At 53.4% G+C, this 230,686-nt stretch carries 194 protein-coding genes, 3 tRNA genes and 34 pseudogenes (2 of these 231 running past the window's edge); 124 read left to right on the top strand and 107 right to left on the bottom strand.

The window, feature by feature from the left end; genetic code table 11:
* The 8 genes from fliM to fliF all read right to left on the bottom strand — a co-directional run.
* On the bottom strand, positions 1 to 39 hold the beginning of the coding sequence (gene fliM / locus HA45_RS24965) for a flagellar motor switch protein FliM (RefSeq protein ID WP_100700837.1). 969 nt of this gene lie to the left of the window's left edge; 39 of the gene's 1,008 nt are visible here — the first part of the coding sequence; its start codon is at positions 37 to 39; its stop codon lies beyond the left edge, outside the window.
* A 4-nt stretch (positions 40 to 43) separates the two neighbouring features.
* Positions 44 to 529: a flagellar basal body-associated protein FliL gene (gene fliL / locus HA45_RS24970; protein WP_100700836.1), complete on the bottom strand. Its 486-nt coding sequence runs from the start codon at positions 527 to 529 to the stop codon at positions 44 to 46.
* A 130-nt stretch (positions 530 to 659) separates the two neighbouring features.
* Positions 660 to 1,937, bottom strand: coding sequence for a flagellar hook-length control protein FliK (locus HA45_RS24975; RefSeq protein WP_100700835.1), 1,278 nt, complete (start codon positions 1,935 to 1,937; stop codon positions 660 to 662).
* Positions 1,934 to 2,377: a flagellar export protein FliJ gene (fliJ, locus tag HA45_RS24980; protein ID WP_100700834.1), complete on the bottom strand. Its 444-nt coding sequence runs from the start codon at positions 2,375 to 2,377 to the stop codon at positions 1,934 to 1,936. The genes HA45_RS24975 and fliJ overlap by 4 nt, the downstream gene beginning before the upstream one ends.
* A gap of 23 nt (positions 2,378 to 2,400) precedes the next feature.
* Entirely contained in the window at positions 2,401 to 3,765 is a 1,365-nt protein-coding gene (fliI, locus tag HA45_RS24985) for a flagellar protein export ATPase FliI (RefSeq protein WP_100700833.1), read from the bottom strand.
* Positions 3,765 to 4,469 (bottom strand): flagellar assembly protein FliH, encoded by a 705-nt coding sequence (fliH, locus tag HA45_RS24990; RefSeq protein ID WP_100700832.1) that lies wholly within the window; start codon positions 4,467 to 4,469, stop codon positions 3,765 to 3,767. The genes fliI and fliH overlap by 1 nt, the downstream gene beginning before the upstream one ends.
* Positions 4,462 to 5,454 (bottom strand): flagellar motor switch protein FliG, encoded by a 993-nt coding sequence (fliG, locus tag HA45_RS24995; RefSeq protein ID WP_100700831.1) that lies wholly within the window; start codon positions 5,452 to 5,454, stop codon positions 4,462 to 4,464. The genes fliH and fliG overlap by 8 nt, the downstream gene beginning before the upstream one ends.
* Positions 5,451 to 7,175, bottom strand: coding sequence for a flagellar basal-body MS-ring/collar protein FliF (fliF, locus tag HA45_RS25000; protein ID WP_100700830.1), 1,725 nt, complete (start codon positions 7,173 to 7,175; stop codon positions 5,451 to 5,453). Before fliF ends, fliG begins: the two co-directional genes overlap by 4 nt.
* Before the next feature lie 358 nt (positions 7,176 to 7,533).
* Between fliF and fliE the strand changes: the two genes are divergently transcribed.
* From fliE to HA45_RS25015, 4 genes are all read left to right on the top strand, one after another.
* Complete coding sequence (gene fliE, locus HA45_RS25005) at positions 7,534 to 7,845, top strand: flagellar hook-basal body complex protein FliE (protein ID WP_100700829.1); 312 nt, start codon at positions 7,534 to 7,536, stop codon at positions 7,843 to 7,845.
* Between the two features lie 109 nt (positions 7,846 to 7,954).
* Positions 7,955 to 8,317, top strand: coding sequence for a YnfC family lipoprotein (locus HA45_RS28510; RefSeq protein WP_244563537.1), 363 nt, complete (start codon positions 7,955 to 7,957; stop codon positions 8,315 to 8,317).
* Positions 8,314 to 8,661: a hypothetical protein gene (locus tag HA45_RS28515; RefSeq protein ID WP_244563538.1), complete on the top strand. Its 348-nt coding sequence runs from the start codon at positions 8,314 to 8,316 to the stop codon at positions 8,659 to 8,661. The genes HA45_RS28510 and HA45_RS28515 overlap by 4 nt, the downstream gene beginning before the upstream one ends.
* A gap of 228 nt (positions 8,662 to 8,889) precedes the next feature.
* Entirely contained in the window at positions 8,890 to 9,072 is a 183-nt protein-coding gene (locus HA45_RS25015) for a hypothetical protein (RefSeq protein WP_100700827.1), read from the top strand.
* Positions 9,073 to 9,130: 58 nt separating this feature from the next.
* On the opposite strand, the pseudogene HA45_RS25020 reads toward HA45_RS25015, so the two are convergent.
* Positions 9,131 to 10,340: pseudogene (locus HA45_RS25020) on the bottom strand (diguanylate phosphodiesterase).
* A gap of 245 nt (positions 10,341 to 10,585) precedes the next feature.
* On the opposite strand from HA45_RS25020, the gene HA45_RS25025 reads away from it, so the two are divergent.
* On the top strand, positions 10,586 to 10,834 hold the full coding sequence (locus HA45_RS25025; RefSeq protein WP_100700825.1) for a hypothetical protein: 249 nt from the start codon (positions 10,586 to 10,588) through the stop codon (positions 10,832 to 10,834).
* A gap of 35 nt (positions 10,835 to 10,869) precedes the next feature.
* On the opposite strand, the gene HA45_RS25030 is transcribed toward HA45_RS25025, so the two are convergent.
* Complete coding sequence (locus HA45_RS25030) at positions 10,870 to 11,538, bottom strand: helix-turn-helix domain-containing protein (protein WP_100700824.1); 669 nt, start codon at positions 11,536 to 11,538, stop codon at positions 10,870 to 10,872.
* A gap of 143 nt (positions 11,539 to 11,681) precedes the next feature.
* Here HA45_RS25030 and HA45_RS25035 point away from each other — a divergent pair, with 143 nt between their 5' ends.
* From HA45_RS25035 to HA45_RS25050, 4 genes are all read left to right on the top strand, one after another.
* Positions 11,682 to 12,071, top strand: a complete 390-nt coding sequence (locus HA45_RS25035; protein ID WP_100700823.1) for a hypothetical protein — start codon at positions 11,682 to 11,684, stop codon at positions 12,069 to 12,071.
* On the top strand, positions 12,052 to 12,381 hold the full coding sequence (locus tag HA45_RS25040) for a hypothetical protein (protein ID WP_100700822.1): 330 nt from the start codon (positions 12,052 to 12,054) through the stop codon (positions 12,379 to 12,381). The genes HA45_RS25035 and HA45_RS25040 overlap by 20 nt, the downstream gene beginning before the upstream one ends.
* 82 nt (positions 12,382 to 12,463) lie before the next feature.
* Positions 12,464 to 13,114 carry a hypothetical protein gene (locus HA45_RS25045; RefSeq protein ID WP_100700821.1) on the top strand — a complete coding sequence of 217 codons (651 nt, stop codon included), beginning with the start codon at positions 12,464 to 12,466 and terminating at the stop codon, positions 13,112 to 13,114.
* A 130-nt stretch (positions 13,115 to 13,244) separates the two neighbouring features.
* Positions 13,245 to 13,511, top strand: a complete 267-nt coding sequence (locus tag HA45_RS25050) for a hypothetical protein (RefSeq protein ID WP_100700820.1) — start codon at positions 13,245 to 13,247, stop codon at positions 13,509 to 13,511.
* Between the two features lie 20 nt (positions 13,512 to 13,531).
* Here HA45_RS25050 and HA45_RS25055 read toward each other — a convergent pair whose 3' ends face one another.
* Entirely contained in the window at positions 13,532 to 13,771 is a 240-nt protein-coding gene (locus HA45_RS25055) for a DinI-like family protein (protein ID WP_100700819.1), read from the bottom strand.
* Positions 13,772 to 13,941: 170 nt separating this feature from the next.
* Between HA45_RS25055 and iraP the strand changes: the two genes are divergently transcribed.
* Complete coding sequence (iraP, locus tag HA45_RS25060) at positions 13,942 to 14,235, top strand: anti-adapter protein IraP (protein WP_100700818.1); 294 nt, start codon at positions 13,942 to 13,944, stop codon at positions 14,233 to 14,235.
* A 198-nt stretch (positions 14,236 to 14,433) separates the two neighbouring features.
* On the opposite strand, the gene HA45_RS25065 is transcribed toward iraP, so the two are convergent.
* Complete coding sequence (locus HA45_RS25065) at positions 14,434 to 14,757, bottom strand: DUF6388 family protein (protein ID WP_100700817.1); 324 nt, start codon at positions 14,755 to 14,757, stop codon at positions 14,434 to 14,436.
* Between the two features lie 148 nt (positions 14,758 to 14,905).
* Between HA45_RS25065 and yedD the strand changes: the two genes are divergently transcribed.
* Entirely contained in the window at positions 14,906 to 15,373 is a 468-nt protein-coding gene (yedD, locus tag HA45_RS25070) for a lipoprotein YedD (protein ID WP_100700816.1), read from the top strand.
* A gap of 69 nt (positions 15,374 to 15,442) precedes the next feature.
* Here the strand turns inward: yedD and fliT are convergent, their stop codons facing one another.
* Genes fliT through fliD form a run of 3 tightly spaced genes read right to left on the bottom strand, consistent with a single transcriptional unit; the run spans position 15,443 to position 17,643 of the window.
* Complete coding sequence (gene fliT, locus HA45_RS25075; RefSeq protein ID WP_100700815.1) at positions 15,443 to 15,796, bottom strand: flagella biosynthesis regulatory protein FliT; 354 nt, start codon at positions 15,794 to 15,796, stop codon at positions 15,443 to 15,445.
* Positions 15,796 to 16,203 carry a flagellar export chaperone FliS gene (fliS, locus tag HA45_RS25080; protein WP_034824372.1) on the bottom strand — a complete coding sequence of 136 codons (408 nt, stop codon included), beginning with the start codon at positions 16,201 to 16,203 and terminating at the stop codon, positions 15,796 to 15,798. Before fliS ends, fliT begins: the two co-directional genes overlap by 1 nt.
* Positions 16,204 to 16,215: 12 nt before the next feature.
* Positions 16,216 to 17,643, bottom strand: coding sequence for a flagellar filament capping protein FliD (gene fliD / locus HA45_RS25085; protein WP_100700814.1), 1,428 nt, complete (start codon positions 17,641 to 17,643; stop codon positions 16,216 to 16,218).
* A gap of 335 nt (positions 17,644 to 17,978) precedes the next feature.
* On the opposite strand from fliD, the gene HA45_RS25090 reads away from it, so the two are divergent.
* From HA45_RS25090 to HA45_RS25140, 11 genes and pseudogenes are all read left to right on the top strand, one after another.
* Complete coding sequence (locus tag HA45_RS25090) at positions 17,979 to 19,268, top strand: FliC/FljB family flagellin (RefSeq protein WP_100700813.1); 1,290 nt, start codon at positions 17,979 to 17,981, stop codon at positions 19,266 to 19,268.
* Positions 19,269 to 19,856: 588 nt separating this feature from the next.
* Positions 19,857 to 23,012 (top strand): glycosyltransferase, encoded by a 3,156-nt coding sequence (locus HA45_RS25095; RefSeq protein ID WP_244563539.1) that lies wholly within the window; start codon positions 19,857 to 19,859, stop codon positions 23,010 to 23,012.
* A 218-nt stretch (positions 23,013 to 23,230) separates the two neighbouring features.
* The gene (locus HA45_RS25100; RefSeq protein WP_100700811.1) at positions 23,231 to 24,199 is read left to right on the top strand and encodes an HNH endonuclease signature motif containing protein; all 969 of its coding nucleotides are present in this window, start codon (positions 23,231 to 23,233) and stop codon (positions 24,197 to 24,199) included.
* 143 nt (positions 24,200 to 24,342) lie between these two features.
* Positions 24,343 to 25,064: pseudogene (locus tag HA45_RS25105) on the top strand (RNA polymerase sigma factor FliA).
* Between the two features lie 49 nt (positions 25,065 to 25,113).
* Complete coding sequence (gene fliZ / locus HA45_RS25110) at positions 25,114 to 25,617, top strand: flagella biosynthesis regulatory protein FliZ (protein WP_034824353.1); 504 nt, start codon at positions 25,114 to 25,116, stop codon at positions 25,615 to 25,617.
* A 131-nt stretch (positions 25,618 to 25,748) separates the two neighbouring features.
* Complete coding sequence (locus tag HA45_RS25115) at positions 25,749 to 26,735, top strand: D-cysteine desulfhydrase (protein ID WP_100701355.1); 987 nt, start codon at positions 25,749 to 25,751, stop codon at positions 26,733 to 26,735.
* Positions 26,736 to 26,878: 143 nt separating this feature from the next.
* Entirely contained in the window at positions 26,879 to 27,679 is an 801-nt protein-coding gene (gene tcyJ / locus HA45_RS25120) for a cystine ABC transporter substrate-binding protein (protein WP_100700809.1), read from the top strand.
* Positions 27,679 to 28,346 (top strand): annotated as a pseudogene (tcyL, locus tag HA45_RS25125) (cystine ABC transporter permease). The gene tcyJ and the pseudogene tcyL overlap by 1 nt, the downstream one beginning before the upstream one ends.
* Positions 28,343 to 29,095 carry an L-cystine ABC transporter ATP-binding protein TcyN gene (tcyN, locus tag HA45_RS25130; RefSeq protein WP_100700807.1) on the top strand — a complete coding sequence of 251 codons (753 nt, stop codon included), beginning with the start codon at positions 28,343 to 28,345 and terminating at the stop codon, positions 29,093 to 29,095. Before tcyL ends, tcyN begins: the two are co-directional and overlap by 4 nt.
* 236 nt (positions 29,096 to 29,331) lie before the next feature.
* A pseudogene (locus tag HA45_RS25135) lies at positions 29,332 to 30,419 on the top strand (acyltransferase family protein).
* 410 nt (positions 30,420 to 30,829) lie between these two features.
* On the top strand, positions 30,830 to 31,912 hold the full coding sequence (locus HA45_RS25140) for an acyltransferase family protein (RefSeq protein WP_100700805.1): 1,083 nt from the start codon (positions 30,830 to 30,832) through the stop codon (positions 31,910 to 31,912).
* A 61-nt stretch (positions 31,913 to 31,973) separates the two neighbouring features.
* Here the strand turns inward: HA45_RS25140 and putA are convergent, their stop codons facing one another.
* A complete protein-coding gene (gene putA, locus HA45_RS25145; RefSeq protein ID WP_100700804.1) occupies positions 31,974 to 35,918 on the bottom strand; it encodes a trifunctional transcriptional regulator/proline dehydrogenase/L-glutamate gamma-semialdehyde dehydrogenase in 3,945 nt (1,314 codons plus the stop codon).
* A 441-nt stretch (positions 35,919 to 36,359) separates the two neighbouring features.
* Here putA and putP point away from each other — a divergent pair, with 441 nt between their 5' ends.
* The 5 genes and pseudogenes from putP (at position 36,360) to phoH (ending at position 43,089) form a co-directional block, all read left to right on the top strand.
* Complete coding sequence (gene putP / locus HA45_RS25150) at positions 36,360 to 37,844, top strand: sodium/proline symporter PutP (protein WP_100700803.1); 1,485 nt, start codon at positions 36,360 to 36,362, stop codon at positions 37,842 to 37,844.
* Positions 37,845 to 38,440: 596 nt separating this feature from the next.
* The gene (gene efeU, locus HA45_RS25155; protein ID WP_100700802.1) at positions 38,441 to 39,274 is read left to right on the top strand and encodes an iron uptake transporter permease EfeU; all 834 of its coding nucleotides are present in this window, start codon (positions 38,441 to 38,443) and stop codon (positions 39,272 to 39,274) included.
* 54 nt (positions 39,275 to 39,328) lie between these two features.
* A pseudogene (efeO, locus tag HA45_RS25160) lies at positions 39,329 to 40,443 on the top strand (iron uptake system protein EfeO).
* A 2-nt stretch (positions 40,444 to 40,445) separates the two neighbouring features.
* On the top strand, positions 40,446 to 41,726 hold the full coding sequence (gene efeB / locus HA45_RS25165; protein ID WP_100700800.1) for an iron uptake transporter deferrochelatase/peroxidase subunit: 1,281 nt from the start codon (positions 40,446 to 40,448) through the stop codon (positions 41,724 to 41,726).
* 574 nt (positions 41,727 to 42,300) lie between these two features.
* Entirely contained in the window at positions 42,301 to 43,089 is a 789-nt protein-coding gene (gene phoH, locus HA45_RS25175) for a phosphate starvation-inducible protein PhoH (protein ID WP_100700799.1), read from the top strand.
* 69 nt (positions 43,090 to 43,158) lie between these two features.
* Here phoH and HA45_RS25180 read toward each other — a convergent pair whose 3' ends face one another.
* Both HA45_RS25180 and HA45_RS25185 read right to left on the bottom strand, forming a co-directional pair.
* Positions 43,159 to 44,037: a pepsin/retropepsin-like aspartic protease family protein gene (locus HA45_RS25180; RefSeq protein ID WP_100700798.1), complete on the bottom strand. Its 879-nt coding sequence runs from the start codon at positions 44,035 to 44,037 to the stop codon at positions 43,159 to 43,161.
* Between the two features lie 96 nt (positions 44,038 to 44,133).
* A complete protein-coding gene (locus HA45_RS25185) occupies positions 44,134 to 45,135 on the bottom strand; it encodes a nitrilase family protein (protein WP_100700797.1) in 1,002 nt (333 codons plus the stop codon).
* Positions 45,136 to 45,231: 96 nt separating this feature from the next.
* Here HA45_RS25185 and HA45_RS25190 point away from each other — a divergent pair, with 96 nt between their 5' ends.
* Positions 45,232 to 46,092: a LysR family transcriptional regulator gene (locus HA45_RS25190; protein WP_100700796.1), complete on the top strand. Its 861-nt coding sequence runs from the start codon at positions 45,232 to 45,234 to the stop codon at positions 46,090 to 46,092.
* 47 nt (positions 46,093 to 46,139) lie between these two features.
* Here HA45_RS25190 and HA45_RS25195 read toward each other — a convergent pair.
* Positions 46,140 to 46,227: transfer RNA gene (locus HA45_RS25195), tRNA-Ser, on the bottom strand.
* Between the two features lie 243 nt (positions 46,228 to 46,470).
* On the opposite strand from HA45_RS25195, the gene phoA reads away from it, so the two are divergent.
* Positions 46,471 to 47,877, top strand: a complete 1,407-nt coding sequence (phoA, locus tag HA45_RS25200; protein ID WP_100700795.1) for an alkaline phosphatase — start codon at positions 46,471 to 46,473, stop codon at positions 47,875 to 47,877.
* A 65-nt stretch (positions 47,878 to 47,942) separates the two neighbouring features.
* Here phoA and gap read toward each other — a convergent pair whose 3' ends face one another.
* From gap to HA45_RS25215, 3 genes are all read right to left on the bottom strand, one after another.
* Positions 47,943 to 48,953 (bottom strand): type I glyceraldehyde-3-phosphate dehydrogenase, encoded by a 1,011-nt coding sequence (gene gap, locus HA45_RS25205; protein ID WP_100700794.1) that lies wholly within the window; start codon positions 48,951 to 48,953, stop codon positions 47,943 to 47,945.
* A gap of 78 nt (positions 48,954 to 49,031) precedes the next feature.
* On the bottom strand, positions 49,032 to 50,009 hold the full coding sequence (locus HA45_RS25210) for a GlxA family transcriptional regulator (protein WP_100700793.1): 978 nt from the start codon (positions 50,007 to 50,009) through the stop codon (positions 49,032 to 49,034).
* Positions 50,010 to 50,060: 51 nt separating this feature from the next.
* The gene (locus HA45_RS25215; protein WP_100700792.1) at positions 50,061 to 51,083 is read right to left on the bottom strand and encodes a LacI family DNA-binding transcriptional regulator; all 1,023 of its coding nucleotides are present in this window, start codon (positions 51,081 to 51,083) and stop codon (positions 50,061 to 50,063) included.
* A gap of 299 nt (positions 51,084 to 51,382) precedes the next feature.
* On the opposite strand from HA45_RS25215, the gene HA45_RS25220 reads away from it, so the two are divergent.
* From HA45_RS25220 to HA45_RS25240, 5 genes are all read left to right on the top strand, one after another.
* The gene (locus tag HA45_RS25220) at positions 51,383 to 51,703 is read left to right on the top strand and encodes a PTS sugar transporter subunit IIB (RefSeq protein WP_100700791.1); all 321 of its coding nucleotides are present in this window, start codon (positions 51,383 to 51,385) and stop codon (positions 51,701 to 51,703) included.
* On the top strand, positions 51,703 to 53,019 hold the full coding sequence (locus HA45_RS25225; protein ID WP_100700790.1) for a PTS sugar transporter subunit IIC: 1,317 nt from the start codon (positions 51,703 to 51,705) through the stop codon (positions 53,017 to 53,019). The genes HA45_RS25220 and HA45_RS25225 overlap by 1 nt, the downstream gene beginning before the upstream one ends.
* Positions 53,019 to 53,360, top strand: a complete 342-nt coding sequence (locus HA45_RS25230; RefSeq protein ID WP_100700789.1) for a PTS lactose/cellobiose transporter subunit IIA — start codon at positions 53,019 to 53,021, stop codon at positions 53,358 to 53,360. The genes HA45_RS25225 and HA45_RS25230 overlap by 1 nt, the downstream gene beginning before the upstream one ends.
* 30 nt (positions 53,361 to 53,390) lie before the next feature.
* Positions 53,391 to 54,824, top strand: a complete 1,434-nt coding sequence (locus tag HA45_RS25235; protein WP_100700788.1) for a 6-phospho-beta-glucosidase — start codon at positions 53,391 to 53,393, stop codon at positions 54,822 to 54,824.
* 209 nt (positions 54,825 to 55,033) lie between these two features.
* Positions 55,034 to 56,443 (top strand): 6-phospho-beta-glucosidase, encoded by a 1,410-nt coding sequence (locus tag HA45_RS25240; RefSeq protein WP_100700787.1) that lies wholly within the window; start codon positions 55,034 to 55,036, stop codon positions 56,441 to 56,443.
* 60 nt (positions 56,444 to 56,503) lie between these two features.
* Here HA45_RS25240 and HA45_RS25245 read toward each other — a convergent pair whose 3' ends face one another.
* Entirely contained in the window at positions 56,504 to 57,754 is a 1,251-nt protein-coding gene (locus tag HA45_RS25245) for an acyl-CoA dehydrogenase family protein (protein WP_100700786.1), read from the bottom strand.
* A gap of 279 nt (positions 57,755 to 58,033) precedes the next feature.
* On the opposite strand from HA45_RS25245, the gene HA45_RS28780 reads away from it, so the two are divergent.
* From HA45_RS28780 to HA45_RS25275, 8 genes and pseudogenes are all read left to right on the top strand, one after another.
* Positions 58,034 to 59,083 (top strand): ABC transporter substrate-binding protein, encoded by a 1,050-nt coding sequence (locus tag HA45_RS28780; protein WP_280174533.1) that lies wholly within the window; start codon positions 58,034 to 58,036, stop codon positions 59,081 to 59,083.
* On the top strand, positions 59,080 to 59,676 hold the full coding sequence (locus HA45_RS28785) for an ABC transporter substrate-binding protein (protein WP_280174539.1): 597 nt from the start codon (positions 59,080 to 59,082) through the stop codon (positions 59,674 to 59,676). Before HA45_RS28780 ends, HA45_RS28785 begins: the two co-directional genes overlap by 4 nt.
* Positions 59,673 to 60,656, top strand: coding sequence for an ABC transporter permease (locus HA45_RS25255; RefSeq protein WP_240629184.1), 984 nt, complete (start codon positions 59,673 to 59,675; stop codon positions 60,654 to 60,656). The genes HA45_RS28785 and HA45_RS25255 overlap by 4 nt, the downstream gene beginning before the upstream one ends.
* A gap of 302 nt (positions 60,657 to 60,958) precedes the next feature.
* Positions 60,959 to 62,644, top strand: a pseudogene (locus HA45_RS25265) (ATP-binding cassette domain-containing protein); the annotation flags it as partial.
* A 149-nt stretch (positions 62,645 to 62,793) separates the two neighbouring features.
* Positions 62,794 to 62,838 (top strand): annotated as a pseudogene (locus HA45_RS28790) (hypothetical protein); the annotation flags it as partial.
* Between the two features lie 66 nt (positions 62,839 to 62,904).
* A complete protein-coding gene (locus HA45_RS28520; RefSeq protein WP_244563552.1) occupies positions 62,905 to 63,156 on the top strand; it encodes an ABC transporter ATP-binding protein in 252 nt (83 codons plus the stop codon).
* Positions 63,157 to 63,300: 144 nt separating this feature from the next.
* Positions 63,301 to 64,551: an NtaA/DmoA family FMN-dependent monooxygenase gene (locus HA45_RS25270; RefSeq protein WP_244563540.1), complete on the top strand. Its 1,251-nt coding sequence runs from the start codon at positions 63,301 to 63,303 to the stop codon at positions 64,549 to 64,551.
* A gap of 110 nt (positions 64,552 to 64,661) precedes the next feature.
* Positions 64,662 to 65,474 carry a DUF817 domain-containing protein gene (locus tag HA45_RS25275; protein ID WP_100701354.1) on the top strand — a complete coding sequence of 271 codons (813 nt, stop codon included), beginning with the start codon at positions 64,662 to 64,664 and terminating at the stop codon, positions 65,472 to 65,474.
* Positions 65,475 to 65,523: 49 nt separating this feature from the next.
* Here the strand turns inward: HA45_RS25275 and ychF are convergent, their stop codons facing one another.
* Together ychF and pth are read right to left on the bottom strand one after the other, a co-directional pair.
* Entirely contained in the window at positions 65,524 to 66,615 is a 1,092-nt protein-coding gene (gene ychF, locus HA45_RS25280; protein ID WP_100700781.1) for a redox-regulated ATPase YchF, read from the bottom strand.
* A 111-nt stretch (positions 66,616 to 66,726) separates the two neighbouring features.
* Positions 66,727 to 67,314, bottom strand: a complete 588-nt coding sequence (gene pth / locus HA45_RS25285) for an aminoacyl-tRNA hydrolase (protein ID WP_100700780.1) — start codon at positions 67,312 to 67,314, stop codon at positions 66,727 to 66,729.
* 259 nt (positions 67,315 to 67,573) lie between these two features.
* Here pth and ychH point away from each other — a divergent pair, with 259 nt between their 5' ends.
* The gene (ychH, locus tag HA45_RS25290) at positions 67,574 to 67,849 is read left to right on the top strand and encodes a stress-induced protein YchH (protein WP_100700779.1); all 276 of its coding nucleotides are present in this window, start codon (positions 67,574 to 67,576) and stop codon (positions 67,847 to 67,849) included.
* On the opposite strand, the gene HA45_RS25295 is transcribed toward ychH, so the two are convergent.
* The 4 genes from HA45_RS25295 to lolB all read right to left on the bottom strand — a co-directional run bounded on the left by HA45_RS25295 (position 67,846) and on the right by lolB (position 71,809).
* Positions 67,846 to 69,021: a GGDEF domain-containing protein gene (locus HA45_RS25295; RefSeq protein ID WP_100700778.1), complete on the bottom strand. Its 1,176-nt coding sequence runs from the start codon at positions 69,019 to 69,021 to the stop codon at positions 67,846 to 67,848. The genes ychH and HA45_RS25295 overlap by 4 nt on opposite strands.
* Before the next feature lie 225 nt (positions 69,022 to 69,246).
* Positions 69,247 to 70,194 (bottom strand): ribose-phosphate diphosphokinase, encoded by a 948-nt coding sequence (gene prs / locus HA45_RS25300; RefSeq protein ID WP_034824282.1) that lies wholly within the window; start codon positions 70,192 to 70,194, stop codon positions 69,247 to 69,249.
* 137 nt (positions 70,195 to 70,331) lie between these two features.
* A complete protein-coding gene (ispE, locus tag HA45_RS25305; protein WP_100700777.1) occupies positions 70,332 to 71,189 on the bottom strand; it encodes a 4-(cytidine 5'-diphospho)-2-C-methyl-D-erythritol kinase in 858 nt (285 codons plus the stop codon).
* Positions 71,186 to 71,809: a lipoprotein insertase outer membrane protein LolB gene (gene lolB, locus HA45_RS25310; RefSeq protein ID WP_100700776.1), complete on the bottom strand. Its 624-nt coding sequence runs from the start codon at positions 71,807 to 71,809 to the stop codon at positions 71,186 to 71,188. Before lolB ends, ispE begins: the two co-directional genes overlap by 4 nt.
* Before the next feature lie 215 nt (positions 71,810 to 72,024).
* Between lolB and hemA the strand changes: the two genes are divergently transcribed.
* The 6 genes and pseudogenes from hemA to kdsA all read left to right on the top strand — a co-directional run bounded on the left by hemA (position 72,025) and on the right by kdsA (position 77,333).
* Positions 72,025 to 73,281, top strand: coding sequence for a glutamyl-tRNA reductase (hemA, locus tag HA45_RS25315; protein WP_100700775.1), 1,257 nt, complete (start codon positions 72,025 to 72,027; stop codon positions 73,279 to 73,281).
* A gap of 41 nt (positions 73,282 to 73,322) precedes the next feature.
* Positions 73,323 to 74,403: pseudogene (gene prfA / locus HA45_RS28795) on the top strand (peptide chain release factor 1).
* Positions 74,403 to 75,233: a peptide chain release factor N(5)-glutamine methyltransferase gene (gene prmC, locus HA45_RS25325; RefSeq protein WP_100700773.1), complete on the top strand. Its 831-nt coding sequence runs from the start codon at positions 74,403 to 74,405 to the stop codon at positions 75,231 to 75,233. The pseudogene prfA and the gene prmC overlap by 1 nt, the downstream one beginning before the upstream one ends.
* Before the next feature lie 14 nt (positions 75,234 to 75,247).
* Positions 75,248 to 75,646: a SirB2 family protein gene (locus HA45_RS25330; protein WP_100700772.1), complete on the top strand. Its 399-nt coding sequence runs from the start codon at positions 75,248 to 75,250 to the stop codon at positions 75,644 to 75,646.
* Positions 75,643 to 76,452, top strand: coding sequence for an invasion regulator SirB1 (gene sirB1, locus HA45_RS25335; protein WP_100700771.1), 810 nt, complete (start codon positions 75,643 to 75,645; stop codon positions 76,450 to 76,452). The genes HA45_RS25330 and sirB1 overlap by 4 nt, the downstream gene beginning before the upstream one ends.
* Positions 76,453 to 76,478: 26 nt before the next feature.
* Positions 76,479 to 77,333 (top strand): 3-deoxy-8-phosphooctulonate synthase, encoded by an 855-nt coding sequence (gene kdsA / locus HA45_RS25340; RefSeq protein ID WP_100700770.1) that lies wholly within the window; start codon positions 76,479 to 76,481, stop codon positions 77,331 to 77,333.
* 71 nt (positions 77,334 to 77,404) lie between these two features.
* Here the strand turns inward: kdsA and chaA are convergent, their stop codons facing one another.
* A complete protein-coding gene (gene chaA / locus HA45_RS25345; RefSeq protein ID WP_100700769.1) occupies positions 77,405 to 78,496 on the bottom strand; it encodes a sodium-potassium/proton antiporter ChaA in 1,092 nt (363 codons plus the stop codon).
* Between the two features lie 590 nt (positions 78,497 to 79,086).
* Here chaA and HA45_RS25350 point away from each other — a divergent pair.
* The gene (locus HA45_RS25350) at positions 79,087 to 79,755 is read left to right on the top strand and encodes a gamma-glutamylcyclotransferase (RefSeq protein ID WP_167390559.1); all 669 of its coding nucleotides are present in this window, start codon (positions 79,087 to 79,089) and stop codon (positions 79,753 to 79,755) included.
* Here the strand turns inward: HA45_RS25350 and HA45_RS25355 are convergent, their stop codons facing one another.
* From HA45_RS25355 to HA45_RS25390, 8 genes are all read right to left on the bottom strand, one after another.
* The gene (locus HA45_RS25355; RefSeq protein ID WP_100700767.1) at positions 79,756 to 81,171 is read right to left on the bottom strand and encodes a serine/threonine protein kinase; all 1,416 of its coding nucleotides are present in this window, start codon (positions 81,169 to 81,171) and stop codon (positions 79,756 to 79,758) included.
* Between the two features lie 66 nt (positions 81,172 to 81,237).
* Positions 81,238 to 82,188 (bottom strand): hypothetical protein, encoded by a 951-nt coding sequence (locus HA45_RS25360; protein ID WP_100700766.1) that lies wholly within the window; start codon positions 82,186 to 82,188, stop codon positions 81,238 to 81,240.
* 14 nt (positions 82,189 to 82,202) lie between these two features.
* Positions 82,203 to 82,979, bottom strand: coding sequence for a PP2C family protein-serine/threonine phosphatase (locus HA45_RS25365; protein WP_100700765.1), 777 nt, complete (start codon positions 82,977 to 82,979; stop codon positions 82,203 to 82,205).
* Positions 82,976 to 84,091, bottom strand: a complete 1,116-nt coding sequence (tagH, locus tag HA45_RS25370; protein ID WP_100700764.1) for a type VI secretion system-associated FHA domain protein TagH — start codon at positions 84,089 to 84,091, stop codon at positions 82,976 to 82,978. The genes HA45_RS25365 and tagH overlap by 4 nt, the downstream gene beginning before the upstream one ends.
* Positions 84,092 to 84,124: 33 nt before the next feature.
* On the bottom strand, positions 84,125 to 84,823 hold the full coding sequence (tagF, locus tag HA45_RS25375) for a type VI secretion system-associated protein TagF (protein ID WP_100700763.1): 699 nt from the start codon (positions 84,821 to 84,823) through the stop codon (positions 84,125 to 84,127).
* 13 nt (positions 84,824 to 84,836) lie between these two features.
* Positions 84,837 to 86,951, bottom strand: coding sequence for a type VI secretion system membrane subunit TssM (tssM, locus tag HA45_RS25380; protein WP_100700762.1), 2,115 nt, complete (start codon positions 86,949 to 86,951; stop codon positions 84,837 to 84,839).
* A complete protein-coding gene (icmH, locus tag HA45_RS25385; protein WP_100700761.1) occupies positions 86,951 to 88,165 on the bottom strand; it encodes a type IVB secretion system protein IcmH/DotU in 1,215 nt (404 codons plus the stop codon). The genes tssM and icmH overlap by 1 nt, the downstream gene beginning before the upstream one ends.
* An 85-nt stretch (positions 88,166 to 88,250) precedes the next feature.
* Positions 88,251 to 88,742 (bottom strand): SH3 domain-containing protein, encoded by a 492-nt coding sequence (locus HA45_RS25390; protein WP_205960929.1) that lies wholly within the window; start codon positions 88,740 to 88,742, stop codon positions 88,251 to 88,253.
* Positions 88,743 to 89,761: 1,019 nt separating this feature from the next.
* Between HA45_RS25390 and flhB the strand changes: the two genes are divergently transcribed.
* The 3 genes and pseudogenes from flhB to flhE all read left to right on the top strand — a co-directional run bounded on the left by flhB (position 89,762) and on the right by flhE (position 93,405).
* On the top strand, positions 89,762 to 90,913 hold the full coding sequence (gene flhB / locus HA45_RS25395) for a flagellar biosynthesis protein FlhB (RefSeq protein WP_100700760.1): 1,152 nt from the start codon (positions 89,762 to 89,764) through the stop codon (positions 90,911 to 90,913).
* Positions 90,906 to 92,991, top strand: a pseudogene (flhA, locus tag HA45_RS25400) (flagellar biosynthesis protein FlhA). The gene flhB and the pseudogene flhA overlap by 8 nt, the downstream one beginning before the upstream one ends.
* Positions 92,992 to 92,994: 3 nt before the next feature.
* Entirely contained in the window at positions 92,995 to 93,405 is a 411-nt protein-coding gene (flhE, locus tag HA45_RS25405; protein ID WP_100700758.1) for a flagellar protein FlhE, read from the top strand.
* A 40-nt stretch (positions 93,406 to 93,445) separates the two neighbouring features.
* Here flhE and argS read toward each other — a convergent pair whose 3' ends face one another.
* A complete protein-coding gene (argS, locus tag HA45_RS25410) occupies positions 93,446 to 95,176 on the bottom strand; it encodes an arginine--tRNA ligase (RefSeq protein WP_100700757.1) in 1,731 nt (576 codons plus the stop codon).
* Positions 95,177 to 95,343: 167 nt separating this feature from the next.
* Positions 95,344 to 95,466, bottom strand: coding sequence for a hypothetical protein (locus HA45_RS28800; RefSeq protein WP_007889544.1), 123 nt, complete (start codon positions 95,464 to 95,466; stop codon positions 95,344 to 95,346).
* A gap of 319 nt (positions 95,467 to 95,785) precedes the next feature.
* Between HA45_RS28800 and HA45_RS25415 the strand changes: the two genes are divergently transcribed.
* Entirely contained in the window at positions 95,786 to 96,340 is a 555-nt protein-coding gene (locus tag HA45_RS25415; RefSeq protein ID WP_100700756.1) for a VOC family protein, read from the top strand.
* Here HA45_RS25415 and HA45_RS25420 read toward each other — a convergent pair.
* Positions 96,337 to 97,476, bottom strand: a complete 1,140-nt coding sequence (locus HA45_RS25420; protein ID WP_100700755.1) for a MalY/PatB family protein — start codon at positions 97,474 to 97,476, stop codon at positions 96,337 to 96,339. The genes HA45_RS25415 and HA45_RS25420 overlap by 4 nt on opposite strands.
* Positions 97,477 to 97,561: 85 nt before the next feature.
* On the opposite strand from HA45_RS25420, the gene cutC reads away from it, so the two are divergent.
* Together cutC and HA45_RS25430 are read left to right on the top strand one after the other, a co-directional pair.
* A complete protein-coding gene (cutC, locus tag HA45_RS25425) occupies positions 97,562 to 98,314 on the top strand; it encodes a copper homeostasis protein CutC (RefSeq protein WP_100700754.1) in 753 nt (250 codons plus the stop codon).
* 168 nt (positions 98,315 to 98,482) lie between these two features.
* Positions 98,483 to 99,342, top strand: a pseudogene (locus HA45_RS25430) (hypothetical protein).
* 42 nt (positions 99,343 to 99,384) lie between these two features.
* Here the strand turns inward: HA45_RS25430 and HA45_RS25435 are convergent.
* On the bottom strand, positions 99,385 to 100,482 hold the full coding sequence (locus HA45_RS25435) for a glycerol dehydrogenase (protein WP_100700752.1): 1,098 nt from the start codon (positions 100,480 to 100,482) through the stop codon (positions 99,385 to 99,387).
* A gap of 175 nt (positions 100,483 to 100,657) precedes the next feature.
* On the opposite strand from HA45_RS25435, the gene HA45_RS25440 reads away from it, so the two are divergent.
* The gene (locus tag HA45_RS25440) at positions 100,658 to 101,278 is read left to right on the top strand and encodes a LysE family translocator (RefSeq protein ID WP_100700751.1); all 621 of its coding nucleotides are present in this window, start codon (positions 100,658 to 100,660) and stop codon (positions 101,276 to 101,278) included.
* 3 nt (positions 101,279 to 101,281) lie between these two features.
* Here the strand turns inward: HA45_RS25440 and cmoB are convergent, their stop codons facing one another.
* From cmoB to HA45_RS25455, 3 genes and pseudogenes are all read right to left on the bottom strand, one after another.
* The gene (gene cmoB, locus HA45_RS25445) at positions 101,282 to 102,250 is read right to left on the bottom strand and encodes a tRNA 5-methoxyuridine(34)/uridine 5-oxyacetic acid(34) synthase CmoB (RefSeq protein ID WP_100700750.1); all 969 of its coding nucleotides are present in this window, start codon (positions 102,248 to 102,250) and stop codon (positions 101,282 to 101,284) included.
* The gene (cmoA, locus tag HA45_RS25450) at positions 102,247 to 102,975 is read right to left on the bottom strand and encodes a carboxy-S-adenosyl-L-methionine synthase CmoA (RefSeq protein ID WP_100700749.1); all 729 of its coding nucleotides are present in this window, start codon (positions 102,973 to 102,975) and stop codon (positions 102,247 to 102,249) included. The genes cmoB and cmoA overlap by 4 nt, the downstream gene beginning before the upstream one ends.
* 77 nt (positions 102,976 to 103,052) lie before the next feature.
* Positions 103,053 to 103,873: pseudogene (locus HA45_RS25455) on the bottom strand (DUF72 domain-containing protein).
* 233 nt (positions 103,874 to 104,106) lie between these two features.
* Between HA45_RS25455 and aspS the strand changes: the two are divergent.
* The 6 genes and pseudogenes from aspS (at position 104,107) to ruvB (ending at position 109,585) form a co-directional block, all read left to right on the top strand.
* Entirely contained in the window at positions 104,107 to 105,888 is a 1,782-nt protein-coding gene (gene aspS, locus HA45_RS25460) for an aspartate--tRNA ligase (RefSeq protein ID WP_100700747.1), read from the top strand.
* Positions 105,888 to 106,319 (top strand): dihydroneopterin triphosphate diphosphatase, encoded by a 432-nt coding sequence (gene nudB, locus HA45_RS25465; RefSeq protein WP_100700746.1) that lies wholly within the window; start codon positions 105,888 to 105,890, stop codon positions 106,317 to 106,319. The genes aspS and nudB overlap by 1 nt, the downstream gene beginning before the upstream one ends.
* Positions 106,320 to 106,560: 241 nt before the next feature.
* Complete coding sequence (locus HA45_RS25470; protein WP_100700745.1) at positions 106,561 to 107,304, top strand: YebC/PmpR family DNA-binding transcriptional regulator; 744 nt, start codon at positions 106,561 to 106,563, stop codon at positions 107,302 to 107,304.
* 37 nt (positions 107,305 to 107,341) lie between these two features.
* Entirely contained in the window at positions 107,342 to 107,869 is a 528-nt protein-coding gene (ruvC, locus tag HA45_RS25475; protein ID WP_100700744.1) for a crossover junction endodeoxyribonuclease RuvC, read from the top strand.
* An 89-nt stretch (positions 107,870 to 107,958) separates the two neighbouring features.
* Positions 107,959 to 108,572: pseudogene (gene ruvA / locus HA45_RS25480) on the top strand (Holliday junction branch migration protein RuvA).
* 8 nt (positions 108,573 to 108,580) lie between these two features.
* Positions 108,581 to 109,585 carry a Holliday junction branch migration DNA helicase RuvB gene (gene ruvB / locus HA45_RS25485; protein WP_100700742.1) on the top strand — a complete coding sequence of 335 codons (1,005 nt, stop codon included), beginning with the start codon at positions 108,581 to 108,583 and terminating at the stop codon, positions 109,583 to 109,585.
* Between the two features lie 8 nt (positions 109,586 to 109,593).
* Here the strand turns inward: ruvB and znuB are convergent, their stop codons facing one another.
* Together znuB and znuC are read right to left on the bottom strand one after the other, a co-directional pair.
* The gene (gene znuB, locus HA45_RS25490) at positions 109,594 to 110,379 is read right to left on the bottom strand and encodes a zinc ABC transporter permease subunit ZnuB (protein WP_100700741.1); all 786 of its coding nucleotides are present in this window, start codon (positions 110,377 to 110,379) and stop codon (positions 109,594 to 109,596) included.
* Entirely contained in the window at positions 110,376 to 111,131 is a 756-nt protein-coding gene (gene znuC / locus HA45_RS25495; RefSeq protein WP_100701352.1) for a zinc ABC transporter ATP-binding protein ZnuC, read from the bottom strand. The genes znuB and znuC overlap by 4 nt, the downstream gene beginning before the upstream one ends.
* A gap of 77 nt (positions 111,132 to 111,208) precedes the next feature.
* On the opposite strand from znuC, the gene znuA reads away from it, so the two are divergent.
* The 3 genes from znuA to lpxM all read left to right on the top strand — a co-directional run bounded on the left by znuA (position 111,209) and on the right by lpxM (position 114,625).
* A complete protein-coding gene (znuA, locus tag HA45_RS25500) occupies positions 111,209 to 112,180 on the top strand; it encodes a zinc ABC transporter substrate-binding protein ZnuA (RefSeq protein ID WP_100700740.1) in 972 nt (323 codons plus the stop codon).
* Between the two features lie 14 nt (positions 112,181 to 112,194).
* The gene (mepM, locus tag HA45_RS25505; RefSeq protein WP_100700739.1) at positions 112,195 to 113,523 is read left to right on the top strand and encodes a murein DD-endopeptidase MepM; all 1,329 of its coding nucleotides are present in this window, start codon (positions 112,195 to 112,197) and stop codon (positions 113,521 to 113,523) included.
* Positions 113,524 to 113,650: 127 nt separating this feature from the next.
* The gene (lpxM, locus tag HA45_RS25510) at positions 113,651 to 114,625 is read left to right on the top strand and encodes a lauroyl-Kdo(2)-lipid IV(A) myristoyltransferase (protein ID WP_100700738.1); all 975 of its coding nucleotides are present in this window, start codon (positions 113,651 to 113,653) and stop codon (positions 114,623 to 114,625) included.
* Positions 114,626 to 114,690: 65 nt separating this feature from the next.
* Here the strand turns inward: lpxM and HA45_RS25515 are convergent, their stop codons facing one another.
* The 3 genes and pseudogenes from HA45_RS25515 to HA45_RS25525 all read right to left on the bottom strand — a co-directional run bounded on the left by HA45_RS25515 (position 114,691) and on the right by HA45_RS25525 (position 118,438).
* A complete protein-coding gene (locus tag HA45_RS25515; protein ID WP_100700737.1) occupies positions 114,691 to 115,926 on the bottom strand; it encodes an MFS transporter in 1,236 nt (411 codons plus the stop codon).
* A gap of 92 nt (positions 115,927 to 116,018) precedes the next feature.
* Positions 116,019 to 117,461, bottom strand: a complete 1,443-nt coding sequence (gene pyk / locus HA45_RS25520; RefSeq protein ID WP_100700736.1) for a pyruvate kinase — start codon at positions 117,459 to 117,461, stop codon at positions 116,019 to 116,021.
* Between the two features lie 132 nt (positions 117,462 to 117,593).
* Positions 117,594 to 118,438 (bottom strand): annotated as a pseudogene (locus tag HA45_RS25525) (MurR/RpiR family transcriptional regulator).
* A 374-nt stretch (positions 118,439 to 118,812) separates the two neighbouring features.
* On the opposite strand from HA45_RS25525, the gene zwf reads away from it, so the two are divergent.
* Both zwf and HA45_RS25535 read left to right on the top strand, forming a co-directional pair.
* Positions 118,813 to 120,288: a glucose-6-phosphate dehydrogenase gene (gene zwf / locus HA45_RS25530; protein WP_100700734.1), complete on the top strand. Its 1,476-nt coding sequence runs from the start codon at positions 118,813 to 118,815 to the stop codon at positions 120,286 to 120,288.
* 188 nt (positions 120,289 to 120,476) lie between these two features.
* Positions 120,477 to 121,115: a bifunctional 4-hydroxy-2-oxoglutarate aldolase/2-dehydro-3-deoxy-phosphogluconate aldolase gene (locus tag HA45_RS25535; protein WP_034828669.1), complete on the top strand. Its 639-nt coding sequence runs from the start codon at positions 120,477 to 120,479 to the stop codon at positions 121,113 to 121,115.
* A 102-nt stretch (positions 121,116 to 121,217) separates the two neighbouring features.
* Here HA45_RS25535 and purT read toward each other — a convergent pair whose 3' ends face one another.
* Complete coding sequence (purT, locus tag HA45_RS25540) at positions 121,218 to 122,396, bottom strand: formate-dependent phosphoribosylglycinamide formyltransferase (RefSeq protein ID WP_100700733.1); 1,179 nt, start codon at positions 122,394 to 122,396, stop codon at positions 121,218 to 121,220.
* Positions 122,397 to 122,557: 161 nt separating this feature from the next.
* Between purT and HA45_RS25545 the strand changes: the two genes are divergently transcribed.
* Positions 122,558 to 123,199, top strand: a complete 642-nt coding sequence (locus HA45_RS25545) for a tellurite resistance TerB family protein (RefSeq protein ID WP_100700732.1) — start codon at positions 122,558 to 122,560, stop codon at positions 123,197 to 123,199.
* A 116-nt stretch (positions 123,200 to 123,315) separates the two neighbouring features.
* The gene (locus HA45_RS25550) at positions 123,316 to 125,379 is read left to right on the top strand and encodes a S9 family peptidase (protein ID WP_100700731.1); all 2,064 of its coding nucleotides are present in this window, start codon (positions 123,316 to 123,318) and stop codon (positions 125,377 to 125,379) included.
* On the opposite strand, the gene exoX is transcribed toward HA45_RS25550, so the two are convergent.
* Both exoX and HA45_RS25560 read right to left on the bottom strand, forming a co-directional pair.
* Positions 125,373 to 126,041 (bottom strand): exodeoxyribonuclease X, encoded by a 669-nt coding sequence (exoX, locus tag HA45_RS25555; RefSeq protein ID WP_100700730.1) that lies wholly within the window; start codon positions 126,039 to 126,041, stop codon positions 125,373 to 125,375. The genes HA45_RS25550 and exoX overlap by 7 nt on opposite strands.
* A gap of 3 nt (positions 126,042 to 126,044) precedes the next feature.
* Entirely contained in the window at positions 126,045 to 126,275 is a 231-nt protein-coding gene (locus HA45_RS25560) for a DNA polymerase III subunit theta (protein WP_084934460.1), read from the bottom strand.
* A gap of 153 nt (positions 126,276 to 126,428) precedes the next feature.
* On the opposite strand from HA45_RS25560, the gene copC reads away from it, so the two are divergent.
* The 5 genes from copC (at position 126,429) to HA45_RS27560 (ending at position 129,125) form a co-directional block, all read left to right on the top strand.
* Positions 126,429 to 126,806: a copper homeostasis periplasmic binding protein CopC gene (copC, locus tag HA45_RS25565; RefSeq protein ID WP_100700729.1), complete on the top strand. Its 378-nt coding sequence runs from the start codon at positions 126,429 to 126,431 to the stop codon at positions 126,804 to 126,806.
* Positions 126,807 to 126,809: 3 nt separating this feature from the next.
* A complete protein-coding gene (copD, locus tag HA45_RS25570; protein ID WP_100700728.1) occupies positions 126,810 to 127,691 on the top strand; it encodes a copper homeostasis membrane protein CopD in 882 nt (293 codons plus the stop codon).
* Positions 127,692 to 127,720: 29 nt separating this feature from the next.
* Positions 127,721 to 128,068 carry a YebY family protein gene (locus tag HA45_RS25575; protein WP_162288460.1) on the top strand — a complete coding sequence of 116 codons (348 nt, stop codon included), beginning with the start codon at positions 127,721 to 127,723 and terminating at the stop codon, positions 128,066 to 128,068.
* A 454-nt stretch (positions 128,069 to 128,522) separates the two neighbouring features.
* Positions 128,523 to 128,849 (top strand): hypothetical protein, encoded by a 327-nt coding sequence (locus tag HA45_RS25585; protein WP_100700725.1) that lies wholly within the window; start codon positions 128,523 to 128,525, stop codon positions 128,847 to 128,849.
* Positions 128,850 to 128,957: 108 nt separating this feature from the next.
* A complete protein-coding gene (locus HA45_RS27560; RefSeq protein WP_167390558.1) occupies positions 128,958 to 129,125 on the top strand; it encodes a hypothetical protein in 168 nt (55 codons plus the stop codon).
* Between the two features lie 42 nt (positions 129,126 to 129,167).
* Here HA45_RS27560 and HA45_RS25590 read toward each other — a convergent pair whose 3' ends face one another.
* A complete protein-coding gene (locus tag HA45_RS25590) occupies positions 129,168 to 129,446 on the bottom strand; it encodes a hypothetical protein (RefSeq protein ID WP_100700724.1) in 279 nt (92 codons plus the stop codon).
* 288 nt (positions 129,447 to 129,734) lie between these two features.
* Positions 129,735 to 130,466, bottom strand: a complete 732-nt coding sequence (locus HA45_RS25595; protein WP_100700723.1) for a class I SAM-dependent methyltransferase — start codon at positions 130,464 to 130,466, stop codon at positions 129,735 to 129,737.
* A gap of 251 nt (positions 130,467 to 130,717) precedes the next feature.
* Here HA45_RS25595 and HA45_RS25600 point away from each other — a divergent pair, with 251 nt between their 5' ends.
* Positions 130,718 to 131,365 carry a metallophosphoesterase gene (locus tag HA45_RS25600; protein ID WP_100700722.1) on the top strand — a complete coding sequence of 216 codons (648 nt, stop codon included), beginning with the start codon at positions 130,718 to 130,720 and terminating at the stop codon, positions 131,363 to 131,365.
* 3 nt (positions 131,366 to 131,368) lie between these two features.
* Here the strand turns inward: HA45_RS25600 and rsmF are convergent.
* The 3 genes and pseudogenes from rsmF to yebS all read right to left on the bottom strand — a co-directional run bounded on the left by rsmF (position 131,369) and on the right by yebS (position 136,713).
* A pseudogene (rsmF, locus tag HA45_RS25605) lies at positions 131,369 to 132,792 on the bottom strand (16S rRNA (cytosine(1407)-C(5))-methyltransferase RsmF).
* Positions 132,793 to 132,867: 75 nt separating this feature from the next.
* A pseudogene (locus tag HA45_RS25610) lies at positions 132,868 to 135,500 on the bottom strand (PqiB family protein).
* On the bottom strand, positions 135,469 to 136,713 hold the full coding sequence (gene yebS / locus HA45_RS25615) for a membrane integrity lipid transport subunit YebS (RefSeq protein WP_100700719.1): 1,245 nt from the start codon (positions 136,711 to 136,713) through the stop codon (positions 135,469 to 135,471). Before yebS ends, HA45_RS25610 begins: the two are co-directional and overlap by 32 nt.
* Positions 136,714 to 136,977: 264 nt before the next feature.
* Between yebS and HA45_RS25620 the strand changes: the two genes are divergently transcribed.
* From HA45_RS25620 to htpX, 4 genes are all read left to right on the top strand, one after another.
* Complete coding sequence (locus tag HA45_RS25620) at positions 136,978 to 137,430, top strand: GAF domain-containing protein (protein WP_128599112.1); 453 nt, start codon at positions 136,978 to 136,980, stop codon at positions 137,428 to 137,430.
* 96 nt (positions 137,431 to 137,526) lie between these two features.
* The gene (gene proQ / locus HA45_RS25625) at positions 137,527 to 138,207 is read left to right on the top strand and encodes an RNA chaperone ProQ (RefSeq protein WP_100700717.1); all 681 of its coding nucleotides are present in this window, start codon (positions 137,527 to 137,529) and stop codon (positions 138,205 to 138,207) included.
* A gap of 19 nt (positions 138,208 to 138,226) precedes the next feature.
* On the top strand, positions 138,227 to 140,266 hold the full coding sequence (prc, locus tag HA45_RS25630) for a carboxy terminal-processing peptidase (protein WP_100700716.1): 2,040 nt from the start codon (positions 138,227 to 138,229) through the stop codon (positions 140,264 to 140,266).
* Between the two features lie 219 nt (positions 140,267 to 140,485).
* The gene (gene htpX / locus HA45_RS25635; RefSeq protein ID WP_100700715.1) at positions 140,486 to 141,367 is read left to right on the top strand and encodes a protease HtpX; all 882 of its coding nucleotides are present in this window, start codon (positions 140,486 to 140,488) and stop codon (positions 141,365 to 141,367) included.
* Between the two features lie 49 nt (positions 141,368 to 141,416).
* Here htpX and HA45_RS25640 read toward each other — a convergent pair whose 3' ends face one another.
* Positions 141,417 to 142,799, bottom strand: coding sequence for an MFS transporter (locus tag HA45_RS25640; protein WP_100700714.1), 1,383 nt, complete (start codon positions 142,797 to 142,799; stop codon positions 141,417 to 141,419).
* Positions 142,800 to 142,810: 11 nt separating this feature from the next.
* Between HA45_RS25640 and HA45_RS25645 the strand changes: the two genes are divergently transcribed.
* Both HA45_RS25645 and kdgR read left to right on the top strand, forming a co-directional pair.
* Positions 142,811 to 143,005, top strand: a complete 195-nt coding sequence (locus tag HA45_RS25645) for a hypothetical protein (protein WP_128599113.1) — start codon at positions 142,811 to 142,813, stop codon at positions 143,003 to 143,005.
* Positions 142,992 to 143,783: a DNA-binding transcriptional regulator KdgR gene (gene kdgR, locus HA45_RS25650; protein ID WP_100700713.1), complete on the top strand. Its 792-nt coding sequence runs from the start codon at positions 142,992 to 142,994 to the stop codon at positions 143,781 to 143,783. The genes HA45_RS25645 and kdgR overlap by 14 nt, the downstream gene beginning before the upstream one ends.
* Positions 143,784 to 143,819: 36 nt before the next feature.
* Here the strand turns inward: kdgR and HA45_RS25655 are convergent, their stop codons facing one another.
* Entirely contained in the window at positions 143,820 to 144,056 is a 237-nt protein-coding gene (locus HA45_RS25655) for a YobH family protein (protein ID WP_100700712.1), read from the bottom strand.
* A gap of 217 nt (positions 144,057 to 144,273) precedes the next feature.
* Between HA45_RS25655 and HA45_RS25660 the strand changes: the two genes are divergently transcribed.
* The 4 genes from HA45_RS25660 (at position 144,274) to rlmA (ending at position 146,740) form a co-directional block, all read left to right on the top strand.
* Positions 144,274 to 144,549, top strand: a complete 276-nt coding sequence (locus HA45_RS25660; RefSeq protein WP_100700711.1) for a YebO family protein — start codon at positions 144,274 to 144,276, stop codon at positions 144,547 to 144,549.
* Between the two features lie 877 nt (positions 144,550 to 145,426).
* Positions 145,427 to 145,501 (top strand): DUF2627 domain-containing protein, encoded by a 75-nt coding sequence (locus tag HA45_RS25665; protein WP_128599124.1) that lies wholly within the window; start codon positions 145,427 to 145,429, stop codon positions 145,499 to 145,501.
* Positions 145,502 to 145,584: 83 nt separating this feature from the next.
* Complete coding sequence (gene cspE, locus HA45_RS25670) at positions 145,585 to 145,794, top strand: transcription antiterminator/RNA stability regulator CspE (RefSeq protein ID WP_034828712.1); 210 nt, start codon at positions 145,585 to 145,587, stop codon at positions 145,792 to 145,794.
* Positions 145,795 to 145,933: 139 nt separating this feature from the next.
* Positions 145,934 to 146,740, top strand: coding sequence for a 23S rRNA (guanine(745)-N(1))-methyltransferase (rlmA, locus tag HA45_RS25675; protein WP_100700709.1), 807 nt, complete (start codon positions 145,934 to 145,936; stop codon positions 146,738 to 146,740).
* Here rlmA and HA45_RS25680 read toward each other — a convergent pair.
* The 4 genes from HA45_RS25680 to manX form a co-directional block, all read right to left on the bottom strand.
* Positions 146,737 to 147,195 carry a DUF986 family protein gene (locus HA45_RS25680; protein ID WP_100700708.1) on the bottom strand — a complete coding sequence of 153 codons (459 nt, stop codon included), beginning with the start codon at positions 147,193 to 147,195 and terminating at the stop codon, positions 146,737 to 146,739. The genes rlmA and HA45_RS25680 overlap by 4 nt on opposite strands.
* Positions 147,196 to 147,287: 92 nt before the next feature.
* Complete coding sequence (locus tag HA45_RS25685) at positions 147,288 to 148,133, bottom strand: PTS mannose transporter subunit IID (RefSeq protein WP_100700707.1); 846 nt, start codon at positions 148,131 to 148,133, stop codon at positions 147,288 to 147,290.
* A gap of 14 nt (positions 148,134 to 148,147) precedes the next feature.
* Positions 148,148 to 148,948: a PTS mannose/fructose/sorbose transporter subunit IIC gene (locus tag HA45_RS25690; protein ID WP_100700706.1), complete on the bottom strand. Its 801-nt coding sequence runs from the start codon at positions 148,946 to 148,948 to the stop codon at positions 148,148 to 148,150.
* Positions 148,949 to 149,005: 57 nt separating this feature from the next.
* Positions 149,006 to 149,971, bottom strand: a complete 966-nt coding sequence (gene manX, locus HA45_RS25695; RefSeq protein ID WP_100700705.1) for a PTS mannose transporter subunit IIAB — start codon at positions 149,969 to 149,971, stop codon at positions 149,006 to 149,008.
* Between the two features lie 510 nt (positions 149,972 to 150,481).
* Here manX and HA45_RS25700 point away from each other — a divergent pair.
* On the top strand, positions 150,482 to 152,047 hold the full coding sequence (locus HA45_RS25700) for a TerC family protein (RefSeq protein ID WP_100700704.1): 1,566 nt from the start codon (positions 150,482 to 150,484) through the stop codon (positions 152,045 to 152,047).
* Between the two features lie 354 nt (positions 152,048 to 152,401).
* On the opposite strand, the gene HA45_RS25705 is transcribed toward HA45_RS25700, so the two are convergent.
* From HA45_RS25705 to pabB, 4 genes are all read right to left on the bottom strand, one after another.
* A complete protein-coding gene (locus HA45_RS25705) occupies positions 152,402 to 153,964 on the bottom strand; it encodes an EAL domain-containing protein (RefSeq protein WP_100700703.1) in 1,563 nt (520 codons plus the stop codon).
* Positions 153,965 to 154,182: 218 nt separating this feature from the next.
* Positions 154,183 to 155,547, bottom strand: coding sequence for an L-serine ammonia-lyase (locus HA45_RS25710; protein ID WP_100700702.1), 1,365 nt, complete (start codon positions 155,545 to 155,547; stop codon positions 154,183 to 154,185).
* Positions 155,548 to 155,738: 191 nt separating this feature from the next.
* Positions 155,739 to 156,308 (bottom strand): CoA pyrophosphatase, encoded by a 570-nt coding sequence (locus HA45_RS25715; RefSeq protein WP_100700701.1) that lies wholly within the window; start codon positions 156,306 to 156,308, stop codon positions 155,739 to 155,741.
* Entirely contained in the window at positions 156,309 to 157,667 is a 1,359-nt protein-coding gene (gene pabB / locus HA45_RS25720) for an aminodeoxychorismate synthase component 1 (protein ID WP_100700700.1), read from the bottom strand.
* 110 nt (positions 157,668 to 157,777) lie between these two features.
* Here pabB and HA45_RS25725 point away from each other — a divergent pair, with 110 nt between their 5' ends.
* Positions 157,778 to 157,972, top strand: a complete 195-nt coding sequence (locus HA45_RS25725) for a YoaH family protein (protein WP_100700699.1) — start codon at positions 157,778 to 157,780, stop codon at positions 157,970 to 157,972.
* Between the two features lie 12 nt (positions 157,973 to 157,984).
* Here HA45_RS25725 and HA45_RS25730 read toward each other — a convergent pair whose 3' ends face one another.
* Positions 157,985 to 158,329: a RidA family protein gene (locus HA45_RS25730; RefSeq protein WP_100700698.1), complete on the bottom strand. Its 345-nt coding sequence runs from the start codon at positions 158,327 to 158,329 to the stop codon at positions 157,985 to 157,987.
* Between the two features lie 123 nt (positions 158,330 to 158,452).
* On the opposite strand from HA45_RS25730, the gene yoaA reads away from it, so the two are divergent.
* The 5 genes and pseudogenes from yoaA to rnd all read left to right on the top strand — a co-directional run bounded on the left by yoaA (position 158,453) and on the right by rnd (position 164,873).
* The gene (gene yoaA / locus HA45_RS25735; RefSeq protein ID WP_100700697.1) at positions 158,453 to 160,363 is read left to right on the top strand and encodes a DNA repair helicase YoaA; all 1,911 of its coding nucleotides are present in this window, start codon (positions 158,453 to 158,455) and stop codon (positions 160,361 to 160,363) included.
* Between the two features lie 52 nt (positions 160,364 to 160,415).
* On the top strand, positions 160,416 to 161,114 hold the full coding sequence (gene tsaB, locus HA45_RS25740) for a tRNA (adenosine(37)-N6)-threonylcarbamoyltransferase complex dimerization subunit type 1 TsaB (protein ID WP_100700696.1): 699 nt from the start codon (positions 160,416 to 160,418) through the stop codon (positions 161,112 to 161,114).
* 59 nt (positions 161,115 to 161,173) lie between these two features.
* On the top strand, positions 161,174 to 161,770 hold the full coding sequence (locus HA45_RS25745) for a Slp family lipoprotein (RefSeq protein WP_100700695.1): 597 nt from the start codon (positions 161,174 to 161,176) through the stop codon (positions 161,768 to 161,770).
* 207 nt (positions 161,771 to 161,977) lie between these two features.
* Complete coding sequence (gene fadD / locus HA45_RS25750; protein ID WP_128599114.1) at positions 161,978 to 163,654, top strand: long-chain-fatty-acid--CoA ligase FadD; 1,677 nt, start codon at positions 161,978 to 161,980, stop codon at positions 163,652 to 163,654.
* A 98-nt stretch (positions 163,655 to 163,752) separates the two neighbouring features.
* A pseudogene (rnd, locus tag HA45_RS25755) lies at positions 163,753 to 164,873 on the top strand (ribonuclease D).
* 54 nt (positions 164,874 to 164,927) lie between these two features.
* Here rnd and minE read toward each other — a convergent pair.
* The 3 genes and pseudogenes from minE to minC all read right to left on the bottom strand — a co-directional run bounded on the left by minE (position 164,928) and on the right by minC (position 166,753).
* Positions 164,928 to 165,197 (bottom strand): cell division topological specificity factor MinE, encoded by a 270-nt coding sequence (gene minE / locus HA45_RS25760; RefSeq protein ID WP_100700693.1) that lies wholly within the window; start codon positions 165,195 to 165,197, stop codon positions 164,928 to 164,930.
* A gap of 3 nt (positions 165,198 to 165,200) precedes the next feature.
* Positions 165,201 to 166,012: pseudogene (gene minD / locus HA45_RS25765) on the bottom strand (septum site-determining protein MinD).
* Between the two features lie 33 nt (positions 166,013 to 166,045).
* Entirely contained in the window at positions 166,046 to 166,753 is a 708-nt protein-coding gene (minC, locus tag HA45_RS25770) for a septum site-determining protein MinC (RefSeq protein WP_100700691.1), read from the bottom strand.
* A gap of 153 nt (positions 166,754 to 166,906) precedes the next feature.
* Between minC and HA45_RS25775 the strand changes: the two are divergent.
* From HA45_RS25775 to ycgN, 3 genes and pseudogenes are all read left to right on the top strand, one after another.
* Positions 166,907 to 167,235, top strand: a pseudogene (locus HA45_RS25775) (YcgL domain-containing protein).
* 212 nt (positions 167,236 to 167,447) lie between these two features.
* Complete coding sequence (locus HA45_RS25780) at positions 167,448 to 168,107, top strand: fumarylacetoacetate hydrolase family protein (protein WP_100700689.1); 660 nt, start codon at positions 167,448 to 167,450, stop codon at positions 168,105 to 168,107.
* A 65-nt stretch (positions 168,108 to 168,172) separates the two neighbouring features.
* Positions 168,173 to 168,619: a cysteine cluster protein YcgN gene (ycgN, locus tag HA45_RS25785; protein ID WP_100700688.1), complete on the top strand. Its 447-nt coding sequence runs from the start codon at positions 168,173 to 168,175 to the stop codon at positions 168,617 to 168,619.
* A gap of 38 nt (positions 168,620 to 168,657) precedes the next feature.
* On the opposite strand, the gene dsbB is transcribed toward ycgN, so the two are convergent.
* Positions 168,658 to 169,191 (bottom strand): disulfide bond formation protein DsbB, encoded by a 534-nt coding sequence (gene dsbB / locus HA45_RS25790; protein WP_100700687.1) that lies wholly within the window; start codon positions 169,189 to 169,191, stop codon positions 168,658 to 168,660.
* A 316-nt stretch (positions 169,192 to 169,507) separates the two neighbouring features.
* Between dsbB and fadR the strand changes: the two genes are divergently transcribed.
* A complete protein-coding gene (fadR, locus tag HA45_RS25795; RefSeq protein WP_100700686.1) occupies positions 169,508 to 170,227 on the top strand; it encodes a fatty acid metabolism transcriptional regulator FadR in 720 nt (239 codons plus the stop codon).
* Between the two features lie 36 nt (positions 170,228 to 170,263).
* On the opposite strand, the gene HA45_RS25800 is transcribed toward fadR, so the two are convergent.
* The gene (locus tag HA45_RS25800) at positions 170,264 to 171,799 is read right to left on the bottom strand and encodes a SpoVR family protein (protein WP_100700685.1); all 1,536 of its coding nucleotides are present in this window, start codon (positions 171,797 to 171,799) and stop codon (positions 170,264 to 170,266) included.
* Positions 171,800 to 172,300: 501 nt separating this feature from the next.
* On the opposite strand from HA45_RS25800, the gene HA45_RS25805 reads away from it, so the two are divergent.
* Positions 172,301 to 173,602, top strand: a complete 1,302-nt coding sequence (locus HA45_RS25805) for a D-amino acid dehydrogenase (protein WP_100700684.1) — start codon at positions 172,301 to 172,303, stop codon at positions 173,600 to 173,602.
* Between the two features lie 21 nt (positions 173,603 to 173,623).
* Positions 173,624 to 174,694, top strand: coding sequence for a catabolic alanine racemase DadX (dadX, locus tag HA45_RS25810; protein WP_100700683.1), 1,071 nt, complete (start codon positions 173,624 to 173,626; stop codon positions 174,692 to 174,694).
* Here dadX and HA45_RS25815 read toward each other — a convergent pair.
* The 6 genes and pseudogenes from HA45_RS25815 to yeaG all read right to left on the bottom strand — a co-directional run bounded on the left by HA45_RS25815 (position 174,687) and on the right by yeaG (position 183,410).
* Positions 174,687 to 175,879: pseudogene (locus tag HA45_RS25815) on the bottom strand (multidrug effflux MFS transporter). The gene dadX and the pseudogene HA45_RS25815 sit on opposite strands and share 8 nt — an antisense overlap.
* A 115-nt stretch (positions 175,880 to 175,994) precedes the next feature.
* A pseudogene (wbaP, locus tag HA45_RS25820) lies at positions 175,995 to 177,460 on the bottom strand (undecaprenyl-phosphate galactose phosphotransferase WbaP).
* A gap of 377 nt (positions 177,461 to 177,837) precedes the next feature.
* Positions 177,838 to 178,071: a DUF1480 family protein gene (locus tag HA45_RS25825; protein WP_100700681.1), complete on the bottom strand. Its 234-nt coding sequence runs from the start codon at positions 178,069 to 178,071 to the stop codon at positions 177,838 to 177,840.
* A 77-nt stretch (positions 178,072 to 178,148) separates the two neighbouring features.
* Complete coding sequence (locus HA45_RS25830) at positions 178,149 to 179,876, bottom strand: potassium/proton antiporter (protein WP_100700680.1); 1,728 nt, start codon at positions 179,874 to 179,876, stop codon at positions 178,149 to 178,151.
* A 231-nt stretch (positions 179,877 to 180,107) separates the two neighbouring features.
* The gene (locus HA45_RS25835) at positions 180,108 to 181,385 is read right to left on the bottom strand and encodes a YeaH/YhbH family protein (RefSeq protein WP_100700679.1); all 1,278 of its coding nucleotides are present in this window, start codon (positions 181,383 to 181,385) and stop codon (positions 180,108 to 180,110) included.
* Positions 181,386 to 181,476: 91 nt separating this feature from the next.
* Positions 181,477 to 183,410, bottom strand: a pseudogene (yeaG, locus tag HA45_RS25840) (protein kinase YeaG).
* A 407-nt stretch (positions 183,411 to 183,817) separates the two neighbouring features.
* Between yeaG and HA45_RS25845 the strand changes: the two are divergent.
* Entirely contained in the window at positions 183,818 to 184,567 is a 750-nt protein-coding gene (locus HA45_RS25845; RefSeq protein WP_100700677.1) for a MipA/OmpV family protein, read from the top strand.
* Positions 184,568 to 184,681: 114 nt separating this feature from the next.
* On the opposite strand, the gene HA45_RS25850 is transcribed toward HA45_RS25845, so the two are convergent.
* Entirely contained in the window at positions 184,682 to 185,557 is an 876-nt protein-coding gene (locus HA45_RS25850; protein WP_100700676.1) for a D-hexose-6-phosphate mutarotase, read from the bottom strand.
* Positions 185,558 to 185,631: 74 nt separating this feature from the next.
* A pseudogene (gene gapA, locus HA45_RS25855) lies at positions 185,632 to 186,629 on the bottom strand (glyceraldehyde-3-phosphate dehydrogenase).
* 338 nt (positions 186,630 to 186,967) lie between these two features.
* On the opposite strand from gapA, the gene msrB reads away from it, so the two are divergent.
* The gene (gene msrB / locus HA45_RS25860) at positions 186,968 to 187,378 is read left to right on the top strand and encodes a peptide-methionine (R)-S-oxide reductase MsrB (protein WP_100700674.1); all 411 of its coding nucleotides are present in this window, start codon (positions 186,968 to 186,970) and stop codon (positions 187,376 to 187,378) included.
* A gap of 2 nt (positions 187,379 to 187,380) precedes the next feature.
* Positions 187,381 to 187,662: a YeaC family protein gene (locus tag HA45_RS25865; protein WP_100700673.1), complete on the top strand. Its 282-nt coding sequence runs from the start codon at positions 187,381 to 187,383 to the stop codon at positions 187,660 to 187,662.
* Positions 187,663 to 187,697: 35 nt separating this feature from the next.
* On the opposite strand, the gene pncA is transcribed toward HA45_RS25865, so the two are convergent.
* The 3 genes and pseudogenes from pncA to sppA form a co-directional block, all read right to left on the bottom strand.
* Positions 187,698 to 188,306: a bifunctional nicotinamidase/pyrazinamidase gene (gene pncA, locus HA45_RS25870; protein WP_100700672.1), complete on the bottom strand. Its 609-nt coding sequence runs from the start codon at positions 188,304 to 188,306 to the stop codon at positions 187,698 to 187,700.
* A gap of 16 nt (positions 188,307 to 188,322) precedes the next feature.
* Positions 188,323 to 189,336, bottom strand: a complete 1,014-nt coding sequence (gene ansA, locus HA45_RS25875) for an asparaginase (protein ID WP_100700671.1) — start codon at positions 189,334 to 189,336, stop codon at positions 188,323 to 188,325.
* An 85-nt stretch (positions 189,337 to 189,421) separates the two neighbouring features.
* Positions 189,422 to 191,280 (bottom strand): annotated as a pseudogene (gene sppA, locus HA45_RS25880) (signal peptide peptidase SppA).
* A 169-nt stretch (positions 191,281 to 191,449) separates the two neighbouring features.
* On the opposite strand from sppA, the gene HA45_RS25885 reads away from it, so the two are divergent.
* On the top strand, positions 191,450 to 192,001 hold the full coding sequence (locus HA45_RS25885) for an NAD(P)H nitroreductase (RefSeq protein ID WP_100700669.1): 552 nt from the start codon (positions 191,450 to 191,452) through the stop codon (positions 191,999 to 192,001).
* A 9-nt stretch (positions 192,002 to 192,010) separates the two neighbouring features.
* Here HA45_RS25885 and HA45_RS29230 read toward each other — a convergent pair.
* Positions 192,011 to 192,067, bottom strand: a pseudogene (locus HA45_RS29230) (hypothetical protein); the annotation flags it as partial.
* An 87-nt stretch (positions 192,068 to 192,154) separates the two neighbouring features.
* On the opposite strand from HA45_RS29230, the pseudogene selD reads away from it, so the two are divergent.
* The 3 pseudogenes from selD to HA45_RS25905 all read left to right on the top strand — a co-directional run bounded on the left by selD (position 192,155) and on the right by HA45_RS25905 (position 195,437).
* Positions 192,155 to 193,197: pseudogene (selD, locus tag HA45_RS25895) on the top strand (selenide, water dikinase SelD).
* 22 nt (positions 193,198 to 193,219) lie between these two features.
* Positions 193,220 to 195,140, top strand: a pseudogene (locus HA45_RS25900) (DNA topoisomerase III).
* Positions 195,140 to 195,437: pseudogene (locus HA45_RS25905) on the top strand (YnjH family protein). Before HA45_RS25900 ends, HA45_RS25905 begins: the two co-directional pseudogenes overlap by 1 nt.
* Before the next feature lie 33 nt (positions 195,438 to 195,470).
* On the opposite strand, the gene xthA reads toward HA45_RS25905, so the two are convergent.
* From xthA to HA45_RS25930, 5 genes are all read right to left on the bottom strand, one after another.
* Entirely contained in the window at positions 195,471 to 196,283 is an 813-nt protein-coding gene (gene xthA / locus HA45_RS25910; protein WP_100700665.1) for an exodeoxyribonuclease III, read from the bottom strand.
* A gap of 110 nt (positions 196,284 to 196,393) precedes the next feature.
* A tRNA-Tyr gene (locus HA45_RS25915) sits at positions 196,394 to 196,478 on the bottom strand.
* 44 nt (positions 196,479 to 196,522) lie between these two features.
* A tRNA-Tyr gene (locus tag HA45_RS25920) sits at positions 196,523 to 196,607 on the bottom strand.
* A gap of 146 nt (positions 196,608 to 196,753) precedes the next feature.
* Positions 196,754 to 197,602 carry a formyltetrahydrofolate deformylase gene (gene purU / locus HA45_RS25925; protein WP_100701350.1) on the bottom strand — a complete coding sequence of 283 codons (849 nt, stop codon included), beginning with the start codon at positions 197,600 to 197,602 and terminating at the stop codon, positions 196,754 to 196,756.
* A gap of 57 nt (positions 197,603 to 197,659) precedes the next feature.
* Positions 197,660 to 198,115 carry a YchJ family protein gene (locus tag HA45_RS25930; protein WP_100700664.1) on the bottom strand — a complete coding sequence of 152 codons (456 nt, stop codon included), beginning with the start codon at positions 198,113 to 198,115 and terminating at the stop codon, positions 197,660 to 197,662.
* A 96-nt stretch (positions 198,116 to 198,211) separates the two neighbouring features.
* Between HA45_RS25930 and rssA the strand changes: the two genes are divergently transcribed.
* The 5 genes and pseudogenes from rssA (at position 198,212) to HA45_RS25955 (ending at position 203,723) form a co-directional block, all read left to right on the top strand.
* Positions 198,212 to 199,117 (top strand): patatin-like phospholipase RssA, encoded by a 906-nt coding sequence (rssA, locus tag HA45_RS25935; RefSeq protein ID WP_100700663.1) that lies wholly within the window; start codon positions 198,212 to 198,214, stop codon positions 199,115 to 199,117.
* 102 nt (positions 199,118 to 199,219) lie between these two features.
* Positions 199,220 to 200,235, top strand: a pseudogene (gene rssB / locus HA45_RS25940) (two-component system response regulator RssB).
* A gap of 193 nt (positions 200,236 to 200,428) precedes the next feature.
* On the top strand, positions 200,429 to 201,337 hold the full coding sequence (gene galU / locus HA45_RS25945) for a UTP--glucose-1-phosphate uridylyltransferase GalU (RefSeq protein WP_100700661.1): 909 nt from the start codon (positions 200,429 to 200,431) through the stop codon (positions 201,335 to 201,337).
* 23 nt (positions 201,338 to 201,360) lie between these two features.
* Positions 201,361 to 202,701 (top strand): UDP-glucose dehydrogenase family protein, encoded by a 1,341-nt coding sequence (locus tag HA45_RS25950; protein ID WP_100700660.1) that lies wholly within the window; start codon positions 201,361 to 201,363, stop codon positions 202,699 to 202,701.
* A 14-nt stretch (positions 202,702 to 202,715) separates the two neighbouring features.
* Positions 202,716 to 203,723, top strand: coding sequence for an NAD-dependent epimerase (locus tag HA45_RS25955; RefSeq protein ID WP_100700659.1), 1,008 nt, complete (start codon positions 202,716 to 202,718; stop codon positions 203,721 to 203,723).
* Positions 203,724 to 203,818: 95 nt separating this feature from the next.
* Here the strand turns inward: HA45_RS25955 and hns are convergent, their stop codons facing one another.
* The gene (hns, locus tag HA45_RS25960; protein ID WP_100700658.1) at positions 203,819 to 204,226 is read right to left on the bottom strand and encodes a histone-like nucleoid-structuring protein H-NS; all 408 of its coding nucleotides are present in this window, start codon (positions 204,224 to 204,226) and stop codon (positions 203,819 to 203,821) included.
* 416 nt (positions 204,227 to 204,642) lie between these two features.
* On the opposite strand from hns, the gene tdk reads away from it, so the two are divergent.
* Positions 204,643 to 205,263: a thymidine kinase gene (gene tdk / locus HA45_RS25965; RefSeq protein ID WP_100701349.1), complete on the top strand. Its 621-nt coding sequence runs from the start codon at positions 204,643 to 204,645 to the stop codon at positions 205,261 to 205,263.
* A gap of 51 nt (positions 205,264 to 205,314) precedes the next feature.
* Here the strand turns inward: tdk and adhE are convergent, their stop codons facing one another.
* Positions 205,315 to 207,993 carry a bifunctional acetaldehyde-CoA/alcohol dehydrogenase gene (gene adhE, locus HA45_RS25970; protein WP_100700657.1) on the bottom strand — a complete coding sequence of 893 codons (2,679 nt, stop codon included), beginning with the start codon at positions 207,991 to 207,993 and terminating at the stop codon, positions 205,315 to 205,317.
* A gap of 445 nt (positions 207,994 to 208,438) precedes the next feature.
* Between adhE and HA45_RS25975 the strand changes: the two genes are divergently transcribed.
* The 7 genes and pseudogenes from HA45_RS25975 to oppF all read left to right on the top strand — a co-directional run bounded on the left by HA45_RS25975 (position 208,439) and on the right by oppF (position 217,046).
* Entirely contained in the window at positions 208,439 to 209,086 is a 648-nt protein-coding gene (locus HA45_RS25975; protein ID WP_100700656.1) for a YchE family NAAT transporter, read from the top strand.
* Between the two features lie 594 nt (positions 209,087 to 209,680).
* A pseudogene (locus tag HA45_RS25980) lies at positions 209,681 to 211,293 on the top strand (ABC transporter substrate-binding protein).
* Positions 211,294 to 211,452: 159 nt separating this feature from the next.
* Positions 211,453 to 213,089: pseudogene (gene oppA, locus HA45_RS25985) on the top strand (oligopeptide ABC transporter substrate-binding protein OppA).
* An 81-nt stretch (positions 213,090 to 213,170) separates the two neighbouring features.
* Complete coding sequence (gene oppB / locus HA45_RS25990; RefSeq protein WP_100700653.1) at positions 213,171 to 214,091, top strand: oligopeptide ABC transporter permease OppB; 921 nt, start codon at positions 213,171 to 213,173, stop codon at positions 214,089 to 214,091.
* A gap of 15 nt (positions 214,092 to 214,106) precedes the next feature.
* Positions 214,107 to 215,015: an oligopeptide ABC transporter permease OppC gene (oppC, locus tag HA45_RS25995; RefSeq protein WP_100700652.1), complete on the top strand. Its 909-nt coding sequence runs from the start codon at positions 214,107 to 214,109 to the stop codon at positions 215,013 to 215,015.
* An 11-nt stretch (positions 215,016 to 215,026) separates the two neighbouring features.
* Entirely contained in the window at positions 215,027 to 216,046 is a 1,020-nt protein-coding gene (locus tag HA45_RS26000; RefSeq protein WP_100700651.1) for an ABC transporter ATP-binding protein, read from the top strand.
* A pseudogene (gene oppF, locus HA45_RS26005) lies at positions 216,043 to 217,046 on the top strand (murein tripeptide/oligopeptide ABC transporter ATP binding protein OppF). The gene HA45_RS26000 and the pseudogene oppF overlap by 4 nt, the downstream one beginning before the upstream one ends.
* A gap of 53 nt (positions 217,047 to 217,099) precedes the next feature.
* On the opposite strand, the gene HA45_RS26010 reads toward oppF, so the two are convergent.
* The gene (locus HA45_RS26010) at positions 217,100 to 217,429 is read right to left on the bottom strand and encodes an HI1450 family dsDNA-mimic protein (RefSeq protein ID WP_205960928.1); all 330 of its coding nucleotides are present in this window, start codon (positions 217,427 to 217,429) and stop codon (positions 217,100 to 217,102) included.
* Positions 217,430 to 217,466: 37 nt separating this feature from the next.
* Positions 217,467 to 218,927: a cardiolipin synthase gene (cls, locus tag HA45_RS26015; RefSeq protein ID WP_100700648.1), complete on the bottom strand. Its 1,461-nt coding sequence runs from the start codon at positions 218,925 to 218,927 to the stop codon at positions 217,467 to 217,469.
* A gap of 162 nt (positions 218,928 to 219,089) precedes the next feature.
* Between cls and HA45_RS26020 the strand changes: the two genes are divergently transcribed.
* Complete coding sequence (locus tag HA45_RS26020) at positions 219,090 to 219,263, top strand: YciY family protein (RefSeq protein WP_128599117.1); 174 nt, start codon at positions 219,090 to 219,092, stop codon at positions 219,261 to 219,263.
* 16 nt (positions 219,264 to 219,279) lie between these two features.
* Here the strand turns inward: HA45_RS26020 and HA45_RS27565 are convergent, their stop codons facing one another.
* Complete coding sequence (locus HA45_RS27565; RefSeq protein WP_167390557.1) at positions 219,280 to 219,450, bottom strand: hypothetical protein; 171 nt, start codon at positions 219,448 to 219,450, stop codon at positions 219,280 to 219,282.
* Positions 219,451 to 219,453: 3 nt separating this feature from the next.
* Entirely contained in the window at positions 219,454 to 219,750 is a 297-nt protein-coding gene (locus HA45_RS26025) for a YciI family protein (protein WP_100700647.1), read from the bottom strand.
* 205 nt (positions 219,751 to 219,955) lie between these two features.
* Here HA45_RS26025 and tonB point away from each other — a divergent pair, with 205 nt between their 5' ends.
* Positions 219,956 to 220,678, top strand: coding sequence for a TonB system transport protein TonB (gene tonB / locus HA45_RS26030; RefSeq protein WP_205960927.1), 723 nt, complete (start codon positions 219,956 to 219,958; stop codon positions 220,676 to 220,678).
* Between the two features lie 43 nt (positions 220,679 to 220,721).
* Here the strand turns inward: tonB and yciA are convergent, their stop codons facing one another.
* The 4 genes and pseudogenes from yciA to HA45_RS29385 all read right to left on the bottom strand — a co-directional run.
* Complete coding sequence (gene yciA / locus HA45_RS26035; RefSeq protein ID WP_100700645.1) at positions 220,722 to 221,147, bottom strand: acyl-CoA thioester hydrolase YciA; 426 nt, start codon at positions 221,145 to 221,147, stop codon at positions 220,722 to 220,724.
* A gap of 53 nt (positions 221,148 to 221,200) precedes the next feature.
* Positions 221,201 to 221,740 (bottom strand): septation protein A, encoded by a 540-nt coding sequence (locus tag HA45_RS26040; RefSeq protein WP_100700644.1) that lies wholly within the window; start codon positions 221,738 to 221,740, stop codon positions 221,201 to 221,203.
* Between the two features lie 59 nt (positions 221,741 to 221,799).
* Positions 221,800 to 222,534 carry a YciC family protein gene (locus tag HA45_RS26045; RefSeq protein ID WP_100700643.1) on the bottom strand — a complete coding sequence of 245 codons (735 nt, stop codon included), beginning with the start codon at positions 222,532 to 222,534 and terminating at the stop codon, positions 221,800 to 221,802.
* 27 nt (positions 222,535 to 222,561) lie between these two features.
* A pseudogene (locus HA45_RS29385) lies at positions 222,562 to 222,663 on the bottom strand (YkgJ family cysteine cluster protein); the annotation flags it as partial.
* Between HA45_RS29385 and HA45_RS28805 the strand changes: the two are divergent.
* Both HA45_RS28805 and ompW read left to right on the top strand, forming a co-directional pair.
* Positions 222,639 to 222,770, top strand: coding sequence for a hypothetical protein (locus HA45_RS28805; RefSeq protein WP_276308751.1), 132 nt, complete (start codon positions 222,639 to 222,641; stop codon positions 222,768 to 222,770). The pseudogene HA45_RS29385 and the gene HA45_RS28805 overlap by 25 nt on opposite strands.
* A gap of 101 nt (positions 222,771 to 222,871) precedes the next feature.
* Positions 222,872 to 223,504, top strand: coding sequence for an outer membrane protein OmpW (gene ompW, locus HA45_RS26055; RefSeq protein WP_097116991.1), 633 nt, complete (start codon positions 222,872 to 222,874; stop codon positions 223,502 to 223,504).
* Between the two features lie 60 nt (positions 223,505 to 223,564).
* Here the strand turns inward: ompW and HA45_RS26060 are convergent, their stop codons facing one another.
* Positions 223,565 to 223,879: a BON domain-containing protein gene (locus HA45_RS26060; RefSeq protein WP_100700642.1), complete on the bottom strand. Its 315-nt coding sequence runs from the start codon at positions 223,877 to 223,879 to the stop codon at positions 223,565 to 223,567.
* A 250-nt stretch (positions 223,880 to 224,129) separates the two neighbouring features.
* Here HA45_RS26060 and HA45_RS26065 point away from each other — a divergent pair, with 250 nt between their 5' ends.
* Positions 224,130 to 224,567, top strand: a complete 438-nt coding sequence (locus tag HA45_RS26065; protein WP_100700641.1) for a hypothetical protein — start codon at positions 224,130 to 224,132, stop codon at positions 224,565 to 224,567.
* 45 nt (positions 224,568 to 224,612) lie between these two features.
* Here the strand turns inward: HA45_RS26065 and trpA are convergent, their stop codons facing one another.
* The 5 genes and pseudogenes from trpA to HA45_RS26095 form a co-directional block, all read right to left on the bottom strand.
* On the bottom strand, positions 224,613 to 225,416 hold the full coding sequence (gene trpA / locus HA45_RS26070) for a tryptophan synthase subunit alpha (protein WP_100700640.1): 804 nt from the start codon (positions 225,414 to 225,416) through the stop codon (positions 224,613 to 224,615).
* On the bottom strand, positions 225,416 to 226,609 hold the full coding sequence (gene trpB / locus HA45_RS26075) for a tryptophan synthase subunit beta (RefSeq protein ID WP_100700639.1): 1,194 nt from the start codon (positions 226,607 to 226,609) through the stop codon (positions 225,416 to 225,418). Before trpB ends, trpA begins: the two co-directional genes overlap by 1 nt.
* 45 nt (positions 226,610 to 226,654) lie before the next feature.
* Positions 226,655 to 228,020, bottom strand: a pseudogene (gene trpCF / locus HA45_RS26080) (bifunctional indole-3-glycerol-phosphate synthase TrpC/phosphoribosylanthranilate isomerase TrpF).
* 1 nt (position 228,021) lies between these two features.
* Positions 228,022 to 229,615: pseudogene (gene trpD, locus HA45_RS28535) on the bottom strand (bifunctional anthranilate synthase glutamate amidotransferase component TrpG/anthranilate phosphoribosyltransferase TrpD).
* Positions 229,615 to 230,686: the 3' portion of an anthranilate synthase component 1 gene (locus HA45_RS26095; protein WP_100700635.1), read on the bottom strand. Its footprint extends 491 nt past the window's final position; the window shows 1,072 of its 1,563 coding nt (coding positions 492–1,563); the start codon falls outside the window, past its right edge — the gene reads right to left on this strand; it ends in the stop codon at positions 229,615 to 229,617. The pseudogene trpD and the gene HA45_RS26095 overlap by 1 nt, the downstream one beginning before the upstream one ends.

Below are 230,686 nucleotides of genomic sequence, written 5' to 3' on the forward strand. Positions count from 1 at the left end.
CGCGTCAATCTCAGCCTGGGAGAGAATGCTATCGCCCATTAAATCACCTCAAAATGAAGGCGGTAAACAGCACGTCACTGACCACCTGTGGCGGTTGAGCTTTTACCAGCGGAGGTGCCAGCGCCTGTTTGATCTGCTCAACCAGGGCTTGCTTGCCTTGTTCGGTGGCAAGCTGTGCGGCACTTTGACGTGAGAGCAGCAGCAGTAAACGGCTGCGTACCTCAGGCAGGTAATCGTTCAACCGACGACGGGTATCCTCATCGGGCAGACGCAGGGTAAATCCTACGTACAACACACGGTCAGGATCGTTGTCAGGATTGACCAGGTTAACCGTAAACGTATCCATTGCAAAAAAGACAGGGGCGGCCGGTGGCTCTACTTTCGCCGCTTCCGGTTTGTCACCCTCGTGTTTATTCATCATTCGCCAGACTGCATAGCCTGCCACGCTGCAAGCGGCCAGCGTTACAATCAGTAACACCGGTATTAGTAGTGAACGTTTGCGGCCTTTAGCTTTCGCGTTATCAGACATGTTTGCAGTTACTTCCTGTGAATTATGGGCAAGCCTCTCGGCTTGCCTGGACAGATTATCCCGCGTCTTAAGTCAAACAATGGGAAGAAAAGACGCGGGTTTTACGCTTACCTTCAGCGTTTAGCCGCTGTCAGGCAAAGATATCGACAGCGCCGTTGCCGGTCGCGCGCGCCTGAAGGGCTGCCGGGACGGCAATAGGCGTTATCTCGTTTTCACTGTCCTGGGAGAGAGCAAAGCTGCCGTGCTGGCCATCACGACGTCCTTCCTGCTGGCCCTGATAATTCTGGCTTTGTGCGAAGGCGTCGCTGCTGACATTACTCTGTCCCAGGTTTATTCCGCTCTCCGCCAGCGCTGTACGCAGCTGAGGGAGAGCCGCTTCCAGCGCGGCCCTCACTTGGCTGTGGCTGGAAACCATACTTAACTGTGCCTGATCTTTGTCGAGCGTCAGGCTGATCTGGATAGCACCCAGATCTTCCGGATGTAAGCGCAATTCGGCATTTTGCTGACCGTTGCGGCTAAACATCACGATTTGCTGGCTTAACGCCTGCTGCCACTCATTGCTGCCGAGTTGGGCATTCAGCATCGGCGTCGACGGAGTGGTACTGGTCGTCGCCGTGCTGTTGGTCAGTGTGCTACTGCTGCTGACCGGGGCGCTGGTTAAAGCCGTTAGCGTGTCGCTTGAGGTATCACGACGTTCTTCCGGTTTGCTGAGCGTACTCAGCACCTGTTTAAAACTTTCATCCAGTGACAGCGTCGCGGTGCTGTTACTCGCCGTGCTGCTGGCGGTTGCGGCGCTGGTAGTGGTTTGCACCGTACTCGCCTCGCGACTCAAGCCGCTCAGCACATCACTGGATTTCTTCAGCGGCGCGCTATCTGATGGCGTGTCCTGCTCATCTTTTAATGCGCTCTGCAACGTACGGCTTAACAATGCACTGTTCAGCGTTGTCTCAGCATCCGTTGCACTCTTATCAGTACTGCTACTGACGGCGCTTTGGCTGTTCCGCGCTTCTACGGCAGCCGGTAACATCGCGAACAGCGCCTGCACATTCTGTAAGTCGCTGGCACTTAACGAACTTGCCTCAGGCTTGTCTTTATCATCGGCTGATTTCAGCGTGGCTTTAGTGTTTTCCGGTTGTAAAAGTGCGTTTAACGCCTCTGGTTTGTCCAGTGCCTGCAATAACGCGCTTAATGACGCTTTTTTGACGTCTTTTGCATCGACTTCTGCTGTCAGATCAGTCGATTGCGTGTTAACACCTTGTTGCTGAGCCAGCGTCAGCAAGCGGTTGCCCAGCTCGGTGATAAAACCCTGTGGCAACGTGTCTGTGCTCTGCAGATTGTCCGATGTCACTGAACTGTCTGCGTCTCCTAATTTAGAGGTTTGCGTAACCAAAGTTGGCAGCGTAATCATTCGCCTCTCCTCATTGCGGCCCGTTGGGCAAATTCATCCATCCGTTTCTGGTCGAGACGGTTTTCTTGTCGTAATGCATTTTCCTCAGCGCGGGTGATCAGCGTTTGATAGGCATTGAGGCGCTTGTGCTTTTCTCGCCAGTTGCTCAACGCCTGATCCAGACGTTGATTCCACTGATTAAGCTGCTGCCGATGCTGCTCGATGGCTTTTTCCAGCGTCTGAATAAACTGGTGATAATTGGTCCAACGCATACTAGTGATGCCGCCTGACATATCCGTGTTGAGCTTGTTGCGGTACTCGTCCTGATAATCGAGCAGCATGGTGAGCTGTTCATCTGCCTGGTGCACGCCACGGCGCATATCACCCAAATGAATCACGGCCTGTTCAAGATCCTGCTCCGCCAGATCGCGCAGCGTATCGATAGCATTGGCAGTTTTCATCGCTTACCTCACTTGAGCACGCGCTAGCCGAACATCGCCTGTAAATGCAGACAGGCATCGTCATAGTCGCTGCGTTCGAAAATACCCTGTTGCAGGAAGGCTTCCATTTCGGGATAGAGCTTGATGGCTTTATCCAGCATCGGATCGCTTCCGGCGGCATAAGCGCCTACGCTCACCAGGTCGCGGTTGCGCTGGAAACTGGAGAGCAATTGTTTGAACTGACGCACGCGTGCGTAATGGGTGTCATCAATCAGCGACGTCATGGCACGGCTGATTGAGGCTTCAATATCGATTGCCGGATAGTGCCCGGCTTCGGCCAGACGGCGCGACAGCACAATGTGGCCGTCGAGAATGGCGCGCGCTGAGTCGGCAATCGGGTCTTGCTGATCGTCGCCTTCGGTTAACACGGTATAGAAAGCGGTAATCGAACCGCCGCCGTGCGTGCCGTTGCCAGCGCGTTCTACCAACGCGGGCAGCTTGGCAAAGACTGAAGGCGGATAGCCTTTGGTGGCCGGTGGCTCACCAATGGCGAGGGCAATCTCACGCTGTGCCATGGCGTAGCGGGTGAGGGAATCCATGATCAGCAGCACGTGCTGGCCACGATCGCGAAAATCTTCCGCGATGCGCGTGGCATACGCCGCACCCTGCATACGCAGCAGCGGCGAAACGTCGGCTGGCGCGGCGATCACCACCGAACGGGCACGACCTTCCGCACCGAGGATGTTCTCGATAAATTCTTTAACTTCACGGCCACGCTCACCAATCAGGCCAACCACAATCACATCGGCCTTGGTGTAACGCGCCATCATGCCGAGCAGCACCGATTTACCGACGCCAGAGCCGGCAAACAGGCCCATACGCTGGCCGCGTCCCACGGTGAGCAGGGCATTGATCGCTCGTACGCCGGTATCCAGCACATCGTGGATCGGCGTACGTTGTAAGGGGTTGAAAGGCGCAGTGATCAGCGGCGCGCGATAGCCGGTATCCGGCGCGGGCAGGCCATCCAGCGGTTTGCCTGCGCCGTCCAGCACGCGGCCCAGCAATTCCGGCCCGAGCAACAGCTGTTTGCCGCCTTGTGCATTGTCACCGCTGGCACGCGCGTAAACACGGGCACCGGGCAGAATGCCATCCACTTCTTCCAGCGGCATCATCAACAGTTTCTGGCCGTGGAATCCCACCACTTCACTTTCGACTTCAGAAATATTTTGACCGTCATGACGTTCAATAATGCAGGTGGCACCGAGCGGCAGCTGCAGTCCGGTGGCTTCCAGCACTAAACCGGTGGCGCGGGTCAGGCGACCGTAACGGCGAACGGTCTGCACTTGCGAGATACGATCTTCGAAAGCATCGAGCGCGCCAAGCCAGCGAGAAAGACGTGACGACGTCATTACAGTGTCCCCGGCGCGGCCAGACGGCACAGTTCCTGCCAGCGGGTTGCCACGCTGGCATCGAGATCGCCATCTTCGGCGCTGAGTTTACAGCCGCCCGGATGCAGGGAATTATCCGCGAGCAGTTTCCAGCCGTGCAGATCCAGCGTTGGGCCGAGTGTCTGCTCGATTCGCTGCAAGTCATCAGGGTGTACGCGCAGCTGCGGTTTGCCGCTGAACATCGGTTCCTGCTGGATCAGCTGTTGAATCTGGCGCAGCAGGGCGGTGCCATCCACTTGTGTAGCCTGGCCAATCACCGTTCGTGCCGCTTCCAGCGCCAGTTGCATCAGGCGTGATGCAATCACGCTATCCAGCGCTTCCAGCGTGTGGTGGAACTCGGTGACCAGCTGCTGCATACGCGCCTGCAACGGTGCCTGCTGCTGCTGGGCATCGGCCAGACCCTGTTGAAAACCGGCGTCGTATCCGTTTTGCTGCGACTCGGCAAAGCCCTTTTGATAACCTTCGCTGTAGCCTTGCGTCTGCGCATCTTTGCGCATTTGCTGCTGCATGCGCTCCAGCATTTGCTGTTGTTCATCTTCAGCACTGAGTTCAATATCCGCCGCCGCCGGTTCTTCCCGCTGCGGTTCTTCTGCTAATTTAAACGTGCTGCCTAAATCATCAGGCTGCCAGCGCTGCCACGCACGGGCGGAAAAGGCATCAGACATAGGTTTCCTCGCCTCCACCAATCACCATCTCGCCAGATTCGGCCAGGCGGCGTACCACCAGCAAGATGGCTTTCTGTTCGTTCTCCACCGCAGACATACGTACCGGACCACGGTTGGCCAGATCGTCGCGCAGGATATCGGCCGCACGTGCCGACATGTTCTTGAGGAATTTCTCGCGCAGCGGCTGTTCGGAGCCTTTCAATGCCACCAGCAACTGCTCGGATTCCACTTCCTGCAGCAGGCGCTGGATGCTGCGGTCGTCCACTTCCACCAGGTTTTCGAACAGGAACATCTCGTCGATGATCTTCTGTGCCAGCTCGCCATCGAAGTCGCGAACGGCTTCGATAACCGCTTCTTCCTGCTGGGTTTTCATCAGGTTGATAATTTCGGCTGCGGTTCTTACGCCGCCCATCTTCGCACGCTTGAGGTTGGTGCCATCCAGCAGGCCGTTCAGTACTTCGGTCAGTTCTGCCAGCGCCGCTGGCTGCACACCGCCGAAGGTGGCGATACGCAGCATCACGTCGTGACGCAGACGCTCGTCGAACAGCGCCACAATATCCGCTGCCTGGCCACGCTTGAGGTGCACCAGGATGGTGGCGATAATCTGCGGATGTTCGTCGCGAATAAGATCGGCCGCCGCTTGCGGTTCCATAAAGTTGAGCGTTTCCATGCCGCTGGTGGTCTCGTTCTTCTCGAGAATATCTTCCAGCAGGCTCGAGGCGCGCTCCTCGCCCAGCGCTTTAATCAGCACTGAACGCAGGTACTCATTGGAGTTGAGGCTGAGTGCCGCGAACTGTTCGGCATCGGTCTCAAACTGACGCAATACTTCAGTCAGCTGTTTGTGCGACACCTGCTTCATGTTGGCCATGGCCGCACTCAGGTGCTGTACTTCACGCTGGTTGAGGTGTTTGAACACCTCGGCTGCGCGCTCTTCGCCAATGGTCATCATCAGGATGGCGCTTTTTTCTGTTCCGGTCAGACTCATAGTTCTTCACCCATCCATTCACGAATAACCAGCGCCACAACGCGAGGATCGTTTTCAGACATATCGCGGATACGCTGGCTCATCACCTCGGCGCTCATGCGGTTATTGGACTTGCGCTCCTGATCCAGCTCGTCTTTGCTGAGCTGCACGCTGTAGGCTTCTTCAGACTCCACGGCTTCCGCACGCGCTGCCGCTGCGTCTGCTGCCGCTTGCTCTTGCTCTTTCTTACGCATCAGCTGCGGACGAACCAGTTTGCGATACAGGATGAAGGCGACCAGTGCCACCAGCAGCCAGCGACCACCGCTCATCAACATGTCGAAGAAGGCTTGCGACTGCCAGAACGGCAGGTCACCGCCGGTCGGCTCGGTGATGTTGAACTGCGAGTTCACCACGTTGACGCTGTCGCCACGATTCTGCGAGTAGCCCATCGCTTCACGGGTTAAGTCTTCAATCTGTTTAATCTGCTGATCGTTCAGTGCAACCGCTTTGCCTTTGCCGTCATCGCGGTAATTCACCACGACCGCGACCGACAGGCGCTGCACATCACCCACGTTCACCTTGGTATGGCGGATGGTGCGGTCCAGCTCGTAGTTCACGGTATCGTTACGACTTGAATTGCTCGGGCCACTGCTTTGTTGCGTGCTGGTGGTGGTGCCGTTGTTGTTAGCCGCGTTGTTCTGGCCATTGGCATTCTGACCGTTGGCATTGTTTGGCTGCTGCGGATTGTTAACCGGTGCCGTATTCGCTGGGGCAGGCTGATTCGACAGCGCACCCGGCACACCGCCCGGATACGGGCTGCCATTCTGCTGGTTGGTATTGGTCTGGCGCGAGCGAATCGATGTGTTATTAGGATCGGCGTTTGGCTGATATTTCTCGTCGGTTTGTTCGCTGCGGTCAAAGTTAATCTGCGCTGTCACCTGCGCGTGAACATTGCCCTGGCCAACAATCGGATTCAGGATGGCTTCAATACGTTGCTGGAAACGCGCTTCAACTTCGGAAGCGTACTTCAGCTGCGCATCGTTCAGGTCGCGGCCTTCGCTGTCGGAACGGGTCAGCAGGCGTCCAGTCTGATCCACCACGGTCACGTTGCCCGGCGGCAGTCCGGCGACGCTGCTCGACACCATGTGCTGAATCGCCTGAATCTGACCTTCATCTAAGGCGCGTCCCGGTTGCAGGTTCAGCGTGACAGAAGCGGAAGGGGCTTTCTGCTCACGCACGAACAGCGTCGGTTTTGGCATCGCCAGATGCACGCGCACGGTTTTTACCGGACCGAGGGTTTCGATGGTGCGGGCCAGCTCACCTTCCAGCGCACGCTGATAGTTGATCTGCTCGCTGAACTGGCTAATGCCGAACTTCTCTTTATCCATCAGCTCAAAGCCAACAGAGCCACCTTTCGGCAGCCCCTGTTGCGCCAGGCGCAGACGCAGTTCATGTACCTTATCGGCCGGCACCATCAGGGCACCGCCGTTTTCGGCAAACTGGTAAGGGATGTTCATTTGCGTCAGCTGCGTGACAATCGCGCCGCCATCTTCATCAGAGAGGTTGTTATAGAGAACGCGATAGTCCGGCGCTTTGGCCCACAGCACCATGGCAAAAACCACTGCAATAACGGCAGCGGCAGCAATGATGATGGGAATGCGTGGATTGGCGCGCAGGCGGGCCAGAAGGTCACTGAAGCCTTTCTTTGCGGTATCTTGTGTGGCGGCTGCACTCGCATTCATGACCGATTCCTGCCTGACATAATTGACCGGGTAAGTTGTGGTGACAAAACAGACTCCCTGACTTTCCTCTTCACATTTCGCATTGCTGCAGCGTTGGCTACGTTCGTTCACCCCAGTCACTTACCTGAGTAAGCTCCTGGGGATTCGCGAACTTGCCGCCTTGCAGCAATGCGAACTGTTTTGAGGAACAAATGAAAATGAATTTCCAATCTTATGGCTGGCATTATTGATGAATCGGGTCACTTCGATGGCTGGATAAGCCGGGGTTTTTACGTTTATTTAGCGCCTTTGTCCTATTGACAGTGTGTTAACTTTTGCAGCGTGAAATTTTAAACCCTTCTTTAATGAGGTACAGGCAATGTCGATTCAGGCAATTGATGGTGTGTTGCAGCAGCTGCAGTTAACGTCCCTGCAGGCCAGCGGCAAGCAGGCCGAGTCAACCAATCAGGTGGATTTCGGCGCCACCATGAAAGCCGCACTGGATAAAATCAGCGACACGCAAACCGCGGCTCGCACCCAGGCGCAGGATTTCGAAATGGGCAAACCGGGCATTCAGCTAAATGATGTGATGGTCGATCTGCAGAAATCCTCCATTTCCATGCAGATGGGCATTCAGGTGCGTAACAAAATGGTGTCAGCCTATACGGATATTATGAATATGCAGGTGTAGTGGCTGCACTGAAGGTTGCGGTGTTGGGCGGGAAACGATTTATCTTTCCCTTCAACAGCGGCATGATGCTGGCCTGACACGCGGCTTTTATCGGGAAGAGGACTCTCACGTGAAGCACACCTTGCTACTGCTGATGGCCATCGTTTTGCTATCGGGTTGTGATAACAAAAACGCGGACTTTGCGCCGCAGATGAAGAACTACGCTTACCTTTATCAATTCGAAGCCATTCCGGGTAAGGTCAAAAGCACCCACCAGCGTTTAATGGCTGAAGATGGCACGCCGATCTTCGACGTCGACATAGCCTTTGATTCTCAGGGCTGCATTTCTCATGTGAAATCCATTGGCAAATCCGGTGAGATTACGGAAGTGACGCGCGAGGGCGATCAACTCACCGGCACGGAAAACGATCAGGCTGTGGTGGTCACGCTGGATCAGCACTGTGCGCTGGTAAAAAAGTCACGCCCGCGATGACGGTAGATATTGGCTACAACGCGCAGGGATGGGTCGATCAAATTTCCTCTCCGGCCTCTGACGTTAAATTTCATCTGGCCTACAATCAACGCGGTGATATGACGGTGCTCAGTATTACCAAGGGCGACGAAGAAGTTTCGCGCGCCAGCGCTGAACATGATGCGGACATTAAAAAAATATCCGATGTCGTCACCACCGTGCAAAGAAACAATCAACGCAAAACGGTTTCCACCCGCTGCAAGTATAAAAACGATGTGCCGTATTATTGTGATACCGAGACGGCAGATGACAGTGGCAAGATCGTGGATAAGCAACACGGCACCATAGAAGTGGTGTATTACTGACCTTGAAGTTAAAGCCGCGAATGCGGCTTTTTTTAACCGCCAGCCAGCAAGCTGAATAAGCGAAGCGCTAAATAAAACAACCACTTACTGATCAAATCTGCCATCGGTATGATAAAGTGTGCGCGTTAGGTAAGCATTGATGAGAGCAGGGATCTCGGTGCGCGCAGGCGTATCACGTCAATCGTTCATCAATGTCTATGTTATTGCAGCGACAAGAAGCGTGTACGAATGAAAGAAGGTTTTTACTGGGTTAGAGATAGTGATAATCCACCGGAAGTGTGGCGTTACATAAAGCAATATGGCTGGTACCGTCCCTGCGTTGCCGTGCCGATTACGTTGAGTTCATTTAAGCTGATGAACTATCAAGTCATCAGCGATCGATTATTACCGCCAGGCTTCACGCCGCTTTAAATTAAAAACCGCCGGACCTGAGTGCCGGCGGTTTTTTTTATTCACTTTTGACCCGTCGTTAGACGATTTCAGGCCAGGCAATCGCCGGGAAGCCATTCAGCTGGGGTCGCGCAAATAGATAGCCCTGGAACTGGCTGATCCCCGCCGCTTCTAACCACATCCACTCTTCAGCTTTTTCTACGCCTTCGGCAATCACGGCAATCTCAAGCGATGAGCAGCATTTTATGATGGCGTGCAGAATCGCCTGCTTCGGTCCGCTTTGATGCACATCGCTGATGATCTCACGATCGATCTTGATCTTGTCTGGCTGGAACTTCGACAGCAGTGATAATCCGGCAAAACCGGCACCAAAATCATCCAGCGCTAAGCTGATGCCTGCGGCCTTCAGTTTTCTTACCTGAGCGGTGAATTCATCCGCCCGTGAGATGATTTCATTTTCGGTGACTTCAACGATCACCTGCTCGGGCACCAGGCCATTGGCCGCGATCTCCGCCAGTAAAACTCCACTGCATTGGGCACCGTCACCAGCGACATCGGCAACAGATTAATCGACAGGCTGTGATCGCCAATATCCAGCGCGCGGGCCATTTCGAACGCGATTTTTTCGACTGGATATCCGCCTGATATACCGCTTCACCGCCAAAAGCGGAGAAATATTCTTCGGGCGAACCGCCGTTTGGGGTGCGGATCAACGCTTCATAAGCGGCCACGCGACGCGCGAAGGGATCGATGATCGGCTGGAAAGCAAAGCGACAGGTTTTAAGCGAATCGCTGATGTCATCCTGCACGGTGCGGGCGACGTCATCCGCAATAAACTCCCAGCTGCTGGCCGCAGGAATTTCAAAGTAATTCTCTTTATCGCGGGCCATCACGAAGGTGCGCAGAAATTGCAGTGCGCGGTCATCATAGGTGAGTTGATAGCGCGATGTGCCTTTTTCCAGCACTGCTTGCAGCACCGTTGATTTATCATGCTCACGTAAATCAAACAGTTCCATGCCCAGTTTGCCGAAACGACGCGCGGGGGCGAAGTCGTGCATTAACTCCACCAGATTGTGATGGCGCGCGTCCTGGCATATCCGGTCAAAAATTCCCTGTACCGCATCACGCGGACCTTCCAGTAACTGGAAGAAATGTCGTCCATCAAACAGCAGAATGCCCGTGACATCGGCAGAGCGATTCTTGGCATTGGCTTTCGCCACCATATCTTGCAGGTGTTTGATGGGCACATGATCGTGCAAGTGACTGCGATAAATGATTGTCGTTAGCATCAGATTGTCTGTGAGTCTATTTTTTGTGGCACTACATTAGCAGGCGGGCGCTGGGGCTTGTCCAGCGGAAAGCAGGGTTGGCGTAAACTATTTTTAAAATAAAAGCTTAACCGAAGCGGCTAGCGAAACGGCGTCAAGTCGAATTGTTAATTAATCGCACTGGCTTAGCATCTTCGATAAAAATATTCGATTGAATGGATAAATAAAAAGCGTATCTTGGCCCTCGTTAACCAGAGGTGAGCATAATGTTACGCGACTATTTAAAGATTGATGATAGCGACCGTTTAATTGAACAGAGCGTGATAAGACTCAACAATCGCGGTCAGGAAGATGTCACTGAATGGCATATTGTTAGCGCAGACGGCATGCAAAAAGGCAGCGTGACGCTGTTTGATAAACTCTGCAACCGCCGCTCTTACAGCGTTAACTATCGTATTACGCAGAAGGATGTGCACGGGAGGGTTGTCGTCGATCATCTGACCGACGTTTTGTAAGATTTGCCGTAGTTTTGCCTGATTTGACCCGCTGATTAGCGGGTTTTTTGCGTGGCCGATGTTTCCCGATAGCGACGCATTTCCAGCAGTGTTCCGATCAATTCAATCTTTTTCTCAGACGATAACAGCGTAGGGAAATCTTCGTTTAATGGCCGTAACGAGAAAATTTGCTCGTCGTGTTGCTCAGCCAGCAGGCGGTAAATACGCACTTGCACCACGCCGTTCACCCGAGCCAGCACCACATCACCCGGCTGCGGAACCACCGCAGGATCGAATATCAGCGTATCGCCAGGCCGATAGTCAGGCTGCATAGCGCTGTCCTCCAGCGTGATCGCCAGCGCTCGATCGCTCAATTTGATATCGCTGTATAAAAAGCGCGTGGCCTGCTGCTGAATCACTAAACGCTGCTCCTGTAACCACTCGGCCGCTTGCGTCAGGCTTATCAATGGCAGGGTACTGACGTCACTGACCCTCAGCGGTGCGGCGAACACTTCGCCATCGCCATCAATGATCCATGCCGCCGTGCATTGCAGCAGTTCTGCCAGCCGTAACAGGTTCTCGCCGCGCGGGACCGTCTCATCCTTTTCCCATTGTGAAACAGCCACATGTGACACACCAATGCCGCTGGCCACGACTTGCTGCGTGAGCTTTAACGTTTTACGTCGGCTGCGGATGCGTTCACCCGCCGATTCTTTTTTCATCATCTTGACAACTCCTCTGCTGTTGTCTTAAGTATACTTAAATTCATTAATTAAAGTAAACTTAAATTCTGATGTTGGCCGCGCAACTGGCAAGGGCGGTCAACGTGTTTCTCGGGCGGACCCTTGCCAGTGAAGAGAGGTGCAGCATGGAAAGTAGTTTGGTGACCAGCGTCGGTGCGCTGCTTCTCGGCGGCGGTGCGGCAGCTGTGTTCTGGAAACCCTTAATGGCCGGTATCGCGGCTATCGTCACCAGCAATCGCGCCGGCGGCGAGATCATCACCAGTTACAAAGAGCAGGTGATGCTTCTCAAAGAGAGCCATGCGTTGATGCGCCGGGAAAATGATGACCTGCGTATCCGGCACGACAAAAACCTGCGGCGCATCTCTTCGCTGGAAACCGATCTGCGGCTGATTAAGAACGCGTTGAGCATTTTACTGGCCACCACCGAATCTGACCACAGCGATAAATTTCGCAGTCAGATCAATCAACTGATCACCACCCTTGAGGAGAGTCGCGATGGTGCAGATAAACAGTGAGTTTAGGGTTAAAAACCATCGGCGTCAGTTATTGCTCGGTGGCCTGCTGCTGGTGCTGTCACTGCTGTGTGTGGCGATGACCATCTTGTTCTTATTCGTCAACAACAGCGCCAATCAGCGGGTCGAGGAGATTCGCCAGCAGTACCGGGCCATTTCCGACCGGCGTGAAGCCCGCGTCGCCGAACTGACCAGCCAACTGGTGACGTTGCAGAAAAAGCTCGATGGTTTGCCGGATCGTACCGCCAGTAAAACCGCAGACAAGGTGAAACAGGCGGTGGGAGATGAAACGCCATCCGAACCCACGCATTAAGGAGGCACAGATGAGAATTACTGAGCGGATTGCAGCCGGCCTCGGCCAACTGTGGTCTTTATTAAGCAAGAAGGAGAGTGTTATGAGCGATCAAACTGTAGTTGAACCGACTGTCGTCAGTACGCCGGCAGAGAGCAGCGCCGTCTCGCCATTGGAGAGCTTTGCCAATGAGATCGCGGCACCGGCAGTCAGCAGCACGCCGGTGCAAGCTGTTGAACCACCAACGGCAGTTGCCGCAGCCGATGCGGTACCGGCAGCAACCGATGATGTCAGTGCAGCAACACCGGTGGTGAGTGCAACGGATGCGGTGCCAGCAGCTACTGACAATGTCAGTGCAGCAACACCGGTGGCAGGCGCAACGGATGCGGTGCCGGCAGCTACTGAAAATGTGAGTGCAGCAGCACCGGTGGCAGGCGCAACGGATGTAGTACCGGCAGCCACCGATAACGTCAGTGCACAACCACAGGCGGCAGCCGTAACGGATGCGGTACCGGCAGTCACTGACAACGCCAGCGCAGTAGCACCTGCAACGGATGCGGTGCCAGCAGCGACTGATAACGTCAGTGCAGCAGCACCGGTGCCAGCCGCCGCTCCAGCGGATGCGGTGAGCCAGGATATTAGCGCCAGCGTGAGGGACTTTAGCCAGGCGTTTAACTTTGTGGAGCAGGGCGTAGAGAGACTGGGCAGCGCAGCAAAGGATGAGCTAATTGCGCTGGCGCGGAAATATCTGTAAACGCACGGGCGACCTTCAGGTCGCCCGCTATCATCTTCCGATTATTCTTAATGCGGCCTCGCTATTTTCGACTACCTTTAATGATTCAAGCGTTATTTAAACTGGCTTATTAAGCGAAAAGGAAGATAGCATGAGTGATACAGAGGCAATCAAAACCAAAACTGACTACCTGCGTGATGTCACCTCCCAGCTTAAAGAGATGCGTCACTATGCGCAGACCAATACTGAGACGCTATCCGGCCACTGGTTGGCATTTGATGCAGGCGAGTACAAAGACAAAGAGTACGCAGGACGTTTTGACACGCTGCTTAACAAGCAGGGACAGCTGTTAGATGATATTGAACAGGCGATTCAGGATTTAGAGATCGCCATTAATCACAGCGAGCAGGAAAGCTAAGTTCCCTCCGCGCTGGTGGCTTACTCGGCCACCAGCCACATTTCGGCTTCATCAAACATCTCTTCAACAATGCGTGCCACCGTGGCTTTTTCGTTCTTACTCAAATCGGTATCAATGGCGTTACGCTCCATTGGCTTCACGCGCACCTCTACATCCGGAAATACCCGTTGCACACGCTTCTCCAATTCCTCCAAAATCATTTCACGCGCGCCCGGTAAACCGGCCACGTTGCGTTTATCGTAAATCAGCTCCACAAACATCAGGCCATTCCATTTTCAAACAAGGTGCGTCATATTACTGTAAATAAAAACAGTGGCAAGCCGTGAACGGTTGCGCAGCGAAATTTTTTTGTTTCTGGCAAGCTGAGCACTGAATTTTTACTGATACTCAACAGCGTTACACAGGGAAATGGACTCATTTGGAGGTCAATATGCGTCAACTGGTTATCGATATCTTATTAAAAATGGCAAAAATGGATGTGGAAGCGAAAGAGCTGGTGGCGCAGGTCGAAGCGCAGTCATTACTGATTGCGGCTTTGCTGATTCAGGCGAAGCAAGAAAACGCATTAACCATCTCTGACGCCGTGCAGGATGCGATTGTCACCGCATCACGTTCAGCACCGGATTTTCTGCAGTCGGATGTGGATCTATTACTGACGCATGTTAATCGGCTGCTGGCGGTTGCGAGCTATGTCGAAGTCAGGGGAATTGAGCGGGAAGGGTAACGTAAAAAAATACAACCTCTGGAGGGGAAATCCAGCAACTCCTCCAGAGGCGGTGCAACAGCACCTTCGTTCAAGGACAATCTACGACCTAAGCCGCAAGAGATAAGTTATACAACTTTGCTGAAGTTGTACAACTTTTTCCTTGGTGATTTGTGTGGTTGGAGGTGTGTTTGAGATATATTTTTAGGGCCGCTGCGCTTAAAGTTCGTTCTTGATGCAGAACGCTTCCCACGTCATCCCCAACGCTTCCGCATGAGATTTCAGATAGCTTTCGATGGCGTCCGCCGCCACAGCTTTATCCTGCTCGGCTAACTGAATCGAAAACAGCATGCCATCCAGCTTCTTCTGGCGCAGGAACGCGGCATAAATCCGCTCGGCATGCCATTCACGCAGCTGGCGTAAAGACAGATTAGCCGCACGCGCATCACTCTCGGTGAGTTCATCCAGTGCGGCTTGAAAATCGGCGTGCGCGGCAAAAAACATGGTACGTGCTTGCGCGTAATACTCTTCTGGGGTTTTCATGCGGAAATCCTGCTTCTCTAATTGCGCGCTAGTGTAACGTGCGCGGGTGACGTTGTCAGGAGCTTCAGGGTTTTAAGCAAGATGCCTTGCGCAACTTACGCGAAAAATTATAACGTAGCCGCCATTGATGCGAGTGTAGGGACCGATAATGAAAAAGTGGATAATACTGGCCGCGCTGGGCTTAAGCGGATGTGCGCAAATCAGCAGTTATGATCAGGCAGTCAAAACCCCGGCACCGGCCGAGTTGCAGGGCAACTGGCAGACCGTTGGGCCACAGAGCAAGCTGATCAGCGGACAGGCGATGGGCAGCCTGATCATTGGTGCGCAGGGCGATACGCTGGATTGTCGTCAGTGGCAGCGCGTGATTGCTAAACCGGGCAAACTGGCACGCCTGAGCGATGAGTGGGTCAACGTGACGCGTCAGGTCCGCGTGATGCCCATAACGCTGGAAAACGGTGAACTGCGTTATGATGGCTTGCGCATGCGCAGAGTTGAGCGCCCAACCGTTGAGTGCCAGCAGGCGCTGGAAGCCGTAGCGAAGCGTCCGAAAGACGCGGTGATTCAGGATATTGAGCCACAGATTATGCAGCCGGTTTCGGTGCCTGCGCAGAAGTAATCTTGTTGGCCGCCATAAAAAAACGGGTGAGCACAATGCTCACCCGTTTTTCATTCAGCCCGCCGCCAATTAATTCTGTGGCAGATACACATTACCTTGCTTGCCGTAAGCGCTCATCACTGACTTTTGTTTCGATGATTGGCCCACCAGCAGCGTCAGTTCATCCATACGCAATTTCAACAGACGTTTGACTTCACTCTCATTGTCGAGGATATGGCGCAGTACCGGACGCAGCTGATCCTGCAACTGGCTGGAGGGCGGCGCCGCTTCGGTCGAGCGGGCCAGGGTTTGCACCGCACTGACATAATCCACTTCCTTTGTAATCAGGTCATCCCATTCGCCGTCTGCGGCCAGGCGCAGCATTCCATGGCTGAGATCGAGTAACTGTTGGTAAACGGTAATCAGATGCGGTGCATTGTTCATTAAACGGCGTCCTGAAGGTGTTGAGGTTGTGCGACTTCTTTCCAGGCGTCAGCGATATTGCGCAGAAGGCCTTCGACTTCCTCGATGGCTTCTACATCATTACGCAGGTTTGCCTGCAGCAGACGGCGGACCATATAAGCGTAAAGTCCCACCAGATTATCGGTGAGCTCATCGCCACTACCTTCCACCAGACCCTGCTTAAGTCCGTTTTCGATGATGTTAATCGCTTTAGACAGCGATGAACCTTTGCCTTCAATATTGCCATCCTGCAAAAACAGGCGGGCACGAACCAGCGCGCTGAGCGCGCCGTCAAACAGCATGGAGACCAGCTGCTGCTGGTTGGCGCTCATGACAGCGCTCTCCACACCAATTTTTGCATAGGCTTTAGTGCCATTTGCGCTGTACATGATCACTCCTTATTACGATGAGCTGCTGGAGCTTGAGCTACTTGAAGACTCGAACTGCTGCGTCAGATAGCTACTGGTTTGGTTCAACGAACTCATCAGAACGTCGAGGGCGGTAAACTGGGTCTTATAACGCGCCACCATGTTGTCGATGCGGGTGCTCATTTCGTTGTACTGATCGGTCAGCTGGTTCAGCGTCTTGCTGACGCCATCGGTAGCCGCCTGCACAATTCCCGTAGATGAGAGCCAGCCCGTCAGATTGGTCGCCATAGTGGTGGTAATACCGGTGGTTTTACCGTCACCGACGATCATCTCTTTCACGCCATCTGCATCACTGCTCAGGGCAGTTTCTAACTTGTCTGAATCCAGTTCCAGTGAGCCGCTGGTTGGATCGGTAGTGATACCGATCTGCGCCAACGTCTTATAGGTTGATGAGCTTTGCGCATTAGTCAGCATGCTTTTCAACTGGGTCTGGATAGTACGCAGCGTGCTATCGCCGACTAAGGCACCGTTGCTGGAATCCTGTGCGTCTGTACCCACATCTACCGCAGTGTATTTGGTCAGGGTATTGAACTGATCCAACAGGGTGTTATAAGCATTTGTCCAGGTCTTAATGGCACTCTCAGCCTTCGACGTGTCCTGGGTGATGGTCAGCGTCTGGTTACCGGTGGTGGTGTCATTCAGATTGAGCGTGATGCCTTCCAGCGCATCGCTAATGGTGTTGCTGCTGTTCTCAATCTCAACGTTATTCACTGTCAGCTTGGCATTTTGCGCGGTGACGCTTTCGGTCATCGCGTTGCTGCTGGCGGTTGAGTCGTAACCCAAAATACCTTGCAGGGTGTCATCACCGGTGACTTTGATTGAACTCACTGCATTATCACTGCCGGTTTCGCTTGAAGTCAGCGATAAACGATAGCTGCCATCACCCACTTTGATAATGGTGGCCGAGACGCCTGCATCAGCGCTGTTGATCGCATCACGCATACCGGTCAGCGAGGTTTGATCGCTGGTCAGGGTGATGTCTTTGCTGGTGCCGTCTTTTAACGCGATGCTCAAGGTACGGCTGCTGGCGGAACTGTCACCCAGCGCGGTGGTGTTGCTGGTTTGCACGGCTGAGGTCAGGGTTTGTGCCTGAGCCAGCTGCGACACGCTAATGGTGTATTTACCGGCCACCACAGTACCTGATGTTGTGGCACTGAACGCGCTGGAGCTGCTAGAGGCTGACGTGGCAGAGAATAGGTCAGCACTGTTCAGCGCGGTGTTGGCGGTCTGGAACGTAGACAGCGAGCTTTTCAGCGTGGCATAGGCACTCAGCTTGGCGGTATAAGCGGTTTGCTGAGTCGAGATCGGTGTTAATGATGCTTTCTCGGCGGTGGTCAGGCTATCCAGAATGGTACTTAAATCGAGTCCTGAACCGATACCGAGGGTAGAGATACTAGCCATGTTGTTTCCTTTTATATCGACACGGAGAGTGAATACCCGGGTTATCGGCTTTTGATGGGCAAAGTTTAAAATTATTTACCAGCGAGTGATAAAGCGAATAACACCTATAGAGAAGGGTATTTCTGACGCTAGAAAAGTGTTGGTTTGGCACTAAAGAAGTCCGAGAGGGTGGCGATAATGATAAGCGTGACAGGTTGAAGAGAAAAAATTTCGCCTGGTACTAAAAAATATCTAAAGGTTGTTTAAGCACAGACGATAACAACTTTGACGGCGCTGAAGCCGGCGGGTTGAAGCCCAAACCATAACCAAAGACTTGATTAATAGGAACTTAAACCATGGCCCAAGTAATTAACACCAACAGCCTCTCGCTGATCACTCAGAACAACATCAACAAGAACCAGTCTGCTCTGTCTACTTCTATCGAGCGTCTGTCTTCTGGTCTTCGTATCAACAGCGCTAAAGATGACGCTGCTGGTCAGGCAATTGCCAACCGTTTCACCTCTAACATCAACGGCCTGACTCAGGCTGCTCGTAACGCCAACGACGGTATCTCTGCTGCGCAGACGACTGAAGGCGCACTGTCAGAAATCAACAACAACTTACAGCGTGTTCGTGAACTGACCGTACAGGCTCAGAACGGCACCAACTCTGATTCTGACCTGTCTTCAATCCAGGACGAAATCAAATCCCGTCTGGACGAAATTGACCGCGTATCTGGTCAGACTCAGTTCAACGGCGTGAACGTACTGGCTAAAGACGGCAAAATGTCTATCCAGGTTGGCGCTAACGATGGCCAGACCATCGATATCGACCTGAAGAAAATTGACTCTACTACACTGGGTCTGAAAGGTTTCTCCGTAGATGGCAACTCCCTGAAACTGAGCGACGCGGTTACGACTGTTGGTGACGCTTCTGATTCAGGTGCTACAGTTTCTGCAGTTGACCTGAGTGCAGTTGCAAGCGGTCTGGGTGTTGATGCAAGCGGCCTGTCCTTGCACAACGTGCTGACCTCTGGTGGTGCTGCAACAGATACTTATGTAGTTTCATCTGGTAGCGATAACTACTCTGTTTCTGTTGGTGCAAGCGGTGCAATCACTCTGAACACCACAGATGTTTCTTACACGGATACTGATAATGGTGTGACCTCTGGCGAAATGTCAGGCAAATTTATCAAGGTTGGCAGCGACTCAACTGGCGGTGCAGTAGGTTTCGTTACCGTTCAGGGCAAAGATTACAAAACTGATGCAACAGCTATCGTCAACGGCGGTAACACTACTACTACTGGCACCACTGATATTGCCGATATCGCGGATTCTGCTAACGCCAACGTATTCAGTGGTTCTTCAACTAACGACCCACTGGCGTTGTTGGACAAAGCTATTGCTCAGGTTGATACCTTCCGTTCAAGCCTGGGTGCGGTACAGAACCGTCTGGATTCAGCGGTAACTAACCTGAACAACACCACTACTAACCTGTCTGAAGCACAGTCACGTATTCAGGATGCTGACTACGCTACTGAAGTTTCGAACATGTCTAAAGCACAGATCATTCAGCAGGCAGGTAACTCAGTGTTGGCTAAAGCTAACCAGGTTCCACAGCAGGTTCTGTCTCTGCTGCAGGGCTAATCGCTCTTCGCTTCTTGCTTATCAAACCCCGCTTCGGCGGGGTTTTTTTATTGCCATTTTTTGGCAATTATAATAGCCAAAATTGATATATCGGATTAGCCATATTTTTCCCTCCTGCTTACGCGATTGACTAACGCCATTCTGGCTATGCTAAAGCAAAATTGTATTCGTTCTGAGCTACAACGTTGCGAGTTTAGAACATCTGAGGGAATGACCTGCTATGACTCAGCCCGATCTGGTTAGTATCATCTTAACTGCCCAAATACCTACGTGGTTTACTACGGCTTTAGAAAGTGCACTGGCACAAAATTACCCATATTGTGAAATTATTATTGCCGACAGTGGTGGTGATAAATATATTCCCCATTTACTTACACCCTATCTCAATCTTCCCCGTCATCAAATTCGCCATTTGATATTCGACAAGAATGATAAGGCATATTTGAATCAGCCATCCGCGAAGCCCGTGGCAGCTATATCAAGTTTGTTTCCGATGCGGAGATACTCGAACCGTCTTGTATTACCACGCTGATTTCTGGTCTCAAGTCGCACAAAAAGTGCCGTGTAGCTGCATCGAAACGTCGCCGAATGGGTCCTAAAGGTGAACTGCTACCAGATCTAATATCAACATGCGCATTGGTTGATAGCCAAAGTATTATAAATGGGCGTGATTTACTGCGTGCACAAAGTCGAGTGAGCTATAGTTTGATCGGGGAGTTGACTGCTTCGTTGTTCTATCGCGACGATGTTATAGATTTAATGCCTGATGATACGTCACTGTTCACTATTAACAACGAGCCTGTTCTTGGCGTTGAAGGAATGTTGTTATATAGCAAGTTATTAGCCAGTACCGATTTAGTTTGGTTTCCAGAAGAACTTTGTTCGGTGCGTGCTTCGGAGGTCTACAAGCAACCTCATCAAAGGGATAGTGAAGAAGGCATAAAAAAAGCACGGGATATAGTGCTAAATGCTATTCGCAGCGAAGAGTGGTACAGCGATTTTAATGTAAATGAAGTGCGTGTGGCGCCTTTTGAGCAACCCGATAAATTTTCTAGCAGAAATCTTCTTAGCCATCAATACCACTATCTAAATCTGAACAGACTAGAGTGGTGGAATCGCATACGTAAGCTTGAACCTTTTCAGAAATCACGACTCCAGCAAATGGCTATTGATAACCCAGAGACGATACGCATTGGTGTCGTTATTGATGTGGCAGAAGATAACGTATTTCATGTTGAACAAACCTTAGCTTCCCTGTCTCATGAAGGTCTGAGTACACTGCAACTTATACCTATTCTAATTGGTGCCGTTGAAAAAATTCCTAATAAAGTAGAAAAACATTCAACGGCAACAGAAAGTCGTATTGATATTATCAATAGATTGATGTGTGAACGGGATGAGCAGTGGTTTATCTTTATCGACGCGGGTAGCTATTTCATGCCATCAGGTTTGGTTGCACTGTCTACTACCCTGCCGCAGGCAAGCAATCTGCTGGCTATCTACGCCGATGAGTATTTTTACATGGGAGAAGACCCATCAGGCGTTATTTTCCGACCAGATCTAAACCTTGATCTCTTACTCAGTTCACCCAAAACCATGGCTCAACATTGGTTGTTCCGTCGTGAATTGCTATTAGCTGCGGCAGGGTTTGATAAGCAGTATTCAGCTGCAGCTGAGTTTGATCTCATCATAAAAATGTTGGAGTCGCAGGGGCTTAATTGTACTGGGCATTTGGCTGAGCCTCTGATCACATCAAGGCTTAAAAATCGAGCTATTGTTGAGGACGCTGCAATAATTGAGCGCCATCTGAATAATCGAGGTTATCCAGAAGCACAGATTGCATTGGATAGTTTTTATAATTACCGATTGCGCTATCAGCATGCCGACAAACCAAAAATATCTATTATTATTCTGGCTAACTGGCATCTACCTTCTTTGATTACCTCGGTCACAACCATTCTGGAAAAAACCAGTTATCTCAACTACGAGTTGCTGATTGTTGCTGATGGCCAACGTTCTGCAGAACGTGATAACTGGTTAGCGACGTTAGCGGATGTGGACCCTCAACGTATTCGGATATTGAATTATCCCCACACTTATAGTCACGGTGGGATGGGGAATCTGGCAGCGCTGCATGCAGAGGGAGAGTACCTCGCGTTCATGCATTGCGAGTTAGCGGTGACCGATGGTGAATGGCTGGATAATTTATTAAATCACGGTTTGCGTCCAGAGGTCGCCGTTGTAGGAGGAAAGCAACTGTCTTCAGACAATAAAGTACGTCATGCGGGTTATATCCTTGGCATGAATGGTGCTGCGGGAGAAGTATTTCGCGGGCTAGAAGATAATCAGCCGAGCTATTTAGGTCGCCTAAGTTTAGATCAAAATTACAGCGCTGTTTCCGGTGATTTCATGCTGGTGCGTAAATCTGTGTTTGAAACCTTAAACGGCTTTGATGCCGAACAACCGCTGTATGGTGATGTCGATTTCTGCTTGCGTGCGCGTAACGAAGGTTATATGACCATCTGGACACCTTACGCTAGAATTCATCGTCCTGCAGCACGTCAAAACCCTTTCCCAGGTGAAACCGTACACAGTTCCAGTAAGCTTAAACAACTGGAAGAGGATAAACTTTATCAACGCTGGATGCCGTTGATCGCTAATGATCCCGCATTTAACGCAAATTTATCTTTGAAAAGTCGTCATTTCGATATGTCTAGCGAAAGCGAAATAACCTGGCGGCCTGCTCAGCGCGAGAATTTACCGGTATTCCTTGCACACAACGCCGATATCTCTGGCTGTGGTTATTACCGCATCATGAAACCATTAGAAGCAATGTTGAATGAGGGTCTGGCTGAAGGCAAGCATGGTATGACGCTATTGACTTTGAGTGAAATGGGGCAATTCAAGCCTGATAGCTTGATCATTCAGCGTCGCTATTCTGCAGCATTTCATAATTGGATTGAGCGCACGGGTAAGTTGCACGACGTATTCAAAGTCTTCGAGCTTGATGATTACATACTTAATGTTCCGATGAAGCATTACCGCCGGACCAGTTTCAAGCAGGAAACAACGGGATTGATGCGTAAAAGCCTGAGCTTTTTTGATCGCTTTGTCGTTTCAACAGAACCCTTAGCTGAAGCCATGCGCGATATGCACCCTAATATAATGGTGGTTAAGAACCGCCTTCCAGTGAATATATGGGGGCAGTTGCAGAGCTTGCGTAATCAGGGACGTAAACCACGAGTGGGTTGGGCGGGTGGATCTAGCCATCGCGGTGATCTGGAGATGATCGCCGATGTGGTGAAAGAGTTCACCAATGAAGTTGAATGGGTATTTATGGGAATGTGCCCTGAAAAGTTGCGTCCATTTGTGCACGAGGTGCATTACGGCGTTGATATCAGTCTTTATCCTGAAACTTTGGCCGCGTTAAATCTTGATCTGGCCTTGGCGCCAGTTGAAGATAATATCTTCAACGCCTGCAAGAGTAATTTACGTCTCTTAGAATATGGGGCATGCGGTATTCCAGTTATTTGTAGTGATGTTGCTTGCTATCGTGGTGACGATTTGCCAGTAACCCGCATCAGTAATCGATTTATCGACTGGCGCGATGCAATTCGTATGCACTTATCCGACCCAGAGGCAAGCGCGCGGATGGGGGAAGCTTTACAAGTTGCAGTCCGTGACGACTGGATGCTCACGGGTAATAACGTGCGCGGATGGGTAAAAGCCTGGAGTGCTGATTAAACTTGAATTCGGCCCCCTGCAGTTTGGGGGCCTTATTGAATACGGTGAATTCTTCTGCATTAAAACAAATCCGATTATTTACTTCGATATGATTTGCCCTTGCACCTTACAACCCCCGAAAAGTAACCACCCTGTTACAGTCCCGCGTAGTTTTGCCGATAACTTCCCCAGAATCATTCCCATTTTTACGCACGACTTTTTCTATTTCTGGGGTGTCTATGCGCTTCAATTATGACTTGTTACCAGGTGAGCTACTGACCTTCGAAGAGATCGCGTTGCGCTATGCGCAGCAGCATCCTGATGAGAAAGAGCTTACCGCCCGTGGGTTGCTGAGCCCGTCGACCAGCTTTCGCAATTTGGTTATTCGCGCGGTGTTTGCGCAGGAGGAGATCAACAGTCCGTTAGAGGATCTGCTGTTCGTCTCGGAGGATAATGAGCGCAAAAACTATCTGCGCCGCTTTGAACACTATTTAAAGAGCCAGCAAGCCTTCCTTTATTTCCGTCGTAACGATGCCATAAAGAAGGAGGGGCGCTGGAAGGTGGTGGGGGAAACCCAGGTTTACGCCATGCTGGATCCCAATTCGGCGGAGGCGCAAAATCTGCTCTCTAGCCGGGGCTTCAAACTGGTGTTGATGCGCCAGACAGAAGAGGAAGAGTATTGGCAGCTGTTCGATCCCCATGCGCATCCCTGCTTCCCGTTGTCGCGCAAGATCCAGTTCCTGGTGGTGCTGAGCACGCCGCAGCATAAAGTGCCGACGGCGGTGATGCCGGGCGCGGAAGTGGGGCGTCGTGTGAAAGCCAGAGTGTTCCAGCGCGCCAGCCAGGCAGAGTTCAGTTCGGCGGTGAAAGCACGCTATGGTGCCTGCATTATTACCGGCACGCAGCTCACGGAACGGCACAGCTGGCCGTGGGTGGAAGCCTGCTATATCGATACGCAAGAAAATGAAGAAGGTTTTCTCGCCGATAACAGCGTCGATAACGGATTGTTCCTGCGCAGCGACTTACAGCGGCTGTTTATCAATAAAATGATAAGCATCGACGCCGAAAACGGGCAGGTGCTGTTTAATCCGGCACTCGAAACAGATTCGCCGATAAGCGATTTTTATCAGACACTTGAGGGTAAAACTTGCGCACTATGGGACGCAGTGCCGCCTGGCACGCGGCAACGGCTGAAAAACCTGCGCTAAAGACACTAACGATGGCGGTGTATTTCACCGCCATCCATAACAAATTTGAAATAACCTCGCTTTTGCCCGCCTATTCTGCCAATCGAAACCCCTACAGAATTGGATAATCATGCCGATAACTTTATTAACGCAGGGTAGTCATCGTGAACGATCTCTATACGCCAGACGGCGTGATGGATAAACATTCGCTCTGGCAGCGCTACGTTCCTCTGGTGCGACATGAAGCGTTGCGCTTGCAGGTACGTCTGCCGGCCAGCGTCGAGCTTGACGATTTACTGCAAGCGGGTGGAATTGGCTTATTAAATGCCGTGGAGCGCTACGACGCGCTACAAGGCACCGCCTTTACCACCTATGCCGTGCAGCGTATCCGGGGCGCGATGCTGGATGAACTGCGCAGCCGCGACTGGGCACCTCGTAGCGTGCGTCGTAATGCGCGCGAAGTGGCCGGAGCTATGCATCAGGTAGAACAAGCGTTGGGGCGCTCGGCTTCTGAGCAGGAAGTGGCTGAACAGTTGAATGTTTCGCTGGAAGAGTATCGGCAGATTTTGCTCGATACCAATAACAGTCAACTCTTCTCGTACGACGAGTATCGGGAAGAGCACGGTGACAGTGCGGAGCTGGTGACGGAAGGGCATGAAGAAGCCAACCCGCTTCACCAGTTGATGGAAGGAAGCCTGCGTGATCGCGTAATTGAAGCCATCGAGCATTGCCCGATCGTGAAAAATTAGTGCTCACACTGTACTACCAGGAAGAACTGAACCTGAAAGAGATTGGCGCAGTGCTGGAAGTGGGGGAATCCCGCGTCAGTCAGCTGCACAGTCAGGCAATAAAACGCCTGCGTGCCCGGTTAGCGGGGGCGCGCTGACAGACTCAGTTCCTGGAATCGAAAAAATAATAATACCGGGGACTCAGCAATGGGAGCCAAAGCCAAAGCCAGACCTTTAAGTCGTTATCTTAAAGACTATAAACACAGCCAAAGCAACTGTTCACATTGTGGCAAAGTTTTAGACCGTATGGCGTTAGTGTTTCGCGGACAGATTATCAATAAAGAGGCCATCGCACGGATGGACCAGATGATTGATGATCAGGTGTGGATGAAACTCCAGCCGGAACTGACCGCGTTATGCCGTTTTTGCAGTGATATTTTTTGTAATACCCATCCTAATTACTTCGACATTATGGCGTTCAAACAATACCTGTTTGAGCAAACCGAGATGAGTCACAGCACCATTCGCGAGTATGTGGTGCGGCTGCGTCGTCTTGATGACATGCTGAAAGCGAAAAATTTCCCGGCCGATAGATTACGGGGCAATAGCTGGCATGAATGTCTGGAGAATGATTTGCCGGATGCCGGTAATAATAATTACCGCATCGCACTGCGTAAATATGACCAGTTTTTAGGCTGGCAGCAGGGCTAATTGTGATCCTGCCCTTGTTGTTGCTGAGCATAGCGGCAACAAGGGCCGCACACGTTGAATTCCGGGTGCGACTTTTCTCATCTTCTGCAACACTGTATGGATAATTGCCTATTGCCCGAATGGAGGCTGCATTGTCCTTACATCTTCTGCACCAGTTCCCACGTCTTGAATTACTGGGTGCACCGACGCCGCTTGAGCATTTGCCACGGCTTTCTGACTATCTTGGTCGCGATATCTTTATCAAGCGCGATGACTTCACGCCTGTCGCGTTAGGCGGCAATAAACTGCGTAAACTCGAATTCCTTGCGGCCGATGCGCTGCGCGAAGGCGCGGATGTGCTGCTGACAGCGGGCGCAATCCAATCTAACCACGTGCGTCAAACTGCTGCAGTGGCGGCGCGCCTTGGCCTGAAGTGCGTGGCGCTGCTGGAAAATCCGATTGGCACCACCTCTGAAAATTACCTCACCAACGGCAACCGCCTGATGCTCGATCTATTGGACGTCGAAGTGGTGATGGTCGATGCGCTGCACAATCCCACTGAACAACTGGCCGAACAGGCGGAACAACTCGAAGCACAGGGATTCCGTCCTTATATTGTGCCGGTTGGCGGCTCCAACGCATTGGGTGCGCTCGGCTACGTGGAGTGCGCGCAAGAGATTGCCCATCAAAGCGAAGGCGTGGTGGATTTTGCTGCGGTGGTGGTGGCTTCAGGCAGCGCGGGTACCCATGCGGGCCTCGCGGTCGGGCTGGAACATCTGTTACCGGATACTGAGCTGGTTGGCGTCACCGTATCGCGTAAAGTCGCCGCGCAGCTGCCGGTGGTGGAGCGTATCCGCACGGCATTGGCCGAACAGCTGGAAGTGCAAACGCGCGCGCCGATCACCCTGTGGGACGATTATTTTGCGCCGCGTTACGGTGAACCCAACGATGAAGGCATGGCGGCGGTGAAATTGCTGGCGCGTCTGGAAGGCATCATGCTCGATCCGGTCTACACCGGCAAAGCGATGGCCGGATTGATCGATGGCATTGCGCAGAACCGTTTCCGTCGTGAAGGGCCACTGCTGTTTGTTCATACAGGTGGCGCGCCGGCGTTATTTGCTTATCATCCTTCGGTCTAAGGCTCGAACAAAAAAAGCTTATAATCCGGCAGCTGCCTTCATATCTCACACGAGTCATGGATGCAGCGCCAATAACGAAAAGGCAGCAAACCCCGGTTTCGCTGCCTCATAGCACACAACACATCACAATAAATGGGGTCAATATGACTTTCTCTCCAATTCGTCGCCAACTGGTGATGGGCATGATGGCGGTCGCACTGGTTGCGGGCGTTAGCGGAAAATCTTTTGCCGCAGACGATCTGCTGGCACAGGTCAAAAGCAAAGGCGAGCTGCGCGTCGGTCTGGAAGGCACTTACCCGCCGTTCAGCTTCCAGGATGAAAGCGGCAAGCTGACCGGTTTCGAAGTGGAGTTCGCGCAGGAGCTGGCGAAGCATCTTGGCGTGAAAGCCGATCTCAAGCCGACTAAATGGGATGGCATGCTGGCGGCGCTGGACTCGAAGCGTATCGATGTGGTGATCAACCAGGTGACGATTTCACCTGAGCGCAAGAAGAAGTATGACTTCTCCACGCCATACACCGTCTCTGGCGTGCAGGCGCTGACCATGAAGAAAAATGCCGGCAGCATCACCAAGCCAGACGATCTTTCCGGTAAGAAAGTCGGTGTGGGCCTGGGCTCAAACTACGAGCAGTGGCTGCGCGACAACGTTAAAGGCGTCGATATCCGCACCTATGATGATGACCCAACCAAATATCAGGATCTGCGTTCAGGTCGTCTTGATGCCATTCTGGTGGACCGCTTAGCGGCATTGGATCTGGTGAAGAAAACCGGCAACACCATGGCGGTGGCTGGCCCGGCATTCTCTCGTCTGGAATCGGGCGTGGCGCTGCGTAAAGGCAACGATGACCTGCTGAAAGCCATTGATGCAGCGATTGCTGATATGCAGAAAGATGGTTCGCTGAGCAAACTCTCTGAGAAATGGTTCGGCGCGGACGTCACTAAATAATGCAGGAAAGCCTACAACTGGTGCTGGATTCAGCACCATTTTACTGAAAGGCGCGCTGTTCACACTGGAGCTGAGTATCGGCGGGATGTTCTTCGGCCTGATCCTCGGTTTCGTGCTGGCGCTGATGCGCCTGTCGCACTTCTGGCCGGTTAACTGGCTGGCGCGCATCTATGTGTCGATATTCCGTGGTACGCCGCTGATCGCCCAACTGTTTATGATCTATTACGGTCTGCCGCAGTTTGGTATCGAGCTGGATCCGATCCCCTCCGCGATGATTGGTCTGTCATTGAATACTGCAGCTTACGCTTCGGAATCACTGCGCGGCGCAATCGCGGCTATTGAACGAGGGCAGTGGGAAGCGGCGGCCAGTATTGGTATGACACCATGGCAAACTTTACATCGTGTGATTCTGCCACAAGCGGCACGCACCGCCTTGCCGCCGTTGGGTAACAGCTTTATCAGCCTGGTGAAAGACACCTCGCTGGCAGCCACGATTCAGGTGCCTGAGCTGTTCCGTCAAGCGCAGCTCATCACCTCACGTACGCTGGAAGTGTTCACCATGTATCTGGCCGCGTCACTGATTTACTGGGTGATGGCGACCGTGCTGTCGGCGTTGCAAAACCGCCTGGAAGCGCATGTGAATCGACAGGATCGGGAGGCGAAATGAGTGCCATTGAAGTTCGTCAGCTGGTGAAACAGTTTCATGGTCAGACGGTGCTGCACGGCATCGATCTGGATGTGGCGCCCGGTGAAGTGGTGGCGATTATCGGGCCGAGCGGCTCGGGTAAAACCACGTTGCTGCGCAGTATCAATCTGCTGGAAGTGCCGGATAGCGGCCGCGTCACGGTGGGTGAGATCACCATTGATGCGGGCGTGGGTCTGCATAAGCAGAAGGATAAGGTACGGCGCTTGCGTCAGCAGGTCGGTTTTGTGTTCCAGAACTTCAATCTGTTCCCGCATCGCTCGGTGCTGGAGAACATTATTGAAGGGCCGGTGATCGTCAAAGGTGAACCGAAAGCGGAAGCGATCGCGCGTGCGCGCAGTCTGCTAGAGAAAGTGGGCTTGCACGGCAAAGAAGAGAGTTTTCCGCGTCGTCTTTCTGGTGGTCAGCAGCAGCGCGTGGCGATTGCCAGGGCGCTGGCGATGCGTCCGGAAGTGATTCTGTTTGATGAGCCAACGTCCGCATTGGATCCAGAGCTGGTGGGCGAGGTGCTAAACACCATTCGCGCGCTGGCGCAGGAGAAGCGCACCATGGTGATCGTCACCCATGAGATGAGCTTTGCGCGTGACGTCGCCGATCGCGCGATTTTCATGGATCAAGGACGTATTGTGGAGCAGGGCGCGGCCAAAGAACTGTTCAGCAATCCTCAGCAACCACGCACCCGGCAATTTCTCGACAAATTTCTTAATCAATAGCCTCAAGCGTCGTCGATCACTGACGACGCTTTCCTCCTTTCTCGCGATTTTCCGCACCTCAGTATCCTCTGAAAAGTTTAACGCTGCGCTTACTTAACTTGATGAATTTCATTACATTAAATTGTCATAAATTCTGATGGCAATAGGCGAGACGATTTTTAAGAGCCGCCCGATTGAGACATCTTTGTAAATATAAATAATTCTTTACAAATTCATGGCGCAATCAGGATAAAACAATGAGCAATGCCAGAAATGAAGTCCTCTGGATCAATACGCTAAAAGGGGCGTGTATCTTGTTGGTGGTACTTCATCACTCGATCATCACCACCTTCGCTCCGTCAATCCATCACCTCACCGCCGGGGTGGTGCCCGCACAGTGGTGGGTCACCTTTAACACTTACCTTTCACCGCTGCGTATGCCGGCTTTCTTCTTTGTTTCCGGTTTACTGGCCGCCAGCTCCATCGTGAAGAAAAGCTGGAAAGAGGTGTTCACCAAAAAGTTCAGCAATATCGTGTACCTCTATTTGCTGTGGGGCGTGATTCAGTGGCTGAGCATTCATTACATCTCGACGCACCTTGGCGAGCGTCTTTCCAGCACCAAAAATGCAGCTTATGCCGATACGCCGTTTGAGTTCGTCAAGCTGCTACTGACCTCGATGACCAGCCTGTGGTATCTCTACGCGCTGGCGGGCTTCTTTCTGTTCACCAAGCTGTTCCATCGCCAGAAGATTGCGCTGGTGGTGCTGGCGGTCATGGCGACCTACGCTGCGCAGTTTAGCCTGATCCCCGGTTGGGGACCGGCCAGCGTGGCGCAGAACTATCTGTACTTCCTGCTCGGGGTGTTCTTTAGCCAGTCGCTCATTGAGATCAGCCAGCTCAAACGTCAGCACTGGCTGCTGCTGGCAGGGATTGCGGTGATTGGGGTGGCGCATCATATCGGCGGCATCTACAAAATCCTTTCTACAGCCTGCTGACGATTGTGTTTGGCATTGTGCTATGTCGTTTTCTCAACGATCGCCTGAACATGGCCTGGCTTAACTGGATTGGCCGTAATACGCTGCAAATCTACGTGTTGCACCGCATCTTTATCGAGTTGTTGGGCCTGGGTGCGATTGCGATTGCGCTGCACTACGGTTGGTTTGGCAATGCCGCCTTCAGCTGGGCTTGGGCGCTGTTGATGCCAATCACTGGTGTGGCGGTGTGTGTGACGGTCTCACTGCTGGTGTGGACGCTGCTGAATCGCGGTCCAGGGCGGATGTTATTTATTTACCCGCGCTTACTGCGTAAATCCACGGCAGAAGCGAAACCAGCACCGTTGCAATAATCATTTCTGGGCCAGTTAACTGGCCCTAATTAATTACCGCTAGCACAACGCTAATATTCCCGCTTATCCATTTGCCACATTTAATAATAATCCGAAAGAGATTTGATTTAAGTTTGGTTTTTAGAGTGCGGATTGCTCTTAATTTCCTTGCATCAAACCCCGCTGTTATTTCCCGGCGAATGGCTTTTAGTCACTCTATTTAGGGAAGATATTCTTAGTCTGCTTAGCATTTGATTAATGTCTGGAACTGTAAAGTATTGTTATATCAGGGCCACAAAAAAACTTTTAGGACTTTCGCTAGAGTCATCCCGCTGCTGCTTGTTTAATAATCGTTGAATAACCAGAAATGCATTATTGATTATTTCCTCATACTTCTCCTTTAGACCTACACAGCCGCGGGAGTTAATCAGATGAATAACGCCAGGAAAGAAGATATTGCTTGGGTGAATACCCTTAAGGGGGCCTGCATATTGCTGGTGGTGTTGTATCACACCGTATTACCCGGATTTGAAGGAACGGTGAAATTATTGACGGCCGGTTGGATCCCGGCAGAAATATGGGTGCAGTTTAATACCGTTTTATCACCCCTGCGTATGCCAGCCTTCTTCTTTGTCTCTGGCCTGCTGGCAACCAATGGCATTTTAAATCGCCCCTGGAAGCAGGTGTTTACTAGTCGCATTACCAATCTGTTCTATCTGTATATTTTGTGGGGCTTTATTCAATGGTGGTCGATTGTGGGTATCTCCACAGAAATCACCGGCCAGCGTATTTCGCAAAACCTGAATGCCGCCTATGCGGGCTCGCTGTTTGAGTTCCTCAAGCTGACATTTATGGCGATGAGCACCTCGTGGTATCTGTATGGATTAGCGCTCTATTTCCTGTGCGCCAAGATCTTCCATAAACAGAAGGTGGCGTTGCTGGTGGTGGCGATTGCGCTTAACTATCTGGCGGTGGAGAAGATCATTCCCTACTGGGGACCGCAAAGTGTCGCGCAGTACTTCCTGTTCTTCTTGCTGGGCGCATTCTGGAGTCCGCTGATGTTGCGTATGAGCGAATGGCGTCGCGAGAATATCGTGCCATGGGCTCTGCTGGCTGCGGCAACCGGTATCCACGTCATCTTTGGTTTGGATAAGAGCCTGTTCCTGTGCATCATCGCCGTGCTGGCGAGCGTGGCAGCCTGCCGTTGGCTCAACGCGCACTTTAAAATGACCTACTTCAACTGGATTGGACGCAATACGCTGCAGATTTACGTGATCCACCGCATCTTCATTGAGTTCTTTGGCATGTCAGCGATTCTGTTCGCGCAGCGCCATCATCTGTTTGATTATGCCTGGTTCTCGATATTGTGGGCGTGTTTCTATCCGATTGCGATCGTGGGGATCTGCTCACTGTGTTCTGTGGCAGTGTGGTCGTTGACCAACCGAGGATTGGGGCAGTCGCTGTTTGTCTTCCCGACGTTGATTGGCTTGAAGCGCAATAAGTCTGCGGCTTAAAAAAAGGGTCGCCATCACTGGCGACCCTTCCTTACATCCTCAGATGCGCATCTGATTTGCTTTAACCAATGGTCATTAAGCTGGCGTTACCGCCCGCCGCTGCAGTATTCACGCTCAGAGAGCGCTCTATCAACAGACGTTCCAGCAGCAGATTGGTCTCACCCCGCGCAAAGCCCTGCACCGAGACAATCGCACCGTCACGCGCCGCAACCTGTTCACACAGGCCGCGCAGCTGATCGGCATCACCGTGGTAAATCACCGCATCAAACTCAGCCGCCAGCACATCTTTCACCAGCACGACCTGTTTTTGCACTGCGGCAGGCAGCGATTTACGCAGTTCGCGATGCAGCTCATCATCCTGCCATAGCGCCTGACTGCCCACGCTGGTGACGGCTGCCAACTGCGTCAATGCATCCTGTTGGTTATCGGCAATGCACAGCACGTGATCGCGCGGCAACAGCGTGAAGGTGTTGCGTTCCCCGGTTGGGCCCGGCAGCAGACGCACGGTGCCGGCCTGCGCCAGTTCATCGTAACGCTGACACAGTGCCAGCAACTCAGGCTTATCCTGCGCCCAACTCTGCAATGCCTGATGGCCGCTCATCAGCTCTGCGCGCACCGACATATCAACCGGACGTTCAGCATCCTGACGGTCGAAGGTCTTACGCAGTGCGCCATCCGGACGGTTTGCCAGCAGACGATACAGATACAGCGGGCCACCCGCTTTGGGACCGGTGCCGGACAAGCCTTCACCGCCAAACGGCTGCACGCCCACTACCGCACCGACCATATTACGGTTCACATACAGGTTGCCGACTTTCGCGCCAGCCGTGACCTGCGCAATGGTTTCATCGATGCGGGTATGCACGCCGAGCGTCAGACCGTAACCGGATGCGTTAATTTGATCGACTAACTGCGGCAGCTGAGTCCGCGCAAAGCGCACCACGTGCAGTACTGGACCAAACACTTCTTTATCCAGATCGCTAACCTGACCCAATTCGATCAGCGTGGGTTTGATGAAGGTGCCGCTTTTCCACTCTTTACTGTCTTGTGGATTGTCCTGCGCCGCCTGATAGACGGTGAAGCCCTTGTTGCGCATCGCCAGAATATGACGCTCGATGTTGTCTTTGGCTTCGCTGTCGATCACCGGACCAATATCGGTCGACAGGCGCTCAGGATTCCCCATGCGGCACTCTGCCATCGCGCCACGCAGCATTTTCAGCGTGTGCTCTGCTACATCGTCCTGGATGCACAACAGGCGCAGCGCCGAGCAGCGTTGTCCGGCACTGTCAAATGCCGAGGCGACGATATCGATCACCACCTGTTCTGTCAGCGCTGATGAATCCACGATCATCGCGTTCATGCCGCCGGTTTCGGCGATCAGCGGCGTTGGACGACCTTGCGGATCGAGACGACCGGCCAGATTACGTTGCAGCAGCGTGGCAACGGCGGTTGAGCCGGTGAACATCACTCCGCGCACGCGCTCGTCACCGGTTAGCTGTGCGCCAACGGTTTCACCCTGACCTGGCAGCAGTTGCAACACGCCTGACGGCACGCCGGCATCCAGCATGATTTGTACCGCCTGCGCGGCAATCAGCGGCGTCTGCTCAGCCGGTTTCGCCAGCACGCTGTTACCCGCAGCCAGTGCCGCAGCAATTTGACCCGCGAAGATTGCCAGCGGGAAGTTCCATGGACTGATACACACCACCGGTCCGAGCGGACGATGGGTTTCGTTATCGAAATCATCACGCACCATACCGGCATAGTAGTAGAGGAAATCGACCGCTTCGCGCACTTCGGCAATGGCGTTGTTGTAGGTTTTGCCCGCTTCACGCACCAGCAAGCCAATCAGCTGCTGCATTTGGCCTTCCATCGCTTCCGCCGCGCGCTCCAGAATGGCGGCACGCTCCTGCGGTGGCGTAGCAAACCAGATTGGCCCGGCATTCACTGCCGCATCCAATGCGTCAGACACTTCAGCTTCGCTGGCATCGCGCACGCTGCCCACCACATCGGCGGGTGCGGAAGGGTTGAGTACCGGACGGCTGACGCCTTCACCCAGCTCACCTTCAATCAATGGCTGCGCGATCCACGGCTGGCTGGCGCTGCTCAGCAGGGCGCTGGAGAGTGAGGCCAGACGATGCTCGTTCGCCAAATCAAGACCCGCAGAGTTGGCGCGCTTCTCGCCATACAGGTCACGCGGCAGTGGGATCTTCGGATGCGGTAAACCGACCGCGCCCTCGCTCAGCGCCATCTTCTCGACGGCAGAAACCGGATCGGCAACCAGCTCATCCAGCGGCAGGGTGTTATCTGCGATGCGATTGACGAAGGAGGTGTTGGCACCGTTTTCAAGTAAACGACGCACCAGATACGCCAGCAGGGTTTCATGCGTGCCCACCGGCGCATAAATACGGCACGGACGGTTCAGTTTGCCATCGGCCACTTTGCCAACCACCTGCTCATACAGCGGTTCGCCCATGCCGTGCAGACACTGGAACTCGTACTGACCAGGATAGTAGTTATTGCCCGCCAGCTGATAAATCGCGGCCAGCGTGTGGGCATTATGGGTCGCAAACTGCGGATAAATCAGGTTCGGCACCGCCAGCAGTTTGCGCGCGCAGGCCAGATAGGAGATATCGGTGTACACCTTGCGGGTGTAAACCGGATAGCCTTCCAGGCCTTCAACTTGCGCACGTTTGATTTCGCTGTCCCAGTACGCGCCTTTAACCAGACGAATCATCAGGCGACGACGGCTGCGCTGCGCCAAATCCACCAGTGAATCGATGACAAACGGGCAGCGTTTCATGTAGGCCTGAATCACGAAACCAATGCCGTTCCAGCCTTCCAGTTCTGGCTCGAAGCACAGTTTTTCCAGCAGGTCGAGCGACAGCTCCAGACGGTCCGCTTCTTCGGCATCAATATTAATGCCGATGTCATAAGAGCGGGCCAGCAACGTCAGCGATTTAAGGATGGGATACAGCTCTTCCATCACGCGATCGTATTGCGCACGGCTGTAACGCGGATGCAGCGCCGACAGCTTGATGGAAATGCCCGGACCTTCATAGATGCCGCGACCGTTGGAGGCTTTACCAATCGCGTGGATTGCCTGCTGATAAGACAGCAAATAAGCTTTGGCATCGCTGGCGGTTAGCGCGGCTTCACCCAGCATATCGTAAGAGTAGCGGAAGCCTTTCTCTTCCAGCTTGCGCGCGTTGGCCAGCGCTTCAGCAATGGTTTCACCGGTAACAAACTGTTCGCCCATCAGGCGCATCGCCATATCCACGCCTTTGCGGATCAGTGGCTCGCCACTCTTGCCGATGATGCGGTTGAGTGAACGCGACAGATTAGCTTCGTTATGGGTGGACACCAGACGCCCGGTAAACAGCAGGCCCCAGGTCGCGGCGTTGACGAACATCGACGGGCTGCGGCCCAGATGCGACTGCCAGTTGCCGTTACTGATTTTGTCACGGATTAGCGCATCACGCGTTGGCTTGTCGGGAATACGCAACAGCGCTTCCGCCAGACACATCAACGCCACGCCTTCCTGAGAGGAGAGGGAGAACTCCTGCAGCAGACTTTGCACCATGCCAGCGCGTCCGGTTGCACCTTTTTGGTGCCGCAGCTTATCCGCCAGGCTATAAGCGAGCTGATGCGTTTTCTCAGCCAGCGGGGCAGGGAGACGCGCCTGCTCCAGCAGCATCGGGACTGCATCGGTTTCCGGGCGGCGCCACGCGGCGGTGATCGCCGAACGGGTCACCGACTGCGGCAAAATATGCTCGGCGAAGTCGAGGAAAGGCTGGAACGCCTCGTCTGGCGTGCCGTCTTCACTGGCTGCATCGGCAAGCTGCAAAGGAATTTCTGGCAATGACTCACCGGCTTCCAGTTGCGAAAGATAGTTAAAAATCGCCTGTTTAATCAGCCAGTGTGGCGTGCGGTCAATTTTACCTGCCGCCAGTTTAATGCGATCGCGGGTGGCTTCATCCAGCTTCACCCCCATGGTGGTGGTTCCCATGATTTCCTCGTCCTCAAAATATGAATCGACATCAGCGTGGGCTGCACTATCACTCATGTTGCAACTTTGTGCAACCGTGTTAAATGTGACCTCAGTTGCACCTTGTTAACCGCTTTAAAGACTGCTTTGTAAAAGCGGCACAAAACTTGCTGCAAGAAGCTCGCCAAAGTTGCAACTCCGGTCAACGAGAGCACTCTCATGTTGAATAAGGTGCAACTTAAAGTGTGAGCATGTGCAACCTATTGACATTAAAACAGCGAAGTCAGGTGAAACCATTGTGACAGCTGTGTTAAATGCATTGTGCGCGCCGCCCCTTTGCGGCAGGATACCGCGCCTTAAGAGAAATCGCTTTCTCTGGATGCGGTAAAGCCCTGATGCCATCACGTTCCGATGGCTCAGGAGAGATTTCTCTTAACGGATTAAATAATAAGTGGAGAGAGTATGAGTGTAAGCACACCGATGTTGGTGACCTTTGTAATTTATATCCTGGGAATGGTGCTCATTGGTTTTATCGCCTACCGTTCAACCAAAAACTTCGACGACTACATACTGGGCGGACGCAGCTTAGGCAGCGTGGTAACCGCGCTGTCAGCGGGCGCATCCGATATGAGTGGCTGGCTGCTGATGGGCTTGCCCGGCGCCATCTTCCTTTCCGGCATTTCTGAAAGCTGGATTGCCATCGGCCTGACCATTGGTGCTTGGCTGAACTGGAAAATTGTCGCGGGTCGTCTGCGCGTGCAGACGGAACATCACGATAATGCCTTAACCCTGCCGGATTTCTTCTCCAGCCGTTTCGAAGATAAAAGCAAGCTGCTGCGTGTCATCTCCGCCGTGGTAATCCTGATCTTCTTCACCATCTATTGCGCATCTGGCGTGGTGGCCGGCGCACGTCTGTTTGAAAGCACCTTCGGGATGGATTATCAGACCGCACTGTGGGCCGGTGCTGCTGCCACTATTCTCTATACGCTGGTGGGCGGTTTCCTCGCCGTAAGCTGGACCGATACCGTACAAGCCAGCCTGATGATCTTCGCGCTGATTCTGACGCCGGTATTTGTGATTATCGCGGTAGGCGGTCTGGATGATTCTCTGGCGGTGATTGAAGCCAAAAGCCTCGAAAACCTCGATATGCTGAAAGGACTGAACTTTGTCGCGGTAATCTCGCTGCTCGGTTGGGGTCTGGGATACTTTGGGCAACCGCATATCCTGGCGCGCTTCATGGCAGCCGATTCACACCGTTCGATCCGTGCGGCACGCCGTATCGGCATGACCTGGATGATCCTGTGCCTGGCCGGCGCCGTGGCGGTCGGCTTCTTCGGTATCGCCTACTTCCAGAACCATCCTGAACAAGCGGCAGGCGTGAGCCAAAACGGCGAGCGCGTATTCATTGAACTGGCGCGTATCCTGTTTAACCCATGGATTGCCGGCATCTTGCTGTCAGCGATTCTGGCGGCGGTCATGTCCACCCTGAGCTGCCAGCTACTGGTGTGCTCAAGTGCCCTGACAGAAGATCTCTATAAAGGCTTCCTGCGTAAAAATGCTAGCCAGAAAGAGCTGGTGTGGGTAGGGCGTTTAATGGTGCTGTTGATTGCGTTGATTGCTATCGCGCTGGCGTCTAACCCGGAAAACCGCGTGCTCGGCTTGGTGAGCTATGCATGGGCTGGCTTTGGTGCAGCCTTTGGTCCAGTGGTGCTGTTCGGTGTGTGCTGGAAGCGCATGACACGCAACGGCGCGCTGGCCGGTATGGTGATTGGTGCCATGACGGTGCTGCTGTGGAAACAGTACGGTTACACCGAACTGTATGAAATCATTCCTGGCTTCATCTTCTCCAGCATCGCAATTGTGGTGTTTAGCCTGACGGGTAAAGGCCCATCAGAAGAAGCGCAAGCGCGTTTCGAAGCTGCAGAAGCAGAATTCAACACCAAGTAATTTGTCTCTGATACATCAAGCCCGCCCGCAAACGGCGGGCTTTTTTATTAGGTTTTATGCACGATTGCCAATAGATGTTCAAAGCAATGAGATAGTTAAGGGCCCAGTAAAGGCCATCCCGAATATCACAGCGTCAGAAATGGTGTCCGCAACGGGGTATAATTTTAAGTTCAATCGACCATGCTTCAACGAAGTTCGCCAAAGCAATGACACAGCTAAACGTCCAATAAAGGCCATGCCGAAGAGCGAAGCGTCCGCGCCATGGACGGCGCGGCCGATTTGCAGGGATGCGTGATTTCTTCGCGATCGGGATGGCCTTTAGTGGGCAGAGCACCGAACGTGCAGCGGAAACCCGGCACTGAACCTGCAGCGATATCCCCGCACTGAGCTTGCAGCGACACACCAGCACTGAACATTTATCTGATCGCTGAAATCCCCATCACCCACTTTCACAGAATCTGTCTCCCACGCCGCAAATGAGAAATAATTTCATTCAGTGACTTGAATTTTGCCTCACGATAATGATAATCGATATCGTTCGCACTTTACGTTTTTTTACCTAAGGTTTACCCTCCTTAACATTCAAGAGGTTGGTGATGTTCGTACCGTTTCTCATTATGCTGCGTGAAGGTCTTGAAGCAGCACTCATCGTCAGCCTGATTGCCAGCTACCTGAAACGCACCCAGCGCACGCAGTGGTTCCCTGCGATGTGGATTGGTGTATTCATAGCCGCTGCGCTCTGCCTGGCGCTGGGCATCTTCATCAACGAAACCACCGGCGAATTCCCGCAAAAACAGCAAGAACTGTTTGAAGGCATCGTGGCGGTAGTGGCCGTGGTCATCCTCACCTCAATGGTATTCTGGATGCGCAAAGTCTCGCGCAACATCAAAGCCACACTGGAACGCTCAGTCGATCAGGCATTGCAGAAGCAGGGCGGCAGCGGCTTCCCGCTGGTGCTGATGGTGTTTCTGGCGGTGGCGCGTGAAGGGCTGGAATCGGTGTTCTTCCTGCTGGCTGCCTTCACCCAGGATGTCGGCTATGGCCCACCCATTGGTGCGGTGCTCGGCTTACTGACGGCGATCGTGCTTGGCATGCTGCTCTATTACGGTGGCATCCGCCTCAACCTGGCGCACTTCTTCCGCTGGACCAGCTTGTTCATTCTCTTCGTTGCCGCAGGCCTCGCGGCCGGTGCTATCCGTGCTTTCCATGAAGCCGGATTGTGGAATCACTTCCAGGACGTCGCGTTCGATCTCAGCAACACGCTCTCCACCCATTCGGTGTTTGGCACCTTGCTGGAAGGCATTCTGGGCTATCAGGAATCTCCAAGCGTTAGTGAAGTGGCGGTTTGGCTGATCTACCTGATCCCGGCACTGCTGCTGTTCTTCTTGCCGGCACGCCCCACGGCCAGTGCCGCACGCTCCACACGCTGAAATTAAATCAGGCGCGATTGCGCGCCTGTTCTTCCATGTAACAGGGATATCACTATGACGATTCGCTTCCGCCGCAAGGCGCTGTTGGTTTCAATGCTGGCCCTCTCCGGTGCCGCTTCTGCTGCATCCATCCCTCAGGTAACGGTTACCGTCACCGACAAGCAGTGCGAACCGATGTCACTCAATGTGCAGGCGGGAAAAACCCAGTTCATCATCAAAAACAACAGCCAGAAAGCGCTGGAGTGGGAAATCCTGAAAGGGGTGATGGTGGTGGAAGAGCGTGAAAACATCGCGCCGGGCTTCACGCAGAAACTCACCGCGAACCTCGAAGCGGGCGAATATGACATGACCTGCGGCCTGCTGACCAATCCAAAAGGCAAACTGGTGGTAACCGGTGAATCGAAAGCCGCGAAAGGCAAAGTTGACTTGCTGCAGCTGGCTGGCCCGATCACCGACTACAAAGCCTATGTGATGAGCGAAGTCAAAGAGCTGGTCGCGGGTACCCAAGCCTTCACTGATGCGGTGAAAGCGGGCGATATCGAAAAAGCCAAAGCACTGTTCGCGCCAACGCGTGCACACTACGAGCGTATCGAACCGATTGCTGAACTGTTCTCCGATCTGGATGGCAGCATCGATGCCCGTGAAGATGACTTCGAGAAGAAAGCTGAAGATCCGAAATTCACCGGCTTCCACCGTATTGAGAAAATCCTGTGGGCGGATAAAACCACCAAAGGCGCGGAAGAGTTTGCTACCAAGCTGAACCAGGATGTGCTGGATCTGCAAACCCGCATCAGCGAGCTGGCGTTCCCACCGGCGAAAGTGGTTGGCGGCGCGGCGGGTCTGATTGAAGAAGTGGCCTCGAGCAAAATCTCGGGCGAAGAAGACCGTTACAGCCGTACCGATCTGTCTGACTTCCAGGCAAACATCGATGGCGCGCAGAAAATCGTTGATTTGCTGCGTCCTCAGCTGCAAAAAGCCAATCCACAGCTGCTGGCGAAAGTGGATGCCAACTTCAAAAAGTGGACGGCATCCTCAGCAAATACCGCACTAAAGATGGTTTTGAATCTTACGAGAAGCTGACCACCGCTGACCGTAATGCGCTGAAAGGACCGATCACCACACTGGCGGAAGATCTCTCCCTGCTGCGCGGAACCTTAGGTCTCGACTAATCATGAGCCATAAAAATGACGCGGCGCAGCCGTCGCGTCGTCGTTTATTGCAGGGATTAGGCATGTTGGGCGGCGCGGCCGCCCTTAGCGGTGGCTGCCCGTTTCACACGGCAGCCGCGGCTGACAGCTTCTCTCCCGGCACGGTTGCACCCGATGCGCGCCAACAGGCGCAACCCTTCTACGGCTCGCATCAGGCCGGTATCATCACCCCGCAACAAGCCTCAATGATGCTGGTGGCTTTTGATGTGTTAGCCAGCGATAAAAGCGATCTCGAGCGCTTGTTCCGTTTACTGACTCAACGCTTCGCCTTTTTGACCAAAGGCGGTGCCGCGCCGACGGTGCCTAATCCGCAATTGCCACCGATGGATTCTGGCATTCTGGGCGCGGATATCGCACCGGATAATCTCACCATGACGCTGTCAGTCGGCACCTCGCTGTTTGATGAGCGCTATGGATTAAGCGCACATAAACCGTCACAGCTGCAAAGCATGACGCGCTTCCCGAATGATTCACTGGACGCTGAGCAGTGTCATGGCGATCTGTTGCTGCAAATTTGTGCCAACACCCAGGACACGGTGATCCACGCGCTGCGGGACATCATAAAGTACACGCCTGACCTGCTGGCCGTACGCTGGCGCCGCGATGGCTTTATTGCCGACCACGCCGCACGCAGTAAAGGACAGGAAACGCCGATCAATCTCCTGGGCTTTAAAGACGGCACCGCCAATCCTGATACCCATAATGCTGCGCTGATGGATCAGCTGCTGTGGGTTACTGCAAATCAGCGAGAACCCGCGTGGACGCAGGGCGGCAGTTATCAGGCGGTGCGCATCATTCGTTTCCACGTGGAAATGTGGGATCGCACCCCGCTGGGTGAGCAGCAAACCATTTTTGGTCGCGAAAAGCTTTCCGGTGCGCCGTTGGGCATGAAAGAAGAACACGACGTACCGGATTACGCGAAAGATCCGGATGGTGATGTCATCGCGCTGGATGCGCACATTCGCCTTGCCAACCCCCGTACGGCAGAAACCGACAGCAGCTTGATGCTGCGCCGGGGTTATAGCTACTCTTCGGGTATTACCGGGGCCGGGCAGTTGGACATGGGATTATTGTTCGTCTGTTATCAGCATGATTTAGCCAAAGGTTTTATCACGGTGCAGAAACGTCTGAATGGCGAAGCGCTGGAAGAATATATTCGCCCAATAGGCGGCGGTTACTTTTTCGTTTTGCCGGGCGTTCCCAACGAAAAACATTACCTTGGCCAGCCTTTACTGCAGGCCTGATTAATAAATGTACAGCGCCTGCACCTCCTCTGGGGTGCGCAGGCGTTTTTTTGGTCAGCAGTAAACTTTCCTCCGGCTGCAGCCGTATCCGAATGTTCTGAAAAACTTCGGCACTGGGCAAATAATCCATCTTATTGAAAAGTATTGTTAATTTAATTTAAGACTAAAATTCTCATGCTTCGCTTAACACTTTTTCTTTGGCGCGAAGTAAAAATACTGTTGCAAAGCACGGTTAATTTGATGCACTTTACTCATAAGCGTTGTCAGTTGTGTGGCTAAGTCCACTGGAGTTCGCGCATGACCCGGTCCTTCTACGGACAGTTAAATACACTTCAGCTAGCGCAGCACTCTGCGGGGGATTCTTTCCCTCTAAAGTATCCTCGTCACTTTTCAATTTTCGTTTCTGAACTATCGCCAATTCTTTACCGGTGCGCTACAGCGCTTCGTCGTTGTTGCACACCATTCTCAATGGCCAGACCCGGCTTACAAGGAAGCCAAACAAACCTCTAAAGCGTTCAAGTCATCGCCGCGGGTGATCCGCCGCGATAAATGAAACCAACTGTAAGGTGCCACTATGGGAAGACAGAAAGCAGTGATCAAAGCGCGTCGTGAAGCCAGAAGAGTCGTACGTAGTGATTCTCGCAGTCATCGTCAGCGCGAAGAAGAATCGGTCACTTCGCTGGTGCAGATGGGTGGGTTGGATTCAATTGGCATGGCGCGTGATTCACGCGATCGCGGTCCGATTGAAGCCAGAAATGAAGCTCAAGCGCACTATCTTAATGCCATAGAAACGAAACAGCTGATATTCGCCACCGGTGAAGCCGGTTGCGGTAAAACCTGGATTAGCGCAGCCAAAGCGGCTGAGGCCCTGATCAATAAGGATATCGAAAGGATCATTGTGACGCGCCCGGTTCTGCAGGCGGATGAAGACCTCGGTTTCCTCCCCGGAGATATTTCCGAGAAATTCGCCCCGTATTTCCGACCGGTATACGACGTTCTGGTTAAACGTCTCGGCGCTTCCTTTATGCAGTACTGCCTGCGGCCTGAAATTGCCAAGGTAGAGATTGCGCCCTTCGCATATATGCGCGGACGTACTTTTGAAAATGCGGTAGTGATCCTTGATGAGGCACAAAACGTCACTGCAGCACAGATGAAGATGTTCCTGACTCGCTTAGGCGAAAACGTGACGGTTATCGTCAACGGCGACATTACCCAGTGTGACTTGCCGTCCCATGCCAAATCAGGTCTTGCCGATGCGCTGGCGCGCTTCGAAGAGGACGAAATGATCGGCGTTGTGCGTTTCGGCAAAGAAGACTGCGTCCGCTCGGCCCTGTGCCAGCGCACGCTGCATGCTTACGGTTAACCCATTGAGAAGTAGATTGAGAGTGTAGCGAAGCAAAACCCGGCGCAAGCCGGGTTTTTTTATTGCCGCTTAGCCAGGTTCAATGGCGCGCATCAATAACTGCTGGTTAGGAAAATCAATCAGGACGCGATGATGTTGTAAGAAGTTGGTGCCTAATATTCCATCCGCCGTCATTTGTTCGACTTCATTATTTAACAGAACAACATCGATATTCACTTTTCCGCGCGTGGCATGCTTTAATGTTATATTTGTGGCCTGGCAATCTTCATCATCCAGTTCAGCCATCATCTCTCTACAGGGAAACACATTATCTATTCTCTTAAGATTTTCATTCCATATCATTGAGAGTGTAGCACCGGTATCCAGCAGCATATTATAGGTTTCGTTGTGCTTTACTGCCTCGATAATGATGCCTTCCTCGGTTAACTTTAAAGGTAGCGTTAGCCATTGATGGCGATCGATATGTAAATCGTCCAGCCGATTGGCCACGGTAAAAAGGCTTTGCTGATAATCAATCATCAGTGCCTTCTGCCTGAACAGCCCCAAACCGATGACCATGCTTTCCGGGCGCTTACCGCCCGGTTGCAGCGCCAATCCCCATGAACTCAGGGAAACACCCTCAACATGTTCAAAGCTCATACCATTCACCGAGACATGGTGAAACTTGAAGTGATCATTCAGCAATACCTCGCCGGTAAGATCGGTGGTGCGCACTTTCTCCTTGAGGCGAATTAACCACGGGACTTGCCGTATAAACTGTTGGTCAAAATGGAAAGCGAATGACGAACCGGTATCCAGCATAAATTGGCCTTGCTGGCCGTTAATACTCAGGGTGGCGATAGGAACTGCACTTTCATCCAACGTGAAAGGGATTGCTATTACTGCTTCGGCTAAAGAAACGGTGCTTAGCGTGCAGAACAGAATCCCGGAGTAGAGTAATCCTTTCATTTATAATTTATCCTTTTTTAAATTTATTATTAATTCTCCGGCAGGGCTTAAAAACGCGAGGCAGAATGACATCGGATGCAGCGTTATTTTTTATCTTTAAATGTCTTTGTCGTTATCGTGTGAGCCAAAGCAGGGTATTTCTTCTGAAAACCTCGCCGTGCGCGCATCGCGTTCATAACCCTGCGGTTCACACAGCAGGTGATAAAGTTCAGGCCGTCGGCCATGGATCCAGCGTCGACCCGTAGACATGGCCAGCAAGGCCAGATCCAAATCCGCGCTCACTAACGCATCCTGATAAGAGCCCGTTTCATTGATGATGCGTCCATAAGGATCGATCACCATCGCGTTACCGGTGCGGATCTCACCGTTATCCAGCCCGACACCATTACTGAACAGAATAAACAGCCCGTTATCATGAGCACGCGAGGGCAGCCAGCGCATCAGCCACGCTCGGCCGCTGTCACTCGCCAGTGCTATCTCCAGCGCTGCTGGATCATCGTGTCGATTCTCCCACAGGCTCACCGGAATCGGTTTCATGCCAAACGGGCTGCGAGAATGAGTGCCGCCGGTTTGATGGGGAGCGATCAGAATATCCGCCCCCAATAGTGCGGTTACGCGCACGTTGTCAGTCAGGTTGTTGTCCCAGCAAATTAAAATGCCAACACGCACGCCCCATGGCGTATCAAACATGGTGAAGGCATTCCCCTGGGCAATGGCCGGGTGCTCAAAGGCGTGGATTTTGCGATGCACATGGCGCTGTCCATCTGGCATGCACACCGCATAGGCATTGTAGAGTTGTCCGTTGTCATGCTTTTCGATGTAGCCGGCACCAATCGCCATCTGATACTGCTCCGCCAGCGCGGCGATGCGCGCCAGAGAAGGGCTGTCATCGGTGCGTTCAGCCAGTGCTTCGATCTCTGCAATCGGAAGTTCCGGTACGTGCCAGTAACCGGTGATGCACATTTCAGGGAAGGCCAATATCTTGATTTCTTCCTGTGCGGCCTGCGCGATAAAGCGCTCCATAACAGAAAGATTGTATGCTTTGTCGCTGGCGCGATGGCAAAACTGCACGGTGGCAACGCGAAGGCTGTGGTCCATTTTGGTTTTCTCGATGGGGGAGGTTGGACACTATTTCAGCAGAGAGCCATCAGCCGTGTATAATCACGATTTCTCCCACTTTGATAACGAAATGGAATGGATATTAAACTGTTACGCGCTTTCGTTACGCTGGCAAACCAGGGGACCTATCACGCAGCGGCCAAAACGCTTTACATCACTCAACCTGCACTGAGTAAGCAAATTCAGACGCTGGAGTACCTCGCGGGAGTGACACTGTTTCAGCGCGGACGACATGGCGCACGCCTCACTGTGGCAGGTGAACAACTGCTGCCGGGCGCCCGCGAGTTAGTGGATCGCTATGTGCAGTTTTGCGCGGACGTTGCCGCACGGCAAAAGGGCGATACCGGCAGGCTTACTCTGGGATTTGGCATCTCTTCATTCCGCCTGGCGCCCGAGCGAGTCGCAGCTTTTCGTGCGCGGTATCCCGGCGTGCAGGTTTCACTGAATGATATGCCGTCAGCCGTGCAGGTTCAGCAACTCAGTGAAGGGCGGCTTCAGGTCGGTTTTGTACGCTTACCGGTGCCTGAGCCATTGCACAGCAGGGTGTTGGAAGAAGAGCAGTTGGTGTTGGCGGTGAGTGATAGATGTTCAGCACCAGCAGAGGCAACGGCACGAATAGAAGCCAATCAGCTGCTTCAGCTCTCTCCCGATCGGGGAGCCGGACTGATGACTCAGGCGCAGCAGTTTCTCATCGCTAAAGGCCTTAAACCCCGCACCGTTGCTGCCGCTGATGACATCCAGACGTTACTGGCGCTGGTGGCTGCGGGCGAAGGTGTCGCACTGCTGCCCGCGAGCGTGGTGCATATTCTGCCAGCCGGAGTCAGGTTAATGCCGCTGGAGGGCGAACACACACGCTGGCAAACTGGCGTGGCCTGGAACGCACAGATCAAAGACCCGCTGAGGGACAATTTCTTGGGTATCGTGCAGGGGATGTAGCGCAGACAAAAAAAGCCTGAACTTTCGTTCAGGCTCTTCTTCAAAGATGGCGGTGAGAGAGGGGTTCGAACCCTCGATACGTTGCCGTATACACACTTTCCAGGCGTGCTCCTTCAGCCACTCGGACACCTCACCAAATTTTTTGCTAACCGCACTGGGTCAACGGGGCGGTACTATAGGGAGTAACCTGAAAACGGTCAAGCCCTATTTTCTCCTTTTCTTCTATCCGCTTAAGCTCTGTGCAGCTTGCTGCAACTCTCACCGAACTGCGCATTCTGTCATCAAATTTTTCCTTCTCTGCCACAAAACTGTCACCAGACTGTCGCAGACTTGTCTGCGGAAACATTTGGTTATATTTACTGATAAGGATGCTTATAAATGAAACATATACCTCTATTCACGGTTTCTCTGCTGGCCTCACTCATCGCCACCTCTGCAGTGGCTGAGACGGCAACCTATTCACGCGCCGCAACCGGTGATATCACTGAACACGGTGGCGCACGTCGCCTGAGCAGTGACCAGACTGAAGCGCTAAAAGCTTCATTAATTAATACCACCGCTAAGAACGTCATTTTATTGATCGGCGATGGTATGGGGGATTCCGAAATCACCGCCGCGCGTAATCAGGCGATGGGCGCAGGTGGCTTCTTCCCTGGCCTCGATGCACTGCCGTTGACCGGTCAGTACACTCACTATTCGCTGGATAAGAAAACCCACAAGCCGAACTATGTGACGGATTCTGCGGCATCTGCGACCGCATGGGCCACTGGCACCAAATCCTATAATGGGGCGATTGGCGTGGATGTAAATGGCAAAGATCAGGTCACGATTCTTGAGCTGGCAAAAGCAGCCGGTAAAGCCACCGGTAACGTCTCAACCGCTGAGTTGCAGGATGCTACGCCTGCCGCGTTGATGGCCCACGTTACCTCACGTAAATGTTATGGCCCGGAGAAAACCAGCGAGCTGTGTCCAGCCAATGCGCTGGAGCAGGGCGGTAAAGGATCTATCAGCGAGCAGATGCTGAAAACTCGTCCCGATGTTACCCTGGGCGGCGGTGGAAAATCCTTTAGCGAAAGTGCGAAAGCCGGCGAGTATCAGGGCAAAACGTTGCGCGACCAGGCGCAGGCGCTGGGCTTCCAACTGGTGGATAACCTGGCAGGAATGAACGCCATTCAGCAGGCCGACCAAAGCAAACCGGTGTTGGGCTTGTTCTCCGATGGCAACATGCCGGTGCGTTGGCAGGGGCCAAAAGCCAGCTATCACGGCAATATCGATAAGCCGGTCGTCACTTGTGAAGTGAATAAAGAGCGTCCGGCCTCGGTTCCGACGCTGGCGCAGATGACCAAAAAAGCGCTCGACCTGCTAAGCACCAATGAAAAGGGCTTCTTCCTGCAGGTGGAAGGGGCATCCATTGATAAGCAAGATCATGCCGCGAACCCGTGCGGTCAGATTGGCGAAACGGTGGATTTAGATGAAGCGGTGCAGCAGGCGCTGGCCTTTGCCCGTGAACACGGCGATACGCTGGTGGTAGTGACCGCTGATCACGCGCACAGCAGCCAGATTATTGAAAACGGCAGCAAAGCGCCGGGGCTGACGCAGGCAGTCAACACCAAAGACGGCGCGGTGATGACCATTAGCTACGGTAACTCTGAAGATGATTCGCAGGGCCATACCGGCACGCAGATTCGTATTGCGGCCTACGGTCCACATGCGGCAAACGTTGTAGGCCTGACCGATCAGACGGACTTGTTCTTCACGCTGAAGGATGCAATGGGTATTCAGTAACCGCAACCAGCAGCCACGACAATCCCCGCAACAGCGGGGATTTTTTGTTTGAAGAAGAAGTCGGACTACAATCCGCGCTGGGCCATCAGGCGCGCTAAATCCACCAGTCGATTAGAGAAGCCCCACTCGTTATCGTACCAGGCAAGGATTTTCACCAGGTTGCCGCCAATCACCAGCGTAGACAGCCCATCAATGATCGATGAACGCGGATCGCCTTGATAATCACTGGAGACCAGCGGTTCATCGCTGTACCCCAAAATGCCTTTTAATGGACCTTCAGCGGCCGCGGCTTTGAAAGCACTGTTCACTTCTTCAGCCGTCACATCACGTTTCAGCGTCACGGTTAAATCGACTATCGATACCACCGGCACCGGCACGCGTAGCGAGTAACCGGTCAAACGGCCATCCAGTTCGGGGATCACGCGGCCCAGCGCTTTAGCCGCGCCGCTGGAGTAAGGCACTATCGATAAGGCCGCTGCGCGAGCGCCGCGCAAATCTTTCTCCGGCTGATCGTGCAGCACCTGGCTGTTGGTGTACGCGTGAGTGGTGTTCATCAAGCCGTGCTCAATACCAAATGCCTGATGTAAAACCTGGGCTGCGGGCGCCAGGCCATTGGTGGTGCAGCTGCCATTACTCACCACAAAATGCTGCTCAGGATCGTAACGCTGATCGTTCACGCCAAGCACAATTGTCAGGTCATCGTTCTTGCCTGGCGCGGAGATAATCACGCGTTTCGCACCCCCGCGGGTGATATGCACCGCCGCTTTATCGCGGTCGGTAAAGAATCCGGTAGCCTCAATCACAATGTCTACGCCAACGTCACGCCAGCGGATATTGGCCGGATCGCGTTCGCTGAACACGCGCACGGGCTTACCATCAATACGCAGTTCACCTTCACCTGCTTCAACTTCTGCGGGCAATCTGCCCAGCAGCGAATCGTGTTTCAGCAGATGCGCCAGCGTTTTGCTGTCGGTGAGATCGTTAATAGCAACGATCTCAATATCATCACTGCCCAGCGCGGCGCGGAACACGTTACGTCCGATACGGCCAAAACCGTTAATGCCTAACTTGATCATCATTGACTCCTTATCCGAAGTGGTTGCAGTCAATGTAGGCTGATGCCGTGATGGCGTAAACGACAAAAAAGGATCACTTTACGCCAATTTACGACACTGAAAGCGCTGGCGATATTCACCGGGCGTGAGATGCAGTTGGCGCTCAAAACTGCGTCGCAAATTGATGCTGCTGCCAAAGCCGGTTTCCATGGCAATACGATCCAGCGTATCGCGGCTCTGCTCCAGCATTTCACGCGCCGCTGCCAGGCGGGCTTCCGCCACGAAACGGGCAGGCGAGGCGCCGGTCTCACGGGTAAACACGCGGGTGAAATTACGCGGACTCATGGCAACTTGCTCAGCCAGTTTCTCAACCGACAAGTCTTCAGCCAGGTTAGCACGTATCCAGCTTTGCAATTGGTTGATCGGGCCGGTGCCGGTAGGCTGCAACGGATAGCGGCTGAACTGCATTTGGCCGCCAGGACGACGCAGATACATCACCATATCCTGCGCAATATCGCGTGCCACGCTGAAGCCAAAATCCTCTTCAACCAGCGCCAGCGTCAGGTCAAAGCCAGAACTGACGCCGCCGGAAGTCCAGATGGGACCATCCTGAACATAGAGCGGCCCCCCCTCCACCTGCACGAGAGGATAGTGTGATTGCAGCGTGTCGAGCAGTCGCCAGTGCGAGGTGGCACGGCGTCCATCCAGCAATCCGGCCTCGGCGAGCAGCATTGCGCCACCGCAAATGGAGACCACGCGGCGCGCCTGCGGAGCGGCCAGCTTGATAAAATCCACCACCATAGTGCCTTCTTCGACGCTGTCACCGCGACCGGTGATCATGATGGTGTCCCAGGCCTGGCGGGGATCTAACTCCGCCAGCTTGAGGTCGGCCAGCAGATTAAGGCCTGATTGACCGTGGATCACTTGATGAGACTGAGTGGTGGCAATACTGACGCGATAACGCGGTTGGTCGATGCCGACCGGCAAGTGCATGTTGGCATGCATCAGGATATCGGCGATACCTGCCGCTTCGAACAGCATACCGCCATCGGGAACGATAACGAGGAAGTTTTTCATGGCGTAACCTGACTCATAAAACAAATTAAGCCAGATTATCGCACATCCTGATTACGTTTGGTTGTGATAAGGCCCTTGCGCCACCGAGTTGCGCTTAACTAACCTGCCCGGCATTAACGAGAGCGGGGTAATGGCTTCTCCATCCAGCATTTTGGTCAGTTGCATGAGCGCACTGGAAACCATCTCGGCCACCGGAACATGGACCGTGGTTAACGCGGGGATAAGAAACGGGGCGACGGGAATATCATCAAATCCCAGCAGGGAAACATCCTCTGGCACGCGCAATCCTGCATTGTGCAACGCGCAAGCCGCACCAATGGCCATATCGTCATTGCTGGCCACCAGCGCGGAGAACGGCACTTTTCGGCGTAACAGTTCTTCTACCGCTTGTTGGCCGCTGACGCTGGTCCAGCATCCATCCAGCATCAGGTTTTCGTTGTATTCGAGTTGATTATCCATCAACGCGGAAATAAACCCCTTATGACGGCTTAACCCAGTATGTGAACTGCCCATCCCTTTAATAAACGCAATGTCTCTGTGCCCTAATGCAATAAGGTGGTTCACCGCGTTGAGCGTGTCATTTTCGTGGTCGGCACAGACAGAATATTGCGGATGCTTCTTCAGGCGACGATTTAAAACGATTAAAGGCTTACTCATAGCAGGAATAAGGGCATCAATATCGTCCACGCTTAAATAGCGCGGATAGATGATCACCGCATCGCAGCAGCTATCAATCAGAAAGTTAATCGCGTCACGCTCTTGCTGCGCATTGTGCTTACCATCGGCCAGCACCAATTGTGACCCAAGTTTTTCCGTCATGGTAGCAGCCTGAAATAACAACTCGGTGAAAAACGGGCCGTTATACAGCGTGTTGGGTACCATCAAACCAATGCTATGGGAACGGCTGGTGGCCAGATTGCGCGCGAGCAGATTCGGGCGATAATCCATCTCGTCTATGGCCAGCATCACACGATCCCGCACCGTTTTAGACACATAAGCATGCCCAGCCAGCACGCGGGACACGGTTGCTTTTGAAACGCCAGCGCGTTTAGCAACATCAAGCATTGTAGTCATTTCGCTTCCTTTTCAGCGTACCTGTGCATTGTAACGCAAAAAACACCGTTGAAAACCTCACTCACGCCTTGTTGAACTTTTTAAATGCTATTCAGAATAATAACCCTAGATGACAAGTGAATTATTATCACGATGAAGTTAACAATAATATGAAACCGGTATCAGATTATACCGTTATCGCCGTGTTAAATAAAAATCCAACGGTTTGAGTTATGGATCACAAAAAGAACAAATGAATCTGTAACCGGTTGCAGAGTGGCGCATCGAAGCGTAATTATTTAAAAAAAACGGAGGGTGTCATGGTGAAAATTCTATTGTGTTGTTCCGCAGGTATGTCAACCAGCATGGTGGTACAAAGAATGCAGAAAGCCGCTACGCAGCTGGGTTTAGAAGCCAAAATTGATGCCGTTGGCATGGAAGAGTTCAGTGAAAAAATCGCCGAGTATGACTGTTGCCTGCTGGGCCCGCAGATCAAATATAAATTGGCTGATTTTGAACGTCAGGCGCAGGAATATCACAAACCGGTTACCGTCATTAATACCATGGATTATGGCATGCTGAATGGCGAAAAGATTTTGCAGTCGGCGCTCGCCCTGATTGATGCCAATAAGGGGGCATGATGAGTACACTGGCTGACTCTTTATTTGGCGTGATTGAGAACCGTATTAGTCCCATTGCCGCGCGGCTCTCTTCGCAGCGGCATGTGGTGGCAATTAAAGATGGCTTTATTGCCTCGATGCCGTTCCTGATTGTCGGCTCATTTATGCTGCTGTTCTCCCATCCGCCATTCAGTCAAGACAGCCAGTGGGGATTCGCCCAATGGTGGCTGGGCATGGTGAAACAGTACAACGACCAGCTGATGATGCCCTATAACATGACCATGGGCATCATGGCGGTGTTTATTACCAGCGCGATTGCTTACAACCTGGCGCAAAGCTACAAACTCAATGGTTTGATGGCGGCGCTGTTGTCGCTCATGACCTTTCTGGTGGTGGCGGCGCCGCAAAAAGATGGCGCATTGTCCGTGGCGTCGCTGGGCGGGGAAGGGATCTTCACCGCAATTCTGATCAGTCTTTACTGCACCGAAGTCATGCACTGGCTGGTGAAATTCAACATCGGTTTCAAACTGCCTGAACAGGTGCCACCGAAGATTCGTCAGTCATTTGATTTGCTGATTCCTATCATGGTGATTTTCCTCACACTCTATCCACTGAATCTGTTTATGGAGAGTCACTTTGGCCTGTTAATTCCTCAGGCCATCATGTCGGTGTTTGCGCCGATTATCTCGGCAGCCGATTCACTGCCTGCGGTGTTGATTGCCGTGCTGCTGTGTCATCTGTTGTGGTTTGCCGGTATTCACGGCGCCGCGATTGTCGGCGGTATCCTGCAGGCATTCTGGCTCAGCAATTTGGGTCTGAACCAGGAAGCGTTAAACGCCGGCCAGGAGATCCCCAAAATCTTCATTGAGCCGTTCTGGCAATTCTTCATTACTGTCGGCGGATCGGGCGCCACCATGGGATTGGTGATTCTCTATCTGCGCAGCCGCTCAGCGCATTTACGTTCCATCGGCCGTCTTGGCCTGGTGCCGAGCATGTTCAACATCAATGAGCCGATTATTTTCGGCTCGCCGGTGGTGATGAATCCGCTGCTGTTTATTCCCTTTATCACTACGCCACTGATCAACGCGGTGATCGCCTGGACGGCCACCCGCACCAATCTGGTTAATCATGTCATTTCTCTGGCTCCGTGGACCACGCCGGGACCAATTGGCGCGGCCTGGTCAACAGGATGGGACTGGCGTGCCGTGGTGTTAGTGGCATTCCTGATTTGTTTATCCACGCTGATTTACTACCCGTTCTTCAAAATGTATGAACGCCAGCTGCTGGCGCAGGAAGAAGAAATGGCGCACGAAAAATTGGCTGAGGAGATGAAGTAATGCAAGAGATACAAGAAATGGAAAGCACGGTCATGGAGCTGATTATCCATGCCGGGGAAGCGCGTTCGTCTTCGATGCAGGCGCTGCAAGCAGCCAGAAAACAAAATTGGGAGGAAGCCGATGCGCTGCTGGGGAGTGCGCGTGACGCCGCACGCGCGGCCCACAAAATTCAAACCGCGTTAATCGGTGCGGATGAGGGCTGCGGCAAAATTCCCGTCAACCTGATCATGGTGCATGCGCAGGATCATCTGATGAACGCCATGCTGTGCCGTGATTTGGTAGAAGAGCTGATTTATCTGCATCGTCAGGTGCAGGAATTATCAAAAACACAGATGCAGTAAGACGCGGTGAATCACATTTAAGGATCGATTATGTCTAAATTACCGGCAGATTTTCTTTGGGGTGGCGCGGTTGCCGCTCATCAGGTTGAAGGCGGATGGAACGAGGGCGGCAAAGGGCCGAGCATTGTAGATGTGCTGACCGGCGGCGCACACGGCATCGAGCGCGAAATCACCGCAGGGATTGTTGACGGCAAGCACTATCCCAACCATCTGGCCACCGATTTTTACCATCACTACAAAGAAGATATCGCGCTGTTTGCCGAGATGGGTTTCAAATGTTTCCGCACCTCGATTGCCTGGACACGCATCTTCCCTAACGGCGACGAGCTGCATCCCAACGAAGCGGGCCTGCAATTCTACGACGATATGTTCGATGAACTGCTGAAATACGGCATCGAACCGGTGATTACGCTTTCGCACTTCGAGATGCCACTGCATCTGGTGCAGGAATACGGCGGCTGGCTCAATCGTGAATTGATCGATCTCTTTGTGCGCTACAGCGAAGTCGTGATGAAGCGCTACAAAGGCAAAGTGAAATACTGGATGACCTTTAACGAGATCAATAACCAGCGTAACTGGCGTCGCCCGCTGTTTGGTTACAGCAACTCCGGCGTGATTTTCACCGACCATGAGAAGCCGGAAGAGGTGATGTATCAGGTGCTGCATCATCAGTTTGTTGCCAGCGCCAAGGTGGTGAAGCTCGGTCACCAGATTAATCCCGACTTCAAAATCGGCTGCATGCTGGCGATGGTGCCGCTCTATCCGTGGTCATGCCACCCTGACGACGTGATGTATGCGCAAAAATCGATGCAGGAACGCTATCTGTTTGGCGACGTGCACATGCGCGGTGCCTATCCTTCATACATTTTGAAAGAGTGGGAACTTCGCGGTTTCAATATCGAAATGAGGCCGGAAGACGCGCAAACCCTGCGTGACGGCTGCACCGATTATCTCGGCTTTAGCTATTACATGAGTAACGCGGTGGAGTTCGCGAGTGCCAACCGTGCTGATAACGCATTGGAAGCCTTCCCTGGCAGCCGTAAAAATCCACATGTTCAAGCATCTGACTGGGGGTGGCAGATCGATCCGGTTGGCCTGCGCTACACGCTCAACGCATTGTATGAACGTTATCAAAAGCCGCTGTTTATCGTTGAGAACGGCTTTGGTGCGGTGGATCAACGCGAGCCAAACGGTGAGGTCAATGATGACTATCGCATTGACTACCTGCGTGAGCACATCGAGCAGATGAAAAAAGCAGTGCTGGAGGATGGCGTCGACCTGATGGGCTTCACGCCGTGGGGCTGTCTCGATTGCGTGTCGTTCGGCACCGGCCAGTACAGCAAACGCTATGGCTTTATCTATGTGAACCGCAACGACGATCAAACCGGGGATTTTTCCCGCTCGAAGAAGAAGAGTTTTGCCTGGTATAAGGACGTAATTGCCAGCCAGGGTGAAACGCTGTAATCCTCTGTGCCCGGGCGCCATGCCCGGGTTAACACTGAGGTCCAACACAAGACATCCGGCAGTCACCCTCCATTCCGATCGGCATTGCCGGATTGATTTCAATTTCTCAGCACCAACCAGCAACCCCTATCATCCACGCGGTGAGGCCTGATGCTGCCTGAAACAGTGTTTTCGGCCCACCTGATTGAAACCTAAGGGAGTTACATCCTATGCCAAATAAGATCAAGATTGTCACTATCGGTGGCGGTTCCAGCTATACGCCAGAGCTTATTGAAGGACTCATCCTGCGCAAGGATCAGTTGCCGATTGCGGAGCTGTGGCTGGTGGATATTGAGGACGGCGCAGAGAAAATGGAAATCGTTGGCAGTATGGCCAGGCGCATGATCGCGGCTGCCAAACTGGACTGGCAGGTGCATCTTTCTCTCGATCGTAAGGAAGCGTTAAAGGATGCGGATTATGTCACCACCCAATTCCGCGTCGGGTTATTGGATGCGCGCTTAAAAGATGAAGTGATTCCTTTAGCCAATGGCATGCTCGGTCAGGAAACCAACGGCGCGGGCGGAATATTTAAAGCGTTTCGCACGGTTCCGGTGATCCTTGCGATTATCGAAGACATGCGTGAACTTTGCCCGAATGCCTGGCTGGTGGATTTCACCAACCCGGCGGGCATGGTGACGGAAGCGGCGATTAACTATGGCAAGTGGGAGAAAACCGTTGGGCTATGTAATGTGCCGTTTGGCCATATCACGCAAGCCTGTAGCGTACTCGCTGCCAACGAAAACGATCTCTATTTCAAATTCGCCGGCCTGAATCATTTCCACTGGCACCGCGTTTGGGATCGGCAGGGCAATGAACGCACCGCAGAATTGATTGAGAAAATCTACTCTCCAGACCAGCAGGAAAAAAGCGATGAAGGTCTGAAAAATATTCACCAAATTCCCTTCAACTTTGATCAAGTGAAACATCTCGGCCTGCTGCCTTGTGGCTATCACCGTTATTACTACCTGCAGGAACCGATGCTGGCGCACGCCATAGAAGAGTTCGATAACTATGAGACCCGCGCTGAGGTGGTGAAGAAAACCGAAGCGCGTCTGTTCGAACTCTACAAGGATGTGAATTTAAACTATAAGCCTGAAGAGTTGAGTCAGCGGGGCGGGGCGCACTACAGCGATGCGGCATGCGATTTAATTGCCTCCATCCAGAACAACAGCGGCAAACTGATGGTGGTTTCAACGCGCAATCATGGCGCGATAGCCGATTTGCCCTTTGACTGCGTGGTAGAAGTGACGGCGGCTATCACCTCACACGGTGCCGAACCGCTGCGCTGGGGAGCCTTACCGCCTGCGGCGCGCGGCATGATCCAGTTGATGAAAGCCATGGAAGAAACGGTCATTGAAGCGGCTGTCAGCGGGGATTATGGTGCTGCACTGCACGCTTTCACCATCAATCCGTTGATCCCGGCGGGCGATACCGCCATTAAGGTGCTGGACCAGTTGCTGTATGCGCACAAAGCGTATCTGCCGAATTTTGCGCATAAAATCGTTGAAATTGAGCGGAACCAGCCAGAAGTGGTGGCCTTTGTTGATCGGTTGCTCGCCGACAGAGCCGCGCATGCGTAGTCATTAATCCCTTATGCCGCCGGTGAAGGCGGCATTGGGAACGTGATGATGCGCAACCACTCAATCGAGGTTTTGACCAGATGTCACGGTATCGGCGATACCAATTCGCCACTGCTCCGGGGGGAGTGTCCCGTTAACGGCAAAATCACCCACAATGCGATCTTTATAGATGCGCGGGTTGTGTGACGAAAGCGTGCGAACATTGCGCCAGAATCGGTCAAGTGCCAACGGTTTTAACGTGGCGGAGGCACCCAGCGCGTCAAACAGTGTGGAGCTGGCGTTCAGCAGTAAATCGGTGACCACGTTAAGAGACTGTGATACCTCCAGTTCAGCAAGGGCGACAGCATGGGCAAGCTGCGACGGATCGTTTTGTTGTTGCGAATCGAAGGCACGCTGTAGGGCTTGCGCGGCATGCAGAACAATAGCGCCACTGGTGTAGGCCGCACTGCGTAACCGACCGACCACCTGCAGCACCTGTGCATCTTCCGCCGCGCGCGGCGCATTGCCGTTGCTGTAAGTACGCGTTCGAGCAGCAACCTGGGCCGCAACTTCACCGCTTTGGGCGCGGCCAATGCCCGCCAGCGTGGCCAAATGGATTAATTGATAGAACGCGGGGGAATAGCCAAAATGCGCTTCCTGGCTGATATCAGCTTGCTGGATGGCGACATTGTCAAAGATCGCTGTGCCGCTGGCGGTGAGCGTTTGACCAAAGCCGTTCCAGTCATCCAGCACGGTGACGCCCGGTGCGGTGCGGGAAACCGTGACCGAAACGCCCTGGTCATGTTCATCGGTCAAGCCGACATTGATCCATTCTGAGTAGAGTGAGCCGGTGGTATAAAACTTTTTCCCCTCCAGACGCCAGTGGTCGCCGTTGCGTTGAATGCGGGTAGTGAACACTGATTGCCGCGCCTCGCCGGTTTCACTCCAGGCCGGTCCAATGATGTCGCCACGTCCAATCCTGGCTAACCATTGTTCTTTAAACGCAGGATCGCGGCTGCTCAACACATTCTCGACAAAACCGAAATGGCCACGCAGGGATTGCACCAAATTGGAATCCGCTTCACCCAGCTCAATCAGTAGATTAAACAACTCGGGCAGCGTCGCGCCCTGTCCGCCCTTGAGGGTTGGCACCCTTAGGGCGGTGAAGCCACTCTGTTTCAGCCATTCGATTTGTTCTGCCGGGGATTGGCGATGCAATTCACGTTCAATGGCACCGGCGCGAATACGGGCAAACAGGGGACGAAAGCGTTCTGCCAGTTGTTCATACTGTGCTGAAGGGCCGGTGCCCCATCCTGATTCGGTCTGCGACATGCTGCTTGCCTCCATCTGAATTCAACGTGTGATGACAGGCACTATGCATTTCCCTGACGCGGCCATTTTAATGTTTATTTCTGCTAAGTATATTAACGCAGGAATAAAGTATTTCTGTTTCCAGTATCTGGAACAGAAAATGATCTCTGACTAACCATTGCCATAAATGGTCTTTGCCCGACCGTTTTTCTATGTTCTATTCAGAAACGATTCCAAAAAAAACCATGAATTAAAATTTCCAGATAATTTCTTATTCGTAGATTTAGGTCCACGTTGAGAATGATGTCTGGCTTTTTTAAGGGAAGCCAAAGAGAGATGATGCGAATTTCCGTTCGTCGATTAGTAATGCCCATTTTCACGCTATTGGTCAGTGCGATTGGGCAACCCATAGCTCAGGCGCAAACACCCCAGTACAGTGATGGCACTCTTGTTTACCTGCATGAGCAAGAGCCTCCCTGCTTGTGGGGTGGCTGGGTGCAACAGGCCTATTTGGCTCGTCAGGTATTCGATTATTTGGTGAGTTACGATAACGGAAAAATACGCCCGTGGCTGGCAACCCGTTGGAGTGAATCGGCCGATCGTAAAACGATTACTTTTCATTTGCGCCATGATGTCAAATTTACCGATGGCGATATTTTTAATGCCGATGCGGTTATTGATAATTATCCAGCATGGCAGAAAGGTATTGGCTGGCACGGTTTTACCTACATGACGGGATTTACCAAAGTCGATGATTACACCGTAGCGCTTCATTTATCCGAACCTAACCCTGAAATATATAATGTGCTGGCAAATGGTCATTATGGATTTCAATCGCCGGATTCACTGGCACATAACAGTAGCGAAGATAAATGCCTGCGTCCTGTAGGAACCGGGCCGTGGAAAGTCGCACGTTGGGTGAGGGGAGAAGGCATCAGCTTCGTGCGCAACGATGATTATCAATGGGCACCGCCCAATGCACAGCACAACGGTCCTGCTTACATCAAACATCTTGAGTGGAAATTTGTGCCTGACGCCACCACGCGCTGGGGCGCTTTGGTGAGCGGCGGCGCGGATGTCATTTATCAGCCGCCTTCCGCCCAATGGCAAGCCTTGCAACGTGACTATCAGACCCTTTCATATGTGGCGACCGGACGGCCACAAGCCTTCTCATTCAACGTGCAGCGTGGACCGTTTACTGATCAACGGGTTCGCCAGGCTTTTGCCTATGCGTTGGACCGCAAACAAATCGTCAAAACGGTGTTTAAGGGTGCGGTTCCCTATGAAGCAACGGTTCACTTAGCCAAAGCACACCGCTTTACCTCAATGTTAACGATCGTTATGCACTGAACCTCACCAAAGCTAATCAGCTGCTGGATAGCGCCGGCTGGACCGGGCGCGATGCGGCCGGCTATCGCACGAAACAGGGCAAAACGCTGGCGGCACGGCTGCCGTTTATCCAGGCGATTATCGATCAGGAAGGCGCGCTAATGCTGCAAGCGGTGCAAGATCAGGTCAAACGTGTTGGCATCAAACTGGTGCTGATTCCGCTCACGCAGACCGAAGGGTTTGCTGGCGCACGTTCGCGCCCGGAAGACAAAGAGATCAGCTTTGGTTACTGGGTGTGGCCGTCACCCAATATCCTCGACATTGTTTACAACCATACGCTGAATGGCGCCTTCAACGGCAATAACACCACCTTCTTCAACAATGCCGAAGTCGAAGCGCAGATCCTTGATGCGCAGCGCGATCCCGATCCCCAACGCCGCCAGCAAAAGTTTGATGTGTTGCAAAAGTGGTTTGATGACCAGGCGATCGCCATCGGCGGCTACAACTTCACCTACAACGTGGCGATTGCCCATCACGTCCGGGGGCTTTGGCAAGACCAGGGCAATGGCTTACTCAACTTTAACGATGCATATTTTGTGCAGGAGAAACCATGAGTGATGTTACTTCACCACAACTCCAGGGGCCGTCGCGCGCGTTGCCGGGCCGCATAGCCGTTCGCATTGCATCCGCGCTATTTGTGCTGTGGGGCACCATTACCGTCACGTTTCTGGTGCTCTCGGTGTTGCCGGGCGATCGCGCCACCATCCTGCTCAACATTACTTCCGGGCAGGTTATTGAGCGCACGCCCGCGGAGCTTGCCCCGATCAATGCCCAATACGGCTTTGATAAACCTATCGCGCAGCAGTATCTCCACTACTTCTCGCAGCTGTTGCAGGGTGACCTCGGCTTTTCCTTTGAGTTGCAACGCCCGGTCACGCACATCATCGCGGAGCAGCTGTTGCCCACCTTTAGTCTGGCCATTGCAGCGCTGCTGCTGGCATGGCTAATAGCGATCCCCTGGACGCTGTTTACCGCCGGACGCGGACGCAAAGTGGGTGCGCTGGGATCAGCCGTGGAAACCATCATGGCGGGATTACCCCAGTACTGGATTGGCATTCTGTTGCTGATCGTGTTCGCCATCGGTTTGCGTTGGTTTCCGGTGGTGGGCGGCACCACGCTGTGGGGTACCGTTCTTCCCGCTATTACACTGGCCATCCCGCTGGCCGGATTTATTGGCCATGCGTTGCGCGGAGAGTTCGAACGCAGTATGCAGCAACCGTTTGTACTGTCCGCCAGAGCGCGCGGCATGAGTCTGGCCAGCGTGCGCCTGCGTCATGTGCTGCGACACGCCCTTATTCCGGCCATTACCCTCAGCGGATGGGCGATTGGCAACCTGCTGTCAGGCGCGGTGCTGGTGGAAGCCGTGTTCGCACGTCCGGGACTGGGCAATGTGCTGGTCAATGCCGTCAGTAACAAAGATTTCGCGCTGGTTTCAGGCATCGTGATTCTGATCAGCTTCCTCTACATCATCATCAACCTGGTGGTCGATCTGATTTACCTGATCGTCGACCCCCGTTTGCGAGGTCAATCATGACGACTCATCTCTCTGATTATGCCGGCTTGAAATCCCGGCGTTCCCTCTGGCAACAGCTGCGGCGGCTCAGCGGCGGGATTCCGTTCTCGGTGCTGTTGGCGGGGTGGGTGGCGCTGTTCTTTATTGTGGCGGCTATTGCCCCGGCATGGCTGGCGACGCATGACCCTTTTACCACCGATCTCTATCGCGCTTTGCAGGCACCGTCACTGGCTAACTGGCTGGGTACGGATGATATTGGCCGCGATCTTTACAGTCGCATCATCTGGGGAACTCGCCAGTCGCTGTTGATTGGCATCGGCGCCATGGGCATTGCGTTGTTTGGCGCCGTGGTGCTGGGGTTCAGCGCGGCGCTCGGTCCACGCTGGCTGGCGGAACCGATTAATCGTCTGCTGGAAATTTTGCTGGCATTCCCGACGTTACTGCTGGCGCTGCTGTTTGTGGCGCTATTAGGCCCATCTGCCAGCAGCTTGCTGATCTCCGTGGGCATCGGCACCGCGCCGGGCTATGCCCGACTGGTGCGCGCGCAGGCCTTACAGGTGCGCCAATCTGGTTACGTGGAAGCCGCCCGCGCGCTGGGACACTCTTCGCCGCGACTGTTCCTGCAACATATTGTGCCCAACGTCTTTCGCCCATTGTTTTCGCTGGTTGCGCTAGGTATTGGGCAGTCCGTGGTGTGGGCATCCGGATTGTCATTTTTAGGCTTAGGCGTGGTACCGCCCTCGCCGGAATGGGGGGGCGTTGCTGGAAGCCGGAAAAATCAATGTCACGGTGGCCTGGTGGCTGGAGGTGCTACCGGGGATCGCCATCGTGCTGGTGGCACTGTCATTTACGCAATTAGGGCGCTACATCCAGCAGCGAGCAGAGGGAGAGCACCGCGCATGAGTCACAACGTGATTGAAGTTCGTGGACTGAATATCTGGGCCGCCAACGATGAGAAAGCTCCGCGACATATTGTGAAGAACGTCAGTTTTAGTCTGCAACGCGGCCAGTGTCTGGCATTGGTGGGGGAATCTGGCTCGGGTAAAAGTGTGACGGCGCGTGCGCTAGTGGGATTGGCGGGTGAGCAACTTCAGGTGCAAGCCGAAGCGCTAACGTTGCAAGGCGAAACGCTGTTGGGACGCAGCGACCGCTGGTGGCAGCAGGTGCGTGGCGGCAAGGTCGGTTTCATTTTGCAGGATGCACTGGTGTCACTGGATCCGTTGCGTCCCGTCGGGAAAGAAATTGCCGAGGCGTTGGCCCTGCATGGCTGGGGCACGGCATCCAGTCGTCAGGCAAAAGTGCACGCGCTATTGGAAGACGTCGGCGTGCCCGAGCCGGCTTTTCGTGCCTCGCAGCGGCCGGGTGAACTGTCAGGCGGGCTGCGTCAGCGCGCATTGATCGCGTCCGCCATTGCCCTTCATCCCGAAGTGTTAATTGCGGACGAGCCGACCACAGCGCTGGATGTCACGGTACAAGCGCAAATAATCGAGGTGTTGCGCCAGATGCTTGACCGCGGCACCAGCGTAATCCTCATCAGCCACGACCTGGCAGTGGTGGCCAAAATCGCCGATCACATTTTAGTGATGCAGGGTGGCAGCATTGTGGAATCAGGTGACGCGCAACAGGTCTTACATCAGCCTCAGCATGCCTATACCCAAGGCTTGATTAACGCCATCCCCAGTGAGCACACCAAAGGGCAGCGACTTTCAGGGGGATCGCCTCAGCCGGTTTCTGCGTCGGTCGTAGCAGATCATGAAGTGTTGCTCGAAGCGCGCCATATCATTAAACGCTTTCGTGGGCATACCGCCGTAGCGGATGTTTCGTTTCAGCTGAAACGGGGTGAAACGCTGGGCATTGTCGGTGAATCCGGATCGGGTAAAACCACGCTTTCACGTATTGCGCTGGCGCTGGAAAGGCCTGATAGCGGCGAAGTGCTGTTTCGCGGCAAAGCCTGGAGCCATGCTACAGCGGCGCAGCAGCGCGCGACTCGCCGCCAAATTGCGGTGGTCTATCAGGATCCGCTCTCCTCATTCGATCCCCGCTGGCGGGTATCGGACATTTGCTGGATGTCATCGCGCTTGACCCGCATCCCGCCACGCAGACGCCGCGCGAACGCGCCATCAGCCTGCTGCAATCCGTCGGGCTCACTGCCGAGCACTTGCAGCAGTGGCCCGCCCGTATGTCAGGCGGACAACGCCAGCGTGTGGCGATTGCGCGTGCCATCGCCACCCACCCGCAAATCATTGTGCTGGATGAAGCGGTATCAGCATTGGACGTCACCATTCAGGCGCAAATCCTCGACTTGCTCAGTGATTTGCAAGCACAGCTGGGCGTGAGCTACCTGTTTATTTCTCACGATCTTGGCGTGATCCACCATATGAGCGACCGCGTGTTAGTGATGCAGAACGGCATCGCGGTTGAGCAGGGCGAGGCGGATGACGTGTTTTATCGCCCTCGCCATCCGTACACCCAGAAACTCCTTGCCTCGCTGCCCCGACTGGGTGTGGCGGAATTAGCCTGACCGAAACGGAGAGAGTATGTCTCGTGAACTGATTTATAACGGCTTTTTACACCTGACGCCTAACCATCATAGCCACGGCTACTGGCGTACCCCAGAAGGCAGGTACAGTATGGCTATAACCAGCTGGATGCCTATGTCAAAACGGTGAAAACCTTAGAGAAAGGCTTGTTCGATACGTTGTTTATTGCTGATGTGGTCGGGGTCTATGACATCGAATATGGCGATGGCAAAACCACGATCCGTGCAGGGACCCAGTTTCCTGAACCAGACCCGATCACTATTTTATCGGCGTTGGGCCTGGTCACTGAGCACTTAGGCTTGGTCGTCACCAGTAACGTAATCCAATCCCATCCTTTCTCGTTTGCTCGCCAGATCTCCACGCTGGACGAGTTCACGCGCGGGCGCATCGGCTGGAATATTGTCACTTCCTACCTCTCTAATGGCTTCCGCAACTACGGCTTCGATGAAATCGTGCCGCACGATGAGCGTTACGAGTGGGCGCAGGAATATCTGGATGTCGCCTACAAACTGTGGGAACTGTCTTGGGAGGACGGGGCTGTTTTGCATGATCCCGCCACTAATCGCTTTTTCGATGCCGATAAAATCCACAAAATTAACCATGCCGGTAAGCGCTACCGCGTTGAAGGGCCGCATATTGTCGAACCTTCGCCACAGCGCAGCCCGGTCTTTTTCCAGGCAGGCAATTCAGAGGCGGGACGTCACTTTGCGGCACGCAATGCGGAGGTCACTTTCCTGCCTTCGCAGACACCTGAAACCGCGCGAAAGGATATTGCCATCCTGAACCGCGATGTCGTGGATTACGGCCGGCAACCAGAGGATTTGAAAAAGCTGGTGATGCTCTCCACGGTGATTGGCTCGACGGAAGAAGAGGCAAAACGCAAGCAGCAGTATCTGTTCGATAATATCGATATTAATGCGTTACAAGGTTTTTATAGCGGTGGCTCGGGTATCGACCTCGCCAATATCGATCCCGACACGCCGCTCACCGAACTGAGTCGCCGTGAGGAGTTTAGCCAACATATGCGTTCGAAATTCCGCATCGCGGTGGACGCGGATTATGGTCAAGGACGTGTACTCACCTGGCGTGAATATCTCATTGAGCACGCTCTACTGCCGGGACGTTTCGCCGGTACGCCGGAACAGATTGCTGACAGAGTTCAGCAGTTTGCCGATGCAGGCGTCGATGGCTTCAACGTGGTGCCGGTCACGACATTGGGTTGGTGGGATGAGTGGGTTGAGCACGTCGTGCCAGTGCTGCAAAAACGCGGCCTGGCGCAGCGGGCTTATAAAGAGGGCACGCTGCGCGAGAAGATCTTTGGTAAAGAGAGCAAACTGCCCGCCTCACATCCGCAAAGGAGCTTGCGGCTGAAGTAACGTCCTGAAGAAAACCCACGCGACGCTGCGTGGGTTTTTGTTTATGCTCTGCGCCAGGGTAAATATTTTTCAAGGAGTGAAAAGTGAATAACCGTCTTGATGCCTTTCTCATGCATCCGCCCGCGATGCGTTTGCAAGGTATTGAACGCTTCAGCGTTGAATTTCTGTGGTTCGGCATAAAAGAAGCGCGTGCCTGTTTGTTCGCCGGATTGTTCTTTCTCTCCATCTTCTGCATTCCGCGCGCCGGCCTGTTCGGTATGGCCCGTTACGATGTGCTGCTGATTATTGCGCTAGCCATTCAGTTCATCATGGTCGCCGCCCGATTGGAAAGTTGGGATGAACTCAAAGCCATTACCTTGTTTCACCTGCTGGGCTTTGGGTTGGAGCTATTCAAAACCTCGTCCGCGATCGGATCCTGGCACTACCCGGAAGCCGCATGGAGTAAAGTGGGTGGTGTACCGCTGTTTACCGGTTTTATGTACGCCGCCGTAGGCAGTTACATCATTCAGTGCTGGCGTTTGATGGATTTGAAGATTCGCCACCATCCACCGATCGCTCTCGCAGTCCTGCTTTCACTGGCTTTGTACGCTAACTTTTTCACTCACCATTTTATCGGCGATTATCGTTGGTATATCGCCGCGGTCGCGTTGGGACTGTATGCGCGTTCTGAAGTGATTTTTACCCCCTACGATCGCCCTTTCCGTATGCCGCTTTTAGTGGCATTCATTCTGATTGGCTTTTTCATTTGGCTGGCAGAAAACATCGGGACATTCTTTGGTGTATGGCAATATCCCAACCAGATTGGCGCGTGGGCCACGGTGCATGTAGGAAAGTGGGGAGCATGGTCACTGCTGGTGATGATGACCTTTACCATCACGCTGTTTCTGAAAGATATTAAGAAACGGGTGCATATCGCGCAGTAAATAAAAAACCCACGCAGAGGCGTGGGTTTCGTTTTATGGCGTTAAGACCTTAGACGTTGAACAGGAAGTTCATCACGTCGCCGTCTTTCACGATGTACTCTTTGCCTTCTGAGCGCATCTTGCCGGCTTCTTTCGCGCCTTGCTCACCGTTGTAGGCTACAAAGTCATCAAAAGCGATGGTCTGCGCGCGGATAAAGCCTTTCTCAAAGTCGGTGTGGATTTTACCGGCTGCCTGTGGCGCGGTTGCACCCACTGGGATGGTCCATGCACGCACTTCTTTCACGCCTGCGGTGAAGTAAGTTTGCAGGTTCAACAGCGCATAACCGGCACGGATCACACGGTTCAGACCCGGCTCTTCCAGACCCAACTCCGCCATGTACTCATCACGTTCTTCGTCATCCAGCTCTGCGATGTCTGATTCAACGGCTGCGCACACGGGCACCACCACAGAACCTTCGGCTTCCGCAATCGCACGCACCTGATCGAGGAACGGGTTATTTTCAAAACCGTCTTCGTTGACGTTGGCGATATACATGGTTGGCTTCAGGGTCAGGAAGCTCAGGTAGCGAATGGCCGCTTTCTCATCGGCATCCAGCTTCAGTGCACGCAACATGCCGGCTTCAGACAGGTGCGGCAGACATTTTTCCAGCGCGGCCAGTTCAGCTTTCGCATCTTTGTCGCCGCCTTTGGCTTTCTTCTGGCAACGCTGAATCGCACGTTCACAGGTGTCGAGATCCGACAGCGCCAGCTCGGTATTGATGATATCAATGTCTTCGGCTGGGTTAACTTTGCCTGAAACGTGAATGATGTTGTCATTCTCGAAGCAGCGCACCACGTGGCCGATAGCTTCGGTTTCACGGATGTTGGTCAGGAACTGGTTGCCCAGACCTTCACCTTTGGACGCGCCTTTCACCAGACCGGCGATATCGACGAATTCCATGGTGGTAGGGACAACGCGCTGTGGCTTAACGATTTCGCTCAGCTGATCGAGGCGCAGATCGGGCATAGGCACCACACCGGTGTTCGGCTCGATGGTGCAGAACGGAAAGTTGGCTGCTTCGATACCCGCTTTGGTCAGCGCGTTGAACAGGGTGGATTTACCGACGTTCGGCAGGCCCACAATACCGCATTTAAATCCCATGGTCTGATTACCTTTATCACTGAGTGTGCGGCGCTGACAGGCAGCGACGACAGATTCAAAAAATTTCGCGCATTATACACAGAATTGCCTTCTGCGGCGCGGGAATTGGGCTTAGCCAGCCTTGAACGCATGCAGGCGGTTCATTGCCTTGATTTTGTCTTCTTTCAGCCACAACTCGGTACAACGCACCGCTTCATCCACGGCATCATCAATCAGCTTTTGCTCGCTGGCCGGGGGTTTACCCAGCACGAAGCCGGTGACTTTATTGCGGTCGCCGGGATGACCAATGCCGACACGCAAACGGTGGAAATTATTGTTGTTGCCCAGTTTGCTGATGATGTCTTTCAGGCCGTTGTGGCCGCCGTGGCCGCCGCCCTGTTTAAATTTCGCCACTCCCGGCGGCAAATCCAGTTCGTCGTGTGCCACTAAAATCTCTTCGGGCGTAATGCGGTAAAACGTCGCCATCGCAGCCACTGCTTTGCCACTCAAATTCATAAAGGTGGTCGGCACCAATAGACGCACATCTTCACCCGCCAGCGACAGGCGCGCAGTGTAGCCGTAAAATTTCGGCTCCTCTTTCAACGACTGATTGTTTCTGTCGGCCAGCAAATCCACATACCAGGCACCCGCGTTATGACGCGTTGCGGCGTATTCAGCGCCGGGATTGGCCAGCCCCACAATCAGTTTAATGCTGCTCACGATGTTTATCCTGTCTTGCTACGGAAAGGGCGATAGTTTACTGCCTGCAAGCAGGGATGACAAAGGGTGCTGTGAGGCGATGATATCGCTAAGTGATTAATCATTTTCTATCGAAATCAAGCCCCTGGCAGTAAAGAAATGTCAGAGATTGTGAAGGATGTGTGATCCTGTCCGCAACTTAACCCGCCGTCATTGCCTAAACTTATGGCAAGTTAACCATACGTGCTGTTTTGTTTTTTCATAAGGATGGAGGTGAATCATGAAACGTCAACAATGCCGCTTTGTAGGTAATGGCCTGATGTGTTTGGGTTTACTGACAATGGTGCTGGGCGTCGGTTATTCCATTATTAATCAACTGCCTGCATTAAATCTGCCGCAATTCCTCGCGCACGGTGCCATGTTCAGTATTTTTGTAGGCGCGCTGCTGTGGCTGGTGGGCGCGCGCGTCAGCGGACGTGAGCGCGTAGAAGATCGTTACTTCTGGCATCGTCATTATGGTGACAAACGTTGCCGCAGAGACCACTCCTCACATTAGGTGAGCGCCGCTTCTTGCACAGGCTGTAACTGCGTGAAGTAATGTTCGACGCGGTTACGGCCACTTGCTTTGGCGCGATACAAAGCCTCATCCGCTAACCCGAGTAATATCGGGAAAGTATGATCAAGATGATTGGCAGTAGCAAAGCCGATACTCACCGTATAGCAGACGTCATTGGGCTGCGACAGCTGTGCTGCCAGTCGGATACGCTCACACACCCGCTCCGCATACTCACTATCGCCGGGCAAAATCGCCGCAAATTCCTCGCCGCCCAGACGGGCAAAATGCCCCCCAGCGGGTAACAATGCCTGTACCACGTGACAAAAATCGATTAACACCCGATCGCCTTGCTGATGGCCGTAGCGGTCATTGATGCTTTTGAAATGGTCGAGGTCGAACAGCACCGCCGTATAAACGTAGGGTTGGGGAAGACGCGCGGTGCGTATCACTAATCTGTCTGCCTGCTCGAACAGGGCGCGACGGTTCCACACGCTGGTCAATGGGTCGTGAAGTGATGCCCGCTTGTGAGCAATTTGCGTGCGCTCGTTGACCATCGCCAAAATGGTAAAAGTCAGGCCAATCACAAACAGAATAGATTCAAGGATGACGTAGACCGAGAAGCTGGAACCGGCGATGGCACCCCGCACCGGTGTGGCGACAGCATCATCAAGAAAGATGCGCGCGACGTGAAACAGCAGATGGATCCACAACAATATCTGCGCGGGCCAAAAGGTGACTTGTAACGCATCACGAGATTGCCATAAGAGGCGGATCAGCGCGCCCGTATAGATGATGCAAAGCAGGCACATCACCAGCACACGCTTGGGTTGGCTGTCGTAAAAGGCAGGGAAGACGCAGAGAATAGCCCACAACAACCCACCGGCCAACCAGCTGAATCCTAGTGGTTTCTTGCAAAAGACGCGAAAGGCGTTGAGCAAGTTACCGTAGGCCAGCAACATCAGCACGTTACCCACCGCAATCGGCAGGAAGATAAATCCGGCACTGCGCAGGCTGCTGAGAAACACGGCGCCCAGCGTCAGAATCAGTGCCAAAGTGGTGCAGCCCAATACGCGATCGTACTGTGCACCGACCCAGGCGAACACCAAAATAATGCTCAAAAACCCCAGCACATAGAGCTCACAAACAAACAGCGTGTAGATGTCGAGAGTCATAGTGGTCGGAGTTCTCAGAAAAAGTGTGGAGAAAAATACCACTAATCAATGGCCCGCTAAAGCGCAGCGTCGCATGTGGATTGAAAAGAGTGTAAGGCAGGGAGAATAGCGGGTTTTAACGAAATTTATCGCGAAAATATCTGCGGCGAAAGCGGCTTAATCGGTAAATGAAGCTGATTGATGGCAATAAAAAACCGGGCGCGAGGCCCGGTTCCATGCAATGTATTAATGTTCGAACATTGCGGAGATAGACTCTTCGTTACTGATACGGCGAATCGCTTCGGCCAGCATGCCAGAGAGCGTTAAGGTACGCACGATTGGCAGGGCTTTCATCTCGTCAGACAGCGGAATGGTATCGCACACGATAACCTGATCGATCACTGACTTACGCAGATTTTCCACCGCGTTGCCAGAGAAGATTGGGTGAGTCGCGTAAGCGAAGACACGTTTCGCGCCGCGCTCTTTCAGTGCTTCAGCCGCTTTGCACAGCGTACCGCCGGTGTCGATCATATCGTCGACCAGTACACAGTCACGACCTGCAACGTCACCGATGATGTGCATCACCTGAGAAACGTTCGCGCGCGGGCGACGTTTATCGATGATAGCCATGTCAGTGTCGTTGAGCAGTTTGGCGATAGCACGGGCACGTACTACACCACCGATATCTGGTGAAACCACAATCGGATTTTCCAGACCAATCTGCAGCATATCTTCCAGCAGGATTGGGCTACCGAACACGTTATCAACCGGGACATCGAAGAAGCCCTGAATCTGTTCGGCGTGCAGATCAACCGTCAGAACACGGTCAACACCCACACTGGAGAGGAAATCAGCCACCACTTTGGCGGTGATTGGCACACGAGCAGAACGCACGCGGCGGTCCTGACGGGCATAACCAAAGTAAGGGATTACAGCAGTAATACGACCAGCAGAAGCCCGACGCAATGCGTCGACCATCACAACCAGCTCCATCAGATTATCATTGGTGGGGGCACAGGTGGACTGGATGATGAAAATATCACCACCGCGTACATTTTCGTTGATCTGTACACTTACTTCACCATCACTGAAACGGCCGACAGCAGCGTCTCCGAGGCTAGTGTAAAGGCGGTTGGCAATACGTTGTGCTAGTTCCGGGGTGGCGTTACCAGCAAATAGCTTCATATCAGGCACGAGCAGAACCTCAGGCTTGGCGTCCAGAGAATGAACGGTTCAAAAGTAACCGGCGAATACTTTTGAAGCAATTCATACGGGTGTGTTAATGCGCGTCGTGCAGTGCCTGGAACAGGGCGGCACTGTCACGCATACGCTTAGAGCCCGGAAAGGGTGCGATGCAACGGCGAGATATTAAGCCCGCGCGCCACAAATCCGCAAATCCATTTCGGGGCAAGCTCCAGCACCTGACGAGCAGCGGATTCGGTGCTAAATTCAGCAAATACACAAGATCCGGTCCCGGTCAGGCGCGACGGCGCGTATTCTAGCAGCCAGGAAAGCAGCGCATCAACCTCGCGAAAACGTTTTCTTGCCACAGCTTCACAATCATTGTGAAAAGGACGCTGTAACAGTTCATCTAATGTGCGTATTGGTGAATTGCGCGTCAAGTCGGGATCGCGAAAGATATCGGGGGTGGCAATGCTGATGCCAGGATGCGCGACCAGATACCATTTTTCCGCCGGTTCAGCGGGTTGTATCTGCTCGCCAACCCCTTCCGCAAACGCCGCGTGACCCCGCACAAAAACAGGCACATCGGCACCGAGCGCCACCCCCAGCGTGGCTAACTCATCCACGCTGAGCTGGGTTTGCCACAGATGATTCAGTGCGACCAATACCGTTGCCGCATCAGAAGAACCGCCGCCCAAACCACCGCCCATTGGCAGGCGTTTATTCAGCGCGATGTTCGCGCCGGCGTGATGGGGTAGCGTTCCGCGTGCGGCGGCGGCCTGTTTTAGCATCAGCGCCGCGCGCACAATCAGGTTATCTTCATCCGCCACGCCGGGTAAGGGTGTCAGCAGCGTAATAGCATCGCTGCTGTCCGGCGTAATCTCTAACGCATCACCGTAGTCCAGAAACTGAAACAACGTTTGCAGATTGTGGTAGCCGTCAGTACGACGACCGGTAATGTAGAGAAACAGGTTCAGTTTCGCCGGGGCGGGCCAGGTGGTGATCATTTCGTGGTCCAGCTATCCATCCGCAGCTTGATGCGCTGGCCGCCTTCGGTCAGCTCCAGATTTGCAGGCAGCGGTGGATTAACCTTGCTGTCGTAATCCGAGATATTCACTTTCCACTGCTGGCCATTACGGCTGTAGTTTACGCTCTGCAACTGATAGCTGCTGTTGAGCTGATAATCTGTGGCATCACCCGGCAGGCCCATCATCCATTGACGCAGGTTTGCCAGCGGGATATCCATACCGGTTAACTGAGAGATCATCTTCTCGGCATCGTTGCTGACGTAGCGCTTGCCTTTGTTATCGACGATTTGCACCACCGAACCCTGGGCATCCAGCTGCAACTCGGTGCTGCCAAGCGGGTTAGTTAACAGCAGGCGATAGCGATCGGCGGCGGTTTGCTGCCAGTTAAAGCGCGCATACACTTTTTGCTTATCAGACAGATAAGCAAACGCACCGCGCGTTTGATACTGCGTGATTTTTTCAACGGCCTGCTGATGTTGCTGCCATTGGGGTGACGTGGTGCTGGGGCCGGGACCTTGTGGTTTGTTGATGCTACAAGCAGCCAGCAATACGCTGGCAAGGGGCAAAAGGCGCAACAGCTGGCGCGGGGGCAAATGCATCACGTGGTCGTCTCCTCAACACGTTTTTAATTCCTAACCGACAACGCTAACCATCCAATTCTGCGCCGTCAATGCTGATGTAAGGATAATTGCGCACGATCAGTTTAATCTTATTACAGTCATAGCCTTTGTATGGCTTTTCTTGATCTGTGGCATCTTGTAGAATGCGCAACACAAAACCCTGACAATCATTGGGACATCCCAAGCCGATCACCATGACGCTGCTAGCTCTCGGAATCAACCACAAGACCGCACCTGTTGCGCTGCGCGAACGCGTTGCGTTTCTGCCAGACTCGCTGGATCAGGCGCTTAACAGCCTGCTGTCCCAGCCGATGGTGCAGAGTGGTGTGGTGCTCTCAACCTGTAATCGCACTGAACTCTACCTCAGCGTAGAGCAACAGACGGATTTGCAGGAGAGACTGGTGCGCTGGTTATGTGAGTATCACGATCTGCGTGAAGAGGATGTCCGTGCGAGCCTTTACTGGCATCAGGACAACGCCGCCGTCAGCCATCTGATGCGCGTTGCCAGCGGTCTGGATTCGCTGGTGCTAGGCGAACCGCAGATTCTCGGGCAGGTTAAAAAAGCCCATGCGGATTCCTCGCGTGACCATGCGCTGAGCAGTGAGCTGGAGCGCATGTTCCAGAAAACCTTCTCCGTCGCGAAACGGGTGCGTACCGAAACCGAAATCGGTGCGAATGCCGTTTCGGTGGCCTTCGCGGCCTGTTCTCTGGCCCGTCAAATCTTTGAATCACTCAGCACCGTCAACGTGTTGCTGGTGGGTGCTGGTGAAACCATCGAGTTAGTGGCGCGTCATCTGCGTGAGCATAAAGTGCAGAAGCTGATGATCGCCAACCGCACCCGTGAGCGCGCCCAACTGCTGGCCAACGAAGTTGGCGCAGAAGTGATCGGTTTAGGCGATATCGAAACGCGCCTGGCGGATGCCGACATCATTATTTCCTCGACCGCCAGCCCGCTGCCGATTATTGGCAAAGGCATGGTGGAGCGCGCGTTAAAAGCGCGTCGTAACCAGCCGATGCTGCTGGTGGATATCGCCGTTCCTCGCGATGTCGAACCTGAAGTGGGCAAACTGGCTAACGCCTATCTGTACAGCGTTGACGATTTGCAGGCGATCATTGAGCAGAATATGGCGCAGCGTAAAGCCGCCGCCGTGCAAGCCGAAAGTATTGTGGTGCAGGAGAGCGGTGAATTTATGGCGTGGCTGCGTGCGCAAAGCGCCGGCGACACCATTCGTGAATACCGCTCGCAGGCTGACGACGTCCGTGCTGAATTGCAGGAGCGTGCCATTGCCGCGCTGCGTCAGGGCGCGGATGCCGAAAAAGTATTGCAGGACCTGGCGCATAAGCTGACCAACCGTCTTATTCATGCACCCACCAAATCACTCCAGCAGGCCGCGCGCGATGGCGACAGCGAACGCCTGCAGATCTTACGTGACAGCCTCGGATTAGAGTAATCTGGTCTGTCACGACCTATCACTGGGATACCCACAATTACATGAAGAGCTCTATTGTTGCCAAGCTGGAAGCCCTCCAGGAACGCCACGAAGAAGTGGAAGCGTTACTGGGCGATGCCGGCGTGATTGGCGATCAAGAACGTTTTCGCGCATTGTCACGTGAATATGCGCAGCTGACCGACGTAACGCACTGTTTCCGAGAGTGGCAGCAAGTGCAGGAAGATGTCGAAACCGCTGAGATGATGCTCGACGATCCCGAAATGCGCGAAATGGCCAGCGAAGAATTAAAACTGTCGCGTGAGAAACGTGAAGTGCTGGAACAGCAGCTGCAGGTACTGTTGCTGCCGAAAGATCCCGATGATGAACGTCCCTGTTTGTCGAAGTCCGTGCCGGTACCGGCGGGGATGAAGCCGCCATTTTGCCGGCGATCTGTTCCGCATGTACAGCCGTTACGCCGAAGCCCGTCGTTGGCAGGTGGAGATCATCAGCGCCAACGAAGGTGAACACGGCGGTTACAAAGAAGTGATTGCGCGCATTATTGGCGATGGCGCTTATGGCCGTTTGAAGTTTGAATCGGGTGGCCATCGCGTACAGCGTGTACCGGAAACCGAATCACAGGGCCGCATTCACACCTCGGCGTGCACGGTAGCGGTGATGCCGGAGCTGCCAGAAGCAGACATGCCGGAAATTAACGCAGGCGATCTGAAGATCGACACCTTCCGTTCATCGGGTGCGGGCGGTCAGCACGTTAACACCACTGATTCCGCGATCCGTATTACTCACTTGCCAACCGGTATTGTGGTGGAGTGTCAGGACGAGCGTTCGCAGCATAAGAACAAAGCCAAAGCGTTGGCCGTTCTGGGTGCGCGTATTCATGCCGCCGAAACCGCCAAACGCAACGCAGCCGAAGCGTCAACGCGCCGCAATTTGCTGGGCAGCGGTGACCGTTCAGACCGTAACCGCACTTACAACTTCCCACAGGGTCGTGTTACCGACCACCGTATCAACCTGACGCTTTACCGTCTGGATGAGACGATGGAAGGCAAGCTGGATACGCTGATTGAGCCGATTGTGCAGGAGTATCAGGCCGATCAGCTGGCGGCGCTGGCTGGACAAGACTGATGATGATTCGCCACTGGCTGAAGCAAGCGGTGGTTGTGCTCTGTGGCGGAGACAGCCCAAAACGGGACGCGGAAATCCTGCTGGGTTTCGTCACCGGAAAGTCGCGCAGTTGGCTGGTGGCGTTTGATGACACCGAACTCGACGCCGCTCAGTTGGCTCAACTCGATGCGTTACTGGCGCGTCGTGTTACGGGTGAGCCGATTGCGCATCTGGTGGGTGAACGCGAGTTCTGGTCGCTGCCGTTGCGCGTCAATGATGCCACCTTAATCCCGCGCCCTGACACTGAAGTGTTGGTGGAGCAGGCGCTGGCGCATCTGCCCGCCGCACCGGCCTCGATACTGGATCTCGGCACCGGCACCGGTGCCATCGCGTTAGCCCTGGCGAGCGAACGTCCCGACTGCCAGGTGATCGGCTGTGATCGTATTGCTGCTGCCGTGACCCTCGCTGAAGAAAATGCCCAGCGTTTGCACATCAGCAACGCCCGTTTCCAGCTCAGCCACTGGTTCAGCGAACTCCCCAGCCAACGTTTTGACCTGATTGTCAGTAATCCTCCTTATATCGATGCCACCGATGAGCATCTGCAGCAGGGCGATGTGCGTTTCGAACCGCTCAGCGCGTTGGTTGCCGAAGATGCCGGACTGGCCGATCTCCGCTTTATTATTCAAAGTGCCCCTCAATGGTTGCAGCCTGGCGGCTGGCTGTTGCTGGAGCACGGCTGGCAGCAGGACGAAGCGGTGCGCGCCATTATGACGCAGCACGGTTATCAGCAGGTCAGCAGCGTTAACGATTATGGCGGCAATCCGCGCGTCACTCTTGGGCAATTTTTTTGATTTAAGGAAGCATGATGGCAAGCTGGTACCCGCTGATTAAACATTTTCACCTCCTGACGGTTGCCCTCACCATCAGCTTGTTTCTCGTGCGTTTTTACTGGTTAACCACCGGTTCCGCGATGTTGCAGCGTCGTTGGGTGCGTATCGCGCCACACATCAATGACACTTTCCTGCTATTGAGCGGCGTGGGGTTGGTGCTGATCACCCACTTTTATCCGTTCTCACTGCAAGGAAGCTGGCTGACTGAGAAGCTGTTAGGGGTTATTATCTACATCGCCTTAGGTTCCGTGGCATTGAGCCGTCGCCCGCGCAAGATGGGGACACGTTGGATCGCCTGCCTGGTTGCAATCGTAGCACTGCTGATTGTGATTAAGCTGGCGATGACCAAAATGCCGATATTGGGGATAGCATGACCTCGCCAGAGCAACTTGATTACAATGAAACACCGTTGAGTGAAGCGGTGATTGGTGCGACCTGCGCCATACGCAATGATTTTTCCGCGCCCTCTGTGCAGCAACAGTTAGCGGCGTTAGTAGAAGAAGCCCGCGAGTATGTCAGCAACGAACAAGATGCCGACCTGCAGTTAGGCAAGCTGCTTGAACTGTTCTATCGTGAATGGGGATTTGGCGGCGCCAGCGGCGTCTACAATTTGTCCGACGCGCTGTGGATCGATAAAGTGCTGAAGAGCCGTCAGGGCACTGCTGTATCGCTGGGAGTCATTTTGCTGCACATCGCGGATGAGCTGGAACTGCCGTTGATGCCGGTGATTTTCCCGACCCAGCTGATTTTGCGTGCAGACTGGCTGGATGGCGAAATGTGGCTGATCAATCCGTTCAACGGTGAAACGCTGGATACCCACACGCTGGAAGTGTGGCTGAAAGGCAATATTAGCCCTACCGCCAAGCTCTACAATGATGATCTTGATGAAGCTAAGACCATCAACGTAATGCGTAAAATGCTGGATACGCTGAAAGCGGCGCTGATGGAAGAGAAGCAGATGGAACTGGCGCTGAATGTCAGCCAGGTGTTACTGCAGATTGATCCCGATGATCCCTATGAAATACGCGATCGGGGTTTAATCTACGCTCAGTTGGAGTGCGAGCATATCGCGCTCACCGATTTGACCTACTTCGTTGAGCAGTGTCCTGAGGACCCGGTCAGCGAAATGATTAAAGTGCAGATTCACGCAATTGAACAGAAACAGGTGACGCTGCACTAAGCGTCCCTCGATAAAAAGGAAAGGGCATGACTCAGAAAGTAGTGAATATTGGCGATATCAAGGTCGCAAACGATCTGCCATTTGTTCTCTTTGGTGGTATGAACGTGCTGGAATCGCGCGACCTCGCCATGCGTATTTGCGAACACTACGTAAAAGTAACCGACAAACTCGGTATCCCTTACGTGTTCAAAGCCTCATTCGATAAAGCCAACCGCTCATCGATCAAATCCTACCGTGGTCCGGGTCTGGAAGAGGGCATGAAGATTTTCCAGGAGCTGAAGCAGGCTTTCGGCGTGAAAATCATCACTGACGTGCACGAAGCTTCACAGGCGCAGCCAGTGGCGGATGTGGTGGATGTGATTCAGCTGCCTGCGTTCCTCGCGCGTCAGACCGATTTGGTAGAAGCGATGGCGAAAACCGGTGCGGTCATTAACATCAAAAAACCTCAGTTCGTCAGCCCTGGCCAGATGGGTAACATTGTCGACAAATTCGCTGAAGGCGGTAACGACAAAGTGATCCTGTGCGATCGCGGCAGCAACTTCGGTTATGACAACCTGGTTGTCGATATGCTGGGCTTCAACGTGATGAAGAACGTCACCAACAACAGCCCGGTGATCTTCGATGTGACCCACGCGCTGCAAACGCGCGATCCGTTTGGCGCAGCGTCAGGCGGCCGTCGTGCGCAGGTAGCTGAACTGGCACGTGCCGGTATGGCAGTTGGCATTGCGGGTCTGTTTATTGAAGCGCACCCAGAACCGAACAGCGCTAAATGCGATGGTCCTTCCGCGTTGCCGTTGGATAAGCTGGAGCCGTTCCTGGCGCAGATGAAAGCCATCGATGACCTGGTGAAGAACTTCCCAGAGCTGGATACCAGCAACTAATTGCTGAGTGCAGATGTGAGAAAGGCGCCGACAGGCGCCTTTTTTATGGCATCAAAACCAGGGTTGGGACGCTACAGCATAATCGTCAGCAAATAACCCGCAAACAGTGCCAGATGCGCGGCACCGTTGAGCACGTTGGTACGGCCCGTCGAAAATGAAATGTGGCACAGAATCAGTGCGGCACTCATGATCACCATCTGTGGCGGCTCAAGACCAAACACTAACTCCTGGCCGGTCAGCGTCGCGATGATGCTCACGGCAGGCACCGTCAAAGATATTGTCGCCAGCACCGAACCAAAGAACAGGTTCATGGCGCGCTGCACCTGATTCATCAATACCGCTTTAATCGCTCCCAAACCTTCTGGCGAGAGAATCAGCAGCGCGACCAGGAAACCGGTGAACTGTTCAGGTGCATTCAGTTCAGTCAGCAAACTTTCCAGCGTATTGGCGTTCATTTTGGTGACGCTGATAACGGCAATCAGATGCACAATCAGCCAAACGGTGTGCCACAACGAGCTGTGCGCTGATGGCTTACCATGATGCGGATCGCCATCATCACCTTCATCTTCGTGTTCGTAGACAAACAGGCTCTGATGCGTTTTGGTTTGAATCAGCAGAAACACGCCGTACATGGCCGCGGAAATCGCTGCGATGATCAGTGCCTGCGCGGTGGTGAAATTGCCGCCCGGCAGTGCGTTAGGGAATACCAGGACTAAAATCGCCAGCGGGAAAATGGCGATCATGTACTGCTTAACCCCCGCCAGATTGACGTACTGCGTGGCAAATTTACGGCCGCCCAGCAGCAACGCAAAACCGACCAGGCCGCCGGTCACTATCATAATGATGGAGTAAAGCGTGTCGCGCATTAAGGCCGGTGCGGCATCGCCGGTGGCCATAAGCGCGGAGATCAGGCTGACCTCCAGAATCACCACAGATAAACTGAGAATCAGTGAGCCATAGGGTTCACCCAGGCGGTGTGCCAGTACGTCAGCATGTCGCACCACGCTAAATGCACTGCAAAGAATGGCTACCAGCGCCAATAGGTTGATGCCGATAACGGGCATCAATGACGTTTGACCGCCAAAGAAGCTCAGCACGGTCAGGGCAATAATAGGAAAAATCAGCGAGTACTCGGTGTGTCGGGTTTTCTCATGTGTAGCCATTCACCATCCTCTCCGGCAAAAACAACAAAAACAGGCGATCAGTGCCTGATAAATATAATGACTTTTATGACGCTACGCAGTGTAACTTTTCAACAATTGTGTTGCAGGCTTTTTACGCGACTTTACTTTAGTGCCTTTTTATCGCTAACACAGTGAAAGTGTCAGTTATCCCACGATAACAGGCTAAATTCATCGAGTTGAGAAATAATTAAAGTTTATTATCTTCGTGAATAAAGCCAAAATTTGTGAGGATTAATAGTCTTTATTCTGCTTATGACTGAATTGATGAAGGTGGATTGAGTAAAGTACGTGTTTATCGCCCTGGCTTGGACTGGGAGGCGAAAAGGGACGGATCAGATCATTCATTCGCTCGTAAAATCTGACCTTCGATCTTCACTTTATTTAAGTTCTTCACCAGGCAGCCGATGCTATTTACAAAGAATTTCCCCTTTGTGATCGGGGTCAATCTTGAAACTATTGTTAAAAATGCATTAATGTCTTCTCTTAAGTCGACGAACGCGTGTTGCCTGTAAGACATCTTTTTTGAGGAGCCGAACCGACAGGATGTCAGCGCAGTAGAGGAGGTCGCATTGTTAACCCGGGAATTTCTGTTAAAAGCCGATTGTAAAACGTCATTTGGTGATATCGACGAGTCGCTGCTGTGGAGCTGTGAAAAGCGCGCCGCATCGCTGGCTGCCACGCTTGCCTGTCGCCCTGACCAAAGCCCGGTGTGGATTTTTGGCTACGGTTCCCTGATGTGGAACCCAGTATTTGAAGCTGAAGAAGTCTCTTCCGGACGCCTGGAAGGATGGCACCGTGCGTTCTGCCTGCGTCTCACCGCAGGACGCGGCACCGTCTCCGCACCTGGCCGCATGCTGGCGCTGAAAGAAGGGGGTTCCACCAGTGGGCTGGCTTTTCGCCTGCCGGAGGCGCGTTTGCACGACGAACTGGAACTGTTGTGGAAGCGCGAGATGATCACCGGCTGCTATCTGCCGACATGGTGTGAGCTGGAGCTGGATGATGACCGCACCGTCACGGCGCTGGTGTTTATCATGGACCCGCGCCACCCGTTGTATGAAGCGGATTCCTGTCGTAGCACTATCGCGCCATTGATCGCCCAGGCCAGCGGACCGCTGGGGACCAATGCACAATACCTGTACTCGCTAGAGCAGGAACTGGGGAAACGCGGCATGCAGGAAGACGCGTTAACGCGTCTGGCGGCGGAAGTCAGGGCGCTGCAGCAATCTACAGCGCGCTAATCAAGGCTTACCCGGATTAATCAGCCAGGTTCCCGGCTTGTCGATGGTTAACGACTGGCTCAGCACCTGGCTGCCGTTATGCACTTCTATACGATAATTTCCCGCCGCCAGGTTCAGTGAAGCAAAACCACTGCTGGCGGGTTTTACATCTTTCGCTTCGCCGTTAAGCAGCACTTTTTCGCCCTCCTGCAAACGGAGATAAACGGTCGCCAGGCTTGGCGCGCTGCCTGCTGCATTATTACTGGCTACCGGAGCTGACGCAGAAGGCGCGGCGGCTATTGGCGCGGTCTCACTGTGGCGGTTGGTTTTCCACACCACGACCACCACCGCCAGGATAGCAATTGCGGCAGCGGCCACCAGGCCCGGCGAGAGGCGGCGCACGTTACGTGGTGTCACGGGTTCAATCGCGGCCGCAGCATGATTCACCGCCATAACCTGCGGTTCAGGCACGACAATGGCGACCGGCTCAGCCGCAGGGGCTTCTGCTGCCACCGGGAAGGTGGTGACCAGCGCTTCAACGTCGCTGACCGGCAGATCAATCAAACTGGCGAAGGCATCAATGCTCTGTGGGCGGTCGGCAGGTTTCATCGCCAGCGCGCAATCAATCGCATGCAGGAGCGGCAGCGAGTAACCTTCGGGCTGACGTTCTACCAGCGGCTGATAGTTATCTTCAATGCAGCGCACCACGCTGACCGGCGGCGCGTGACCGGCGATCAGATTGTGCAGCACCGCGCCAAGTGCGTAGATATCAGTCCACGGCCCTTGTTCAATTTCACCTTCTTCGCTGTACTGCTCGATCGGCGCAAAGCCGGGTTTCAGCATGATCTCGGTTTCATCGGAGAGATTACCGATTTCCTTCCGCGCTGAACCAAAATCCAGCAATACCGGCAGCTGATTTTCCTGAATCTGGATATTATCCAGCGAGATATCACGATGCAGATAACCGGCGGCGTGGATGGTGTTGATGGCACCAAACAGCGGCGGTAACAGGCGACGAATCCAGGCTTCATCGATACTATCCGGGCTGGTAACCTGCCACTCTTTCAACGTCATACCGCTGTAATAAAGCGTGCCCATATACGCGGTGTCATTCTCTTCCCAGAAGCGCAACACATGCAGCAAACCGGGATGATTAAAGCGCGCCAGCAGACGGGCTTCCTGGATAAAACTGCTGCGACCGGCATTAAACAGTTTCTGGAAGCGCTCACCGCGTAACTCCAGCGACAGGTCATCCGCACGCACCGCCAGTGAAACCGGCATGTACTCTTTGATAGCGATAGTCCGTTCCAGCTGATGGTCCCAGGCACGATAAACAATGCCAAAGCCACCGCCGCCAATCACTTCCTTGATTTCAAATTCATTAAACCGGTAACCCGCAGGCAGGGCATTCGGTGTGTGGTTTTCGTTTGCCGACATAGTGAACTCTCTGAACACGTCCTGTAGCGCCTGCCAGTCTGTTTGACGTCAGGCGACGACCGCTAATTAATTAATGTTACGCCAGGCACCAATCGCCGGATCCGCAAGATCCGCATGCAGGGTGTCAATCAGTAACACAGTCACTTTTTGCTGTGGCATAAACTGCGACGACCAAACGCCGCGTAAAGTCTCAACCCGACTCTTTACCGCGTCACTGTCTTGACCAACGGTCTTATCCATCTTAATCAGCAGGTTGCCTGTAAAGCGCCAGACATGTTGCTGACTGTCAAACGGCAGCACCAACCAGCTATCCTCAGCATCCGGGCGCGTGACAATCATGCGCTGCTTATTCACTGCGACCACTTCCAATGCGGGGCCGCTCAATTTGAGGTTAGCAATCGGATAGCCTTGATAGAAATTCACCGCCAGAGAGCGGGTTTTATCTCCGCTCATCAGCGACAGTTCACTCGGGCCTTCCAGCCAGCCTTCGGTGGAGCAGTGCTGTTGCGGATTGTCCGGAATAAATAGCGAATCGCCGTTTTCATCCCACGAGGTACGGAAGTGACAACCTGCAGGTAAAGCAAAATGCTGCAGTGGGGTATTGTCAGCCGGGCGCGATAAATCCAGCGGGGCGGCATTGCTGGCACTGGCGCTGGCCGTCGCATCGTTGATCACGATTGGGCGCCAGTTCTGTAATTTAGCCGCACTGCCGTTCGCCAATACGCTGCCGTCTTTGTTGGTCATTTGCCACGGGATTTCATCCAGCGTGCCACACTGATTGGCCAGCAGCGTACCGACGCGCGGCAGGAAGCTGGTCAGAATGCTGGAGTCGGTACTCTTGCCGGAAACAATGCGCAGCGGCAGCGTCTCTTTGCACCAGTCGTTAGGCGAGTTGCTCGCCACGTTATCGATATACACTTCCAGCGACAGACTCGGCGAATACACCACACGATAGTCATCAGCTTGCGCATTCAGAGCCAGCAACAGGGTCGCTAAGCCCGGCAACCACACTTTCATAAAGGTCCTTGGGATCAATAACGTGTCGGCAGAAAACGTGCCGCATCAGCCTGGGAGTAAAGCAGCGTCGCTTCCTGCGGTTCGCCAATCCAGATGGCCAGAGCGCTGAGATTGTCGTTTTTTACACTGCGGTTAACGGCTTGTTCCATCAAAGTCAGCCACTCTTCGCAGGCGTTGACCATGCGCAGGGCTTGTTCCATCTCGTGGGTGGTCAGATTGAGCCAAAATCCGTCGGTGCAGACGAGAAACGCATCGCCATCGGTCAGCGAGATCACTTCACTGAAGGTCGCAGGACGAGCGGGCTCAACGCCGAGCGCATTATAAAGTAAATTACTGTTAATTCCGGTATTTTCATAGCCTGCCTCACGCAACTGCTGGGCCAGACTGTGGTCACGCGTCACCTGGCTCAATACCCCGTGACGAAAGTGATAAACCCGGCTGTCTCCAGCGTGCGCCCACCATGCTCGCTGCTTTTCGCGATCAATAAACAGGGCTGCCAGCGTGGTGCTCATACGGGCATATTTCGGATTTTTTCCCTGCGCGTCGAGCAGTACCTGCTGGCACTGTTCAATCGCTGCCCGGGTGCTTTCTGGGGTGAATTCCACGCTGTTGTGCAGTTGCGTTAGTAAACTGTCGCGCACTATTTGTGCTGCCATCTCGCCACCAGGCAAACCGGCTACGCCATCGCACACCAGAAAACAGGCTTTTTGTTCATCAAACTCAGTACCGGTGCGATCCTGATTTTCATCGCGCATTCCCTGTTGGCAGCGGCTGGCAAACATCATTTTCATGCGTCTTCAGTCCGTGTCTGGGAATCTTTATATTGATTCACTTCCATATCGTAAGCGTGCAGGAAGGCTTCACCAAACAAGGTGTGGAAGTCATCTTCAATTTCACCCGCAGTACGTTGATAGTGGCGCGAAAAATAGTCCCACATCGCTGCTTTACGCCCACCGTTAAACGCAAATTTCGGCAGCATGCCATCTTTCCGCGCCTCTTCTTCCAACCGCTGCGGATTGAACGATTGCAGCATCGCGGCGATGATCGCGCGGATACCGGCAATCATCCCCAGTTGGTGCGCTTGCAGATCGACCAGCGCATCGCGAACGGCGGCTTCCGGCGGCATAAAGCCCGGCATTTGGCTCTGATAAATCTGCATCAGCACCGTTTTACCGGAGGGCAAAATTTTGAACGGGTTGTTGGCCTCATTGAGGATCATGGTCATGTCCGCTTTCACGCCGCGTTTCAGAATCGATCGTGAAGAGAGCAGGGCAACCGTGCCTTGTGAAAACAGGCTGAGCATACGGCCGGTAATACGCATCTGCTCTTCCGTAAACGGAGTGGGATGGCCATTATTCAGGCCCATGCCTTCCAGCAGCGCGGCGATCAGCTTGTCCTGATCGGGCTGAGCCAATGTAGCGGGCACGGCGAGCGAATCACTTTGCGGATCGATAGCCAAACGTGGGTCGGTGCGGCGCTCCTGGCGCGCGGACGCGGCTTCAGGAATGTAGGTATGTTCCTGCTGCATTCCAAGCGGATCGGCGGCGCTGTCGGCGAAAAATGCCAGCGGATCGTCCTGCTGCGCGTTCTGACAGGCCGGGTCACGCACTTCCAGACCGTAATCGCCGATTTGCAGTGCATCACCATGCTGGAGCCGTACTTGAGAACCCCGCTGCAGCGCGACGCCATTCAACACCACGGAGGTTACGCTGCCTTGATTGGTCAGACGGCATTCCCCTTCGGGTGACAAATGCACCAACGCCTGCAAACGCGAAATCGCCCGCGATTCATCGGGCAGCACCAGGTCGTTATCCTGACTGCGGCCAATGGTTCCCCCTGGCGGTTTAAAGGCAACCGTCTTTTCCGGCACATCCGTATTGCACTGCACAATGGTAAATTGCATGAGTCATCCTGTTAACAAGGAAAACGCTGCGGCTCATTCAAACATGGGTGGATAGAGGCCGTTGCGTCCCGGCTGTGCACCTGCCGCCGGGTTAAACAGTAACGCAAAAAGTTGCGCGGTGAGCGGCCCACTGTGTTTATGGGTGGCGTGGGCAAAACCGTCACTGCGATTACTCCACCAGTAGCTAATGTGCTGCTGTGGATCAAATTTATCCGCCACCTCACGCCAGCTCAGCGTGCAGGGAAGATCGTCAAAACCAATCACATCCATAATGTCGCTGCGCTGTTTATCCGGCACCATCAGCGGAGCAACGCGTTGCATCTGCTGCTCCAGTGCATCAGGATTGAGCCGCTCGCGAACCCCACGCAACAACAGCGAACCCAGGTCCTGATACCAGTCACCCGACATCGCTAACTGCGCGCTGTGCCAGTGACTGAGGGGAAAACTGCGCAATGCCAGTAGTGGCCAATTGCGTCCCACGCGATCGCATGAGGGCAGCAAACAGCCCATCTGCACCTGCTGGCGCAGCGGCGACAGCGGCAGAACAAAATTCCAGACCGGCGCGCGCAGAAAAAGCTGAGTGCTGGCACCGGATTGCTGATGCCATTGCATCAGCCCCTGCTGAAACCAATGGCTCCAGGGCGTCACGGTACTCTCACTCAGGCGCTGGCGCAGAAAATCACCGGTGGCCGGCAATTTGCCGTACCAACCCGGCGCGGTATGCGTCGCCATCGTTACCTCACCATTACTCACTGTGTCCGGTCAATTGCTGCGATCGCGCGAGTGGCGCAATCGCCAGCGTATTGCCATTCTCACCAGCATTTTTCAGATTCTCCGCAAGCTTGCGCATCATCAGAGCGTTATCGCGCGCATAAGGCGAAGACTGAATCTGCTGATCCAACAGCTGGCTGAGATGCCAGTCAAGCTGCTGCAAATCGCGTGCGCTGACATCATCTGGCAGATTGCGCTGTAGATTTTGCATCAGCCAGCCACGCAGAAACTCGCCGTCATAATTACGCGGTTGATACAGCATCTGATAGGCACGCAGCGCATTGCGGCTGTATTCATTGTCGTTACCAGGATCGTTACGCAGCAAATTAGTGATTTGCTGCGCCACGCGCGGCAGCAGCAAAGACTTAAGCGCATTTTGATAAAGCACCCATGCCGCATCGCTTACCTGGTTACCGCGATATAACCCCACGCGCATGGTAAGCGGCGGATTGTCGAGGGAAAAGCGCTCCGACATTGGCAGTTTCACCAGGTTATTTAAGAAGGGTAGCAGATCCAAGATATTATCGGCTGGCTGATGGATCACCTGCTGGCTTTGCGTGGTAATAGACCCCATACGCGCGGTGACCTGATCGAGATAATGTTGGTTCTGGAAATAACTCGCCAGCCATAATCCCGAGAGCAACAACAGCGCGCCGGTCAGGGCGCCGTAGCCGATCCAGTGGAACAACCGGTTGCGATATTCCCAATGGCGATTGCTTCCCGCCAGGCCGCTTTCGCGGAATACTAAATCGCTGAGCAGATCGCGGATAAAGAAGCTTTGACCTTTGTTACCCGGGATAGGGTTGTTACGGGTCACGCTGTCCCAGGTCGAAAAACTGCTTTCACCGGTATGCGGCAACTGCAGTTTGCGATTGAGTTCGCCCATGATGCGGTCAAACGGTAAGCCTTCCTGCGTGCCACTGGTAAAGAACAGGCCGCGCGCAGACCAGGCAATTTCATCCTCGTGACGCGAGAACACCACATCCAGGTACTCATTCAGCAGCGGACGCAGTGAACTGAACTCTTGCGGGAACAGGAAACAGTCGGCGCGCTGGGTCAGATCGCGTTCGTTGGCCATCACGCCTGCCAGCTGCTGCTGCAGACGCTGTTCCAGATGCTGATATTGCTGACTAAAGCTGTTATGCCAGTCATCTTTATGCGGTTTGCCCGGTTCCCATGGGAAAGTAAAGCCCCAAATGGTGTCGCGCTGTGGCTTACTCAGGCCGGCATTGAAGCTCATAAAACCTTTCAGCAGATCGGTTTTAGTGACCATCACATACACCGGGAAGTGAATGCCGGTCTGTTGATGTAACTCCTGCATGCGGCTGCGCAGTGCGCTGGCCTGAGCGTGGCGCGCTTCGGCAGAATCGGTCAACAGGTCGGCCACGCTAATGGTCATGATCACGCCGTTGATCGGTTGACGCGTGCGATAGCGTTTCAGCAGGTTAATAAAACTCTGCCACTCTGCGCCGTCACGTGCGCGCTGGCTTTCCTGCAAAGCATAGCGGCCCGCCGTGTCGATCATCACCGCGCTGTCGGTGAACCACCAGTCACAGTGGCGAGTCCCGCCAACGCCACGAATCGCCGCCTTGCCGAGGCTATCGGTCAGGGGGAACTCAAGTCCGGCATTGAGCAAGGCGGTGGTTTTTCCGGCGCCCGGCGCACCGATAATCACGTACCACGGTAATTGATAGAGATAGTGGCTCTGAAAACGGGCCAGCCAGCTCTGCTGATGACGGCGGCCAAACTGCGTGCGCTTCAGGCGCAGCGCAGCTTCACTGAAACGTTGCGCCAGCAATGTATCCGTAGCCTGACGGTCCGACAGTTCTTCGCTGCTCATTTCTTGTAAACGGTTCAGCAGCTTACTGTTGAACCAGCCACGCCAAATGGCGGGGATAAACTGAAACAGAATCCAGCAAAGGAACAGCAAGCCCACCACCAGTTGGCGCGGGAGTACCGGTTCAAGCGGACGAGTATCACCCCAGCTCCACAAGGGACCCAGCATCCACAGCACGCAACTTAACGCGGTGATGCCAATCAGGCTCCACAGCAGGCGATGGGTTAACAGATGTTGCAGCGATGCGCGCATCACTCACCTCCCGGATGATTGCCAAGGGTTTCCGGTGCGGCAAACAGCGTGATCTCCACACGGCGATTGCGTGCGCGATTCTCATTGCTGTCATTCGGCAGCAGAGGATTACTGTCGCCACGGCCTTCCGCTTTAACGCTGTGGCCTTCCGCCAGCTGAGGGTTAAGCAACTGCGTGACCGCCCGGGCGCGAGCAAATGAGAATTCATAACTGGAGGCAAAACGGCCATCGACTGGACTGTTATCGGTATACACCGACACCAAAACCGTGCCCTTAACGGTCTTCATGGCGCTGGCGACGTGAGCCAGCAGCGCACGGCCCACCTGATTGACCACGGTGCCATCAGAAGAGAACAACTTATCCGCTGGAATGATCACTTTGCTGCCGAATGCGCCATCGCTCACCTCTAGCTGACCGGCGGCGATCACATCGTTTAAGCGCTGGTGCAAATCAAGCAGCGCCTGCGGTGAAGTCGGGCGACGTCCCGGCATGATTTGTGGCAGCGGGGTTTGATAGATGGCGCGCAGCAGCGGTTCTGCCGCATTGCCGAGTCGCCAGTTCAGGCCGCTATAGATTAAACAGGCAATCAGCGTGGCCAGCATGATGCAGGCCCACAACGGCACCATGGGGCGTGTCAGAGTGCTGACCAGCGGATGCACTTCAACCAGCGGTGCGGCAGGATTCGCAGTGGAAGGACGCGTTTCCTGGATTAACTGCGCCAGGCGCTGACGAATACCTTCACACTGCGCCCGACCCGCATCACTGCCGCGATAGCGGCCTTCAAAGCCCAGCAGCAGACAATAATGGATCAGTTCTAACAGCCAGAGATGTTGTTGCGGGCTTTGCGAGACGCGTGACAGCAGCTGGAAAACCTTTTCTCCGCCCCAACTCTCGTTATGGAACGTTACCAGCATGCCATTGCCGGACCACACGCCACGCGTGCCCCACGGCGTTTGAGCCGCGGCTTCATCCAGTACGCTGCATAAACAGTAGCGGGCGCCAATGATCATCTCAAACGGCAAGCCGGCTTGTTTACAGCGTTGTTCAAAGTGGCGGATTTCATCAATCAATAACTGGCGTAAACCGGCGGGATCGTCATGTGTGGCGGCCTGCCGTATACGGACAACGGCATTCAGGATCGGTGCTGCGGCATTAAGCAAAAGGTTATCGTTGCCCGCGACAATGCCATCGCGTGCAACAGAATCCTGGGTCATTAAATATCGTTTTTCCTGGCAATGGCGCTATTCGCAGTCCACAGAGTGCGACCTTGCTGTGGACAATCTGCGCCGTATTGCATTATCAGTCTAAGATCCAGGTCGCGGTATCGTTGGTGCGACATGCCTTGCTGGCGCCCCCAACGGCCACGCAGACCTGTTTAGTGCGGCGGGGACGTGGACGATCGCTACGCAAGGTGGCGTCATAACGGCTGCTTTCTACCCCGGCTTTCGGTGGGATATAGCCAATCAGCTGCCCATTAGGTTCATCGGCAACCGCTAACCAGCTGTGCTCGACACGGCCCAGCACTTCAAAAGGTTTTGCATTATCGAGATAGCGCACAATTTTGCCGCCGTAATCTGGCGAGGTCATCACTGACGCTGCATAAAGTGCGCGATAACTTTCATTGACCGGCGTGAATTCGCCTGGTGCTGCCACCGCATTACGGTGAACCAGTTTGACGCCATTCACTTCACTGGTGACTAACGTGTCGTCAGTTAACGGCGGTGGTGGCGCTTTACAACCCGCCAACGTCAAGACCGCCAGCAGAGTAAGCAACAGACTCTTATTCACCATGAACCTCAAATTTCATCAGATTAGCTGCAGATTAATGTGTGGCACACGCGGTTAAGGCGGGCAGAGTATGCAGCAAGAAAGCCATCTAAAAACAGTCAGATTACAGAAAGATAGTGCTGTGCTCAGTCTACCTAAGACTTTTGAGAATTCAATCCATTGCATAGCGAGAAAACCCGTGCTACCGGGCGAAAATAGCTCATAGGGTGGTGATAAAAAACGCGTGCAATCAGTGATAGATAAGCTGAATTTACTTATTTGCCAGCATGAGGGATATATCTGAGCGAAAACGCCACTGGCCTGTTGTAGGGTAAAGTAAAAAACATAAGATATGCTAACCGTTTTTTCCAGTTAAAAAAAGATTGCGCCACTAAACAATTTTCTGACTTTCGGAATTTCCGTGCCTCTTCCCGCCCGATTAAAGCTCAGTCCGGCACGGCTTTTGCTTAACACCGTGCGCTATCTGACCGTTCTTTCAGCGGGAGTGAGCGATGAGAGCGTTACCGGTTCTGGAAGGTTCCGCTGTCGGCTACCCAAAGGACTTAGCCGACAAGTGGTGATTGCACAAAGCCTGTGCGTATTGTGCGTCAACGCAGTGCAAATTCGCTCTATTTCATGCTTCTGTTGGCCAATCATGTGGGTTCTGCGACAAAATTTTATGGCACAGGCTTTGCAGTAAAATACATACATCGCGCATTTATTTCGCCAACAGCGGTGAAACGAGTGCTTTGGATAAAGGCGTCCGGCCCCATGTTGTTTCGACATGAGGGAGGACGCCTTTTTTTATCTCTTTTTGCAGTAGGCGTATCCAGGGCTTAAGTCGCGGTTTTCGCCATTCTGAGGTCAATTCCGACTTGGTTGCGCAGTAATGGGCCACCGTTATTTCTTGCCGGGTATTATTCAATGCGGTGTTGATTTCACTTATGGCTAAATAAACTCGCATTTTCCCCTCTTAATCCACGCTTTAGCCTTGGCGGGTTTTGGCATCCTATGCTCAGAATTCCTGCCAGCTGAGGTATATCGTGGCTGAAGAGAGCGACGAGGACAAAACAGAATCGCCCACGGCGCACCGACTAGAAAAGGCGCGAGAAGAGGGGCAGATTCCGCGATCGCGCGAGCTGACATCGGTGCTGATGCTGTTGGCGGGTTTAATGATCCTGTGGATGGGCGGCGAAATCTTCGCAGAACGCCTCGCTAGCATGCTGGCAACCGGTTTTCGTTTTGATCATGCAATGGTGACGGACGATAAAATGATCATCGCTCACATCAGTAACCTGATTGGACAAGCGGTGATGGCGCTACTGCCGCTGATGGGCGGATTAGTGATTGTGGCGATTGCCGCGCCGATGCTGCTCGGCGGCATCAATTTCAGCGGCAAATCCATCAAGCTGGATATCAATAAACTTAATCCCTTGACAGGCTTAAAGCGCATGGTGTCCTCCCAAACCTGGGCGGAACTGCTGAAAGCCATTTTAAAGGCAGTGCTGGTGGGGTTGGTGGCCGGTTGGTACATCTGGTCGCACTGGCAGGAGATGCTGCGGCTGATCAGCGAGTCACCGGTCAAAGCGTTGCACCACGGTCTGCAAATGATGGCGGTGAGCTGTGCGCTGATCATGCTCGGTCTGGTGCCGATGGTGGGTTTCGATGTGTTCTGGCAGCTCCACAGCCACTTCAAAAAGCTGAAAATGACGCGTCAGGAAATCCGTGACGAGCATAAACAAAACGAAGGCGACCCGCACGTCAAAGGGCGTATTCGTCAGGCGATGCGTGCTGCAGCCCGTCGGCGCATGATGGCCGACGTGCCTAAAGCCGACGTGATCGTCACCAACCCGACGCACTACTCGGTGGCGCTGCAGTACCAGGAAGGCAAGATGAGCGCGCCGAAAGTGGTGGCCAAAGGCGCCGGGGATATCGCGTTGAAAATACGTGAACTGGCGAAAGAGCATCGCATACCGATTTTAGAAGCACCGCCGCTGGCGCGTGCGTTGTATCGACACACGGAAATTGGTCAGTTCATCCCCGGCGCGCTGTATGCGGCGGTGGCGGAAGTGCTGGCCTGGGTATGGCAACTGCGACGCTGGAAGCGTGAAGGCGGCCTGATCCCAACCAAACCAAAACAGCTGCCGGTTCCGGCGGACATGGACTTTGCAGGAGAGAACAAAAACGATGGCTAATCTGGCCGAAAAGCTGCGTTTACCGGGCAACTTTAGAGACACGCAGTGGAAGGTGCTGGCTGGACCGATACTGATCATGTTGATCCTGTCGATGATGGTGCTGCCGTTACCCGCGTTCATACTCGACCTGCTGTTCACCTTTAACATTGCGCTGTCGATCATGGTGCTGCTGGTGGCGATGTTTACTCAGCGCACGCTGGAATTCGCCGCGTTCCCCACCATTCTGCTGTTCTCAACCTTGCTGCGTTTGGCGCTGAACGTCGCTTCAACCCGAATCATCTTGCTGGATGGCCACACCGGTGCGGATGCCGCCGGACGCGTGGTTGAAGCCTTTGGCCACTTCCTCGTAGGCGGTAATTTTGCTATCGGTATTGTGGTGTTCATCATTCTCGTCATCATCAACTTTATGGTTATCACCAAAGGTGCCGGACGTATCGCCGAAGTGGGCGCGCGTTTGTGCTAGATGGGATGCCCGGCAAACAGATGGCGATTGATGCTGACCTCAATGCCGGCTTGATTGGTGAAGAGGAAGCCAAACGTCGTCGCTCTGAAGTGACTCAGGAAGCCGACTTCTACGGCTCAATGGACGGTGCGAGTAAGTTCGTTCGCGGTGATGCCATCGCCGGAATCATGATCATGGTGATCAACGTGATCGGCGGCCTGTTAGTCGGTGTCGTGCAGCACGGCATGGATCTCGGTCACGCGGGCGAAACCTATACGCTGTTGACCATCGGTGACGGCTTGGTGGCACAGATCCCGGCGCTGGTGATCTCCACCGCAGCGGGTGTGATTGTGACGCGCGTCAGCACCGACCAGGACGTCGGCGACCAGATGGTTAGCCAGCTGTTCAGTAATCCGCGCGTGCTGATGCTGAGCGGCGGGGTTATTGGCCTGCTGGGTTTGGTGCCCGGCATGCCTAACTTTGTCTTCCTGCTGTTCACTGCGGCACTGCTGGGTCTTGCCTGGTGGTTGCGTGGTCGTGAAATGAAACCTAAAACCGCGCCTGAATCGTCGAGCCTGGTCAAAACTCAGGAGACACCCGCCACGGTCGAAGCTTCATGGACCGACGTGCAGCTGGAAGATTCACTGGGTCTTGAAGTCGGTTATCGCCTGATTCCGATGGTCGATCACCTGCAAAACGGTGAACTGCTCGGGCGTATCCGCAGTATTCGTAAAAGGTGGCACAGGAAGTCGGCTTCCTGCCGCCGGTGGTGCACATCCGCGACAACATGGAGCTGCCGCCCGCACGCTATCGCATTCTGATGAAAGGAGTGGAAATTGGCAGCGGGGATGCTTATCCAGGCCGCTGGATGGCGATCAACCCAGGCACCGCCGCTGGTTCGTTACCGGGCGAGCCGACCGTGGACCCTGCTTTTGGCCTGGCTGCCATCTGGATCGATAGCGCGCTGAAAGAGCAGGCGCAGATTCAGGGCTTCACCGTCGTGGAAGCCAGTACCGTGGTTGCCACGCACCTTAATCATTTGATTGGTCAGTACGCCAGCGAACTGTTTGGTCGTCAGGAAGCACAGCAGTTGTTAGATCGTGTGACGCAGGAAATGCCGAAACTCACCGAAGATTTGGTGCCGGGCGTGATTACCCTGACCACGCTGCACAAGGTGCTGCAAAATCTGTTGATTGAACGTGTGTCGATTCGCGATATGCGCACCATCATTGAAACCCTGGCGGAACATGCGCCGGTGCAAACCGATCCACAAGAACTGACCAGCGTGGTGCGTGTGGCGCTGGGTCGAGCGATTACCCAACAGTGGTTCCCAGGTCAAGGCGAGGTGCAGGTGATCGGACTGGATGCCACGCTGGAGCGTCTGCTGCTGCAAGCGCTTCAGGGCGGAGGCGGTCTGGAGCCTGGTCTGGCGGACCGTCTGCTGGTGCAGGCGCAGGGTGCGCTGCAACAGCAAGAGATGACCGGTGCACCGCCGGTGCTGCTGGTTAACCATCCGCTGCGTGCGCTGCTGGCTCGCTTCCTGCGTCGCAATCTGCCGCAGCTGGTGGTGTTATCAAATATGGAACTGACCGAAAACCGTCAGATTCGTATGACCGCCACTATCGGAGGCAAATAACAGATGCGTCGTCGCTGGTGCTGGGCATTGATGATGTTACCAATGATGGCGCTGCCGTTAATCGTGGATGCCGCTACCGGTGCCTGGAGCGACAGCGTCAGTGGGCCGACGCTCAGCGTGCGCGGCAACTGGCGGATGACGCCGGCGTTGCAAGCACCGTCATCCGCGTCGGGGACGATTACCGTGGTGAACTGGCGTTATCAGCTGAGCCGGCCCGCGCCATCGGGATTAATTGTGCGCTTGTGTGCGGGTCAGCGTTGCGTGGAGATTGAAGGGGGCAGCGGTTCAACCCGCAGTCTGGCGACGATTGCGGCGGATGAGACGTTGCATCTGGCATTTGGTTTTCAAGGGCAGGGCGCGTTACCGCCGGGATTGCGGGTGGTGAGCAGCCAGGTCACGGTGAATTATCAATAAAGAGCCAATAAAAAACCCGCCGCAGCGGGTTTTTTGTTATTTACATACGTTCGACGGTTTTAATGCCCAGCGTATCAAGGCCTTGCTTCAAGGTCTTGGCGGTGAGCGCCGCCAGCTGCAGGCGGCTGTTGCGCACCTGAGCGTCCTCAGCGGAGAGGATTGGGCAGTGTTCGTAGAAGCCAGAGAACAGGCCTGCCAGATCGTACAGGTAAGCACACATCACATGCGGCGTACCATCACGCGCAACCTGCGTGATCACTTCCTCAAACTGCAGCAGACGAGTGGCTAACTGTGCTTCACGTTCTTCTGTCAGCACGATGTCACCGCTCAGGCTCTCAGCATCAATACCGGCTTTACGGAATACGGACAACACGCGCGTGTAGGCATACTGCATGTAAGGCGCGGTGTTGCCTTCAAACGCCAGCATGTTATCCCAGTCGAAGATGTAATCGGTGGTGCGGCTTTTTGACAGGTCAGCGTATTTCACGGCGCCGATACCGACCACTTCCGCCAGATCTTTCAGTTCCTGCGCTGACATCTCTGGGTTCTTCTCACTGACCAACGCATGTGCACGCTCAACGGCTTCATCCAGCAGGTCAGCCAGTTTAATGGTGCCGCCGCTGCGGGTTTTGAACGGGCGGCCATCTTTGCCTAACATCATGCCAAAGGCGTGATGCTCTAAAGGCACAGATTCCGGCACATAGCCCGCTTTGCGCACGATGGTCCACGCCTGTTGCAAATGCTGATGCTGGCGCGAATCGATGTAATAAAGCACACGGTCAGCATGCAGCGTTTCATAGCGATATTTGGCGCAGGCAATATCCGTGGTGGTGTAGAGATAGCCGCCATCCTTCTTCTGGATGATCACGCCCATCGCTTCGCCTTCCTTGTTTTTAAACTCATCAAGGAACACCACGGTCGCGCCTTCGCTGGTCACCGCGAGGCCTTTTTCACGCAGATCGCTGACGATGCCTGGCAGCATGTCGTTGTACAAGCTTTCACCCATCACATCTTTGCGGCTCAGCGTCACGTTCAGGCGGTCATACACTTCCTGATTCTGGCTCATGGTGATATCAACCAGCTTTTTCCACATAGCACGGCAGTATTCATCGCCGCCTTGCAGCTTCACCACGTATCCACGCGCGCGCTCGGCAAAGGCTTCGTCGGCGTCATAATTGACTTTGGCTGCGCGGTAGAACTCTTCCAGATCGGCCAGCGCGATATCTTCGTGATGCTCGTTCTGCTGCTTTTCCAGATAGGCAATCAGCATACCGAACTGCGTACCCCAATCACCGACGTGGTTGGCGCGGATTACCTTGTGACCCAGGAACTCTAGCGTGCGCACAGCGGCATCACCGATAATGGTGGAACGCACGTGACCCACATGCATCTGCTTCGCGACGTTCGGCGCGGAGTAATCGATGACAATAGTTTGTGGGGCGAGACTGCTCACGCCTAAACGTGGCAGCTGCAGTGCCTGAGCGGTTTGCGCCGCCAGCCAGTGGCGATCGAGAAAGATATTGATGAAGCCGGGACCGGCGATTTCTACTTTGCTGGCGATGCCGTCGAGATCAAGATGCTGGATCACTTGCTCAGCCAGCTGGCGCGGTGCCTGACCAAGCTTTTTCGCTACAGCCATGATACCGTTCGCCTGGTAATCGCCGAACTGCACCTTGGCCGACTGACGAACCTGAGGTTCGCAATCCGCTGGCGCGCCCGCCGCTACCATTGCCTGACCGACTTTATCGGAAAGAAGAGCCTGAATATTCACCGCGTTACCTTCATATGCTGAAAAGGCCCGCCACTGGCGGCGAGCCGATGTCTTCATCCCGCAACTGCGCGGCGGGACGGAAAAATAAGAGGGGAAGTATACGTGAAATGTTAAGGTGCGTCAGCTTTTCGCAGCGCAATAGCGGGAGGCATCAGCCCGCGCGCCGATTAACGGCGGCGCGGGTGACGACGAGGATTTTTGACGCTTTTGTCTTCACGCACCTTCCAGTGGCGGGAAATTGCAAATCCCATCAATGCAATCAGGACCGCGACAACAATGAGCATAGACATATAGCCATTCCTTGTAGTTGTGAAATACAAATTTATAAGAAAGGGTATCAAGCTGCAATTGTTTGCAACTGAAATAAGATTTATCTCATTGTATTAATTATCGTTAACAATAACAGTGGTTTAACCCACTTTCATAAAGTAACTTCTGGACCTGTTTACGCGATTAATCCTAAAGAGATGGGCTATTTATGCGGTTTCAGGCATTTTCCATGATGAAATCGGAGGAATCCGACGATATTGTCAAGCGGATTCGACGGCGCTGCGGTTTTTAAATTGATTAAAATAACTGAACTGATATTGACGTTTTAGGAGTAAAGGGATGGATTTTCCTTCAGAACTGAGTGATTTAGAACAAGACCTGGCTCGTTTTGAGCAGGCATTACAGCAATTTGCTGAACGATTAGGGCTGCGCTTGTCTGAACATGAAGCCGATCACGTGGCCGTTCGCTGTCACCAGTTTGTGACAGCTGAGCGCTGGAAAGCCGGTTTACTGCAAATCGGAAGCCAGTTTTCGGAAGCGACCATCAATGGCCGCCCGATCTGTTTGTTCAAACTGCATCAGCCGTTAGTGCTGGCCGGCTGGCACATTGAGGTGATTGAACTGCCCTGGCCGGGCGAGAAATTGTATCGCCATGAAGGCTGGGAGCATGTTGAGATTGTGCTGCGCGGGGAACCGGAAACATTGGGAATGCGCGCGATGGCATTGCTGTCAGATGATGCGCTGACGCAACCTGGCATTTCATTTAAAACCAGCGCGCCCAAAGGCGAGAATGAACGCCTGCCCAATCCGACACTGGCGGTGACGGATGGGCAAACGACTATCAAGTTTCATCCGTGGCGGCTGGAAGAGATCGTCGCCAGCGAGCAGGATTAGCGACGAGCTATTACCGCCTGCTGTAATCGCGTCACCGCCTGTTCCAGCGTGGCGCGCGTGCAGCCGAAGTTAAAGCGCACAAAGTTGTCATCGCCAAAATCGCGGCCGGGTGAGAAACCCAGGCCGTGCTTTTCGAAGTACAGCGCCGGACTGGCGACATCCAACTGGCTGGCATCAATCCAGCCGAGGTAGGTGGCTTCCGGCGTATTTATCTGCAACTCAGGTAGCGCATTGACCTGCGTCACCAGCCAGTCGCGATTGGCTCGCAGATAGCCGAGCTGAGCCGCCAGCCATTCGTCGCCTTCGCGCCATGCCGCTTCTGCGGCCACAAACGCCAGAATATCCACACCCGGTACGATCCCTTCGCGCACCTGCTTAAAACGTCTGCGCAATTCCGGGTTGGGAATAATGGCCATCGACGCGCCCAGTCCAGCGATATTGAACGTTTTCGACGGTGAAATGAGCGTGATGCTGCGCTGTGCGGCATCTTCACTCAATGCGGCGAACGGGATGTGGTGCGCGTCGGGTGACAAAATCAAATCACAGTGGATTTCATCCGAGCAGACAATCAGATCGTGTTGCTGAGCAAATGCCAGCTGGGCTTCCAGCTCCGCGCGACGGTACACGGTGCCGCCGGGATTTTGCGGGTTACACAGCATCAGTAATCTTTCGTTGCCCTGCATCAGGTCAGCATCAAGGTCAATGACCCAACGATCATCCTGCAGACGCAGTGGCAGATGGGTTTGTTCACGCTCGACCAGCTTTGCAGCGGCACGAAACGGCGGATAAATAGGAGTAGGCGCCACCGTGCGCTGTCCGGACTCGGTAAAAGCCCGGACCGAAAGGTTAAGGCCACTGACCACGCCGGGCAGCATGACAATACAGTCCGGCTGAATAGCCCAGTTGTAGCGCTGCGCTAAGCGAGAAACAGTGATATCAATCAATCCGCTGGGCGTTGCACCATAGCCAAACACTCCGTGATCGGCGCGTTTTTTAATGGCCTCAACAATGCACTCCGGCGAGCGAAAATCGGTGTCTGCCACCCATAAAGGCAGCACATCGCGATCGCCATATTTGTGCCATTTCAAACTATCGCTGTGACGACGGTCTATCCATTGATCAAAATCGAATGCCATAGTGAGCTTTCCACGTAAACTGTCCAACTAAGCAGACTAACTTAAGCCACTCTCCCGAGCCAGAAGTCATGAAAAGGAGCAAGGTATGACGAAACTGGAAATTTGTTGCTACGGCATCGACTGTGCGATAACTGCACAGCAGTCCGGTGCCGATCGCGTGGAACTGTGCAGTGCTCCGCGTGAAGGCGGGCTGACGCCGTCGGCTGGCGTGCTGGAAGCCGCACAACGTGAATTATCGATTCCGGTGCACCCGATTGTTCGTCCACGCGGCGGCGATTTTTGTTACACCGCCCAGGAATTTGAAGTGATGAAATCCGATGTTGCGCTGATGCGTGAGCTGGGCTTCCCCGGCGTGGTCATCGGGATGCTGGATGAAGATGCCCACGTCGATATCACGCGCATGCGGCAGATTATGGCGTTATGCGATGGCATGGCGGTCACCTTTCACCGCGCCTTTGATTTGTGCCATAGCCCCAAGCGTTCGCTGGAAGCGCTGGCGGATTTGGGCATCGCGCGCATTTTGACGTCCGGCCAGCAGCAAAGTGCTGAAACCGGAATTGCATTATTGCGGGAACTAAATGATGTGAGCACGGGTCCAATTATTATGGCCGGCGCTGGCGTGCGTTTAAGCAATTTGCAGAAGTTTATCGACAGTGGTCTGCAGGAAGTGCACAGCTCCGCCAGCCGTTTAGTCGCTTCGCCGATGCGCTACCGTAAAGCCGGTGTCTCCATGTGCTCCGAAGCGGAAACCGACGAATTCAGCCGCACCTGCGTTGATGGCGATGTGGTCGAAGCCATGAAAAGTATGATGGAAATGACCGCCGTCCGCGTTGCCTGAACGCACACCAGTTTTGCCGCGCAGCACGCCAAAACGTTGACGTGATGTTTGCAAGTACCAAACCCCAGCGAATTTGCTGGGGTTCTTTTTGTCCGTAGATCAGCCGTTAATAGCGCATTGTTAAAAAAGATGCTTTGATTAGTTTATGGCTTAGCGCGGATAACATTCATGAAATCCTACTCTTGTGCTGTTTTAGTGCTGCTATTCCCCTTCGCAAATGTTGCCCTCGCGGCGACAACGGCCTGCCCGCCCATGAGCAAAAACATCACCAGCAGCAACAACTGGATCATGCTGGGTGGGGATGCCAAAGGCGCGGTGCGTCAGGTAGTGGCGGGGGAATTCGGTAAAGATGTCGATTCGCAAAAACGTGTGCTGGAGCAATTTGATCAGTGCGGCGGTCTGATGGTGGCCGATATCACTTACGACAAAACGAAGGTAACGTGGTGCTGACCATGGAGCAGCACATCGCTCGCGTCCAGCGCGGTTGGGTGGCGGAATATGCCTATCTGGTGAAGGTGGTGAAAGCCGGCAACGAGCAAGTGGTGGATAATCGCCAGGGCACCATTAGCTGGCAAATAGGCCAGCACGGCAACATCATCAGCTCTTCCGATAAATTCACCAGCATGGGCAAGGACGGTTTTACTGATACCACGTACCGCTACGATAAACGTTTCCGGCTGGAAAAGAGCGTGGCACGCGGCAGTGATGTGTTAACCAATGGTGAAAATACCTGGCGCTGGAATCCTCAGGGGCTGGTGATTTCATCGTCTAATGCCCGCAGTAAGGATAACTACAGCTACGATGCACAATGGCGTGAATTGCGCCTCAATGGCTTCGCCACCACACCGGTGAGTACGCTGAGTTCAATTGATGAGTGTCAGTTGTGGGATGAAGTGGGTAACTGCACGCTGAGCTATTTGCATGAAACTGAAGTGTTCGCCAAAGGCACCATTGAGCGTCACCTGAGCTCGGCTTACAAATATCAGTATTGGGATCGGCCCCCGGGCATGGCGGATGATGGGGAATAACGATTTATCGAGGAGCGCACCGTGGTGCGCTGTCTGACGATATTACTTCACGGTTTTACTGAACGCATCCACCGCCACAATCGCATTGGCAATATCTTCCGGTGACAGATTCGGGTTGAGGTTCTTCAGCGTATCGCCCTCGCTGTTTGCCAGTGCACCAACGCGCACCAGATTCTCCCAGGATTCGTTCTCCAGATGCAGCTCTTTCAGCGTGGTCGGCATGTTAATCGAACGATAGAAGCGAATGTAACGTGCGATCTCTTCGTCCGGACGCTGCTCCAGCACCATCTGCGTCAGGGTGCCATACGCCACTTTCTCACCGTGCGTCAGATGATGAATTTCGCCATCGATGGCAGTGAAGCCGTTATGAATGGCATGCGCGCCCGCCAGACCGGCATTCTCGAAGCCCAGGCCTGAGAGCAGCGTATTCGCTTCAACTACCGCTTCTACCGCCGGCGTCACACGCTTTTCACTGACTGCGGTGTAAGCGCTGTAACCCCACGTCAGCAGTGTTTCTTCGCAGGCACGCGCGATGGCTGTACCGGCGATGGTGGGATCGCCATTCACCATGGATTTCGCGTGAGAGCGCAATACGGCCTGCGCTTCAACCCATGTCGCTAAGCCATCTGCAATGCCTGAGGCAAACAGACGCACCGGCGCGCTGGCGCATACGGCGGTATCCACCAGCACCAAATCAGGGTTTTTACTGTAGAAGCGGTAGCTTTCAAACACGCCCGTGTCTGAGTAGATCACTGACAAGGCGCTGCAGGGCGCATCGGTTGACGCAACGGTTGGCACAATCGCCACCGGCTGCTTAAGTTCATCGGCGATGGCTTTGACCGTATCCAGCGTTTTGCCGCCGCCAAGGCCCACTACCACGTTACTGCCTCGCGATTTTGCCAATTGCGTCAGACGGTTGATTTCATTGCTGGAAGCTTCACCGTTAAACGGCTCGCGGCTGAATTCAATGCCCGCCGCCTGCAACGTTTTCTGCGTGCGTTCACCAATCAGCTTCCAGACGATCTCATCCGCCACCAGAAACGCATGTTGTCCAAGTTCGGCAACGTAGGTGCCCAACTCATCCAATACGCCAGCACCCTGAACATACTTCCGTGGAGAAGAAAAAATGAATTTACTCATAGTGACAACTCCTTGATGTGAGAAAAGCCGTTGCCGATAAAGTGACACAGATAAATGACGGAGATTTAACCATTACTGGCAAGTTGAGAATTATTATCAATTGCTGACGGAAGGTAACTATCGTCAAGATGTTACGACAAGGTTAAGATAGCGGCGAACTGACAGGGAGCTGGCCATGACACTGATTTTCTCTTTTCTTTTTGCCATTACTATTCTGACGCTGACGCCAGGATTTGATACCGCGTTAGTGCTACGGTCCGCCGCCGCACAAGGCTGGAAGCGCGCCTCGGCCACCGCGTTGGGCGTCACCATGGGTTGTTTGGTATGGGGCGTAGCGGTGGGATTGGGCCTTGGTGCGCTGCTGCTGGCCTCTGAAATGGCGTACAACTTACTGAAATGGGTGGGTGCTGCCTATTTGCTCTATCTTGGCGTCAAACTATTGCTGAATCCCCGTACGCAGGCGGAAGAGGGACACAGCGTGCAAAGTAAAGAGCAGAGTTATTTCGCCTGCTTCTCGCGCGGCCTGTTCGGCAATCTGCTGAATCCCAAAGTCGGGGTGTTTTATGTCACTTTCCTGCCACAGTTTATTCCCGCCGGTGCGTCAGTGGCGCTGTGGTGCACCTTGATGGCGTTAACCCACATGCTGATTGGCTTAGTATGGAATGCGGTGCTGATTGGTGGCAGCCAGTACTTCGCGGCGCATCTGCGTCGTCCGGCAGTATTGAAAGTGATGGATCGTTTGACCGGGTGCGTGTTTATCGGTTTTGCCGCGAAGCTGGCGCTGTCGCGGCGATAGGTTTTACGGCTTGCGTGCCACGAGCACGGCGCGCAGCGGCGCGGGATAACCTTCAACGGTTTTGCTGCTGTCGTTGGGATCAAGGAACTCGGCCAGCGATTCGCTGGTCATCCAGCTGGTGCGGCGTTGTTCTTCCACCGACGTCACGGCGTAATCCGCAATGCGTACATCAACAAAACCACACTTCTCCAGCCAGCCTTTTAACGCGGCAGCAGACGGAATAAAGTAGACGTTGCGCATTTGGGCATAACGCTCACCCGGCACCAGCACGGCGTTTTCATCGCCTTCAATCACCAGCGTTTCCAGCACCAGCTCACCCTCGCTGACCAGCTGATTTTTCAACTGCAGCAAATGATCGAGCGGCGAGCGGCGGTGGTACAACACACCCATGGAAAACACGGTGTCGAACGCCTGTAATGCGGGCAGTTGTTCAATGCCGAGCGGCAGTAAATGTGCGCGACGATCGTCACCCAGCAGCTTACGCACCGCTTCGAACTGGCACAGGAAAAGCTGCATCGGATCGATACCCACGACCAGCTTCGCGCCTGCACCAATCATGCGCCACATGTGATAGCCGCTACCGCAGCCGACATCCAGCACTGTACGATGGGTTAACGGAGAAATGTGCGGCAGTACGCGATCCCATTTCCAGTCCGAGCGCCATTCAGTATCAATCCCGGTGCCGTAAAGGGAATAGGGGCCTTTGCGCCACGGCATTAAATTACGCAGCAGATTCTCAATCCCCAGACGTTGGCGATCGGTGAGGTCATCCACTTCGGCAGTGACGCTGTGCACCAAATCCAGCGTTTGCGGGGTCAGCAGCGGCAGATAATCCACCGACTTTTCCCAATCGCGAAATTTCCCGTGCAGATTTTCGCGCTGCCAGGCCGCCACTTGTGCGGGTAAGACTTCCAGCCAGCTCGCCAGCGGGCCGGTGGCAATTTGCTGATAAAAACGGCCAAAATCAATCATTTCAACGCTACCAAAGAACCAAAGTTAAAGCACTGGAACCACAATTCCGCGTGGGCAAATCCGGCGGTTTTCAACCGCGCTTTGTGCGCTTCTACGCTGTCAGTCAACATTACGTTTTCCAGCATGCTGCGTTTCTGGCTGATCTCCAGTTCGCTGTAGCCGTTGGCGCGCTTGAAATCGTGGTGCATGTTGAACAGCAGTTCACCGACTTCAGCATCTTCAAAACTGAATTTTTCTGACAGCACCAATGCACCGCCAGGATTCAATCCTTTGGCGATCTTTTTCAGCAATTCGAGACGCGCAGGGGGTTCAAGGAATTGCAGCGTAAAGTTCAGCACCACCATTGAAGCATTCTCGATGTGGATGTCCTGAATATCGGCTTCAACCACCTGCACCGGCGTATCGGCGCGGAACGCATCAATGTGACGACGGCAACGTTCAACCATCGCCGGAGAGTTATCCACGGCAATAATCTGGCAGCCCGGCACGTGAATGTTGCGACGAACGGAAAGCGTGGCGGCACCCAGCGAGCAGCCGAGATCGTAAACCTGGCTATTGGGCTGTACGAAGCGTTCTGCCAGCATGCCAATCATCGAAATGATGTTGGAATAACCCGGCACCGAGCGCTGAATCATATCGGGAAACACTTCAGCCACGCGCTCGTCAAAGGTCCAGTCACCCAGCTTATCGATGGGTGCGGAAAACAGCGTATCGCGGTCAGACATAATGAAAAGTCCGGAGAGAGGAATCGGAAAGGGCGCTATTCTGGCAGAAACTCATGCAGGCTGCACCCGCTTTGAGTTTAGAACAGACTGGATTGCTGCGGCCAGTCGGGCAGATTACGCAGTGACGGTTCAAGCTGCAGCAGTTGAGGCCACAGCGCCTGCAGCAGCGGAAACACCTCGCCCATATCCGGCGTATGGATAAACAGCATTGGATCGCTATCCGCCTGCCACTCTGCCAGCTTGCTGTGCCACGGCTGAAACAGCGGCACGCTTTCTTGCACGCTGTCGCTGCCGATAAAGCGCACCATCGGCTGTGAACCGCTGCGCACCGCATGTGGCGGCACGCGCGGCTTTTTGGCTCGCGCATCTACTGCGGCGGCGGTTTGCGAGGTGGATGCATGCACTGGACGGCTATCGAGGATCGCGCGATTCACGCCGCGCTCCAGCAAGCCGCGATTGAACGCACGCTCCGCTTCGCCCTTGGCAAAAACTGTTCGTGACGAACTTCAACGCCATAGCTGAAACCGCGCGGCAGGCTGTCGAGGAATCGCCACAAATCCTGTAGCTGAGCGGGTGAAAAGGTCGCTGGCAGTTGCAGCCAATACTGCCCAATGCGTTGGCTCAACGGATCGAGCAAACGGAAGAATTCATTCAGCAGTTCATCACAGTTTCGCAATGCGGCGGTGTGACTGATGCTTTTCGGAAATTTGAAGCAGAAGCGGAAATCATCATGCGTCATATCACGCCAGCGCAGCACCACTTCGGGCGAGGGCAGGGCATACAATGTGGTATTGCCCTCGACACAGTCAAACAGCTGAGCGTAATCGGCCAGCGTTTCCAGGCCATACTGTTTCCAGCGAGCATGTTGCCATTGCGGTAATCCGATGCGAAGTGTCAAACGCGTGCTCCTGAATCCTTTTGCGGGCGGGAAAGCGTCGGGTAATGTACCCTGTTTTGATGTCGGCAGGAAAACCGCGCGATAATCCACAATGTTTTGTCCGCTTTGATCTGGCTCTACTTATCCTGCCTGGGTTTTTCCATTATAATAGCCGCCTTTTTTGCGACAGCATCTCAGAAGGTTACGCGGCCTGATGTTGTCTTGCAGCAGCGGCGAAGTCAAAAGGATACGTTATGCGTACAGAATATTGCGGACAGCTCAATCTGTCTCACGTGGGTCAGCAAGTCACTCTTTGCGGTTGGGTTAATCGCCGTCGCGATCTGGGTAGCCTGATTTTTATCGATATGCGCGACCGTGAAGGCATCGCTCAGGTCTTCTTCGACGCCGATCGTCAGGAAGCTTTCCAGCTGGCCTCTGAGCTGCGTAACGAATTCTGTATCCAGATCACCGGCACTGTGCGTGCACGTGAAGAGAAAAACCGCAATAGCGATATGGCGACCGGCGATATCGAAGTGTTTGCCCATGAGCTGAACATCATCAACCGTGCTGAACCGCTGCCACTGGACTCCAACCAGATCAACAGCGAAGAAGCGCGTCTGACCTATCGCTATCTCGACCTGCGTCGTCCGGAAATGGCACAGCGTCTGAAAACCCGTGCGAAAATCACCAGCTTCGTGCGTCGCTTTATGGATAACGAGGGCTTCCTCGATATCGAAACCCCGATGCTGACCAAAGCCACGCCAGAAGGTGCGCGTGACTACCTGGTGCCAAGCCGTGTGCACAAAGGCAAATTCTACGCGTTGCCGCAGTCTCCACAGCTGTTCAAGCAGCTGCTGATGATGTCCGGCTTTGACCGCTACTATCAGATCGTGAAGTGCTTCCGTGATGAAGACTTGCGTGCTGATCGCCAGCCAGAATTCACCCAGATTGACGTCGAAACCTCTTTCATGAGCGCCGAACAGGTACGTGAAAAGATGGAGCGTCTGGTTCGTGAGCTGTGGATTGATGTTAAAGGTGTGGATCTCGGTGACTTCCCGCAGATGACCTTCGCTGAAGCGATGAATCGCTACGGTTCTGATAAGCCTGATCTGCGTAACCCGATGGAGCTGGTGGACGTGGCTGACCTGCTGAAAAGCGTGGAATTCCAGGTGTTTGCTGGCCCGGCTAACGATGCAAAAGGCCGCGTTGCCGCACTGCGTGTGCCAGGCGGTGCTGCACTGACGCGTAAGCAGATTGATGAATACGCCAAATTTGTTGAGATCTACGGCGCCAAAGGTCTGGCGTGGATGAAGATCAACGAACGTGCTAAAGGTTTTGACGGGGTTCAGAGCCCGGTCGCGAAATTCCTGACGCCGGAAATCGTGGAAGCGATTCTGAACCGCACCGCCGCACAAGATGGCGACCTGATCTTCTTCGGTGCCGATCGTGCCAAAGTGGTGTCGGATGCGCTGGGTGCACTGCGCCTGAAAGTGGGTCGCGACCTGAAAATTACCGACGACACCCTTTGGGCACCGTTGTGGGTCATCGACTTCCCGATGTTCGAAGCGGACGAAGAGGGCGGCCTGGCCGCAATGCACCACCCGTTCACCGCACCAAAAGAACTGACGGCAGAACAGTTGGCTGTTGACCCAACGCAGGCGGTGGCTAATGCCTACGATATGGTGATCAACGGTTACGAAGTGGGTGGCGGTTCAGTGCGTATCCATAACGGGAAAATGCAGCAGACCGTGTTTAGCATTCTCGGTATTACCGAGGAAGAGCAGCGCGAGAAGTTTGGCTTCCTGTTGGACGCATTGAAATACGGTACACCACCGCACGCGGGCCTGGCATTTGGTCTGGATCGTCTGACCATGCTGCTGACTGGCACCGACAACATCCGTGATGTTATCGCGTTCCCGAAAACCACCGCTGCAGCATGCCTGATGACCGAAGCACCCAGCGAAGCCAATCCGGCGGCGCTGCTGGATCTCGGTATTCTGGTGGCACCGAAGAAAGAAAAGTCAGAGAACAAGTAATGGGCTATAAACATCCGGTTTCTGTGCTGGTGGTGATTTTTGCGCGAGATACTGGCCGGGTGTTAATGCTGCAGCGACGTGACGACGAGAGCTTTTGGCAATCCGTGACTGGCAGCCTCGAAGCGGGTGAAAGCCCGCGTCAGGCTGCACAGCGTGAGGTGTCAGAAGAGTTGGGTATCGACGTTGTGGGTGAACAGTTGGTGTTGGATGATTGCCACAAACACATTGAGTTTGAAATCTTCCCACACTATCGCCACCGCTACGCACCCGGCACCTGCCACAACCGCGAACACTGGTTCCGGCTGGCACTTCCGCAAGAGCGCGACCTGCTGCTCACTGAGCATCTCGCCGCGCGCTGGCTCGAGCCCGCCGCTGCCGCAGCCCTGACTAAGTCCTGGAGTAACCGCCAGGCAATCGAAGAATTTACCTGAATGCCCGCCGCCGCGCGTTTTTCCGGCGACGAATCAGTTAGATTTCATATACTCTGCGCAGAGTTTCAACCCTGCGCCCTGATATTGAACAGTCGAGCGTTATCGGCGCAGCGAGGTCGGTTACCGCCAGCGCGCAGCAACCGGAGCGTACTTTTGTACGTGAGGATTGCGAGCACTGCCGGGAATCGAGATCGCAAGTAAGATAGCTCGTGCGAAATAAAAGATCGGAGAAACAGTAAAGATGGCTGGACACAGTAAGTGGGCGAACACCAAGCACCGCAAGGCGGCGCAGGACGCTAAGCGCGGCAAAATCTTCACCAAAATCATTCGTGAGCTGGTGACCGCCGCAAAACTGGGTGGCGGCGATGCCAACTCCAACCCGCGTCTGCGTGCTGCAATGGACAAAGCCCTGTCCAACAACATGACCCGTGACACCATGAACCGTGCGATTGCACGCGGCGTGGGCGGCGAAGATGATTCCAACATGGAAACCATCATCTATGAAGGTTACGGTCCTGGCGGCTCAGCCGTGATGATCGAGTGTCTGAGTGACAACCGTAACCGTACCGTGGGCGAAGTGCGTCATGCCTTCACTAAAACGGGCGGCAACCTCGGCACTGATGGTTCGGTGGCTTACCTGTTCAGCAAGAAGGGTGTGATCTCCTTTGCGCCGGGACAGGATGAAGATGCTTTGATGGAAGCGGCGCTGGAAGCGGGTGCTGAAGACATCGTGAGCTACGACGATGGCGCGATTGATGTGTTCACCGCGTGGGAAGAGATGGGTGCAGTGCGTGATGCGCTAGAAGCCGGTGGACTGAAAGCGGACAGCGCTGAAGTCGCCATGATCCCATCAACCAAAGCGGAAATGGATGCGGAAACCGCACCGAAACTGCTGCGTCTGATTGATATGCTGGAAGACTGCGACGACGTGCAGGAAGTTTACCATAACGGTGAAATTTCTGATGAGGTCGCGGAAACGCTGTAATGGCGTTGATCGTATTGCCACAAACTGGAGACGCGCTATGGCGATAATTCTCGGGATCGACCCCGGCTCGCGCGTCACCGGTTACGGTGTGATTCGTCAGGTCGGCCGCCAGCTGAGTTACTTAGGCAGCGGCTGTATCCGCACCAATGTCACCGATTTGCCCTCACGCCTCAAACTGATTTACGCCGGTGTTACCGAAATCATCACCCAATTCTCGCCCGATTATTTTGCTATCGAGCAGGTCTTTATGGCCAAGAATGCGGACTCCGCGTTGAAGCTGGGGCAGGCGCGTGGTGCAGCGATTGTTGCCGCCGTGAACCTCGATTTGCCGGTATTTGAATACGCTGCGCGCCAGGTTAAACAAACGGTCACCGGCACCGGTGGGGCGGAGAAGAGTCAGGTTCAGCATATGGTGCGAACCTTGCTGAAATTGCCCGCGAATCCCCAGGCGGATGCCGCCGATGCCCTGGCCATCGCCATTACCCATTGCCACTTGAGCCAAAATGCGTCGCGGATAAGTGAGAGCAAACTGGTGATGACGCGTGGTCGGTTACGATCGGGCTAAGACGAACCCTAACAATGAAAGCTGGATATTCATCCAGCTTTTTTTATGGTATATAAACTGGCTAACTTACAGATTAAGGAACTGCTCAGGTGATTGGTCGTTTACGAGGCAACATTCTGGAAAAACAGCCGCCGCTGGTGTTAATTGAGGCGCACGGTGTCGGTTATGAAGTACATATGCCAATGACCTGCTTTTATGAGCTGCCGGAGATCAATCAGGAAGCGATTATCTTCACCCAATTTGTAGTGCGTGAAGATGCGCAGCTGTTGTTTGGTTTTAACAATAAGCAAGAGCGCGCACTGTTTCGTGAGCTGATCAAAGTGAATGGCGTGGGGCCAAAACTGGCGCTGGCCATTCTTTCTGGCATGTCGGCGCAGCAGTTTGTCACGGCGGTCGAACGTGAAGAGATCGTCTCACTGATCAAGCTGCCTGGCGTGGGTAAAAAACCGCCGAGCGTTTGGTGGTCGAGATGAAAGACCGCTTCAAAGGCATGCACGGCGATCTGTTTGGTGGTGATTCTACCTTTACGCTGACCACGCCTTCCGAAACGCCAGACAGCAACGATGCTGAAGCAGAGGCCGCTGCGGCACTGGTGGCGCTGGGTTATAAACCGCAGGAAGCCAGTCGGATGATTAGCAAAGTCGGTAAACCGGATGCAGATTGCGAAACCCTGATTCGTGAAGCACTGCGCGCAGCTATTTGAGGTAATGCATGATTGAAGCCGATCGCCTGGTGTCGGGTGGCTCTGTAATTGAAGAAGAGAGCCTCGACCGCGCCATTCGTCCTAAGCTGCTGGCAGAGTATGTGGGCCAGCCGCAGGTGCGTGAGCAGATGGAAATCTTCATCAAAGCGGCACAGCTGCGCGGTGATGCGCTCGACCATCTGCTGATTTTCGGCCCGCCGGGACTGGGTAAAACCACATTGGCTAACATTGTTGCCAATGAGATGGGCGTCAATCTGCGTACCACGTCGGGTCCGGTGCTGGAAAAGGCAGGCGATCTGGCGGCGATGTTGACTAACCTTGAGCCGCACGATGTGCTGTTTATCGATGAGATCCATCGTCTGTCGCCCGTGGTGGAAGAAGTGCTGTATCCGGCGATGGAAGATTATCAGCTGGATATCATGATTGGTGAAGGCCCCGCCGCGCGCTCTATCAAGCTCGATTTACCGCCGTTCACCCTGATTGGTGCCACCACGCGTGCCGGTTCGCTGACCTCGCCGCTGCGTGACCGCTTTGGTATTGTGCAACGTCTTGAGTTCTATAACGTGCCGGATCTACAACATATCGTTAGTCGCAGCGCGGCCTGTTTAGGTCTGCCGCTGAGTGACGAAGGTGCATTAGAAGTGGCGCGTCGTGCACGTGGTACTCCGCGTATCGCGAACCGCTTATTACGCCGTGTGCGTGATTTCGCCGAAGTGCGAGCTAACGGTGTGATGAGTGGTGAAGTCTCTGCCAGCGCACTGGATATGCTCAACGTCGATCATCAGGGCTTTGACTATATGGACCGCAAGTTACTGCTGGCGATTATCGATAAGTTCTCAGGTGGCCCAGTGGGGCTGGATAACCTGGCTGCGGCGATTGGAGAAGAGCGGGAAACCATCGAAGATGTGATTGAACCCTACCTCATTCAGCAGGGATTCATTCAACGCACCCCGCGCGGCCGCATGGCCACGCAGCATGCTTACAAGCATTTCGGTATAAGTCGCGAAGTGTAAAACCGGCGTTACGCCGCCGGTTTCTTCGCCATGCTGAGGATAAACAGCACGGCGGCACAGAGCACCACCGAAGGACCGGCTGGCGTGTCGTAAGTGGCGGAGAAGGTTAACCCGCCGGTGACAGCCAGAATCCCGATGATGACCGCATAACCGGCCATCTGTTCCGGCGAACGCGAGAAGCGTCGCGCCGTGGCTGCCGGGATGATCAGCAATGACGTGATGATCAGCGCGCCGACAAACTTCATGGCCACGCCAATCGTCAACGCCGTTACCAGCATCAGCATCAATCGCGTACGCTGAATATTGACGCCATCAACCTGCGCCAGTTCCGGACTGATGGTCATCGAAAGCAGTGAACGCCACTGCCACGCCATCACCGCCAGCACGATTGCTACACCAGCGCCCATCAGCCATAAATCATCCGGCGTCACCGCCAGCAGATCGCCAAACAGGTACGCCATCAGGTCAACGCGCACGCCCTGCATCAAGCTCACCACCACCAGGCCCAACGACAGCGCGCTGTGCGCCATAATACCGAGTAGAGTATCTATCGCCAGATGCGGACGACGTTCCAGCCACACTAACCCCAGCGCCAGACACACCGTCACCAGAATCACCGCGTAATAGGGATTCACATTCAACAGCAGACCGAAAGCCACGCCGAGCAGAGAAGCATGCGCCAGGGTATCGCCGAAATAAGACATCCGGCGCCAGACCACAAACGAGCCAAGTGGACCGGCCGCCAGCGCCAGCAAAACGCCACCGAGCCAGCCAGGTAACAACAATTCAATCATGACGGGCCATTTCCTTTGCGCAGAACAATACGTCCCTGTAAATCGTGACGATGGTTATGATTATGGCGATAGATAGCCAATTGCTGTGCGCCGCGCGGGCCGAACATGGCAATGAATTCGGGATGCTGCGACACCGCTTCCGGCGTGCCGGAACAGCAGATGTGATGGTTGAGGCACAGCACTTCATCGGTCTTGGCCATCACCAGATGCAGATCGTGAGAAACCATCAACACGCCGCAGTTAAGTTCGCTGCGAAGCTGGTCAATCAGATCATACAGCGCCACCTGGCCGTTGACGTCGACGCCTTGTGTCGGCTCATCCAGCACCAGTAACTGCGGTTGATTGAGCAGGGCACGAGCCAGCAACACGCGCTGGGTTTCACCACCCGAGAGTTTTTGCAACGGAGCCTGCATCAGATGACCCGCCTGCACACGCTTCAAAGCAGGCAGAATGGCATCCCGCTTGCTGCCCTGCGTCAAACGCATGAACCGCTCAACGGTAATCGGCAAGGTCGGATCGATATGCAGTTTTTGCGGCACATAGCCGATGCGCAGGCCGGGCGTACGCGTGACGGTGCCGCTGGTGGGCGCGAGTAAACCCAGCACCGTGCGGACCAGCGTCGATTTGCCTGCGCCGTTCGGCCCAAGCAGCGTGAGAATTTTTCCTGGCTCTAGCGACAGGCTGATGCCTGCCAGCACGGGGCGCTGGGAGAACTTCACTGAAATGTTTTCAAGTGTAACAAGTGACGACATATTATTTACAGGTTGCATTGAATTTCGAATGTTATAATATCACATTCCATCAACGGGTCACGATGGAATGACGCATTATGTTACACATTAAGCAGCGCCTCGCTTTCACTCTTCCTGCTGTCGCATTGGCAGCCACCTGCGCAACGCCCGCGCACTCAGCCGTAGTGGCTTCAATCAAACCGATCGGATTTATCGCAGCGGCGATTGCCGATGGCGTTACTCCGGTGGAAGTATTGTTGCCTGATGGCGCTTCAGAACACGATTATGCTTTGCGTCCATCGGATGTAAAACGTATTAAAAACGCGGACTTAGTGGTGTGGGTAGGCCCAGAAATGGAAGCCTTTCTGACCAAGTCTGCCGCCGATTTACCGGAGACCAAAAACCTCGAAATCGCCGCAATGCCAGGCGTCAAACCGCTGTTGATTCGCGGCGGTGAAGAGGAAGAAGAACATGAGCATGGTCACGATCATGACCATGGTGCAGAAAAGTCTGAAGACCATGATGCAGGTGATGATCATCACCATCACGGCGAGTTTAATATGCACCTGTGGATGTCCCCAGAGATTGCGCGCCAATCTGCGGTTGCAATCCACGGAAAATTATTGGAACTTATGCCGCAAAGCAGAGCCAAACTTGACGCTAACCTGCAGCAGTTTGAGGCAGAATTAGCCAATGCTGATAAGCATATTGGCGCGCAGCTTGCCCCGGTTAAGAACAAGGGTTATTTCGTTTTTCACGATGCGTATAGCTACTTTGAAAAACACTACGGTTTGTCCCCTGCTGGACACTTTACCGTCAACCCTGAGATCCAACCGGGCGCCCAGCGTTTACATCAAATACGAACACAGTTGGTTGAGCAGAAAGCCGTATGCGTTTTCGCTGAACCACAATTCAGGCCGGCCGTCATCGATGCCGTGTCTCGCGGAACCAGCGTGCGAAAAGGCACCCTCGATCCGTTGGGCATGGGAATCAGCTTAACCAAAGATAGCTATGTGAAGTTCCTCTCACAGTTATCGAGCCAGTATGCGAGCTGCCTGAATGGAGCATAGAGGAATAAGTAAAAGTGCAGCAGATAGCCCGCTCTGTCGCCCTCGCATTTAATAATTTGCCGCGCCCCCACCGCGTAATGCTGGGTTCATTAACTGTTGTAACATTGGCCGTCGCGGTTTGGCGGCCCTATGTTTACCATCCTCATGACGTTGCCCCCATCGTGAAAGACATCACGCTGGACAAAAACGAACTGCGTACGCTGTTGCCAGAAGCCAGTGAGCCGATCGATCAGACTACGGTGGAACCGGAAGAAGAGATTCCGGCTGATGACATCGATAAAGATGTTCAGGACAACCCGAACGTCCACGATTACACCATTTCTTCAGGTGACACCCTCGGTAGCGCGCTCAACCAATACGGTATCGACCTGGGTGATATCAATGCACTGGTGAGCAGCGATAAAGACTTCCGCAATCTGCGGGTGGGTCAGCAGCTCAGCTGGACGCTGGATGCCGATGGACAACTGCAGAACTTTACCTGGGAAGTGGATCGCCGCGAAACCCGTACTTATGCGCGTCAGCCAAATGGCAGCTTCAAGATGCAGCAGGAGATGCAAAAGGGTGAGTGGCAGAACAGTGTGCTGAAAGGTGAAGTGCGCGGTAGTTTTGGCGCCAGTGCTCAGCGTGCCGGATTATCCAGTGCTGAAACCAGCAATGTGATCAAAGCGATGCAGTGGCAGATGGATTTCCGCAAACTGCGTGCCGGTGATGATTTCAGCGTGTTGATGTCCCGTGAAATGCTGGATGGCAAAAGTGCACAAAGCCAACTGCTGGGTGTGCATCTGCGTACCGGCGGCAAAGATTATTACGCCTTCCGCGCGGAAGATGGCAAATTCTACGATCGCAGTGGCTCTGGCCTGGCGCGTGGCTTTATGCGTTTTCCGACCGTGAAGCAGTATCGCGTCTCCTCTAATTTCAATCCACGTCGCCTTAATCCGGTGACCGGACGTATCGCGCCGCACAAAGGTGTCGATTTCGCACTGCCAATCGGTACGCCAGTGCTTGCCGTTGGTGATGGTGAAGTGGTGATGGCTAAGAATGGTGGCGCGGCCGGTAACTACGTCGCGATTCGTCACGGTCGCCAGTATATGACCCGCTACATGCACCTGAGCAAAGCGCTGGTCAAGCCGGGACAGAAAGTGAAGCGTGGTGACCGTATTGCGTTGTCAGGCAACACTGGGCGTTCTACCGGCCCACATTTGCATTATGAAGTGTGGATCAACAATCAGGCGGTTAACCCACTGACGGCGAAACTGCCGCGGATGGAAGGTCTGACGGGTAAAGATCGCAGTGATTACCTCACCAATGTGAAGAGCTATCTGCCGCAGCTGGCATTGAAATAGCGCCTTTCTGTAGGCCGTAACGAAAAAACCGACGATTTATTCGTCGGTTTTTTGCTATCTGACGCATGATGATTGCAAAATTAACTCCCGTCACTATCATTGTCCCGTCATTGTCAGAGGCGAGTGCATGGAAACCCGAAAGAAAAATAACAGTGAATTTATCCCCGTTTTTCAACGTTCTTTTTTAAAACCGAAATACTGGGGCAACTGGCTGGCGATTGGTGCGCTGGCGGGTATGGCGCTGCTGCCTGCCAAAGTACGCGATCCGATTCTGGGCGGATTGGGGCGGTTTGCCGGCAAGCTGGCAAAAAGTGCGCGTCGTCGTGCGCTGATCAATCTTTACTATTGCCTGCCGGAGTTAAGTGAAGAGCAGCGCGAAGAGATTGCTGATCGTATGTTTGCCACCGCGCCGCAGGCGATGGTGATGATGGCCGAATTGGGTATGCGTGACCCTGCGCGCGTGCGTCAGCGCGTGGACTGGCACGGTCGTGAAATCATTGAAGCTTTACAGGCTAACCAGGAGAACGTGATCTTCCTGGTGCCGCACGGCTGGGGCGTGGATATTCCGGCGATGTTGCTCGCTTCGGAAGGGCAGAAGATGGCTGCCATGTTCCATAATCAGAGCGATCCGCTGCTGGATTACGTGTGGAACACCGTGCGTCGTCGCTTTGGCGGACGTATGCATGCGCGCAATGATGGCATTAAACCGTTTATCGCCTCGGTGCGTCAGGGTTATTACGGCTACTACCTGCCGGACCAGGATCATGGCCCGGAACACAGTGAGTTTGTGGATTTCTTTGCCACCTACAAAGCCACATTGCCTGCGGTGGGGCGTTTGATGAAGGTGTGTCGTGCGCGCGTGGTGCCGTTATTCCCGGTGTATAACAGTGATACGCATCGTCTGGATATCTATGTGCATCCACCGATGGATGATTTACTGGATGCTGACGACAACACGCTAGCGCGTCGAATGAATGAAGAAGTCGAGGTGTTTGTCCGACCACATCCGGAGCAATACACCTGGATTTTGAAGCTGTTGAAAACGCGCAAAGAAGGGGATATTGAACCCTATTCGCGTGACGAACTCTATCCGCGCAAATAGCCTTATCCGCAATCAATGGCGCCGCTACCGAGTGTTGAATATTGTCCACTCGGTAGCGACGAGTTTTACTCTACCGCTTCAACATGACTGCGTCGTTTACGCTCACGCAGGAACAGCGTTACCAATCCAAACCACAGCACACCCGCCGCAAAGTTGATGCCGCTGAACCACGGCGTGCCGCCACTGAAGTAGCCTGCCTTTGCCAATTCAATACCGATGGCCAGCGTCAGAATGCTGATCATCCCCAGCATAGCCGCTACGCTGCCTTTGCCTTCATTGCTGGAATACAGGGTCAGACGATATAAACCTGCATTGACCATACCCGCGCCAAAGGCGTACAGGCTCAATCCTGCGGTCAGCAACAGATAGGTATGGCTATCCAGCAGGTTAGCCAGCAGCGAAATGCTCAGTCCCAGCAGAATCGGCCAGGCAGCAAATTTCACCGGCTGTTCAATCGGTACGCGTCCCGCCAGTTTGCCCAGCGTGAGATTACCGGCAATCATCGCGAGGAATACCGGCAGCTGCAGCAGCGCATACTCCATGCGGGACAATCCTTCATCGTGCATCAGGATCACGGGCGACAGCGCTACCCAGGTGAGGATCGGAATAAACACCAAACCAATGGCAAAGGATCCGTACATTACCTGACGATCGCGTGCCAGACGGCCATAGGCGCGCGCCAGATTGGGCAGGGCGATGGAGTGGCTCCGATCGCCTGCGGTTTCCGGCATGATGCGCCACAACACGACAAAAGACACCACGCTGCAAATCGCAAACAGCCAGAACATACTGCGCCATTCACCGACGGTTAACCACGCAGCCCCCGCCAGCGGACCAGCCAAAGGTGCTAACAGCGCCACGTTGGCCATCAGCGCCATCATGCGCACGGCCAGCGCTTCATCAAAGGCTTCCTGCACCGCGGCATAACTCACCGCGCCGATAAAGCACAGGCTGATCCCCTGGATAAAGCGCAGCGTCACAAACTGTTCGATACTGCTCACCCAGGTGGTCAGAATACAGGCAGCGGCAAAGAACAGGATGCCGAACAGCAGAACCGGACGGCGGCCATATTTATCGGAGAGCGGGCCGAGCAGCCATTGCAGCACCACGCCGCCCATCAGATAAGCCGTAAGAGAAGTCGATACCCATTCCGGGCCGACGTTGAATTCAGACGTCACCAACAACATGCCGGGCTGAATCATGTCATGGGCGATATAAGTTGCGAATTCAAACAGCACCAGTGCGAGCGGGAACAGCAGCACGCGCCCGGTGAGATGAGTAATAGGCTGATAGCGGGCCATCTGGCCTCCTTGTCAGAGAAAAATAAAACGCGACTGCCAGGCAGTCGCGTTTGTCCATGTTGTTACAGCCGCTGTCAGTGGTGCGTGAGCGTTTAGTCTACGCGCAGAACACGGCTGGTGTTGGTGGTGCCAGTGGTCGCCATCACGTCGCCCTGGGTGACAATCACCAGGTCGCCAGAAACGAGGAAACCTTTGTCACGCAGCAGGTTAACGGCATCATGCGCGGCGGCAACGCCATCATTGTTGCTGTCGAAGAACACCGGCGTCACACCACGGAACAGCGCGGTCAGATTCAATGTACGTTCGTGACGTGACATGGCGAAGATCGGCAGGCCTGAAGTGATACGTGAAGTCATCAGCGCGGTACGGCCCGATTCGGTCATGGTGATGATGGCAGAAACACCCTGCAGGTGGTTGGCGGCATACATCGCGGACATCGCAATCGCTTCTTCTACGTTGTCGAACTGCACTTCAAGACGGTGCTTAGACACGTTAACGCTGGGGATTTTTTCCGCGCCAAGGCACACTTTCGCCATGGCAGAAACCGTTTCGGCCGGATATTGGCCAGCAGCGGTTTCAGCTGACAGCATCACAGCATCGGTGCCATCCAGCACGGCGTTCGCCACGTCCATCACTTCGGCACGGGTAGGCATCGGGTTGGTGATCATCGATTCCATCATCTGCGTCGCAGTGATGATGGTGCGGTTCAACTGACGTGCACGACGAATCAGTGCTTTCTGGATACCGACCAGTTCTGGATCGCCAATCTCAACGCCGAGGTCGCCACGCGCCACCATCACCACGTCAGAGGCCAGAATGATATCATCCATGGCTTCCTGAGACGCAACGGCTTCCGCACGTTCAACTTTGGCTACCAGTTTGGCATCACAACCGGCATCGCGCGCCAGACGGCGAGCATAGTTCATGTCCTCGCCATTGCGCGGGAAGGAGACGGCCAGATAATCCACGCCGATTTTCGCCGCAGTGACGATATCCACTTTATCTTTTTCAGTCAGCGCTTCAGCCGACAAACCGCCGCCGAGTTTGTTAATGCCTTTGTTGTTAGAGAGCGGGCCACCAACGGTCACTTCGGTGAACACTTTCACGCCCTGAACTTCCAGCACTTTCAACTGCACACGGCCATCATCCAGCAGCAGGATATCGCCCGGCACCACGTCTTCTGGCAGGCCTTTGTAGTCGATACCGACTTTCTCTTTATCGCCTTCGCCTTTGCTCATATCCGCATCCAGCAGGAAGCGATCGCCAACGTTCAGGAAGACTTTGCCTTCTTTGAAGGTCGATACACGAATTTTTGGGCCTTGCAGGTCACCCAGAATAGCCACATGGCGGCCAAGTTTTGCCGCGATCTCACGCACTTTGTTCGCGCGCAGCTGGTGGTCTTCTGCGGTGCCGTGAGAGAAGTTGAGTCGCACAACGTTAGCGCCCGCCGCGATGATTTTTTCGAGGTTATTGTCGCGATCGGTGGCTGGGCCGAGGGTAGTAACGATCTTGGTTCTTCTGAGACGTCTTGACATGAAGGACTCCGTTGACAAAGGTTCGTGTCACTCTCAAGGGGACACGGTGTAATCGCATATTCTATATGATCGATGGGCTGTGATTCGACTCACATTGTGAATGTGATGTTAATTATTTTACAGTGCATTGTTTTATTGCACTCGCTTTTCTAAGCGCGAATCTTTAAGCGCCTCTTTCACCCGCTTAAGATTCTCTCGGAAAGCGGCGCCACGCTCAAGGGTAAAACCCGTTGCCAGAACATCAACCACGGTGAGTTGCGCCAGGCGGGAGACCATCGGCAGGTAGATATCGGTATCCTCAGGCACATCCAGCGTGATAGCGAGAGTGGCTTCTGCCGCCAAAGGTGAACCCGGAGAGGTGATAGCCAGCACTGTGGAAGCGTTTACACGCGCCAGGCGAGCCAGTTCTATCATATTTTTGGTGCGCCCAGTATGTGATATGAGAACAAAAACGTCATTTGGTCCACTATTTATGCAACTCATGCGCTGGATCACAATATCCTCCGACCAGATGACCGGCAGATTAAAACGCAGGAATTTATTCGTGGCATCGTGCGCCACCACCGCCGAGGCGCCAAGGCCAAAAAGGCGATTTTGTTGGCCTGTGTCAACGCCTGAACCGCCTGATCAATCACCTGCATATCCAGCTGTTGGCGAACGCGGCTCAATCCCGCCAGCGCGGAATCAAAAATTTTGTGGCTGTAGCTCTCGACGCTGTCATTTTCTTCCACGTCGCGGCTGACCCAGTTTGGGCTTTTCGCCAGACTTTGTGCGAGGCGCAGTTTGAAATCGGGAAAACCCCGCGTGCCCATGCGGTGACAAAAGCGATTCACCGTGGGCTCACTGACATCGGCGGCACGCGCCAGCGTGGCAATGCTGGAATGCATGGCCTGTTGCGGAGCGGCGAGGATTTGCTCGGCCACTTTACGTTCTGATTTACTCAGCGCATCAAGCTGCGCCTGAATCTGTTCCAGCATGTTGTTAACCTGATGAGCCTTAATCACTTACATCACGACCATCATTTGATGAAATCGCTGCCATTTCTCAAGAATATACCGTGTAATACGCCCTCGCACGCAGCAGCGGACAAATGTAAACGCGATTTTTTTGTCATACTTTGATCGTTGCCGGGTTTTATCCTGACAAACATCGAAACAGAAAAAGCGCATCAAGCGCACACCACAACACACCTTTGTTCGCCATCATGTTCAAAGTAATGGCTAATGCCACACCGCGTCTGGGTTGTTCCGATGCGGGGAAAAAAGTACATTGTGCTGTAAGAAAATTACAATAAGGACCCGGGATGATGAGGACGCTCAAACCGGGTATATCCTGCAACGAGGAGAGGAAAATGGCGGTAACACAAACAGCCCAGGCATGCGATCTGGTTATTTTCGGTGCCAAAGGCGATCTTGCACGCCGGAAACTGTTGCCTTCACTGTATCAGCTGGAGAAAGCCGGTCAGATTCACGACACCACACGCATCATCGGCGTGGGGCGTGCGGATTGGGACAAAGACGCTTACACCAAAGTGGTGCGTGAAGCGCTGGAAACCTTCATGAAAGAGAAGATCGATGAAGCGCTGTGGGACAAACTCAGCAGCCGTCTCGACTTCTGTAACCTCGACGTGACCGACACCTCGCATTTCACCAAACTGGGCAAGATGCTTGACCAGAAAGATCGTGTCACCATTAACTACTTCGCCATGCCACCAAGCACCTTTGGTGCTATCTGTGATGGTCTGGGCGCAGCCAAGCTGAATGCTAAACCGGCGCGCGTAGTGATGGAGAAGCCACTCGGCACCTCATTAGCGACCTCGCAAGAGATCAATGACAGCGTCGGCAAGTACTTCGAAGAAAGCCAGGTGTTCCGTATCGACCACTATCTCGGTAAAGAGACGGTGTTGAACCTGTTGGCGCTGCGTTTTGCTAACTCGATCTTCGTCAATAACTGGGATAACCGCACCATCGATCACGTGCAGATCACCGTGGCAGAAGAGGTGGGTATCGAAGGCCGTTGGGGTTACTTCGATAAAGCCGGCCAGATGCGCGACATGATCCAGAATCACCTGTTGCAGATTCTGACTATGATCGCCATGTCACCGCCTTCCGACCTGAGTGCCGATGCAATCCGTGATGAGAAAGTGAAGGTGCTGCGTTCATTGCGCCGTATCGACCAGACCAACGTGCGTGAGAAAACCGTGCGTGGCCAGTACACCGCGGGCTTCGTGCAGGGCAAAAAAGTACCGGGCTACCTGGAAGAAGAGGGCGCGAACAAGCAGAGCGCCATCGAGAGCTTCGTGGCGATCCGTGTCGATATCGATAACTGGCGTTGGGCGGGCGTGCCGTTCTACCTGCGCACCGGTAAGCGCTTGCCGACCAAATGCTCTGAGGTTGTGGTGTACTTCAAGAACCCAGAGATGAACCTGTTCAAAGATTCTTACGCTGAACTGCCGCAGAACAAGCTGACCATTCGCTTGCAGCCGGACGAAGGTGTGGATATCGAGATCCTGAACAAAGTGCCAGGTCTGGATCACAAGCACAAACTGCAGACCACCAAGCTGGATCTAAGCTACTCCGAGACTTTCAACCAGTCGCATCTGGCCGATGCTTACGAGCGTCTGCTGCTGGAAACCATGCGCGGCATTCAGGCACTGTTTGTGCGTCGTGACGAAGTGGAAGCCGCCTGGGGTTGGGTCGATTCTATTATCGATGCGTGGAACGCCGATGCGGAAGCGCCTAAGCCATACCAGGCCGGTACCTGGGGCCCGGTAGCTTCCGTCGCGATGATTACGCGCGATGGCCGTTCGTGGAATGAGTTTGAATAAGCCTTAACATCGAAGCCCGCCAGAAATGAGCGGGCTTTTTTGTGCCCAAAATTCATTTTTCTTAAAATTGAACCAGAGTTTCAATAATTTTTGATATCCGATGGACGCCGCTCCAGCCAATCTTGTATGGTAGAGCCCAAACATTGACGGCCGGATGTAAGTCGGGCTGATGCAACTAAGGAAACCTGATGAAGAACTGGAAAACCACTGCTGAACAGATCATGACAACGGGCCCGGTTGTGCCGGTGATTGTGGTGAACAAACTGGAACATGCAGTGCCGATGGCCAAAGCGCTGGTGGCGGGCGGTGTGCGCGTGCTGGAAGTGACGCTGCGTACCCCGGTGGCGATGGATGCGCTGCGTGCGATGATCAAAGAAGTGCCGGAAGCGATTGTCGGTGCGGGCACGGTGATCAACACTCAGCAGTTGAAAGAAGTCACCGATGCCGGTGCGCAGTTTGTGATCAGCCCAGGTCTAACCGAGCCGTTGCTGAAAGCTGCAGTTGAGGGGCCGGTGCCATTGATTCCGGGCATTAGCACCGTGTCCGAGCTGATGCTGGGCATGGATTATGGCTTGCGCGAATTTAAGTTCTTCCCGGCGGAAGCCAATGGCGGTGTGAAAGCGCTGTCAGCGATTGGCGGCCCGTTCCCGCAGGTGCGTTTCTGCCCAACCGGCGGTATCTCACCGGCCAACTACCGTGATTATCTGGCGCTGAAAAGCGTGCTGTGTATTGGTGGTTCGTGGCTGGTGCCGAATGATGCGCTGGAAAGTGGCGACTGGGATCGTATTACGCGTCTGGCGCGTGAGGCAGTTGAAGGCGCGAAGTAACGCACTTACCGATTTGCCACGATGCGAATCACGCGTACTGAAAGGGCGGCCTGAAGGCCGCCCTTATACGTTGTCTCTACAGACAAATGGCAGGCGAGGAGATTATCCCTCTACCTTCACTGCTGCGGCACTCGCCACGGCACGCGCAATCGCCTCATCGGTATTCTCACCGGTCGCCAATGCCACGCCAAGACGACGTTGACCCACAATCTCCGGCTTGCCGAACAGACGCAGCTGCAGACCAGCACCTAATGCCGCTTCGATGTTGACGAACTGCACATTGTTGCTGTCCAGCTGTGGCAGGATCACCGCTGAGGCTGCCGGGCCATACTGGCGAATACCACCGATTGGCAGGCCGAGGAACGCGCGCACATGCAGTGCGAATTCTGACAGATCCTGAGAAATCAGCGTCACCATGCCAGTATCGTGTGGGCGCGGAGAGACCTCACTAAATACCACCTCGTCACCGCATACAAACAGCTCAACGCCAAACAGACCGTATCCGCCCAGCGCTTTCACCACTTTAGATGCGATGTCTTGTGCGCGTTGCAACGCCAAATCGGTCATCTGCTGTGGCTGCCAGGATTCACGGTAATCACCGTCTTCCTGACGATGACCAATCGGCGCGCAGAAATGAATGCCATCTACCGCGCTGATGGTCAGCAGGGTGATTTCGAAATCGAACTTCACCACGCCTTCAACGATCACGCGACCGGCACCGGCACGACCGCCTTGCTGTGCGTAATCCCAGGCTTTGTCCAGCTGGCTCGCTTCACGGATGAAACTCTGACCTTTGCCAGACGAACTCATTACCGGTTTAGCAATGCACGGGAAACCAATGTCATTGGCGGCCGCGACAAAATTCTCTTTGCTGTCAGCGAACTGATAGGTTGAGGTAGGCAGCGACAACTCTTCTGCCGCCAGACGACGAATGCCTTCGCGGTTCATGGTCAGGCGCGCGGCACGGGCAGTGGGCACCACTTTCTGGCCCTGAGCTTCCAGTTCCAGCAGTTTTTCAGTGGCGATAGCTTCAATTTCTGGCACCACGAAGTGCGGCTTCTCCAGCGCGATCAGCGCAGCCAGCGCATCACCGTCCAGCATATTGATCACATGGCTACGGTGGGCAACGTGCATCGCCGGTGCATCGGCATAACGATCTACGGCAATCACTTCCACACCCAGACGCTGACACTCCAGCGCCACTTCTTTGCCCAATTCACCTGAACCTAACAGCATCACACGCGTTGCGGCAGGGCGCAGCGCGGTTCCGAGAGTCGTCATAATTTCACCTTAGCAGTCAAAATGCGCGCGCAGTATAAACGAAAACGTTTGCGTACTCACGCATTCGGCTCAAACAGGTTTGCCATACTTTTCCCGCTCTGACGTTACCTGACACTCGCTACGGCAGCATGGAACGCGAAAACTTAAACAGGAGTTAAACGATGAGCAATTGGTTGCAGCAAATCCAGTCGGTGCTGGCGAAGAAGGGCGGCGACGGTAAAGCCGGCGGTTTGAGCGATATGCTGGCACCTGGCGCGCTGGGTGGTTTAGCGGGATTGCTGGTGGCCAGCAAGTCCACGCGAAGCCTGTTGACCAAATACGGCGGTAAGGCATTGCTGGTCGGCGGCGGTGCGGCAGCCGGTGCCGTGCTGTGGAATAAGTACAAGCAGCGTGTGCGTGAAACCCATCAGGATGAGCCGGGATTTGGTCAGCTGCAGACGCCCGTTGACCAGCGCGCTGAACGTCTGGTGACCGCGTTAGTGTTTGCGGCCAAAAGTGATGGTCATATTGACGATCGCGAACGCGCGGCCATTGAGCAGAACATCCATAAGGCGGGTTATGGTTCGCAGGCGGAAACGCTGATCCAGCAAGCGATGAATCGTCCACTCGATCCCCACTGGTTAGCAGCAGATGTGAGAAATGAAGAAGAAGCGTTAGAACTCTACTTCCTCAGCTGCGCCGCTATCGATGTGGATCATTTTATGGAGCGTAGCTATCTCTCCGCACTGGGTGATGCCCTGAAGATCCCACAGGATGTGCGCGAAGGTATTCAGCGCGATATTCAGGCGGAGAAAGCCGCATAATTGAACAGAGGGCCTTGCCTGGGCCCTCAACTACACTTCCTGTGCGCTGCTGCTTGGCTTCCCGCGTGATAAGTGCCACGCTTGCTGAATGTTGTCTTTCAGGGAAAGGAGCCAGAATGAATCAGCCGCAAGCAAAAAAAGTCCCCCACATCATGAGCCTGCACGGTGAAACGCGTACCGATAACTATCATTGGATGCGCGATGACGAGCGGGAAAATCCAGAGATACTGGACCATCTGCACGCCGAGAATGCCTACGGCAAAGCGATGATGGCGTCGCAAGAGAATCTGCAAGAACGGGTACTCAAAGAGATCGTTGATCGCATTCCGGCGCAGGACCACTCCGTGCCCTATGTGAAGAACGGCTATCGCTATCAGAGTCGCTATGAGGTGGGGAACGAATATCCGCTCTATTTTCGCCAGCCGGTCAACGCGCCAGCCGATGAGCCCTGGCAGCTGCTGATCGACGGTAATCAGCGTGCCTCGCACAGTGATTTTTACACCATGGGCGCACTGGCGATCGCGCCTGACAACCAGGTCATGGCGCTGGCCGAGGACTTCCTTTCACGTCGCCAGTACGGCGTTCGCTTCCGCAATCTGGAGAGCGGTAGCTGGTATCCGGAAGTGCTGAGCAATGCCTCTTCCAGCGTGGCGTGGGCCAATGATTCCCGCACGCTGTACTACGTGCGCAAGCATCCGAAAACCTTGCTGGCGTATCAGGTATGGCGCCATGAGCTGGGCCATCCGCAATCAGACGATCAGCTGGTGTATGAAGAGAAGGATGAGAGCTTCCATCTCAGCGTGCATAAAACCACCTCCGAACACTTCATCCTGATTGCGATGTACAGCACCACCACCAGCGAGATCCAGCTGATTGATGCCGAGTATCCGGATGCGCAGCCACAGGTGTTCTGTCCACGTCGCCGCGATCACGAGTACAGCATCGATCATTACAATCACCAGTTCTATATTCGCTCGAATCGTGATGGCAAAAACTTTGGCCTGTACCGCAGCGCGTGGCTGGCGGAGAACCGCTGGCAGGCGTTGATTCCGGCACGCGATAATGTAGTGCTGGAGGATTTCCAGCTATTTCGCCACTGGCTGGTGGTAGAAGAGCGCCAGCGCGGCGTCAACACGCTGCGCCAGATCAACTGGGAAAGCGGTGAAAGCATCGGGATCGCCTTTGACGATCCGGCTTACGTCACCTGGCTGGCTTACAATCCATCGCCGGAAAGCGACACGCTGCGTTATGGCTATTCATCCATGACCACGCCAACAACGTTGTTTGAACTCAATATGGAGACCGGCGATCGCCGGGTGTTGAAACAGACGCCGGTGCCGGGCTTCAACTCAGACGACTACAAAAGCGAACATCACTGGATCACGGTACGTGATGGCACTGAAGTGCCAGTGTCGCTGGTCTATCACCGCAAGCATTTCAAATCGGGCAGTAATCCACTGCTGGCTTACGGCTATGGCGCCTACGGCAGTAGCATGGATGCCAGCTTCGGCACCAGTCGCATTAGCCTGCTGGAGCGTGGCTTTGTTTACGCGATCATTCACGTGCGTGGTGGTGGCGAGTTGGGCCAACAGTGGTACGACGATGGCCGCCTGAAGAATAAGATGAACAGCTTCACCGACTTTATTGATGTGACGCAGGCACTGGTGGCGAAAGGATTGGGTGATCCGCAACAGCTGTATGCGATGGGCGGCAGCGCTGGTGGTTTACTGATGGGTGGGGTGATCAATCTGGCGCCCGACCTGTTCAACGGCGTAGTGGCACAAGTGCCGTTTGTTGATGTGGTCACCACCATGCTGGATCCGACGATCCCGCTGACCACCGGCGAATATGATGAGTGGGGCAATCCGGAACATGAAGCGGATTACCACACCATCCGGCAGTACAGCCCGTATGACAACATCGAAGCTAAAGCTTATCCGCATCTGTTGGTGACCACCGGGCTGCACGATTCTCAGGTGCAATATTGGGAACCGGCGAAGTGGGTGGCGAAACTGCGTGAGCTGAAAACCAATGACACGCTGTTACTGCTGTGTACCGAGATGGATTCCGGGCACGGTGGTAAATCGGGGCGTTTCAAAGCGTATGAAGGCGTGGCGCAGGAGTTTACCTTCCTGATTGGTCTGGCACAGGGCAGCTTGCCAGACCGCGTCGATTACTGATCTGTCTTAACGTACTTGCGCAGCGCCTGACGTAATGGTGGGCGCAAATCGCGCACATTTTCCAGCACCCAACGCAGATAGCCGGGATCTTTGCGCGCAATGCTGCCAATGCTCTGCCCACGATATTTGCCAAACGGGAACACATCTCCGCTAACTTCAGCAGGCTGACAGCGGCCAACCATATCACTGACGCTCCAGCCGGAGGTCTCCATAATGCGGATCAGCAGTGCGGCAGTGACATAGCAGTCATACAACGCACGGTGCGCATGCAGTTCAGCAGGTGGCGTGACGTCCAGCTTCAGGCTGTGACGCAATGCCTGATTACCGTATTTGATGCCCGGCCACAGCTGGCGCGCCAGCGTCATGGTGCAAATCCATTCACCGGGCATGATCGGCAGCATACGGCGGTCAAAACTGGCATTGTGCGCCACGTAATGCGCGCTGCCATGATAGCGACCAATCGCTTCTTCAATGGTGGGCTTATCGGCAACCATCGCTTCCGTAATGCGGTGCACCGCCATCGCCTGACGGCTGATCGGGCGGTCAGGGCAAATCAAATCACTCATCGGATTGACGATCTGGCCGTCGATGACATCCACTGACGCCACTTCAACCACGCCACCTTGTAATCCGCAGGTTTCGGTATCAATAACACGTAACATATATTACTTCTGCTTGGGTTCGTAGGGCAGGCGAGAGAGGCTGAGTGATGCCTGACGATAGCCCATCAAGCGCTGACGGAACCACTCGCGCAGGGCTTCCGGCTGCTCGCGCTCGACCATTTCCGCAATCACGGGCATGTTGTAGCGCTCTTTAAACGCCACGCCTGCGGCGGCCAGATCGACATTCACTTTGTCTTTCTCTTCCTGCGACAACAGGGCAAGGTTTTGGCTCATGCATTTCTCCTGATAAACAGGGGCAAAAGTAATGGTTTCCCCTTTACGGATCAAGGAAATTGGATCGCACCGCAAGTCTCGACACGCTTTAACCAGCGGCGTATCCTGCTGCCACGTTTGCGGCAGAGTGTCGCACTGAAAAGGGAAGAAGTGATGAAGAAAACTGCGTTAAACCCGGTTGTGGCGCTGTTGCTGGCGTCATCCACGTTGGTCTTCAGCCAGTTTGCTCTGGCCCATGCTCACCTGAAAACGCCGGTTCCCGCCGACAAAGCGGTAATCGACAGCTCTCCTCAGAATCTCACTCTGACTTTCACCGAAGATGTGGAACCGGCTTTCAGCGGTGTTGAAGTGCTGAATGCACAGAAGCAGCCAATGGCCGTGGAAAAAGCCAAACTAAATGATAAGCAGCATGACCAGCTGATCGTACCGATTAGCCAGCCGTTGCCTTCCGGCAACTATCAGGTGAACTGGCATGTGTTGTCGGTGGATGGACACAAAACCAAGGGAAGCTACGCGTTTAGCGTGAAGTAACCTATGGGTTTGAGCACGTTGTGGATCGTCCTGCGCGCCCTGCATTTTATTGCGGTGTTACTGCTGGCTGGCAGCGCGTTCTATACGGCTCTGCTGGCACCGCGACGTTATCGCCCGGTGCTGGCGCAACGTTTGCACAAAATTTTAGTCACGTCAGCGCTGTTGAGCTTATTCAGTGCACTGCTGATGCTGGCCACGCAAACCGGTTTGATGAGCGGCGACTGGCGTAATGTCGCTGACGTGGAAACCTGGCAGGCTGTTTTAGCGACGCGCTTTGGCGCGGTGTGGCGTTGGGAGTTGGGCTTCGCACTGCTTAGCACGCTGGCTTTACTGCTGCGTGGCACATTGCGCCAGCAAATATTGCTGGTGAGTGGGCTGTTACAGCTGATGGCGCTGGCAGGCGTCGGGCACGCCGCCATGCGCGATGGTTTACCCGGTTTGCTGCAGCAGATCAATCACGCGCTTCACTTGATTGCCGCCGCATTCTGGACCGGCGGTTTACTGCCCCTTTTATTGCTGATGCGTGAGGCCCGCCAGATTGCGTATCGTACCGATGCGATTCGCTGCATGATGCGCTTTTCGCGCTACGGGCATCTGGCTGTCGCACTGGCGCTGTTCACCGGGCTGATCAACAGCCTTTTAATTGGCGGCACGCCGCTCAATTGGGGTACCACGCTGTGGAGTGCGATGCTGGTGGTCAAAGTGATGCTGGTGATGATGATGGTGGGCATTGCGCTAATCAATCGTTATGTGATGGTGCCAGGTTTTCGCGTCGCGGGTAGTCACGCGCCGCAGCAGTTTATTCGCCTGACGCAGCTTGAGCTGCTGTTGGCCGTGGTAGTTGTCGGATTGGTCAGCGTGTTTGCCACGCTGTCACCGGCCTGAATTGTTATTAAAGAGAAAATGAGGTCGATATTTTGCTGAAGAAATTGATTCCAGCCTGCATTCTGATGGCATTGTGCAGCCAGGCGATGGCCGCGCAGATTATTACTGTCAGCCGCTTTGAGATTGGCAAAGACAAATGGCCATTCACCCGCGAAGAGGTGATGCTGACCTGCGAGAAAGACGGCGCGCTGTTTGCCATCAATCCGAGCACGTTGTTGCAGTATCCGTTGAATGATAAAGCCCTCGCTCGCGCTGGTGCAGGCAAAGGTACACAGCAATCTATCGACACCATCGTGGCGGAAGACAAAGCGCATCCGGGGCAAAAAATGAGCCTGCAGCCGATCGTCGATCGTGCACAACAGCTGTGCGATAAGTAATCCCTGCAAAACGGGCGTAGCGCACAGTTTTGCCGCTACGCTTGCTTCTCCAGTGTGTCAGCACGATCACAGAGTTGGCAGCTTCCTTTCCGCATCGTGACGGTTGGCTGGAAAATAATCACCCTTGGACTACCTTTAAATGGCAAGGCGAACTCGCCTTCAAAAATGCCAACTTTTAGCGCACGGCTCTCAAAGAGCCATTTCCCTGGACCCGATACAGGAATCGTGTTGGGTCTTTTTTTATGCTTTTGATTTATCGTCTTAAATTTTATATTCCCCATAGATTTTCTTGAATCCTTATATTTGGCCCAAACCCCATCCCGCGATCCTTACCCAATCTTTGCGCAAAATACCCGTAAATCGCCCATTTGTTCAGCCAATCGCGTCACGACTCACGTGCTACATTTCCACTCAGCTTCCCGCAAACCCTGCCAGCCAAAACGAGAGTCTTGAGATGTTAAAACCTGCTGTCCTGTTCACCACAATCCTGCTGCTCAGCGGCTGCGCGTTGAAACAATATTCGCAATCACCCAAAGTCAGTGACGAAGAAGCGCAAACCTACAACTGTGCGGCACTGGAACAGGAGATCGCCAAATCCCACAGTGTCCAACAGCAGATCGATAAAACCGGGGAGTTTGATGCGCTGACGGTGATGGGTTTCATCGGTGATTTTGGCATTGGTAACGGTATCGCTAAGGCGAGCGCCAACAAGCATGCCTCGACACGATTAAATGAGCTGGAACAATTAAAATCCGCGCGTTGCGGCCACCCAACGGCGTAATCAATTCAAGCCAGCACGAAAGATGCGGACATTTAGCAGCAGCCAGCTTGCATGAAAAATGGTATAAGAGTGCGCACTGTTTTTATTGCCGATTAATAAGGATCCTTCATGGCAAATGCGCAATATCTTCTCTGGGTAATGGTTGGCACCTTAACGTTACTGAGCCTCTTTATTGGTGTTGTGGTAGGGCGGACGAAAACGCCACGCGTAGGTTTTGCTACCTTTGCTGGATTGTGGGTCTTCTTCCTGCTGGCGATTTTCTTTCTTTCGCACTAGATCATGCCGTTTGCCACACGGCTTGTGTGGCAAATCAGTTGATTAAGCGGAGTGATGCAGCGCGGTGCGATGCTGAGCGAGCAGCGTGTCTGCCAGCTGACGATCTTCTTCATGCTGCGACACATAATATTCATAGGGATCGCGCACGCCGAGACTTTCGATATAATCGAGGTGAGCTTGTTTTACTTCGCGGTTAATATATTGCACCACTTCTAATCCCAATTCATCCGCATAAACCGGCGCTTTACTTTTAATTTCGCGAATTAACTCCGCGTTATTCTGCATGAAAAGTTCCAGGTCGATCTTATAATAGTCTTTCATTGCCTCGCTCCTTTTATAAATACGCCTTTTAAGCGTAGCAAAAACCCTGCAAGCGATGTGGCGTTAGATGCCAGATAGCCCTCTCTGATGAGATAATCATCACTTATGTAAGCGAAGCGTAAAAAGTAATGATGAGAATGATAGTTAATATCATTTAACTTGTTCGGAATTGTCTGAGTTGGTAAAGTGACCGCCGTCCCGCACAGAGCTAACGCCTTCAATGAGCGCCGGAGATAAGCGCCGGACGGGACTTTCATCAGGGCTGCAGGACGCAGCCACTGTTGAAATTTATTGTGGTTTGCTGGCAGACAATAAAAACATCATCGGGCGGTCGCGCTCTTCCTCTAAGCCCGGATTCTGTTTGACCTGCTCATCGGCAGGCCCCCATTCATCAAGATGCACAATCTCGAATCCGGCACCAATCAGCGCATTTATCCAGCTGGCTAATTTCCGATGCTGCTTCTTCACACCATCAGCAAACCAATTACTGATGCGCTCACCTTCCTGCTGATAATGATTGATCGGCCAGCTGCGTTGCTGCTGATCATCGACCATCCACTGCTGCTGAAGCGGAGCGGTATAAATAGGGTGTTCGCAGGAGAAAACCAGCATGCCGCCAGGCTTTAATGCATCGAACAGTGTGGTCAACAACGGCTCGATATTACTTAGGTAATGCAACGCCAGTGAGCTATAGGCCAGATCATAGGTTTCATTGAGCTGCAGAGTCTCTAAATCGGCACGTTGATAGCGAATGCCTTGTCCGGAAGTCATGGCAGCGGCTTGCGCCAGCATCTTTTCTGAGACATCAATGCCCAAAACTTCGCGTGCGCCTTGCTGCTGCGCGTAGCGGCAAAACCAGCCGTATCCGCAGCCTAGATCAAGCACGCGCAAGTCTTTGAGACTGGGCAGCATCGCTCGCAGTGCGGGCCACTCGGGCGCGCCATCCAATCCTGCTACCGAACGGGGCAAGGTGGCATAACCGGCAAAGAAGGTGGGGTTATCGTAAATATTTTGGCTCATACAGGCTCCTTTATATGAATCGAAAGGAGTTTAGGCGTTTAGCGCGGCAGGAAATAGCGGTTAACCCACAAACAGCACATGCACCAGGCGCGCAAGTGATTCCAGCAGCAACAGGCTGCCGAGGAATATAAACACCAACACACCAATGAATTGTTTACGGCTGCTCATGCTGTTCCCTCCGCTGGCTAAACCTTACCGGACTATACTTTATGCCGGGTTCACTAAACTTCCAGTCAACCGGGGAAGATTACATGTTTTACCAGACGGTGAGTGCCAAAACGTGGCGTAACATTTGGGTGGTCGGTGATTTACATGGATGCCGCGCCCAGCTTGATTCTCAACTGATTCTGCATGACTTCGACAAGGATCAGGATTTGCTGGTGTCAGTGGGCGACCTTATCGATCGCGGTCCCGACAGTCCTGGTTGCCTGCAATTGTTGCAGGAGCCGTGGTTTCGCTGCGTAAGGGGAAATCATGAACAAATGGCGTTGTCAGCGCTGGCAGGTCAGGATCCGATGCTGTGGATGATGAACGGCGGTGACTGGTTTTGGCAGCTGAAAGGAGCCGAGCTGATTGCAGCGCGCCATGCCATTAAGCGCTGTGCCGACCTTCCGCTGATTCTGCACCTGGAGTTAGCCGATCGCGTGGTGGTGATAGCGCACGCCGATTATCCGGCCAGCCATTATGAATTAGGCCAGGACGTGGATTGGCATCAGGTGGTGTGGAGCCGCGATCGCCTTGGACGTCATCATCGCGGCAGTTCAACCAGTATCGATGGCGCGAGCGATTTCTATTTCGGTCACACGCCGCTCGAACAGCCATTAAATGTGGCAAACCAGCATTACATCGACACCGGCGCAGTATTTGGTAATCGTTTAACGCTGGTTCAGTTGCAGTAAGGGTTAGCGGAACAGGCGACCGTCACGCACCAGTTCACGTGGATAGCTGTTTTTGATGCGGTTGCTGACCTTTTTCGCTAATCCCAGCGGTTGCTGCTGATAGGTGACGATCACTTCGTCACGGGTGGGCAGTGAGTCTGGGCGAATGTCCTGGCCACGATACCAACTTTCGGCTTCCGCTCGGTAAGTTCGAAATCCAGCACGCTGCCCGGTTGTGTCAGTGCAACCACCGCTTCATGTTGCCAGCGATAGCCTTTCGGGAAGGTTTCCGCCAGCTTCATTCCGATACGTGAAAAACGCACTCTGCCGAGCCAGCCTTCCAGCGCAGCCGGGAACAGCCACAGTTCCTTATCACGCAGCCACAGCGAATGATGGTCATCCCACGCAATACCCACCTTCGCTGCCGCCTGTTGCACTTCAGCAATCAGCTTACGGCTGGCAGGCGAGAAGGGCAGCTTGCCCACTTTATAAGTCGGTGCAGGTAGCGCTGGTATGCTGGCGGTTTTACGCAGACGAGCAACGAAGAAGCCTTCGCTATCGAAAATCTGTGGGAAAACGTGCAGGAAGCCTTCTGGCGTCAGTGCTTGCTCTGCGCCGACGAACAGATCATTCAGCGGCAAAATCTCGACTGCATCGGGATAGCGCTGTTGCAACCAGGCAATCACCTGTTGATTCTCAATCTGGTTGAGCGTGCAGGTGGAATAAATCAGCGTGCCGCCGGGTTGTAAGGCATGGAACGCGCTGTCGAGCAGGTCGCGTTGCGTGGCGGCGATCTCTTCGGTGCTGGCCAGCGTCCAGTTGCGCAGGGCATCGGCATCTTTGCGCACCACGCCTTCGCCAGAGCAGGGCGCATCCAGCAGGATGGCATCAAACTGTTCAGGAAGGGCGGCGCCAAAGACGCGGCCATCAAAGTGTGTCAGCGCCACATTGCTGACACCACAGCGGCTGATATTGGCGTGCAGCACTTTCACGCGGCTGGCTGAGTATTCGTTGGCGAGGATGGCGCCTTCATTACGCATCAGCGCGGCCATTTGTGTGGTTTTGGAGCCCGGCGCGGCGGCGACATCCATCACCTGTCGTGCTTCGGGTGCCGCATCGAACAATGCCGTGACCGGCAGCATTGAGCTGGCTTCCTGAATATAAAACAAACCGCTCAGGTGCTCGGCTACGCTGCCCAGCGGCAATGTCTCATCTTCCCGTTCGATCCAGAATCCTTCTGCGCACCAGGGAACCGCCGTTAAGCGCCAGCCGTAATGGGCGGTACGCGCCAGAAAATCATCAACACTGATTTTTAACGTATTGACGCGCAGGCTGCGGCGAAGCGGTTGCTGGCTGATTGCCAGAAAACGTTGCAGTTCATTTTCGTCAGCGAGGCTGGCACGCATAAGCGCAAGGAAGTCTTCGGGGAAGCGATCGGACACGGACATTTACCGGGGTAACAAATTGAGCGCGAAGTGTATCACGTGGAAATGAATCGGGCAGCCCGCAGGCTGCCCGATTGTTTAATTGGGACTCGGAATCGCCGTTCCCCAACTGCGCCACTCTTTCGGCGCTTCATCCTGCAGCAGGAAGTGCTTGTCCGCACCCGACTGCGGTGCCAGCGGCACGGTCGGCGGGGTAGCAAACTGAATGCCGCCGCGAATGAACTGCTGGAAGGTACCGGTTTTGACGACGCCACCAATCAGGCCAAAGTCGAGGTTATAGCCGGATGCCAGCCAGAACACCGAATTGTTACGCACCAGATGTTGATATTTTTTGCTGATGCGCAGCGCGATTTGCACGCGATCCGCCATATTGCCCAGCGAAGTGCCGGTTACCGTGCCCACTTCTACGCCACGGAACAGCACCGGCGTGCCCAACGACAGCGAACCGGCTTCGGTGGCATCAACATAGATGTTGAGTCCGTTGAGGTAACGCGAATCGGTGATCGTGCTTTCCTGCAGCTCGAATGTCCGCGCCTGTGCGCCTTTACCTGGATCGACGTTGACATAAGGCTGAAGCAGCGTTTCGAGGTGGTTGACGCCCGCTGGGGAAATTTCGGGTGATACCACGGAGAAGCGACTGCCGATACGCGCGAAGTCCTGCACATATTCCGGGTACAACACCGCTTTTGCCACCACCTGATTGTTATCCTGACTCAACGCCAGCGATTCAACCTGGCCGACGTTAATACCGAGGTAACGAATCGGCATACCGGCGGCCAGTTTACTGGCATCAAAGGTGTGCAGGGTAATCTGGCTACCCACCGCACGAGCCGCGGTTTCAGACGCGTAAAGTACGCGTTTCACGCCTTTTGCCGCCTGCGCGCCGGTGAGGTTATCAAAGCTGATCGCGCCTTTCAGCGCACGGTTAAGCGGTGAAGCCTGAACCGTCAAGCCGCTGCCGTTCAGCTGCACTTTCGCGCCACCTTCGGCCCAGAACACGCTCTCGCTGGTGAGCAATTTGCGATATTGCGGCTCAACGTGAATGGATATCTCAAAGGCATCGGCTCGTGGCACTACATCCACCACTTCACCGACCTGGAATTTACGATACAGCAATACCGAACCCGCCTGAACATCGGGCAGGCTGGTCGCGGTCAATTTCAGGGTGGTGGGTGGTTGATCGCCAATAATGCCTTCCTGCGCACGCTCGGCGTCGGCATATAAAGGATAGCGCGCGGAAGGATTACCTTTCGCGCCCGGCACCAGGCGAATACCACCATCCACCCATTCACGGGCGCTGGCACCCAACACCTGCATGCCATCAAGGCCAAACTTCACATCAAGACGGCTGTTAACGATAAATTTGCTGTCTGCATGAACCAGATGACGATATTCCGGATTGATCGCCACCGCGAAACTGATGCCATCTTCATCCAGCTGACGTGAAATAACCTGGCCGATTTTCATGCCATACAGCATCACCGGTTGACCGGCATCGATTCCGTAGGTCTCCGGGGCGCCAAGCTTGACGGTTAACACATCCGGGGCTTGCAGCAGGGTTTCGCTGGCCGGAAGCACGGTAAAGTGATCCTGAGCTGGGCCTTCACCCGGGACTAATTCCAGGGTATTGCCGGTCAGCAAGCTGCTGAGATTGGTATCGGTCAGGCTCAGTTTCGGTGCGCGCATCTCAATACGCGTACCGCTGCGCATCAGGCCCGTTACCGACGGATCCACCGTAAGTTCACCGGTGACTTTACCGCCCGGCAGCAGATTAAGTTTAGTTAACGTGCCGACTTCCAGTCCCTGGTACATTAACGGTGTACTGTCTGCTTTGAGGTTGTCGCCGCTCGGTAAATCCAGGCTGATTTGCACGCCTCGCTGGCTCCGTGCCAGATCGGGATAAAGCTGATAGTTCTCGTCGCTGTTAGCCTGTTGGCCTTCTTCAGGCGAATCAAACGCGATGGCCCCATTAACCAGCGCGGCGAGGCTTTCCAGCTTCACTTTGGCACCGCTCAGGCTGATGTCGGCATCCACACCGGAAACGTTCCAGAAACGGCTCTGTTTTTCACCAGGTTGACGAAGCGGCGTTCAACCAGCACATCCACCGTTACGCCATCAGTGTTGCCGTTGATGCTGTAGTCATAGACGCGTCCCACCGGAATTTTACGGTAATAAACCAGCGAGCCGGTGTTCAACGACCCGAGATCAGGGGAGTGCAGGTGGATCAGCAGTTCACCGGTGTTAACGCGGTACTTCGGTTGCGTGTCCAGCGCGGTGAAATGCTCACGCGGGTTGCCACTGCCCGGCATCATGCCGATGTAGTTACCGCCGACCAGCGCATCTAACCCGGAAACACCCGCCAATGAGGCTTTCGGCGTTACCAGCCAGAACTGGGTGTTGTCCTTGAGCGCATCGCGCATGTCGCTCTTGATACTGGCCTTGATCTGGATGCTGTGATAGTCATCGCTCAGCACAATACCCTGCACGGTACCCACTTCCACGCCTTGATAGCGAATCGGCGTACGGCCGGGCACGATGCCATCCGCAGTCTGGAAGTTGATCGTAATGGTGGTCCCGCGCTCCTGATAATTGGTCCATAACAGCCAGCAAGCAATCAGCAGGGCAATAATGGGCAATAACCAGAACGGCGAAATCTTGCGTTTGTTACGCAGATTTGCGCTAGTCGGTGTAGTCGGCGTTTCCTGTTGCATGTGCATCCCAGATCAGGCGGCTATCAAGCCACTCTACAGCCATAATGGTCAGGATGACTGCCGCACCAAAATAGAAGGCGGCAGGTCCCATGGTAAAAGCCAGCAGTTGATCGCGGTTAACCAAAGACATGGTTACGGCGATCACGAACAGGTCCAGCATCGACCAGCGTCCTACCCAGGTGATGGCGCGCAGCAGGCGGATGCGGGTTTTTAAACCCTGTTCACATTTAAAATGGATACTGACCAGCAGGGTCAACATCACTAACACTTTGGTAAAGGGCACCAGAATACTGGCAATAAACACCACCGCCGCGACTGGCACGTTGCCCGAAGCCAGCCCCAGAATGCCAGAAAAGATGGTGTCTTCACGGCGTGCGCCATTAACGTACACCACTGAAATCGGCAGCAGGTTGGCGGGGATCAGCAGCACAATCGAGGCGACCAACGCGGCCCAGGATTTCTGCAAACTGTGGCGACGGCGAAAATCGAGCGGGGTGTGGCAGCGCATACAGCGCCCACGGTCGTCCGGTACGCCGGTTTGATGACAGTTAAGACACACCTGCCACTGCTCAGGCGGTGAGGTTGGCATCGCCTGCGGATAATAGTGTTCCCACAGTTCTTCCACGTTGAGGTGAATCAGCGTGAGCAGGCTGAGCACCGTCAGCGCGATATAGGCCACCAAGCCGTAACCGACTTCCAGCGCGGCGTAATCCTGCACTTTTATCGCCGCCACAGCCACACCGACCAGATAGATATCCAGCATCACCCACTCTTTCAGCTTTTCCAGCATCAGTAACACCGGACGCAGGTTCATGCCGAGCGCGCTGCCAATCCATAAATAGCAGATGCCTGCCACCAGCGTGATCGGCGCGCCGACGGTGCAAAACGCGACCATTGAGGCCGTCAGGGTGTTTCCCTGCTGCGCCATCTGCATCACGCCTTCAATCAGGCTGGCATTAATGCGCATGCCGAGCAGGCGAATATCCACCAACGGCAGGCTAAAGGCGAAGGGCATCAGCACCATCATGGTCACCGCCATCACGGTGAGACGCGTCATGGACCAGTCGCGGCCGCTTTGAATTTGGGCATGGCAGCGCGGGCAGTGCGCAGCCTCATGCGATTTAACATCCGGTAAGGAAAAAAGGGTATCGCATTGCGGACAACGCTGATAACGTGCGTGGGGCAACGTCTGGCTGATAGCGTGAATTTTCATAGGTGACGCAAGTGGCCCATCGTTCGTTACGGTTACCGGCATGCTGAGCAGAGCAATCTGCCTGCAACATTCTGTGGTACAAGAATAGTCTTAACCACCGACTGCTAAGGGTATAGTAACTAACACAATGATTCACCTGATGGGGCTGGATTATTAGTGCTTATTTTAACAACTGAGTGACAACAAGCTCACGACAGTGACGAGTTATGGTTAAACAATGAACAAAAAGCCTTTTACGAGGATTTAAATCGCGATGTCCGTGCGCTGTTAGCGGGTGAAACCTCTTTCCTTGCCGCTCTGGGTAATTGCAGCGCGCTGCTGTTTGAACGTCTTGAAGGCGTGAACTGGGCAGGATTCTATTTGCTGACCGAGCCGAATACGTTGGTACTGGGTCCGTTCCAGGGAAAAATTGCCTGTGTACGTATTCCCGTAGGCAAAGGCGTATGTGGTACCGCGGTGGCAGAGGATAAAGTTCAGTTGGTGGAAGATGTGCATGCGTTCCCAGGCCATATCGCTTGTGACGCGGCCAGCAACGCGGAAATCGTGATTCCTCTGAAAGTAAATGGCACCGTAGTAGGTGTGTTAGATATTGATAGTACGGTTTATTCTCGCTTTGACAGTGAGGATGAAACGGGGCTGGTGGGCCTTACCGACGGGCTTTGTGAAGTGCTGGCGGACAGTGACATCGAAAAATTTCTTCAACTGTCACGCAGCTAATCGACTGGATCACATAGCATTTGGCGATGTTGTCATTATAATGTCGCCTGTTCATGCCTGCTCTGGTCGGCAAACCCGTAGTAATCAGGAAATTTCATGGAAAATCAACCTAAGTTGAATAGCAGTAAAGAAGTGATCGCCTTTTTGGCGGAACGTTTTCCGCAATGTTTTAGCGCCGAAGGTGAAGCGCGTCCGCTTAAAATCGGTATCTTCCAGGATCTGGTTGAGCGCGTTCAGGGTGAAAACAACCTGAGCAAGACGCAACTGCGTTCAGCCTTGCGCCTGTATACCTCAAGCTGGCGTTACCTGTACGGCATTAAAGCCGGTGCAATCCGTGTCGATCTCGATGGCAACGCCTGTGGCGTGCTGGATGAGCAACACGTTGAACATGCGCGTAAGCAGTTGGAAGAAGCCAAAGCGCGCGTTCAGGCGCAGCGTGAGCAGCAAAAAGCGAAGAAGCGTGAAGCCGGTGAAGACACCGCTGAGCGTCGTCCGCGTAAGCCTGCTCCACGTAAAACGGCTGAAGGCGAAGCACCACGCAAGCCTCGTCCACAGGCACCGCGTGCCGCATCTGCTGAACGTACTGCTGCACCGCGCCCGCCGCGAGCGATACCTGTCACTGACACCTCAACTTTGCAACCCGGCCAGAACATCAAAGTTAAAGCAGGCAAAAGTGCAATGGACGCCACCATTCTTGAAATTACCAAGGATGGCGTTCGGGTGCAGCTCGCTTCCGGCATGGCAATGATTGTGCGCGCAGAACACTTGCAGTTCTGAAACGGAGGCTGACCCTGGCATGAACAACATTTTAAAGATCGGTATGATCGCGGGCCTGCTGCTAGCAGGCCCCACCTTTGGCGCAGATAACATTACCCGCGCCGATCAGATTCCGCAGTTGCACGAAGATCCACAGCACCCTACCGTCAGTGAACGCGTAACATCCCGTTTTACCCGTTCCCATTATCGCCAGTTTGATTTGAATCAGGATTTCTCCGCGAAAATTTTTGATCGCTACCTGAATCTGCTCGATTACAACCACAACGTGTTGTTGGCATCGGACATTGCGCAATACACCGATAAGAAAACCACTCTCGGTGATGAACTGCGCAGCGGTAAGCTGGATGTGTTCTACGATCTCTATAATCTGGCGCAGAAACGCCGCTTTGAGCGCTATCAATACGCGCTGAGCGTGCTGAGCCGCCCGATGAATTTTACCGGCAATGACACCATCGACATTGACCGGGCAAAATCGCCATGGCCGAAAAACAGCGATGAGCTGAACGCGCTGTGGGATGCCAAAGTTAAATATGATGAGCTGAGCCTGAAACTGGCCGGTAAAGATGACAAAGAAATCCGTGAAACGCTGACCAAGCGTTACAACTTTGCCATTCGCCGCCTGGCTCAGAGCAACAGCGAAGACGTGTTCCAGCTGGCGATGACCGCCTTTGCACACGAAATCGATCCGCATACCAACTACCTGTCGCCGCGTAACACCGAGCAGTTCAATACCGAGATGAGCCTGTCACTGGAAGGTATCGGTGCGGTGCTGCAGATGGATGACGACTACACGGTGATCAACTCCATGGTCGCCGGTGGCCCGGCCGCTAAGAGCAAATCGATCAGCGTGGGCGACCGCATTGTCGGTGTGGCTCAGCCAGGTAAGCCAATGGAAGATGTGATTGGCTGGCGTCTGGATGATGTGGTGTCCAAGATTAAAGGACCAAAAGGCAGCAAAGTGCGCCTCGAAATCCTGCCTGCTGGCAAAGGTACCAAAACCCGTACCGTGACGCTGACGCGTGAGAAGATCCGTCTGGAAGATCGTGCGGTGAAAGGCACGGTGCATAACGTCGGTAAAGAGAAAGTCGGCGTGCTGGATATTCCTGGCTTCTACGTTGGTCTGACGGACGATGTCAAAGTGCAGCTGCAAAAACTGCAGAAGCAGAATGTCGACAGCATCGTGATTGACCTGCGCACCAACGGCGGCGGTGCTCTCACCGAAGCGGTATCACTTTCTGGTCTGTTTATCCCGAGCGGTCCGGTTGTTCAGGTGCGTGACAACAACGGTCGCGTGCGTCAGGACAGCGATAACGACGGCATTGTTTACTACAAAGGTCCGCTGGTGGTGTTGGTCGATCGTTTCAGTGCTTCGGCCTCTGAAATCTTCGCCGCTGCGATGCAGGATTATGGTCGTGCACTGATTGTCGGCGAGCCAACCTTTGGTAAAGGCACCGTGCAGCAGTACCGTTCACTGAACCGTATCTACGATCAGATGCTGCGTCCTGAATGGCCGGCGCTGGGCTCAGTGCAATACACCATCCAGAAGTTCTATCGCATTAACGGTGGCAGTACTCAGCGTAAAGGCGTCACGCCAGATCTGCTGATGCCAACCGGCGTAGAAGCGGCGGAAACCGGTGAGAAGTTTGAGGACAACGCACTGCCATGGGATAGCGTGAATGCCGCGACCTACACCAAAACCGGTGATATCACCGCGCTGGTGCCGCAGTTGACCAAAGAACACGCCGATCGTATCGCTAAAGATCGTGAGTTCCAGTACATCATGAAAGATATTGCACGCTTTGATGCGATGAAAGACAAACGCAATATCGTGTCGCTCAATCTTGGCCAGCGCGAGAAAGAGAACCACGAAGATGATGCACTGCGTCTGGAACGCATTAACGCGCGCTATCAGGCGGAAGGTAAAGCGCCGCTGAAGAGCATCGAAGATTTGCCGAAAGATTATAAAGAGCCAGACCCGTATCTGGACGAAACGGTGAAGATCGCCAACGACATGGCGCAGGTTGAGAAAACTCAGCCAGCGACTCAAGGCGCGAAGTAACCGTCAGCTGAATCAAAAGCACCGCTTCGGCGGTGCTTTTTTTTGCACAAAAAACATTGTTCACTGCGGCTGATGAGCGGATTTGCCCGCGTCATTACCAAATGTAAAGTTATGTCTTTTTAGACACTTAAAGATTAAGGTTGCTTGAAAAGCTGCGCAATGGACATAGGATGTATATCCGCGCATGAGCGCGAGCACAACTGAGGAAGATTAACGTTTATGATGCGTATTGCGCTTTTCCTGGTCACCAACCTGGCGGTGATGTTGGTATTCGGACTGATTCTGAGTCTGACAGGAATCCAGTCAAGCAGTGTTCAGGGTCTGATGATTATGGCAGGTCTGTTTGGCTTTGGCGGTGCGTTTGTTTCACTGCTGATGTCTAAATGGATGGCGTTACGCTCTGTCGGCGGTGAAGTGATTCAACAACCCCGTAACGAGACAGAACGCTGGCTGATGGACACCATCAGTCGCCAGGCTCAACAGTCCGGCATTGCGATGCCGCAGGTGGCGATTTATCACGCGCCAGACATTAATGCCTTTGCTACCGGCGCACGTCGTGATGCTTCGCTGGTCGCGGTTTCAACCGGTTTGCTGCAGAACATGAGTCGAGATGAAGCGGAAGCGGTGCTGGCGCACGAGATTGCCCACATCGCGAACGGTGACATGATCACCATGACGCTGATTCAGGGTGTGGTAAACACCTTCGTGATCTTCATTTCACGTATTATCGCTCAGGTGGCATCCGGCTTCCTGTCCGGTAACCGTGACGGCGAAGAGAGCAGCAACGGCAACCCGTTGGTTTATTTTGCGGTGGCGACCGTGCTGGAACTGGTGTTCGGTATTCTCGCCAGCATCATTACCATGTGGTTCTCACGTCACCGTGAATTCCACGCCGATGCAGGTTCAGCCAAACTGGTTGGGCGTGAGAAGATGATTGCCGCCTTGCAGCGTCTGAAAACCAGCTACGAACCGCAGGAACCCAGCAGCATGATGGCGTTTTGTATCAACGGTAAAAGTAAGTCACTGAGCGAGCTGTTTATGTCGCACCCGCCGTTGGACAAGCGTATCGAAGCACTGCGTAACGGCGACTATCTGAAGTAATTGGATGGATGTAGAAGTGACAAGGGCGCCTGACGGCGCCCTTGTTGTTTTAAGCGTCAGATACCGCGCGAGATTGCGTTAAACGCGCCATGCTGACCACCGCTGCCAGGGTGGCGAAACTTCCCGCCAGCACCAGTGAGGCATGGGTGCCGCTGTCATGGAACAGATTAAACATCAGCGCGACCAGCGCCGCGCCGCTGCTCTGTCCGACCAGGCGGGCAGTACCGAGCATCCCACTGGCGCCGCCGCTGCGATGACGCGGAGCTGAGGAGATGATGGTGTGATTGTTCGGCGACTGGAACAAACCAAAGCCTGCACCGCACAGCATCATGCGCCAGATGATATCAAGATTGGAAGGTTCAGCAGGCAGCAGCGCCAGCAGGAATAAGCCAGCCGCGAACATGGCCAACCCCAACCCTCCCAACAACCCGGCATGAAACTTCTCAATTAAACGTCCGGCAATCGGTGCCAACACCATGGTTGCCAGCGGCCACGGCGTAAGCAGCAATCCGGTGGCGACTTCATCACGTCCTAACACATTTTGCAGATAGAACGGCAGCGCGACCATCGCCAGCATCTGCGCGCAGAACGAGCAAATCGAGGTGCACAGCGAAAGCGAGAAAATGGGAATGCGCAGCAAATCCACCGGTAACAGCGGCACTGGCATCGACAGCTGACGGCGCACAAACACGATACCGACCAGCACCAACGCCACCACTTCAGCGAGAATCAACCAGCGGTCCTGACCCTGCGAAAAGCCGCTTAGCGCGGAAATCAGCAAGCCAAAGAACAGCGCATTCATGATGGCACTCGGAATATCGAACTTTTGCTGTTTGGCTTTCTGCGTATTATCCGGCAGAAAGCGCAGCGCTAGCCACAACGCCACAATGCCGAGCGGGATGTTGATCAGGAATAACCATTTCCAGCTGGCGATAGAGAGAATCGCCGCGGCCACGGTTGGGCCTGCTGCACTGGAGACGGCCACAATCAGCGAGTTTATCGCCATACCCCGACCAAGGAAACGTTGCGGATAGATGATGCGAATCAGCGCGGTATTTACACTCATCAAGGCAGCGCCGCCAAACCCTTGCAGGATGCGCGCGACGGTTAGCATATTGAGTGAAGAGGAGAGGGCGCAAAACAGCGACGTGGCGATGAATAATGCCAGACCTACCTGATACACACGACGGTAACCCAACATATCACCCAGGAAAGAGAGGGAGAGTAGCGAGATGACAATCGCGATCTGATAGGCGTTAACAATCCAGATTGATTCCGCGGGACTGGCATTCAGTTCACGCGCAATAGTGGGTAAGGCAACGTTGGCAATTGCGCCATCCAGCACCGCCATCATGATACCAAGCGCAATAGTAATGATTGCGCCGTACCGCTGCGGAACCGGTAAACCATCCTGAGAGACTGTAGGGGACATAAAAGGAATAAGTGAAGGAAGTGAATATCATCATGCTAATCAATTTTGTAACGGAAAGCACCGCATTGATTGACAAAAAATTACGAGGGAATGTGTCGCTGTCTCCCAGTCGTTGCCGCCGCCGGGCTGATACGCATATACTGCCGCTCATGTTCCGTTTTTTTGAAACACCGTCAAAAAAGGATGCGCGCAATGGCGAGCAGTGATAACGACAAACAGCCAGACTCCGTTTCTTCCGTGATGAAAGTGTTCGGCATTCTGCAGGCATTGGGCGAAGATCGCGACCACGGCATCACCGAGCTGTCGCAGCGAGTGATGATGTCCAAAAGCACCGTTTATCGCTTTCTGCAAACCATGAAATCGTTGGGTTACGTGGCTCAGGAAGGCGAAAGTGAGAAGTATTCGCTCACGCTCAAGCTATTCGAGTTGGGTGCCAAGGCATTGCAAAACGTCGACCTGATTCGTAGCGCTGATGTCGAAATGCGCGAGCTTTCGCGTCTGACCCGGGAAACCATTCATCTCGGCGCGCTGGAAGAAGACAGCATTGTTTACATCCACAAAATCGACTCACTCTACAACCTGCGGATGTACTCGCGCATTGGCCGTCGTAATCCGCTGCATACTACGGCCATTGGTAAAGTGCTGTTGGCGTGGCGCGATCGCAGTGAAGTCAAAGAGGTCCTGAGCGAAGTGGAGTTTCGTCGTAGCACGGCGAATACCATCGTGAGTGCAGAAGCGCTGCTTGAGGTACTTGATCAGGTAAAAGTGCAGGGATTCGGTGAAGACAATGAAGAGCAGGAAGAGGGGTTACGCTGCATTGCGGTACCCGTCTTTGACCGCTTTGGTGTGGTGATTGCGGGATTGAGCATTTCATTCCCCACCATTCGTTTTTCCGAAGATGCGAAAAAGGAATATGTGGCGATGTTACATCGCGCCGCGCGCAATATTTCAGATCAGATGGGCTACCACAGTTACCCATTTTGAATAGCATAACGGGCTGTTGCCAGCCCGTTTTGATGATTAATTGTCTACCACTTCGCCACTTTTCTTCAGCAGCGGGCAATCTGTAACACCCACAATCCCGCTATCCGTATGCAAATATTGCGCGGTGATCATGCCGCGTGCAGTGAGATAGCTACACTGCAAGCCCAGCCCTGCCGCATTTTTATTGCTTCCGGCCAACACGCCATAGCCGGTTAACAGCATCCCCAACCACACCACTGCAATAACGATAATCGCCCGAATGAACAGTTTCATTTTATCTCCTTGTGATACACAACGCAGCTATCCCGAAGTCGCTGCCATTTCTATAGTTGCAGCATGCCGTGTCCTTTCGCGTAAAGCGATCAGAGATAACTGAAAGCCACCAGGATGCGGGATAATCTGCTTTCCACCGGCAACCATTATCTTTTCCCTGCACAACGAGTAGAATCACCGCGGTGTAAGTGTGTTAAGTTTGACAATAGAGGCAGTTATGAATGAGTTAGCCGCAAATACCAGTCCGTTGTTTAGCTATGGCGTACTGGCCATCATTATTGTTGTGGCCTTGATAGCCTGGTTCTTCGTTAACCGGGCCAGCGTGCGCGCCAGTGAGCAGATCCGTTTACTGCAAGCATTACTGGACGAGCAGAAAAAACAGAATCAGCTGTTGCGCCGCCTTGCGGATGCTCAGCCAGCCACAGCAAAACAGCAAGAAGACGAAGACGCTGTAGAACAACGTGATTTCATTCGGATGATTCCAGAGCGTTAAGAAAGGGCGTAGTCATCGCCTTGCAAACTCCTGGTATGTCGCAGCGTTGGCACGATTTAGCCAAAAGGCAATCACAACGTCGCACAGGCGTTGCGATTGCCAGGGGATTTGCGACAAGATCAATGCATGGGGCCATTTTCTCTCACAGCGAAACGGATGGCCTGTTTGCACCAAAACGGATCATCGGCGGTCCACCTGCGTAGGCCAGCCACGCGGACGAGTCCTGCGATGAACGGCCCTCGTCATGAGCAACGGCAATTCAGCCAATAGGTGAGTTTGAATCGCGATGTGCGGCCCATGAAATAGGCGAGAGCCTGAGCCGGTAGAATAACGATTCAGATTAGTCCTAAGCCCATTTTGTTAAATCAAGTGATCCAGGGCATTTTTTTAACATTTAATTGTTGGCTGGTTAGTTAAAAATAAGATAACCGCCAAATTGGCAGTGCATATATTTGGGGCAAGCGCGGTTTTACTTTCCTGATTTTGGTGCAAAACAATTAATGAGTTGTACTTAATAAATGTTGTTGTACAAGTTTTACACAATGCACGATTGTTGCATTCAGGGTTAATTTTTTGCCGGAATATTTTACCTATGCCATATTAATGCAATATTTTCTGCGTAATCTAAACCGCTTTAATTGTGCTGGATTGCCCGGAGCCGCTGCGCTTGACTATTGTGCGTGCTGGCGCTAACTACCCTGACGCATAACCTTTTTTTGCGCAGCTAATTGCCCGCCTGTCAATATGGCATACAACAAAGTACAGCGGGTAACAGCCAATTATGTGCGTCACGTCGATCACCGTTTAAAAATGGCTTGCCATTAAATTGCGAATATGTGATAACGACTCTTGGGTCAAACGAGGTACAGTTCTGTTTATGTATGGCATCTTCAGTAAAGAAGTTACGAGTAAAGACGTTGACGTTGAATTCCGCTTCCTTGCCGAACCTTAAATTAGTGCCTCATTCAGTAATGTCTCTGGTTTATCTGTAAGACTGCCTTCGGGCAATATAAACAATCAAAGGAATTTGCAAAAATGGCAAAGATTAAAGGTCAGGTTAAGTGGTTCAACGAGTCTAAAGGTTTTGGTTTCATTACTCCTGCTGACGGCAGCAAAGATGTGTTCGTTCACTTCTCTGCAATCCAGGGTAACGGCTTCAAAACTCTGGCTGAAGGCCAGGCTGTTGAGTTTGAAATTCAGGACGGCCAGAAAGGCCCAGCAGCAGTAAACGTTACTGCTATCTGATTTCGCTCTCAGGCTCGGTGCCATGCACCGCTGACACGAATCGTAAAGCCCTGGTCTCTGGCCGGGGCTTTTCTTTTGTCCTTTCTGTTGCCAGATGATCAGGGTAAACTGCGCGCGAATCGTAAACCCGGAGTTGTCTATGTCTTTGATTTGCCCACTTTGCCAGCAAAATTTGCACCAGCAAGCCAACAGCTTTCGCTGTGATGCTGGCCATCAATTCGATCAGGCGAAAGAAGGGTACGTCAATTTGCTGCCGGTGCAGCATAAAGGCTCTCGCGAACCCGGTGACAGTGCTGAGATGCTGCTGGCGCGTCGTGCGTTTCTCGATGCCGGACACTATCAGCTATTACGCGATGCGGTCGCGCAGAGTCTGGCGCAACACCTTAATGATCAGGCTACACAAGTATTGGATATCGGCTGCGGTGAAGGCTATTACACTGCCGCGATGGCCGATGCCTTACCGCAGGCGCAACTCTTTGGCCTCGATGTGGCGAAAGCGGCCATTCGCATGGCGGCCAAACGCTATCGTGCAGTGAAGTTCTGTGTCGCCTCCAGCCAGCGTTTACCCTTTGCCGATGCATCGCTGGAAGGCATTGTGCGCATTTATGCCCCTTGCAACGAAGCCGAGCTGAGCCGGGTGGTCAAAACGGGCGGCTATCTGTTAACCGTGACGCCGGGTCCGCACCATCTGCAGCAGTTCAAAGCGCTGATTTATCGTGAAGTACAGCTGCACGCGGCAGAAGAGAAGGCTTACGAAGGTTTTACCCAGATCGCTCAACACAATCTGCGTTACGACATGACATTGAGCGGGGCCGAAGCGGTGAGTCTGCTGCAAATGACGCCGTTTGCCTGGCGGGCACGTGAAGAGGTGTGGCAGGCGCTGGCGGCAGCCAACACCTTTAGCTGCGACGCGGATTTTGTCCTGACGCTATGGCAGCGCGGTTAACGCGCTTCCACCAGCGTGTTGTAGATGCGTTCGAGGTCGTCGAGCTGCTTCACCGCGACCAGCAGACGACGCTGTTCCAGTTGCATCACTAAGATGCCATCCTCTGACAAATTCATGCTTTGAATGCGACGGTAGTCTATCCACACGCTGCCAAAGAACAGCCCTTCGGCTTTCATCAATAATTTTGGCGTACGCAGCCAAAACAGCCAGATTGCCATAAAACACAGCACCATCAGCAGGGTAGTGCTCAACTGCGGGCCGTGATTACTGACGTTATTCCACAGCAAAATCAACAGCAACACGATAAAGATACCGCTGTCGATTTTATGACGACGACGTAACGCAACGCGCAGCCTGGTCGGACCTTTACGGCGCGGCAGAATGGCATCATCGTAGATGGCGAAAGCGGCAAAAGCGATGATCAGCAGGGCAATCAGGGCGTCAGTCAGTGACATTACATTTTCTTCCTCAACCGAATTTACCTCAACGTTGGCGCTCAGGTAACGTCGCTGAAAACAGCCGGGAGCCGAAGCCCCCGACCGGATGATTACAGACCGAGCAGGCCGATCCAGTAACCAAAGATACCCAGGGCGAAGAAGCCCACGATAATCCACAGTGCGTTGACCTTGCGGCGCAACAGCCACATACAACCAAAGGTCAGCAGCAGCGGAATCAAACCTGGCATCAGCTGATCAAGGATCGACTGAACGGTGGTTACCGTAGTTTTGCCGGTGTGATCGGTAATGCGCGACACCACAAGCGGCACGTTGACATGTGTCCACTTGTTGACCAGGGCCCCCATAACAAACAGGCCGAGAATCGACGCCCCCTCCGTGAGTTTCTGCAGGAAGCCGCCGCCCATATCGCTGACGATATCCACGCCTTTGCGATAACCGTACGCTACACCGTAATAACGCGTCAGCATACGCACGGCGTTAAACAGAATAAAGAACAGCAGCGGTCCGAGCAGGCTGCCGCTCATCGCGATACCTGCACCCAGCGCAGCAAACACTGGACGTACAGTACCCCAGAATATCGGGTCACCTACACCCGCCAGCGGACCCATCAGGCCCACTTTGATACCGTTGATCGCCGCATCATCAATCGCGGCACCGTTGGCACGCTGTTCTTCCATCGCCATGGTCACACCCAGAACTGGCGCGGCCACATACGGGTGCGTGTTGAAGAACTCAAGGTGGCGTTTAATCGCTTGTTTACGGTCGTCGTTGTTCTCAGGATACAGGCGACGAATCACCGGCACCATGGAGAAGCAGAATCCCAGCGCCTGCATACGTTCAAAGTTCCACGAACCCTGAAACAGGTTAGAGCGGATGAACACAGCACGGACGTCGCTTGGGGTGAGTTTCTTTTGAGTATTCGTTGTATCAACCATGATTTCACCTGTTCCTAGTCGAGTTCGTTGTCGAGGTCATTGTGCGCAGGACCGGCCGCCGCAGCGCCCGCGGTGCGGTTATATTTTGGCGCCAGCTGGATATACAGCACCGCCATCACTACACCAATCACGCCCAGTGCAACCAGGTTGAAGTTGGTGAATGCCGCAGTGACGAAGCCGAGGTAGAAGAACGGCATCAGGTAGCCTGCGCGCATCATGTTGATGACCATCGCGTAACCCACGACAACGATCATGCCACCGGCGATATTCAGGCCGTTAGTCACCACTTCTGGAATCGAACTCAGCAGTTCCTGTACCACACTGGTACCCACGGAGATTGCCACGATCAACGCCGGAATCGCGATACGCATCGCCTGCAACACCAGCGCGGAAACGTGAATCCAACTGATGGCATTAAGATTGCCTTTCTCGGCGGCCTTATCGGCTGCGTGCTGGAAGGCCACGGTGATGGTACGCACGATGATGGTCAGAACCTGACCCGCTGCGGCCAGAGGAATCGCCAGTGCGATACCTGCACCGACACTCTGCCCACCGGCGATAACCAGGATAGTAGAGATGATTGACGCCAGCGCTGCATCAGGTGCAACGGCCGCACCGATGTTCATCCAACCCAGGGCGATCATTTCCAGCGTACCACCAATGATGATACCGGTTTTCATGTCACCCAGAACCGCACCAATCAAAGTACAGGCCACCAATGGACGGTGGAACTGGAACTCATCAAGAATCGAACCCATCCCGGCAATACAGGCCACAATAAATATCAGGATGATTTGTAGCGTGGTTATTTCCATTGCTTTTCTCCTCAGCAAGGTCACAAGTATTCGCCCGCCAGCGCAGGCAAAAGCGAACTACGGATTGACCTTGGCAATCAGGTCCATCATTTTCAGTCTCTGGTCGCTCGAGACTTTACGCACTTCCAGTTCGATACCGCGTTCGTTCAATTTGCGAAAGGCCTCAATGTCTTTCTGATCGACAGATACCGCATTGTTGACCTGGGTTTTACCCTGCTTAAACGCCATGCCGCCGATGTTGATCGACTTGAGATCAACGCCTTGCTCAACAATGCGTTCCACATCGGTAGGATTGGTGAACAGCAGCATCACGCGGTCACGGCCATATTTCGGGTTGTTCCACACGCGGATCATCTTGGCGACATCCACCACATGAGCGGTCACGCCGGGAGGAGCGACCTGTGTCAGCAGTGTTTTACGCACATGATCGTTTGCCACTTCATCACTGACGACGATGATGCGTGTTACGTTGGTCTCTTTGGTCCAGCGGGTTGCCACCTGGCCGTGAATCAGACGGTCATCAATACGGGCGAGCCCGATCTTCATATGCTCGCCAGGGCCGAGTGGTTTTTGCGGTTGCACCGGGGCTTTTGCGGCAACAGGTGCTGCAGCTTCCGGCGTTGGCGTTTCGGTCTTCAGGGCTTTGACGCCTTCACGACCGGCTTCCACGGCAATGTGAATCAGTTCTTCGAATGAGGGATTGTCATCACGACCCATTAAGGTCTCAACCAGCATCGGAATATTGACGCCGGCAATGACATCATAATCCGGCTTGTCCACCACAATGCGGCTGGCCGCATTGAATGGGCTGCCGCCCCAGGTATCGACCAGGAACAGCACGCCTTTCGACGTGTCGAGTTCTGCCAGTCTCGCCTGATACTTTTCGATCAGCGTTTCTGCATTTTCGCCGGGCACGAAATCAATCCATCCGACATTTTCTTGCTCACCCAACAACATTTCTGCTGTCTTAAGCAACTGTTCTGCCGCCCAGCCATGTGTACCAATTACAATAGCAATGGTCACTTGCTACCTCCGTTCGCATGAGAGATTCTCTGGCAATGCCGGGAATCATTGAGAATTACCGTTGTTGATTCAGGTGGATCGTTTTGGTCTAAAGTGAAGAGTGCATCAATAAATATTCCGAAACTGTCCGCTGCACAGCAGTAAGGTCGCGATTTATTTTAGTGCGCGAAAAAATAATTTATGTGATGTTTGTCAGCTATTTCGAGCGTAGCGCTGCAAAATTGCATTTATGTTCGTTATTCCTGCGTTTGTGCAGTTGTATGTAAATGTAATAAAATTTTTTGACGTTGTTGATGTAACTGATACATTAGCGTTCTGTTTAATATTCAGGAGTATCGGGCTTCAGCTCACCTTTATGGACCGTCACCGACGTCGCTCAACATGTTCTCAGCGCTTTCTGGCGCACACCTCAACGCTCTTCAGCGTGACCTTATTTGCTAACGACCTCACGTCTCGTCTTATGACGCAGGCTCAATCTCGTTCGCCCCTCTGTGTTGTAAGGAGTCATTGATGGAATTTCTCTTCGACCCCTCAATCTGGGCGGGATTACTGACGCTGATTGTGCTGGAGATCGTTCTCGGTATTGATAACCTGGTGTTCATTGCCATCCTTGCGGACAAACTGCCGCCGAAGCAGCGTGATAAAGCACGCCTGATCGGCCTGTCACTCGCTCTGGTGATGCGACTTGGCCTGCTGTCGCTGATTTCGTGGATCGTCACATTGACACGGCCCCTATTCAGCGTAGGCGATTTCAGTTTTTCCGGACGAGATTTAATTCTGTTGTTCGGTGGCTTGTTCCTGTTATTCAAAGGAACCATGGAACTGCATGAGCGGCTGGAAAGTCGGGGCATGGATCATCAGGGTAATAAAGGTTACGCCAGCTTCTGGGCGGTGGTGATTCAGATTGTGGTGCTGGATGCGGTGTTCTCGCTTGATGCGGTAATTACTGCTGTCGGTATGGTGAACCATTTGCCGGTCATGATGACCGCCGTGGTCATTGCTATGGGTGTGATGCTGCTGGCGTCAAAACCGCTGACGCGCTTTGTTAACGAGCACCCAACGGTGGTGGTGTTGTGTCTGAGCTTCTTGCTGATGATCGGTTTGTCATTGGTGGCAGAGGGCTTTGGTTTCCACATCCCGAAAGGCTATCTGTACGCCGCGATTGGTTTCTCCATCGTTATCGAACTGTTCAACCAGATTGCGCGACGTAACTTTATACGCCATCAGGAACATCGGCCGATGCGCGAGCGCACCGCCGAAGCCATTCTGCGTTTAATGGGCGGTCGCCAGCGTAATCAGCCTGCCACTAATGAGGAAGCGTCGCTGGCCCAGGCGATGCCGCAGGAAGCGTTTAAGGACGAAGAACGTTACATGATCAACGGTGTGTTGACGCTGTCACAGCGTTCAATCCGCAGCATCATGACGCCGCGTGGCAATATCTCGTGGGTAGACGTTTCCCGACCGCTGGATGAAATCCGCATTCAGCTGCTGGACACGCCGCACAGTTTGTTCCCGGTATGTCGCGGCGAACTGGATGAGATCATCGGTGTGGTGCGCGCCAAAGAGCTGTTGGTGGCACTGGAGCACGGCATGGATGTGGCGACCTTTGCGGCGAACACGCCAGCCATCGTCGTGCCGGAAACGCTGGACCCGATCAACCTGCTGGGCGTGTTACGTCGTGCTAAGGGCAGCTTTGTTATCGTCACCAACGAATTTGGTGTGGTGCAGGGCCTGATTACCCCGCTGGACGTGCTGGAAGCGATTGCCGGTGAGTTCCCGGATGAAGATGAAACGCCGGATATCATTGCCGATGGCGATGGCTGGTTAGTGAAGGGTGGGACCGACCTGCACTCGCTGCAGCAGCTGCTTGATCACCACGAGCTGGTCGATCGCGATGAAGATCACGCCTCGCTGGCGGGCTTACTGATTGCCCAGAAAGGTCAGCTGCCGCTGCCGGGTGAAATCATCGACTTGCCGCCACTGCATTTCCAAATCATCGAAGCCACGGATTACCGGATTGATTTGGTGCGTGTGACCAAAGACAAGCCGCATGACGATGAAGAGCATGACGCCTAAGCGTTAAGCTAATCTTCACCAAAAAGGCCGACATCCATGATGTCGGCCTTTTCTTTATGCATCGAACCGTCCTGAATAGCGTTGACAGATTTTACTCACTCACTGAGAAATAGATAATGAACGAGTATGTTAAACGCTCCACGCGATTGAACTATTCCAGGGACAGCGTTATACAGACCGCAAAAATGCCACATGAAGTCGGTAAAAGGGGATGAGGAGTAAAGCGTACGCCGCATGGATGCGGCGTCCGAGGCTACAGGGATGTATTCACGCCGTCTTTAAGGAACATCCCCCTTTACCGGCTGGAACGCACCACAGGCACAGCACCCCAACATCAGACACAGCAACCCACCATCAGGCCCTCAAATGCGCATGGTGCTGTTCCAGCCAGACAGGGAAGTCTTCGATCGGCATTGGACGGGCGTAGTAATAGCCCTGCAAGTGATCCACGCCGCGCTCCCGCAGATAATGGGCCTGCTCAGCGGTTTCGACACCCTCAGCCACCAATGAAATGTTCAGACGCTGTGCCAGCGAAATCACCATATCTGTCACCGTGGCGTTGATGGCATCTGTGCCGATAGCCGCGGTGAAAATCTTGTCAATTTTCAGCACGTCCGGCTTCAGGTCTTTCAGATAGGCGAGGGAACTGTGCCCGGTGCCGAAATCATCAATCGCCAGACGCACGCCGATCTCATGCAACTGCGACACCACAGATTGATCGATCACCGGCAACGCATCGCGCTCGGTTAATTCAACCACCAGCTTCGGTATAGGGTTCGCTGGCCACCAAATACTTTGTAAGTCTTCAACAATCGCCCGATCGCGGAAATGGCTGGCAGCCACATTTATCGCAATATGGAAAGAAGAGCACTGTGGCAGGTTTGGCAATTCATCAACGACTTTTGCCAGCACGAAACGCGTCAGTGGCGCGATCAGATTTTGGCGCTCAGCTAACGGAATAAATACATCCGGCGCAACCCAGCCCTGACGCGCGTTATGCCAGCGTAGCAACAGCTCAATGCCATCACATTCACCACTTTTGGCATTAATCAGCGGCTGGCAATACACCATAAATTCATTTGCCGTGATGCCATAACTGATTTGCCAACTCAGGCTCATGCGGTTTGCTGTCGCCAGCCAGACAATATAGCCCATCAGTAAACTCAACAGCACGGCGAGCGGGAGCTGTGATGGAAGCGTATGCAGGGCTAACCGCGCCGGAGAAGGGCCGTACAAGGTGATGCTAAAAGGATACCGCAGCGAGGACTGATCGTAAGCGACTTCATCTTCCGAAGGCTCGGTGGGTTCAATCAGAGGATTGCCGTATTCCAGGCTCTGTCCGCCGACGTTAAAAATCGCGCGCTCTACCCACGGCAGCTGGGGTTCCAGCAAATAGTTGGTCATCAACTCCACGTTGATCACCTGCAGCAGGCCATCCCGATTATCCAGCGATTTTGGCGTCCACAGCAGCAATACCGGCGAGCCTTTCAGCAGGTAATTGTCGGTGGTTAGCATCATGCGCTGATTATTAATCGCCAGTTCAGGATAGGTCTGACTAAATGGAATATTGCGCGGACCATAAATACTGGAACAGTAAATACTGTCATCCTGCACCAACAGGATGGTGCGGACGGTTTGCAGTGACGAGATCTTCTCGATCAGCGGATAGCGCACTTGCGCACAGGGCACGCCGACCAGCCCAAGGGTGTTATTGGCGGACACGTCGAGGGGGGAGAACATGCGATCGAAACGTTCAATCGCGCGGGTAGCGAAATTCAATGACTGCTGCTCAATACGCGATTTCTCTTCGATATAACGAAAAGTCAGCGTGAGAATGAGAACCAGCGCCGCGATCACTAACGCAATAAGCAAGCGCTTACGGCGAAATTGACCGACAAATTGCTGGGGAATGAGCATCAGTAACCACCTTGCAAAACAAAGATTGAAGCCAAATTAACGTGTAGGTTATCGGCATTGAGGCGGCCAGGTTTAGCGTGCGGCTAATAAAAAAACGGCACTAAAAAACAGCGCGGCCACTAAGGGCCGCGCGCAAATTAATGTATCTGGTTTACTCACGAGGAGGTAGTGAGAGATGCAGAAAAAAGTTTAACTGATTATTTTTTCAACGCATCGGATCAGTCGCATTGAACTTTGATCGCCAGACCGCCGCGTGAAGTTTCGCGGTATTTGGCGTTCATATCTTTACCGGTTTCGTACATGGTTTCGATCACCTTATCCAACGAGACGCGTGGTTCGCTGGTGCGGCGCAACGCCATGCGCGCCGCATTAATGGCTTTCACCGAGGCAATGGCATTACGTTCAATACACGGCACTTGCACCTGGCCCGCGACCGGATCGCAGGTCAGTCCCAGGTTGTGTTCCATACCAATTTCAGCAGCGACGCAAACCTGCTCAGGGCTGCCACCGAGTAATTCGGCCAGACCCGCCGCGGCCATTGAACAGGCTACGCCAACTTCGCCCTGGCATCCCACTTCAGCGCCGGAAATCGAAGCATTCATTTTATACAGAATGCCGATAGCGCCTGAAGCGAGGAAATAACGAATGAAAATGTCCGGCGTAACGGTCTCAATAAAGTGATCGTAGTAGGCCAGCACGGCCGGCACGATACCGCAGGCACCGTTGGTCGGTGCAGTGACCACACGTCCGCCAGCCGCATTCTCTTCATTGACCGCCAGGGCAAACATGTTGATCCAATCAATGACGTTCATTGGATCGTTGGAGTGCTTGGAAGAAGAAACCAGCAAACGACGCAACGAGGCAGCGCGACGGGGCACCCGCAGTGGACCAGGCAATACGCCTTCGGTATTTAAACCGCGATCGATACAAGCCTGCATGGTTTGCCACACGTTGCCGAAGTAGGCATAAATGTCTTCCCGGCTGTGCAGCGCCAGCTCATTCTTCATCACTAAACCGGAAAGCGACAACCCGCTTTCATGGCAGTGGCTCAACAACTCTTTGGCAGAGTTGAACGCATACGGCACCGAGACTTCATCCAAAACGGATTGGCCGAAATGCTCTTCATCAACGATAAAACCACCGCCGATGGAGTAGTAGGTCTTGGTGAGGATCAACAGATCGCCGGCAAAGGCGAAAACCGTCATGCCGTTTTCATGCAACGACAGGTTTTCGCTGCGGAACACCATGCCGCCTTCGCGTGGGAAATCCACTTCACGCGCACCGTTGGCCAGCAACAGGCGTTCACGCTGTTCGACGTCTTTAATAAAGGCGGGGATGCTATCGATATCCACGGTGGCGGGCTCAAAACCGGCCAGCCCCATGATGATGGCGATATCGGTATGGTGTCCTTTACCCGTGAGCGACAGTGAGCCGTAAACGTCGACGGCTACGCGCGTCACGTCTTGCAGCTTGCCCTGTTCGGCCAGCAGATCAACAAACTGCTTGCCCGCTTTCATCGGACCGACGGTATGTGAACTGGATGGGCCTATGCCCACTTTGAACATGTCAAAAACACTAATCACGGGTGACACTCCTCACAAATCTTATTCTGTACGGCTGAAGCCGTTTATGCGGCTAATAGTAATCGTCTGCGGGATGGAGCGAGCAGCTTTTCGCATGAAATAAACTAATTATAATCGACAGAAATAGTTATCCCATTCTGCTGTTGTGAAGTGGATCGAGTTTATGGCGGAAGTGACGCACTGTGCGCAACTCAGGGAAGGGCGATTTGCTGACTCAAGGCACGAATGATACCTGCGGTCATGCCCCAGATAAAATAATCCTCATACCACGATAACCACACCTGATGCTGGCGATGGCCACGACGTAAGGTGAGCCCACTGTAGCGGCTGAGGCGCAGTGCTTCCGCCAACGGCATGGCGAAGGTGCTTTCCACTTCATCCGGATTAATATTGAGCGGCAGGCCAGCAGGAATGATACCTACCACCGGCGTGACGGCAAAGCCGGTGCTGCTGGTGACCGGCGGTAAAACGCCCACCACCGTTACCCAATCTGGCTGAATGCCGACTTCTTCTTCAGCCTCGCGCAATGCGGTGTGAATCAATGAAGCATCCGTGGCATCCTGCATGCCGCCGGGGAAGGCGACCTGGCCTGCGTGCTTGCGCAAATGCGATGAGCGACGCGTCAACAGCAAGCCGGGTTCCGCACCATCAATCACCGGCACCAGCACCGCCGCACGGCGTCCACTGATTGCGCTTTTTGCTGCGCTGAGCGGGGGTTGCATGACAAAGCGGTTAAGGAACTGTTCCAGCGTCAGGCTCATTTAACCCTCGTTACTCAGACTGGGCAAAATGCGATTGACCTTATGAAAGGTCTCCTGATACTCCAGTTCCAGATCGCTATCTGCCACCACGCCACCGCCCGCAGCACAATAAAGATGCTGATTTTCAGCGATTAACGTCCGAATGGTGATGCTGGTATCCATGCGGCCACACAGGCTGATATACCCGATGCTGCCGCACCAGGCGTTGCGACGTTGCGGTTCCAGCTCTTCAATAATTTCCATGGCACGAATTTTCGGTGCGCCGGTGATGGAGCCGCCAGGGAAACAGGCGCGCAGCAGATCGGTCGCAGTCAGGTGCTGCGGCAAACGTGCACGCACGGTACTGACCAAATGATGCACCGCCGGGAAAGGCTCTACTACAAAGAGTTCTGGCACGCTAACACTGCCGGGTTCGGCTACCCGACCAATGTCATTACGCAGCAGATCGACAATCATCAAATTCTCGGCGCGATCTTTTTCTGCATTAGCGAGTTTCTCGGCCTGTAAACCATCGGCGATGGGATCGGCTAAACGCGGCAGGGTGCCTTTAATCGGCCGGGTTTCAATCTCTTGTTGCTGCAACGAAAGAAAACGTTCCGGTGACAGGCTCAGCACCACACTTTTAGGCAAGCGAATGAACGCACTGAATGGCGCGCGGTTGTCGCGATTCAGACGCAGGAAAGCCTGCCATTCATCCCCGCGATAGCTCGCCTGGAACCGCTGTGCCAAATTCACCTGGTAGCAGTCACCGGCCTGAATGTAGTGCTGAACACGGTCGAAACGCTCGGCATACTGTTCAAAACTGAGGTTTGACTGCCAGTCGCTGGTGAGCGCAAAGGCGTTGGGACGTGGAATAGCTTGCGCCTGTAGCCATTGCCAACGCTGTTCGGCATCGGTTAACGAGATAAGCGTCAGCTGTTGTAGATGATGATCGGCGATCAATGCCCAATCATAGATACCGACCGCCATGTCGGGCGTAGTGAGATCCTGCTGCGCGCGCTGCGGTAAGCTTTCAAAGCGGCGTCCAAGATCGTAACCAAACAAGCCCAGCGCACCGCCCTGGAAAGGCAAGCCGGCATTAAATGCGGGAGCCACGCCAAGGGATTCACACTGTTGCTGAACCAGGCGCAGTGGGTCTTCAGCTGACAGCATCACCTTGCCGTCACACTCAATCTCGGTCATTTCACCGCGCGTGGTGAGCGTGGCATGCGGATCGGCCGTCAAAATGTCAAAGCGATTGTCAGCGTGGTCGGCGTGGCCAGAGGTAAGCAGCATCGCCCAGGGACGATGGGCAAGTGCAGAAAAGCGCTGCAATAGCGTATCCGGCGTATACTTCAGGTTCAGGGTTTTTACGATCATCGGGCTAATTAATCCAGCAAGCAGGCAACTAGCCTGGCATATTTTTTTGGTGCTGGCACCTGTTTGTTCCGCGTGGAATAATGCGTCCCCTTTTGCACCAGGAGCAAATGATGTTTACAGGTCTTCCAGCGTTATCTCATGAACAGCAACAGCAAGCTGTGGAACGTATTCAGGAATTGATGGCGGGTGGCATGGCAAGTGGTCAGGCGATTGCGCAGGTGGCACAAGAGATCCGCCAGAACTACAAGGGTGAAGCAATTCGGGCGATGTTCGAAGACGACGAAGAAGACGAAGAAGACGAATAACGCCCGACCGGATTACAGCGCTGCGATGATTTTGATTTCCACTTTATATTTTGGATTCATTAAACCGGCTTGCACCGTGCAGCGCACCGGCGCGTTGTCAGGAGATACCCACGCATCCCATGCGCGGTTCATCGCCGGGAAATCGGCTTTTTCGACCAGGAAAATCGTGGCATCAAGGATTTTGCTTTTGTCTGATCCTACTCGGGTCAGAATTGCATCAATTACCGCCAGCGCGTTTGCAGTTTGCGCTTCGGCATCTTCATCCAGGTTTTCTGGCACGCTGGTGTAATACACGGTCTGGTTATGCACAACGGCTTCTGACATGCGGGGTGCTGGATCAATACGTGTAATGGTCATAGTGTTCTCCTTTATTTTCGCTGCGCTAGCCTGCCATAACCCATGGGCGGCTGTCATCTGTTGTGGTCGCCTCAGGGGAATCCTGACATAATTACAGTGTTTTTGAGCAATCGGTGAGGATGTGTGGCAGACGATTTTGCAACTGATGGCGCGTTAGCGCAGGCCATTCCAGGTTTTAAACCGCGTGCCGCGCAGCGTGAAATGGCGCAAGCGGTCATGGAAGCGGTAACGAAGGGCGGTGAGCTGGTGGTCGAAGCGGGCACCGGGACCGGTAAAACCTATGCCTATCTGGCACCTGCATTGCGTGCGAAAAAAAAGGTCATTATCTCGACCGGTTCTAAAGCCTTACAGGATCAACTGTATAATCGCGATCTGCCCACCATCGCCCGTGCCTTGAAGTTCAGCGGTAAAACGGCCTTGCTAAAGGGGCGTTCCAACTATTTATGCCTCGAACGTCTGGAGCAGCAGAATCAAACCGGTGGTGATCTGACGGTGCAGGCTCTTGGGGATTTGATTAACGTGCGCAGCTGGTCAAATCAAACCTCGGATGGCGACGTCAGCAGCTGTTACGGCGTGGCCGAAGACAGCCCCATCTGGCCGTTTGTCACCAGCACCAACGATAACTGCCTTGGCAGTGACTGCCCGCTGTACAAAGATTGCTTTGTGGTCAAAGCGCGCAAGAAAGCCATGGACGCCGATGTGGTGGTGGTAAACCATCATCTGTTCCTCGCCGACCTGGTGGTTAAAGAGGGCGGCTTTGGCGAGTTAATCCCAGAAGCCGATGTGATGATCTTCGATGAAGCGCATCAGTTACCCGATATCGCCAGCCAATATTTCGGTCAGCAACTCTCCAGCCGCCAGCTGCAGGATCTCGCCAAAGACATCATTATTGCCTATCGCACTGAGGTCCGTGACGTCCAGCAGCTGCAGAAATCGGCAGATCGACTGGCGCAATGTGCTCAGGATTTCCGCTTAACGCTCGGTGAGCCGGGTTTTCGCGGTAACCTGCGCGATCTGCTGAGCGACAACAACATCATGCGTATGTTGACTCTGCTGGATGATGCGCTGGAACTTTGCTACGACGTTATCAAATTGTCGCTGGGGCGCTCGGCGCTGTTGGATGCGGCGTTTGAACGTGCCGCGCTGTATCGCACTCGCCTTAAACGTCTGCGCGCCATTGATGAACCTGGTTTTAGCTACTGGTATGAATGCACCAGCCGCCACTTCACGCTGGCGCTAACGCCGCTGTCGGTGGCCGAGCGTTTCCGTGAAGTGATGGACAACCGTAAAGCAGCATGGGTATTCACTTCGGCCACGCTGGCGGTAAATGAGCAGATGAGCCATTTCTCCAGCCGATTGGGCGTCGATAAAGCCACCACCATGATTCTCGACAGCCCGTTCGATTACACGCAACAGGCGCTGCTGTGTGTGCCGCGCAACATGCCGGAGCCGAATCAACCCGGCGGAGCCCGTCAGCTGGCGCGCATGATGAAACCGCTGATCGATGCCAATAAAGGACGCTGCTTCTTCCTGTGTACTTCACACAAGATGATGCGCGAACTGGCCGCCGAATTCCGCGCCTCAATGACTTTGCCGGTGCTGTTACAGGGTGAAACCAGTAAAGGTCAACTGCTCAAACAGTTTCTCGATGCCGGGAATGCGTTGCTGGTGGCGACCAGTAGCTTCTGGGAAGGCGTTGATGTGCGCGGGGATGCGCTGTCACTGGTGATTATCGATAAGCTGCCGTTTACCTCGCCAGGAGATCCGTTGCTGAAAGCGCGGATGGAAGATTGTCGTTTACGCGGCGGCGATCCCTTTAATGATGTGCAATTGCCGGATGCCGTCATCACCCTGAAACAGGGCGTTGGTCGCTTGATTCGTGATACGGACGATCGTGGCGTGCTGGTGATCTGCGATCAGCGTCTGGTTTCTCGTCCCTATGGCGGGCTGTTCCTCAACAGTTTGCCGCCAACGCCGCGCACCCGCGACCTGCAACGCGCCATTGCATTTGTGCGTCAGCCTGAGAATCAGTAATTTCTGCCAGGCTGTGTTAAGATGCGCGCCATTTTGACTCTCAGAGGTTGTTATGTCCGCCCGAATTTTAGCTCTGGACACGGCGACAGAAGCCTGTTCTGCCGCGCTGCTCAATCAGCAGCAGATCGATGCCCGCTTTGAAATCGCCCCGCGCGATCACACCCAACGCATCTTGCCACTGGTTCAAGATCTGTTGCAGGCGCAACAGCTGGAACTGACCGCGCTCGATGTGCTGGCATTTGGCCGTGGGCCGGGTAGTTTCACCGGCGTGCGTATTGGCATTGGTATTGCGCAAGGGCTGGCGCTGGGCGCTAATCTACCGATGATTGGCGTGTCTTCACTCACCACTATGGCGCAAGGCGCATGGCGTTTAACCGGAGCCGAGCGGGTGCTGGCGGCAATCGATGCGCGCATGGGTGAAATTTACTGGGCTGAATATCAGCGTGATGCCAACGGTGAATGGCACGGTGCAGAAACAGAAGCCGTGCTCAAACCAGAAGCCGCCCAGGCACGCATCGCTGAGTTGAACGGCGAATGGGCAACCGTGGGCACCGGCTGGCAGGCTTATCCGCAGCTGCTCACTTCATCTGGTGCAACCTTAGTCAGTACTGAAGTCACGCTGCCCGCTGCAGAAGATATGCTGCCGCTGGCGTTGAGTGCCTGGCAGCGCGATGAGTCGGTGGCGGTGGAAAATGCCGAGCCGGTTTACCTGCGTAATGAAGTGGCATGGAAAAAGTTGCCAGGCCGATAAGCGTCACGCAACTATTCCGTAAGCGCCCAGTCTAACTGAGAAATAACAGGAGAAGTGCTATGCCAATAAGTCGTAAAGGGATGTCTGGCGCTCTGTTAGCCTGCGCGTTGTTGCTCAGCGGCTGCGTTTCGGTGCCAGATTCCATTAAAGGGAGTTCTCAACTTCCACAGCAAGATTTATTACGCGTGATGAATGCGCCACAGCTGTATGTCGGCCAGGAGTCACGTTTCGGCGGTAAAGTGGTGAAAGTCACCAATCTGACGGGCGTCACGCGCCTGGAGATCGCTACTCAACCGCTGGATGACAGTGCGCGGCCGCGTTTAGGTTCCGCATCGGTTGGGCGAATTTTTGCCGACATTCGCGGTTTTGTCGACCCGGTGGATCTGAACAATCAGTACGTCACGGTGTTGGGTAATATCAAAGGCATCGAAAAAGGTGAAATTGGTAAAGCCAGCTACAACTTTGTGGTGGTGGATGTGCGCGGTTATCAGCGCTGGCACTTGACACAACAGGTGATGACGCCTCCGCAGCCAATCGATCCCTGGATCTGGTATGGCCCGACGCGCCGTCATCCGGGTTATTGGGGACCGAATCCCTATTGGGGGATGAACATGAACACCGGCCCCGCGCAGGTGGAAACCATCCTTACCGAGTAACCCATCTTCATGAATTAATGGCCCGATCGCGGCGCTCGCGACCGGGCTTTTTTATTGGGCGCACAACCGATGCGTGAAATTTAGTGATGCGCTTCGCAACCTGAAAATGCCAAAACAGGCAAACTGGTACAATCAGTTAAAATATTGTTAACAACACTGATTGCAGAGGCGGCGATGGCTACGCAACAAGAATGTCGGGGTGATTCTTTGAATAAGGTTTGGCTTAAACGCTATCCGGCAGACGTTCCTGCGGAGATTAATGCGGACCGTTATACCTCTTTGGTTGAACTTTTCGAGCACGCAGCATTGCAGTATGCCGATAACACGGCGTTCATTAATATGGGCCAGCCGATGACTTATCGTCAGCTGGATAAGCAAAGCCGCGACTTTGCGGCCTGGCTGCAGCAAGGTCTGGGCCTCAAGCAGGGCGACCGCGTAGCACTGATGATGCCAAACCTGCTGCAGTATCCAGTGGCGCTGTTTGGCGTACTGCGTGCTGGCATGGTGGTGGTTAACGTTAACCCGCTGTATACGCCGCGTGAACTCAAACATCAGCTGAATGACAGTGGCGCCAGTGCGATCGTTATCGTCTCTAACTTTGCCCACACGCTGGAAAAAGTGGTCGCTGAAACGTCCATTAAGCACGTGATGCTGACGCGTATGGGTGACCAACTTGCTCCGGTGAAAGCCACGCTGGTCAACTTCGTGGTTAAGTATGTGAAGAAGCTGGTGCCGAAATACCATCTGCCCGGCGCGGTGCCGTTCCGCAGTGCGCTGCAACAGGGCGCGCAGATGAGTTATCAGCGTCCGACGCTGACCAACAGCGATCTGGCCTTCCTGCAATACACAGGCGGAACCACCGGCGTTGCCAAAGGCGCGATGCTGACGCACGGTAACATGCAGGCTAACCTGGAGCAGACCAAAGCCACGTACGGCAAACTGCTGCGCGCAGGCAAAGAACAGGTGGTCACGGCACTGCCGCTTTACCACATCTTTGCGTTAACCGTAAACGGCCTGCTGTTCCTTGACCTCGGCGGCACCAATCTGCTGATCACCAATCCGCGTGACATTCCGGGTTTTGTTAAAGAACTGAGCAAGTTTCCTTTCACGGCGATTACCGGCGTCAATACGCTGTTTAACGCGCTGCTAAACGATGAGAACTTCAATAAGCTCGACTTTTCCACTCTGCGTTTATCTGCGGGTGGCGGAATGGCGGTGCAAAAGGCCGTGGCCGAGCGCTGGGAAAAACTTACCGGCCATTATCTGCTCGAAGGCTATGGCCTTACCGAGTGTTCTCCGCTGGTGTCCGTTAATCCTTATGACATTACCTGCCACACCGGCAGCATCGGACTTCCTGTCCCTTCGACCGATGTGCGCATTGTGGATGACGAAGATAAGGATGTCGCTCCCGGCGAGCCGGGTGAGCTGTGTATTCGCGGCCCGCAGGTGATGGTGGGCTACTGGCAACGACCGGATGCCACCGAAGAAGTGTTGAAAAATGGCTGGCTGCACACCGGTGATGTTGTTACCGTTGATGGTGAAGGTTTTATTCGCATCGTTGATCGTAAGAAAGACATGATTCTGGTGTCTGGCTTTAACGTGTATCCTAACGAAATCGAAGATGTGCTGATGCAGCATCCGAAAGTGCGCGAGGCTGCTGCCATTGGCGTACCGAGTGAGCTTTCAGGCGAAGCGGTTAAAGTTTGCATTGTTAAAAAGGATCCCTCACTCACTAAAGAGGAAGTGTTGGATCACTGCCGCCGTCAGCTCACCGGCTACAAAGTGCCGAAGATTATCGAGTTTAGAGATGAGCTGCCGAAGACCAACGTGGGCAAAATTTTACGCCGCGAATTGCGTGACGAGGCGAAGCGAGAAGGGCAGTAACCTGCTTTTTCCCTTAGGTTAACGCCGGCACAGTCCGGCGTTTTTATTGCTTTTAACATGGAGCGCTGCGCGAAGTGTGCCGCAGCGAGAATGACTACGTGAATTACACTTTGATCGACCAAAACAGTCAGTTGGCTGCCATGTGTGAACAGGCGCGCCAGCATGACGCAGTGGCGCTGGATACTGAATTCGTGCGCACTCGTACTTACTATCCGCAGTTGGGACTGATCCAGCTGTTTGATGGTGAACAACTGGTTCTGATCGATCCGCTTAATATCAGTGACTGGACGCCGTTTATCGCGCTGTTGCAAGACAAGCAGGTGACGAAATTCCTGCACGCCAGCGGCGAAGATCTTGAGGTGTTCCTGCATCGTTTCAAATGCCTGCCTGACCCGATGGTCGATACCCAGGTTCTGGCGGCCTTTGCCGGGCAACCGTTGTCCTGGGGCTTCGCCTCGATGGTCAACCACTTTAACCAGGTCGAGCTGGATAAGAGTGAATCCCGCACTGACTGGCTGGCGCGCCCGCTCACCGAGCGACAATGCGACTATGCCGCAGCGGATGTCGCATATCTTCTGCCGATTGCGTACCAATTAGTCGAGCAAACGCAAGCCGCGGGCAACATGGCTGCGGCGCTGAGCGAATGCGATAATCTGTGCCAGCGTCGTCTTGACGTCCTGCAGCCAGAGGATGCATGGCGCGACATCACCAATGCATGGCAGTTGCGTCCACGCCAGCTGGCAGCGCTGCAACGCTTAGCGGCATGGCGTTTGAATATTGCCCGTCAGAAAGATATGGCGGTGAACTTTGTGGTGCGTGAAGAGAATTTGTGGAAAGTGGCGCGCTTTATGCCCGGCAGCTTGGGTGAATTGGATCATCTGGGCCTGAACGGTCACGAAATCCGCTTCCACGGCAAAGCATGGTGGCGCTGGTGGCTGAAGCTCAGGAACAGGATGAAGCAACGTTACCACAGCCGCTGCCAAATCTGATCGACCATCCGCATTACAAACAGGCCTTTAAAGCGATGAAAGCTTTGGTGCTGCAAGTCAGTGAAGAGACGGGTTTTAGTCAGGAACTGCTGGCTTCGCGCCGTCAGATTAATCAGGTGCTGAGTGTTTACTGGGGCTTGAAAAGCGGATGCCGTACACCAGAATTGCTGACCGGCTGGCGCGGGGAATTACTGCAAAAACGTATTGATGAAATCCTGCAGGCATTGTAAGCCAGACGTTTTCCCCTGCGAATAACGCAGGGGAAAATCAGGATACCGCTACGATCATTTAGGCTCGTCTTCCGTCTCCGGCAAGGTGACGTTAAGTTCCAGGATGGAGATATCATCCCCTTTCTGATCCAGCTGAACGGTCACCATATCCGGGTCAATTTTCACGTACTTACAGATCACTTCCAAAATATCGCGCTTCAGTTGCGGCAGATAGTGGGGCTCACTGTCGCCCCTTCTGCGCTCGGCTACGATAATCTGCAGCCTTTCCTTGGCTATGTTGGCTGTGTTCTTCTTACGGGATAAAAAGAAATCTAATAATGCCATTGGTTATCCCCCGAACAGGCGTTTCAGGAAACCCTTCTTCTCTTCTTCGATAAAGCGGAAGGGGCGGTCTTCGCCAAGCAGGCGATCTACGGTATCTGAGTAAGCTTTACCGGCGTCAGAGTTAGCGTCGAGGATCACCGGCTCACCCTGGTTAGAGGCGCGTAACACGGATTGATCTTCTGGGATGACACCCACCAGTGGAATGCGCAAAATTTCCAGTACGTCTTCCATACTCAGCATGTCACCACGCGTCACACGACCCGGGTTGTAACGCGTCAGCAGCAGATGCTCTTTGACCGGGTCCTGGCTGTTTTCAGCACGACGCGATTTAGAAGAGATGATGCCGAGGATACGGTCTGAATCTCGTACGGAGGAGACTTCTGGGTTGGTGGTGATAATGGCTTCATCCGCGAAGTACAGTGCCATTAACGCACCGGTTTCGATACCTGCTGGTGAATCACACACGATGAAATCGAATTCCATCGTGGCCAGGTCGTTCAACACTTTTTCCACGCCTTCGCGGGTTAAAGCGTCTTTATCACGGGTTTGCGATGCCGGCAGAATATAGAGCTGCTCCGTGCGCTTATCGCGGATCAACGCCTGGTTCAGTGTGGCATCGCCCTGGATAACATTGACGAAGTCATACACCACACGACGTTCACAGCCCATGATCAGATCGAGGTTACGCAGACCGATATCAAAATCGATAACGACAGTTTTTTGCCTTTCTGCGCTAAACCGGTTGCGATGGCCGCGCTTGACGTGGTCTTGCCAACGCCCCCTTTACCCGATGTAACTACAATAATGCGTGCCATAAATGTTGATTTCCTTAACGAAAGAAAAGGGGCCTAATAAAGTGTCTGAATGGTGAGCGCGCCCTCTTTAAGGCACAGGCGCGCGGCTTTACCAAAGAATTCCGCCGGAATCTGATCCATCATCCAATATTCCCCGGCAATGGAGACCAACTCGGCTGCGAGGTTGGTACAAAAAATCTGGCTATCGTGTTCGCCGCTGGCACCGGCCAGCGCGCGGCCACGCATCATGCCGTAAATATGAATATTGCCGTCTGCGACCAACTCAGCACCTGCGCTGACGCTATTGGTGACGATGAGGTCAGCATTGCGCGCATAAATCTGTTGGCCCGAGCGCACCGGCGTATTAATGATGCGGGTTTTACTTGCCTCAGCCACGGGAGCCATCACAGGCGGCGCGGCTTCCATCACGGGCGCTTCTTCACGCTTGCGATTCTCTTTGCCTTCAGACAGCACCGGCAAGCCCGCGCGGGCGATCATCTTTTTCAGGGCTTCATCTTTACAGCCGCTGACACCCACAATGCGTAAGCCGGTCGCAATGACCGCTTGCTGCATCTGCTTCCAGTTGATGTCACCGTTCAGTGCTGACACGTTGAGCACCACCGGTGCATTCTGCAAAAACGCGGGTGCCTGGTCGATTTTGTCCTGCAGCGCCTGACGAATCACCTCGGGTTGTGAATGGTGCAGATGAACCACTGACAGGGTAAAACTGCTTCCCTTGAATTCGATTGGCGTTTGCGACATCTGTCCTGACTCAGTCCTGTTTTACGACCCTAAGATGTACAGTGATAAAATCATCATTAACATCAAACGGTCAATATTCGAAGTTCTGCAAGCATGTTATAGTTACTGCTATATACAGGCAAGTGACGCCATCAGTTAATTCGAGTAAAAAATATGTTTTGTGTGATCTACAGAAGCCCGCAACGTGAGCAAACTTATCTCTATGTTGAAAAAAAGACGATTTCTCACGCGTACCGGAAGAACTGCTGCGCGGCTTCGGTAAACCTCAGCTGGCGATGGTGCTGTCGCTGGACAAACGCGACAAGCTGGCTAATGCCGATATCAATAAAGTTAAGCAAGGTTTGAGCGATAATGGCTATTATTTGCAGATCCCACCACCGGTAGAAAGTCTGCTCAACATTCACCTTGATCACGGTAAAAAGATTAATTCGGATTCATCTGTAAATATATCCTGTAAAAATCCTCAGTGTTATTTGCATTAATTAATTGCCCGCCATAAAGCTTTATTGCGGGCAATAATCTCTGTTAAGAATGAAGTTTGTTGTGTTTGATTAACGACTTTTGACAATTTCCGCCACGTCTGCCGCCATAAAACCGCTAATATAATCCTCCTCAGCTTGCCGCGTTCCGGCACTGAACCTGACCTATCCGCCAGTCAGACTGGCATCAAACACAACTAATGCAGGGGAATAGCATGTATCAGCATCGTAACTGGCAAGGCGCTTTGTTGGATTATCCCGTCAGCAAAGTGGTTTGCGTGGGCAGCAACTATGCGAAGCACATCAAGGAAATGGGCAGTGCCACGCCGACAGAACCAGTGGTGTTTATCAAACCCGAAACGGCAGTGTGCGATCTGCGCCAGCCGCTCTCTATCCCAGCTAATTTTGGTGAAGTGCACCATGAAGTCGAGCTGGCGGTGTTGATTGGTTCGACGTTGAAGCAGGCAACGGAAGAGCATGTGGCGAAGGCGATTGCCGGCTACGGTGTGGCGTTGGATCTGACACTGCGTGATGTCCAGGCCGGTTTGAAAAAAGCCGGGCAGCCATGGGAAAAATCCAAAGGGTTCGATAACTCTTGCCCATTGTCTGGCTTCATTCCGGTTTCTGAGTTTAGCGGCGATCCTCAGGACACCGAGTTGAAACTGGTGGTGAATGGCGAAGTCCGCCAGCACGGTTCAACCGCAGATATGATTCACAAAATCCTGCCGCTGATTGCCTACATGAGCCAGTACTTTACGCTGCGCGCGGGCGATGTGATCCTGACTGGCACCCCGGAAGGTGTTGGCCCGATGCGTTCTGGCGATAAGCTCGAAATCTCGCTAGCCGGTCACGGTATTACCACCCGCGTACTGTAAAACTTGCATCACCGCACCTAACCCTTTATAAGGTGCGGTCTTATTGCACAACCCGGACCGCGATCATGACTGAACAACCTTTCTGGCAGACAAAACGCCTTGACCAAATGGACGATGCAGAGTGGGAATCACTGTGCGACGGCTGCGGCCAGTGCTGCCTGAACAAGTTGCAGGATGCGGACACCGACGAAATCTACTTCACTAACGTGGCCTGCAATCAGCTCAACATCAAAACCTGCCAGTGTCGTAATTACGAGCGTCGGTTTGAGTATGAAGAAGACTGCATCAAACTCACGCGTGAGAACCTCACGACGTTTAACTGGCTTCCGCGCACTTGTGCCTATCGTTTGTTAGGCGAAGGGGGAACGTTGCCCGCGTGGCATCCGCTGGTTGCTGGTTCGAAGAAAGTGATGCATGCGCAGCGTATTTCAGTGCGTTTTATTGCGGTGCGTGAGAGTGAAGTGCGTGACTGGGAAGATCACATTATCGATCGGCCCGATCGTAACGGTTGAAGTGATAACAGGCAGCGCGAGCTGCCTGTTTTATTTCATTAACGGCTGAACAAATCGCGGCGTTTGGGTTTAAATGGCTGCGCAATCAACACCAGTGCACCAACCAGCAGATAAGCGGCAAAAATCACAATCATCCACTGCGGCATACTCCAGGTCAGGAATGTCCAGCTACGTTCGGCACAGTCACCGCTGGCGACGAATACCGATGGCAGCCATTTATCCAGCGGCAGCCAGCTCGGAAAACGCGCGGCAAAATCACAGGTAACAAACGGATTCGGGTGTAACTGAATGTTGGTGTGTTCAATGGAAAGCATTAAGCCCTTGTAAGCGCTATACAGCCAAATCGCGATAGCTGCCCAACGCAGCGGTAGAGACTTCGGCGCGAAGGCACCCACAATCCCCGCCCCCATCACGCCAAACAACGCGGCACGTTCATAAATGCACATCACACAGGGTTTCAGGCCCATGACATGCTGGAAGTAGAGTGCAGTCAGTTCAAAAGCCAGTGCTGTCAGAGCCAGCAATAACCATGCTCCACGACCTCGTGAGCATTGATTCAAATATCGCAACATATTGCTTATCCTGTAACCGTTAATGCTTCGCAGTGTAAACCAAAAGCGTAACCGTGCCAGCCAGGTAACGGGAAAAAATCATGTACAAAAATGACTTAAGCCTGATCCAGGCCATAAAAATCGCATTTACTGATCAAAGGGATGGGGTGCAAGGTCAGCACGACGCAAACGAGTGCGTTGACGCCTGAGAGCTTAAAAACTCGGCTGAATTTTGCGCCAGCGCGCGCTTTTAATCAGTTGCCAGGCTATTTCCGCTATAGCCGCTCTGGTATGATGAGTGCCATTACGACAAAGAAAGCAACGAGAAATAAATGCTATGGTGATTAAGGCGCAAAGCCCCGCAGGATTTGCTGAAGAGTATATTATTGAAAGCATCTGGAACAGTCGTTTCCCGCCGGGATCCATTCTGCCTGCTGAACGTGAGCTTTCTGAATTGATTGGCGTCACGCGCACCACGCTGCGTGAGGTTTTACAGCGTCTGGCACGTGATGGCTGGTTGACCATTCAGCACGGTAAACCTACGCGTGTTAACGATTTCTGGGAAACTTCAGGTCTAAATATTCTCGAAACGCTTGCCCGACTCGATCACGATAGCGTACCGCAACTGATTGATAACCTGCTGTCGGTGCGCACCAATATCGCCTCGATCTTCATCAGTCGTGCTTTGCGTCATCATCCCGACAAGGCGCGCGAAGTGCTGGAAACCGCACTGAGTGAAGAGGACAAGGCTGATGCCTATACCGAACTCGATTATCGCGTGTTCCGTGGCCTGGCATTTGCTTCAGGCAACCCTATTTACGGCCTGATTCTGAATGGTTTGAAAGGGCTGTATATCCGCGTCGGTCGCCACTATTTCTCTAATCCTGAGGCGCGTCAGCAGGCACGCAGCTTCTACCGCCAGCTGGCGGATTTGTGTGGTGTGAATCCCACGCAGGATCAGATTGTCGACAGCGTCCGTGAGTATGGACGTCGCAGCGGTGAGATCTGGCATAGCATGCAAAAAACCATGCCCGACGATTTAGCCAGCAAGCGTTAAAAGAAAACCGGACCTGAACAGTCCGGTTTTTTTGTTTTACAGCGCGGGGCCGCGCGTTGGCGAGCGGTCAAGCAGTTCAACGCTGCCATCTTCATTCTGTTGTTCCAGAATCACATCAAAACCCCAAAGACGATGCACGTGCTTCAGCACTTCGCGGCGGCTTTTATCCAGCGGGGCTCGCTGCTGCGGAACATAACGCAGCGTCAGTGAGCGATCACCACGCAGATCCACATTGTAGACCTGAACGTTGGGTTCCAGATTACTCAGGTTATATTGCGCCGACAGTTGCTGACGAATCGCGCGATAGCCCGCTTCATCATGAATCGCAGCAATTTCGAGGAAGTTATTGCGGTCATCATCCATCACCGTGAACAGGCGGAAATCACGCATCACTTTCGGCGACAGGAACTGGCTGATGAAACTCTCGTCTTTAAACTCGCGCATGGCGAAGTGCAGGGTTTTCAGCCAGTCAGAACCGGCAATATCCGGGAACCAGTAGCGATCTTCTTCCGTTGGCGTCTGACAGATCCGCTTTATATCCTGGAACATGGCAAAACCCAGCGCGTAAGGGTTTATTCCGTTGTACCACTGACTGTTGTACGGCGGCTGATACACCACATTGGTGTGGCTGTGCAGGAACTCCATCATAAAGCGTTCCGACACTTTCCCTTCGTCATACATATGGTTAAGGATGGTGTAATGCCAGAACGTTGCCCAGCCTTCGTTCATCACCTGCGTCTGTTTCTGTGGATAAAAATACTGGCTGACCTTACGCACGATACGCAGCACCTCACGTTGCCAGGATTCCAGCAGCGGGGCGTTTTTCTCCATAAAATACAGCAGATTTTCCTGCGGCTCAGAAGGGTAGCGCGCGGCTTCAACGTGCACCGATTCCTTCTCTTTACGCGGCAGAGTACGCCATAAGGTGTTCACCTGGCTCTGCAGATACTCTTCACGGCTTTTCTGCCGCGCTTTCTCTTCCTGCAGCGAAATTTTTTGCGGACGCTTGTAGCGATCGACGCCGTAGTTCATCAGGGCATGGCAGGAATCGAGTAAGCGCTCCACTTCTTCTACACCAAATCGCTCTTCGCAATCAGTAATGTAGTTACGCGCAAACAGCAGGTAATCGACGATGGAACTGGCATCGGTCCAGCTGCGGAACAGATAGTTGTTCTTAAAGAAAGAGTTATGTCCATAACAGGCATGTGCCATCACCAGCGCCTGCATGGTCATGGTGTTCTCTTCCATTAAGTAGGCAATACAGGGATTAGAGTTGATGACGATTTCATACGCTAAACCTTGCTGGCCGTGCTTATAGCGCTGTTCGGTTTCAATGAATTTCTTACCAAACGACCAGTGCGCATAGTTAATCGGCATACCTACGCTTGAGTAGGCATCCATCATTTGTTCGGAGGTGATGACTTCGATTTGATGCGGATAGGTGTCAAGGCCGTAGCTTTTCGCTACGCGGTCAATTTCCGCCAGGTAGACATCGAGCAGTTCGAATGTCCAGTCGGGCCCATCACTGAGTCGTTTACTGCTTCGGGTTGGCTCGTCAAAGATTGTCGTCATAGCGCACCTCTGTTTTGCAAGCGGCAGGCAACGGATTGTCACCTGTCACGATCGTTTAAGGCTTCATCCTGAGAAAGACAGCCCAATAAAACTGAGCGAACACATCAATGATAGTCCACTGTCGCTTATCCGAAACCGGAACTCAATCGAATTTTTTTGGCACAAAATCATTGAAAATTCGTTGCTTAAGCCTTTGCCAATGACAAATACGGGCCTTGACTGAAATGGCAGCATAAAATTCTGTTTATAAGTGGATTGTATGACTGCGGCGCTTTCTCCTGAAATTAGCGAAAAGCACTGCCTTTCGCATAATAAATTGCTGGTTAATGGTTTTACGGCATAAAAAATCCTGATTTTTGCACTGCCTCATGATTTTTGTGTGCAGAAAGGTGAAAAACATGTGAAATACCGCTGTCGAATGTAAGATGAAAACAGATGCCTGGATATGCTAATGCAGGCAATATTCATGGTTGATTATGCTTTTGCCGCGGCGAGGGGCTTATGCGCGTAGTGATTCTTGGAAGTGGGGTTGTCGGGGTGGCGAGTGCCTGGTATCTAGCGCAAGCTGGCCATGAAGTCACCGTAATAGATCGTCAGCCGACTGCTGCACTGGAAACCAGTGCTGGAAACGCCGGTCAGATCTCTCCAGGCTATGCAGCGCCTTGGGCGGCGCCGGGTGTGCCGTTGAAAGCGGTGAAATGGATGTTCCAGCGCCACGCGCCTTTGGCCGTTCGTCTCGATGGCAGCAAATTCCAGCTGGAGTGGATGTGGAACATGCTTCGCAATTGCGACATGCGCCATTATCAGGAAAATAAAGGGCGGATGGTGCGGATTGCGGAATACAGCCGCGATTGCCTGAAAACCCTGCGTGCGGCTACCGGTATCGCCTACGAGGGGCGTCAGGGCGGCACGCTGCAACTGTTCCGCACTCAGCAGCAGTTCGAGAGTGCCAGCAAAGATATCGCTGTTTTAAAAGAGGCGGGCGTGCCTTATGAACTGCTGGAAGCGCATCAATTGCACAGCGTGGAACCTGCGCTGGCCACGACCGCACACAAACTCACCGGCGGCCTGCGTTTGCCGAATGATGAAACCGGAGATTGTCAGTTGTTTACTCAACGCCTGGCAGCCATGGCGGCCGCGGCGGGTGTAACTTTCCGATACGATACTTCCGTCGATCAACTGCTACGTGAGGGCAATCGTATCTATGGTGTGAAGTGTGGGGATGAGGTGATCAAAGGAGATGCCTATGTAGTGGCCTTTGGTTCTTACTCCACCGCGCTGCTAAAAGATATCGTGTCGATCCCCGTTTATCCGCTCAAGGGCTACTCCCTGACTATCCCGATTAAAAATCCGGACGCGGCGCCTGTATCGACCATCCTTGATGAGACTTATAAAGTGGCGGTAACGCGCTTTGACGATCGCATTCGCGTGGGCGGTATGGCCGAGATTGTTGGTTTTAACACCAAACTGACCCCTGCACGACGTGAAACGCTGGAGATGGTGGTCAGCGATCTCTATCCTGAAGGTGGTTTTGTAGAACAGGCCACGTTCTGGACCGGATTGCGCCCTATGACGCCAGACGGTACACCGATTGTCGGGCGCACGCCGCTCTCCAATCTCTATCTCAATACCGGTCACGGAACGTTGGGATGGACCATGGCCTGTGGATCCGGTCAGTTGCTGGCCGATTTGATTTCCGGTCAGAAACCGGCGATTGCCGCAGATGATTTGTCCGTACTGCGCTACCTGCCGGGATTCGAACCCCATTCGTCGCCGCTGCGTAACGCAAACGCGGCACGATAACATCTCAGGGAGAGCAAGAGCATGTCACGTCCTACTGGTGCCACGATCAATCAACAGGCGCTACGCCACAATCTGGCAGTTGTGCGTCAGGCGGCACCGCATTCACGCATCTGGTCCGTGGTTAAGGCCAACGCTTATGGGCACGGTGTGGCTCGCGTGTGGCAAAGTCTGGCGGAGACCGATGGTTTCGCGCTGCTCAATATGGAAGAGGCGATTCTGCTGCGCGAGCAGGGCTGGAAAAAGCCGATTTTGCTGCTGGAAGGTTTTTTTCAAGCGCAAGATTTAGCGCTAATCGACCGTTATCGTCTTACCACGAGCGTGCACAGCAACTGGCAGATTCAGGCACTGGCAAAAGCGGAGCTGTCCGCCCCGATTGATATTTACCTGAAGATGAACAGCGGCATGAACCGGTTGGGTTTCCGTCCGGAACAGGTCCATGCGGCGTGGCAGAAACTGCGTGCTTTGCCAAATGTAGGTGAGATGACGCTGATGGCGCATTTTGCTGACGCGGAAAACCCGGAAGGTTTGACTGAACCGCTCAAGCGCGTGGAGCGGGCTGCTGAAGGCCTGGATTGCCCGCGCTCACTCTCTAACTCTGCTGCAACCCTATGGCATCCTGAAGCGCATTTTGATTGGGTGCGCCCAGGCATAATTTTGTATGGCGCTTCACCCAGTGGCGACTGGCAGGATATCGCCAGCACCGGCTTGCAACCGGTGATGACGCTTAGCAGTGAGATCATTGGCGTGCAGCAGCTCACGGCCGGAGATGGCGTGGGCTACGGTTATCGTTATCACGCCTCCGCCTCACAGCGTATCGGTATTGTTGCCTGTGGCTATGCCGATGGCTATCCGCGCCATGCGCCGACCGGCACGCCGGTAAGTGTTGATGGCGTTCGTACCCGCACGTTGGGCGCGATTTCGATGGATATGATGATGATTGACCTCGAACCTTGCCCGCAGGCGGGAATAGGTTCACAAGTCGAGCTGTGGGGCAATCAGGTGAAAATTGATGAGGTGGCGAAAGCCGCCGGCACGGTGGGTTACGAGCTGATGTGCGCGCTCGCGCCCCGCGTACCGGTTGAGGTTATTTAAGCGCGGTCACGCTGCCGTGCATCTGCTTACTGCAGCGCCAGGCGATCAAGGCCAGCGCTGCGCCCAACACCATCATCAAGGCCAGTGCTGATTTTTCCGCTATCGGCAAGGCGACAATGATGAGGCTGGTTCCCGCACCGCATGCCATCTGAATGAACCCCTGCAAGGCGGCGGCAACGCCAGCCTGCTGCTATAAGGTTCCAGAGCGTAGCTGGTGGCGGGGCCTACGGTAAACGCCAGGCCAGCCACAGACACGCCGACAGGGATCATATACAGCGCCCAGTGCGTCTGCCACGCAGCAGGCAACAACGCCATACCCGCCACCAACAGAATGGCGCCCAGCAGCATCGTCACAAAGCCCATTGCCAGACAAAACGGCCGGCCGGCTTTGCGAATGGTTTTATTCACAAACGCACTCACCAGCATGATCCAAAAGCCGTTGGCACCAAAGGCAAAGGAGAACTGCAGCGGCGTCAGGCCGCCTTCGGTCATCAATACGTGCGGTGCGAGTGAAACATAGGTCAGCACCATGCCAAGCGCACCGGCGTTGGCAAACGCAAAGGCGAGGAAACGCGGTTCACGTGCGATTGCCGCATATTGCGCCAGCGGTAGACCTTTCACCCGCAGCGTGTCGGCAGGACGGGTTTCCGGCAGGAAAAACACCACAATCAAACCGATGACAGCCGCGTAGCCGCACAGGAACCAGAAGGGCGCGCGCCAGCCGTAGGCCTCAGCGAGGATACCGCCGAGTAAAGGCGCCAGCGCAGGCACAATGTTAAGCGCACCATTCAGGAAGCCATAGGCGCGCGCGGCTTCATCTCCGCTCAGACGATCGCGCACGCCACTGAACGCCACCACCGCCGTACAGCAGACTGCGCAGCCTTGAATCAGGCGTGCCAGGAAGAATATCGGCCATACGGTGGCGGTGGCCGCAACGGCGCTACCCACGATGTAAAGCGCCAGACCCATCAGCGCAATCGGCTTACGGCCAAAGTTATCCACCAACGGTCCAGTCACCAGCTGACCAATCCCCATCACCAGCAAAAACAGCGGAATGGTGGTCTGAATTAAGCTGACTGGGCTGTTAAGGCCTTGTGCGATTTGCGGGAGTGTAGGGAGATAAAGATCGATGCCAAGCGGTGCCAGCAGCACCAGGCTTAACAGCAGCAGGGTAAATTTTTGCATCTATAACCAGAAACGTCCTGTTGAACAAGCGGGAAGGGTAAAGACTTAGCGGAGAAAAAGAAAGGAATAAAAAAGCGATGTCTGCTGGGCTGGCACAGACATCGCATTGAGGGTATTAGTAAGCACCATCGCGGCGGAACACCACGCCAGCCGTTTTAAACAGGATGGCAATGTCAGTCCACAGTGCCCAGTTCTTCACATACCATGAGTCAAAATAGACGCGGGTATCATAGTCGATATCGTTACGACCACTGACCTGCCACAGGCCGGTCATGCCCGGTTTCGCCATCAGGTAGTAATCCACATCACCGGCATAACGCTCCAGCTCCGCTTCGATCACCGGACGTGGGCCAACCAGGCTCATTTCACCACGAATAACGTTCCACAGCTGTGGCAATTCATCGAGGCTGGTCTTGCGCAGGATGCCACCGATTTTGGTCACGCGCGGATCGTTTTTCAGTTTGAAATCACGATCCCACTCAGCCCGCGCTTCTTCACTGGTGGCCAGCAATTTCTGCAATACTTCTTGTGAGTTAGTGCACATGGAACGGAACTTCAGGCATTTGAATTTTACGCCATCCTGGCCAACGCGTTCGTGACCATAAATCGCATTACCCCCATCACGTTTCACCATCGCACACAGCAGACCAAACACCGGTGCCAGGAACAGCAGCAGCATAGAGGCCACAACAATATCGAACGTGCGCTTGAGGAAACGTGAGGAGCGTTTTGCCAGATTGTTGCTGACGCGCAGAATCATCACTTCATGACTAAAAATGAAGGACATATCGGTGCCGTACAGCGGCACGCCGCGCAGCGTCGGGATCACTGAAATTGAGCGACACTTCATCTTGGACAGGAACTTCAACCATTTATCGCGCACCACTTGCTGTTCAAATTCGGTGGCAACGATAAATTGTGTGTTGTCCCGATCCATGGTTTGCCAGTTGATATCTTTCCAGGTAATCACCGGTACGCCGTTGACGTTTTCTGGCCGATTTTCATCTTCCAGTGAAATAAACGCCTGCACGTTATAGCCGAGGATTTCTTCACTTTGCAGCGCAGCATAGGCTTCCATGGCATTTTTGCCAGAGCCGATGATGATAGTTTCCTTCTGCCATTGGCCTGCACGGTTAATGGCGCGTTTTACCACTGCACGCATCAGAGGCAGCAGCAGCAGTGCATAAGTCCAGCTGAACACCCACACCATGCGTGAGAAATCCCATTTGGAGAAGGCAATCAGCGCCAGATCCAGCAGCGAAAACACGAACAGGGTTTTAACGATCTCTTTTAACTCGAACCAGAACGGTTTGCGGTAAGTGTAATGACGCATGCGCACCCAAAACCAGGCGGTGCAAAGCACAGAAAGACCTAATTGAGCGATAAAACGATATTCAATCTGCTGCGGCGGAATAAAGGTGTCCAGTTCTCCCCAAATACCCTGAACGGTCGCCGCGGATAAAAACAAAGCCAGATTAAGGGCAATTAAATCAGAAAAGCTCAGTGCGACTTTTGCGATAAGATTTTACGCAATCCGCTCCAGGAGCGGGTTGCATCATTCATTACTAATGTACTTGCCATAAAACCTGCTCTCTTTTCTTAAGTAAAAGATGGCCTGACCAGAATCAAGTGCGCGCTCAGGAGTAGTCTACTGAAAATAAAAACAGATGCTTTTTCAGTGCGATATGAGTCAATGCTGCCATAAGCGCTGCGAGGAAAGGACCGTTTGAGACGTGATGCACGTCACGAAAAGCTGCAGCAACGTTTAAGAGTATGCAGGAGTTATTTGACGGAGTTAATATGGAAATAGTCTTAAAAGGAAATAAATGCTTAATGAAATAGTGAGCTAGTGAATTGAATTGTAAGGTTAAAAGTAAAAAAAGCGCCGATATAACGCTTCATTTTAAGACTGCTTTTAGGAATGACCGCCATACGAAGCGAATGGCGGTGAGGGATTATCAGGCCGGTTTTTTCAAAACCCAGCGGTCTTGTTGCTTGTCATAGTGTCCGATCTCCAAATCAACGGGTTTACCGTCAATCCACGCCGGCACACTGGTTTCATGATCCCAGCCATCGAGTTGGTAACTCAGGCCGGGGTTGGTATTGCAGGGAATACTGACGGTTTCCAGCTTGTCAGCATCCAGTTCTGCATCAACGATCTCGTAACGACCAATCTTCACCACGTGTCCCATCCTCATCTCCCGTTTTGCTGGGTTGGAATAGTGAGCATAGTCGCTCACACGCAGTTTTGGCGCTTTTGCGTGTCGGATTAATCCTTGTCTTCCATGACGCGTACGCCAATTTTGACAATCTGGTTGTCTTCTTTTTCCGCCACGGTCCAGGTGAGCTGGTTCCATTCAACCTGATCGCCCACAACCGGAGTACTGCCAAGCAACCCTTTCACTAACTGGCCGAGTGATTGCTGTTCGTTGGTCTCTTCATCCAGCTCAAGGCCGTAAATCTGCGCTACATCGCCCAGGCGTGCATCGGCATCCAAAATAAAGTCACCAAAGAAACGCTGATCCAATGCCACCGGCGGCGACTGGCTAAACATTTTGCCCAGCGCTGGTAAGTCACGCTCGCGGCCAATCACGCACAGCACATCGCCTTCTTTCAGGCGCGTGCTGCCGTTCGGGTGCATCAGCGCGTTATCACGGAACAGGGCGGCGATTCGTGTCTCACGTGGCATTTGCAGATCGCGCAGCGCGGCGCCCACACACCATTTATCCGCACCTAACTGATACACAAATTGTTCCCATGGATTTTCAGGATGGATATCCAGTCCTACCCGGCTAATAGGCGATGCGGTAGGGGGAACCACCACTTTTGCACGTTTTGCCGCATAACCGAGCGAGGTGCCCTGCAACATCAGTGACACCAGCACAACAAAGAAGGCGATATTAAAATAGAGCTTGGAGTTTTCCAGGCCGGCCATCATTGGGAATACAGCAAGAATGATGGGCACCGCGCCGCGCAGTCCAACCCAACTAATAAAGATGCGCTCGCGACCGGTGAAACCTTTAAATGGCAGCAGACCGACCAGAATCGACAGCGGGCGCGCGACCAAAATCAGCCACAGCGACAAAATCATCGCCGGCACCGCGATATGCCAGAGATCGGAAGGCGTCACCAGCAAACCGAGCACGATAAACATACCAATCTGGCTCAGCCACGCCATGCCATCGAAAGTTTGCAAAATGCCGTGTCGGTTACGAATTGGGCTGTTACCCAACAGGAAGCCACACAGATAAACCGCTAATATTCCGCTGCCTTCCATCACCGTGGTCAGCGCGAAGACGATAATACCGCCACTCAGCGCCAGTAGCGGGTACAGGCCCTGCGCCAGATTGATGCGGTTAATCAGCTGCTGTAATGCCCAGCCGCCGCCCAGCCCCAGCACAATACCGAGACCGAACTGCTGCACCAGATGGACGACGAACATCCAGCTCAGGCCAGATTGTCCCTGCTGGATCATGTCTATCAATGTGATGGTGAGAAACACCGCCATCGGATCGTTGCTGCCTGATTCAATTTCTAGCGTCGAGCTGACACGTTCATTGAGCCCTTTATCACCCAGCAGCGAGAACACCGCAGCGGCATCGGTTGATCCAATGATCGCGCCAATCAGAAAGCCCTGCATTAAATCGAGTTTAAACAGCCAGGCCGCCGCCAGACCGGTTAAACCGGCGGTGATCATGACGCCCACCGTGGCCAGCGATAATGCCGGTCCTAGCGCCACCTTGAATGAACTGGCTTTGGTACGCATGCCGCCATCCAACAGGATAATCGCCAGCGCGAGATTCGATACCAGATAAGCCACTGGATAATTATCAAAGGCGATGCCACCAATACCGTCCACGCCGGTCAACATGCCAAGAGCAAGGAAAATCACCAAAATCGGGATGCCAAGGCGTGAAGAGAATGAACTCAGAAGAATACTTGCTGCAACCAGCACGGAACCAATAATAAACAAACTGTAAATCATGCTGGCATTCAACGGCGTTCTCCTGCGGTGACGGGCGGATAATCAAACTGCGGGGGGATTCACACAGACAAGGTGAAAAGATAATGCCTTATCAATAGCTTGTCAGCGCTTAATTGTACATTTTTTCAATCTGGGGAGCACTATCCCATAGATGGCTAAATTTGTGTGAAAAATCAGCGGGAATTTCAGCTAAATGAGAGACAGCGCGGAAAAGAAAAAGCCGGTCAATGACCGGCTTGATGATCAGGCTTCTGCAGCCTGTTTGTGGAAAAGTTCTCTAAATACCGGATAGATGTCTTCCGGCTCGCGGATGTGCTGAATCGCGAAGTTATCGAACATCGCCTGCAGATGTTCATACTCACGCCACAGCGTCTGGTGCGCGCGGCGCGTGATTTCGATATAGCTGTAATAACGCACTACCGGCAAGATATGCTTGGCCAGAATCTCGTGGCACAGCGGCGAATCATCTGCCCAGTTGTCCCCATCGGACGCCTGCGCTGCGTAAATATTCCACTGCGCTGGGTCATAACGCTCTTTCACCACTTCATCCATCAGTTTCAGTGCGCTGGAAACAATGGTACCGCCCGTTTCCTGTGAGTAGAAAAACTCTTGCTCATCCACTTCTTTCGCCTGGGTGTGGTGGCGAATGTAGACCACGTCGACATTTTTATAGGTTCTGCTCAGGAACAGATAAAGCAGGATATAAAAACGCTTCGCCATATCTTTAGTGGCCTGATCCATCGAGCCGGACACGTCCATCAGACAGAACATCACCGCCTGGCTGGAAGGCTCAGGTCGTTTCTCAAAGTTCTTGTAACGTAAATCAAAGGTGTCGATAAACGGCACGCGCTCAATACGCGCCCGCAGCTCAGCAATCTCTTTGCGTAACCGTTCCTCTTCCAGCAGCTGTGCAGGCTCGCTGTTCTCAACTTCCGTCAGTGTGGCTTCCAGCTCATGCAACATGCGTCGTTTGCCCGCCGTCATTGCCGTACGGCGTGCCAGCGAGTTTTGCAATGAACGTACCACGCTAATGTTGGCTGGCACGCCATTTGAGGTAAATCCTGCACGATGCGTTTTGTATTCGTTCAACTGACGATGCTGATTCTTACGCAGGTTCGGCAGCGCAAGGTCTTCGAACAGCAGATCAAGATATTCATCTTTAGAAATCTGGAAAACAAACTCGTCCTGACCTTCACCATCCTGGCTGGCGTTGCCCTGGCCGCTGCCACTCCCGCCACCGCCGCCTTGTGGGCGCTCGATACGGTCGTTTTGCACAAAATGATCGTTACCCGGATGAACGCGATGACGGCTGCCGCCGCGTCCCTGATGGAAAATCGGTTCATTGATGTCATCGATTGGAATCGAGACAGACTCGCCGCTCTCCACGTCGGTGACCGAACGCTTATTGATGGCCTCGGAGATCGACTGCTTGATTTGCGACTTGTAACGGCGCAGAAAGCGCTGCCGATTGACGGCGCTTTTGTTTTTACCGTTCAGACGCCGATCGATAAAATAGGCCATACATATCCCCCAAACTACAGTGTAAGCCAGGCCGGAAACATTCCGGCCTCGTGTTGCGGCGCCGAGGCGCCGCGTCGCTTACAGGTGATGATTATGACGATTTACGCACGCGCAGATACCATTCGCACAGCAGACGAACCTGCTTGCGGGTATAGCCTTTTTCCATCATGCGATCGACAAAATCATCGTGTTTTTCTGTTCATCTGTCGAGGTCTTGGTATTGAAGGAAATGACCGGCAACAGCTCTTCGGTATTCGAGAACATTTTCTTCTCAATGACCGTGCGCAACTTCTCATAGCTGGTCCAGTTTGGATTGCGACCACTATTGTGCGCACGTGCACGCAGCACAAAGTTGACGATCTCGTTACGGAAATCTTTCGGGTTACTGATCCCGGCAGGTTTCTCGATTTTTTCCAGTTCAGCATTCAGTGATTCACGGTCAAACAGCTGTCCAGTATCCGGGTCGCGATACTCCTGATCCTGAATCCAGAAATCGGCGTAGGTCACGTAGCGATCAAAAATGTTCTGACCGTATTCAGAGTAGGACTCCAGATAAGCGGTCTGAATCTCTTTGCCAATGAACTCCGCATATTTCGGGATCAGATAGCCTTTCAGATGCTCAAGGTATTTCTCTGCCAGATCCTGCGGGAACTGTTCGCGTTCAATCTGTTGCTCCAGCACGTAGAACAGATGCACTGGGTTGGCCGCCACTTCGGCATGGTCGAAGTTGAATACACGAGAAAGAATTTTAAAGGCAAAGCGGGTAGAGAGACCGTTCATGCCTTCATCGACCCCGGCGTAATCATGATACTCCTGCCAGGATTTCGCTTTCGGATCGGTGTCTTTCAGGCTTTCACCGTCATAGACGCGCATTTTTGAGTAAATGCTGGAGTTTTCCGGCTCTTTCAAACGCGACAGGATAGAGAAGCGCGCCAGCGTTTCCAGCGTGCCCGGTGCACAAGGCGCGGTGGTCAACTCACTGTGATCCAGCAGTTTGGTGTAGATTTTAATCTCTTCCGACACGCGCAAGCAGTAAGGCACTTTGACGATATACACACGGTCAAGGAAGGCTTCATTGTTCTTGTTGTTACGGAAAGTCACCCACTCTGATTCGTTGGAGTGCGCGAGGATAATACCGTTAAACGGCAGGGCAGAGATCCCTTCGGTCCCGTTATAGTTACCTTCCTGCGTTGCGGTCAGCAGGGGATGCAGCACTTTAATCGGTGCTTTAAACATCTCGACGAATTCCATCAAACCCTGGTTGGCGCGGCACAGTGCGCCAGAGTAACCGTAGGCGTCGGGATCGTTTTGAGCGTGGTTTTCCAACTTACGGATATCCACTTTACCGACCAGTGCAGAAATATCTTGGTTGTTCTCATCACCCGGTTCGGTTTTGGCGATGGCAACCTGTTCCAGAATGGATGGCCAGACTTTGACGACTTTGAAGCGGGTTATGTCGCCGCCAAAATCATGCAGACGTTTTGCTGCCCACGGCGACATGATGGTGCCGAGGTAACGCCGCGGTACGCCATACTCTTTTTCCAGAATGTTGGCGTCTTCCTGCGGGTTGAACAGGCACAAAGGATGATCGTTAACCGGGCTGCGTTCACCATCGGCACTCAGCACATAAATGGGAACGCGTTGCATCAAGGCTTTAAGACGTTCAGCCAACGATGATTTACCGCCGCCCACCGGGCCCAGTAAATAGAGAATTTGTTTCTTCTCTTCCAAACCTTGCGCAGCATGTTTCAGGTAAGAGACGATCTGTTCAATCGCTTCCTCCATACCGTAAAACTCTTCAAAGGCAGGATAGCGTCCCATGACGCGGTTGGAGAAGATTCTGGAAAGGCGTGGTTCCTGCGCCGTGTCAACCATCACCGGCTCACCGATAGCCATCAATAGTCGTTCTGCAGCGTTGGCGTATGCACTGCGATCCTGCTTACAGATGGCGAGGAATTCCTGCAGTGTGAACTCTTCATCCTTGGCAGCTTCATAACGCTGACGATAGTGATCGAATATATTCATAGCGATGCCCGTCCTTTCGTTTTTAGCACAGGTAAAGGAGCGAAATTAGATACGTTTGCAGCTCCCGGAAGATATTCTTTATTGAGTACAGCAACCCTTATGCCAACCTGACGTTTTTTTATCGGGATACACAATTCTTATGGTTACTCCGCTCGTACAAAAAGTCTCGGCTTACTTTTAACTGTAGAAGGCATTCAGAAAACCTGCAGCCACTTTTCTCCTTATTTAGCGATATATCAATAACAAAGTCTCATAAGCACTGAGGCGATTTGACTGAGCGACTGCGGCCGCGTCCTGCCTCAGACAATTCCTTTGGCGTGGTAAACAATCCTGATTTAACGTTAACCCAAAGCAAAAATTTAGTTAGACTCTGCGTGTGATTGTTATATTAATGGACTGAACAAATTGTGAACCATTTCAAACTTAAAGCGCTTGCTCTCGTTGTTCCTTGTTATTTTGCGGCTTTCAGCACTCATGCAGAACCCTTATCTCTCGGGGCTTCGGTTATTTATGCCCAGTCACCGTATCGGGGCGGACAAGACCGTTATCTGCCGATTCCAGTGATTAATTATGAAGGCGAGAATTTCTGGTTCCGCAGCCTGCAGGGCGGGTATTACCTGTGGAAAGATCCGCAAAATCAGCTGTCGTTAACCGTGTTGGGCTCTCCACAGCAATATGATCCCAAGGACAACGATCTGGGCGATATGAAAGCGCTGGATAAGCGCCGGATGACGTTAATGGCCGGGGCCAGCTATCGTCATGTGGCGGACTGGGGTATCGTGCGCACCGCGTTGCTCGGCGATGTCCTGAACAACAGCAATGGCATTATCTGGGATCTTACTTATCTGTATCGCTTCGATTTTGGCGCATTTAGCCTGACGCCAGGTATCGGGGCGATGTGGAACAGCGCCAACCAAAACCGCTACTATTACGGTGTTTCATCGCATGAAAGCGCGCGAACCGGCATTGCGCAATATCAGCCGGATGACAGCTGGTCTCCTTATGTTGAAATGAACGCCAGCTACCAGATTAGCGACAGCTGGAACGCCAGTTTATCTGGGCGTTACACCCGTTTTGACAGCGAAATCAAAGACAGCCCGATGGTGGACAAAAGCGGACAAATTACTCTTTGGACCGGCATTAGCTACAGCTTCTGATGGTTTGCTCAAACGCCTCTTTATGAGGCGTTTTTATTACACTGCACCGATATAAGGTATAAGGCCCAGATTTGGTGCAATCACCCGTTCTGTTAAGGATTTTGCCGCCAACCCTTATTTGTTGCGCACGCGCAGCGTAGTGCCAAGTCGGGCAGGGGATTCACCGGCGCTCTTCATAGGCTTATTAATACGAGCCGTTTCTACGCACACCATGGTTTTATACCCTTCATTCGGCATATCCGCCATGCTACAAGAAAGTTCAGGTCCTGGATTCCAGGTGACAACGTCACTTTGATAATGATGATAGACTTCGATCTGGCGCTTCCCGCCCTTATCATGAATCACGCTGCAATCTTCAGCCGCCGTGTGAATACGATCCACGCGGTCCGGATAAGTCTGTTTACCATCCGCAGAATGACCTTCTACATTTGCAGCGACTTTGTCGATATAGCGGTTCCCTAAGCCAGTGACTTCGACCTGAGCGATATCGGCAATCTGGAAATAGGTATGCAGCGCTGCAGTGGCTTCATAGTCGCCCCAGGCTTCGAGTTCGATTTCACAATGTTCAGCGATGCGGAATCGGGCGAGCAGCGTAAAATCGTGCGGCCACAATTTTTTCGTCTGGGCGTTGCTCTCAAGCGTGAAGGTAAGCAGCACGGCGTCTTCATTCTCATCGTGCGCGGTCAGCGTCCATGGTTGATTACGCGCAAAGCCATGAGCGGGTTCACCTGCAGGGCCAAACCACGGCCAGCAAATCGGCACACCGCCTCGAATCGCTTTGCCAGTGGCAAACGGTGTTTTTTCGCTTAACCAAATCACCGGCTGCTGGCCGCTCGGCTGCCAGGAGAGCAGATGCGCGCCTTGCAATGCAATGGCCGCACGGACTTTGGGATGGCTCACCACGACGATCGGTAAATCGCCCATCTGGCGTTGTGACAGGTAAGGGGTGATCTGATTCACCACCGGTAAAGCATAAAGCGTATCTTGCATCGTCAGACCTTCTCTTCTTCCAAATGAAAAAAAAGGGGCGACCGAAGTCACCCCTTGTCTGTTTCGCCAGTCGCTTACTTAGCAGCAACCAGTGCAATCAGATCCAGAACTTTGTGTGAGTAGCCAGTTTCATTGTCGTACCATGAAACCAGTTTCACGAAGTTGTCGTTCAGTGCGATACCGGCTTTGGCATCGAATACTGAAGTCAGGGTTTCGCCGTTGAAGTCAGTTGATACAACGTCGTCTTCGATGTAACCCAGAACGCCTTTCATCTTGCCTTCAGATTCAGCTTTGATGACGGCACAGATTTCTTTGTAAGTTGCTGGTTTTTCCAGACGTACAGTCAGGTCAACAACAGACACGTTCGGAGTAGGAACGCGGAACGCCATACCGGTCAGTTTACCGTTCAGTTCTGGCAGAACCAGACCTACAGCCTTAGCGGCACCGGTAGAAGATGGGATGATGTTCTGCGCTGCGCCACGACCGCCACGCCAGTCTTTATGAGACGGGCCATCTACGGTTTTCTGAGTCGCTGTAGTTGCGTGAACGGTGGTCATCAGACCTTCAACGATACCGAAGTTGTCGTTGATAACTTTAGCCAGTGGAGCCAGGCAGTTGGTGGTGCAAGACGCGTTAGAAACGATGTCCTGACCAGCATATTTCTCAAAGTTTGCACCACGAACAAACATTGGGGTCGCATCTTTAGAAGGACCGGTCAGAACCACTTTCTTGGCGCCAGCGGTGATGTGTTTACGTGCAGTTTCGTCGGTCAGGAAGATACCGGTTGCTTCAGCAACAACATCAACACCCACTTCGTCCCACTTCAGGTTAGCCGGGTCTTTCTCAGCGGTAACACGGATTTTTTGCCGTTAACAATCAGCGCGCCGTCTTTCACTTCTACGGTGCCGTCAAAACGACCGTGCGTAGAGTCATACTTCAGCATGTATGCCATGTAGTCCGCATCGAGCAGATCGTTGATTGCAACGATTTCGATGTCTGAACGCTGCTGTGCAGCACGGAAAACGATGCGACCGATACGGCCAAAACCGTTGATACCTACTTTGATAGTCATATATTCCACCAGCTATTTGTTAGTGAATAAAAGGTTGGCTGTAAAATTACAAAAACCTTACCAGGCGTCAAGCGGAATCGTGTCAATTGTTGCGACAGGTCAATTCCAACGCCAGGAATAATTCGTTGCGCAATCGCTTACGCAGCACCCTTATTGCGCGCCTATGTTACGCCGAATAGCGGCCGAAAAGGGATGACTTTTTCAAAGGGTGATCAAGGTCACAATTTTGCGCTATGGCAGTCGTGTCGAACAGGTTCGCACGAAAAAAGACCCTGAAGATGTTGTTCGTTTGTTAGAATACTAGTCGATTTTTACAGAATGACACTCCGGAACTTAAAATGGCTAAAGACACCGCACCCGAGGCAAAAATCGCGCAGCTTTCTGAGATGCAGCGTTATGTCACTCAACATCGCGGCACGGAACCCCCTTTCAGTGGCGCACTGCTGCACAACAAGCAGGAAGGCATTTACCACTGTTTAGTGTGCAATTCACCGCTGTTCCTCTCCGAATCCAAATACGATTCAGGCTGCGGATGGCCGAGCTTTTACCAGCCTTACAGCGATGAAGCGATTCGTTATCTGGAAGATGAATCTCATGGTATGCACCGCGTGGAGATTCGCTGTGGCAGCTGCGATGCGCATCTGGGACACGTGTTCCCGGACGGTCCACAGCCCACCGGTGAACGCTTCTGTGTGAACTCTGCATCGCTGAGCTTTACCGATGAGCAGGGCAAACAGCAAGAGGGCTAAGCATGAAACAAGAATTGGAAGCGATGCTGGCGGCGATGACGCCAGAGGTTTACCAACGATTAGCCAGTGCCGTTGAAACCGGTAAATGGCCAGATGGTGTCGCGCTCACGCAGGAACAGCGCGACAACAGCTTGCAGCTGGTGATGCTGTGGCAGGCGCGCCACAACGACGACCCGCAGCATATGACCATCGGTAAAGGTGGTGAAATGGTGATGAAGTCGAAGAAGCAGCTTAAGGAAGAGTTTGGTATTGAGCCGGACGTGACGCGCATTAACTTGCACTAAAAAGCAAAAGGGCTGGATTTCGCCAGCCCTCATTTTCAGATTATTACCGCACCCTGCGCTTCCATCTGTTGGATGGCGATTTCGCTGTCATCGGGGTTGAGATTGACACCGCGACAACCCTCTTTGACCACTTCAACGTTGTAGCCCAGCTCCAGGGCATCCAATACGCTGTATTTCACACAGTAATCGGTGGCGAGACCCAGCATCACCAGATCGCTGATACCACGTTCACGCAGCCAACTGTCCAGCTCCGTTTTACGACGATGACCATTGTCGAAGAAGGCACTGTAGCTATCCACGTCAACATCGCCGCCTTTGTGGAACACCGCATCAATCAGTGTACGATCCAGTCCGGGGTGAAAATCCGCACCCACTGAATTCTCGATACCGTGATCGGGCCACCAGATTTGCGCCAGACCGTTTAATTCACCCAATGTATACACCGGTTCGCCAGAAACTGAAGCGAAGCTGCCGTGATCGGCCGGATGCCAGTCTTGTAATGCCACCACGCATTCACCCCGATCGCGGAACTCGCGTGCGTAACGATTGGCAACGGCAACGGTTTGGTCACCTTCACGCACCGCCATTGGGCCGCCGGGGCAAAAATCGTTCTGAATATCGATGATTATCAATGCCCGCTTCATTACATCTCGCTCCGTATCAGTCGTCGGTCAGTTCGCCGCGTAAATTCTGTTGCATTTTGGCACGAATTTCTGCGCTGGTAAGGTTTTGACTCAACAAAAAGTGCAGTTTTGTTAATGTAGCCTCAACGGTGAGGTCAAAACCGCTGATCACGCCGGCATGCTCCAGCGCATTACCGGTGGCATAACCGCCCATATTGACTTTACCAGACATGCACTGCGTTAAATTCACCACCACAATACCGCGTTCGCTGGCTAACTGAAGTTCAGCCAGGAATTCTGCATTTTGCGGGGCATTGCCCACGCCGTAGGAGCGCAGAATCAGTGCCTTCACCGGCTGACGCAGGAAATTGCGCACCACATCAGCGGAAATACCCGGATAAATGGTAACCACGCCAATAGGTTGAGGGGTGATGGGATGCACAATCAGCTCACCCTTGCCTTGCGGGGCAGGGGGTGTATTCAGCTTGCGAATGTGAATACCGGCTTCCAGCAGCGGCGAAAGATTCGGCGATGCAAAGGCATTGAAGCCATCGGCATGGGCTTTGGTGGTTCGGTTGCCGCGGAACAGGGTGTTATTAAAGAACAGCGCCACTTCACTAATAGGATAGTTCGCGGCGACATACAGCGAGTTCAGCAGGTTCTGTTGACCATCCGAACGTAATTCTGCCAGCGGAATTTGCGAACCTGTGACGATGACGGGCTTCGCAAGATTTTCCAGCATAAACGACAAGGCTGAGGCGGTAAACGCCATGGTGTCGGTACCGTGCAGAATCACAAAGCCATCATAAAGATCGTAGTTCTGCTTAATATCGTCAGCAATCGATTGCCAATCCAATGGCGTCATGTCTGACGAGTCCATCAGTGGCTGATATTCGTGAATGGTGAAACTCGGCATTTCAGGCCGATGGAACTCTGGCATGTTGGCCAGTTGCTGCTGCAGATGACCCGAAACCGGGATGTAGCCTTGCGCCGAGCGCTGCATACCAATGGTACCGCCGGTGTAGGCTACATAGATATTTTTCTTTTGCATGAATAAACTCAGACTTGCCGTAAAACGCGCAGTATAAGGGGATTAACAGCGAAAAGCAGCCCGACCAGCGGCCGGGCTGTAAAGATTAACGTACGTTGCCGCAGTCAGGCAGAAGGCGTAACGATTTTGCGGATCGTTGAGATTATTCATCAGGCCGGGCTGACCTTTCACCGCGCTCATCACATCCAGCATCGGTGCAGGTAACCACACTTTCAGGGCCGCTGGCAGCATCGCCTGTGCAGAGGCATTCATCTGGTTCAGCAGCAGATCGATCATGCCCGGATCATCCTGATACCAGCTGAGCTGTGGCTTAGCGACTTTCGCTAATTCAGCGGCTTTGGCGACGGCATCATCAAAATCACCCAATGCATCCACCAGTCCGTTGGCTTTGGCATCGCTACCGGTCCAGACGTGGCCCTGGGCAATATCGTTGATCTGTTCAGGCGTTTTGTGACGTGACTTCGCCACCAAACCAACAAAGTTACGATAACCGTTTTCAATCGTCAGCTGCATCAACTGCTGCACTTCCGTTGGCAATGCTTTGGTGGTCGCCACATCAGCCAGCGGCGAAGTGGCCACGCCGTCAGTGTGCACCCCAATACTGCTCAGGCTGTTTTCAACGGTATTGATGACCCCGAAAATACCAATCGAACCGGTCAATGTACTTGGCGCAGCGACGATGTAATCTGCCGGCGTTGAAATCCAATACCCGCCGGATGCCGCCATGCCGCCCATGGAAACCACCACCGGTTTGCCGGCATCATGCGCTGCAGCTAACTCTTCACGAATCGCTTCCGATGCCGATACGCTGCCGCCAGGGCTGTTAACGCGCAGCACAATGGCTTTGATTTTCGGATCGAGACGCGCATCGCGAATCTGCGAAGCAGTGGTATCGCCGCCGACGTTTCCGGCGGTTTCTTCACCGTCCATGATTGCACCGCTGGCGAAGATCACCGCAATATTGCCGTCCTGATCCTGCTGAGGCTGCTTCACGGTGTAATCATAAATGCTGATATTGCGGTAATCGTTATTGGCCTTATCCCAGCCAAAGGTTTTCACCAATTCCTGGTCGGCCGCTGCACGACTATCCAGCACATCAACCAACTTCGCATTCAGCGCATATTTCGCCGTATCGCCATCGACGGCCTGCAAGCCGCTGATCACACCGGCGGCACCTGGGAACAGCTGGTCTGGCGTAATCTGGCGATTCGCGGAAACCGTATTCAGGTAATTCTGCCACAGCTGGCCGATCCAACGACCGTCAGCGTCACGCGCTTCCGGTGACATATCGTCACGCAGGAATGGCTCGACGGCAGATTTGTAGGTGCCCACGCGGAAGACATGAGAATTGACTTTGAGCTTCTCTAACAGCGATTTGTAGTAGAGGCCATTAGTCGCGAAACCGTGCAGATCAACCGTGCCCTGCGGCGATAGATAGACCTTGGTGGCATAACTGGCGATGTAGTATTGCGCCTGGCTGTAGCTGTCGCCGATGGCGTATATCGGTTTACCCGCATCACGGAATTCACGCAACGACTTGCCCAAATATTGCAATGAAGGTTGATCGCCACCGGCGAAATCACGCAAATCGAGCACGATACCGGTGATGTTTTTATCGGTTTTCGCCTGACGAACCGCGTCCACCACGTCGAACAATGAATTCTCTTGCAGACGGTCGCTACTGGCGCCCAGCAACTCACGGCTGATGCGACTCAGACGATTACTGACGGAGGGTTTATCCACCAATACACCGCTCAAATCCACTTTCAGTGCGCCTTGCTGCACTGGCTCGCTGCTGCTGGCGCTGGAAATCTGCAACCAGATACCGACGCCCGCCACAATTAAGACGATGAGGAATAAATTAAGAATAAATTCCCGAATAAAATTCAACACCCGCCAGCTCCAGCGGAACAGGCCAGCAATAATTCGCCACAATGTGCGCATAAACTCTCCATATTCACGTAACAGGGCAGTCGCCACGCGGTCTGCCCCGATGTCGGGTTCATCCTAATGAGCAGCGTGCGAAATGTCAGCAGGAAATCGCGCCAGACTGTTACAAAAGATCTCACTGTGCCAGGATTAGCCCACGCTATTTATTCACGGGAGAATAATGATGGATGCACTGGATTTATTAATTAACCGCCGTTCGGCATCACGCCTGGCAGAACCGGCGCCAGCGGGCGAGGTCTTGCAAAACATTCTGCATGCGGGATTACGCGCGCCGGATCACGGTACGTTGCAACCATGGCGCTTTGTTATTGTAGAGAATGAAGGCCGTGAACGTTTCGGCAAATTACTTGAACAAGCGGCGCGTGACAGCAACCTTGATGAAAAAGCGATTGAGAAATCCGCTACTGCGCCGTTCCGCGCGCCGATGATTATCACCGTGGTGGCGCACTGTGAAGAGCATGCCAAAGTCCCGCACTGGGAGCAGTTGGTATCAGCAGGCTGTGCGGTAATGGCGATGCAGATGGCTGCGGTCGCGCAAGGCTTCAACGGCATCTGGCGCAGCGGCCCATGGACTGACCATCCTTCGGTACGCGAAGCCTTTGGGTGCCGCGAGCAGGATGCGATTGTCGGATTCCTGTATCTCGGTACGCCGCAACTCAAAGCGAACACCACGGTAGTGGCACCGGATACCGCTCAATTTGTCAGTTATTTCTGACAGACATTGGCGGGTTTCTGCGGCAGGGTGAGCCGTGTTGCAAAGATTGCACACTGCGTGTGCGAAAGATCGAGGTTAGGTCGCGCAGCACTTACCACCGGCTGGCAGCCAGGCTACCATACGGCCTTCTGATCAGCGCATAAGGAACCCGCCATGAGCGAACCTCTTCGTCTGACGCAGTACAGCCATGGCGCTGGCTGCGGCTGCAAAATATCGCCACAGGTATTGGAAACCATTCTTCATAGCGAACTGACCCCTTTTCACGATCCCCAATTGCTGGTGGGCAATGAAACGCGTGACGATGCCGCCGTATACGATCTTGGCAACGGCACAGCAGTGGTCAGCACCACAGACTTCTTCATGCCGATTGTCGATGATCCCCATACCTTTGGCCGTATCGCCGCTACCAATGCCATCAGTGATATCTATGCCATGGGGGGCAAACCGATCATGCGATTGCCATTTTAGGTTGGCCTGTGAATGTGCTGAGTCCGGAAGTGGCGCAGCAAGTGATTGAAGGTGGGCGTGCGGCATGTCAGGCGGCGGGTATTGCGTTGGCAGGCGGGCACTCGATAGATACCCCTGAACCCATTTTTGGCCTGGCAGTGACCGGCATCGTTGATGTGGCTCGGGTGAAAAAGAACAGCGCTGCGCAGGCCGGTAGCCTGCTCTTTCTGACCAAACCGCTCGGCATCGGCATTATGACCACGGCAGAAAAGAAAGGCATTCTTCTGGCAGAGCACCAATCTTTAGCGGCAGACGTGATGTGCCAGTTGAATAAAGCCGGAGCGGCGTTCGCAAAACTGGATGGCGTCAGTGCGATGACGGATGTCACCGGTTTTGGTTTGCTTGGGCACCTGAGTGAAATTTGTCAGGGTTCTGGCGTGCGCGCGGAAATCAACGCCACGCAGGTTCCGCGATTGCCGGGTGTTGATGAATACATTGCTGCAGGTGCGGTGCCCGGTGGCACCCAGCGCAACTTTGCCAGTTACGGCGCCCTGATCTCCACGATGGATGATGCTACGCGTGCGCTGCTGTGCGATCCACAAACCTCGGGCGGTTTGCTGGTGGCGGTGCAACCCAGCGAAGTCGAGGCTTTCCAGCAGTGTGCGACATTGGCTGGCGTGCAGGCGATCGCCATTGGTGAGCTACTGGCTGCCGATCCGACCTGTCCCTTAATTACCGTTATGAACTGACGTAGAAGGAACGACGCCATACATGCGTTTGTTTATTGCTGAAAACCCAGCCTGGCACGCGCCATTGCTGATGTGTTGCCCAAACCGCATCGACGCGGAGATGGTTTTATTGCCTGTGGCAACGATCAGATGGTCACCTGGTGTGTCGGGCATTTGCTGGAGCAGGCGCAGCCGGACAGCTACGACAGCCGCTATGCACGCTGGAATCTTGCCGACTTGCCGATTATCCCGGAAAAGTGGCGTTTGCAGCCGCGTCCCTCGGTGGCGAAACAGCTCAAAGTGATTGAAGGTTTGCTGCAACAGGCGAGCGAAGTGGTGCATGCGGGTGACCCGGATCGTGAAGGTCAGTTGTTGGTGGATGAAGTGCTGGACTACCTGCAGCTCGCGCCGGAAAAGCGGCAGAAAGTGCAGCGTTGTCTGATTAACGATCTCAATCCTTCTGCCGTGGAACGTGCGGTGGGCCGTTTGCGTGAGAACCGCGAGTTTATCCCGCTGTGTGTCTCCGCGTTGGCTCGCGCCCGTGCAGATTGGCTCTATGGCATCAATATGACCCGTGCGTGGACGTTATTAGGCCGTAATGCCGGTTATGATGGCGTGTTGTCGGTAGGGCGCGTACAGACACCGGTGCTCGGTCTGGTGGTACGACGCGATGAGGAGATCGAGAACTTCATCCCGAAGGATTATTTCGAAGTCAAAGCGCATATTGTGACGCCGAAAGATGAACGCTTCATTGCCAGTTGGGTTCCAAGTGATGCTTGTGAACCGTGGCAGGATGAAGAAGGGCGGTTGTTGCATCGTCCGTTGGCCGATCACGTCTTAGAGCGCATCAACGGTAAACCGGCGATGGTCACCGGTTATAACGACAAACGGGAATCCGATACCGCGCCACTGCCATTTTCGCTTTCCAGCCTGCAGATTGAAGCCGCGAAGCGTTTTGGGCTTAGCGCGCAAAATGTACTGGATTGCTGCCAGCGACTTTACGAAACCCATAAGCTGATAACCTATCCGCGTTCTGACAGCCGTTATTTGCCCGATGAGCACTTTGCCGGCAGGCACGCGGTGTTGAATGCCATTCAGGCGCATCAGCCCAATCTGACACCGCCCGCAGATTTCAATCCCGAACAAAAGAACCGCTGCTGGGACGATAAGAAAGTGGATGCGCACCACGCCATCGTTCCCACCGCCCGCGCCAGTAAAGTGAATCTGACGGAAAATGAAGCCAACATCTACGGCCTGGTGGCGCGACAGTATTTGATGCAATTCTGCCCGGACGCGGTGTTTCGCAAGTGCGTAATCGATCTCGACATTGGTGGCGGCAAGTTTGTTGCAAAAGCGCGCTTTTGGCAGAAGCAGGCTGGCGCGCATTGCTAGGCAGTAAAGAACGCGATGAAGAGAATGATGGCACCCCATTGCCTGTGGTAGCGAAGGGGGATGAGCTGCTGTGTGAGCGCGGTGAAGTGCTCGCCAAACAGACGCAACCGCCGCGTCCCTTCACCGATGCTACGCTATTATCCGCCATGACCGGCATCGCCCGGTTCGTACAGGATAAAGAATTAAAGAAAGTGCTGCGTGCGACCGATGGTTTAGGAACGGAAGCGACGCGTGCTGGCATTATCGAATTGTTGTTCCGCCGCACCTTCCTGGTCAAGAAAGGCCGCTATATTCACTCTACCGATGCGGGCAGGGCGCTGATCCATGCGTTACCTGAAATGGCCGCCCGGCCGGATATGACGGCTCAGTGGGAATCGACCTTGACGCGTATCAGTGAAAAGGCCTGCCGCTACGATGAGTTTATGCAGCCGCTGGTCACGACACTGATTGCGTTAATTGGCGAAGCGCGTCAGCGGCCCTCGTTGCACTCTTTTAGAGGGATTGCCGCACCGGCCGCTAAACGTAAAGCAAAACCGAAATCGACCCGGCGTAAAACCAAGGAGACAGAGTGATGCGTTATATCCTGATCGCGCTTAGCGGGCTGCTGCTGTGCTCGGCTTCGGCATTGGCTAACCGCCAGCCCGAGAACAGTCGCATGGGCAATACCGATGTGGTGGTCGATATGCCACCCGAAGTCTGGACACAAGGTCAGAATAATCAGCAGAGCAACTGCTTACAATGCTGCACCTATGAGAATCGCAGTTATTCCGAAGGGGCGGTTGTGAAAGCGGAAGGGGTGTTGCTGCAGTGTGGGCGGGATGAAAAAAGTGATGGGAACTAATCCATTAATCTGGAAGATCATCAAATAAAGCGGCGTGGCGTTTTCACGCCACGCCGCTGAATTATTTTTCCAGATTAAACGTCGACCAGACCGGTGCATGATCTGACGGTTTTTCCATGCTGCGGATTTCGTAATCAATACCACTTTCAATGCAACGCGCGGCCAGCGGTTGGCTCGCCAGCAACAGGTCGATTCGCAGACCTCGGTTATCATCAAAGGCTTTTGAACGGTAATCGAACCAGGAGAAGCGATCGGCTGTTTCCGGGTATTTCGCGCGCCAGGTATCCACCAGGCCCCAGTGCAGCAGACGATCCATCCACTCACGCTCCTCTGGCAGGAATGAACACTTGCCAGTGCGCAGCCAGCGCTTGCGGTTATCTTCCCCAATGCCGATATCGAGATCGGTACTGCTGATATTCATGTCACCCATGATCAGCACCGGTTTATCGATCGCTAATTGTTGTTCGAGATAATCCTGCAAATCGCGATAAAACTTCTCTTTGGCCGGGAATTTAGTCGGATGGTCACGGCTCTCACCCTGCGGGAAATAGCCGTTGATCACGGTGATGTCGCCAATCGGGCTAGGGATTTCCGCCATGATTAAGCGGCGTTGTGAATCTTCATCATCGCCGGGAAAACCACGACGCACCGAAACTGGCTGTGCCTTGGTCAGCAGCGCCACGCCGTAATGACCTTTCTGACCATGATAAAACACGTTGTAGCCCAGTTTGCTGACCTCTTCGAGCGGGAACATGTCGTCGTGGACTTTGGTTTCCTGCAAACCGATGACATCGGGCTGATGCTGTTCAACCAGCGCTGCAAGTTGATGGGGGCGTGCGCGCAAACCATTGATATTGAAAGAGATGAATTTCATTTCGCTGCCATTCTTATCCGCAAAAGTATGCCGGGATGGTAACGAGTTTTAGGCGAAAAGTCATGGATTGAATAGGGAAGAAATAACGATGAAAGCAATAGGAAAAGCGATGGTGGCGGGAGAAGGATTCGAACCTTCGAAGTCGATGACGGCAGATTTACAGTCTGCTCCCTTTGGCCGCTCGGGAATCCCGCCAGGGATATAAGCTCTTAACGATTCAGGCGAGGAGATAATTCAGATGGTGGCGGGAGAAGGATTCGAACCTTCGAAGTCGATGACGGCAGATTTACAGTCTGCTCCCTTTGGCCGCTCGGGAATCCCGCCACTGGCCTGAATTAATGTGCCTGAAAGCGGGGCGCATCATACCAAATGCGCTCTGACTGTAAAGCGCTGAAAACAAAAATATGAATCGTTTGCCCACTTTTCATCCGTGGCGCTGAAGAGTTGCACAATTTCAGCGCCAGGAGGCATCAAAGAATGATGGTGCGGTTACCGTAAACGAACACGCGCTGGCCCAGCACTTTGTACAGCGCACGGCTCAGGACATTTTTCTCGACATCACGCCCGGCACGCATCATCTCTTCCGCGGTGTAGCTATGATCGACGTTAATCACGTCCTGCATGATGATCGGGCCTTCATCAAGATTATCATTCACGTAGTGCGCGGTAGCGCCGATGATTTTCACGCCACGCTCATAGGCCTGATGATAAGGACGTGCGCCGATGAAAGCGGGCAGGAACGAGTGGTGAATATTAATAATCTGATTCGGATAACGCTGCACGAATGCCGGTGTTAACACGCGCATGTATTTGGCCAGCACCACGTAATCAGGCTGGTAGCGATCGATTTCGTCGCCCATGCGATTGTCATGCTCTTCGCGCGTCAGGCCTTCATGACTGACCAGCACAAACGGAATATCAAAACGTTCAACCAGCGAGCGCAGCGTTTCATGGTTACCGATGACGGCGGAAATCTCCATATCGAGACCACCAAACGCGCATTTCATCAGCAGATCGCCCAAGCAGTGCGCCTCTTTGGTCACCAGAATCACCACGCGACGGCGGCCAGCACTCTGCAGTTCACGCACCGAACCTACCGGCAGCGCGCTATCGAGATCGGCCAGCAGGGTGTTGTCGTTGAAAATGCCTTCCAGCTCTGTGCGCATGAAAAAGCGCCCGGTACGGTGATCGACAAACTCATTGTTCTGCACAATGTTAAGTTCATGCTTGTAGCAAATGTTGGTGATCTTGGCGATCAGGCCTTTCGCATCTGGGCAAATGGTCCGTAAAACTTTTCGTTGCGTGTTTTGCGCTTGCATCTCGATCAGAGTCCTGTCAAAGCGATGAATGGTAAAGCCGTTGTGCATCTGTCCAGATTAACCACAACATTTTTTGTATTTTTTATCGGAGCCACAAGGACAGCGATCGTTGCGCCCCAGCTCGGGCACCGTTCCGTCGATATAGTACCAGCGTTGATCCTCACGAAGAAAGCGTGAACATTCATAGATAGAGGAAGTGCGCTCTTTTTCGCGATAGCGCGCAAAAAAAGTCACAAAGGCTTCATTCTCATGGCTTCCATGATTACAACGGGTTACATTCAGGCCCAGCCATTCAGTGGCGGAAAAACTTTCAGATAATAACGTCTCAAGGTCGGCCACACGCTGGCTGGAGTGCCAGGTCGAAGCCAGGTAAGCGGCATTCTTCTCAACATAGGCGGTATAGCGTGAGCGCATCAATTGTTCAGCGCGAGCGGGGATTTCCTTGCCAGTCAGAAAGGGCTGGCAACATAGGCTATACTGCTCTCCGCTGCAGCAGGGGCACTTTTCGGACACGTCATCTCCTGTGAGTGATTAAAGTTAATTAAAGTGTGCGCTATGGTAGCCGACTGCTGAGCGGGATGCTACGTACCAAACTAATCACGAGGCGCGATGAGAAAGGTAAGGATCGGGCTGGCCCTGGGTTCAGGCGCTGCCAAAGGCTGGTCGCATATCGGGGTCATCAATGCACTGGAACGTGCAGGCATTGAAATTGATGTGGTTGCAGGCTGTTCGGTCGGCGCGCTGGTGGGTTCGGCCTATGTGAATGGTCGGCTGGGCGTGATGGAAAAGTGGGTCAGTGCATTTCGCTATTGGGACGTGATCCGGTTGATGGATCTGTCGTGGCAGCGCGGTGGATTGCTGCGTGGCGACCGGGTATTCAGCCACATTCGTCAGCTGATCCCCAACGAATTCATTGAGGGGTGCAACAAGCCGTTTGGCGTGGTGGCCTCGAATTTAAGTACCGGGCGTGAGTTGTGGTTAACCGAGGGCGATTTGCATCAAGCCGTGCGTGCCTCTTGTAGTATGCCAGGCTTATTGCCACCTGTTGGCTACAATGGTTACTGGTTGGTGGATGGCGCGGTGGTGAATCCGGTGCCGATTTCCCTGACACGAGCCCTTGGCGCAGACATTGTGATCGCGGTCGATTTGCAGCATGACGCGCATTTGATGCAGCAAGATCTGTTGTCGGTGACGCCGCAAAGCGGTGAAGAAGCCGCGGCTGCAGAAGCACTCAGCTGGGGTAAGAAGTTACGCCAGCGCATCCTGGGATTGACACATCGCCGGGCGAATCAGACACCGGGTGCCATGGAGATTATGTCCACCTCCATCCAGATTCTGGAGAATCGTCTGAAACGTAATCGTATGGCAGGGGATCCTCCGGATGTCCTGATTCAACCGTTTTGTCCGCAGATATCCACATTGGATTTTCATCGTGCAGAAGAAGCCATTGCGGCAGGTAAAGCCGCCGTCGAGAAAAAAATGGATGAACTATTACCGCTGGTCCGAGGCAGATAATCAGGTTGTTCATTCACAGGCGTTGCGACTTCAGTCAATTCTGAAAGGCGCAACTGCGTTTTATGAACCACTATTGAAATATCTGGTACGCAGGGGGAGAGAATGGAAAAACCACTAATCGGCAAAAAGATACTCATTGTCGAAGATGAGGTCGTTTTCCGTTCGATGTTAGACAACATGCTGGCGGGGCTGGGTGCCAGCACGCTGGAAGCCGGTGACGGCATCGATGGCTTAACTTTGCTGTCCGCGCAGGCCGTCGATCTGGTGATCTGCGATTTAGAGATGCCGCGTATGGGCGGCCTTCAGTTTGTTGAACGTATTCGCAGCCGTGGCAACACGGTGCCGATTTTGATCATCTCAGCCACGCAAAACATGGCCGACATAGCCCATGTCCTGCGCCTTGGGGTTCAGGATGTGCTGCTCAAGCCGCTGAGAAATCTCGAACGTTTTCGTGAAGCCGTGTATGAATGCCTTTATCCGTCGATGTTCACTTCCAAAGTTGAGGAAGACGAACAGCTGTTTCAGGACTGGGATGCACTGGTGCGCGATCCACTCGCCGCGTCAAAGCTGCTCAAGCAGTTGCAACCGCCGGTGCAGCAAACTATCGCCAACTGCCGGATTAACTATCGGCAACTGACCATGGCGGAACAGCCAGGGTTAGTGCTGGATATCGCTGCACTGTCCGACAAGGACCTGGCTTTCTATTGCCTGGATGTCACGCGTGCCGGGGACAATGGTGTGCTGGCGGCTTTACTGCTCCGAGCCTTGTTTAATGGTCTGTTGCAGGAACAGCTCTCGGGTCAGAAGCAGCGCCTGCCGGAACTGAATGGCCTGTTGCGTCAGGTCAACATGCTGTTACGTCAAGCCAATCTCACCGGCCAATTCCCGTTGTTAGTGGCTATTATCACCGTCAGCTGAAAAACCTGATTCTGGTTTCCGCTGGACTCAACGCCACATTGCACATTAACACCCATCAGATTCAACTCAGTAATGGCGTGCCGCTTGGGACGATGGGCAGCACGCACCTCAATCAAATCAGTCAACGTGCTGACGCCTGGCAATGCCATGTCTGGGGCGCCGGAGGCAGACTGCGTTTGATGCTATCGGCTGAAGAATAAGCGGTTAGATTTATATTTTTTGCGGGCTGGAGACAGGACCAGGGGTAAGCTTTACACTTGGGTAATAGTCTTAAATTCCGCGGATTAACTCCATCCAGGATAAATCCGTCTGATAGTAACTGATATACTCATTTCGTTTTTAAACCGACATATCAAGTATTAACTTGAACGGCCTATTAAGAGAGGTATTTAGATGTCTGCCCATAAGTCTAAAGTAAGAAAAGCGGTAATCCCAGTTGCAGGTCTCGGTACGCGTATGCTGCCTGCGACTAAAGCTATCCCAAAAGAGATGTTACCGCTGGTCGATAAGCCGCTGATCCAATATGTCGTGAATGAGTGTATCGCTGCGGGCATTAACGAGATCGTGCTGGTTACGCACTCATCTAAAAATGCCATCGAAAACCATTTTGATACCAGTTTCGAACTGGAATCTATGCTGGAAAAACGCGTTAAGCGTCAGTTGCTGGATGAGATCCAGTCAATCTGTCCTCCGCACGTGACCATCATGCAGGTGCGTCAGGGTATCGCTAAAGGTCTGGGCCACGCTGTGATGTGTGCACATCCGCTGATTGGTGATGAGCCGGTTGCTGTGATCTTGCCAGACGTGATCATCGATGAGTACGAATCTGACCCGACCAAAGACAACCTGGCAGAAATGCTGGCGCGTTATGAAGAAAGCGGCCGTAGCCAGATCATGGTTGAGCCGGTTGCAGATGTTACCGCTTACGGTGTGGTCGACTGCAAAGGTGCTGACCTTGCGCCAGGCCAGAGCGCGCCAATGGTTGGTGTCGTAGAGAAGCCTAAAGCGGCTGAAGCGCCATCCAACCTCGCGGTTGTCGGTCGTTACGTGCTGTCTGCTGATATCTGGCCTCTGCTGGCAAAAACCCCTCCAGGTGCAGGCGGCGAAGTTCAGCTGACTGACTCCATCGCAATGCTGATGGAAAAAGAGACCGTGGAAGCGTATCACCTGACGGGTGTTAGCCATGACTGCGGTAACAAACTGGGTTATATGCAGGCTTTCGTTGAATACGGTGTTCGTCATCCGGTGTTGGGTAAAGACTTTACTCAATGGCTGGAAGGCGCTGTAGGCAACAAAAAGTAATTCATTAGACACAGGATAATTCAATGAAAGTCACTGTATTTGGTATCGGCTATGTCGGTCTGGTTCAGGCTGCGGTGTTAGCCGAAGTCGGACATGACGTTCTCTGTATTGATGTCGACGAAAAGAAAGTCGAAAACCTGAAAAAGGGCAACATCCCGATTTTTGAACCGGGCCTCACGCCATTAGTGATGTCCAACTACGAATCGGGTCGCCTGAAGTTCAGCACCAATGCGGAAGACGGTGTTAACCACGGTGTTATGCAATTTATTGCCGTGGGCACCCCGCCGGATGAAGACGGTTCTGCCGATTTAAAATATGTGACTGCGGTTGCGCGCACGATTGCAACGCACATGAACGATCATAAAGTGGTTATCGACAAATCAACTGTACCTGTCGGAACGGCTGATCGTGTGCGAGCGGTGATGACGGAAACGCTGCAAAAGCGCGATGCAAATATCCCGTTTGATGTCGTCTCGAACCCTGAATTCCTCAAGGAAGGGGCCGCAGTAAACGATTGTATGCGTCCTGAACGTATCGTCGTGGGCACTGACAACGATGAAGTGGTTGAGTTGTTGCGTGAACTGTACGAGCCGTTTAACCGCAATCACGATCGTATGATTTTGATGGATATTCGCAGTGCAGAGCTGACTAAATACGCAGCGAACTGCATGCTAGCGACCAAAATCAGCTTTATGAATGAGATCTCTAACCTGGCAGAACGTCTGGGAGCCGACGTTGAGAAAGTCCGTCAGGGGATTGGTTCAGATTCACGTATTGGTTATCACTTCATCTACCCTGGCTGCGGCTACGGTGGTTCGTGCTTCCCGAAAGACGTGCAGGCGTTAATCCGCACTGCCGAGTCAATTGGTTACACACCGCGCCTGTTGCAGGCGGTAGAAGACGTGAACGATTCGCAGAAGAACAAATTGCCGAGCTTTATCAAGCGTCATTTTGGCGAAGACCTGCGCGGCAAGACATTTGCACTGTGGGGCCTGGCGTTCAAACCTAACACCGACGATATGCGTGAAGCCTCCAGCCGTGTGCTGATGGAAACGCTGTGGGAAGCGGGTGCGACCATCCAGGCATTTGACCCAGAAGCGATGGAAGAAGCGCAGCGTATTTACGGTCACCGTGATGACCTGAAGCTGACCGGTACCAAAGAAGCGGCGCTGCAAGGTGCTGATGGCCTGGTTATTTGTACTGAATGGCAGAATTTCCGTGCGCCAGATTTCGACGTTATCAAAACCGCGTTAAAACAACCCGTGATTTTTGATGGTCGTAACCTGTATGATCCGGAGCGTATCAGCAAACGCGGCTTCACTTATTATGCAATCGGCCGCGGAGCGTCAATTCAAATTGTGTAATGAATGAGGGATGTATGAAGTTTTTGGTTACTGGCGCGGCAGGGTTTATTGGATTTCACGTTAGTCAGCGTTTGCTGGCCGCCGGTCACCAGGTTGTCGGTATCGATAACCTGAATGACTATTATGATGTGAGCCTGAAACAGGCACGCCTGGACCAAATCCTTCAACATCCCGAGTTTATTTTCCTGAAAATGGACCTGGCAGACCGCCAGGCCATTTCTTCTCTATTCGCAGACCATGCGTTTGAACGTGTGATTCATTTAGCGGCACAAGCCGGCGTGCGTTATTCAATTGAAAACCCACACGCTTATGCCGATGCAAACCTCATCGGTCATCTCAATATTCTCGAAGGTTGCCGTCATCATAAAATCGGCCACCTGTTGTACGCCTCATCCAGTTCCGTGTATGGACTCAACCGTAAAATGCCTTTTTCAACTGACGACTCAGTTGATCATCCTATTTCATTGTATGCGGCCACTAAAAAAGCTAACGAATTGATGTCGCATACTTATTCGCATCTGTATCAATTGCCTACAACTGGACTTCGCTTTTTCACGGTTTACGGTCCGTGGGGGCGTCCGGATATGGCATTGTTTAAATTCACCCGGGCGATGTTGGCTGGTGAACAAATAGATGTGTATAACCGCGGCCAAATGACACGCGACTTTACTTATATTGATGATATTGCTGAAGCCATCGTGCGCCTGCAGGACGTCATTCCTCAGCCAGATGAAAACTGGACGGTAGAAGCGGGATCCCCAGCCACCAGCTCTGCGCCTTATCGCGTGTATAATATCGGCAACAGCCAGCCCACCAGCTTGATGACGTATATCGAGTCGCTAGAAAAGGCGTTGGGTCTTGAGGCGAAGAAAAATATGCTGCCGATGCAGCCGGGCGATGTGCTCAGCACCAGTGCTGATACGCAGCCGTTATATGACGCGATTCATTTCCGTCCGCAAACCGAGGTTGAGCAGGGCGTACAGAACTTCGTTGACTGGTATCGCCGCTTTTATCAGCAATAACCGCGCATAAAAAAGGAAGCCAGTGGCTTCCTTTTTCTTACCCGGTGTAAAGTGAAATAACGTAAGTGTTTTTCACAATTCGAAGCACTGGAAAATTACAGCAGGAAATCGTCCAGTTGTTTACCTTGTTCTTCAATCGCTTTTTTAATCACGGCTGGCGTACGACCTTGACCTGTCCAGGTGCGGTTTTCGCCATTTTCATCAACGTAAGAATATTTGGCTGGACGTGCAGCACGCTTAGCTTTGCCCGGTGCTTTGGTCTCTGACAGCGCCTGCAGCAACTCATTAGGATCGATACCGTCAGCAATCAGCATTTCACGGTATTGTTCCAGCTTACGGCTACGCTCAGCATTTTCAGCCTGTGCGTGAGTATCTTCTTCGCGACGTTCATTCACCACAACTTCGAGTTTTTCCAGCATCTCTTCCAGTGTTTCCAGAGAGCATTCCCGAGCTTGCGCGCGCAATGTACGGATATTATTAAGAATTTTAAGTGCTTCGCTCATTGTCCTAATCTCAAAATATAAATAAATGGGAGTTGTTCTGCCGACTCATAATAGTGGGGCTAAAAAATAACTGCAATAGCCAGATTAAAAAGCAAAACATAAAGTAAAAGCGAGAAATCGCTTTTTATAACGCAATACAAATATATTTTACCTTTTACTTTCTTCCGACACCTTGATTTACCGCGCCGCGTGAGCGTTGATTGTGCTAATCCTTACACTTAGCGGGAATAACACTGAATAAAATCTCAGCACAACTTGTACTTTGTCAAAACGTGCTGTTTTAAGTCGATGACGAATCATTCATCGACGCAGTGACGTTAATTTGAGCAAACGATAAAAATAATGCATCGCTACAGGATTAGCTGTTTATGGTAAACTGCGGGCCATCAGATTTGCGTTACGATGAGATTTTGCCAATGGCTCAACTTTATTTTTATTACTCCGCCATGAACGCGGGTAAATCAACCGCATTACTGCAGTCATCCTATAACTATCAGGAACGTGGTATGCGCACTCTGGTGTATACCGCTGAGATTGATGATCGCTTTGGTGCAGGTAAGGTGAGTTCGCGCATCGGTCTCTCGTCTCCTGCATTTTTATATAACGCCGATACTCAATTAAATCAGGAAATAGCAGACGAACACGCGAAGCAACCGGTTCATTGTGTGCTGGTGGATGAAAGCCAGTTCCTGACGCGCGAACAGGTTCGGTCGTTATCGGATGTGGTCGACAATATGGATATTCCCGTATTGTGTTATGGACTGCGCACCGATTTCCGCGGTGAACTGTTTGTGGGCAGCCAATATTTATTGGCGTGGGCGGATAAACTGGTCGAGCTTAAAACCATCTGCCACTGCGGCCGTAAAGCCAGCATGGTGTTACGACTGGACGCCAACGGTAAACCTTTTAGCGAGGGTGAGCAGGTGGTGATAGGTGGTAACGAGCGCTATATTTCAGTGTGTCGTAAACACTATAAGCAAGCGATTGATGAAGGTTCGTTAAAAGCCATTTACGGTTCACACACGCCATCTGCCTGATTATATCGCCATAAAAAAACCCGCCGCAGCGGGTTTTTTACTTTAAGCCACTTAGGCTTTTTTGGTTTTTCTGTCGGTTTTTACTGTCTTCTCATCAACCACTTCTGCGACGCTGCCGTCGGATTCAGAAAACTCACGGCCGTAGAAGGTATCCAGCATGATTTGTTTCAGTTCAGCAATCAGCGGATAACGTGGGTTAGCACCGGTACACTGGTCATCAAACGCGTCGTCTGCCAGTTTATCGACCTTCGCCAGGAAATCAGCTTCCTGCACACCCGCTTCGCGAATCGACGTTGGAATACCTAATTGGGTTTTCATCTCTTCCAGCCATGCCAGCAGTTTTTCAATTTTCTGGGCAGTGCGGTCACCCTGGGCACTCAGTCCCAGATGGTCGGCAATTTCAGCGTAACGACGGCGCGCTTGTGGGCGGTCGTACTGGCTGAAAGCCGTCTGCTTAGTTGGATTGTCATTCGCGTTGTAGCGGATAACGTTGCAAATCAGCAGGGCATTGGCCAGACCGTGCGGAATGTGGAACTCAGAACCCAGTTTGTGTGCCATTGAGTGACAAACACCGAGGAAGGCGTTCGCAAAAGCGATACCGGCGATGGTCGCCGCATTATGCACACGTTCACGCGCCACTGGATTTTTCGCACCGTCACGATAGCTGGCGGGCAGATTCTCTTTAAGCAGCTTCAGCGCCTGCAAAGCCTGTCCATCGGAATACTCATTGGCCAGCACAGAGACGTAGGCTTCCAGTGAGTGGGTAACCGCATCCAGACCACCAAACGCACAGAGGGAGCGTGGCATATCCATCACCAGATTGGCATCGACAATCGCCATGTCAGGCGTAAGCGCATAATCCGCTAACGGATACTTCTGACCGGTGGCATCGTCAGTCACTACCGCAAACGGCGTAACTTCAGATCCGGTACCGGATGTGGTCGTGATGGCGATCATGCGAGCTTTAACACCCATTTTCGGGAACTTGTAGATGCGTTTACGGATATCCATAAAGCGCAACGCCAGCTCTTCGAAGTGAGTTTCAGGATGTTCGTACATCACCCACATGATTTTCGCAGCATCCATTGGAGAACCGCCACCCAGCGCGATAATTACATCAGGCTTGAAGCTATTCATCTGCTCGGCACCTTTACGCACAATGCTCAGCGTTGGGTCAGCCTCTACTTCAAAGAACACTTCCGTCTCGATGCCATGCGCTTTCAGCACGCGTGTTACCTGATCGGCGTAGCCATTGTTGAACAGGAAGCGGTCGGTCACGATGAAGGCACGTTTGGCGCCATCGGTAGCCACTTCTTCCAGGGCAATCGGCAGTGAGCCGCGACGGAAGTAGATAGACTTCGGAAGTTTATGCCACAACATATTTTCAGCTCGCTTGGCCACGGTTTTCTTGTTGATCAGGTGTTTAGGTCCGACGTTCTCAGAAATTGAGTTACCGCCCCAGGATCCACAACCCAGCGTCAACGATGGCGCAAGTTTGAAGTTATACAGGTCGCCAATACCGCCTTGCGAAGCAGGCGTGTTAATCAGAATACGGGCCGTCTTCATCTTGTCGCCGAAGAAGTGCACGCGTTCGTGTTGATTATCCTGATCGGTGTACAGGCAAGAGGTATGGCCGATACCGCCCATAGCAACCAGCTTCTCGGCTTTATCCACCGCATCGTAATAATCTTTTGCACGGTACATGGCCAGAGTCGGGGACAGTTTTTCGTGGGCAAACGGTTCAGATTCATCAACCAGCTTCACTTCACCGATGAGAATCTTGGTCGTCGCAGGCACGCTGATACCTGCCAGTTCGGCAATCTTAGACGCCGGCTGACCGACAATGGCCGCGTTCAGCGCACCATTTTTCAGGATGATGTCCTGAATGGCTTTCAGCTCTTTACCCTGCAGCAGATAACCACCGTGGCTGGCGAAGCGTTCGCGAACCGCATCGTAAACCGAATCCACCACGATGACAGACTGTTCAGAAGCACAAATCACGCCGTTATCAAAGGTTTTGGACATCAGGATAGAGGCGACGGCGCGTTTGATATCCGCGGTTTCATCAATCACCACTGGAGTATTACCTGCGCCGACACCAATCGCTGGCTTACCTGAGCTGTATGCGGCTTTCACCATGCCCGGACCGCCGGTAGCCAGAATCAGGTTGATATCAGGGTGGTGCATCAACTGGTTAGACAGCTCAACAGAAGGGACATCGATCCAACCGATGATGTCTTTCGGTGCACCGGCGGCAATGGCGGCCTGCAGCACGATATCCGCTGCTTTGTTGGTGGCTTCTTTCGCACGCGGGTGTGGGGAGAAGATAATGCCGTTACGTGTTTTCAGACTGATTAATGCTTTGAAGATGGCAGTAGAGGTTGGGTTAGTGGTCGGCACAATACCGCAAATCAGACCAATCGGCTCAGCGATAGTGATGGTGCCGAAAGTGTCATCGGTGTTGAGCACACCGCAGGTTTTCTCATCTTTATAGGCGTTGTAAATATATTCAGAAGCGAAGTGGTTTTTGATTACTTTATCTTCAACGATACCCATGCCAGATTCTGCTACAGCCATTTTGGCGAGTGGAATACGGGCATCAGCGGCTGCCAGCGCAGCAGCACGGAAGATGGTATCAACTTGTTCCTGACTAAAGTTGGCGAATTCACGCTGTGCCTTTTTAACACGCTCAACCAGTGCATTAAGTTCGGCAACATTTGTAACGGCCATAGTGCTCTCCTGAAGGAAGTTAAACTCTTTTAGTAAGCAAGCCTGAGTTCAAAAGTATAGCCGCGCTATGCTTATATGTTGTTCAGAGTGGCAAGGAGATTGCCGTTGCTTACTAAAAGGGTTTCCTGCTCAAGATGCTTGCTAATCAGTAACAAGTTTCGATGGGGTAAGATTACCCCTGATGGGGTAGGCAATTTTTGATGTGGATCAATTTGTGGCTAAGCTGACACCATTCAGCACCCACTTAAGCAACTAAAGTAAGCAATTTGGGCCAGTCAGCCTGTTCAGGTCTGTCACTGGATTTGCCCGTGACAGCAAACCAGAGGAATAAACTGGTGTTAAGTGCAAACAGCAGCATATATTTCGGTGTCACCCTCTGGTTTTCCGCACGGCTTTTGCACTACATTAGGCGCGATTTTCAAACACTATTTTCCTGGAGTCCACCGTGAACCCCGTGCTACTTGATCTTTCCGGCTACATTAAGTTTTTTGTCGGTTTATTTGCTCTGGTGAATCCCGTTGGGATCATCCCGGTATTCATTAGCATGACCAGCTACCAGGCGGTAGCCGAACGAAATAAAACCAATTTCACTGCCAACCTGGCGGTAGCGATCATTCTCTGGACTTCACTGTTCCTCGGTGATGCCATTCTTCACTTGTTCGGCATCTCGATTGATTCATTCCGCATTGCCGGGGGAATTCTGGTGGTGACCATCGCGATGTCGATGATCAGCGGTAAGTTAGGTGAGGACAAACAGAACAAGCAGGAAAAGTCAGAGACCGCCATCCGTGAAAGCATCGGCGTGGTTCCGCTCGCGTTACCGTTAATGGCCGGACCAGGAGCGATCAGCTCAACGATTGTCTGGAGCACTCGCTATCACAGCTGGCTAAACCTGATGGGTTTTACTGTCGCTATCGCTATTTTCGCTATCTGCTGCTGGTTACTGTTCCGCGCAGCACCTTTAATGGTGCGCGTTTTAGGGCAGACCGGGATTAACGTCATTACCCGTATCATGGGCTTGTTATTAATGGCGCTTGGCATTGAGTTTGTCGTGACCGGCATGAAGTCCATATTCCCGGGCTTGCTTAATTAACCTGGAAGTTTTTTCACTGAAAATAACTTTATGTGACCCATATTGTGCAATGAAAGATTTTATTGCACCAATAGGGTGATATTATTCAACTCGCTTAATACAGTTAAGCTATCATCACTTTTGCTACTATAGTTCTCACCTCAGCCAGTTTCTCCCCGTAGTTATGTGATAATTATCACAGTGCATTTAACTGCCCACTTACATATTTTCAGTTATTAGATAGATTCATTCTCAGCTGAAATAACATTTCATCTTGTCAGTGGCGTAATCACCAGCGTTTATGACAAATAAAGTCACCGCAGGGCTTTGCTGCTGAAAAAATCAACGTAATCTCCATCTATTAAATAGTAATCAATCGCTTAGTGGATAATTCTGGTCAAAAATTAACACTTCCGCTGCCGCGACCGACATGATAAAAGAGAATTGGCTAACATTTTTGCTGTTTAGCTTTGGCGTGCGGGCATCGGTTCTGATAATTTTCGGCACATCGCAAATTTTTTCTCTGATATCGACAAATGTGTACGCTTCTTGCTTAGTCGCTATCAGGTTTTTATTTAAGGTTGAAATGTGTTGATGAAAAGCAGGGTAGCGAAAATGGCCGGGCGATCGATGTTGGCGCTCTGTTTGACAGGTGTAGCGGTAAACAGCCAGGCTGCACAAATACCGGCGGGTACGCAAATATCAGCAACACAGCGCATCGTGATAAACAATGGCAGTGAAGTGTCATCTCTGGATCCGCAAAAACGGAAGGGGTGCCCGAGTCCAACGTTATTCGTAATCTGTTGGAAGGACTGGTTGAGACCGATAACAACGGCCAAATTGTCCCCGGCGTTGCGCTGAAATGGAGCAATCAACAGGGGCGTATCTGGACATTTACCCTGCGCGAAGACGCGCGCTGGAGCAACGGTGAACCCGTCACCGCGCAAGATTTTGTCTACAGCTGGCAGCGCTTGGCCGATCCTAAAACCGCTTCGCCCTATGCCAGTTATTTGCAGGCCGCTCATATCGCTGGCATTGACGCTATTCTGGCAGGCAAGGCATCGCCTGAATCACTGGGCGTCAAAGCGCTTGATGCACATCACCTCCAGGTGACCCTCACTGAACCTGTTCCCTATTTTATTGATATGCTGGCTCACACCGCGATGAAACCGGTGTATCGCGCGGCGATTGAAAAATCGGGCGAGCAGTGGACGCAACCGCAGAACTATGTGGGAAATGGTGCCTACACGCTGGCTGATTGGGTGGTGAATGAAAAAATTGTCCTGAAGCGTAACCCACAATATTGGGATAACGCGCACAGCGTGATCGAAGAGGGCATTTTTCTGCCAATTACCTCCGAGAACAGTGACATCAACCGCTATCGCAGCGGCGGCACGGACATGACTAACAGCGTGGTGCCACCCGATTTATTCAAGAAGTTGCAGCAGGATTTGGGTGAGCAAGTCAAAGTCAGCCCCGTGCTTTGCACCTTCTACTATGAGATGAATAACAAAAAAGCGCCGTTCGATGATGCCAGGGTAAGAACAGCGCTGAAGCTGACGCTAGATCGTGACATCATCGCCGACAAGATCATGGGACAAGGTCAGATCCCCGCCTATGTGCTGACTCCGCCATTCACTCACGGCATCTCGCCTGAAGCGCCTGCCTGGTCTAAGGAAACTCAGGCCGAGCGTAACGCCAGTGCCAAACAATTGCTTGCAGAAGCCGGTTTTAATGCTCAGCATCCGCTGCGCTTCACGCTGTTGTATAACACCTCTGAACAGAACAAGCGCCAGGCGATTGCTGCGGCCTCAATGTGGCAAAAGAACCTCGGTGCCGAGGTGACGCTGCAAAATCAAGAGTGGAAAACGTTGCTGGAGACGCGTCATCAGGCGCAATACGACGTGGTGCGCGCCACCTGGTGCTCGGACTATAACGAGCCGTCAACCTTCCTCAATATGCTGCTGAGCGGTTCTTCGATTAACACCGCGTTCTATCACAGTGAAGCGTTCGATAAATTGATGGCGCAAACCCTGACAGTGGCCGATAACACTCAGCGTGCAGCGTTGTATCAGCAGGCGGAAGCGCAGCTGGATAAGGACTCACCTATTGTGCCGGTTTACTATCGCGTCAGTGTGCGTCTGGTGAAGCCATGGGTTGGGGGTTTTACCGGTAAAGACCCGCAGGATATGCTGGCATTGAAATACTATTACATAAAGAAACATTGAGTAATGCGTTGATCCGGCGCTACAGTCGGACGGCGCATTAACGTGGTAAACCCTGAAGGGTGGTAGTGGTCTCTGTTCAGACAGGCGGAGATCTCCCGGAGACGGGGTACGCTGGGCGGTTAACTGACCCGGTGACGATAATAAAACTGGAGCGAAACAATGAACAACATCACGAAAAAAAGCCTGATTGCCGCTGGCGTTCTCGCGGCATTGGGCGCGCTGGCAGGGAATGCCGCGCTGGCAGCGGTGCCAGCAGGCGTTGAATTGGCAGCAAAGCAGGAGTTAATCCGTGGTAACGGCGATGAAGTGCAATCGCTGGATCCGCACAAGATTGAAGGTGTGCCGGAAGACAACATCGCACGCGACCTGTATGAAGGTCTGATCATTAGCGACAGCGATGGCAAGCCAGTTCCGGGCGTGGCGGAGAGCTGGGAAAACAAAGACTTTAAAGTCTGGACTTTCCATCTGCGTAAAAACGCTAAATGGTCAAATGGCGAGCCAGTCACCGCGCAAGATTTCGTGTATAGCTGGGAGCGTTTAGTTGATCCTAAAACCGCTTCTCCTTACGCCAGCTATCCGCAATACGGCCATATCCAGAATGTCGATGACATCATTGCCGGTAAAAACCGATCACCGATCTGGGTGTAAAAGCCATTGATGACCATACGCTGGAAGTCACCCTCAGCGAGCCGGTTCCTTACTTCTACAAGCTGCTGATCAACTCCGTGATGTCGCCGGTGTATAAGCCAGCGGTAGAGAAATTTGGCGATCAGTGGACGCAGCCGCAAAACTGGGTCGGCAACGGTGCGTTCAAACTGGACTCTCACGTTATCAACGAACGCGTTACCATTGTGCGCAACCCGGAATACTGGGACAACGCGCACACCGTGCTGAACAAAGTGACCTTCCTGCCAATCAACTCGGAAGTCAGTGACGTTAACCGTTACTTCTCTGAGAACGGCAGCGACATCACCTATAACAACATGCCGATCGAGCTGTTCAAAAAGCTGCAGCGTGATAACGGTAAAGAGTTGATGGTGAAGCCATATCTCTGCACCTATTACTACGAAATCAACAACCAGAAAGCGCCATTCAACGATCCTCGCGTGCGTACTGCGCTGAAGCTGGGTCTGGATCGCGACATTATGGTGAACAAGGTGCTGGCGCAGGGTCAGTTACCGGCCTACAGCTTCACCCCGCCGGCCACCGACGGTATGGAATTGCTGCCGCCAGACTGGTTCAAGTGGGATCAGACCAAGCGTAACGAAGAAGCGAAAAAACTGCTGGCTGAAGCGGGTTACACGGCGGATAAGCCACTGACCTTCAACCTGCTGTATAACACGTCTGATCTGCACAAGAAGCTGGCTATCGCGGCCTCTTCGATCTGGAAAAAGAACATTGGCGTAAACATCAAGCTGGAAAACCAGGAGTGGAAAACCTTCCTGGATACCCGTCATCAGGGCAACTTTGATGTTTCCCGTGCCGCCTGGTGTGCAGACTATAACGAGCCAACCTCGTTCCTGAACATCATGCTGTCCGACAGCAGCAGTAACACCTCGCACTACAAGAGCGCGGACTTCGATAAAGTGATCCACGACGCGGTGAAAGCGGTAGACGATAAAGCCCGTGTCGCGGATTACCAGAAAGCTGAGCAGATTCTGGATAAAGACAGCACCATCGTCCCGGTTTACTACTACGTCAACGCGCGTCTGGTTAAGCCGTACGTGGGTGGTTACACCGGTAACGATCCGCTGGATAAAACCCTCGATAAAAACCTGTATATCATTAAACATTAATAGCACTCAGGCTATCGACAGTGGCGGCGCTGCGGCGCCGCCTTTTTTACTTTGTGAAGCAACAGCCTGGTAGGTACGGCAATGTTAAAATTCATCCTGCGTCGGCTTCTGGAAGCGATCCCGACGCTCTTCATCCTGATCACCATCTCCTTCTTTATGATGCGACTGGCACCCGGCAGTCCATTTACCGGCGAGCGCACGCTCTCGCCCGAAGTGATGGCGAACATTGAAGCCAAATATCACCTGAACGATCCGATCGGCAAACAGTACGTCAGCTATTTAGTCCAGCTGGCGCACGGCGACTTTGGTCCATCGTTTAAGTACAAAGATTACTCCGTGAACTATCTGGTAGGCCACGCCTTCCCGGTATCGGCCAAACTCGGTCTGGCAGCCTTCTTCCTGGCGTTGATCCTCGGCGTGACGGCGGGCGTTATCGCTGCCTTAAAGCAAAACAGTGTGTGGGACTACGCGGTGATGGGGGTCGCCATGACGGGCATTGTGATACCCAGTTTTGTGGTGGCGCCGCTGCTGGTGCTGGTCTTTGCCATCACCTTACGCTGGCTGCCCGGCGGCGGCTGGAACGGTGGGCAGTGGAATTACATGCTGTTGCCGATGGTGGCGCTGTCTCTGGCGTATATCGCCAGCATCGCGCGTATCACCCGCGGTTCGATGATTGAAGTGATGCACTCCAACTTTATCCGCACCGCGCGCGCCAAAGGGTTGCCGCTGCGTCGTATCGTGCTGCGCCACGCACTGAAACCGGCCATGCTGCCCGTGCTGTCTTATCTGGGACCGGCGTTTGTCGGCATCATCACCGGTTCGATGGTCATCGAATCGATCTATGGTCTGCCGGGTATCGGCCAGCTGTTTGTTAACGGCGCCCTGAACCGTGACTATTCTCTGGTGATGAGTCTGACCATTTTGGTCGGCGTGCTGACTATTCTGTTTAACGCGATCGTTGATGTGCTGTATGCCGTGATCGATCCGAAAATCCGTTACTGATGGTGGAGTTCGCCCATGATGTTAAGTAAGAAAAACAGCGACGCTCTGGATACCTTCAGTGAAAAACTGGAAGTCGAAGGGCGCAGCCTGTGGCAGGATGCGCGTCGCCGCTTCATCCATAACCGCGCTGCGCTGATCAGTTTGCTGGTGTTGTTAGTCATTACCTTGTTTGTGATATTGGCGCCGGTACTTTCGCAGTTTAGATATGACGATACCGACTGGGGCATGATGTCAGCAGCGCCGGATACGGTGTCGGGCCACTGGTTTGGTACCGACTCATCCGGACGCGATTTGCTGGTCCGCGTGGCCATTGGGGGTCGTATCTCACTGATGGTCGGAATTGCATCCGCGCTGATTGCGGTGCTGGTGGGCACGCTGTATGGCTCATTAGCGGGCTATCTCGGGGGTAAAATCGACTCCGTCATGATGCGTATTCTGGAAATTCTCAACTCCTTCCCGTTCATGTTCTTCGTGATCCTGTTGGTGACCTTCTTTGGTCGTAACATTCTGCTGATCTTTGTCGCGATTGGCATGGTCTCATGGCTGGATATGGCGCGTATCGTGCGTGGCCAGACGCTGGGCCTGAAGCGCAAAGAGTTCATTGAAGCGGCACAGGTTGGCGGGGTTTCCACCTTCAATATCGTGTTGCGCCACATCGTGCCAAACGTGTTGGGTGTGGTGGTGGTGTATGCCTCATTGCTGGTGCCGAGCATGATTCTGTTTGAATCGTTCCTCAGTTTCCTGGGATTGGGTACGCAAGAACCCCTGAGCAGCTGGGGTGCGTTGCTGAGTGACGGCGCCAACTCGATGGAAGTTTCACCGTGGTTGCTGATGTTCCCGGCAGGTTTCCTCGTGATTACGCTGTTTTGTTTTAACTTTATCGGTGATGGCCTGCGTGATGCCCTCGACCCGAAAGATCGTTAAGGAGTTTCCCGATGACCATTCATGAATTTCAGCCAGCGATGGCTGCACGTGCGGGAAACACTAACCTGCTGCTGGACGTAAAAGACCTGCGCGTCACTTTTGGTACGCACGATGGTGATGTCACTGCGGTGAACGATCTTAACTTCTCGCTGCATGCCGGTGAAACGCTGGGTATTGTCGGCGAATCAGGATCGGGTAAGTCACAAACGGCGTTTGCGCTGATGGGGCTGCTGGCCAAAAATGGTCGCATCGGCGGTTCAGCAAAATTCAACGGCAATGAGATTCTCAATCTGCCGGAGAACAAACTGAACAAACTGCGTGCCGAACAGATTGCGATGATTTTTCAGGACCCGATGACCTCGCTTAATCCTTACATGCGTGTGGGTGAGCAGTTAATGGAGGTGCTGAAGCTGCACAAAGGCATGAACAGCGCACAGGCGTTTGAAGAGTCCGTGCGCATGCTGGATGCGGTAAAAATGCCGGAGGCGCGTAAGCGCATGAAAATGTTCCCGCATGAGTTTTCCGGTGGTATGCGTCAGCGCGTGATGATTGCCATGGCGCTGTTGTGCCGTCCGAAATTGTTGATTGCCGATGAACCTACTACCGCGCTGGATGTGACGGTTCAGGCGCAAATCATGACGCTGTTGAACGAGCTGAAACGCGAATTCAACACCGCGATCATCATGATCACTCACGATCTCGGCGTGGTCGCCGGAATCTGTGACAAGGTGCTGGTGATGTACGCCGGCCGTACCATGGAATATGGACGCGCACGCGATGTGTTTTATCAGCCCGCGCATCCGTATTCTATTGGCCTGCTGAGTGCGGTGCCGCGTCTGGATGCCGAAGAGGGTGAGTCGCTGACCACCATTCCCGGCAATCCGCCTAACCTGTTGCGCTTGCCACAGGGGTGTCCATTCCAGCCGCGCTGTGCCTATGCGATGGATGTGTGCGCTAAGTCACCGCCATTGGAACCTTTCGCGGAAGGTCGTCTGCGTGCCTGCTTCAAGCCGGTGGAGGAATTAGTATGAGCACCGTGATTGAAGAGAAAAAAGTTCTGCTGGAAATCGCCGATCTTAAGGTGCATTTCGAGATCAAGGATGGCAAGCAGTGGTTCTGGCAGCCGCCCAAAACCCTGAAAGCGGTTGATGGTGTCAGCTTGCGTCTGTATGAAGGCGAAACGCTGGGTGTGGTGGGTGAGTCTGGTTGCGGTAAGTCGACGCTGGCCCGCGCCATTATTGGCCTGGTAAAAGCCACTGAAGGTCGCGTTGCCTGGCTGGGACGCGATTTACTTGGCCAAAGCCAGCAGGAGTGGCGTCAGGCGCGCAGCGATATCCAGATGATTTTCCAGGACCCGCTGGCCTCGCTGAACCCGCGTATGACCATTGGCGATATCATTGCCGAGCCGCTGCGCACCTACTATCCGAAGATGCCGAAGCTCGAAGTGAAGGATAAGGTGAAAAACATGATGATGAAGGTTGGGCTGTTGCCAAACCTCATCAACCGTTATCCGCACGAGTTTTCCGGTGGTCAGTGTCAGCGTATCGGCATTGCACGTGCGTTGATCCTCGAACCCAAGCTGATTATCTGCGATGAGCCAGTTTCGGCGCTGGATGTGTCGATTCAGGCACAGGTGGTGAATCTGCTGCAGCAGCTGCAACGTGAAATGGGATTATCACTGATCTTTATTGCGCACGACCTGGCGGTGGTAAAACACATCTCAGATCGCGTGCTGGTGATGTATCTCGGGCATGCCGTGGAATTGGGCACCTATGATTCGGTGTACAACAATCCACAGCATCCGTACACCCGTGCATTAATGTCAGCTGTGCCGATCCCGGATCCGGATCTGGAAAAAACAAACAGATTCAGCTGCTGGAAGGGGAATTACCTTCGCCGATCAATCCGCCATCGGGCTGCGTATTCCGTACGCGTTGTCCGATTGCCGGGCCTGAATGTGCGAAAACGCGGCCGCTGCTGGAGGGCAGTTTCCGCCACGCGGTATCCTGTCTGAAGGTTGACCCGTTATAAAGTTGAAAAGAAAACGCCGGGCAAATGCCCGGCGTTGTTTTATTCGTTAGCGCTTATTCACGCCACAGGATGTGGCACAGCTTATGGTCTTTCTCGCGGCATAGCAGCACGCGGGCAAACACATCGTTAATCGGCTCGCCATCCGCTTCACCCAAACCGATCACCACTTCCGCGAAGAAGTCCGGGTTGAGATCAAAATCGACGTGTTCCTGCCAGTCTTCCGACGGGTCAAATAACTCGGCGCCGCCGCGCTCTTCAAACTGCAGATTGAACAGAATGATGTCAGCCGGATCGAGGTTATCACCAGCCAGCTCAAGAAAAATGTCGTAAGCCTGTTCCAGCGTTTCATCTTCAGTAAGGCGATTATTTAAATCCATGGTCATTCCTGCTAGCTCTGAGGCGGTAATCTTGTCGCTCGTTTTACAGTAAAGGACTAAAGAAGTAAAACAGTCGTTCAACGATGCGCTGCCACCACGCACGTTTAGCCCAGCGCGCGCCATCCAGTAAGCGCGACCGCGCGATGTAGTCATCCTGAACCGTGGCCAAATCGCTACCGAATCCATCATCGTCGACCACCAGCGTGATCTCAAAATTGAGCCACAGGCTGCGCATGTCCAGATTGACGGTGCCGACCAAACTGAGCTGCCCGTCCACCAATACACTTTTGGTATGCAGCAGGCCGTCTTCAAATTGGTAAATCTTCACACCGGCTTCAAGCAGCTCGGTGAAGAATGCACGACTGGCCCAGCCCACCAGCAGCGAATCATTATGGCGCGGCACCACAATGCTGACTTCCACACCACGTTGCGCAGCGGTGCAGATCGCGTGCAGCAGATCGTCGCTGGGGACGAAATAGGGCGTGGTCATGATCAGTTGTTCGCGTGCGGAATAGACTGCAGTCAACAGCGCCTGGTGGATCATATCTTCCGGGAAACCGGGTCCGGAGGCGATCACCTGAATAATATGCCCACTTTCCTGCTCAAACGGCATGATGTTGGCATCAGGCGCGGGTGGCAGAATGCGTTTACCGGTTTCAATCTCCCAGTCGCAGGCGTAAACGATGCCCATGGTGGTCGCAACCGGACCTTCCATACGTGCCATAAGGTCGATCCATTGGCCCACACCCGCATCTTGCTTAAAGTAGCGTGGATCGACCAGATTCATGCTGCCGGTGTAGGCAATGTAATTATCGATCAACACCACTTTTCGATGCTGTCGCAAATCCATGCGGCGCAGGAACACACGCAGCAGGCTGACCTTTAACGCCTCGACCACATCGATGCCCGCATTGCGCATCATATTGGCCCAGGGGCTGCGGAAAAACGCCACGCTGCCCGCTGAGTCCAGCATCAGTCGGCAGTGCACACCGCGGCGTGAAGCCGCCATCAGTGACTCTGCGACTTCATCTGCCAGGCCACCGGGGTGCCAGATGTAAAACACCATCTCGATATTATGGCGAGCCAGTTGGATGTCGCGGATAAGCGCGTGCATCACGTCGTCAGAATTAGTGAGCAGCTGTAACTGATTGCCTTTGACACCCGCAATGCCCTGCCGATGGTGACAAAGTTCAAATAATGAACGTGCGACGTCACTGTGCTCGGTGGCGAAGATATGACGGCACTGCTTAAGGTCGTTGAGCCACTTGGCGGTGGAAGGCCACATGGTGCGGGCGCGCTCAGCCCGGCGTTTACCCAGATGGAGTTCACCAAATGACAGATACGCGATAATACCCACCAGCGGCAGAATATAGATGATCAGCAACCAGGCCATGGCGGAGGTCACCGCGCGGCGCTTCATCAGAATACGCAGCGTGACACCCGCAATCAGCAACCAGTAGCCGAACAGCAGCAACCAACTGATTAGGGTATAAAATGTGGTCATTAAGTGGACATCCCGTTCGCGCTTTGATGAGCAAAGTTTACGTGCTGAACTGCACTAGTGAAACCTTTAATCGTGAATGACAGTTCAATGAAGCTTTCGATTTGGCATTTTCAATCAGATCTTTATAATGCCTGGCGAGTTTAGCCTGTCTGAGAGGATGAGATGAGACGCAGTAGAAATGAAGTGGCACGTTGGAGAATGTTACGTCAGGTACACCGTCGTCGTTCACGCTGGTTGGAAGGGCAGTCACGTCGCTATAAACGTATCCATACCATTCGTCATCAGGTGGCGCAGCAGCATCGCCGTTCCATCTTATTCATCACACAGATTGTGTAAATGGCTTACGCGGCCGTCAAGCGCCGCGTAACACCAGAGAGACATTGACGATTTGTAATGCCGCCGCGAGCACGACCAACATCACAATGTGCTGCCGGGCCTGGCGCCAGCCTTGCTGACGCCAAATCCATAAAGCTCTGCCAATGAGCGCAAACACCGCCACCAGCAGTACTACAGACTGCCACATCGATTAAAAAACGCGTTTGAACGGTTTGACCGCCACTTTCTCATACACGCCAGCGGCAATGTATGGATCGTCATTGGCCCAGGATTGCGCGGTTTCCAAAGAAGAAAACTCAGCGATGATCACTGATCCGGAGAAACCTGCTGGACCCGGATCGTTACTGTCGACGGCAGGCAGTGGGCCAGCAGCGATCAGTCGACCTTCATCCTGCAGTAACTGCAAGCGCGCGAGATGCGCAGGGCGTACGGAGTTGCGTTTTTCCAGTGAATCTGCGGTATCTTCCGCATAAATGACGTAAAGCACGATGGGGTACCCCCGTTAGACTTGCCGAAATTGCGAGACACGTTAAGTGATCGTTAATCAGAGTGCAATTGAAAGATAAATACACCGTCATTTAGCGCAATTGACGCTAAAAAACGCCTTTCTGCGAGCGGCTTACACATCGCTTATTGAAACTGATTGCTATTTGCATTTAAAATCTGCGCTTCACTCAATGAATATGACTGATATGACGACGTTGACTACGCCTCTTCCTACACGTACCCCCGTAGCTATGATCCTGTCCGTGGTGCTCCACGGTTCGGTTATTGCGGGCATTCTCTATGCATCGTTTCATCAGACCATTGAGGTTCCGAAAGCATCCCAACCGATCAGCGTGACCATGGTGGCGCCAGAAGTGCAGCCTGAACCTGCTCCAGCGGTTGTGACGCCGCCTCCGCCGGAACCGGAGCCAGAGCCTGAAGTGGCGCCTGAGCCGCCTAAAGTGGAACCGGTGCCGATTCCTAAGCCAGAGCCGAAGCCAAAACCGAAGCCTAAGCCAAAGGTCGAGAAGAAGGTTGAACCGAAGCCGCGGAAAGAAGTGAAGCCGCAGGAAAATCCCGTTAAGCAGGATTTACCTACCACGCAGACGCGCCCGACCACCGCCCCTAAGGCGAATCCGGCGCCAACACAAACGGTTTCTGATGGTCCAAAAGCGGTCAATGTCAGCAAGCCGGGTTACCCGCAACGTGCGCTGGCACTGCGTGTAGAAGGCAATGTCCGCGTCAAATTCGATGTGGACAGCGACGGTCGCGTAGACAATGTGGAAATTATTTCTGCCTCACCGCGCAATATGTTTGAACGTGATGTGAAAACGGCGATGAAAAAATGGCGCTATCAGCCGGGCCGTCCGGGTAACGGGCTGACCATGAATATCGTGTTCCGCATCAATGGCGGCGCCAACATTGAGTAAAAAGTGGATGCGGTAAAAGAAAAGCGGTCATTGACCGCTTTTTTTATCGCTGTTCATCGGCAAGATTGGCTCTGCCAGCGGGTAGCGGACGAGATTTTCCGGTGTTATCCACGGCGACATAGACAAACACCGCTTCAGTGGCGCAATACGTCTGACCAATCGGTTCAGACGACACTTTTTTGATCCACACTTCGACGTTAATGGTCATTGAACTGTTACCGGTGCGCATGCAGCGTGCATAGCAGCTCACCACATCGCCGACTGCAACCGGCTTCATAAACGACATACCATCGACGCGAACGGTCACCACACGGCCTTCTGCAATCTCTTTGGCCATGATCGCACCGCCCATGTCCATCTGCGACATCAACCAACCACCAAAGATATCACCATTGGCATTGGTATCCGCCGGCATCGCCAGGGTGCGCGATACCATCTCGCCTTGCGGCAATTTATGTTTTTCGTCCATTGCTCAGTTCTTCTGCAGGTGAAGAGAAGCCCGACACTGTCGGGCGGAGTGGCTTATTTTTGTTCTTGTTGCGGCATCTGTCGCCAGATATACACGCCGCTTAACAGAGTAAACAGTAGGGTCAGGCCGGTCAGACCGAACACTTTAAAGTTAACCCAAAATTCTTGTGATAACCAAAATGCAACGTAGATATTTACCAGGCCGCAGATGAAGAAGAACAGTGCCCAGGCAATATTCAAGCGACGCCACACAACACCTGGCAACTGCAACTCTTTGCCGAGCATCCGTTGAATCAGCGGCTGTTCCATAAAGAACTGGCTGTAAAGCAAGGCCAGGGCGAACAGCGAGTAGATTACGGTGACTTTCCATTTGATGAACTCATCGTTATGGAACACCAGCGTTAACGTACCGAATACCGTCACCAGTGCGAAGGTGAAAATGGTCATCTTTTCCAGCTTGCGGTACAGCACCCAGCTCACCACCAGCGCCAGGCCGGTCGCAACAATCAAGGCACCTGAAGCGACAAAGATGTCGTACAGCTTGTAGAAGATGAAGAAAACTACCAGGGGAAGAAAATCGAGTAACTGCTTCATAGCGTTTCCAGTTAGGGCAGGAGCGTTCAATAATGGCGCTCCGCAGAGCGCCACTGCTGTTAACGTAACAGCATATACAGTCGGTACAAATAGATAATCAGAATGGCTGAGACCAGGTTACCCAAGGCATTCATCACCACCGACGCAATATTGACCGGTAAAACGGTAAGCGATGAAATCAGGAACATCAGCACAATTTTGGCCAGCAGCCACAGCACGATGGCAGGCGCAATCAGTTTCATGTTCTTCCATGCCAGCTTCATGCTGGCACGCATGGCCCCAATCACCCCCATTTTCTCGCTAACCAGCATCACCGGTGCCAGTGACAGCAAAATCGCCAGAATCACGCCAGGGACCATCAGCACCATAAAGCCGATTTGCACCAGCAGAGTAATCAGGAAGGTCTGCAGCAGCAGTTTCGGCAGCAGTGGCGCGGAGGCACCAATTGCTCGCAGGGCACTCACGCGTTGGCCGTTTGAGACCAGCGGAATCAGGCACAGCATACCGCCCAGCAGCAACGTATTCCCGATCAGCGCAGCAAAGGTGCCGGCTGCGGAAGCGCGCAGCAGGATGCGTTGCTGATCCGGTGACATATTCTGTACCAATTCAAACAGTGATGTTGCGCTGTCGTCAGCCTGACTCAGCAGGGATAACTGATCTTCGCCAGGGGTTAATGCATGACCGACAATCACCGTAATGAACGACGTCAGCAACGCCATCAGCAAAATAGTAACCAGCTGATGACGCAGAAAATTTCCTGTGTCACGGTATAACGAGCTTGCCGTGATAGACATGTACTCTCCTTGATGGAACCGGGTTAATTAACCCGGCGATTGTACATGTTCTGCGGGCAGGCTGGCACCCGCAATACCATAACTTTCTGTCATCTCTGGTAAAGATGAGTGAAATTGAGCGCCGCACCCGCTCCATAAAACAGCAAATCCTCCAAACCCGCGTTAAACCCGCAATGACGGTTTTTTTCACGCCGCGCAAAGCCAAAATTGATCTGAATCAATTCATTGTTTTTTAAGTGATTAATTTGGATTGATGCAGATGATCTTTTATCAAAAAAGGGTTAGATCTTGTGCCGCGATCCCCATTAAGACCCTACTTTTCAGCAAAGGAGTGATTATGAAACTGGCAAAATGCGCGCTGCTGATGGCACTGGCAATCCCTCAACTGGCATTGGCACATCAAGCGGGTGATTTCTTTATGCGCGCCGGTAGCGCGACTGTCCGTCCAACCGAAGGCTCTGATAATGTGCTGGGTATGGGCGGCTTTAACGTCAGCAATGATACCCAGCTCGGCTTAACTTTTACCTACATGGCCACGGACAATATTGGTGTTGAACTGTTGGCAGCAACGCCGTTCCGCCATAAAGTCGGCCTTGGCGCCACCGGTAATCTGGCCACCGTGCGCCAGTTGCCGCCCACGCTGATGGCACAATATTATTTCTTCGATAGCAGAAGCCCGGTGCGCCCGTATGTTGGCGTGGGTATCAACTACACCACTTTCTACGATGCCAAATTCAATCAAACGGGTCAGGATGCGGGCTTGAGTGATTTAAGCGTAAAAGATTCGTGGGGCGTGGCAGGTCAGGTGGGTATGGATTATCAAATCAACCGCGATTGGATGCTCAACGCATCATTGTGGTACATGGATATCGATACTGAAGTGAAATTCAAAGCCAACGGGGAACAGCAGAACATCAACACGCGCATCGATCCGTGGGTGTTCTTCTTTGGTGTGGGTTATCGTTTCTAAAGCAACTTCAGAAACGAAACGGGCGGCCAAAGGGCCGCCCGTGACATGATCTCGACGCTATTACTTAATCTGCATATTGTTAACCACAGATTTAACCCCTTCCACGCTGCGGGTCACCGTCACTGCACGGTTTGCCATCTGCGGTGAACTGACAAAGCCGCTTAACTGCACTTTACCCTTAAAGGTTTCAACGTTGATCTCGGTCGATTTCAGCGTGTCATCATGCAACAACTGCGCTTTAACCTTGGTAGTGATCACCGTGTCATCCAGATAGCCCCCGGTACCTTCCTGTGTTGCTGTGGGTGCACAGGCGCTAAGTGTGATCGCCATGACCGCAGCCATCAATAATCCTGCAACGACTTTGAAAAAATTCATTGGTTATCTCCCTGTCTTAGATGGTGTTTCACCGTAACGAGACGGTGCGATTAATTGTGGTATGCAGTTCTCAAATCGGCAAATCGCGCAGAGCGAAAAAGTTGGAAATACGCCACTTTTGCCACTTATTGATCCAATTACCGGCGTTAGGCAAACGGTAGGCTGAAAGTGCAGGGCAAAAGTGATGATAAACAACAAGACAAAGAGCCGCCGCGTAGCACTCCACGCATCTGGCAGGGAAATAACAACAATGAAAAAACGTGCCATTCTGACGATAGCGACTATTGGCTATCTGTCCTATCTCCAGCTGTTTGCTTCACAGAATTTGCCGATGCCGAGCGCGCAGGCAGAACCCTTGATCAACCCGCATCTTGGGACGTTATGTAAGGCCGCGGCTGCCATCAGCTTTGGACGCAACTTCAAGATAATGCAGCTGGACAAAGTGGATGAGCAGGGCGTGGCGTGGGTACATTACCTGCGGCCATCCGACCATTCACGGTGGGCCGTGCGCTGCCGACTGCAGGGAGACCGGGTGATCTGGATGTCAGATAATCCGGATAGCAGTGGGCGCTGGCGCGATGGCCCCGAAGACGAGAAGCTCACCTGGCAAATCAGAAACGACAAGCTGACGATGAAGCTGACCTATCCGGATGGTTCAGGCGATGAGCAAACTTTCAGGCTGGAATAACCAAGTGAAGACCTTATCCGCTCGTGCGAATAAGGTCTTGAGGACTTAACGTGTACCGGCTTTCAGGTCACTGACAAAGGCTTTCAGTTCCGCTAACAATGTGGCGGGATCGTTCTGATTACGTTCAATGATTTTCACAATTGCTGAGCCGGAAATGGCACCCGCCGCGCCCGCCGCAATCGCTTCTCTCACCTGGCTGGCTTCCGAAATACCAAAGCCCTGCAACGGTGGCGCAGCGTGGTATTCGCGCAGTTTATCAATCAAATGATTCAACGGCTGGCTGGCGCGATTCTCAGCACCGGTGACACCTGCGCGAGACAGCAGATAAGTATAACCGCGACCGTGTGAGGCGATCTCACGCAGCAAATCATCATCTGCATTCGGCGGGCAGATGAAGATCGGCGCCACGTTATGACGCATCGCAGCCTGACGGAACGGCGCAGATTCCTCGATCGGCACATCCGCTACCAGCACCGAATCGACGCCGACGGCTTCGCACTGCGCGTAAAAGTTCTCGATGCCTTTGCTGAACACCAGGTTGGCGTACATCAACAATCCAATCGGCAGTTCAGGGTATTTCTGGCGCACGGCGGCAAGGATTTCGAAACACTGCGCGACCGTGGTGCCTGCCGCGAAAGCTCGCAGAGTGGCGCCCTGAATCGTTGGGCCGTCTGCCAGCGGATCGGAGAACGGAATGCCAAGCTCTAACGCATCCGCTCCACCTTCCACCAGCGTGTCGATGATCTTCAGCGACAGTTCAGGGGTCGGATCGCCAAGGGTCACGAAAGGCACAAAGGCGCCTTCTTTCTTCGCCGACAGACGTTGAAACAGCTGATTATAACGTTCCATCAGATCTCTCCCTTAGCTTTCAAAATATCGTGAACGGTGAAGATGTCTTTGTCGCCGCGACCGGAAAGGTTAACTACCAGCAACTGCTCTTTCTCTGGGTTTTCGCGGATCATTTTCAGCGCATGCGCCAGGGCATGAGAGGATTCCAGGGCCGGAATAATGCCTTCTGCACGGCAAAGCTCTTTAAAGGCTGACAGCGCTTCATCATCAGTAATCGACACATATTCTGCGCGACCAATGCTATTGAGATGGGCATGCTGCGGGCCTACGGATGGGAAGTCGAGTCCCGCCGAAATTGAGTAGGACTCCTCAATCTGGCCTTCTTCGGTCTGCATCATCGGCGCTTTCATACCAAAATAGATACCCACGCGGCCATGCTTAAGGGGCGCACCGTGTTCACCGGTTTCAATGCCGTGACCGGCAGGTTCAACGCCGATCAGACCGACGCTGGTGTCATCAATAAAATCAGCGAACATGCCAATGGCATTCGAACCGCCACCGACACAGGCCAGGATGGCATCAGGCAAACGGCCTTCACGCTCGAGAATCTGCGCTTTGGTTTCTTCACCGATCATACGCTGGAATTCACGTACGATGGTCGGGAACGGATGCGGACCCGCCGCCGTGCCAAGCATATAGTGCGCGGTTTCGTAGCTGCCAGACCAGTCACGCAGCGCCTCGTTACAGGCATCTTTCAGCGTGGCCGAGCCGCTGTGCACCGGAATCACTTCGGCGCCCATCAAACGCATACGGAACACGTTGGGTGACTGGCGCTCAACATCTTTCGCGCCCATGTAAATACGACATTTCATGCCGAGCAGTGCGCAAGCCAGTGCTGAAGCCACACCGTGCTGTCCGGCACCGGTTTCGGCGATGATTTCATTTTTACCCATACGTTTGGCCAGCAGCGCTTGTCCCAGCACCTGGTTAGTTTTGTGCGCACCGCCGTGCAGTAAATCTTCGCGCTTCAGGTACAAACGGGTTTTAGTGCCTTTGGTCAGATTGGTGCACAGCGTCAACGCGGTAGGGCGGCCGGCATAGTTTTTCAGCAGATCGGTGAATTCAGCCTGAAATTCAGGATCGCGCTGCGCTTCCACAAAGGCGCTTTCCAACTGGCGCAGAGCGGGCATCAAGATCTGCGGAACATATTGACCGCCAAACTCGCCAAAGTAGGGATTCAATAACGTAGTCATCTTTCATCTTCCTTATGCGGCCCGCGCATCGGCGGGCGAGCGAAATTAATAGGCGCGCAGCGTGCGGAATACCGCCGCGACTTTACTGGCATCTTTGATGCCGGGCGCGGATTCAACGCCGGAGTTAAAGTCCAGCCCCGCGCAGCCAAGTTGGGCAGCTTCCACGCAGTTGTCTGCGCTTAATCCGCCAGCCAGCAGCACATTGCTCAGATCTTCACCCTGAAGCAATGTCCAGTCGAAGCGCTGTCCGCTGCCGCCCTGGCCATTATCAAACACGTAACGATCAACATGCGGCCAATCGCGTGCTGGAAGGCTGCCGCTGATGCTCAGCGCCTTCCAAATTTTCACCTCTTTAGGCAGGGCGCTGCGCAGTTGTGCGACGAACGCCTGATCTTCATCCCCGTGCAATTGCACTGCGGAAAGTTTAAGTGACGCGGCATGCGTGACAATGTCACTTGCAGAGTTGTTGCGAAATACACCGACATACTTCAGTGGTGCAGCAGCCATTACGTTCTGCGCCTGCTCGGCGCTGACTTTACGCGGTGAGCCTTCAGCAAAATAACGCCGCCATAAATGGCGCCCGCTTCGTGTGCGGTGCGCGCATCTTCAGGTCGGGTCAGGCCACAGACTTTGTTGTCGCCGAGTAATACGCGACGCACGCCGGTGTTGAGATCGGCTTCTTCCATCAGGGCTGAACCAATCAGGAAACCGTTGGCGAAGTGGCTCAGCTCACGGATTTGTGCATAGTTGTGAATGCCAGACTCGCTAATGACCGTCACTCCGTGGCCCAAACGTGCAGCCAGTTGGCGGGTGCGATTCAGGTCAATAGACAGATCGCGCAGGTCGCGGTTATTGATGCCGACCACTTTTGCTTCCAGCGCAATGGCGCGTTCCAGCTCTTCTTCATTACTGACTTCAGTCAGTACGCCCATTTTCAGGCTGTGTGCTACTGCAGCGAGTTGACGATATTGCTCATCATCCAGCACCGACAGCATCAGCAAAATGGCGTCGGCCTGATAATGGCGCGCCAGGTAAATTTGGTAAGGATCGATAATGAAATCTTTGCACAGGACCGGCTGCGTAATTGCGGCGCTGACGATCGGCAGGAATTCAAAATCCCCCTGGAAATATTTCTCGTCAGTTAAGACGGAAACGGCCGAGGCATAATGACGATAGACGCCAGCGATGGCCGCAGGATCAAAATCTTCACGGATCAGACCTTTCGACGGGGAGGCTTTTTTGCATTCCAGGATGAACACGGTGCGCGTGCCGCGCAGCGCATCGTAAAATGGCGTCCTGCAGGCTGCAAGCTGTTCTGGAAAGTCGCCAGCGGCTGCTGTGCCTTGCGTGCTTCAACCCAGACGGCTTTATCCTGAACAATTTTCTCTAAAACGGTGCCCTTGATACTCATCTCATCCTCTCGCTGCCAGAGCAACAACGCGCTCGTAAGCCTGACCACTGCGAATTGCGGTGATGGCGCGCTGTGCGTTGTCGCGCAAATCTTCATTTCCGAATACTTTCAGCAACATTGCGACGTTGACCGCAACGGCCTGCTCATGGGCCGGCTGGCCTTTACCCTGGAGTAAACGCGCCAGAATGTCACGGTTTTCTTCCGGCGTGCCGCCCGCCAGGGCTTCTTTATCATGGTAGCCAAAACCGAAGTCTTCGGGTGTCAGCTGATAACCGGTAATCTCACCGTCACGCAACTCAGCAACCTGAGTTGGGCTGTGCAGCGCCACTTCATCCATACCGCCGCCATGCACCACTGCCGCACGCTGATAGCCGAGTACTTTCAGGGTTTGAGCAATCGGCAGCACCAGTTCCGGGCTGTAAACGCCGATCACTGCCAGCGGGGGGCGCGCCGGATTGATTAATGGACCCAGCACGTTAAACAGCGTGCGGGTTTTTAACTGTTGGCGCACCGGCATCGCGTGACGGAAACCGCTGTGATATTGCGGTGCGAACAGGAAGCAGACATTGAGATCGTCCAGTGCTTTGCGCGCTTTTTCAGCCGGCATATCCAAATCGATGCCAAAGGCGGCCAGCAAGTCGGACGAACCGGATTTGCTCGAAACGCTACGATTGCCATGCTTAGCCACTTTCAACCCGCACGTCGCCGCGACAAACGCACTGGCGGTGGAGATGTTAATGCTGTTACTGCCGTCACCGCCGGTGCCAACGATATCGGCAAAGGTGTAATCGGGGCGCGGGAACGGTTTGGCATCTTCCAGCAGCGCCGTGGCGGCCCCCGCGATCTCTTCCGGGCGCTCGCCACGGACTTTCATGGCAATCAGCGCGGCAGCCAGTTGGGTTGGCTCCAGCTGGCCTTTAATAATGGCGCTAAACAGCTGATGGCTTTCCGCCTGGCTCAGGGTTTGGGCCTGATAAAGTTTTTCCAGAATAGTTTGCATCATAATCTCCCTATTATTTCGTCAGCGCCCAGGCCAGCGTTTGCTCTAACAAACGTGCGCCCTGGGTGGTGAGAATGGATTCAGGGTGGAACTGGAAGCCACACACACGGTCGGCATCGTGGCGCACGGCCATCACCATTCCGTTATAACTGGCGTTAACCGTCAATTCGGCTGGCGTGTTGCTGCCCACCAGCGAGTGATAACGCGCCACTGGCAGTGGATTGCTCAGGCCGGTAAACATCCCTTCACCATCGTGATTAATCGAAGAGGCTTTACCGTGCAGGATCTCGCCTGCCTGGCCAACGTGACCGCCGTAAGCTTCGACAATCGCCTGATGTCCGAGGCAGATGCCGATAATCGGCAGACGACCACGCAGCGCCTGCAGTAACGCGGGCATGCAGCCGGCGTCTTTTGGTGCACCCGGACCTGGCGAGAGCATCAGCACCGGATTTTCCATCTGTTGCAGGCGTTCAATCAGCACATCAGCGGGCACATTGTTGCGGTAAATCACCACGTTGTGGCCAAAGGTACGCAGCTGATCAACGAGGTTGTAGGTAAAGGAGTCGATGTTATCGAGCAGCAGGATATCGGCCATCAGAAAATCTCCTTGCAGTGATGGGCAGTGGCGATGGCACGCAATACCGCGCGCGCTTTGTTGCGGCTTTCATCCGCTTCAGCCTGAGGCTGTGAATCCAGAACGACACCGGCCCCGGCTTGTACCGTGGCAACGCCGTCTTCCACCCATGCGGAGCGGATCACAATGCAGGTATCCAGATCGCCGTGTGCAGTGAAATATCCGACCGCACCACCGTAGCTGCCACGACGCGTGCCTTCTTTCTGCGCAATCAGCTGCATGGCACGCACTTTCGGTGCACCGCTCAAGGTGCCCATGTTCATGCAGGCGCGATACGCATGCAGCACATCGAGGTCGTTACGCAGTGTGCCCACCACACGAGAAACCAGATGCATAACAAATGAGTAGCGATCTACTTTAGTGAGGTCGGCCACATAACGGCTGCCGGGCACGCAGATGCGCGCTAAATCGTTACGTGCCAGATCCACCAACATCAGATGTTCAGCCAGTTCTTTATGGTCGGTGCGCATTTCCAGTTCGATACGGCTGTCGAGATCGCGGTCCAGTGAACCATCGGCATGACGTCCGCGTGGACGCGTCCCGGCAATCGGGTAGATCTCAATCTGACGAGAGGTGGCATCATATTTCAGTGAGCTTTCAGGTGATGCGCCAAACAGTGCAAAGTCCTGATCCTGCATAAAGAACATATACGGGCTGGGATTACTGTGTTTCAGCGTGTCATAAGCGGCCAGCGGAGAAGGGCACGGCAGGGAGAAACGACGTGATGGCACCACCTGGAAGATTTCGCCGATGCGAATCGCTTCCTGCATCTCGCGTACCACTTCGCAATACTCTTCATCACTCTGGTTGGTGCTCAACGCCATCTGTTCAACACGCTGCACTGGCAGTGCGGGGGCAGGCTGTGCCATCTGACCACGAAGTTGCTCAATGCGGCTTTGCAGGCGCTGGAATTCGCTGGTGGACGGGCTAAACAGGCTGGCCTGCAGGCGAGCGGTGCGGGTCTGGTGGTCGATAACCAGTAAAGTTTCGGCCAAATAGAAGCAGTAATCCGGGCAGCTTTGCTCGTTGCGC

Source organism: Pantoea rodasii (assembly GCF_002095465.1).
In the GTDB taxonomy this organism is placed as follows: Bacteria; Pseudomonadota; Gammaproteobacteria; order Enterobacterales; family Enterobacteriaceae; genus Pantoea; species Pantoea rodasii.

Coding starts and splice junctions, on each gene's coding strand:
- HA45_RS25240 (WP_100700787.1), top strand. CDS start 55,034: ATGCCAAATAAGATCAAGATTGTCACTATCGGTGGCGGTTCCAGCTAT.
- HA45_RS25230 (WP_100700789.1), top strand. CDS start 53,019: ATGCAAGAGATACAAGAAATGGAAAGCACGGTCATGGAGCTGATTATC.
- cspE (WP_034828712.1), top strand. CDS start 145,585: ATGGCAAAGATTAAAGGTCAGGTTAAGTGGTTCAACGAGTCTAAAGGT.
- HA45_RS25245 (WP_100700786.1), bottom strand. CDS start 57,754: ATGTCGCAGACCGAATCAGGATGGGGCACCGGCCCTTCAGCACAGTAT.
- tagH (WP_100700764.1), bottom strand. CDS start 84,091: ATGCAATTTACCATTGTGCAGTGCAATACGGATGTGCCGGAAAAGACG.
- HA45_RS25420 (WP_100700755.1), bottom strand. CDS start 97,476: ATGGCATTCGATTTTGATCAATGGATAGACCGTCGTCACAGCGATAGT.
- cmoB (WP_100700750.1), bottom strand. CDS start 102,250: ATGATTGATTTTGGCCGTTTTTATCAGCAAATTGCCACCGGCCCGCTG.
- HA45_RS24975 (WP_100700835.1), bottom strand. CDS start 1,937: ATGATTACGCTGCCAACTTTGGTTACGCAAACCTCTAAATTAGGAGAC.
- HA45_RS25800 (WP_100700685.1), bottom strand. CDS start 171,799: ATGACGACAATCTTTGACGAGCCAACCCGAAGCAGTAAACGACTCAGT.
- kdsA (WP_100700770.1), top strand. CDS start 76,479: ATGACTCAGAAAGTAGTGAATATTGGCGATATCAAGGTCGCAAACGAT.
- HA45_RS25090 (WP_100700813.1), top strand. CDS start 17,979: ATGGCCCAAGTAATTAACACCAACAGCCTCTCGCTGATCACTCAGAAC.
- xthA (WP_100700665.1), bottom strand. CDS start 196,283: ATGAAATTCATCTCTTTCAATATCAATGGTTTGCGCGCACGCCCCCAT.
- prmC (WP_100700773.1), top strand. CDS start 74,403: ATGATGATTCGCCACTGGCTGAAGCAAGCGGTGGTTGTGCTCTGTGGC.
- HA45_RS27560 (WP_167390558.1), top strand. CDS start 128,958: ATGGCAAATGCGCAATATCTTCTCTGGGTAATGGTTGGCACCTTAACG.
- HA45_RS25850 (WP_100700676.1), bottom strand. CDS start 185,557: ATGCAAGATACGCTTTATGCTTTACCGGTGGTGAATCAGATCACCCCT.
- HA45_RS26010 (WP_205960928.1), bottom strand. CDS start 217,429: ATGACCATGGATTTAAATAATCGCCTTACTGAAGATGAAACGCTGGAA.
- copD (WP_100700728.1), top strand. CDS start 126,810: ATGGGTTTGAGCACGTTGTGGATCGTCCTGCGCGCCCTGCATTTTATT.
- HA45_RS25550 (WP_100700731.1), top strand. CDS start 123,316: ATGAATCAGCCGCAAGCAAAAAAAGTCCCCCACATCATGAGCCTGCAC.
- HA45_RS25865 (WP_100700673.1), top strand. CDS start 187,381: ATGAAACAAGAATTGGAAGCGATGCTGGCGGCGATGACGCCAGAGGTT.
- HA45_RS25595 (WP_100700723.1), bottom strand. CDS start 130,466: ATGAGCCAAAATATTTACGATAACCCCACCTTCTTTGCCGGTTATGCC.
- HA45_RS25415 (WP_100700756.1), top strand. CDS start 95,786: ATGGATTTTCCTTCAGAACTGAGTGATTTAGAACAAGACCTGGCTCGT.
- HA45_RS25055 (WP_100700819.1), bottom strand. CDS start 13,771: ATGTTTGTGGAGCTGATTTACGATAAACGCAACGTGGCCGGTTTACCG.
- HA45_RS28780 (WP_280174533.1), top strand. CDS start 58,034: ATGATGTCTGGCTTTTTTAAGGGAAGCCAAAGAGAGATGATGCGAATT.
- HA45_RS25955 (WP_100700659.1), top strand. CDS start 202,716: ATGAAGTTTTTGGTTACTGGCGCGGCAGGGTTTATTGGATTTCACGTT.
- HA45_RS25255 (WP_240629184.1), top strand. CDS start 59,673: ATGAGTGATGTTACTTCACCACAACTCCAGGGGCCGTCGCGCGCGTTG.
- HA45_RS26045 (WP_100700643.1), bottom strand. CDS start 222,534: ATGTCTATCACGGCAAGCTCGTTATACCGTGACACAGGAAATTTTCTG.
- HA45_RS25235 (WP_100700788.1), top strand. CDS start 53,391: ATGTCTAAATTACCGGCAGATTTTCTTTGGGGTGGCGCGGTTGCCGCT.
- HA45_RS25435 (WP_100700752.1), bottom strand. CDS start 100,482: ATGAGTAAATTCATTTTTTCTTCTCCACGGAAGTATGTTCAGGGTGCT.
- efeB (WP_100700800.1), top strand. CDS start 40,446: ATGAGCCATAAAAATGACGCGGCGCAGCCGTCGCGTCGTCGTTTATTG.
- chaA (WP_100700769.1), bottom strand. CDS start 78,496: ATGGCTACACATGAGAAAACCCGACACACCGAGTACTCGCTGATTTTT.
- pabB (WP_100700700.1), bottom strand. CDS start 157,667: ATGATCGTAAAAACCCTGAACCTGAAGTATACGCCGGATACGCTATTG.
- adhE (WP_100700657.1), bottom strand. CDS start 207,993: ATGGCCGTTACAAATGTTGCCGAACTTAATGCACTGGTTGAGCGTGTT.
- HA45_RS25190 (WP_100700796.1), top strand. CDS start 45,232: ATGGATATTAAACTGTTACGCGCTTTCGTTACGCTGGCAAACCAGGGG.
- ruvC (WP_100700744.1), top strand. CDS start 107,342: ATGGCGATAATTCTCGGGATCGACCCCGGCTCGCGCGTCACCGGTTAC.
- ispE (WP_100700777.1), bottom strand. CDS start 71,189: ATGATCACCACCTGGCCCGCCCCGGCGAAACTGAACCTGTTTCTCTAC.
- HA45_RS25050 (WP_100700820.1), top strand. CDS start 13,245: ATGAGTGATACAGAGGCAATCAAAACCAAAACTGACTACCTGCGTGAT.
- fliH (WP_100700832.1), bottom strand. CDS start 4,469: ATGTCTGATGCCTTTTCCGCCCGTGCGTGGCAGCGCTGGCAGCCTGAT.
- HA45_RS25140 (WP_100700805.1), top strand. CDS start 30,830: ATGAATAACGCCAGGAAAGAAGATATTGCTTGGGTGAATACCCTTAAG.
- ansA (WP_100700671.1), bottom strand. CDS start 189,336: ATGCAAAAGAAAAATATCTATGTAGCCTACACCGGCGGTACCATTGGT.
- oppB (WP_100700653.1), top strand. CDS start 213,171: ATGTTAAAATTCATCCTGCGTCGGCTTCTGGAAGCGATCCCGACGCTC.
- hemA (WP_100700775.1), top strand. CDS start 72,025: ATGACGCTGCTAGCTCTCGGAATCAACCACAAGACCGCACCTGTTGCG.
- HA45_RS25680 (WP_100700708.1), bottom strand. CDS start 147,195: ATGTCACTGACTGACGCCCTGATTGCCCTGCTGATCATCGCTTTTGCC.
- HA45_RS25545 (WP_100700732.1), top strand. CDS start 122,558: ATGAGCAATTGGTTGCAGCAAATCCAGTCGGTGCTGGCGAAGAAGGGC.
- rssA (WP_100700663.1), top strand. CDS start 198,212: ATGAGAAAGGTAAGGATCGGGCTGGCCCTGGGTTCAGGCGCTGCCAAA.
- HA45_RS25360 (WP_100700766.1), bottom strand. CDS start 82,188: ATGAAAGTGTGGTTGCCGGGCTTAGCGACCCTGTTGCTGGCTCTGAAT.
- HA45_RS25470 (WP_100700745.1), top strand. CDS start 106,561: ATGGCTGGACACAGTAAGTGGGCGAACACCAAGCACCGCAAGGCGGCG.
- HA45_RS25515 (WP_100700737.1), bottom strand. CDS start 115,926: ATGGCCCGCTATCAGCCTATTACTCATCTCACCGGGCGCGTGCTGCTG.
- fliZ (WP_034824353.1), top strand. CDS start 25,114: ATGGGAGCCAAAGCCAAAGCCAGACCTTTAAGTCGTTATCTTAAAGAC.
- HA45_RS25095 (WP_244563539.1), top strand. CDS start 19,857: ATGGGTCCTAAAGGTGAACTGCTACCAGATCTAATATCAACATGCGCA.
- nudB (WP_100700746.1), top strand. CDS start 105,888: ATGGGCTATAAACATCCGGTTTCTGTGCTGGTGGTGATTTTTGCGCGA.
- fliD (WP_100700814.1), bottom strand. CDS start 17,643: ATGGCTAGTATCTCTACCCTCGGTATCGGTTCAGGACTCGATTTAAGT.
- HA45_RS25640 (WP_100700714.1), bottom strand. CDS start 142,799: ATGTCCCCTACAGTCTCTCAGGATGGTTTACCGGTTCCGCAGCGGTAC.
- fliL (WP_100700836.1), bottom strand. CDS start 529: ATGTCTGATAACGCGAAAGCTAAAGGCCGCAAACGTTCACTACTAATA.
- tssM (WP_100700762.1), bottom strand. CDS start 86,951: ATGCGCGCATCGCTGCAACATCTGTTAACCCATCGCCTGCTGTGGAGC.
- HA45_RS26040 (WP_100700644.1), bottom strand. CDS start 221,740: ATGAAGCAGTTACTCGATTTTCTTCCCCTGGTAGTTTTCTTCATCTTC.
- HA45_RS25185 (WP_100700797.1), bottom strand. CDS start 45,135: ATGGACCACAGCCTTCGCGTTGCCACCGTGCAGTTTTGCCATCGCGCC.
- icmH (WP_100700761.1), bottom strand. CDS start 88,165: ATGACCCAGGATTCTGTTGCACGCGATGGCATTGTCGCGGGCAACGAT.
- tcyJ (WP_100700809.1), top strand. CDS start 26,879: ATGACTTTCTCTCCAATTCGTCGCCAACTGGTGATGGGCATGATGGCG.
- minC (WP_100700691.1), bottom strand. CDS start 166,753: ATGTCGCAAACGCCAATCGAATTCAAGGGAAGCAGTTTTACCCTGTCA.
- trpA (WP_100700640.1), bottom strand. CDS start 225,416: ATGGAACGTTATAATCAGCTGTTTCAACGTCTGTCGGCGAAGAAAGAA.
- putP (WP_100700803.1), top strand. CDS start 36,360: ATGAGTGTAAGCACACCGATGTTGGTGACCTTTGTAATTTATATCCTG.
- dsbB (WP_100700687.1), bottom strand. CDS start 169,191: ATGTTGCGATATTTGAATCAATGCTCACGAGGTCGTGGAGCATGGTTA.
- HA45_RS25725 (WP_100700699.1), top strand. CDS start 157,778: ATGTTTACAGGTCTTCCAGCGTTATCTCATGAACAGCAACAGCAAGCT.
- HA45_RS25700 (WP_100700704.1), top strand. CDS start 150,482: ATGGAATTTCTCTTCGACCCCTCAATCTGGGCGGGATTACTGACGCTG.
- fadR (WP_100700686.1), top strand. CDS start 169,508: ATGGTGATTAAGGCGCAAAGCCCCGCAGGATTTGCTGAAGAGTATATT.
- HA45_RS25590 (WP_100700724.1), bottom strand. CDS start 129,446: ATGAAAGACTATTATAAGATCGACCTGGAACTTTTCATGCAGAATAAC.
- putA (WP_100700804.1), bottom strand. CDS start 35,918: ATGGGAACCACCACCATGGGGGTGAAGCTGGATGAAGCCACCCGCGAT.
- HA45_RS25015 (WP_100700827.1), top strand. CDS start 8,890: ATGAAAGAAGGTTTTTACTGGGTTAGAGATAGTGATAATCCACCGGAA.
- HA45_RS25705 (WP_100700703.1), bottom strand. CDS start 153,964: ATGCTCATTCCCCAGCAATTTGTCGGTCAATTTCGCCGTAAGCGCTTG.
- cutC (WP_100700754.1), top strand. CDS start 97,562: ATGACGAAACTGGAAATTTGTTGCTACGGCATCGACTGTGCGATAACT.
- fliJ (WP_100700834.1), bottom strand. CDS start 2,377: ATGAAAACTGCCAATGCTATCGATACGCTGCGCGATCTGGCGGAGCAG.
- prc (WP_100700716.1), top strand. CDS start 138,227: ATGAACAACATTTTAAAGATCGGTATGATCGCGGGCCTGCTGCTAGCA.
- proQ (WP_100700717.1), top strand. CDS start 137,527: ATGGAAAATCAACCTAAGTTGAATAGCAGTAAAGAAGTGATCGCCTTT.
- HA45_RS25805 (WP_100700684.1), top strand. CDS start 172,301: ATGCGCGTAGTGATTCTTGGAAGTGGGGTTGTCGGGGTGGCGAGTGCC.
- HA45_RS28515 (WP_244563538.1), top strand. CDS start 8,314: ATGACGGTAGATATTGGCTACAACGCGCAGGGATGGGTCGATCAAATT.
- HA45_RS25100 (WP_100700811.1), top strand. CDS start 23,231: ATGCGCTTCAATTATGACTTGTTACCAGGTGAGCTACTGACCTTCGAA.
- HA45_RS25025 (WP_100700825.1), top strand. CDS start 10,586: ATGTTACGCGACTATTTAAAGATTGATGATAGCGACCGTTTAATTGAA.
- HA45_RS25660 (WP_100700711.1), top strand. CDS start 144,274: ATGAATGAGTTAGCCGCAAATACCAGTCCGTTGTTTAGCTATGGCGTA.
- aspS (WP_100700747.1), top strand. CDS start 104,107: ATGCGTACAGAATATTGCGGACAGCTCAATCTGTCTCACGTGGGTCAG.
- HA45_RS25180 (WP_100700798.1), bottom strand. CDS start 44,037: ATGAAAGGATTACTCTACTCCGGGATTCTGTTCTGCACGCTAAGCACC.
- tonB (WP_205960927.1), top strand. CDS start 219,956: ATGACGACGTTGACTACGCCTCTTCCTACACGTACCCCCGTAGCTATG.
- HA45_RS25745 (WP_100700695.1), top strand. CDS start 161,174: ATGCCAATAAGTCGTAAAGGGATGTCTGGCGCTCTGTTAGCCTGCGCG.
- HA45_RS27565 (WP_167390557.1), bottom strand. CDS start 219,450: ATGTGGCAGTCTGTAGTACTGCTGGTGGCGGTGTTTGCGCTCATTGGC.
- hns (WP_100700658.1), bottom strand. CDS start 204,226: ATGAGCGAAGCACTTAAAATTCTTAATAATATCCGTACATTGCGCGCG.
- purT (WP_100700733.1), bottom strand. CDS start 122,396: ATGACGACTCTCGGAACCGCGCTGCGCCCTGCCGCAACGCGTGTGATG.
- oppC (WP_100700652.1), top strand. CDS start 214,107: ATGATGTTAAGTAAGAAAAACAGCGACGCTCTGGATACCTTCAGTGAA.
- HA45_RS25045 (WP_100700821.1), top strand. CDS start 12,464: ATGAGCGATCAAACTGTAGTTGAACCGACTGTCGTCAGTACGCCGGCA.
- HA45_RS25295 (WP_100700778.1), bottom strand. CDS start 69,021: ATGACTCTCGACATCTACACGCTGTTTGTTTGTGAGCTCTATGTGCTG.
- HA45_RS25035 (WP_100700823.1), top strand. CDS start 11,682: ATGGAAAGTAGTTTGGTGACCAGCGTCGGTGCGCTGCTTCTCGGCGGC.
- HA45_RS25535 (WP_034828669.1), top strand. CDS start 120,477: ATGAAGAACTGGAAAACCACTGCTGAACAGATCATGACAACGGGCCCG.
- fliT (WP_100700815.1), bottom strand. CDS start 15,796: ATGAACAATGCACCGCATCTGATTACCGTTTACCAACAGTTACTCGAT.
- fliI (WP_100700833.1), bottom strand. CDS start 3,765: ATGACGTCGTCACGTCTTTCTCGCTGGCTTGGCGCGCTCGATGCTTTC.
- lpxM (WP_100700738.1), top strand. CDS start 113,651: ATGGAAACCCGAAAGAAAAATAACAGTGAATTTATCCCCGTTTTTCAA.
- HA45_RS25655 (WP_100700712.1), bottom strand. CDS start 144,056: ATGAAACTGTTCATTCGGGCGATTATCGTTATTGCAGTGGTGTGGTTG.
- sirB1 (WP_100700771.1), top strand. CDS start 75,643: ATGACCTCGCCAGAGCAACTTGATTACAATGAAACACCGTTGAGTGAA.
- HA45_RS25390 (WP_205960929.1), bottom strand. CDS start 88,742: ATGGTGAATAAGAGTCTGTTGCTTACTCTGCTGGCGGTCTTGACGTTG.
- rlmA (WP_100700709.1), top strand. CDS start 145,934: ATGTCTTTGATTTGCCCACTTTGCCAGCAAAATTTGCACCAGCAAGCC.
- HA45_RS26065 (WP_100700641.1), top strand. CDS start 224,130: ATGAAAAAACGTGCCATTCTGACGATAGCGACTATTGGCTATCTGTCC.
- fliF (WP_100700830.1), bottom strand. CDS start 7,175: ATGAATGCGAGTGCAGCCGCCACACAAGATACCGCAAAGAAAGGCTTC.
- HA45_RS25685 (WP_100700707.1), bottom strand. CDS start 148,133: ATGGTTGATACAACGAATACTCAAAAGAAACTCACCCCAAGCGACGTC.
- ompW (WP_097116991.1), top strand. CDS start 222,872: ATGAAACTGGCAAAATGCGCGCTGCTGATGGCACTGGCAATCCCTCAA.
- HA45_RS25585 (WP_100700725.1), top strand. CDS start 128,523: ATGTTAAAACCTGCTGTCCTGTTCACCACAATCCTGCTGCTCAGCGGC.
- HA45_RS25355 (WP_100700767.1), bottom strand. CDS start 81,171: ATGTCGGCAAACGAAAACCACACACCGAATGCCCTGCCTGCGGGTTAC.
- ychH (WP_100700779.1), top strand. CDS start 67,574: ATGAAACGTCAACAATGCCGCTTTGTAGGTAATGGCCTGATGTGTTTG.
- HA45_RS28805 (WP_276308751.1), top strand. CDS start 222,639: ATGAGTGAAATTGAGCGCCGCACCCGCTCCATAAAACAGCAAATCCTC.
- fliS (WP_034824372.1), bottom strand. CDS start 16,203: ATGTACAGCGCAAATGGCACTAAAGCCTATGCAAAAATTGGTGTGGAG.
- lolB (WP_100700776.1), bottom strand. CDS start 71,809: ATGCATTTGCCCCCGCGCCAGCTGTTGCGCCTTTTGCCCCTTGCCAGC.
- HA45_RS26000 (WP_100700651.1), top strand. CDS start 215,027: ATGACCATTCATGAATTTCAGCCAGCGATGGCTGCACGTGCGGGAAAC.
- HA45_RS25730 (WP_100700698.1), bottom strand. CDS start 158,329: ATGACCATTACACGTATTGATCCAGCACCCCGCATGTCAGAAGCCGTT.
- HA45_RS25030 (WP_100700824.1), bottom strand. CDS start 11,538: ATGATGAAAAAAGAATCGGCGGGTGAACGCATCCGCAGCCGACGTAAA.
- minE (WP_100700693.1), bottom strand. CDS start 165,197: ATGGCATTATTAGATTTCTTTTTATCCCGTAAGAAGAACACAGCCAAC.
- ycgN (WP_100700688.1), top strand. CDS start 168,173: ATGACTGAACAACCTTTCTGGCAGACAAAACGCCTTGACCAAATGGAC.
- tsaB (WP_100700696.1), top strand. CDS start 160,416: ATGTCCGCCCGAATTTTAGCTCTGGACACGGCGACAGAAGCCTGTTCT.
- HA45_RS25780 (WP_100700689.1), top strand. CDS start 167,448: ATGTATCAGCATCGTAACTGGCAAGGCGCTTTGTTGGATTATCCCGTC.
- HA45_RS25275 (WP_100701354.1), top strand. CDS start 64,662: ATGCATCCGCCCGCGATGCGTTTGCAAGGTATTGAACGCTTCAGCGTT.
- znuC (WP_100701352.1), bottom strand. CDS start 111,131: ATGTCGTCACTTGTTACACTTGAAAACATTTCAGTGAAGTTCTCCCAG.
- pyk (WP_100700736.1), bottom strand. CDS start 117,461: ATGTCAAGACGTCTCAGAAGAACCAAGATCGTTACTACCCTCGGCCCA.
- phoH (WP_100700799.1), top strand. CDS start 42,301: ATGGGAAGACAGAAAGCAGTGATCAAAGCGCGTCGTGAAGCCAGAAGA.
- efeU (WP_100700802.1), top strand. CDS start 38,441: ATGTTCGTACCGTTTCTCATTATGCTGCGTGAAGGTCTTGAAGCAGCA.
- HA45_RS25825 (WP_100700681.1), bottom strand. CDS start 178,071: ATGGGACACGTGGTGAAGATTGGTCGTTACGAGATCGTTGATGCAGAA.
- trpB (WP_100700639.1), bottom strand. CDS start 226,609: ATGACTACGTTATTGAATCCCTACTTTGGCGAGTTTGGCGGTCAATAT.
- HA45_RS25690 (WP_100700706.1), bottom strand. CDS start 148,948: ATGGAAATAACCACGCTACAAATCATCCTGATATTTATTGTGGCCTGT.
- ychF (WP_100700781.1), bottom strand. CDS start 66,615: ATGGGATTTAAATGCGGTATTGTGGGCCTGCCGAACGTCGGTAAATCC.
- cmoA (WP_100700749.1), bottom strand. CDS start 102,975: ATGTCTGACCGCGATACGCTGTTTTCCGCACCCATCGATAAGCTGGGT.
- HA45_RS25835 (WP_100700679.1), bottom strand. CDS start 181,385: ATGGCCTATTTTATCGATCGGCGTCTGAACGGTAAAAACAAAAGCGCC.
- iraP (WP_100700818.1), top strand. CDS start 13,942: ATGCGTCAACTGGTTATCGATATCTTATTAAAAATGGCAAAAATGGAT.
- copC (WP_100700729.1), top strand. CDS start 126,429: ATGAAGAAAACTGCGTTAAACCCGGTTGTGGCGCTGTTGCTGGCGTCA.
- znuB (WP_100700741.1), bottom strand. CDS start 110,379: ATGATTGAATTGTTGTTACCTGGCTGGCTCGGTGGCGTTTTGCTGGCG.
- cls (WP_100700648.1), bottom strand. CDS start 218,927: ATGACCACATTTTATACCCTAATCAGTTGGTTGCTGCTGTTCGGCTAC.
- HA45_RS25560 (WP_084934460.1), bottom strand. CDS start 126,275: ATGAGCCAAAACCTTGCCCTGTTGTCGCAGGAAGAGAAAGACAAAGTG.
- yebS (WP_100700719.1), bottom strand. CDS start 136,713: ATGAAAATTCACGCTATCAGCCAGACGTTGCCCCACGCACGTTATCAG.
- dadX (WP_100700683.1), top strand. CDS start 173,624: ATGTCACGTCCTACTGGTGCCACGATCAATCAACAGGCGCTACGCCAC.
- flhE (WP_100700758.1), top strand. CDS start 92,995: ATGCGTCGTCGCTGGTGCTGGGCATTGATGATGTTACCAATGATGGCG.
- yciA (WP_100700645.1), bottom strand. CDS start 221,147: ATGGACGAAAAACATAAATTGCCGCAAGGCGAGATGGTATCGCGCACC.
- tdk (WP_100701349.1), top strand. CDS start 204,643: ATGGCTCAACTTTATTTTTATTACTCCGCCATGAACGCGGGTAAATCA.
- HA45_RS26020 (WP_128599117.1), top strand. CDS start 219,090: ATGAGACGCAGTAGAAATGAAGTGGCACGTTGGAGAATGTTACGTCAG.
- HA45_RS25365 (WP_100700765.1), bottom strand. CDS start 82,979: ATGAAAATGATGTTTGCCAGCCGCTGCCAACAGGGAATGCGCGATGAA.
- galU (WP_100700661.1), top strand. CDS start 200,429: ATGTCTGCCCATAAGTCTAAAGTAAGAAAAGCGGTAATCCCAGTTGCA.
- fliG (WP_100700831.1), bottom strand. CDS start 5,454: ATGAGTCTGACCGGAACAGAAAAAAGCGCCATCCTGATGATGACCATT.
- HA45_RS25885 (WP_100700669.1), top strand. CDS start 191,450: ATGGATGCACTGGATTTATTAATTAACCGCCGTTCGGCATCACGCCTG.
- HA45_RS25210 (WP_100700793.1), bottom strand. CDS start 50,009: ATGAAAAACTTCCTCGTTATCGTTCCCGATGGCGGTATGCTGTTCGAA.
- HA45_RS25950 (WP_100700660.1), top strand. CDS start 201,361: ATGAAAGTCACTGTATTTGGTATCGGCTATGTCGGTCTGGTTCAGGCT.
- tagF (WP_100700763.1), bottom strand. CDS start 84,823: ATGGCGACGCATACCGCGCCGGGTTGGTACGGCAAATTGCCGGCCACC.
- HA45_RS25065 (WP_100700817.1), bottom strand. CDS start 14,757: ATGAAAACCCCAGAAGAGTATTACGCGCAAGCACGTACCATGTTTTTT.
- HA45_RS25040 (WP_100700822.1), top strand. CDS start 12,052: ATGGTGCAGATAAACAGTGAGTTTAGGGTTAAAAACCATCGGCGTCAG.
- tcyN (WP_100700807.1), top strand. CDS start 28,343: ATGAGTGCCATTGAAGTTCGTCAGCTGGTGAAACAGTTTCATGGTCAG.
- fliE (WP_100700829.1), top strand. CDS start 7,534: ATGTCGATTCAGGCAATTGATGGTGTGTTGCAGCAGCTGCAGTTAACG.
- HA45_RS25225 (WP_100700790.1), top strand. CDS start 51,703: ATGAGTACACTGGCTGACTCTTTATTTGGCGTGATTGAGAACCGTATT.
- purU (WP_100701350.1), bottom strand. CDS start 197,602: ATGCAAGCGCAAAACACGCAACGAAAAGTTTTACGGACCATTTGCCCA.
- msrB (WP_100700674.1), top strand. CDS start 186,968: ATGGCTAAAGACACCGCACCCGAGGCAAAAATCGCGCAGCTTTCTGAG.
- ruvB (WP_100700742.1), top strand. CDS start 108,581: ATGATTGAAGCCGATCGCCTGGTGTCGGGTGGCTCTGTAATTGAAGAA.
- znuA (WP_100700740.1), top strand. CDS start 111,209: ATGTTACACATTAAGCAGCGCCTCGCTTTCACTCTTCCTGCTGTCGCA.
- zwf (WP_100700734.1), top strand. CDS start 118,813: ATGGCGGTAACACAAACAGCCCAGGCATGCGATCTGGTTATTTTCGGT.
- gap (WP_100700794.1), bottom strand. CDS start 48,953: ATGATCAAGTTAGGCATTAACGGTTTTGGCCGTATCGGACGTAACGTG.
- exoX (WP_100700730.1), bottom strand. CDS start 126,041: ATGTTACGTGTTATTGATACCGAAACCTGCGGATTACAAGGTGGCGTG.
- HA45_RS25220 (WP_100700791.1), top strand. CDS start 51,383: ATGGTGAAAATTCTATTGTGTTGTTCCGCAGGTATGTCAACCAGCATG.
- HA45_RS25330 (WP_100700772.1), top strand. CDS start 75,248: ATGGCAAGCTGGTACCCGCTGATTAAACATTTTCACCTCCTGACGGTT.
- kdgR (WP_100700713.1), top strand. CDS start 142,992: ATGGCGAGCAGTGATAACGACAAACAGCCAGACTCCGTTTCTTCCGTG.
- HA45_RS25600 (WP_100700722.1), top strand. CDS start 130,718: ATGTTTTACCAGACGGTGAGTGCCAAAACGTGGCGTAACATTTGGGTG.
- HA45_RS25440 (WP_100700751.1), top strand. CDS start 100,658: ATGACACTGATTTTCTCTTTTCTTTTTGCCATTACTATTCTGACGCTG.
- HA45_RS26060 (WP_100700642.1), bottom strand. CDS start 223,879: ATGAATTTTTTCAAAGTCGTTGCAGGATTATTGATGGCTGCGGTCATG.
- HA45_RS25215 (WP_100700792.1), bottom strand. CDS start 51,083: ATGACTACAATGCTTGATGTTGCTAAACGCGCTGGCGTTTCAAAAGCA.
- HA45_RS25715 (WP_100700701.1), bottom strand. CDS start 156,308: ATGAGCCTGACGCTGGAACAGTTCCTTAACCGCTTTGTCATGCAACCC.
- HA45_RS28800 (WP_007889544.1), bottom strand. CDS start 95,466: ATGTCTATGCTCATTGTTGTCGCGGTCCTGATTGCATTGATGGGATTT.
- htpX (WP_100700715.1), top strand. CDS start 140,486: ATGATGCGTATTGCGCTTTTCCTGGTCACCAACCTGGCGGTGATGTTG.
- yedD (WP_100700816.1), top strand. CDS start 14,906: ATGAAAAAGTGGATAATACTGGCCGCGCTGGGCTTAAGCGGATGTGCG.
- phoA (WP_100700795.1), top strand. CDS start 46,471: ATGAAACATATACCTCTATTCACGGTTTCTCTGCTGGCCTCACTCATC.
- pncA (WP_100700672.1), bottom strand. CDS start 188,306: ATGAAGCGGGCATTGATAATCATCGATATTCAGAACGATTTTTGCCCC.